The sequence below is a fragment of the Methylobacterium sp. Leaf465 genome (genome assembly GCF_001424705.1).
Lineage (GTDB): Bacteria > Pseudomonadota > Alphaproteobacteria > Rhizobiales > Beijerinckiaceae > Methylobacterium.
In genome coordinates this window covers 1-227,938 of sequence record NZ_LMRA01000012.1, presented here as the reverse complement: position 1 = coordinate 227,938, position 227,938 = coordinate 1, and the positions used below count along the sequence as shown (strand labels likewise).

196 protein-coding genes, 1 tRNA gene and 4 pseudogenes (1 of these 201 cut by a window edge) are annotated in these 227,938 nt (G+C 69.9%); 104 read left to right on the top strand and 97 right to left on the bottom strand.

Going from position 1 to position 227,938, the window contains the following annotated elements:
• Positions 1-311, top strand: the 3' end of a protein-coding gene (locus ASG51_RS09585) for a Crp/Fnr family transcriptional regulator (protein ID WP_244472664.1). Its footprint begins 457 nt before the window's first position; the window shows 311 of its 768 coding nt (coding positions 458-768); the start codon falls outside the window, past its left edge; its stop codon occupies positions 309-311.
• Positions 312-377: 66 nt separating this feature from the next.
• Here the strand turns inward: ASG51_RS09585 and ASG51_RS09580 are convergent.
• A tRNA-Glu gene (locus ASG51_RS09580) sits at positions 378-452 on the bottom strand.
• 148 nt (positions 453-600) lie between these two features.
• Between ASG51_RS09580 and ASG51_RS09575 the strand changes: the two genes are divergently transcribed.
• Both ASG51_RS09575 and rpoH read left to right on the top strand, forming a co-directional pair.
• Positions 601-1,596, top strand: a complete 996-nt coding sequence (locus ASG51_RS09575) for an RluA family pseudouridine synthase (protein ID WP_056380458.1) — start codon at positions 601-603, stop codon at positions 1,594-1,596.
• 245 nt (positions 1,597-1,841) lie between these two features.
• On the top strand, positions 1,842-2,732 hold the full coding sequence (gene rpoH / locus ASG51_RS09570; protein WP_056213706.1) for an RNA polymerase sigma factor RpoH: 891 nt from the start codon (positions 1,842-1,844) through the stop codon (positions 2,730-2,732).
• Between the two features lie 133 nt (positions 2,733-2,865).
• On the opposite strand, the gene ASG51_RS09565 is transcribed toward rpoH, so the two are convergent.
• From ASG51_RS09565 to purB, 5 genes are all read right to left on the bottom strand, one after another.
• Positions 2,866-4,434, bottom strand: coding sequence for a hypothetical protein (locus ASG51_RS09565; protein ID WP_056380456.1), 1,569 nt, complete (start codon positions 4,432-4,434; stop codon positions 2,866-2,868).
• 144 nt (positions 4,435-4,578) lie between these two features.
• Positions 4,579-5,871: an adenylosuccinate synthase gene (locus ASG51_RS09560; RefSeq protein WP_056213701.1), complete on the bottom strand. Its 1,293-nt coding sequence runs from the start codon at positions 5,869-5,871 to the stop codon at positions 4,579-4,581.
• Between the two features lie 173 nt (positions 5,872-6,044).
• Complete coding sequence (locus ASG51_RS09555; protein ID WP_056380455.1) at positions 6,045-6,395, bottom strand: hypothetical protein; 351 nt, start codon at positions 6,393-6,395, stop codon at positions 6,045-6,047.
• 435 nt (positions 6,396-6,830) lie between these two features.
• Complete coding sequence (locus ASG51_RS09545; RefSeq protein ID WP_056213696.1) at positions 6,831-7,691, bottom strand: D-amino-acid transaminase; 861 nt, start codon at positions 7,689-7,691, stop codon at positions 6,831-6,833.
• Between the two features lie 58 nt (positions 7,692-7,749).
• Positions 7,750-9,057, bottom strand: a complete 1,308-nt coding sequence (gene purB / locus ASG51_RS09540) for an adenylosuccinate lyase (RefSeq protein ID WP_056380451.1) — start codon at positions 9,055-9,057, stop codon at positions 7,750-7,752.
• A gap of 504 nt (positions 9,058-9,561) precedes the next feature.
• Here purB and ASG51_RS09535 point away from each other — a divergent pair.
• The gene (locus ASG51_RS09535) at positions 9,562-11,703 is read left to right on the top strand and encodes a TonB-dependent siderophore receptor (RefSeq protein WP_056380449.1); all 2,142 of its coding nucleotides are present in this window, start codon (positions 9,562-9,564) and stop codon (positions 11,701-11,703) included.
• Between the two features lie 22 nt (positions 11,704-11,725).
• Here ASG51_RS09535 and ASG51_RS09530 read toward each other — a convergent pair whose 3' ends face one another.
• From ASG51_RS09530 to hemB, 4 genes are all read right to left on the bottom strand, one after another.
• Positions 11,726-12,472, bottom strand: coding sequence for an arginyltransferase (locus tag ASG51_RS09530; protein ID WP_056380447.1), 747 nt, complete (start codon positions 12,470-12,472; stop codon positions 11,726-11,728).
• A 193-nt stretch (positions 12,473-12,665) separates the two neighbouring features.
• Positions 12,666-13,154 (bottom strand): RDD family protein, encoded by a 489-nt coding sequence (locus tag ASG51_RS09525; protein WP_056274637.1) that lies wholly within the window; start codon positions 13,152-13,154, stop codon positions 12,666-12,668.
• Positions 13,155-13,326: 172 nt separating this feature from the next.
• The gene (locus tag ASG51_RS09520) at positions 13,327-13,749 is read right to left on the bottom strand and encodes a hypothetical protein (RefSeq protein ID WP_056380444.1); all 423 of its coding nucleotides are present in this window, start codon (positions 13,747-13,749) and stop codon (positions 13,327-13,329) included.
• Positions 13,746-14,804: a porphobilinogen synthase gene (gene hemB / locus ASG51_RS09515; RefSeq protein WP_056274641.1), complete on the bottom strand. Its 1,059-nt coding sequence runs from the start codon at positions 14,802-14,804 to the stop codon at positions 13,746-13,748. The genes ASG51_RS09520 and hemB overlap by 4 nt, the downstream gene beginning before the upstream one ends.
• 266 nt (positions 14,805-15,070) lie before the next feature.
• On the opposite strand from hemB, the gene ASG51_RS09510 reads away from it, so the two are divergent.
• The 3 genes from ASG51_RS09510 (at position 15,071) to ASG51_RS09500 (ending at position 17,296) form a co-directional block, all read left to right on the top strand.
• Positions 15,071-16,138: an enoyl-CoA hydratase/isomerase family protein gene (locus tag ASG51_RS09510; protein WP_056213680.1), complete on the top strand. Its 1,068-nt coding sequence runs from the start codon at positions 15,071-15,073 to the stop codon at positions 16,136-16,138.
• A 13-nt stretch (positions 16,139-16,151) separates the two neighbouring features.
• Entirely contained in the window at positions 16,152-16,619 is a 468-nt protein-coding gene (locus ASG51_RS09505; RefSeq protein WP_056274644.1) for a DUF6163 family protein, read from the top strand.
• 164 nt (positions 16,620-16,783) lie between these two features.
• Positions 16,784-17,296: a winged helix DNA-binding protein gene (locus tag ASG51_RS09500; protein ID WP_056213676.1), complete on the top strand. Its 513-nt coding sequence runs from the start codon at positions 16,784-16,786 to the stop codon at positions 17,294-17,296.
• A gap of 90 nt (positions 17,297-17,386) precedes the next feature.
• On the opposite strand, the gene ASG51_RS09495 is transcribed toward ASG51_RS09500, so the two are convergent.
• The 4 genes from ASG51_RS09495 to ASG51_RS09480 form a co-directional block, all read right to left on the bottom strand.
• The gene (locus ASG51_RS09495) at positions 17,387-17,917 is read right to left on the bottom strand and encodes a phosphate-starvation-inducible PsiE family protein (RefSeq protein ID WP_056274646.1); all 531 of its coding nucleotides are present in this window, start codon (positions 17,915-17,917) and stop codon (positions 17,387-17,389) included.
• Positions 17,918-18,078: 161 nt separating this feature from the next.
• Positions 18,079-20,358, bottom strand: a complete 2,280-nt coding sequence (locus ASG51_RS09490) for a xanthine dehydrogenase family protein molybdopterin-binding subunit (RefSeq protein ID WP_056380442.1) — start codon at positions 20,356-20,358, stop codon at positions 18,079-18,081.
• 107 nt (positions 20,359-20,465) lie between these two features.
• A complete protein-coding gene (locus tag ASG51_RS09485) occupies positions 20,466-21,389 on the bottom strand; it encodes an alpha/beta hydrolase (RefSeq protein WP_056380441.1) in 924 nt (307 codons plus the stop codon).
• A 179-nt stretch (positions 21,390-21,568) separates the two neighbouring features.
• On the bottom strand, positions 21,569-22,723 hold the full coding sequence (locus ASG51_RS09480) for a hypothetical protein (protein WP_056380439.1): 1,155 nt from the start codon (positions 22,721-22,723) through the stop codon (positions 21,569-21,571).
• Positions 22,724-22,948: 225 nt separating this feature from the next.
• On the opposite strand from ASG51_RS09480, the gene dinB reads away from it, so the two are divergent.
• Positions 22,949-24,037 carry a DNA polymerase IV gene (gene dinB / locus ASG51_RS09475; RefSeq protein WP_056380437.1) on the top strand — a complete coding sequence of 363 codons (1,089 nt, stop codon included), beginning with the start codon at positions 22,949-22,951 and terminating at the stop codon, positions 24,035-24,037.
• Between the two features lie 22 nt (positions 24,038-24,059).
• Here the strand turns inward: dinB and ASG51_RS09470 are convergent, their stop codons facing one another.
• A complete protein-coding gene (locus tag ASG51_RS09470) occupies positions 24,060-25,229 on the bottom strand; it encodes an MFS transporter (RefSeq protein WP_056380435.1) in 1,170 nt (389 codons plus the stop codon).
• 102 nt (positions 25,230-25,331) lie between these two features.
• Between ASG51_RS09470 and ASG51_RS09465 the strand changes: the two genes are divergently transcribed.
• Positions 25,332-26,348, top strand: a complete 1,017-nt coding sequence (locus ASG51_RS09465; RefSeq protein WP_082513950.1) for a LysR family transcriptional regulator — start codon at positions 25,332-25,334, stop codon at positions 26,346-26,348.
• Here ASG51_RS09465 and pqqA (ASG51_RS09460) read toward each other — a convergent pair.
• Together pqqA (ASG51_RS09460) and pqqA (ASG51_RS09455) are read right to left on the bottom strand one after the other, a co-directional pair.
• The gene (gene pqqA / locus ASG51_RS09460) at positions 26,341-26,430 is read right to left on the bottom strand and encodes a pyrroloquinoline quinone precursor peptide PqqA (RefSeq protein WP_056213663.1); all 90 of its coding nucleotides are present in this window, start codon (positions 26,428-26,430) and stop codon (positions 26,341-26,343) included. The genes ASG51_RS09465 and pqqA (ASG51_RS09460) overlap by 8 nt on opposite strands.
• A 93-nt stretch (positions 26,431-26,523) precedes the next feature.
• Positions 26,524-26,613 (bottom strand): pyrroloquinoline quinone precursor peptide PqqA, encoded by a 90-nt coding sequence (pqqA, locus tag ASG51_RS09455; protein ID WP_019902976.1) that lies wholly within the window; start codon positions 26,611-26,613, stop codon positions 26,524-26,526.
• Between the two features lie 521 nt (positions 26,614-27,134).
• Between pqqA (ASG51_RS09455) and mgtE the strand changes: the two genes are divergently transcribed.
• Complete coding sequence (gene mgtE, locus ASG51_RS09450; protein WP_056274654.1) at positions 27,135-28,505, top strand: magnesium transporter; 1,371 nt, start codon at positions 27,135-27,137, stop codon at positions 28,503-28,505.
• 110 nt (positions 28,506-28,615) lie between these two features.
• Here the strand turns inward: mgtE and ASG51_RS09445 are convergent, their stop codons facing one another.
• Together ASG51_RS09445 and ASG51_RS09440 are read right to left on the bottom strand one after the other, a co-directional pair.
• Positions 28,616-29,362, bottom strand: a complete 747-nt coding sequence (locus ASG51_RS09445; RefSeq protein WP_056380433.1) for a sigma-70 family RNA polymerase sigma factor — start codon at positions 29,360-29,362, stop codon at positions 28,616-28,618.
• A 442-nt stretch (positions 29,363-29,804) separates the two neighbouring features.
• On the bottom strand, positions 29,805-30,515 hold the full coding sequence (locus tag ASG51_RS09440; protein ID WP_056274658.1) for a Crp/Fnr family transcriptional regulator: 711 nt from the start codon (positions 30,513-30,515) through the stop codon (positions 29,805-29,807).
• Between the two features lie 254 nt (positions 30,516-30,769).
• Here ASG51_RS09440 and ASG51_RS09435 point away from each other — a divergent pair, with 254 nt between their 5' ends.
• Positions 30,770-31,729 (top strand): Crp/Fnr family transcriptional regulator, encoded by a 960-nt coding sequence (locus tag ASG51_RS09435; RefSeq protein WP_244476416.1) that lies wholly within the window; start codon positions 30,770-30,772, stop codon positions 31,727-31,729.
• 60 nt (positions 31,730-31,789) lie between these two features.
• Here the strand turns inward: ASG51_RS09435 and ASG51_RS24605 are convergent, their stop codons facing one another.
• The gene (locus ASG51_RS24605; protein ID WP_181259671.1) at positions 31,790-31,963 is read right to left on the bottom strand and encodes a hypothetical protein; all 174 of its coding nucleotides are present in this window, start codon (positions 31,961-31,963) and stop codon (positions 31,790-31,792) included.
• 188 nt (positions 31,964-32,151) lie between these two features.
• Here ASG51_RS24605 and ASG51_RS09430 point away from each other — a divergent pair, with 188 nt between their 5' ends.
• Complete coding sequence (locus ASG51_RS09430; RefSeq protein ID WP_056274660.1) at positions 32,152-33,399, top strand: efflux RND transporter periplasmic adaptor subunit; 1,248 nt, start codon at positions 32,152-32,154, stop codon at positions 33,397-33,399.
• A gap of 12 nt (positions 33,400-33,411) precedes the next feature.
• Entirely contained in the window at positions 33,412-36,555 is a 3,144-nt protein-coding gene (locus tag ASG51_RS09425; protein WP_056213652.1) for an efflux RND transporter permease subunit, read from the top strand.
• Positions 36,556-36,637: 82 nt separating this feature from the next.
• On the opposite strand, the gene ASG51_RS09420 is transcribed toward ASG51_RS09425, so the two are convergent.
• From ASG51_RS09420 to ASG51_RS09405, 4 genes are all read right to left on the bottom strand, one after another.
• A complete protein-coding gene (locus ASG51_RS09420) occupies positions 36,638-36,832 on the bottom strand; it encodes a hypothetical protein (protein ID WP_056213650.1) in 195 nt (64 codons plus the stop codon).
• A gap of 132 nt (positions 36,833-36,964) precedes the next feature.
• Positions 36,965-38,356 (bottom strand): ATP-binding protein, encoded by a 1,392-nt coding sequence (locus ASG51_RS09415; RefSeq protein WP_056274663.1) that lies wholly within the window; start codon positions 38,354-38,356, stop codon positions 36,965-36,967.
• A 4-nt stretch (positions 38,357-38,360) separates the two neighbouring features.
• On the bottom strand, positions 38,361-39,083 hold the full coding sequence (locus ASG51_RS09410; RefSeq protein ID WP_056380431.1) for a response regulator: 723 nt from the start codon (positions 39,081-39,083) through the stop codon (positions 38,361-38,363).
• A complete protein-coding gene (locus ASG51_RS09405) occupies positions 39,083-39,586 on the bottom strand; it encodes a MarR family transcriptional regulator (RefSeq protein ID WP_056380429.1) in 504 nt (167 codons plus the stop codon). Before ASG51_RS09405 ends, ASG51_RS09410 begins: the two co-directional genes overlap by 1 nt.
• A gap of 287 nt (positions 39,587-39,873) precedes the next feature.
• Between ASG51_RS09405 and ASG51_RS09400 the strand changes: the two genes are divergently transcribed.
• From ASG51_RS09400 to ASG51_RS09385, 6 genes and pseudogenes are all read left to right on the top strand, one after another.
• Positions 39,874-40,179: a DUF3072 domain-containing protein gene (locus ASG51_RS09400; RefSeq protein WP_056380427.1), complete on the top strand. Its 306-nt coding sequence runs from the start codon at positions 39,874-39,876 to the stop codon at positions 40,177-40,179.
• Between the two features lie 196 nt (positions 40,180-40,375).
• Positions 40,376-40,609, top strand: a complete 234-nt coding sequence (locus ASG51_RS09395) for a Flp family type IVb pilin (RefSeq protein WP_056274668.1) — start codon at positions 40,376-40,378, stop codon at positions 40,607-40,609.
• Between the two features lie 705 nt (positions 40,610-41,314).
• Positions 41,315-41,896, top strand: a pseudogene (locus ASG51_RS24990) (Hint domain-containing protein); the annotation flags it as partial.
• 5 nt (positions 41,897-41,901) lie between these two features.
• Positions 41,902-42,132: pseudogene (locus tag ASG51_RS24985) on the top strand (Hint domain-containing protein); the annotation flags it as partial.
• A 107-nt stretch (positions 42,133-42,239) separates the two neighbouring features.
• Entirely contained in the window at positions 42,240-42,398 is a 159-nt protein-coding gene (locus tag ASG51_RS24980; RefSeq protein WP_244480125.1) for a hypothetical protein, read from the top strand.
• Between the two features lie 23 nt (positions 42,399-42,421).
• Complete coding sequence (locus ASG51_RS09385) at positions 42,422-43,315, top strand: methyltransferase domain-containing protein (protein ID WP_056380423.1); 894 nt, start codon at positions 42,422-42,424, stop codon at positions 43,313-43,315.
• A 306-nt stretch (positions 43,316-43,621) separates the two neighbouring features.
• Here the strand turns inward: ASG51_RS09385 and ASG51_RS09380 are convergent, their stop codons facing one another.
• Together ASG51_RS09380 and ASG51_RS09375 are read right to left on the bottom strand one after the other, a co-directional pair.
• The gene (locus ASG51_RS09380) at positions 43,622-44,608 is read right to left on the bottom strand and encodes a DUF4880 domain-containing protein (RefSeq protein WP_056380421.1); all 987 of its coding nucleotides are present in this window, start codon (positions 44,606-44,608) and stop codon (positions 43,622-43,624) included.
• Positions 44,609-44,612: 4 nt separating this feature from the next.
• Positions 44,613-45,128: a sigma-70 family RNA polymerase sigma factor gene (locus ASG51_RS09375; RefSeq protein ID WP_056271917.1), complete on the bottom strand. Its 516-nt coding sequence runs from the start codon at positions 45,126-45,128 to the stop codon at positions 44,613-44,615.
• A gap of 1,315 nt (positions 45,129-46,443) precedes the next feature.
• On the opposite strand from ASG51_RS09375, the gene ASG51_RS23310 reads away from it, so the two are divergent.
• Positions 46,444-47,399, top strand: a protein-coding gene (locus tag ASG51_RS23310; protein WP_156389644.1) for an IS630 family transposase whose coding sequence is annotated in 2 segments (ribosomal slippage) — positions 46,444-46,795 and positions 46,795-47,399 — 957 coding nt in all. Because the reading frame shifts where the segments join, the coding sequence is not laid out codon by codon here.
• 12 nt (positions 47,400-47,411) lie between these two features.
• Here the strand turns inward: ASG51_RS23310 and ASG51_RS09360 are convergent.
• From ASG51_RS09360 to exbB, 13 genes are all read right to left on the bottom strand, one after another.
• On the bottom strand, positions 47,412-51,407 hold the full coding sequence (locus tag ASG51_RS09360; protein ID WP_244480106.1) for a glycosyltransferase: 3,996 nt from the start codon (positions 51,405-51,407) through the stop codon (positions 47,412-47,414).
• A gap of 350 nt (positions 51,408-51,757) precedes the next feature.
• Positions 51,758-53,524 carry an ATP-binding cassette domain-containing protein gene (locus tag ASG51_RS09355; RefSeq protein WP_156389643.1) on the bottom strand — a complete coding sequence of 589 codons (1,767 nt, stop codon included), beginning with the start codon at positions 53,522-53,524 and terminating at the stop codon, positions 51,758-51,760.
• Entirely contained in the window at positions 53,521-55,245 is a 1,725-nt protein-coding gene (locus ASG51_RS09350) for an ATP-binding cassette domain-containing protein (RefSeq protein ID WP_082513948.1), read from the bottom strand. Before ASG51_RS09350 ends, ASG51_RS09355 begins: the two co-directional genes overlap by 4 nt.
• A gap of 183 nt (positions 55,246-55,428) precedes the next feature.
• Positions 55,429-57,852 carry a TonB-dependent receptor gene (locus tag ASG51_RS09345; RefSeq protein ID WP_056380411.1) on the bottom strand — a complete coding sequence of 808 codons (2,424 nt, stop codon included), beginning with the start codon at positions 57,850-57,852 and terminating at the stop codon, positions 55,429-55,431.
• A gap of 91 nt (positions 57,853-57,943) precedes the next feature.
• Entirely contained in the window at positions 57,944-59,020 is a 1,077-nt protein-coding gene (locus tag ASG51_RS09340; protein ID WP_056380823.1) for a PLP-dependent cysteine synthase family protein, read from the bottom strand.
• Between the two features lie 92 nt (positions 59,021-59,112).
• On the bottom strand, positions 59,113-59,709 hold the full coding sequence (locus tag ASG51_RS09335) for a LysE family translocator (protein ID WP_056380409.1): 597 nt from the start codon (positions 59,707-59,709) through the stop codon (positions 59,113-59,115).
• Between the two features lie 143 nt (positions 59,710-59,852).
• Positions 59,853-60,965, bottom strand: a complete 1,113-nt coding sequence (locus ASG51_RS09330) for a TlpA disulfide reductase family protein (RefSeq protein ID WP_082513947.1) — start codon at positions 60,963-60,965, stop codon at positions 59,853-59,855.
• A 130-nt stretch (positions 60,966-61,095) separates the two neighbouring features.
• Complete coding sequence (locus ASG51_RS09325) at positions 61,096-61,551, bottom strand: hypothetical protein (protein WP_156389642.1); 456 nt, start codon at positions 61,549-61,551, stop codon at positions 61,096-61,098.
• Positions 61,552-61,674: 123 nt separating this feature from the next.
• The gene (locus tag ASG51_RS09320) at positions 61,675-62,943 is read right to left on the bottom strand and encodes a pitrilysin family protein (RefSeq protein ID WP_244480105.1); all 1,269 of its coding nucleotides are present in this window, start codon (positions 62,941-62,943) and stop codon (positions 61,675-61,677) included.
• Between the two features lie 61 nt (positions 62,944-63,004).
• Positions 63,005-64,324: a pitrilysin family protein gene (locus ASG51_RS09315; RefSeq protein WP_056380403.1), complete on the bottom strand. Its 1,320-nt coding sequence runs from the start codon at positions 64,322-64,324 to the stop codon at positions 63,005-63,007.
• Positions 64,325-64,398: 74 nt separating this feature from the next.
• Positions 64,399-65,211, bottom strand: coding sequence for a TonB family protein (locus tag ASG51_RS09310; RefSeq protein ID WP_244480104.1), 813 nt, complete (start codon positions 65,209-65,211; stop codon positions 64,399-64,401).
• A gap of 74 nt (positions 65,212-65,285) precedes the next feature.
• Entirely contained in the window at positions 65,286-65,723 is a 438-nt protein-coding gene (gene exbD / locus ASG51_RS09305) for a TonB system transport protein ExbD (RefSeq protein WP_056271886.1), read from the bottom strand.
• Positions 65,724-65,727: 4 nt separating this feature from the next.
• Positions 65,728-66,714, bottom strand: coding sequence for a tonB-system energizer ExbB (gene exbB, locus ASG51_RS09300; protein WP_082513946.1), 987 nt, complete (start codon positions 66,712-66,714; stop codon positions 65,728-65,730).
• 320 nt (positions 66,715-67,034) lie between these two features.
• Here exbB and ASG51_RS24030 point away from each other — a divergent pair, with 320 nt between their 5' ends.
• The 12 genes and pseudogenes from ASG51_RS24030 to ASG51_RS09245 all read left to right on the top strand — a co-directional run bounded on the left by ASG51_RS24030 (position 67,035) and on the right by ASG51_RS09245 (position 81,435).
• Positions 67,035-67,394, top strand: a complete 360-nt coding sequence (locus tag ASG51_RS24030) for a hypothetical protein (RefSeq protein ID WP_156389641.1) — start codon at positions 67,035-67,037, stop codon at positions 67,392-67,394.
• Between the two features lie 171 nt (positions 67,395-67,565).
• Positions 67,566-69,023 (top strand): helix-turn-helix transcriptional regulator, encoded by a 1,458-nt coding sequence (locus ASG51_RS09290; protein WP_056380821.1) that lies wholly within the window; start codon positions 67,566-67,568, stop codon positions 69,021-69,023.
• A 578-nt stretch (positions 69,024-69,601) separates the two neighbouring features.
• On the top strand, positions 69,602-70,105 hold the full coding sequence (locus ASG51_RS09285; RefSeq protein ID WP_056380399.1) for a CsbD family protein: 504 nt from the start codon (positions 69,602-69,604) through the stop codon (positions 70,103-70,105).
• Between the two features lie 126 nt (positions 70,106-70,231).
• Positions 70,232-71,171 (top strand): annotated as a pseudogene (locus ASG51_RS09280) (PhnA-like protein).
• Between the two features lie 390 nt (positions 71,172-71,561).
• Positions 71,562-72,656, top strand: a complete 1,095-nt coding sequence (gene ada, locus ASG51_RS09275) for a bifunctional DNA-binding transcriptional regulator/O6-methylguanine-DNA methyltransferase Ada (RefSeq protein ID WP_056380397.1) — start codon at positions 71,562-71,564, stop codon at positions 72,654-72,656.
• Positions 72,657-72,939: 283 nt separating this feature from the next.
• A pseudogene (locus ASG51_RS24975) lies at positions 72,940-73,568 on the top strand (TonB-dependent receptor plug domain-containing protein); the annotation flags it as partial.
• A gap of 1 nt (position 73,569) precedes the next feature.
• Positions 73,570-75,357 (top strand): TonB-dependent receptor (locus ASG51_RS09270; protein WP_244480103.1); only part of this gene is annotated, 1,788 nt, incomplete at its 5' end.
• 387 nt (positions 75,358-75,744) lie between these two features.
• Positions 75,745-77,292 carry an ABC transporter substrate-binding protein gene (locus ASG51_RS09265; protein ID WP_244480119.1) on the top strand — a complete coding sequence of 516 codons (1,548 nt, stop codon included), beginning with the start codon at positions 75,745-75,747 and terminating at the stop codon, positions 77,290-77,292.
• A gap of 177 nt (positions 77,293-77,469) precedes the next feature.
• Positions 77,470-78,423, top strand: coding sequence for an ABC transporter permease (locus ASG51_RS09260; protein ID WP_056221348.1), 954 nt, complete (start codon positions 77,470-77,472; stop codon positions 78,421-78,423).
• Entirely contained in the window at positions 78,423-79,352 is a 930-nt protein-coding gene (locus ASG51_RS09255; RefSeq protein ID WP_056221351.1) for an ABC transporter permease, read from the top strand. The genes ASG51_RS09260 and ASG51_RS09255 overlap by 1 nt, the downstream gene beginning before the upstream one ends.
• Positions 79,349-80,410 (top strand): ABC transporter ATP-binding protein, encoded by a 1,062-nt coding sequence (locus ASG51_RS09250; protein ID WP_056380393.1) that lies wholly within the window; start codon positions 79,349-79,351, stop codon positions 80,408-80,410. The genes ASG51_RS09255 and ASG51_RS09250 overlap by 4 nt, the downstream gene beginning before the upstream one ends.
• Positions 80,407-81,435, top strand: a complete 1,029-nt coding sequence (locus tag ASG51_RS09245; protein WP_056221357.1) for an ABC transporter ATP-binding protein — start codon at positions 80,407-80,409, stop codon at positions 81,433-81,435. Before ASG51_RS09250 ends, ASG51_RS09245 begins: the two co-directional genes overlap by 4 nt.
• A gap of 149 nt (positions 81,436-81,584) precedes the next feature.
• On the opposite strand, the gene ASG51_RS09240 is transcribed toward ASG51_RS09245, so the two are convergent.
• From ASG51_RS09240 to ASG51_RS09215, 6 genes are all read right to left on the bottom strand, one after another.
• Positions 81,585-82,475 carry an ABC transporter permease gene (locus tag ASG51_RS09240; protein ID WP_056380391.1) on the bottom strand — a complete coding sequence of 297 codons (891 nt, stop codon included), beginning with the start codon at positions 82,473-82,475 and terminating at the stop codon, positions 81,585-81,587.
• 2 nt (positions 82,476-82,477) lie between these two features.
• Positions 82,478-83,428, bottom strand: coding sequence for an ABC transporter permease (locus ASG51_RS09235; protein ID WP_056221366.1), 951 nt, complete (start codon positions 83,426-83,428; stop codon positions 82,478-82,480).
• 70 nt (positions 83,429-83,498) lie between these two features.
• A complete protein-coding gene (locus tag ASG51_RS09230; RefSeq protein ID WP_056221369.1) occupies positions 83,499-84,773 on the bottom strand; it encodes an extracellular solute-binding protein in 1,275 nt (424 codons plus the stop codon).
• A gap of 29 nt (positions 84,774-84,802) precedes the next feature.
• Complete coding sequence (locus tag ASG51_RS09225; protein ID WP_056221372.1) at positions 84,803-85,795, bottom strand: ABC transporter ATP-binding protein; 993 nt, start codon at positions 85,793-85,795, stop codon at positions 84,803-84,805.
• A 123-nt stretch (positions 85,796-85,918) separates the two neighbouring features.
• Positions 85,919-87,340: a dihydropyrimidinase gene (gene hydA / locus ASG51_RS09220; protein WP_056380389.1), complete on the bottom strand. Its 1,422-nt coding sequence runs from the start codon at positions 87,338-87,340 to the stop codon at positions 85,919-85,921.
• A gap of 4 nt (positions 87,341-87,344) precedes the next feature.
• Positions 87,345-88,451, bottom strand: a complete 1,107-nt coding sequence (locus ASG51_RS09215; protein WP_056380387.1) for a ring-opening amidohydrolase — start codon at positions 88,449-88,451, stop codon at positions 87,345-87,347.
• 388 nt (positions 88,452-88,839) lie between these two features.
• On the opposite strand from ASG51_RS09215, the gene ASG51_RS09210 reads away from it, so the two are divergent.
• From ASG51_RS09210 to ASG51_RS09145, 14 genes are all read left to right on the top strand, one after another.
• Positions 88,840-90,093 (top strand): ABC transporter substrate-binding protein, encoded by a 1,254-nt coding sequence (locus ASG51_RS09210; RefSeq protein ID WP_056380385.1) that lies wholly within the window; start codon positions 88,840-88,842, stop codon positions 90,091-90,093.
• 8 nt (positions 90,094-90,101) lie between these two features.
• Entirely contained in the window at positions 90,102-90,974 is an 873-nt protein-coding gene (locus ASG51_RS09205) for a branched-chain amino acid ABC transporter permease (protein WP_056380383.1), read from the top strand.
• Complete coding sequence (locus ASG51_RS09200) at positions 90,971-92,062, top strand: urea ABC transporter (protein WP_056221387.1); 1,092 nt, start codon at positions 90,971-90,973, stop codon at positions 92,060-92,062. Before ASG51_RS09205 ends, ASG51_RS09200 begins: the two co-directional genes overlap by 4 nt.
• Entirely contained in the window at positions 92,059-92,802 is a 744-nt protein-coding gene (locus tag ASG51_RS09195; RefSeq protein ID WP_056221390.1) for an ATP-binding cassette domain-containing protein, read from the top strand. The genes ASG51_RS09200 and ASG51_RS09195 overlap by 4 nt, the downstream gene beginning before the upstream one ends.
• Positions 92,799-93,512, top strand: coding sequence for an ABC transporter ATP-binding protein (locus tag ASG51_RS09190; RefSeq protein WP_056380382.1), 714 nt, complete (start codon positions 92,799-92,801; stop codon positions 93,510-93,512). Before ASG51_RS09195 ends, ASG51_RS09190 begins: the two co-directional genes overlap by 4 nt.
• A gap of 40 nt (positions 93,513-93,552) precedes the next feature.
• Positions 93,553-95,097 carry an amidase gene (locus ASG51_RS09185; RefSeq protein ID WP_056350142.1) on the top strand — a complete coding sequence of 515 codons (1,545 nt, stop codon included), beginning with the start codon at positions 93,553-93,555 and terminating at the stop codon, positions 95,095-95,097.
• 440 nt (positions 95,098-95,537) lie between these two features.
• Complete coding sequence (locus ASG51_RS09180; RefSeq protein WP_056350145.1) at positions 95,538-96,290, top strand: DeoR/GlpR family DNA-binding transcription regulator; 753 nt, start codon at positions 95,538-95,540, stop codon at positions 96,288-96,290.
• Positions 96,265-97,563 carry a Zn-dependent hydrolase gene (locus ASG51_RS09175; protein WP_056380380.1) on the top strand — a complete coding sequence of 433 codons (1,299 nt, stop codon included), beginning with the start codon at positions 96,265-96,267 and terminating at the stop codon, positions 97,561-97,563. The genes ASG51_RS09180 and ASG51_RS09175 overlap by 26 nt, the downstream gene beginning before the upstream one ends.
• Positions 97,560-98,522, top strand: coding sequence for a phosphotransferase (locus tag ASG51_RS09170; protein WP_056380378.1), 963 nt, complete (start codon positions 97,560-97,562; stop codon positions 98,520-98,522). Before ASG51_RS09175 ends, ASG51_RS09170 begins: the two co-directional genes overlap by 4 nt.
• A 28-nt stretch (positions 98,523-98,550) precedes the next feature.
• Positions 98,551-99,489: a phosphotransferase gene (locus tag ASG51_RS09165; protein WP_082513944.1), complete on the top strand. Its 939-nt coding sequence runs from the start codon at positions 98,551-98,553 to the stop codon at positions 99,487-99,489.
• Positions 99,490-99,536: 47 nt separating this feature from the next.
• Positions 99,537-100,340 carry an inositol monophosphatase family protein gene (locus ASG51_RS09160; RefSeq protein ID WP_056221413.1) on the top strand — a complete coding sequence of 268 codons (804 nt, stop codon included), beginning with the start codon at positions 99,537-99,539 and terminating at the stop codon, positions 100,338-100,340.
• 265 nt (positions 100,341-100,605) lie between these two features.
• Complete coding sequence (locus tag ASG51_RS09155) at positions 100,606-100,803, top strand: type II toxin-antitoxin system ParD family antitoxin (protein ID WP_056380373.1); 198 nt, start codon at positions 100,606-100,608, stop codon at positions 100,801-100,803.
• 1 nt (position 100,804) lies between these two features.
• On the top strand, positions 100,805-103,297 hold the full coding sequence (locus tag ASG51_RS09150; RefSeq protein WP_244480118.1) for a PAS domain-containing protein: 2,493 nt from the start codon (positions 100,805-100,807) through the stop codon (positions 103,295-103,297).
• 261 nt (positions 103,298-103,558) lie between these two features.
• Positions 103,559-103,822 carry a hypothetical protein gene (locus ASG51_RS09145; RefSeq protein WP_056380369.1) on the top strand — a complete coding sequence of 88 codons (264 nt, stop codon included), beginning with the start codon at positions 103,559-103,561 and terminating at the stop codon, positions 103,820-103,822.
• 340 nt (positions 103,823-104,162) lie between these two features.
• On the opposite strand, the gene ASG51_RS09140 is transcribed toward ASG51_RS09145, so the two are convergent.
• Positions 104,163-104,780, bottom strand: coding sequence for a TetR/AcrR family transcriptional regulator (locus ASG51_RS09140; protein WP_056350264.1), 618 nt, complete (start codon positions 104,778-104,780; stop codon positions 104,163-104,165).
• Between the two features lie 69 nt (positions 104,781-104,849).
• Here ASG51_RS09140 and ASG51_RS09135 point away from each other — a divergent pair, with 69 nt between their 5' ends.
• Entirely contained in the window at positions 104,850-105,770 is a 921-nt protein-coding gene (locus tag ASG51_RS09135; RefSeq protein WP_056274354.1) for a DMT family transporter, read from the top strand.
• Between the two features lie 327 nt (positions 105,771-106,097).
• Here ASG51_RS09135 and ASG51_RS09130 read toward each other — a convergent pair whose 3' ends face one another.
• From ASG51_RS09130 to urtA, 13 genes are all read right to left on the bottom strand, one after another.
• The gene (locus ASG51_RS09130; RefSeq protein ID WP_082513943.1) at positions 106,098-109,049 is read right to left on the bottom strand and encodes a PAS domain S-box protein; all 2,952 of its coding nucleotides are present in this window, start codon (positions 109,047-109,049) and stop codon (positions 106,098-106,100) included.
• Between the two features lie 197 nt (positions 109,050-109,246).
• On the bottom strand, positions 109,247-109,891 hold the full coding sequence (locus tag ASG51_RS09125) for an NAD(P)-binding domain-containing protein (RefSeq protein WP_056350154.1): 645 nt from the start codon (positions 109,889-109,891) through the stop codon (positions 109,247-109,249).
• A gap of 156 nt (positions 109,892-110,047) precedes the next feature.
• Complete coding sequence (locus ASG51_RS09120) at positions 110,048-110,494, bottom strand: Rrf2 family transcriptional regulator (protein WP_056274360.1); 447 nt, start codon at positions 110,492-110,494, stop codon at positions 110,048-110,050.
• Positions 110,495-110,621: 127 nt separating this feature from the next.
• A complete protein-coding gene (locus ASG51_RS09115) occupies positions 110,622-111,674 on the bottom strand; it encodes an aliphatic amidase (protein WP_056380367.1) in 1,053 nt (350 codons plus the stop codon).
• A gap of 83 nt (positions 111,675-111,757) precedes the next feature.
• Positions 111,758-113,194, bottom strand: coding sequence for a carbohydrate porin (locus ASG51_RS09110; protein ID WP_156389663.1), 1,437 nt, complete (start codon positions 113,192-113,194; stop codon positions 111,758-111,760).
• 184 nt (positions 113,195-113,378) lie between these two features.
• Entirely contained in the window at positions 113,379-113,702 is a 324-nt protein-coding gene (locus tag ASG51_RS09105; RefSeq protein ID WP_056380365.1) for a zinc ribbon domain-containing protein, read from the bottom strand.
• A 303-nt stretch (positions 113,703-114,005) separates the two neighbouring features.
• Positions 114,006-115,235: a formamidase gene (gene fmdA, locus ASG51_RS09100; protein ID WP_056221485.1), complete on the bottom strand. Its 1,230-nt coding sequence runs from the start codon at positions 115,233-115,235 to the stop codon at positions 114,006-114,008.
• Between the two features lie 122 nt (positions 115,236-115,357).
• Positions 115,358-116,374, bottom strand: a complete 1,017-nt coding sequence (locus tag ASG51_RS09095; protein ID WP_056221488.1) for an alpha/beta fold hydrolase — start codon at positions 116,372-116,374, stop codon at positions 115,358-115,360.
• Between the two features lie 11 nt (positions 116,375-116,385).
• Positions 116,386-117,075 carry an urea ABC transporter ATP-binding subunit UrtE gene (gene urtE / locus ASG51_RS09090; RefSeq protein ID WP_056221777.1) on the bottom strand — a complete coding sequence of 230 codons (690 nt, stop codon included), beginning with the start codon at positions 117,073-117,075 and terminating at the stop codon, positions 116,386-116,388.
• Positions 117,076-117,150: 75 nt separating this feature from the next.
• Positions 117,151-117,936, bottom strand: coding sequence for an urea ABC transporter ATP-binding protein UrtD (urtD, locus tag ASG51_RS09085; RefSeq protein ID WP_056380363.1), 786 nt, complete (start codon positions 117,934-117,936; stop codon positions 117,151-117,153).
• An 8-nt stretch (positions 117,937-117,944) separates the two neighbouring features.
• Positions 117,945-119,093, bottom strand: coding sequence for an urea ABC transporter permease subunit UrtC (urtC, locus tag ASG51_RS09080; RefSeq protein WP_056221495.1), 1,149 nt, complete (start codon positions 119,091-119,093; stop codon positions 117,945-117,947).
• 14 nt (positions 119,094-119,107) lie between these two features.
• On the bottom strand, positions 119,108-120,034 hold the full coding sequence (gene urtB / locus ASG51_RS09075; RefSeq protein WP_056380360.1) for an urea ABC transporter permease subunit UrtB: 927 nt from the start codon (positions 120,032-120,034) through the stop codon (positions 119,108-119,110).
• Positions 120,035-120,225: 191 nt separating this feature from the next.
• The gene (urtA, locus tag ASG51_RS09070; protein ID WP_056221501.1) at positions 120,226-121,485 is read right to left on the bottom strand and encodes an urea ABC transporter substrate-binding protein; all 1,260 of its coding nucleotides are present in this window, start codon (positions 121,483-121,485) and stop codon (positions 120,226-120,228) included.
• A 325-nt stretch (positions 121,486-121,810) separates the two neighbouring features.
• Here urtA and ASG51_RS09065 point away from each other — a divergent pair, with 325 nt between their 5' ends.
• From ASG51_RS09065 to ASG51_RS09055, 3 genes are all read left to right on the top strand, one after another.
• Positions 121,811-125,176, top strand: a complete 3,366-nt coding sequence (locus ASG51_RS09065) for an ATP-binding protein (RefSeq protein WP_056380358.1) — start codon at positions 121,811-121,813, stop codon at positions 125,174-125,176.
• Positions 125,169-126,077, top strand: coding sequence for a response regulator transcription factor (locus ASG51_RS09060; RefSeq protein ID WP_056221505.1), 909 nt, complete (start codon positions 125,169-125,171; stop codon positions 126,075-126,077). Before ASG51_RS09065 ends, ASG51_RS09060 begins: the two co-directional genes overlap by 8 nt.
• A 90-nt stretch (positions 126,078-126,167) precedes the next feature.
• Positions 126,168-126,347 carry a hypothetical protein gene (locus tag ASG51_RS09055; protein ID WP_056380357.1) on the top strand — a complete coding sequence of 60 codons (180 nt, stop codon included), beginning with the start codon at positions 126,168-126,170 and terminating at the stop codon, positions 126,345-126,347.
• Positions 126,348-126,364: 17 nt separating this feature from the next.
• Here the strand turns inward: ASG51_RS09055 and ASG51_RS09050 are convergent, their stop codons facing one another.
• Positions 126,365-127,834: a PAS domain-containing protein gene (locus tag ASG51_RS09050; RefSeq protein ID WP_056273831.1), complete on the bottom strand. Its 1,470-nt coding sequence runs from the start codon at positions 127,832-127,834 to the stop codon at positions 126,365-126,367.
• A 379-nt stretch (positions 127,835-128,213) separates the two neighbouring features.
• On the opposite strand from ASG51_RS09050, the gene ASG51_RS09045 reads away from it, so the two are divergent.
• The 4 genes from ASG51_RS09045 (at position 128,214) to opgC (ending at position 133,079) form a co-directional block, all read left to right on the top strand.
• Positions 128,214-129,503: an L-dopachrome tautomerase-related protein gene (locus tag ASG51_RS09045; protein ID WP_082513942.1), complete on the top strand. Its 1,290-nt coding sequence runs from the start codon at positions 128,214-128,216 to the stop codon at positions 129,501-129,503.
• Between the two features lie 65 nt (positions 129,504-129,568).
• Complete coding sequence (locus tag ASG51_RS09040; RefSeq protein ID WP_244480102.1) at positions 129,569-130,552, top strand: SMP-30/gluconolactonase/LRE family protein; 984 nt, start codon at positions 129,569-129,571, stop codon at positions 130,550-130,552.
• A gap of 39 nt (positions 130,553-130,591) precedes the next feature.
• Positions 130,592-131,779: an L-dopachrome tautomerase-related protein gene (locus ASG51_RS09035; protein WP_056380352.1), complete on the top strand. Its 1,188-nt coding sequence runs from the start codon at positions 130,592-130,594 to the stop codon at positions 131,777-131,779.
• A 124-nt stretch (positions 131,780-131,903) separates the two neighbouring features.
• On the top strand, positions 131,904-133,079 hold the full coding sequence (gene opgC, locus ASG51_RS09030; RefSeq protein WP_056380351.1) for an OpgC domain-containing protein: 1,176 nt from the start codon (positions 131,904-131,906) through the stop codon (positions 133,077-133,079).
• 4 nt (positions 133,080-133,083) lie between these two features.
• Here the strand turns inward: opgC and ccmB are convergent, their stop codons facing one another.
• Together ccmB and ccmA are read right to left on the bottom strand one after the other, a co-directional pair.
• Positions 133,084-133,749 carry a heme exporter protein CcmB gene (gene ccmB / locus ASG51_RS09025; protein WP_200941289.1) on the bottom strand — a complete coding sequence of 222 codons (666 nt, stop codon included), beginning with the start codon at positions 133,747-133,749 and terminating at the stop codon, positions 133,084-133,086.
• Positions 133,749-134,405, bottom strand: a complete 657-nt coding sequence (ccmA, locus tag ASG51_RS09020) for a heme ABC exporter ATP-binding protein CcmA (protein ID WP_056273839.1) — start codon at positions 134,403-134,405, stop codon at positions 133,749-133,751. The genes ccmB and ccmA overlap by 1 nt, the downstream gene beginning before the upstream one ends.
• Before the next feature lie 372 nt (positions 134,406-134,777).
• On the opposite strand from ccmA, the gene ASG51_RS24600 reads away from it, so the two are divergent.
• The 6 genes from ASG51_RS24600 to dprA all read left to right on the top strand — a co-directional run bounded on the left by ASG51_RS24600 (position 134,778) and on the right by dprA (position 141,474).
• Positions 134,778-134,915, top strand: coding sequence for a hypothetical protein (locus ASG51_RS24600; protein WP_200927214.1), 138 nt, complete (start codon positions 134,778-134,780; stop codon positions 134,913-134,915).
• Between the two features lie 250 nt (positions 134,916-135,165).
• The gene (gene acnA / locus ASG51_RS09015) at positions 135,166-137,877 is read left to right on the top strand and encodes an aconitate hydratase AcnA (protein ID WP_056380349.1); all 2,712 of its coding nucleotides are present in this window, start codon (positions 135,166-135,168) and stop codon (positions 137,875-137,877) included.
• A 178-nt stretch (positions 137,878-138,055) separates the two neighbouring features.
• A complete protein-coding gene (locus ASG51_RS09010) occupies positions 138,056-138,244 on the top strand; it encodes a DUF1508 domain-containing protein (protein ID WP_056350174.1) in 189 nt (62 codons plus the stop codon).
• A 110-nt stretch (positions 138,245-138,354) separates the two neighbouring features.
• Complete coding sequence (locus ASG51_RS09005; RefSeq protein ID WP_056380810.1) at positions 138,355-139,662, top strand: dihydroorotase; 1,308 nt, start codon at positions 138,355-138,357, stop codon at positions 139,660-139,662.
• A gap of 11 nt (positions 139,663-139,673) precedes the next feature.
• Positions 139,674-140,267 carry a glycerol-3-phosphate 1-O-acyltransferase PlsY gene (gene plsY, locus ASG51_RS09000; protein ID WP_056221792.1) on the top strand — a complete coding sequence of 198 codons (594 nt, stop codon included), beginning with the start codon at positions 139,674-139,676 and terminating at the stop codon, positions 140,265-140,267.
• 31 nt (positions 140,268-140,298) lie between these two features.
• On the top strand, positions 140,299-141,474 hold the full coding sequence (dprA, locus tag ASG51_RS08995) for a DNA-processing protein DprA (RefSeq protein WP_056273843.1): 1,176 nt from the start codon (positions 140,299-140,301) through the stop codon (positions 141,472-141,474).
• Between the two features lie 6 nt (positions 141,475-141,480).
• On the opposite strand, the gene ruvX is transcribed toward dprA, so the two are convergent.
• Together ruvX and ASG51_RS08985 are read right to left on the bottom strand one after the other, a co-directional pair.
• A complete protein-coding gene (ruvX, locus tag ASG51_RS08990; RefSeq protein WP_056350177.1) occupies positions 141,481-141,975 on the bottom strand; it encodes a Holliday junction resolvase RuvX in 495 nt (164 codons plus the stop codon).
• 71 nt (positions 141,976-142,046) lie between these two features.
• Complete coding sequence (locus ASG51_RS08985) at positions 142,047-142,592, bottom strand: SMI1/KNR4 family protein (RefSeq protein WP_056380347.1); 546 nt, start codon at positions 142,590-142,592, stop codon at positions 142,047-142,049.
• 113 nt (positions 142,593-142,705) lie between these two features.
• Here ASG51_RS08985 and ASG51_RS24025 point away from each other — a divergent pair, with 113 nt between their 5' ends.
• The 5 genes from ASG51_RS24025 (at position 142,706) to gatB (ending at position 146,776) form a co-directional block, all read left to right on the top strand.
• The gene (locus ASG51_RS24025) at positions 142,706-142,885 is read left to right on the top strand and encodes a hypothetical protein (protein WP_156389640.1); all 180 of its coding nucleotides are present in this window, start codon (positions 142,706-142,708) and stop codon (positions 142,883-142,885) included.
• 148 nt (positions 142,886-143,033) lie between these two features.
• Positions 143,034-143,321 (top strand): Asp-tRNA(Asn)/Glu-tRNA(Gln) amidotransferase subunit GatC, encoded by a 288-nt coding sequence (gatC, locus tag ASG51_RS08980; RefSeq protein WP_056221539.1) that lies wholly within the window; start codon positions 143,034-143,036, stop codon positions 143,319-143,321.
• Between the two features lie 122 nt (positions 143,322-143,443).
• Entirely contained in the window at positions 143,444-144,925 is a 1,482-nt protein-coding gene (gatA, locus tag ASG51_RS08975; RefSeq protein ID WP_056380345.1) for an Asp-tRNA(Asn)/Glu-tRNA(Gln) amidotransferase subunit GatA, read from the top strand.
• 10 nt (positions 144,926-144,935) lie between these two features.
• Positions 144,936-145,235: a hypothetical protein gene (locus ASG51_RS08970; RefSeq protein WP_056273853.1), complete on the top strand. Its 300-nt coding sequence runs from the start codon at positions 144,936-144,938 to the stop codon at positions 145,233-145,235.
• A 68-nt stretch (positions 145,236-145,303) separates the two neighbouring features.
• A complete protein-coding gene (gene gatB, locus ASG51_RS08965; RefSeq protein WP_056380343.1) occupies positions 145,304-146,776 on the top strand; it encodes an Asp-tRNA(Asn)/Glu-tRNA(Gln) amidotransferase subunit GatB in 1,473 nt (490 codons plus the stop codon).
• A gap of 684 nt (positions 146,777-147,460) precedes the next feature.
• Here the strand turns inward: gatB and ASG51_RS08960 are convergent.
• From ASG51_RS08960 to ASG51_RS08940, 5 genes are all read right to left on the bottom strand, one after another.
• Positions 147,461-148,483: an efflux RND transporter periplasmic adaptor subunit gene (locus ASG51_RS08960; RefSeq protein ID WP_056273859.1), complete on the bottom strand. Its 1,023-nt coding sequence runs from the start codon at positions 148,481-148,483 to the stop codon at positions 147,461-147,463.
• 2 nt (positions 148,484-148,485) lie between these two features.
• A complete protein-coding gene (locus tag ASG51_RS08955; protein ID WP_056380341.1) occupies positions 148,486-148,680 on the bottom strand; it encodes a DUF1656 domain-containing protein in 195 nt (64 codons plus the stop codon).
• Complete coding sequence (locus ASG51_RS08950) at positions 148,680-150,665, bottom strand: FUSC family protein (protein WP_056380808.1); 1,986 nt, start codon at positions 150,663-150,665, stop codon at positions 148,680-148,682. The genes ASG51_RS08955 and ASG51_RS08950 overlap by 1 nt, the downstream gene beginning before the upstream one ends.
• Positions 150,666-150,691: 26 nt before the next feature.
• Positions 150,692-151,108: a DUF4345 domain-containing protein gene (locus ASG51_RS08945; RefSeq protein ID WP_056350275.1), complete on the bottom strand. Its 417-nt coding sequence runs from the start codon at positions 151,106-151,108 to the stop codon at positions 150,692-150,694.
• A gap of 143 nt (positions 151,109-151,251) precedes the next feature.
• The gene (locus ASG51_RS08940; protein WP_056221559.1) at positions 151,252-151,509 is read right to left on the bottom strand and encodes a hypothetical protein; all 258 of its coding nucleotides are present in this window, start codon (positions 151,507-151,509) and stop codon (positions 151,252-151,254) included.
• 250 nt (positions 151,510-151,759) lie between these two features.
• On the opposite strand from ASG51_RS08940, the gene ASG51_RS08935 reads away from it, so the two are divergent.
• A complete protein-coding gene (locus ASG51_RS08935) occupies positions 151,760-152,395 on the top strand; it encodes a glutathione binding-like protein (protein WP_056221562.1) in 636 nt (211 codons plus the stop codon).
• Between the two features lie 37 nt (positions 152,396-152,432).
• Here ASG51_RS08935 and ASG51_RS08930 read toward each other — a convergent pair whose 3' ends face one another.
• On the bottom strand, positions 152,433-152,978 hold the full coding sequence (locus ASG51_RS08930) for a DUF2147 domain-containing protein (RefSeq protein ID WP_056380339.1): 546 nt from the start codon (positions 152,976-152,978) through the stop codon (positions 152,433-152,435).
• A gap of 294 nt (positions 152,979-153,272) precedes the next feature.
• Between ASG51_RS08930 and ndk the strand changes: the two genes are divergently transcribed.
• Positions 153,273-153,695 (top strand): nucleoside-diphosphate kinase, encoded by a 423-nt coding sequence (ndk, locus tag ASG51_RS08925; RefSeq protein WP_056221568.1) that lies wholly within the window; start codon positions 153,273-153,275, stop codon positions 153,693-153,695.
• Between the two features lie 160 nt (positions 153,696-153,855).
• Positions 153,856-154,233 (top strand): hypothetical protein, encoded by a 378-nt coding sequence (locus ASG51_RS08920; RefSeq protein ID WP_056221571.1) that lies wholly within the window; start codon positions 153,856-153,858, stop codon positions 154,231-154,233.
• Between the two features lie 49 nt (positions 154,234-154,282).
• Here ASG51_RS08920 and ASG51_RS08915 read toward each other — a convergent pair whose 3' ends face one another.
• The 12 genes from ASG51_RS08915 to ASG51_RS08860 all read right to left on the bottom strand — a co-directional run bounded on the left by ASG51_RS08915 (position 154,283) and on the right by ASG51_RS08860 (position 172,056).
• On the bottom strand, positions 154,283-154,864 hold the full coding sequence (locus ASG51_RS08915) for a TetR/AcrR family transcriptional regulator (RefSeq protein WP_056380337.1): 582 nt from the start codon (positions 154,862-154,864) through the stop codon (positions 154,283-154,285).
• Positions 154,865-155,046: 182 nt separating this feature from the next.
• Positions 155,047-158,148 (bottom strand): efflux RND transporter permease subunit, encoded by a 3,102-nt coding sequence (locus tag ASG51_RS08910; protein WP_056380335.1) that lies wholly within the window; start codon positions 158,146-158,148, stop codon positions 155,047-155,049.
• Positions 158,145-159,230 (bottom strand): efflux RND transporter periplasmic adaptor subunit, encoded by a 1,086-nt coding sequence (locus ASG51_RS08905; protein ID WP_056380333.1) that lies wholly within the window; start codon positions 159,228-159,230, stop codon positions 158,145-158,147. Before ASG51_RS08905 ends, ASG51_RS08910 begins: the two co-directional genes overlap by 4 nt.
• Positions 159,231-159,424: 194 nt before the next feature.
• Positions 159,425-160,678: an O-antigen ligase family protein gene (locus ASG51_RS08900; RefSeq protein ID WP_056380331.1), complete on the bottom strand. Its 1,254-nt coding sequence runs from the start codon at positions 160,676-160,678 to the stop codon at positions 159,425-159,427.
• A gap of 115 nt (positions 160,679-160,793) precedes the next feature.
• A complete protein-coding gene (locus ASG51_RS08895; RefSeq protein ID WP_056380329.1) occupies positions 160,794-162,305 on the bottom strand; it encodes a lipopolysaccharide biosynthesis protein in 1,512 nt (503 codons plus the stop codon).
• The gene (locus ASG51_RS08890) at positions 162,302-163,675 is read right to left on the bottom strand and encodes a glycosyltransferase family 4 protein (RefSeq protein ID WP_244472595.1); all 1,374 of its coding nucleotides are present in this window, start codon (positions 163,673-163,675) and stop codon (positions 162,302-162,304) included. Before ASG51_RS08890 ends, ASG51_RS08895 begins: the two co-directional genes overlap by 4 nt.
• Positions 163,672-164,931, bottom strand: a complete 1,260-nt coding sequence (locus ASG51_RS08885; protein ID WP_056380327.1) for a glycosyltransferase family 4 protein — start codon at positions 164,929-164,931, stop codon at positions 163,672-163,674. The genes ASG51_RS08890 and ASG51_RS08885 overlap by 4 nt, the downstream gene beginning before the upstream one ends.
• The gene (locus ASG51_RS08880; protein ID WP_056380326.1) at positions 164,912-166,057 is read right to left on the bottom strand and encodes a glycosyltransferase family 1 protein; all 1,146 of its coding nucleotides are present in this window, start codon (positions 166,055-166,057) and stop codon (positions 164,912-164,914) included. Before ASG51_RS08880 ends, ASG51_RS08885 begins: the two co-directional genes overlap by 20 nt.
• A 41-nt stretch (positions 166,058-166,098) precedes the next feature.
• The gene (locus tag ASG51_RS08875) at positions 166,099-167,205 is read right to left on the bottom strand and encodes a glycosyltransferase family 4 protein (protein WP_056380807.1); all 1,107 of its coding nucleotides are present in this window, start codon (positions 167,203-167,205) and stop codon (positions 166,099-166,101) included.
• A 110-nt stretch (positions 167,206-167,315) separates the two neighbouring features.
• Positions 167,316-169,514, bottom strand: coding sequence for a polysaccharide biosynthesis tyrosine autokinase (locus ASG51_RS08870; protein ID WP_056380324.1), 2,199 nt, complete (start codon positions 169,512-169,514; stop codon positions 167,316-167,318).
• Positions 169,515-169,526: 12 nt separating this feature from the next.
• Positions 169,527-170,714 carry a glycosyltransferase gene (locus tag ASG51_RS08865; RefSeq protein ID WP_056380322.1) on the bottom strand — a complete coding sequence of 396 codons (1,188 nt, stop codon included), beginning with the start codon at positions 170,712-170,714 and terminating at the stop codon, positions 169,527-169,529.
• A gap of 253 nt (positions 170,715-170,967) precedes the next feature.
• Positions 170,968-172,056 carry an acyltransferase gene (locus ASG51_RS08860; protein ID WP_056380320.1) on the bottom strand — a complete coding sequence of 363 codons (1,089 nt, stop codon included), beginning with the start codon at positions 172,054-172,056 and terminating at the stop codon, positions 170,968-170,970.
• 447 nt (positions 172,057-172,503) lie between these two features.
• Between ASG51_RS08860 and ASG51_RS08855 the strand changes: the two genes are divergently transcribed.
• Genes ASG51_RS08855 through ASG51_RS08825 form a run of 7 tightly spaced genes read left to right on the top strand, consistent with a single transcriptional unit; the run spans position 172,504 to position 181,358 of the window.
• Positions 172,504-172,740 carry an acyl carrier protein gene (locus tag ASG51_RS08855; RefSeq protein WP_244479715.1) on the top strand — a complete coding sequence of 79 codons (237 nt, stop codon included), beginning with the start codon at positions 172,504-172,506 and terminating at the stop codon, positions 172,738-172,740.
• Positions 172,737-173,900 carry an acyl-CoA dehydrogenase family protein gene (locus tag ASG51_RS08850; RefSeq protein ID WP_056380319.1) on the top strand — a complete coding sequence of 388 codons (1,164 nt, stop codon included), beginning with the start codon at positions 172,737-172,739 and terminating at the stop codon, positions 173,898-173,900. The genes ASG51_RS08855 and ASG51_RS08850 overlap by 4 nt, the downstream gene beginning before the upstream one ends.
• Positions 173,900-174,868 carry an amino acid--[acyl-carrier-protein] ligase gene (locus ASG51_RS08845; RefSeq protein ID WP_082513940.1) on the top strand — a complete coding sequence of 323 codons (969 nt, stop codon included), beginning with the start codon at positions 173,900-173,902 and terminating at the stop codon, positions 174,866-174,868. The genes ASG51_RS08850 and ASG51_RS08845 overlap by 1 nt, the downstream gene beginning before the upstream one ends.
• A 4-nt stretch (positions 174,869-174,872) precedes the next feature.
• Positions 174,873-175,847, top strand: coding sequence for a DUF1839 family protein (locus ASG51_RS08840; protein WP_056380317.1), 975 nt, complete (start codon positions 174,873-174,875; stop codon positions 175,845-175,847).
• 9 nt (positions 175,848-175,856) lie between these two features.
• Positions 175,857-178,292 (top strand): glycoside hydrolase family 2 protein, encoded by a 2,436-nt coding sequence (locus tag ASG51_RS08835; RefSeq protein ID WP_056380314.1) that lies wholly within the window; start codon positions 175,857-175,859, stop codon positions 178,290-178,292.
• Complete coding sequence (locus ASG51_RS08830) at positions 178,282-180,078, top strand: alpha/beta fold hydrolase (RefSeq protein ID WP_056380313.1); 1,797 nt, start codon at positions 178,282-178,284, stop codon at positions 180,076-180,078. The genes ASG51_RS08835 and ASG51_RS08830 overlap by 11 nt, the downstream gene beginning before the upstream one ends.
• Positions 180,075-181,358 carry a hypothetical protein gene (locus ASG51_RS08825; protein WP_056380311.1) on the top strand — a complete coding sequence of 428 codons (1,284 nt, stop codon included), beginning with the start codon at positions 180,075-180,077 and terminating at the stop codon, positions 181,356-181,358. Before ASG51_RS08830 ends, ASG51_RS08825 begins: the two co-directional genes overlap by 4 nt.
• A 10-nt stretch (positions 181,359-181,368) precedes the next feature.
• Here ASG51_RS08825 and ASG51_RS08820 read toward each other — a convergent pair whose 3' ends face one another.
• Positions 181,369-181,626, bottom strand: a complete 258-nt coding sequence (locus ASG51_RS08820) for a PilZ domain-containing protein (protein WP_056221625.1) — start codon at positions 181,624-181,626, stop codon at positions 181,369-181,371.
• Positions 181,627-181,710: 84 nt separating this feature from the next.
• Positions 181,711-181,953 carry a PilZ domain-containing protein gene (locus tag ASG51_RS08815; RefSeq protein ID WP_056221628.1) on the bottom strand — a complete coding sequence of 81 codons (243 nt, stop codon included), beginning with the start codon at positions 181,951-181,953 and terminating at the stop codon, positions 181,711-181,713.
• Between the two features lie 258 nt (positions 181,954-182,211).
• Here ASG51_RS08815 and poxB point away from each other — a divergent pair, with 258 nt between their 5' ends.
• Positions 182,212-183,972, top strand: a complete 1,761-nt coding sequence (poxB, locus tag ASG51_RS08810; protein WP_056350220.1) for a ubiquinone-dependent pyruvate dehydrogenase — start codon at positions 182,212-182,214, stop codon at positions 183,970-183,972.
• Between the two features lie 79 nt (positions 183,973-184,051).
• On the opposite strand, the gene ASG51_RS08805 is transcribed toward poxB, so the two are convergent.
• Together ASG51_RS08805 and ASG51_RS08800 are read right to left on the bottom strand one after the other, a co-directional pair.
• Positions 184,052-187,372, bottom strand: coding sequence for a hypothetical protein (locus tag ASG51_RS08805; protein WP_056380309.1), 3,321 nt, complete (start codon positions 187,370-187,372; stop codon positions 184,052-184,054).
• Between the two features lie 1,995 nt (positions 187,373-189,367).
• Positions 189,368-190,072 carry a GntR family transcriptional regulator gene (locus tag ASG51_RS08800; RefSeq protein ID WP_244472601.1) on the bottom strand — a complete coding sequence of 235 codons (705 nt, stop codon included), beginning with the start codon at positions 190,070-190,072 and terminating at the stop codon, positions 189,368-189,370.
• 158 nt (positions 190,073-190,230) lie between these two features.
• On the opposite strand from ASG51_RS08800, the gene ASG51_RS08795 reads away from it, so the two are divergent.
• Positions 190,231-191,208, top strand: coding sequence for a PfkB family carbohydrate kinase (locus tag ASG51_RS08795; RefSeq protein ID WP_056380307.1), 978 nt, complete (start codon positions 190,231-190,233; stop codon positions 191,206-191,208).
• On the opposite strand, the gene ASG51_RS24020 is transcribed toward ASG51_RS08795, so the two are convergent.
• Positions 191,183-192,262, bottom strand: coding sequence for a transcriptional regulator (locus ASG51_RS24020; RefSeq protein ID WP_056380305.1), 1,080 nt, complete (start codon positions 192,260-192,262; stop codon positions 191,183-191,185). The two genes, ASG51_RS08795 and ASG51_RS24020, sit on opposite strands and share 26 nt — an antisense overlap.
• 520 nt (positions 192,263-192,782) lie before the next feature.
• On the opposite strand from ASG51_RS24020, the gene ASG51_RS24595 reads away from it, so the two are divergent.
• The 5 genes from ASG51_RS24595 to ASG51_RS08760 all read left to right on the top strand — a co-directional run bounded on the left by ASG51_RS24595 (position 192,783) and on the right by ASG51_RS08760 (position 197,907).
• Entirely contained in the window at positions 192,783-193,130 is a 348-nt protein-coding gene (locus ASG51_RS24595) for a hypothetical protein (protein WP_056221643.1), read from the top strand.
• 11 nt (positions 193,131-193,141) lie between these two features.
• Positions 193,142-194,449 (top strand): glycosyltransferase family 87 protein, encoded by a 1,308-nt coding sequence (locus ASG51_RS08775; RefSeq protein ID WP_244480101.1) that lies wholly within the window; start codon positions 193,142-193,144, stop codon positions 194,447-194,449.
• 388 nt (positions 194,450-194,837) lie between these two features.
• Positions 194,838-195,581, top strand: a complete 744-nt coding sequence (locus tag ASG51_RS08770) for a (Fe-S)-binding protein (protein ID WP_056221646.1) — start codon at positions 194,838-194,840, stop codon at positions 195,579-195,581.
• The gene (locus ASG51_RS08765; RefSeq protein ID WP_244480100.1) at positions 195,578-197,317 is read left to right on the top strand and encodes a lactate utilization protein B; all 1,740 of its coding nucleotides are present in this window, start codon (positions 195,578-195,580) and stop codon (positions 197,315-197,317) included. The genes ASG51_RS08770 and ASG51_RS08765 overlap by 4 nt, the downstream gene beginning before the upstream one ends.
• Complete coding sequence (locus tag ASG51_RS08760; protein WP_056380300.1) at positions 197,314-197,907, top strand: LUD domain-containing protein; 594 nt, start codon at positions 197,314-197,316, stop codon at positions 197,905-197,907. The genes ASG51_RS08765 and ASG51_RS08760 overlap by 4 nt, the downstream gene beginning before the upstream one ends.
• 4 nt (positions 197,908-197,911) lie before the next feature.
• Here ASG51_RS08760 and ASG51_RS08755 read toward each other — a convergent pair whose 3' ends face one another.
• The gene (locus ASG51_RS08755) at positions 197,912-198,388 is read right to left on the bottom strand and encodes a hypothetical protein (protein ID WP_056380298.1); all 477 of its coding nucleotides are present in this window, start codon (positions 198,386-198,388) and stop codon (positions 197,912-197,914) included.
• Between the two features lie 311 nt (positions 198,389-198,699).
• Between ASG51_RS08755 and ASG51_RS08750 the strand changes: the two genes are divergently transcribed.
• From ASG51_RS08750 to ASG51_RS08730, 5 genes are all read left to right on the top strand, one after another.
• Positions 198,700-199,560, top strand: a complete 861-nt coding sequence (locus ASG51_RS08750) for a transglutaminase family protein (RefSeq protein ID WP_056380804.1) — start codon at positions 198,700-198,702, stop codon at positions 199,558-199,560.
• A 106-nt stretch (positions 199,561-199,666) separates the two neighbouring features.
• Positions 199,667-201,064, top strand: a complete 1,398-nt coding sequence (locus ASG51_RS08745; protein WP_056380297.1) for an ethanolamine ammonia-lyase subunit EutB — start codon at positions 199,667-199,669, stop codon at positions 201,062-201,064.
• The gene (eutC, locus tag ASG51_RS08740; RefSeq protein WP_056380295.1) at positions 201,061-201,852 is read left to right on the top strand and encodes an ethanolamine ammonia-lyase subunit EutC; all 792 of its coding nucleotides are present in this window, start codon (positions 201,061-201,063) and stop codon (positions 201,850-201,852) included. The genes ASG51_RS08745 and eutC overlap by 4 nt, the downstream gene beginning before the upstream one ends.
• 366 nt (positions 201,853-202,218) lie before the next feature.
• Entirely contained in the window at positions 202,219-203,949 is a 1,731-nt protein-coding gene (gene ilvD / locus ASG51_RS08735; protein WP_056380293.1) for a dihydroxy-acid dehydratase, read from the top strand.
• 61 nt (positions 203,950-204,010) lie between these two features.
• Positions 204,011-204,877, top strand: a complete 867-nt coding sequence (locus tag ASG51_RS08730; protein ID WP_082501283.1) for a tetratricopeptide repeat protein — start codon at positions 204,011-204,013, stop codon at positions 204,875-204,877.
• A 41-nt stretch (positions 204,878-204,918) separates the two neighbouring features.
• On the opposite strand, the gene ASG51_RS08725 is transcribed toward ASG51_RS08730, so the two are convergent.
• Both ASG51_RS08725 and xth read right to left on the bottom strand, forming a co-directional pair.
• The gene (locus ASG51_RS08725) at positions 204,919-205,548 is read right to left on the bottom strand and encodes a glutathione S-transferase family protein (protein WP_056221677.1); all 630 of its coding nucleotides are present in this window, start codon (positions 205,546-205,548) and stop codon (positions 204,919-204,921) included.
• A 78-nt stretch (positions 205,549-205,626) separates the two neighbouring features.
• Positions 205,627-206,421: an exodeoxyribonuclease III gene (gene xth / locus ASG51_RS08720; protein ID WP_056273935.1), complete on the bottom strand. Its 795-nt coding sequence runs from the start codon at positions 206,419-206,421 to the stop codon at positions 205,627-205,629.
• 140 nt (positions 206,422-206,561) lie between these two features.
• Between xth and ASG51_RS08715 the strand changes: the two genes are divergently transcribed.
• The 5 genes from ASG51_RS08715 (at position 206,562) to ASG51_RS08695 (ending at position 213,012) form a co-directional block, all read left to right on the top strand.
• Positions 206,562-207,302 (top strand): ceramidase domain-containing protein, encoded by a 741-nt coding sequence (locus ASG51_RS08715; RefSeq protein ID WP_056380802.1) that lies wholly within the window; start codon positions 206,562-206,564, stop codon positions 207,300-207,302.
• Between the two features lie 182 nt (positions 207,303-207,484).
• On the top strand, positions 207,485-208,807 hold the full coding sequence (locus ASG51_RS08710) for a homoserine dehydrogenase (RefSeq protein ID WP_056380290.1): 1,323 nt from the start codon (positions 207,485-207,487) through the stop codon (positions 208,805-208,807).
• Positions 208,808-208,930: 123 nt separating this feature from the next.
• A complete protein-coding gene (glpX, locus tag ASG51_RS08705) occupies positions 208,931-209,917 on the top strand; it encodes a class II fructose-bisphosphatase (RefSeq protein WP_056380289.1) in 987 nt (328 codons plus the stop codon).
• A gap of 577 nt (positions 209,918-210,494) precedes the next feature.
• On the top strand, positions 210,495-212,162 hold the full coding sequence (locus tag ASG51_RS08700) for a methyl-accepting chemotaxis protein (protein ID WP_056380286.1): 1,668 nt from the start codon (positions 210,495-210,497) through the stop codon (positions 212,160-212,162).
• A 76-nt stretch (positions 212,163-212,238) separates the two neighbouring features.
• Positions 212,239-213,012: an SGNH/GDSL hydrolase family protein gene (locus ASG51_RS08695; RefSeq protein ID WP_056380284.1), complete on the top strand. Its 774-nt coding sequence runs from the start codon at positions 212,239-212,241 to the stop codon at positions 213,010-213,012.
• A 58-nt stretch (positions 213,013-213,070) separates the two neighbouring features.
• Here ASG51_RS08695 and ASG51_RS08690 read toward each other — a convergent pair whose 3' ends face one another.
• The 4 genes from ASG51_RS08690 to ASG51_RS08675 form a co-directional block, all read right to left on the bottom strand.
• Positions 213,071-213,946, bottom strand: a complete 876-nt coding sequence (locus ASG51_RS08690; protein ID WP_056221698.1) for a tetratricopeptide repeat protein — start codon at positions 213,944-213,946, stop codon at positions 213,071-213,073.
• 271 nt (positions 213,947-214,217) lie between these two features.
• Positions 214,218-215,327 carry a 5-(carboxyamino)imidazole ribonucleotide synthase gene (locus ASG51_RS08685; RefSeq protein WP_082513937.1) on the bottom strand — a complete coding sequence of 370 codons (1,110 nt, stop codon included), beginning with the start codon at positions 215,325-215,327 and terminating at the stop codon, positions 214,218-214,220.
• Between the two features lie 47 nt (positions 215,328-215,374).
• The gene (gene purE, locus ASG51_RS08680) at positions 215,375-215,872 is read right to left on the bottom strand and encodes a 5-(carboxyamino)imidazole ribonucleotide mutase (protein ID WP_056380282.1); all 498 of its coding nucleotides are present in this window, start codon (positions 215,870-215,872) and stop codon (positions 215,375-215,377) included.
• A gap of 137 nt (positions 215,873-216,009) precedes the next feature.
• On the bottom strand, positions 216,010-216,228 hold the full coding sequence (locus tag ASG51_RS08675) for a DUF465 domain-containing protein (RefSeq protein WP_056221707.1): 219 nt from the start codon (positions 216,226-216,228) through the stop codon (positions 216,010-216,012).
• 194 nt (positions 216,229-216,422) lie between these two features.
• Here ASG51_RS08675 and ASG51_RS08670 point away from each other — a divergent pair, with 194 nt between their 5' ends.
• The 7 genes from ASG51_RS08670 (at position 216,423) to ASG51_RS08650 (ending at position 221,155) form a co-directional block, all read left to right on the top strand.
• Positions 216,423-216,605, top strand: coding sequence for a DUF465 domain-containing protein (locus ASG51_RS08670; RefSeq protein ID WP_056221710.1), 183 nt, complete (start codon positions 216,423-216,425; stop codon positions 216,603-216,605).
• A gap of 73 nt (positions 216,606-216,678) precedes the next feature.
• Complete coding sequence (locus ASG51_RS24010; protein WP_156389638.1) at positions 216,679-216,948, top strand: hypothetical protein; 270 nt, start codon at positions 216,679-216,681, stop codon at positions 216,946-216,948.
• Positions 216,949-217,003: 55 nt separating this feature from the next.
• On the top strand, positions 217,004-218,944 hold the full coding sequence (locus ASG51_RS08665) for a propionyl-CoA synthetase (RefSeq protein ID WP_056380281.1): 1,941 nt from the start codon (positions 217,004-217,006) through the stop codon (positions 218,942-218,944).
• 72 nt (positions 218,945-219,016) lie between these two features.
• Entirely contained in the window at positions 219,017-220,135 is a 1,119-nt protein-coding gene (locus ASG51_RS08660) for an NADH:flavin oxidoreductase/NADH oxidase (protein WP_056380278.1), read from the top strand.
• Positions 220,136-220,221: 86 nt separating this feature from the next.
• Positions 220,222-220,581 (top strand): hypothetical protein, encoded by a 360-nt coding sequence (locus ASG51_RS08655; RefSeq protein WP_056221724.1) that lies wholly within the window; start codon positions 220,222-220,224, stop codon positions 220,579-220,581.
• Positions 220,582-220,662: 81 nt separating this feature from the next.
• Complete coding sequence (locus tag ASG51_RS24590; RefSeq protein ID WP_200917522.1) at positions 220,663-220,830, top strand: hypothetical protein; 168 nt, start codon at positions 220,663-220,665, stop codon at positions 220,828-220,830.
• 28 nt (positions 220,831-220,858) lie between these two features.
• A complete protein-coding gene (locus ASG51_RS08650) occupies positions 220,859-221,155 on the top strand; it encodes a hypothetical protein (protein ID WP_056221728.1) in 297 nt (98 codons plus the stop codon).
• A 12-nt stretch (positions 221,156-221,167) separates the two neighbouring features.
• Here the strand turns inward: ASG51_RS08650 and ASG51_RS08645 are convergent, their stop codons facing one another.
• Positions 221,168-221,974: a phosphodiester glycosidase family protein gene (locus ASG51_RS08645; RefSeq protein WP_056380801.1), complete on the bottom strand. Its 807-nt coding sequence runs from the start codon at positions 221,972-221,974 to the stop codon at positions 221,168-221,170.
• A gap of 239 nt (positions 221,975-222,213) precedes the next feature.
• Here ASG51_RS08645 and ASG51_RS08640 point away from each other — a divergent pair, with 239 nt between their 5' ends.
• Positions 222,214-222,732, top strand: coding sequence for a hypothetical protein (locus ASG51_RS08640; RefSeq protein ID WP_056221735.1), 519 nt, complete (start codon positions 222,214-222,216; stop codon positions 222,730-222,732).
• 73 nt (positions 222,733-222,805) lie between these two features.
• Here ASG51_RS08640 and ASG51_RS08635 read toward each other — a convergent pair whose 3' ends face one another.
• Positions 222,806-223,204: a DUF4174 domain-containing protein gene (locus tag ASG51_RS08635; protein WP_056380276.1), complete on the bottom strand. Its 399-nt coding sequence runs from the start codon at positions 223,202-223,204 to the stop codon at positions 222,806-222,808.
• A 190-nt stretch (positions 223,205-223,394) separates the two neighbouring features.
• Between ASG51_RS08635 and ASG51_RS08630 the strand changes: the two genes are divergently transcribed.
• From ASG51_RS08630 to ASG51_RS08620, 3 genes are all read left to right on the top strand, one after another.
• Entirely contained in the window at positions 223,395-224,411 is a 1,017-nt protein-coding gene (locus ASG51_RS08630; protein ID WP_056380274.1) for an NADP-dependent oxidoreductase, read from the top strand.
• A gap of 206 nt (positions 224,412-224,617) precedes the next feature.
• A complete protein-coding gene (ssb, locus tag ASG51_RS08625; protein WP_056380272.1) occupies positions 224,618-225,190 on the top strand; it encodes a single-stranded DNA-binding protein in 573 nt (190 codons plus the stop codon).
• A 176-nt stretch (positions 225,191-225,366) separates the two neighbouring features.
• Entirely contained in the window at positions 225,367-226,359 is a 993-nt protein-coding gene (locus ASG51_RS08620; RefSeq protein ID WP_056380270.1) for a DUF808 domain-containing protein, read from the top strand.
• A 3-nt stretch (positions 226,360-226,362) separates the two neighbouring features.
• On the opposite strand, the gene aroQ is transcribed toward ASG51_RS08620, so the two are convergent.
• Positions 226,363-226,806 carry a type II 3-dehydroquinate dehydratase gene (gene aroQ, locus ASG51_RS08615; protein WP_056350260.1) on the bottom strand — a complete coding sequence of 148 codons (444 nt, stop codon included), beginning with the start codon at positions 226,804-226,806 and terminating at the stop codon, positions 226,363-226,365.
• Between the two features lie 141 nt (positions 226,807-226,947).
• Here aroQ and ASG51_RS08610 point away from each other — a divergent pair, with 141 nt between their 5' ends.
• Positions 226,948-227,781: a 3-keto-5-aminohexanoate cleavage protein gene (locus ASG51_RS08610; protein WP_056380268.1), complete on the top strand. Its 834-nt coding sequence runs from the start codon at positions 226,948-226,950 to the stop codon at positions 227,779-227,781.
• The last annotated feature ends 157 nt before the right edge of the window (positions 227,782-227,938 follow it).

The window sequence follows — 227,938 nt, the reverse complement described above, 5'->3', positions numbered from 1 at the left end:
TGGGGCGGACGACCGGGACCAGCTGCGCGCTGCCCGTGACCCAGGCCGATCTCGCGGACGCGACCGGCCTCTCGAACGTCCACGTCAACCGGGTGCTGCAGGATCTGCGCGGCAACGGGCGCATCGGACTCCGGGACCGGCGCCTCACCATTCCCGACCTCGCCGCCCTGTCCGCCTTCGCCGAGTTCGACGCCGCCTACCTGCGCATGGACGCGGAGGCGGAGACGCGCGCCATCCGGCGGATTCCGGCCCATTGCCTCAACGCCATGGCCGCCCATGGCCTCGGCGCGCAGGCCCCGCATTCGAATTGACGGGAACCGACCGCGCGCGAAGGCTTGGGACAGCCGGCATGTTTCGGAATGTCGAGGAGGAGTGCTTGGCGCGCCCACGGGGAATCGAACCCCGGTCTGATCCGTGAGAGGGACCTGTCCTAACCGCTAGACGATGGGCGCGGACCGGAGGGAGGCACTCGGTGATCGCTGCGGCGATCCGTGCTTCCCGGCCGATGGGCGATCGTATAGCGAGGGTCGCGCGGCACGACAAGGGCTGAAATCGCCCGGTCGGCCCGCACGCGACATTTTTAAATCGAAGGATGGCCCCTTGCCGGGACTCGAAGACCGCCGCGCGACGCTTCCCGAGGACGCCGCGACGGAGCGCCTGGACCGGGCCCTGGCCCGGGCCTTTCCGGATGTCTCGCGCTCGCGCCTGCAGGATCTCATCCGCGCCGGGCAGGTGTGCCGGGACGGCGCCGTCAGCCGCGACCCCTCCGCGAAGGTCGGCCCCGGGGCCGAGCTCGCCGTGGTGATCCCGGCGGCGGTGGCGCCGGAACCCGTGGCGCAGGCCCTCGACCTCGCCATCGTGTACGAGGACGACGACCTCATCGTCATCGACAAGCCGGCCGGCCTCGTCGTCCACCCGGCGCCGGGCCACGAGTCGGGGACCCTGGTGAACGGCCTCATCGCCCATTGCGGCGAGAGCCTGTCGGGGATCGGCGGCGTGCGCCGGCCGGGCATCGTCCACCGCATCGACAAGGACACCAGCGGCCTGCTGGTGGTAGCCAAGAACGATCTGGCCCATGCGGGGCTCACGGCGCAGTTCGCCGACCACGGCCGCACCGGCCCCCTGGAGCGGGCCTACCTCGCCCTGGCCTGGGGCGTGCCCGAGCCCCGGGCCGGGACCATCGCGGCGAACCTCGCCCGCAGCGTGCGCAACCGGGAGAAGATCGCGGTGGTGCGCGGGGAGGGCGGCCGGCACGCCATCACGCATTACCGGGTCGAGGCGGTGCTGGGGGCCGAGGCGCCGGTGGCGCTGGTGCGCTGCTCGCTGGAGACGGGGCGCACGCATCAGATCCGCGTGCATCTCAGCCATCGCGGCCACCCCCTGCTGGGCGACGCGGTCTATGGCGGGGCCTTCAAGACCAAGGCAGGCCGGCTCGGCCCGGCGGCGCGCGCCGCCCTCGGCACCCTGGGCCGGCAGGCGCTGCACGCCAGCGTCCTGGGCTTTGCCCATCCGCGCACGGGCGACACCCTGCATTTCGAGAGCCCGCTGCCCGCGGACCTCCAGGCCCTCGTCACCGCGCTGCGGGCCGGGGCGTAGCGCCGCAGACACAGTCAAGACTGCGCGAGACCGCGCGGGCGTGCGCCAGGACACGGCGGGCTGCGGCCATTCGTGTCATCAGAGACCCAAGCGGGATCCCGTGCGTTGATGCCGGACGCGTCCCACGCGCCGCCTTTCCGTTCCCGCCGGTTTCCCGCTAGACTTGGGGAATCGAACGGTCGGCTCAAGGGAGCGGCGGTTCGCTTCGGACCGCCCTCAGGGGGTCCTTTCAAGGAGGTAAGATCATGGCCGGCGCATTGCCAGTGCTCGCCACCGAAGGTGGCCTCTCACGCTACCTCGACGAGATCCGCAAGTTCCCGATGCTCGAGCCGAACGAGGAGTTCACGCTTGCCAAGGACTGGCGCGAGAAGGGCGACCGCAACGCCGCCCATCGGCTCGTCACGTCCCACCTGCGTCTCGTCGCCAAAATCGCCATGGGCTATCGCGGCTACGGCCTGCCCATCGGCGAGGTCGTGTCCGAGGGCAATGTCGGCCTGATGCAGGCGGTCAAGCGCTTCGAGCCGGACAAGGGCTTCCGGCTGGCCACCTACGCCATGTGGTGGATCAAGGCGGCGATCCAGGAATACATCCTGCGCTCGTGGTCGCTCGTGAAGATGGGCACCACCGCCAACCAGAAGAAGCTGTTCTTCAACCTGCGCAAGGCCAAGGGCCGGATCTCGGCCCTCGACGAGGGCGACCTCAAGCCGGACCAGGTCGCCCAGATCGCCACCAAGCTCGGCGTGCCCGAGCAGGAGGTGGTCGACATGAACCGCCGCCTCTCGGGCGACACCTCCCTCAACGCGCCCCTGCGCGAGGAGGGCGAGGGCGAGTGGCAGGACTGGCTGGTGGACAACAGCCCGAGCCAGGAGACCGTGCTCGCCCGCGAGGAAGAGGGGCAGAACCGCCTCTCGGCCCTGCGCGACGCGCTCTCGGTGCTCAATCCGCGCGAGCGGCGCATCTTCGAGGCACGCCGCCTCGCCGACGACCCGATCACCCTGGAGGATCTCTCCGGCGAGTTCGGCGTCTCGCGCGAGCGCGTCCGTCAGATCGAGGTCCGCGCCTTCGAGAAGATCCAGGAGGCGGTCAAGCGCAACCTCGCCACCCGCGAGGCCCCGCGCGTCGAGGCTCACGCCTGAGTTCTTGAGACCGCCTTCGCCGACAGGAGAACGGCCCCCCGGACATCGTGCCGGGGGGCCGTTTTGCGTTCCGGGCCCGATGCGCGGTCGCTGACGAGAGCTTCCGCGCGCGTGATCCGCGGCGCGAAACGCCCTAGCGCCACTGATCGAAGGCGCTTTGCAGGACCTGGGTTCCGGCGGTGCCCTTCTCGAAGGCGATGATCCCGCGGGGGCCGGCGGCGAACTTCAGCGTGATGTCGAACCAGTTCTTGTGCAGCAGGATGTCGGTGTTGCGCTCGATGTCGTTCGGCAGCGACGAGAGCCCGATGAGGAACAGGTTTTCGCGGACCCGCACCGGCAGGCCGGCCACGGGGGAGCCGCGGGCGCCTTCGTCGTCCTTGCCCTGGAGCAGGCCGATATCCTGGACGTTGTGGCGGGCGGCCGTGGGGCCGCTCGGCGTGAAGGCGAGCTCGATGGTGTGAGAGGCCGGGAGGGTCGCGTCGAGGTTGCGGCGCACGGTCATCGCGAGGGTCAGCCCGGCCTCCGGGAAGTCGGCCGTGGCCCGCACGACGGTCTCCAGCTGCTGGCCCTGCTCGCCCGGGACGGTGTCGAGGCGCCAGACCACCCGGCCCTGGGTGGTGGTGGGCGTGGCGTTGGCGCCGCCGCCCATGTTCTCCTCGTAGAGCACCGCGCGCTGGGTGACCGCGAGGTCCGGCTGGGCCTGGGTCGGGGCGGCCGGCGTCGAAGACGGCGTTGGCGCGGGCGTGGCACGCCGGGCCGGCGCGGCGCGCTCGGCCGGCGCGGCGTCGCCGCCGACCCGGTCGGCGAACTTCGAATCGGCGCCCTCCGGGGCCGCGTCCTGCTGCTCGGTGGCGATCGGTTGAAGGTCGGCCGGCCTGTCGCGCAGGAGGAAGGCGGCCACCGCGATCAGCCCGATCACCGCGATCAGGATGCTGCCGACGAGCACGTTGCGCAGGAGGCGCGAGCGCCCGTGCCGCGGCCCGACCACCTCGATGCGCGGACGCTGGCGCTGGCCGACATCCGGGGGCGGCACGTCGCTGCCGTCCTCCTGCGGGGGCGGGGTCGGCGCGGACGCCTCGTCCGCCCCCTCGGCAGCCATGAAGGGCGGGCTCTTCGCCTTGCGGGCCTGGATGCGGACCGGCGGCGGGATCGTGTCGGCGCCGCTTTCGGCCGACGGACCGGCGCCGTCGCGCGGCGTCGGCGGCGAAACGGCGACCGGCTGCACCGGCTCAGGCGCCGGCGGAACGGACACCGGCGGACCCGGTTCGGGCTGGGCCGACACGGGCGGTCCGGCGGCCGGCACGCCGAGATTCGGCGGCGGTGCGGGCGGCAGGGTCGCCTCCGGCGGAACCGGCTCGGACCCAGACGGCTCGGGCGGGAACGGCTCGGGCAGATCGGTGAGATCGTTGGCCGGGGGAGGCGGCCGGAGGGAGTCCGGCTCGGGGGCGGGCGGCTCGGGCGGCGGCGCCGGCTCGGGCGGCGACGGGGCGACGCCCCCGTGGTCGCGCTCCAGGCGCAGGATGGCGGCCTCGAGGGCGTTGCGCTCGAGGTCGATGTCGTCCTCGGACAGGGGCGGATCGAGGGAGCGGAGCTGACCGATCAGCGCACCCCGCGCGCGCTCGTAGACGGCCTGGCGCAGGGCCGGGGAGCGGTCGGGCATCGCGTCGAGCGCCCGTGCCAGCAGGGGATAATAGTCGGCCATCGTGCCTCAGATCCGCCTTCTCACCGGCGACCGACCCGCCGCCTCGTCCCGCCGTCCCGCGGACGGGCGGAGCCGGCCGACCACCGCGGGTCCGTCAGGGGCATCATCCCCACGCGGCCGCGCGCCCATCAAGCGGAAACCGCCCTAGTCCTCAAAGGGGTTGTGCATGAGAATGGTGTCGTTGCGCTCCGGGGAGGTCGAGAGCAACGCCACCGGTGCGCCGATCAACTCTTCGATCCGGCGCACGTACTTGATCGCCTGGGCCGGCAGGTCGGCCCAGGAGCGGGCCCCGGCCGTGGTGCCTGACCAGCCCTCGATGGTCTCGTAGATCGGCTCCACCTTGGCCTGCGCCGCCTGATTGGCGGGGAGGTGGTCCACCACCTGTCCGTCGAGGCGGTAGCCGGTGCAGACCTTGATCGACTCGAAGCCGTCGAGGATGTCGAGCTTGGTCAGGGCGATGCCGTCGATGCCCGAGGTGCGGACGGTCTGGCGCACCAGCACGGCGTCGAACCAGCCGCAGCGGCGCTTGCGCCCGGTGTTGACGCCGAACTCGCGGCCCTTGGCGCCGATGGTTTCGCCGATCTCGTCGAACAGCTCGGTGGGGAACGGACCCTCGCCGACCCGGGTGGTGTAGGCCTTGGCGATGCCGAGCACGTAGCCGATGGCCGAGGGGCCCATGCCGGAGCCGGTGGCGGCCTGCGCGGCCACGATGTTCGAGGAGGTCACGAACGGATAGGTGCCGTGGTCGACGTCGAGCAGCGCGCCCTGCGCGCCCTCGAACAGGATGCGCTTGCCAGCGCGGCGCTCGTCGTCGAGGAGCTTCCAGACCGTGTCGGCATAGGGCAGGATCGTCGGGGCGATCGCCTTCAGCTCGGAGAGCAGGGCTCCCGCGTCCACCTCGGCGATGCCGAGGCCCCGGCGCAGGGCGTTGTGATGGGTGAGCACCCGCTCGATCTTCGCCTCGAGAGTCGACTCGTCGGCGAGGTCGACGACTCGGATGGCCCGGCGGCCGACCTTGTCCTCGTAGGCCGGTCCGATGCCGCGCTTCGTCGTGCCGATCTTGAGCCCGGCGTTCGACGTCTCGCGAAAGTGGTCGAGCTCGCGGTGCAGCGGGAGGATCAGGGTCGCGTTGTCGGCGATGCGCAGGGTCCGGGGCGAGATCTCGACGCCCTGGGCCTGGAGCCGGGCGATCTCGTCCACGAGGTGCCACGGATCGACCACGACGCCGTTGCCGATCACCGACAGCTTGCCGCCCCGCACCACGCCCGACGGCAGCAGCGCGAGCTTGTACGTCACCCCGTCGATCACGAGCGTGTGGCCGGCATTGTGGCCGCCCTGGAAGCGGACCACGACGTCGGCCTGCTCGGAGAGCCAGTCGACGATCTTGCCCTTGCCTTCGTCACCCCACTGGGCGCCTACGACGACGACGTTTGCCATTCACTGAAGACCTGTGCCGTAACCCGCGCGAAAGCGGTCCGACCTGACGGGCGGACCGCTTTCGCTGTCCTCGGGTCTTTCCGCGATCCGTGCGCGGAAATCAAGCAAGGGGCCGGTTCGCCGCCCGATGAGCAGGTATGTCGCCCAGTCGGCCTCCCCGCCGAGCGGGAGGTCTAGCGGGCCTCGGTCCCGGGCTGGCGGCCGGGCAGGTCGCCGGGCTTGATCACCGGCATCGAGCCGGGGTTCGGGTCGGGCGGGGTCACCACCATGCCGGGGGCCGCATTGCCCGGCGGCTTGATGACGCCATCGCTCTTCTCGAGCCTGTCGCTCAGCGTGCCCTTGTCGGCGGAGGTGCCCTGGTCGGCCGTTCCCTCGGGGGGACGGATCTTGTCGGGAATGGTTTGGTTCGGCGGCGGCAGGGCCGGATCGGTGTCCCGGCCTTTCAGCGGCGCGTCGGGGGACTGCGCGAAGGCCGTGCCGGCGATCAGGCCGAAGCCGACCGCGAGGGTGAGGATCGAGCGCATAGGGTCTCCCTGTCTCGGATGCGGGGTTTCAGGGAGAACAGGCCGCACGCCGAAGCGTTCCTGTCCCATCGGTCCCGTGATGGGACGATGGTCCTGGGATGCCTTCGGGCGAGGGCTTCGGGCGAGGGCTTCGGGAAGGGGCTTCGGGAAGGGGCTTCGGGAAGGAGCTTCGGGAAGGGGCTTCGGGAAGGGGCTTGTGCCGCGGATTTCTCCCTCGCCCCTCTGCAGGGGAGGGTGGTCTTGCAGTAACCGGGATAGGGGCGCGCCGCATCCGAAGAGGTCTCCCCCCCTTCTGACCCGCTTCGCGGGCCACTCTCTCCCGCACAGGCGAGAGGAAGATACTCGGTCGGTCTTCGTTTGAGTCCGCAGCCCTCTGCTTTCGCCCGGATCGACCGGACAGGTCTCACGCGCTTTCGCAGGTCCTGTCCGTGCGCCTCAAACGCTCTCGCGCGCCATGCCGATGTAGAGTTCGCGCAGGCGCCGGGTGTGCGGGCCGGGGCGGCCCTCGCCAACGGCGTGGCCGTCGATGGAGACCACCGGCATCACGAAGGCCGAGGCGCTGGTGTAGAAGGCCTCGGACGCCGCCAGGGCCTCGGCGACGCTGAACAGGCGCTCCTCGAGGGCGAGGCCGGACTCCTCGGCGAGGCGCAGCACTGCCTTGCGGGTGATGCCGGGCAGGAGCGCCGTGGAGAGTGGCCGCGTGACGAGGGCGCCGCCTTTCGTGACGATGAACGCGGTCGAGGACGAACCCTCGGTGACCGCGTCGTCCTCGACCATCCAGGCCTCGGCGACGCCGGCGGCGGCGGCCTGCTGCTTGGCCAGCACCTGGGCCAGGAGGGCCACCGACTTGATGTCCCGGCGCTTCCAGCGCAGGTCCGGCACGGTGATGATCTTGGCGCCGGTCTCGGCGAGCGGGTTGGCCGCCACGGTCTTGGCCTGGGTGAACATCATCACCGTGGGCGCGGTGCCGGCGGGGGGATAGGCGAAATCGCGCTCGTACACGCCGCGCGTGACCTGCATGTAGACCAGTCCCTCGGTCAGCCCGTTGCGGGCGATGAGCGCGGTCTGCAGGCCGATCCACTCGGCCAGGCTGTGCGGGTTGGCGATGTCGATCTCGCCCAGCGAGCGGTCGAGGCGGGCCAGATGCGCCTCGTTGTCCACGAGGCGACCGTCGAGCACCGCCGAGACCTCGTAGATCCCGTCGGCGAAGAGGAAGCCCCGGTCCATGATCGGCACGCGCGCCTCGGCGAAGGGCAGGAAGTCGCCGTTCAGGTAGACGATGCGGGCCTGGGACACGGGGTTACCTCTTCGGTCCGGGTGGGGCGGGTCGGGGCAAGCAGGATTCGTGCGGAGCTCAGCTTGCGCCGAACACCCGGGCGAAGATCGTGTCCACGTGCTTGAAGTGGTAGCCGAGATCGAAGCACTCCTCGATCTGCTCCGGGCTCAGAGCCGCGGTGACGTCGGCATCGGCCTTGAGGAGCGTGAGGAAGTCGCCCTCGCCGCGCCAGACCGGCATCGCGTTGCGCTGGACCAAGCGGTAGGCGTCCTCGCGGGAGACGCCGGCCTGGGTCAGGGCCAGCAGCACCCGCTGCGAGTGGACGAGGCCGCCGAGCTTGTCGAGATTGCGCTGCATGGTCTCGGGGTAGATCAGCAGCTTGTCGACGACGCCGGTGAGACGCGCCAGCGCGAAGTCGAGGGTGACGGTGGCGTCCGGCCCGATCATGCGCTCCACCGAGGAATGCGAGATGTCGCGCTCGTGCCAGAGGGCGACGTTCTCCATGGCGGGTAGGGCGTAGGCGCGCACCATGCGGGCGAGACCCGTGAGGTTCTCGGTGAGCACGGGGTTGCGCTTGTGCGGCATGGCCGAGGAGCCCTTCTGCCCTTCCGAGAAGAACTCCTCCGCTTCCAGCACCTCCGTGCGCTGCAGGTGGCGCACCTCGATGGAGAGGCGCTCCACCGAGGAGGCGACCACGCCCAGGATGGCGAAGAACATCGCGTGGCGGTCGCGCGGGATGACCTGGGTCGAGACCGGCTCCGGCGTCAGGCCCATGGCCTCGGCGACGTAGGCCTCAACCCGCGGATCGATGTTGGCGAAGGTGCCGACGGCGCCCGAGATGGCGCAGGTGGCGATTTCCTCCCGCGCGGCGACGAGGCGGGCGCGGTTGCGCTCGAACTCCGCGTAGGCTTGCGCCAGCTTCAGGCCGAAGGTGACCGGCTCGGCGTGGATGCCGTGCGAGCGGCCGATGGTCGGCGTCATCCTGTGCTCGAAGGCCCGGCGCTTGAGGGCGGCGAGCAGGGCGTCGACATCCTTGATCAGCAGGTCGGCGGCGCGCACGAGCTGGACGTTGAGGCAGGTGTCGAGCACGTCCGACGAGGTCATGCCCTGGTGGACGAAGCGCGCCTCGGGGCCGACGATCTCGGCCAGGTGCGTCAGGAACGCGATGACGTCGTGCTTCGTCACCGCCTCGATGGCGTCGATGCGGGCCACGTCGAAGACCGCGTCGCGGCCCTTCTCCCAGATCGCGTCGGCGGCCTGCTTCGGGACGACGCCGATCTCGGCCAGCGCGGTCGTCGCGTGGGCCTCGATCTCGAACCAGATCCGGAAACGCGATTCGGGCGACCAGATCGCGGTCATCTCGGGGCGGCTGTAGCGGGGGATCATGCGGGCGCCTCGGTCAACGCGTCGGAAAAAGGGGCAACGGGATCAGGCGCGCCTAGCATGGGCGGCGACCGCGCTCAACGCGGGCCCCCAGCCGCCGCCGACGCCGTCCCGCGCGAAGCGCAGCGAATCGGAGCGTCACGGCCGCCGCAGACACGAGCCAAGGCCCGGCGGCGCTGGCGCAGAACCCTGCCGATGCCCCCGATCCGATCGCGGCACGCGTCCGACGCCCCTTAAGCCCGTGGCAGAAAAGGGACAGCCCTGTCGGATCAGCCGTTTTCGGAGTCGTTCCAAGTTTGCGAACCGCGCAGGGATTGCGCAGTGCGAAGAGGATGTTGCCGCTTTGTTTCCAGGGGTTCTAAGAACGATTGAAAAAGATGAAGCCCTAAACGAGCGCCGTCGCCTCTTGCTTGAAAAATAGGCTCGCCCCAAGGGACAAAGACGCCCTGCAACTGCTTAACGGGCGAACTCTCAAGCACAGACGAACTACAGGCGGGCGATAAACCGATGAGCACGACAGCAGGATTACGACTGATCGCACCCCTCCTGTGCGGAACGGCCCTCACGGCCATCGCCCAGGCCCAGCCGGTCGGGCCGCGCGACGGAACGACCGTCACCCTGGATCAGCTCAGCGTCGAGGGCCTGCCGGGCAACACGGTCGGCTACGTCACCCGCGCCACCCGCAGCGCAACCAAGACCGACACGCCGCTCCTCGACACCCCGCAATCGATCACGGTGGTAAGCCGCCAGCAGATCCGGGACCAGAACGTCCAGAACCTTACCGAGCAGCTGCGCTACGTGCCGGGCGTGATTCCGGCCCAGGGCGAGAACAACCGCGACGAGGTTGTCATCCGCGGCCAGAAGACCAACGCGGACTTCTTCGTCAACGGCGTGCGCGACGACGTCCAGTACTTCCGCGACCTGTACAACATCGAGCGGATCGAGGTGCTCAAGGGCCCGGATTCGCTGATCTTCGGGCGCGGCGGCGGCGGCGGCGTGATCAACCGCGTCCTCAAGGAGGCCGACGGCCTGCGGGTGCGCGAGATCGTGGCCGGCGGCGGTCAGTTCAACCAGAAGCGCGTGGCGCTCGATGTCGGCGACCGCATCAGCGACAGCGTGTTCTTCCGCCTCAACGGCGTGTTCGAGGACAGCGAGACCTACCGGCAATTCGGGAAGCTGCAGCGCTACGGCATCAATCCGACGATGACTTTCCTGCTCGGCCCGGCCACCACCCTGAAGCTCTCCTACGAGTTCTTCCACGACGACCGCTTCCCGGATCGCGGCATCCCCTCGCAGAACGGCCGGCCGTACAACTACCGCAACAACACCCGCACCTTCTTCGGCAACCCGACCGTGAACCGGACGGCGGTCGATGCCAACATCGCCACGGCGACCCTCGATCACACGTTCGAGTCCGGCGTGCAGATGCGCAACCAGCTGCGCTTCGCCGACTACAACCGCTTCTACTCGAATTCCCTGCCGGCCGCGCCGGTCAACGCCGCCGGCACGCAGGTGCCGATCACGATCTACCGCAGCGAGACCAACCGGACCAACTACTTCAGCCAGAACGACTTCACCTACAAGTTCCTCACCGGCGACGTGAAGCACACGCTGCTCGCCGGTTTCGAGCTCGGCTACCAGGAAGGCCTCGCCTTCCGGGAGACGGGCTTCTCCCGGGTGGGCGACAGCCTCGTCACCAGCGTGGTCGTGAACCCGATGTCGCCGATCTCCCGGGCACCGGTGACCTTCCGCAACAACGGCACCACGGATGCCAACGTCCGCTACGACCTCGGCCTGGCCGCGGCCTATGCCCAGGACCAGATCGACCTCAACGAGTACGTCCAGATCGTCGGCGGCCTGCGCTACGACTATTTCGACTTCTCCGCGCGGGGCCGGGCCACGGGCCTGACCAACGAGCGCGTCGACAACCTCGTCTCGCCCCGCGCCGGCCTCGTGATCAAGCCGCTGGCGAAACTCGCCTTCTACGGCAGCTACAGCGTGTCCTACCTGCCGTCCTCGGGCGACCAGATCGGCGCGTTCACGCCCGGCCTCGTCATCGCCAGGCCGGAGGGCTTCCAGAACCTTGAAGTGGGCGTGAAATACGACGTGACGCCGACCTTCCAGGTCACCGGCGCCCTGTACAATCTCGACCGCACCAACCAGCGGCTGCCCGACCCGAACAATGCGGGCTTCTTCCTCCTGTCGGGCAGGACCAACACGCAAGGCGCCGAGATCGGCGCCAACGGCTACCTCACCGACTGGTGGCAGATCGCCGGCGGCTACGCCTTCACCGATGCCCGCATCGAAAGTGCCGTCTCGTCCACGATCGTGAAGGGCAACACCGTCGGGCTGGTGCCGTTCAACAGCGTCTCCCTCTGGAATAAATTCGACCTCACGCCCGAATTCGGCATCGGCATCGGGGTGATCCACCAGACCCACACCTTCGCCACCTCGGACGACACCGTGCGTCTGCCGAGCTACACGCGCTTCGATTTGGGGCTGTTCTACCAGGTCAGCGAGTCGGTCCGGGCCCAGGTGAACATCGAGAACCTGTTCGACCGGCGCTACATCTACACCGCCGACAACAACCAGAACCTCACGCCGGGCGCGCCGCGCACGATCCGGGCGCAGATCATCGCCAAGTTCTGAGGGTCACGCGCGGCGGGTGGCGCTACTCCACCCGCTGCCAGCCGGGGCCCATCAGGCGCTCCTGCGGCGTGAAGCGGGCCTTGTAGTCCATCTTGCGCGAGCCCTCGACCCAGTAGCCGAGATAGAGGTAGGGCAGGCCGAGATCGGCGGCGCGGCGGATGTGGTCGAGGATCATGTAGGTGCCGAGCGAGCGGTGCGCCTCGGCCGGATCGTAGAACGAGTAGACCATCGACAGGCCGTCCGCGAGAACGTCGGTCAGGCAGAGGGCGACGGTGGGTCCGATGCCGCGCCCGTTGATCGCGGTGTCGGGCCCGCGCCGGCGATAGTTCACCAGGTGGGTGTCGACGTGGCTGTCCTCGATCATCATGGCGTAGTCGAGCACGGTCATGTCGACCATGCCGCCGTCGCCGTGGCGGGCGTCGAGGTAGCGCCGGAACAGGGCGTACTGCTCCGAAGCGGGACGGTTGGGCTCGGGATTGCCCACGAGGTCGGCGCTGCGCTGGAGGATGCGGCGCTGGCTGGCCGAGGGACGGAAATCGGAGACCACCACCCGCACCGAGATGCAGGCCCGGCAGGATTCGCAGGCCGGCCGGTAGGCGATGGTCTGCGAGCGGCGGAAGCCCCCCTGCGTCAGGATCTCGTTGAGGTCGCGGGCGCGGCGCCCCACCAGGTGGGTGAAGACCTTCCGCTCCTCCTGGCCCGGCAGGTAGGGGCACGGGGAGGGCGCCGTCAGGTAGAATTGCGGGGTGTCCCGGGAATGGCTCGTCACGCTTGTCTGTCGCTCGCCGCGTGCCGGGTGCGCACCGCGCACCCCGAGACTTGAGTGTATCCGCAACGCGGGCCGGCTCAACTCCCTGGGAGGGTTCCGCGACGATTTCGTGCGAAACCGGGATCGTGCTGTCAGGCCGAGAGCGGCCGCGTGGTCGAAGACGTGCGGCGACGCGTCGCCGGAGGCGATTGCGTCAGCCGGCCCGCACCACCGCGAGGCCGAGGATCAGGTCGTGACCGAGGCGGCGATCGGCCCGCACCAGGCCGATGCCGACATCCAGCACCCAGAGCAGGAAGGCCGAGGCCACGGCCACGTAGAACAGCAGCGCGTGGATCGCGGCGGTGAGGTAGTCCACGCGCGCGCCGCTCTCCGGAGCGACGACGCGCAGGCCCATCATCCGCATGCCCCAGGTGCTCTGGGCCGGGCCGCCGACCGTGATCGCGCTGTAGAGGATGCCGCTCGCCGGCAGGATCGCGAACAGGGTCCAGCCCAGCCCGAAGGTAAGGACGCCGATCACCGTGATCAGCAGGGTGAGGAGGGCGGTGAATCCGAAGATGAACAGGATGTCGAGGAGATAGGCGAGGAAGCGCGCGCCCAAGCTGCCCCGGACATAGGGCACCGGGACCTGGGGGGCGTAGCCGGTCTGAAAGCGATCGGCGTAGGGGCTTTGCGTCTCGCGCATGGGGCGCTCCTGAATCGCGCTCGCGGACGGAGCGGCGGCGTTCTGAGGCGAGAGATGGGCGTGCGCCCCAGGAGACTCAAGGACAGGAGACTCAAGGACGTGAGACTCACGGACGAGAGACGCCAGGACGAAACTCGGGCATGCGCCGCGAGATCGCCGTGGCCCCGCGGTTTCACGGGGGCGGGCGGCCGGCCGGCACCGGCTGGCCGCCCGGGTCCGCGGCGGCGGCCTCGGGGGTCTCGAGATAGTAGTGGCGCAACAGGAACAGGCGCGCCCCGTTGACCGGTCCGGCCTCGGTGGCGAGGCCGAGGAGTTCCGCACCGGGACCGAAACGGCAGGTGACCCAGCGCTGACGCGCGGCCTGGCCGGGCCGCCCCGCCACCGCGTAGTCGACCCGGAGCTCGTCCGGTGTCGCGCCCGCGCCGATGCGCAGGAGCTTCACCGCGGTCTCGGGGGGCGCGAGCGCGGGCACGACCCGCCGGCAGATCATGGCGCGCTGACGATCGACCGAACTCTCGCAGCCGGCGAGGCCGAGGAGGGCGACGCCGGCGGCGAGCGCGATGCGGAGCCCGCGCGCGGCCGGTCCGGGGCTCACGCGCCGGCGCGCAGCCGCTCGGCGACCCGCAGGGCATAGTAGGTGAGCACGCCGTCGGCGCCCGCGCGCTTGAAGGCCAGCAGGCTCTCGACCATGGCGCGCTCGCCGTCGAGCCAGCCGTTGCGGGCGGCGGCCTCGATCATCGCGTACTCGCCCGAGACCTGATAGGCGAAGGTCGGCACGGCGAATTCGTCCTTCACCCGGCGGATGATGTCGAGATAGGGCAGGCCGGGCTTCACCATCACCGAATCGGCGCCCTCCGCGATGTCGAGGGCGACCTCCCGGATGGCCTCGTCGGAATTGCCCGGGTCCATCTGGTAGGTGCGCTTGTCGCCGACCAGAGCCGCCTGGGTGCCGATGGCGTCCCGGAACGGGCCGTAGAAGGCGCTGGCGTACTTGGCCGCGTAGGCCATGATCTGAACGTCTCGAAACCCGGCCCGGTCGAGGCCGGCCCGGATCGCGCCGACGCGCCCATCCATCATGTCGGAGGGCGCGATGATGTCGGTGCCGGCTTCGGCCTGGATCAGACTCTGCTCGACCAGGAGAGCCACGGTCTCGTCGTTGAGGATGGCGCCGTCCTCCAGCAGGCCGTCATGGCCGTGGCTGGTATAGGGATCGAGGGCGACGTCGGTCATGATCCCGAGCTCGGGCACCGCCCGCTTCACCGCCCGCACCGCCCGGCAGACGAGGTTGTCGGGGTTGAGCGATTCCGAACCGGTGGGATCGCGCAGGCTGGGCTCGGTGTAGGGAAAGAACGAGATCGCCGGGATGCCCGCGCGGGCGGCCTTCTCGGCGTCCCGCACGATCTCGTCGACGCTGAGGCGCTCGACGCCCGGCATCGACGCGATGGGCTCGCGCCGGCCCGACCCCTCGATCACGAAGAGCGGCCAGATCAGGTCATCGACCGTGAGGGTATTCTCGCGCACGAGGCGGCGCGACCATTCGGCCTTGCGGTTTCGGCGCGGGCGCTGGGTGATGCCGAGCGGGGCCGGGCGAGCGGCCTCCTGGGCCGTCTCGACCGCCAGGGGACGCGGGGTCGCTGGTTCGTTGGTCATCGTGGGCGAACTCGATGGTTTTCGCCCCGGGCCGTGACCGGGAGCGGCCTTGGCCGGGGCGGGCGAGCACGGGCCTAACACATCCGGAAAAGCCTCCGAAACCCGTGATGCCGACGCAGGGATAACTGATCTTCGTCCACGGCAGGCCTGCGCCACGCGCACAGCGCAAGGGCCTCCGGAAACGCCCCTCCGATTGACGCCAAGCGCCAAAACCTCGTCTAAGCAGGCGATCCAGGCGGGAGGACTCATCCCTGGCGGGAGGACCCATGGCGGAGACGGGCGAAGCGGAGATCCTGTTCGAGCGGCGCGGGGCGGTGGGCCTCGTGACGTTGAACCGGCCGCGCGCCCTGAACGCCCTGTCCCTGGCGATGCTCGGGGCGATGCAGGCGCAGCTGGACATCTGGGCCGGCGACGCGGCGGTGACGCGGGTGGTGCTGCGCGGCCGGGGCGGGCGCGCCTTCTGCGCCGGCGGGGACATCCGCCAGATCTATGCCCTCGCCAAGGCCGGCGCGCACGCGTCGGTCGATGCCTTCTGGCGCGCCGAGTACGGCCTCGACGCCACCGTCAAGCGGTTCGCCAAGCCTGTGGTCAGCCTGATCGAGGGCCTGGTCATGGGCGGCGGCAACGGCCTCTCCGTCCATGGCAGCCATCGGGTCTCGTCGGAAAGCTACAGCTTCGCCATGCCGGAAGTCGGGATCGGCCTGTTTCCCGATGTCGGCATGACCTTCGTGCTGCCGCGCCTGCCGGGATCTACGGGAACCTACCTCGCCCTGACCGGCGCCCGCATCGGACCGGGCGACGCCCACGCGGTGGGTCTGGCCACCCACCACGCCGCGGCGGGGGATTTCGACGGGATCGTCGACGATCTGGCCTCCGGCGCGCCGATCGCGGCGGTGCTCGGCGCCCATGCGCGGCCGGTGCCCGAGCCCGGGCCCCTGGTCGCGGCACGGGCCTGCATCGACGCGTGCTTCTGCGCCGACACCGTCGCGGAGATCCTGGCGCGCCTCGATGCGGACGGCGCACCCTTCGCCACTGAGGCCGCCGCCCTGATGCGCACGCGCTCGCCGACCAGCCTGGTTCTGGTGCGCGAGCAGATGCGCCGCGGAGCGGGCCTGAGCTTTCCCGAGGCGATGCTCACGGAATACCGGATGGTCAGCGCCCTGATGCGCGGCCACGACTTCTTCGAGGGCGTGCGCGCGGCCGTCATCGACAAGGACGGCGCGCCCGCCTGGGATCCCGCCACCCTGGACGCCGTCGACCCCGCGACGATCGCCGCGGCCTTCGCAGCCACGGGCGGGCCGGAGCCGTCCTTCACCGGATCGTCCGAGTCATGAGAAGAGGTCCGGCGTGCGCGGATTGACCAAGGTCCCCGGCTCCCGCGAAATCCGCGGACGCAATCAGGACGGGGGTGCCGACCGGATCGAGCGTGCGCCCCAGGTGCCGCAGACCGGCTGGGACGTGGTGCTGGTCTGGTTCATGCGCCTCACCGCCCTGTTCTGGCTCGCGAAGGCCGTCGCCACCTGGGCCGGCATCCTCGACATCCTGCCCGGCGGACGCCCCTTCGAATCGGAGACGCTCGGGCGCCAGAGCGTGATCGTCTACTTCGCGGTGATCGATCCGATGGCCGCGGTGGGCCTCTGGCTCACCAGCGCCTGGGGCGGTGTGGTCTGGCTGCTGGCCGCCACCAGCGCGCTCACCCTGGCGGTCCTGACCCCGCAGCTCCTGCCAATAGTGCCCGTCTACCTGGCAATACAGGCCGGGATTATTGCGTTGTATTTTATCTTGTCTTTCCTGGCGGCGCGGGAAATCCGGTAAACGTCGGGTTACGACGTTCGCTTCATCTTGCATTTACCCAGAGAGGTAAATCGCAAATTCATCCTATCGCTTAAACCGTCTTTCATCTGCGACTCCTAGGTTGGCTTCATGAGCGGTGGCGAAGAACACCGGCCCTGAAGCACAGAGATCTGAAGAGGCCCACGATGAAGTCCCAGGCTGCCAAGGTTAGCAAGACAGAAACCGCTCCCGAGACCGTCCCGGCCCACGGCTCGTATCTTGAGGCTCTGCACCTCGTCGAGCGCCTGCACCGCCGCCTCCTCGACGTGATCAAGGACGAGTTCGAGCGTCGCGACCGCGAGGACGTCAACAGCGTCCAGGCGCTGCTGCTCTACAACATCGGCGACAAGGAGCTCACCGCGAGCGAGCTGCGCACCAAGGGCTACTATCTGGGCTCGAACGTCTCCTACAACGTCAAGAAGCTCGTCGAGGCCGGCTACCTGCACCATGCCCGGTCGAAGACCGACCGCCGCTCGGTCCGCATCAGCCTCACCGACAAGGGCCGTCAGGTCCACGACATCATCCAGAGCCTCTACGACAAGCACGCCCGCACCATCCAGCCGATCGGCGGCATCTCGGACGACGATTTCGGCCGCCTCAACACGGCGCTCAGCCGCCTGGAGCGCTTCTGGACCGACCAGATCCGCTACCGCCTCTAGGACCGGATCGCGGGCGATCGCGGCACCGCGCAAGCCCGGCTCGCCGGGCTTGTTCGCGTTCCGGGGCCCCGGTGACGGCGTCCCGCTCCGTCAGGAACCCGCGTGCTCGGCCGATTCCTCGCCCGCCGGCTTGCCGTCGTCCCGGGCGCGGTGGAGCATGAAGATGGCGAACACCATCGTGAGGATCAGGCCGGCGAGAACGCCGAGCTCGATCATCGAGGCCTGGAACAGCGCCTGCTTCTCCGGCGACCAGTCCTTGGCGTGGGTGATCTCCGACGATTGCAGGGTGATGACGAGGACCCGTCGGATCGAGGCGATGAGGCCGACGATGAGGAAGGGCTCGCAGGTCAGCTTGCCCGAGCGCATCGACACCCGCACCGTGTGCAGGATCTCGATCAGCATCAGCAGGAACAGCAGCCGGTCGACCACCTCCAGGATCTGATCGGCCCCGCCCAGGTGGCGCACGGCTTCCCAGGTCAGCGCGGTGGCGTCGATCAGGGCGACGAGGGCGGTCAGGGCGAGGAGGATTCCGAGCGCCGCGTAGATCGCGTGCTCGGTGTGAAGGAAGACGAAGCTCGCCGCACGCGTGAGCCGGCCCTGATCGTCCCGGTCGTCGGACATGACGCGCTCCTCCTCTGTCGGGTCGATCAGACAGGATCGGCGGGCGGGCGTCCAGGGCGGCCACGCTTCGAGAGCGTGCCGGCCGGAGTGCCCGGGCCGGGCGACGCGATCACGACCGCGTCAGCCCCGGACGAGGATCGGCCGAAGGGGCCCGCGATCGGTCACAGCATGTCCTCGACCCGGATCGGCAGGGACCGGATCCGGCGGCCCGTGGCGTGGAACACCGCGTTGGCGATCGCGGCGTTGACGCCGATGATCCCGAGCTCCCCGAGGCCCTTGAGGCCGAGGGGATTCACGCCGTCGTCCGGGTCCGGCACGAGCAGGGCCTCGACCTCCGGCGCGTCCGCGGCAGTGGCGACGAGGTACTCGGCCAAATCCGCGTTGCGGTAATGGCCGCGGTCGAGGATCGTCTCCTCCAAAAGCGCCGAGCCGAGCCCCCAGATCATCCCGCCGGTGAGCTGACTCCGGGCGGTCAACGGGTTGAGGACGCGGCCGGCCGCGAAGGCGCCGAGGAGGCGCGGCACCCGGATCTCGCCGGTCTCGTCGTGGACCAGCACCCGCGCGAACTGGGCGCCGAGGGCCCAGGACACGGCCTTGCCGCCGGCGCCGGTCCCGAGGGCCATCCGGCCCGATCCGATCGCCTCCAGGGCTTCCGGCCCCGACCCCTCGGGGGTGAAGGCCGCCACCGTCTCGATCCCGTTCGGGTCGAGGCCCGCGACGAGCGCCGCCAGCGGACAGGTCCGCCCGTCCGGGGCGACGAGATCGCCCGCATGCGGGCGCAGCGTGGCGGGATCGGCTCCGGCCAGGGGACCGGATCCGATCGCGGCCTGCGCCAGGCGGGCCCGGAGGGACTCGCAGCCCTGTGCCAGGGTGTGGAGCAGGCTGGTCGTGGTGGCGGAGCCACCCGAGAGCCCGGCCGCCGGCAGCGCCGTATCGCCCAGGGAGACCGTGACGGCCTCGGGCGTGGTGCCGAGCCACTCGGCGGCCCCGAGGGCGAGCAGCGTCGTGATCCCGTTGCCGATCTCGTGATGGGCGGTGGCGACGGTGGCGCGGCCATCGGCCCCGAGGTGGATCCGCATCGTGGCGGGGGAAATCTTCACCGGCCGGGCCGAGGCGGCGCAGCCGAGCCCGATCCGCCAGGGGCCGTCGCGCATCCGCCCCGGTTCCGGATCGCGCGTCGCCCAGCCGAAGGCCTCCGCGCCGGCCTCGAAGCAGGCCATCAGCGGGCGCGAGGAGAACGGCTTCCCGGAGATCGGGTCGGCGGCCGTGTCGTTGCGACGGCGCAGGGCGATCGGGTCGATCCCGAGGGCGACCGCCATCTCGTCGACGGCGCTCTCCAGGGCGAAGAGGTAGGGCACCTCGGGCGGCGCCCGCATCGGCCCGGGGGTGTTGCGGTCGACCCGCACGGCGCGCTCGTCGGTGCGGACGGCCGGGCAGGCATAGAGGCTCGCGGTGACGTCGGTGCCCTCCATGGCGAAGGGATCGAAGCGCGAGGCGATGACCGCCGCCTCGTGCACGAGGGCGGTGAAGCGCCCGTCGGCGCTCGCCCCGAGGCGGATATCGTGCCGGCTTTCCGGACGGTAGTTGGCGATGGTGAAGCCATCCCGGCGGCTCGCGACCAGGGATACCGGCCGCCCGAGGGCGCGGGCCGCCAGGGCGACCGGGGCCGTGTACTGCGCCAGGGCGAGCTTCGCACCGAAATGGCCGCCGATCAGGCCCGAGACCACCCGGATGTCAGCCGGATCGAGGCCGAGCTGCGCGGCGAGCCCGTGCCGGACCGCGCCGATGTAGCGCGACGGCTCGTGGACCGTGAGGCGCGGGCCGTCCCAGGTGCAGGTGGTGGTGAACAGTTCGATCGGGTTGTGGTGCTGGATCGGCGTCGCGTAGCGGGCGGACACGGCGACGTCGGCCCGCGCCAGGGCGTCGTCGGCGTCGCCGATCCGGGGGTCGTGGTGCTCCGGCTTCAGGTCGGCGAGGCACACGACCTCGGCCCCGGGCGCGTCGAATCCGTCGGCGAAGGCCTCGGCCGCGTAGTGCACCCGCGTGCGGGCTGCCGCCGCGCGGGCCGCCTCGACGGTCTCCGCCACCACCAGGGCGACGATCTGACCGGCATACGCGACCGCGTCCGATCCCAGCGGCAGGTGCCCGCTGTTGGCGTAGCCCCCGGCCATCAGGTGCTTCACCGGCCGGATCGCGCCAGCGAAATCCCGATGGGTGAAGATGCGCAGGCACCCCGGGACCGCCTGCGCGGCGGCGAGGTCGAAGCCGGTGATCCGTCCGCGCGGGATGGTGCTGGTGACCAGGGCGGCGTGGGCCAGACCCGGCAGGCGGGTGTCGGAGGCGTAGACCGCCGTACCCGTGACCTTGGCGCCGCCCTCGACGCGGGGATGCGGATGCCCCAGCCAGGCGGGGGGATCGCGCAGATCGGTCGGTCTCGCCATCGGGCTCTCCTCGCCTTACGGCAGGGGTAACCGCCGTTCCGGGCCGGCCGATCCGGGCGCGACCGCGAGTCGCTCGGGAGTCCCCGTCGCGTCGCGAGGACAGGCCCTCAGCCCAGGAAGGGACGCAGGTGGTCCAGCACCAGGTCCGGTGCCTCCTCCTGCAGCAGGTGTCCGCAGGGGAGGGCGTGCCCCTCCACCCGGTCGGCCGTCTCGCGCCAGGTGGCGGCGACGTCGTAGAGTTCGCCGACCGTGCCCTGCGCCCCCCAGAGGGCGAGGAGCGGCGCGGTGACCCGGCGTCCGGCGGCGGCGTCGGCGGCATCGTGGTCGAGGTCGATCCCGGCCGCGGCGCGGTAATCCTCGCAGATCGCATGGAGGCTGCCGGGCGCGCGGTAGCAGCGCAGATATTCCCGGATCATCGCCTCGCTCGGGATCCCGGGCGTCCGGCTCTGGCCCGCGAGGTGATGGCGCAGATAGGCCTCCGGGTCGGCGCCGATCATCCGCTCGGGCAGGGGCGCCGGCTGGATCAGGAAGAACCACCAGAAGTACCGGGTCGCGAAGGCCCGGTCGGTGAAGGCGTACATCGTCAGCGTCGGGGCGATGTCGAGGACGGCGAGGCGGTCCACCGCGGCGGGGTGGTCGAGGGCCAGGCGATGCGCGACGCGGCCGCCCCGATCGTGCCCGACGACCGCGAAGCGCTCGTAGCCGCAGGCGTGCATCAGCGCGACGGCATCGGCCGCCATGGCCCGCTTGGCGTAGGGGGCGTGATCGGCCGTCGAGTCCGGTCGATCCGAGTCGCCGTAGCCGCGCAGGTCGGGGGCGACCACCGGATGGCCGGCCTCCCGAAGCCGGGGCGCCACCGCGTGCCAGGTGGCGTGGGTCTGCGGATGACCGTGCAGGAGCAGCACCGGCAGACGCGGCCCGCCCGGGGACAGGGCGACCCGGAGGCGCAGGTCGGGCAGCGTCGCGTCGGCGAGGTCGAAGCCCGACAGGAACGGACACGGCCCGCGGCTGAGGAGAGCGATCGGCGGCATGGTGTCCCCGGAAACGTCGCGGACAGGGTTCGACCGTCCCGGCGCCGCAGCTGTGCCGTCGGTGCCGGGCAGGGATTCGGTCCGCGGCGAGGATGGCACGGGCGGCGCGCGGCGGCGAGACTGCCGCGCCCGTGCCGGGCCGGCCATCGGGGGCGGCTGCGTCGGGGGGACCGCGCGTCTCAGCCCTTCCAGTTCTTCAAGGCCCCGAACGGGCTCAGCGCCGGGTCGGCCGCCGGCGGGTTCAGCACCGGCTCGACCTGCGCGATGGCGTCCGCCAGGGAGAAGGCCGAGCCGCTGGTCAGCTTGCCGCCGGCGGCATCCTTGTGGCCGCCGCCGCGAAAGCGCCGCGCGCCTTCCAGGGCGGTCTCGTTGTTGGAGCGGAAGGACATGGTTCCCGCCCGCTGCACGTTGAGCACGCGCTTGGCCCGGCCGCTCTCCATGATCAGGTCCGAGACCCGCTGGAAGGTGCCGGAATCGAGGCCGAAGGACATCAGCGTGCCGTCCGAGAGGGGATGGAACAGGTCCGAGCGGGCGAGCACCCGGGCGATGCGCATGCGGGTGGTGAGGGTGCGGTCGTCGCCTTCGTCCTCTGCGAGGTAGCCGTCGAGGATCGCCTTGCGCAGGGCCGGCACCTGGCCCTCGATCACGGCCGGAGAGGCGCCCTCGCCGAGGAGGCGGGCCGCGCCGAGGAGGAGGTCGCCGACGAACCGGTCGTGCCAGGGATGCCCGATGGGCACGAGGTTCGAGACGTTGTCCCAGAACATCTCGTCGAGGCTCAGGCCGTTGCGGAAGGCCGGCCGGTCCTTGCGCCACAGATCGACGGCATCGACCGCCGTCACCAGGGCGCCGAGGATCGGATCCGCGCCGGTCTCGCGGGTCGCGTAGAGGGCCCGGTGCTCGTAGGCCATGCGGGTGGCGCAGCAGGCCTCGTCGATGAGCACGACGATGTTCGGATCTTCCAGGTCGAAGCGCTGCAGACTCGGCGCCGTGGGATCGGCCTGCGGTGCGAGGCCCTGCTCGCGCAGCTGGTCGACCGAGGAGGCGTGGTGATCGAGGACGACGAGGCGGTGGCGCGCCGTCGGATCGCGGCGGCGGTTCAGGGCGGCGAAGTTGCGGATGAAGGTCACGGCCACCGCCTCGAGGCCGAGGTCGGTCATCACGATCATTTCCGGGGCGGACGCCTTGCCGAGGCGCTTCAGCTCGGTCTCGACCACCGGCCCGACATCGGAATAGCGCGGCACGTGCACGATGCGGGCGACCTCGGCGAACTGGCCGACCACCGTGGAGGCGCCGTAGCCGTCGAGGTCGTGGTGGGTGATCTGGGTGATGTTCAAGAACCTGTCCTCGGGCGAATCGCCAAGCGCGGGCTTCGGCTGTCCTGGGCGCCCTTATGCGGCACGCCCCGGTCCACGGCGAGCCCCCGCGCGGTGAGCCGCGGCGAGGCTGCGTCGGTTCCGCGGTGGATCGAGACCCGTCAGGGCTTGATTCCCGTGCCCGGACCGGGATTCTGCGAACAGACCACGAACACCAGCGGCAGAACGATCGGAGGAACGTCCGCGATGGACCCGGACGACGCGGGCGCGATCCGCAAGATCATCCATATCGACATGGACGCCTTCTACGCCTCGGTGGAGCAGCGCGACGACCCGGCGTTGCGGGGCCGCCCGGTCGCGGTGGGCGGATCGCGCGAGCGCGGCGTGGTGGCGGCGGCGAGCTACGAGGCGCGGGCCTTCGGCGTTCGCTCGGCCATGCCCTCCGTCACGGCGCGCCGGCTCTGCCCCGACCTGGTCTTCGTCAAGCCGCGCTTCGAGGTCTACCGGGGGATCTCGGAGCAAATCCGGGCGGTCTTCGCCGAGCATACCGACCTGATCGAGCCCGTCGCCCTCGACGAGGCCTATCTCGACGTGACGGAGAACCGGCAGCGTCTGCCGACCGCCACCGCGGTGGCCCGCGCGATCCGGGCCTCGATCCGCGCGCAGACCGGCCTCGTGGCCTCGGCGGGCGTCTCCTACAACAAGTTCCTGGCCAAGGTGGCGTCCGACTTCCGCAAGCCCGACGCCCTGTTCGTGATCACCCCCGCCATGGGGCCGGCCTTCGTCGAGGACCTGCCGATCGGGCGCTTCCACGGGATCGGCCCCGTCACCGAAGCGCGGATGAAGGCGCTCGGCATCCTGACCGGACGCGACCTGCGCGCCCTCAGCCTGGAGACCCTGACGAAGCGGTTCGGCGCCTCGGCGCCCTACTATTATGGGGTGTCGCGGGGCATCGACGTCCGTCCGGTCCGGGCGAACCGGATTCGGAAATCCATCGGCGCCGAGAACACCTTCTCGGAGGACTCTGCCGATTACGGGGTGCTCGCGGGGCGCCTGCCGCCGATCCTCGACAAGGTCTGGGGCGCCGCCACCGCCAGGGAGGTCCGGGCCCGCACGGTGACGCTCAAGGTGAAGTTCGCGGATTTCGAGCAGATCACCCGGGCCCGCTCGCTGCCCGGCTTCGTCCCGGACCGCGCCGTCCTGGAGGAAACCGTTCTGGTCCTCCTGCGCGACCTGTTCCCCCTGCGGCGCAGCGTCCGCCTCCTCGGCGTCTCCCTCTCCGCCCTGGAACACGGCCCCGCGCCCGAGCCGCGCCAGCTCGGCCTCGGATTGTAGAGGCGCGCCCGGTTCCCCGGCGTCAGGGACACGCCGCCACGCCGGCGACGCGCCGGCCGCGCCGCAGAACGAGGAGGAAAGCGAGGCCGACCGCCGCCATTGCTGACCCCGCCACCGAGACCGCCGGATAGCCTCCGCCGAGGTCGATCACGAGGCCGCCGAGGGCCGCACCGATGGCGTTGCCGAGGTTGAACGCTCCGATGTTCAGGGCCGAGGCGAGGTTGGGCGCCTCGCCGGCCTCCGCCATCACCCGCATCTGTAGGGGCGGCACCAGGGCGAAGCTCGCGACGCCCCAGAGCAGGATGAGCGGGGCGGCGACCCAGCGCGAGTCCATCCCGACGGCGAACACCCCGAGCAGCAGGACCAGGGCCACCAGGGAGGCGATGATCGTTCCGTCCACCGTGCGGTCGGCCAGGCGTCCGCCGGCCCAGTTCCCGAGGGTCAGGCCGACGCCGTAGACCACCAGCATGGCCGTGACGAAGGAGGCGTCCGCCCCCGTCTCGATGCGCAGGATCGGGACGATGTAGGTGAAGACGGTGAACATGGCGCTCGACCCGAGGACCGTGAGCGCGAGGGCGCCGAGGACGGCCGGCCGCGCCACGACGCGCAGCTCCGCGCGGATGTCGGGGGCGCCGTCCACGGGCAGGGGCGGCAGGGCCAGCCGCAGCGACAGCATCGCGACGGCGCCGATGCCGGCGATGCCCCAGAAGGCCGCGCGCCAGCCCAGCGCCTCCCCCACCCAGGCGGCGAGGGGCACGCCGCCGATCGTCGCGATGGTCAGGCCGGAGAACATCGCGGCCACGGCGGCCGCACGCCGCTCGGGCCGTACGAGGCTGGCGGCCACCACCGATCCGATCCCGAAGAAGGCGCCGTGGTTGAAGGCCGTGACGATCCGTGCCGCGAGCAGCATCGCGTAACCGTCGGCGAGGGCCGAAATCACGCTGCCCACCGTGAAGATGCCCATCAGACCCACGAGAAGCGCCCGGCGCGGCACCCGCGCGAAGGCGAGGGTCATCAGCGGGGCGCCGATCAGGACGCCGAGCGCATAGGCGCTGACCAGCAGGCCGGCGGCCGGGATCGAGACGCCGAGATCGTTCGCGATCAGCGGCAGCATGCCCATCGGCGAGAATTCGGTGACGCCGATCCCGAAGGCGCCGATGCTCAGCGCCAGCAGGGCAGGATGGATTGTCATGGGGGTTGCCTCTCGGTCATTGTTCCCGACAGGCACATGATGCAGCGCGACACCGGGCGGTAGCCCGATCTCCGGACCGACATCTGTGCGTCAGGAGCACGAATGCCGCGGGACCGAATCGACCGGACGGGGGAGATGGCGGCCTTCCTCGCCATTGCGCGAGACGGCAGCCTGTCCGCGGCGGCCCGCGGGCTGGGGCTGACCGCCTCCGCCGTCAGCCGCATCGTCGCCCGCCTGGAAGCACGCCTCGGCGTGCAGCTGATCGTGCGGACCACCCGGACGCTGCGCCTTACCGCCGAAGGCGAGAGCTATGCTCGTGCCGCGCGCCGCATCCTCGCCGATATCGCCGAGAGCGAGAGCGCGGTCGCCGATCAGGCCTCCCCCCGCGGTCGGGTCCGGATCAGCACCGCCTCCGCCCATGGGCGTCTGGTGATCGTGCCGTTGCTGGCGGAATTCGTGACGCGCCATCCCGGCATCAGCGTCGACATCGACCTCAGCGACCAGGTCGCCGACATCCTCGGCGGACGGGCCGATGTGGCGATCCGCTTCGGGACTTTACCGGACAGCCCGCTCACCGCGCGCCGCCTCGGCGACACGGGCCGGACGGTCGTGGCCTCGCCCGCCTATCTGGCGCGGGTCGGAACGCCGGAGATCCCCGCGGATCTCGCCCGACACAACTGCCTCGACTTCAACTTCCGCCGCGCCGAGCCCGGGTGGCCGTTTCGGGAGGAGGGACGCGATTATCTCCTGGCGGTCTCCGGCTCCATGTCCGCCAACAACGGCGAGACGCTGGTCCAACTCGCCCTCGGCGGCATGGGCATCACCCGTGTCGGGCGCTTCCACATCGCCGACGAACTGGCGAGCGGGCGCCTCGTGCCGCTGCTGGAGCGCTACAATCCGCAGGACCGCGAGGCCATCCATGCGGTCTTCGTCGGCGGCCCGTCGATGCCGGCGCGCGTCCGGGTGCTGATCGACTTCCTGGCGGAGGCGCTGCGCTCGCCGAGGGGATCACCGCCGCCCGACACTCTCAGCCCAAACGAAAGGGGCGCCACCCTTTCGGACAGCGCCCCCTCGGATCAGCCGGTCCCGCGGGCGGGACCCGCGATCGCCCTTAGTTGAAGGGATCGATCTCGGCGGACTCGTAGCTCGTCACTTCCATGCCGACGCAGACTTCCTGGACGATGGGGGCAGACCACTTCATGACATCTCTCCTGGTTGGTTTGGGGGTATGAAAGCCGAACCCGGATGGGTTCGATCCACTCTTCGACGAGAAACAGCCTCGAAAGGCCGCGCCTTAGTTGAAGGGATCGATCTCGGCGGACTCGTAGCTGGTGACTTCCATGCCGACGCAGACTTCCTGGACGACGGGGGCGGACCACTTCATGGGAAACTCCTTCGTGTTCGACGCCCCTGATATGCCGTTGTGTTGGGCACAATACAAGTGGACGCTACACTTATATTTCTCATAGGATCGCGGGAAAGTTCCCATCCGGCGCCCGAGCGTTGCCGCGCTTTCGGCCCGGCACTCCGGACACCGGAGATATGATGCCGGCACATCGCCCGTGCGAGGGGGGCTGCGATGGGTCGGCCCCGGACCGGACGGCAGGGGCGCCACGGGTGCGGAGGAAAGATCCGGCCGAGGCCGGTTTCGGCTTGACGCCCCGGGGAGGGGAGGCGCACTGACGCGCCGCCGAACGGGCCTGCGCGGGGGTCACGACTCACCGCGCGGCGCGCGCTTCGGCTCCCTCTCGACGATTCCGATGCCCAGCGACAATCCAGACCGATCGCCCGCGCCGTGCGCGGTCGCCTCCGCCTCCTTCGCCTGACGCCCCGCTGACCGGGCCCGGGCGGCCCGGCGCGGGACGGCCCCTCACGGCCGGATCGCGCGCCCTGCGAGGTGAGCCCATGAACGAGATCGCTTCCTTCCCGACCGGCATCGATCCGGCCGTGCTCGCCGCTCGCCTGTCGGATGAGCGCGCGCCCGACATCGTCGAGGCGCTCAACGACGAGGCGCCCGAGGTCGCCGCCGCCATCCTACTGGGCCTGCCCGTGGAGCGGGCGATCGAGGTGCTCGATCAGCCCGAGCTCGACTGCGCCGCCGACATCATCGAGATGCTGCCGCGCGACCGGGTCGCCTCCTACCTGTCGGGCATGTCGGCCGACCGCATCACCGACCTGTTTCGCGAAATCGAGGAGCCCGGCCGCTCGGACCTGCGCGCCCGTCTCGACGCCGAGACCCGCGGGGCCGTCGACCGGCTGAGCACCTACGGCGAGGAGACCGTCGGCTCGCTGATGACCACGGAATTCGTCGCCGTGCCGGGCAACTGGACGGTGCAGCAGACCCTCGACCACGTCCGCCAGGTCGAGAAGACCCGCGAGACCATCTACGCGATCTTCGTCCTCGACCCGCGCACCCGGGCCCTGACCAAGGCGGTGCCCCTGCGTCGGCTGATCTCGGGCAATCCGGGCGACAACGTGCTCTCGGTGGCCCCGAACCGACGTCCGCTGGCGGTCTCGCCCACGGCCAGCCGCGAGGAGGCCGCCCGTCTGATCTCGCGCTACGACCTCCTGGCGCTCCCCGTCATCGACGCGGTCGGGCACGTCATCGGCATCGTCACGGTGGACGACATGATCGACGCGATGGTCGAGAAGCAGACCCAGGACGTGCAGCGCTTTGGCGGCATGGAAGCCCTGCCCGAGCCCTACATGGACATCGGCTTCGGCACGATGATCCGGAAGCGGGCGGGCTGGCTCTGCGCGCTCTTCCTCGGCGAGATGATGACGGCCACCGCCATGCAGGGCTTCGAGGGCGAGCTCGAAAAGGCCATCGTGCTGACCCTGTTCATCCCGCTGATCATGAGCTCGGGCGGCAATTCCGGCAGCCAGGCCACCTCGCTGCTCATCCGCGCCCTGGCCCTGCACGAGGTGCGCCTGCGCGACTGGTGGCGGGTGGCCCTTCGCGAGGTGCCCACCGGCCTCGTGCTCGGCACGATTCTCGGCGCGATCGGCATCGTCCGCATCGTGGTCTGGCAGAAGACCGGCCTCTACGACTACGGCGAGCACTGGATGCTGGTGGCGGCGACCGTGGGGGCGGCCCTTATCGGCATCGTCACCTTCGGCTCGCTCACCGGCTCGATGCTGCCGTTCCTGCTGCAGCGCCTCGGCTTCGATCCCGCCACCGCCTCGGCCCCCTTCGTCGCCACCCTCGTCGACGTCACGGGCCTCGTCATCTACTTCTCGGTGGCGATGCTGATCCTGCGCGGAACGCTGCTGTAGAGTTTGTCAGGGATACGTGGAAACCGGTTTTCCCGGAAAGACAAACGGACAAGAAAGGAATCTAGAGTCTGTCTGGTTCCGGATGAACCTGACAGACTCGAAGGGCCGCTTCAGGCCCGAGGCCGGAGGCTCAGGTCGCTGAGCACGGAGGTGGCGAGGCGGTCCGGCCCGATCTCGTGGGCGGAGTAGCCGACGAGGGCGGCGAGACTCTCGCGGGCCCGCCAGACGCGGCTCTTCACCGTGCCGATCTTGCAGCCCATCACCCTGGCGGCCTCGTCGTAGGTCATATTGTCGATGGCCACCAGCGTCAGGGCCTGGCGCAGGGTCGTGGAGAGCCGCCCGATGGCAGCGTTGACGTCCTCCAGGTCGAGGACGGCGCCCTGCGCCGGCAGGGTCACCAGCTGCGCCGCGTAGCTGCCGTCGCTGTCCTCGACCTCGTGCACGCGCTTGCGCTGGCCGGAATAGAACGTGTTGCGCATGATGATGGTGAGCCAGCCGCACACGTTGGTGCCCGGCGTGAAGCTCTCGCGGTACATCCAGGCCCGCATCATCGTGTCCTGGACCAGATCGTCGGCGCGCGCGGCGTCGCGGGTCAACGAGAGGGCGTATTTGCGCAGGCCCGGCGCATGGTCCCGGAGCCCCTGGCGGACCTCAGCCGTGAGAGTCTCGCCGCGGGCGGCGAGCACCGCCTCAAGACGGGCGAGCAGCACGGCGAACCGGTCGGGCGGGTCGTCATCGAGGGAGGCATAGGCAGCGCGCAGGTGCTGCCCGAGGGTTCGTCGGATCGACGGCGCCAGCGGGGGAGCGTTCTCGGGACGGAGGCGGGTCGACGCATCGGATCCAGATTGCGATGTCATCCAGTCACTTCTCATTCGGCCGGGAAGGGCATGAGCCCGATCCCCCTCAGTCCGCCCGAGTGTGCAAAACGAGAGATTTATCCGCATCAACACAGGTTAATGGGAAGACCTTCAAAGATTTATGCGCGAAATCGTACGTTTACGTCTGGCTCGAAAGACAACCCGGCAAAAGTCTTCTCGAGAAGATACCTGATAGCAAGACGCAAAGAGCCCGCCACGGCCATTGCCGGGCGGGCCGAGTCCTGGGAGGCGTGTCCTGGGAGGCGAGTCCCGGGGGGAACGCGTGATGCGTCGTTCTTCAACCCTGCAGGAGAGCAAGTGTTCACTGCCGCACGTCCGCGACAGGGCGATGTCACGCGTCCATCGGCCGAAGCCGGACCTGGCCTGATCGACGGTGCAGGCGCCCCGGTGCGTCGCGGCATTCGACAGCCCCCCCTCCGGGTCAGGCGCCCTCGATCAGGCGGAGATATTCGGCTTCGGGTACGCCGTAACTGCCCCCCGCCACGGCCAGCAGGCCGGTCCGGTCGAGAACCCCGATCCGCCCGCGACGTGCCTTGATCAGGCGGTTGCCCTCCAGGAGCTGCAGGGCGAGGGTCACCGTCGTGCGCTGGACGCCGAGCATGAAGGACAGGAAGTCATGGGTCACGGTGAGTTCGTCGCCGATGACCCGGTCGTGGCACATGAGCAGCCAGCGGGCGAGCCGGACCTCGATGTTGTAGCTCGCGTTGGCGAACGCGGTCTGCGCCGTTTGGACCAGGAGGGTCTGGACGAACCGCAGCAGCAGGTTGCGCAGCGTGAGGCTCTCCTCGGTGGCGGCCATCAGCACGGCGGCGTCGATGGCCAGCATCTCGCCCGCGTTCTGGACGAAGTGGTCGTAGGGCGTGCGGTCACTCCCCAGCAGCACCGGTGCGGCACCGACCACGCCCTCGGGCCCGATGATGCCCACCTCGACCCTGCTCGTCCCGGAGGTCGTGATCGACGCGTAGCCGGCCTCCGGGAAGTAGAGGTCCTGAATCGGTCGATGCGGATAAATCAGGCCTTGGCGCAGCTCCGTCGTCATCGCGCGCAGGTGCGGCTGAAGCAACCGATAGTCACCTGGCGAGAGACGTTTGAGCAAGCGGTTACGGACGGCAGATTGCTCTAGCAGCGACACGGGCCTGTCCCTTGGGGCAAGAGCACAAATAGTCTCTCACGGACCCATATTCAGGAATATATACAAGCGATTTTGCGACTATCTGTACGATGCGAGACAAAGGCAAGCCCGCCAGGAGATCTGTCGGGTAGACGACATTCCTCCAATGTCGGGCACAACACAAAAGGCGTCGTGCCCTGTCCGACATGCTTCTTTGGGATTTATGAACGCTGCGGTTCGGGGAATATCGCAACGAACCGAGGGTCCTGGCCGTAGTGGCGCAAGGGTTCGGCCGTTCTCGGCCGATGATCCTGCGAGCACGGCTCGGTTGGTCCACGCGCAGGCGGAGCAGCCCGGAATCGGTCGGAGGAAGGGTTCGACACCGTGACGGGTTGGGTGAACGCGAGAGGGTGCGATCGCGCGCGGCGACAGACACCGGAGCGGTGTCGATGACGGCGTCGGACTCCGATCCGGATTTGCCGCATCGCCTAACCCTGCACGATGACGACGATGTGATGATTCCGCTGATCCGGAAGCTGGAGCGGTTCGGGCCGGTATCGACCGAAGATCGCGCGATCCTGACGCGGCTCTGTGGAGCCATCTCGCTCATCGGACCGCGCATGGAGATCGTGCGGGAGGGTGAGCGTCCCGACGGCGTCCATGTGCTCCTCGAAGGCATGGCCTGCCGGTGCAAGCTGCGGGCCAACGGAACCCGGCAGATCCTCGCCTATCTGGTCCCGGGCGATTTCTGCGACCTTGATACCGGCCTGCTCGACCGCCGGGACCACGCGATCACGAGCCTTTCGGCCTGCCGCTTCACGCGCATGGATTTCGTGCCCCTCGGCAACCTCGTCCGGGAGCAGGCCACGCTGGTCACGACCCTGCGTCGGGCGAACCTCGTGGACGACGCGATCCTGCGCGAGTGGATCGTGAATCTCGGCTCCCGCTCGGCCATCGAGCGGATCGCACATCTGTTTCTCGAATTGCTGATGCGCCTGCGGGCCGTCGGACTGGTGCGGGGCGACGGCTACGATCTTCCGGTGTCCCAGCTCGATCTGGCGGATGCGACCGGCCTCGCGAGCGTGCACGTCAATCGCACGCTTCAGGATCTGAAGCGCCAGGGGTTGATCGAGCTGCGCTCGCGCATCCTGACGATCCGGAACGTCCAGCGGCTGACGAGCCTGGCCGGCTTCGATCCCCGCTACCTGTCGCTGGATCCCATGGCGTCCCGCTAGGGCGCATGCCGGTCGGCGACCCGGGTCAAGGATCTCTCGCCAAACGGGCCCCGAAACGCCTTACGCGATCGGACGGGCGACCGGGTGAGCCGCGCGGATCTCCTCGGGAAGCGCCTGAAAGTCGATGTAACCGGCTTCGCGCGCCATCGCATCGAGAGCGGACACTTCGTCGAGCGCGCTGCCGGTCCAGAGAACGGCGCCATTCGACTGCTGACGGACCTCGAAGATGCTCATGGTTCGTTAACCCTCGACCGGAAAAGGTCTACGATTGTCCTAACGTGACGGCAGGCAAAATGTTGCCGATCCTCGCACCGAGCGGGGGCGAGGTCCCGGCAACGCGGACGTCGCCCGAGAGGTGTGCCATGAATTTGCCGGTCTCGCCCCGCAAGCCCGTACATCCCACCCGCGTCGAGTGCCCTGCCATGCGCCCCCCTCGGCCCGTGCCGTTCGGACACCGGTTTCGTTTCGCCCTCGCGGTGCTGGCCGGCGCCGCGTCGCTCGCCCCCGTCGCCCGCGCCGCGGAGCCGGCGGCGGTTCCCGATCCGGCCGCCGTCGCACCCGCCGTGACGGTGGCATCGGCCGTCGCCCGCGAGATCGTGGAGTTCGCTGTCGTGACCGGCACGCTGGTGCCCCGCGACGAGATCCTGGTGGCGCCCGAGATCGAGGGCCTTCGCATCACCGACCTGCTGGTGGAGGAGGGCGCCGGAGTCGCCCGGGGCCAGCCCCTGGCACGGCTCTCCCTCGAGATGATCGTGACCCAGGAGGCGGCCAACGCCGCCGGCATCGCCAAGGCTCAGGCCGCGATCATCCAGGCCCGGAGCCAGATCGTGCAGGCCGAGGCGGCCCAGGTCGAGGCGAACCTTGCCCTGGAGCGCACGCGCAGCCTGATCCGCACCGGCAATGCCACGGCCGTGACCCTGGAGCAGCGCGTCTCCGCCGCCCAGGGCAACGAGGGCCGGCTCGCGGCCGCCCGGGGCGGACTTCAGCTGGCCGAGGCCGATCTGGCCACCGCGCGGGCCCAGGGCGCCGAGATCGCGTTGCGGCGTGCCCGAACCGAGATCCGCGCCCCCGAGGCCGGGATCGTCAGCCGGCGCACCGCCCGGGTGGGGGCCACCGCGACCGCCGCCGGGGAGCCGATGTTCCGCCTGATCGCCCGGGGCGAGATCGAACTCGAAGGCGAGGTGCCGGAGGTATGGATGCCGCGGCTCCACGTCGGTGATCCGGCCCGCCTGGACTGGGACGAGGGGCGGACCCTGAAGGGGCGGGTGCGGCGCATCGATCCGGAGATCGATCGTACGACGCGCCTCGGACGCATCCGCATCGGCCTCGATCCCGATGCGAGCCTGCGCATCGGCGCCTTCGCCCGCGGCAAGGTCGAGGTCGCACGCCGCACCGGCGTCGCGGTGCCGCTCTCGGCGGTGCTCTACGGCGCCGATGGCGGTGCGAGCGTCTTCATCGTCGCCGGCGACCGCGTCGAGGCCCGCCGGATCGTGCCCGGCCTCGCCGCCGACGGCGTTCTGGAGGTCCGCTCCGGCGTGAAGGCGGGCGAAGTGGTGGTGGCCCGTGCCAGCAGCTTCCTGCGCGACGGCGATCGCGTCCGGCCCGTGGTTCCACCCATCAAGGCGGCCGAGGCCGCGACGCCTCCGGCGGCCGATGCCGCCTCCCGCTGATCGGACGATCCCATGCGCCTGAACATCTCGGCCTGGGCGATCCGCAAGCCGATCCCCTCCCTCGTCCTCTTCCTGGTGCTGGTGGTCCTCGGACTGGTCAGCTTCCGCGCGCTGCCGATCACGCGCTTTCCGAACATCGACATCCCCATCGTCTCCGTCCAGGTGCTGCAATCCGGGGCCGCGCCCTCGGAGCTGCAGACCCAGGTGACCAAGGTCGTCGAGGATGCGGTGGCGGGGGTGAAGGGCGTCAAGCACGTCATCTCGACGATCTCCGAGGGCGTCTCCAGCACCACGATCGAATTTCGCCTGGAGGTGAACAGCGACCGGGCGGTCAACGACGTCAAGGATGCCATCTCGAAAGTGCGGGTGAACCTGCCCCGCACCATCGAGGAGCCGATCATCAACCGCGTCGAGATCGCGGGCCTGCCGATCATGATCTACGGCGCCTCGGCGCCCGCGATGACGCCGGAAGACCTGTCCTGGCTCATCGACGACGTCATCGCCCGGCAGGTGCAGAGCGTGAAGGGCGTCGGGGGCGTCGAGCGCCTCGGCGGCGTCGCCCGCGAGGTCCGCGTGACCCTCAAGCCCGACCGCTTGCTGGCGCTGGGGATCACGGCCGCCGACGTGAACCGGCAGCTGCGCCTGACCGCCGCCGACATGGCGGGCGGGCGCGGCGAACTCGGCGGGCAGGAGCAGTCCATCCGGACCCTGGCCGGGGCGGCCAGCCTCGACACCCTGGCGGAAACCTCGATCGTCGTCCCCGGCGGGCGCAAGGTCCGCCTCGACGAACTCGCCACCCTGGTGGACGGCTCGGAGGAGCCGCGCACCTTCGCGCGCTTCAACGGCGAGCCCGTGGTGGCCTTCGCGATCTCGCGCTCCACCGGTGCCAGCGACGCGGAGGTCGCCGTCGGCGTCGCCAAGCGCATCGCCGAACTCGGCACCCGCCATCCCGGTGTGCGCTTCGACCTGATCGACACCTCGGTCACCAACACGGTGGGCAATTACCACTCGGCGATGCTGTCCCTCGTGGAGGGGGCCGCCCTGGCGGTCGTCGTGGTCTTCCTGTTCCTGCGGGACTGGCGCGCCACCCTGATCGCCTCGATCGCCCTGCCGCTCTCGGTGCTGCCGACCTTCTGGGTGATGAGCAGCCTCGGCTTCTCCCTGAACGCCGTCAGCCTGCTCGCCATCACGCTGGTCACCGGCATCCTCGTCGACGACGCCATCGTGGAGATCGAGAACATCGTCCGGCACATGCGCATGGGGAAATCCCCCTACCGCGCCGCCCTGGAGGCCGCCGACGAGATCGGCCTCGCCGTCATCGCCATCACGGCGACGATCATGGCGATCTTCGCCCCCGTCTCCTTCATGAGCGGCATCGCCGGGCAATACTTCAAGCAGTTCGGGCTCACCATCGCGGCGGCGGTGTTCATGTCGCTCCTGGTGGCCCGCCTGATCACGCCCCTGCTCGCCGCCTATTTCCTGCGCGATCACGGCCCCGATCACACCCGCGAGGGCCCGGTGATGCGAGGCTACACCCGCGTGGTCGCCTGGTCGGTGCGCCACAAGTTCATCACCCTGGTGCTCGGGCTCGCCTGCTTCGCCGGGTCGATCCTGTCCACCGGGCTGCTGCCGGCAGGCTTTCTCCCCGCGGAGGACGCCGCCCGCACCATCTTCGTGGTGGAACTGCCGCCGGGGGCTCGCCTCGCCGACACCACGCAGGTGACGGACGCCCTCGTGGAGCGCATCCGCGCCCTGCCGGAGGTGCGCAGCGTCTTCGTCGACGGCGGCCGGCAGCTGCCCGGGAAGAAGGAAGTCCGGCTCGCGACCTTCACCATCAATCTCACGCCGAAGAACACCCGCCATCGCACCCAGAAGCAGGTGGACATCGCCATCCGGGCGATCCTGCACGACGTGCCCGACATCCGATTCTGGGCCCTGCGCGAGGGCGGCCAGCGCGACGTGACCCTGATCGTGTCCGGCCCCGACAAGGCGGTGGTGGCGGAGACGGCGGCCAAGCTCCAGCGCGAGGCCGCGGGCGTACCCCACTTGGTCAACGTGCTCTCGACGGCCCCCTTGGACCGCACCGAGATCCGCATCCGCCCGAAGGCCGGGGTCGCGGCCGATCTCGGCGTCACGACCGACCTCATCGCCGAGACCGTGCGGGTCGGCACGATCGGCGACATCGGCGCGAATCTGGCCAAGTTCAACACCATCGACCGCCAGGTGCCGATCCGGGTGCAGCTGCCGGAGCGCCTGCGCGGCGACCTCTCGCAGCTCGAAACCCTGAAGGTCCCGGTCAAGGGCGGCGCGGCCGTGCCGCTCTCCACCGTGGCCGATCTCAGCCTCGGGCGCGGCCCCACAGCCATCGACCGCTACGACCGGGCCATCCGGGTCGCCCTGGAGGCCGACATGGAGGGATCGGACGCCCTCGGCGCCCTGATCGGCGCCGTCCTCGCCCTGCCCACCGCCAAGGACCTCCCGCCCGGCGTGACCATTCGCCAGACGGGCGACGCCGAGGTGATGGGCGAGGTCTTCGAGGGCTTCGCCCTCGCCATGGGCGCCGGCCTGATGATGGTGTTCGGCGTGCTGGTGCTGCTGTTCGGGAACTTTCTGCAGCCGCTGACCATCCTGTTCTCGCTGCCGCTCTCCATCGGCGGCGCGATCCTCGGCCTCCTGATCTTCAACAAGCCAATCTCGATGCCGGTGGTGATCGGCATCCTCATGCTGATGGGCGTCGTGACCAAGAACGCCATCATGCTGGTGGACTTCGCCGTCGAGGAGATGGCCCGCGGCGTCGACCGTGCCACCGCGATCATCGATGCCGGCCGCAAGCGCGCCCGGCCGATCGTGATGACCACCATCGCCATGGCGGCCGGCATGGTGCCCTCCGCCATGGCGCTCGGCATCGGCGGCGAGTTCCGCGCGCCCATGGCGATCGCGGTCATCGGCGGCCTGATCGTCTCCACGGGCCTGTCGCTGGTCTTCGTGCCGGCGATCTTCGTCCTGGTGGACGACCTGTCGCGCCTCTTCGTGCGGGTCTTCGGCCGCTTCGTCGGACGCGTGGACGAGCCGACGGAGGGCGCGTTCGCGCGGCCGCCGACCCATTCGGCCAACGACCCGAAGCCGATCCTGCCGCCGCGCATCGCGGCCGAATAGGCCGCCAGCAGGGGGGCCAAACGAAAAGGCCCGGACCTTTCGGTCCGGGCCTTTTCGTCGGCGGTCCTGGGCTCGCGCGCGCTCAGCCCTCGCTGCGAGCGGCCAGGCGGCTCGCGGCGAAGCAGAGGCCGCCGGCGACGATGAAAAGCACCACGAAGGTCTTCACGGTGGCGTAGAACAGCGCCGGCTCGATGCCCGCATCCGTGTAGAGCACGGCGCAGATGGCGGTGATCGGCAGGAGCAGGAGGATCAGGAGGGGGGTCAGCGGGCTGTTCATGGGCGGGTCTCTCAACCTCTGTCGGACCCGGTTCACCGGTCCCTGTGGCGTTTGCTGCGCCTCTCATAGCATCGCCCCGCACCCGGCGCCAAGCTGGATCGGCCACGCTTTCCTGCGGTCGATGAGCCCGGATCAGGCCGGGATCCGCACCGTGGCGCGCAGGCCCCCGAGCGGGCTGTCATGCAGGCTGACGTCGCCGCCATGGGCCCGGGCGATGTCGCGGGCGATGGAGAGCCCGAGGCCGGAGCCGCCCGCGTCCTGGCGCGCATCGTCGAGGCGCACGAAGGGCTTGAACACTTCCTCGCGCTGATCGGGCGGGATGCCCGGGCCGTCGTCGTCGATGGAGACCAGGAAGGCCCTCGCCTCGCGCCGCCCCGTGATCGCGACGGTCTCGCCGTAGCGGGCCGCGTTGGCCGCGAGGTTGAACAGGCAGCGCCGCATGGCATCCGGCCGCAGGGTCAGCCGCGGATGGTCCTCGAGGTCCACCGCCTCCACATGGGCGCCGAGGCGCTCGACGTCGGTGCGCAGGTCCTCCAGGAGCGCGCGCATGTCGGTGGGCACCGCCACCTCGCCCGAATCGCCCCGGGCGAAGGCGAGGTAGGCCTCCAGCATGCGACTCATCTCGTCGACGTCGCGCTGCAGGTCCTCGACCTCGGGGGTCTGCTCGACCAGGGCGAGGGAGAGCTTGAACCGCGTGATGATGGTGCGCAGGTCGTGGCTGACCCCGTTGAGCATCGTCGTGCGCTGCTCCATCGCCCGCTCGATGCGCCGCTTCATCTCGATGAAGGCGTGGCCGGCCTGGCGCACCTCGCGGGCCCCGCGGGGCCGGAACTCGATCTCACGGCCCTTGCCGAAGCTCTCGGCGACGGCGGCCAGCCGCAGGATCGGCTTGATCTGGTTGCGCAGGAACAGGATCGCGACGCCGAGCAGCACCAGGGACGAGCCGCTCATCCACAGGAGGAAGATGTGCGAATTCGAGGCGTAGGCCATGCTGCGCCGGGCGGTGACGCGCATCACGCCGTCGGGAATCGCGACCCGGATCTCGATGAGGCTGGAGCGGCCCACGGTGTCGATCCAGTAGGGCCGGCGGATCTGGCGCCGGATCTCCTCGGACAGGGCCTCGTCCAGGATCGAGAAGAAGGGCCGCGGCCCCGCCGGGGGGAGCTTGGCCCCCTTCAGGATGTCAACGTCGAGGTTGAGCCGGTCGTTGGCGATCCGGGTGAGGGTCTCGGAATCCTTGTCCTGCGGGTAGCTCTCGTAGATGTCGATCAGCGCGGCGACGTCGGCGGTGACGGCGGAGGAAAGGCGGCGCGTCACGAGCTGCCAGTGGCGCTCCATGAAGGTGTAGGCGATCACCGACTGGAGCAGCACCACCGGCGCGATGATGATGATGAGCGATCGGGCATAGAGGCCCTTGGGCAGCAGGTCACCGATGGCGCGGCTGACGATCCGCCACATCCGCCGTGGCCGGGGCAGGGCAGCGAGGCGGGTCGCCGTGCGCTGGAGCAGGCCGGTGCCGGCCATGGGCTCAGTCGACCGCGAGGCGGTAACCGACGCCCCGCACCGTCTGCAGGAACAGGGGATTGGCCGGATCGACCTCGGTCTTCCGGCGCAGGCGGTTGATCTGCACGTCGATGCTGCGCTCGGCGGCGAGGCCGCCGCTTCCGGCCAGGGCCTCCCGTTCCACGTTGCCGCCAGCGGCCTGGGCCAGGAGGGTGAGGATCTCGCGCTCGCGCTCGGTGATCCGGATCAGCTCGTCCGCGCGGCGCAATTCGCCCCGGTCGATCCGGTAGGCGAACGGTCCGAAGGTCACGGTGTCGTGGCTCTGGGCGCGGCCGCCGGCCTCGTTGCGCCGCTTGATGATGTTCGACAGGCGCAGGATCAGCTCGCGCGGCTCGAAGGGCTTGGGCAGATAGTCGTCGGCGCCGATCTCCAGGCCCATGACCCGGTCGTTGGGATTCGAGCGCGCGGTCAGCATCAGGATCGGCACGCGCGAGGTCTGGCGGACTTCCCGGGCATAATCGAAACCGCTCTCGCCGGGCATCATCACATCGAGCACCAGGGCATCGAAGACGAAGCACTGCGCCTTGGTGCGGGCCTCGGGCACGTTCCCGGCCGCGGTGACGCGGAAGCCCTGCTCGTAGAGAAAACGCGACAGCAGTTCCCGTACCCGGCGATCGTCGTCGACCACCAGGACGTGCGGCGCATGGTCGGGAAGATCGGCGGTCTGGCGCGCCCCGGGCGTGGCCATCAGGCGGCCTTGCCGGCGCGCCGGGACATCAGGCGCTGCACGGCCGCGCGCGCGTCGGGTTCGATCATGCCGAAGAGGAAGCTCTCGGCGGAGAGGGGAGCCTCGCCGCCGCGCTCCGATGCCGCGAGGGCGCGCGCCACCCGCCGGCTCTGGACCCGCATGAGGTCGCCGGCGAGGTCCGCCCCGGCCGCGGTGCAGAACAGCAGCCGCTGGCGCCGGTCGCTGGTGCCGGTCTTCTGCGCGATGTAGCCCTGCTCGATCAAATCCTTCAGCACCCGGTTCAGGCTCTGCTTGGTGATGCGCAGAATATCCAGGAGTTCGGCGATCGTAAGACCCGGATAGCGGTCGACGAAGTGCAGCACCCGGTGATGGGCCCGGCCGAAGCCGTACTGGGCCAGGATGCGGTCGGGGTCGCCGACGAAATCCCGGTAAGCGAAGAACAGAAGCTCGATGAGATCATCGCCGGAACCGGAGGACGGCAGCGGCGCGTCGGCGTCTCGCATCGCGTGGGCAGTCACGTCTCGGGCGACCTCGATGTACGTCAGCGTTGTTGACATGTTCCAGCCCGGACGCGACCCGTCAAGCCTGGGATCAGAGGACGCGTGACGGCACGCCGAGCCCCGTTCCCCCAATGGGAACAGCCGATCGCGAGAACCGCCTACGTGTCCGAATCGCGCGAACCCGTGAGACAGATGACCACGGGACGACCGGCCTTATCGGTCGCAGGCGCAGGAACCCGCCGTTGAGCCTCGCGTTTACTAGAACATTTCGTGAACCAGAGGATCCGAACATGGCCGGCACCCAGGCGAACAAGACCCAGGCATCCAAGTCCGACTCATCGAAGTCCGACACGTCCAAGTCTGACGCTTCGGAAGCTCACGAGAACCCCAAGACCGATCCGAAGGACGTCTCGAACCAGATCAAGGATCCGAGCGAGTGGACCACCGGCGGCGAGCCGATGACCGGCGCGCAAGCGTCCTACCTCAAGACCTTGTCCGAAGAGGCGAAGGACCCGGACGCGTTCGACCCCGATCTCGACAAGGCCGAGGCATCCCAGCGAATCGATGCCCTGCGCAAGGAATCCGGCAAGGCCTGACCGTCGCCGCGGGGCCGGCCGGCTCGATCCGATGGCCTGGACGGGTCGGGCAAGCGTGAAAGACGGACCGGGGGCTGACGCGCCCGGCCCGTCGCATCGGCTCCCGTCCGGACTTCGACGATCCGTTTAAGTCCTCCGCAAGGAAGGTCGCGTAACGTTTCCCACGATCGACGTCCGCGAAAGATTCCCTGGGGCCATGACCGAACTGGATTGCGAACAGGCCAGGGGTCGGCGGAGATTTCCGGCGCGGCACGATCTGCAGATTCTGGCCCGCCGCTTCCTCGAAGACAGGTCCGGATCGACGGCCCTCGAGTACGGCTTGATCATGGCCATGGTCTTTCTGGCGATCGTGACCGCGATGCGGTACTTCGCCGACCAGACGACCGCCATGTACAACTATATCGGCGCTGCCCTCAACCGGTCATCCTGAGTCCGAGCCTGTTTCGTCGCCGTGCATCCACGTGACCATTCGGCGGATGTGACCCAGTCTCGGACGCGTTCGGTCTGCGACCGCTCCGCAGTCCGAACGATCCCCGGCGCTGCCTCCACGTAGAACACCGGGCCGGAAACGGGCGGTCCCTGGAACGCCGTCCGCCCCCGCTTCGCGAAACAGGACGGCGGACGCGCGCCGCGACGCCGCCCACGCTTCGGCTGAACGGCGAGCCCCACCGGGCCCGTTTCGTCGCGGCGGTAATCACGACCTTTCGCTCCTCCCCGGCGCCGACGCTGCGACCGGCCCTCGCGCATCGATCGCGCAAACGGGTGGCACCCCGGCGCCATCGTCACCCTTCCGACGCGTCGACTTAGGTGCGGCCACCAATCCAATCCGCAACTGCGAATCCAACCGCTAAAAAAAGTGCTGCAACGGCGTGTGAAGTTTCGCATGCCGTTCCACAGACTCGTGGGAAGCACCTGAGTGCAGGAGAACGAGCTTTCCGCCCCTCACCGCCCCTCACCGTCCCGTGCCGACCTCATTGCACAATTGCGCGACTTTCACATTGCCCGATTAAATATGTTCTTATACCTTCGATGTATTGAGATATATCTATAGAAGTATTTCTGTCGAATTCTATTGGCTTTTAAAGTTATGAAATCCTAGAAACGCTATAGACAAATCGATACATGGAGCGCAACGATGTTGTCCGGCCCCAATCCTTCCATAACGTACAAGAATTTCGTGGAACTGCGGCCGACTTCAGACGGGTTCTTGGTGGGCAATGTCATGTCCGACCCGCCGGGCTACACGCTGACGGAAACCGCCAGCACCGGGTCAGGCGACAACCTCGGCGTGTTCGGCGATACGTCGAATGAGCCCATCACCGTGATACAGCCCGATGGGACACCCTACCCACAGAGCCTCACCTACTATGGCAAGACCGGCACCGATGGCACCGTCGTGCGCTTTCCAACGACAGGCGAGAAAGCCGGCAGTTACGTCTACATCCTGTTCACCAACCAGGATGGCTTTCAGTACAACAATTCCGTCTCGAACGTGGACCAGTCGCCCCTCGCCCTCTGTTTCGGGTCCGGCACGCGCATCCTGACGACGCGGGGCGAGGTCGCCGTGGAGGACCTGCAGGTCGGCGACCGCGCCGTCACCGCCTCCGGCCGGCCCCGCACGATCACCTGGACCGGCCATCGCGATCTCGGGGCAGAGCGGCCGCTGCCCGCCGACCAGTCGCCCATCCGCATCCGGGCCGGCGCCTTCGGCCACGGCNTACGATCACCTGGACCGGCCATCGCGATCTCGGGGCAGAGCGGCCGCTGCCCGCCGACCAGTCGCCCATCCGCATCCGGGCCGGCGCCTTCGGCCACGGCCTGCCCAGGCGCGACCTCTTCCTCTCCCCCGGGCATCCCGTCCTCGTCGGCGCCGATGCCGAGGCGCAGGGCGGCGTACTCGTGCCGGTCATGTGCCTGGTCAACGGAACCACCATCGCCCGCACCAGCCTGGCGCGCGTCTCCTACTGGCACGTGGAACTCGACGCCCACGACATCCTCCCTTCGGCTGCCGCCCCTTCTTCGAGGAGGCGTCGGATCACAGGCTGCGCCATCCGGACTTCGTGCCGCCGGGGCTGTCGGCCCGGTGCCGGCCGGTCGTCCTCGACGGCCCCCTCGTCGAGGCGGAGCGCGCCCGTCTCGATACCGTCTTCGCCCAGATTCTCGCCGAGGACTGCGACTGGGATGTCGGCGTTCATCGTTTCGGTCTGGCGGCTGCCTAGGCCATACCGCAGGGTTTCGACGCATGCATGCAGGGTCGCTGTCCCTCGACGCCTTCCTCAGCCGACGATCCGCCGAACGCCGCCTCGCGCGGCTCACGCACGATGTCGGCCTGCCTGAAGGCCGGGGGCTGGAGTTCGGTGCGGCGTCGAAGCCGACGCCTTTGCCGGAAGGTCTGCGCGTCACCTATCTCGACCACGCCGTCGACGCCGCTGCCGTTCACCCCGACGCCGTCCAGGCCGATTATGCCTGGAGCGGCTCGACATCTCTGGCCGAGCGGATCGGGCGGACGGATTACGACTTTGCCATCGCTGTCCATGCCGCCCACCGCGTCCCAAACCTTCTCGGCTGGTTTCGTGGTATCCATGCCGTGCTGCGTCCTGGCGGTGTCCTCAATCTCTCCTTACCGGACCGCCGCTACACCTCCGACGTAAGCCGGCGGGAGAGCACGATCGCCGAATTGGTCGAAGCGGATCTTCTCGCGTACGAACAGCCGAGCCCACGGCAGATCTTCGCTCACACCTACGAAACGCGCACCGTCGATCCTGCCGCAGTCTGGGAGGGTACGGATGTGTCACAGGCCCGGCGCCTCTTCGCGGAATCGGCTCTGCCTCTCGCGCACGCGCGCGCGGCTGAAGCGCTCGCCTCAAAGCATCATGCGGCATGTCATTGCTGGGTCTTCACCCCCCTGTCGTTTCTCACCGTCATCGAAGAGGCGACCCGCCTCGGTCGATTTCCCTTCGTCTTCAACCAGATCGCCGGGGCGGATCCCGGCGGACACGAGTTCTTCGTGTCGATGCGGCGCGATGTGCAGGAAGATGAGCAGGTTCTTCGCCCGATGCAGGAAGGCTCGATCCAATATCTCCGGGCGATCCTGGACCGACAGCGCCGGATCGCCGAGCTCGTCGCCCGTGACTGACGGAGGGGCCCGGCGAACGCGTCCAAGCCCCGAGAAACAGGCGCGCTCCGGCTCTCAGTTCGCACTGTCGACCCGACTTGCCGGGAGGGCTGTCCCCGAAGCAAAGAATGTGGACGGTTGCTGCGTTCCGACAGATTGTTTCTCGTCGATGGGCAGTCGTCTCTGAGGCACCGGAGCACCCGGACCGGTTCGCCTGTGGCCTTTCGCGGGCTGGGGAAGGCGCCTTTAGAGAAAGCGCGTGGCAGGAACAGTGAGCCACGGGAGTTTCAGGCTTGCCGGCGGTCGATCGGCTGGACCTCCGCGCGGTCAGGCTGTCGGCTCGATCCTGATCCAGAAGCACGCCCTCCTGACCATGCCGAGGCCGACCGATCGGGCGAGAGTTTCGAGAGCGGCAACCGGGTCGAACAGATTGAACACGCCAGAGACGCGTTGGTCCACGACAGCTGGGTCCAATAAAACGAAGCCCGCGTAATAGGGTCTGATCTGTTCGACGATATGACCGAGCGTCTCGTTGTCGACGACCGCAAGTCCGGTCGTCCAGGACGACTGGGCATCGACATCGACCTTGCTGAGACGGACCTCCGCTCCATCGAGGCTGAGGCGCTCGCTCGCCTTGATCGTCATCCGGCGCCCGGCCCCCGACAGGGTTCCCCCACCGGTCAAGCCCGTGATGCCCACGTGCCCGTCCCGACGATCGAAGACGAACGCGCCGGCCGAAGCGGCAAACCGGACCAGTCCGAGGTCGACGACAAAGGGCCGGGTATCCGCGCGTGCGACGTTGAGCATCATCCTGCCGCGGACAAACTGGAGACCGCGCTCCTCCGGTCCGAGCGCGAGATTGAGCGACGAACGCGGTGCGAGGATCACGTCGCTCCCGTCGGCGAGCTCGAACTGCTCATGCTGGGCCGTGCGCGTGTAATGATCGCTGAGAACGTCCTCCATCGGCACGAAGCGCTGCAGCAGCGCTGCGCCGGCCCCACCGCTGGCACTGAGCCCGACCAAGCCCTTCAGGACCGCCCGACGGTCGCGCCGCATCGCCGGGTCCTGCATCTGGGCGACCGCACCGCGCGGAAGCCCGGACTGGGCCAACACGTCGAACGGCTGAAGGCCGCCCGACATCCGATTCCAAGCCTCGGCATTGCCCGGGCTCGCGCGGCGCCAGCGCTCGAAGTCGCGAAGCTGCCGTTCCGTCATATCGCCGGAGTTCAGCGCAACCATCCACTTGATCGCGGCGCGCCCGGTCTCGCCGATCCGGGGATCGGCAATTTCGTCCCGCGTTCGGGCCTTCGCCATGCCCTCAACTCTCCAACCTGGCGACGTAGACGGCCGAAAACCCTTGCGTCATGTATTTGCTCACGGCACCGAGCGAGACATTCAGGTGCTGGGCGATGTCCTTGTTCGACATACCATCGATCTGGCTCATCAGGAACGCCGTTCGAGCCCGGACCGACAGGTTCGCCAGGACTTCGTCCACCTTCTGCAACGCCTGCAGAATGATGAGGCGCTCCTCCGGCGAGACGTCTACCGCTTCCGGGATGGTGAGGAGAGCCTCTTCGTAGGCGTTCTGGAGTGTCTTTCGACGGCGCGCATCGAAGATGATGCGCTTGGCGATCGTCGTCATCATGGCCCGCGGCTCGCGTACGCTCTCCATGTTCGGCAGCGTAAGAAGCGACAGGAACACGTCCGCGACGATGTCCTCCGGAGCGTGCACGGTCCATGTTTGCCGCGACAGCCACGAGCCGAGCCAGGACGAATGCTCCCGGAACAGCGTCTCGATCAGCCTTGAATTCTGTCCAGCCACGACGCTAGCCATTTGAACCCCCGCACGCGTGCTGCCGTGCCTCGCTCACCGAGCGATTCCGGCCATTGCCCACCTCATCTGCTTCCATTTACAAGCTTTTGAGAATTCATCCTCTAGAAATCCTATCTATACAGTCTTGTTATTTCGATTTATGAGACTTGCTACTTCTGTATATTTGTCCAAACTGCGCTTTTTATATCCGTCAAAGAGAGATTACACACAATCAACCAGCCTCTCTGTCACCACTAATTTTTCCTATAGACTGAAACCTAGACCAGAATAGATATGCATACCGCGTGCCATAGATTGATAAATTTACATCTTGAGCAGATCTACGCAATCTATCTTTCGGACAAATTGCAACGGACAGCCTGAACGAGGCTCATGGGCGGTTGCAGAGCACGGATCAGAGCCACGGCGTGACGCGGGCGGTCGCAGCGCGGCCCCATCTGGCGCAAACGGTTTGCGATCGGTCCGATCATCCGCGTGTTGGAGGCCCGTAGCCGATGTGAAGCCGGTCGCCGGTCCCAGTCCTTTGCGGCTGTGATGGCATCGCCCTCGACGGCAAGGTCGCGGACGACCGGGGGGCCTCGACGCCGGGTCGGATCTGAACCCGATCGTCGACATGCGCCCGCGAGCGCTTCCCCCTGGAAAAGGCTTCCGAGCCGGCCAGGGCGGAAGGTGGAAAAATCAGGATCGCGACGCTCTGACGGACGCTCGGACGGCCCCCTTCGCGAGGGCACGGCACGAGGTGGATTGCAGGCCACACGGATCCGCAGTGAGCGGGGCGAGTCGGTACGCGCCGGGCTCGCATTGAAAGCCTTTGCGTCACAAACCGCGGCCCCGACGTCGGCATAGATCGCGGCCTGGAACCGGATAGCCATCGGTGGTCGAGCGAACGAGCTGGACCGCGTTCGTGGGCGGGATCAGGCTGGAGGACCGAACCGCGAGAGCGATGTCCGCACGCGGGAGGCATTCCGCCTGTGCAAGACCGAAGGTCTGTGGTCAGCCGGCGCCATTCTCGGAACGGACCAAGCCGCCCGCCCGCCCGCGCTTCGGGCGAAGCCGATCGATCGGCGCGGAGCCGCTGTCACGAAAGGGTACGCGAGTTAATCGGTCGCGCCCCCATCGTCTCCATGCCCGTCGCTCCGGAGACACCTCCGGCTGCGGATCGACGGGCGATGGGTGGCGGATGTAACGCCGCCGTGAGCCGAAGAAGGCTTCGACCCCGACGAGCTAGAGCCGTGCCCTGGCGGATTGAATCGCTTGGGGTAGGCAGTCTGGATTGCGTGCGATTAACTGAGCGGGCTTGTGAGGGAGGATTGCCATGCCTTCAGCCCTGTCGATCGATCTGCGCGAGCGCGTGGTCGCCGCGATTGAAGCGGGCTCATCGCGGCGTCAGGCAGCCCAACGCTTCGGTATCGGGGCAGCCAGCGCGATCCGGTGGCACGAACGCTACCGGCAGGACGGGCGGATCGCGCCCAGGCCCATGGGCGGCGACCGCAACTCGCAGCGCCTGGAAGCGCAGGCGGCCCTCATCCTTCGGACCTACGAAGAGCATCCGCAATCCTTTCTGCGTGAGCTCCGCGACAGGCTCTCGGAACGCGGTGTCCGGGCAAGCACGAGCAGTCTGTCGCGCTTCTTCGCCCGGCACCGCATCACCCGTAAAAAGGGGCTGTCCACGCGGCCGAGCAGGAGCGGCCGGATGTGAAGGCCGCGCGCGAGGACTGGTTCGAGCGTCAACTCGATCTCGATCCGGATCGCATGGTCTTCCTCGACGAGACGGCCGCCACGACGAAGATGGTCCGCCGGTATGGCCGTGCTCCGTGCGGTCAGCGCTGCCGGATCGCCGTACCTCATGGGCACTACAAGACCACCACCATCACCGCCGCCCTGCGCGCCACGGGATTGATCGCCAGGACCGTCTTCGATGGAGCGACAAATGGCATGCGCTTCCGGGCCTACGTCACCGACACCCTGGCTCCTGTGCTGAAGCCCGGCGACACCGTCATCCTCGACAATCTGAACGCCCACAAGGTCGCCGGGGTGCGCGAAGCCATCGAGGCGGTCGGCGCACAGGTGCTCTATCTCCCGCCCTACAGTCCGGACTTTAACCCCATCGAACAGGTCTTCGCCAAAGCGAAAGCCCTGCTCCGGACCGCCGCAGCGCGAACCGCCGACGACCTGACCCGCGCCATTCACGACGCTTTCGCGGCGTTCAGACCTGACGAATGCCGAAACTATCTCACCGCCGCTGGATACGATGCCTATGATCCAATCTGAGCGGGCACGGTTCTAGTTGGACGTACCGCGTCCGATCGAGGCCGGAAGCAATCTGTCGTAAAGGGCGATCAGGTCCTCGCCCTGATCGGATGCCGTGCGCATTGGTGTCTCCGGAGTCGGTGGGCTCCCCAGGAAACGGTCCGGATCCGCATTGATGCGCACGAGCACGTCCCGCAGACCGGTAGGGGAGCCCACGTCGATCCGGAAGCCGTTGACCCCTTCGACGATTTCCTCGCCGATGGCACCCCGGTCGCTGGCGACCACCCACAGCTTGGACACCTGCGCCTCCCGGGTTACCAATCCGAAACTCTCGGGCCAGAGCGACGGGGCGAGAAGAACGTCCATCTCGGCATAAAGGGCGCCGACCCTGTCCTGAGGCACGTTGCCGATGATCCGCACCGGTGTCGTGCCCCAAATCTCCTCGGTGATCTGGTGGGTCGACAGCGTGTGATCGACCAGGGTGAGAGACAGATTGCTGAAGCGCGAGGCCTTCAGGACGACTTCGATCAGCGTCGCGCCCTTGTGCAGCGTGCGGCCCCCAATGTGACCCAAGCGGACCCGGCCCGTCGCGCTCGGCCGCCGGACGGCTGGTGCGAGCCTCGGAACGCCGTTCGGGATCGCAATCGTCTGTGGGAATCCGGCTTGCCGATAGACGTCGGCGAAGGTCTCGGACACCGCGCAGATCGCCGCCGCCGAATCGAGTGCCCGCTTCAGCCGGCGTCGTCTGGCGATCGACGCCATCGGGTTTTGCGCGGGATTTGAGGCGTCGCGGAGCGGGTCTTGGGAAGAGGACCGGATGGAGCCGTCCAGATCCGTGAGGAACTGGTAGTCGGAGATCCACCAGGCGTCGTGGGCGGTGACGACGTAGGGGATGGCGCGCGCCTGCACCACCTCGACCACCGCGGCCGTGAGGCGCTGCACGCAGTGAAAGTGAACGAGGTCGGGAGCAAATCGCTCGAGCAGATCCTCGAAGGGTGGACGCATCTGCGGATTGATGGGGCGCCAATCCATATGCATCTCGCTCGGCCCCGCGATGCGGTAGACGGGCACGCCACGATAGGCGTCGATGCGCGTGCGGTAGGGAACGCCACCGTCGAGGTCCGTGGCCACTACAGCGATCTCGAAACGGTCGGCGGCGTGGTCGAGGAGGTGATCGAGGTTGTCGCGGACGACGCGTGTAGCACCCCCCAACGTCTGAGGTGGGAAGAAGACGTTCACGATGAGGATGCGCGGTTTCGAGGCATTTCCTGCCCGGGATGCCGTCACCGAGCGGGCCTTTGCGGGGGCGCAGACGCCTGCGGGCCACGGGGATCCGATCACCGCCGGACCGGCCTTGCGAGCCGGCAACGCCGCTTGGGGTTGATGGATCGGCGACGGCAGGAGATGCCGCAGCGTCTCGACCGCGGTGTCCAGACCATGAGAGGCGATCGCCCTGGCGCGGGCCTGCGCGCCGATGCTGCGGCGCTGGTCCGGATCGGTGATCATCAGGCGAAGCGCATGCGACCAGTCCTGGGCGGTCTCGGCGAACAGGACGTCTTCTCCATCGCGGAGAAGGTCTCGATAAGTCCGGGTTGGGCTGACGATCGAAGGGATGCCGCACATGGCGGCTTCAAGCCACTTGATCTCGCTCTTGGCGTCGGCGAAGGGCCCTGGAGCAAGGACCGAGAGATTGATGTCGGCGCCCGAAAGGCATTCCCAATAGGCACTCACGTCGTCCGTGAAGGGAACCTGAACCACGCGATCCGCAAAGGGCCGGAAACGGTCGTCGAGGCGGAGATAGCCCGCGATCACCAGCCGCGTCTGCGGATGCTCCTGCAACGTCTCGATCAGCGCCGGCGCCGCAAGTTCGGTGAAGTCGCGGTTGTGCGCGCGCGTGCCGGACCCGTAGAACAAAGTCAGCGCCGTCTCCGAGAAGGGTGTGTGGGATTGGGCGAGAAACGGCAGGTTGCGCGTATCGAGGCCGTTGCGAAGGACGTGGCAGGTGCGCGAACGGACCAAGGGGCGCATGGCCTCGGCGAGGGCCGGAGTCGATGCGAGACCGACATCACAGGCCTCCAGGGCGTAGCGGAACAGGGGCACATCGTATTGAAGACCGATGTGCTGCGAAACGCTGATCTGGCCCTCGAAGCTGTCCAACGAATCCGGATAGTGGTTCGGATCGAAAACCAGGTCGTCGATCTCATAGATCGTCGGTAGGCCGAGGGCGCGCGCGTAAAGGATCGCATGAAGGATCTCGGGGCGAGCGGCGACGCGGTAGAAGATGACCGCCGCAGCCTTGTCGATCGCCCAGCGGCTCTGGGCAGCGTCGTGATGCGCGAACACCTCGACGCTCCAGCCGCCATGTTCGAGCTGCTGAATCTTTTGCACGACGCGGTAATGCTCGCATTGGGGCAAGTCGCGGTTCGCGACGATCACGATGTGGCCGGTCCTGGGCGCCGGCAGGCGCGCCGGCAATGGGTCGGCCAGACGGATCAGGTCCGCGATCTCGTCGAGGCAGGCCACCAGGCTCTCGTCCGCTTCGCTGCGCCGCCCGGCGGCGTAGAGCTCCCGCGCCCGCGCGCCCGTTAGGTCGAATGCCCCGGTAATGGCGCGGTGCGCCGCTCCGCGCCAATGGGGTGAACCATGCCAGCTCAGTGCCGAACGACGGACATGCGCGACGGCGTCCGGCACACTGCTCGGCTGTCTGAGCAGACCGTCGATCGCGTGGATGTGGCTCCAGACGATCGCACCCTCGGCATCCGCCGCAGCGACGAAGGCGCGCGTCGCTTCGTCCGCGCGGCCGAGCTTGTGAAGGGCGTCTCCACGACGGTGGTGAAGGCGGCCGATTTCCGGAGCGATCCGCAGTGCTCTGCTGTAGGCGCTCTCGGCCGTCGTCGCGTCGCCGCGGTTCAGATGATATTCGGCGATCTGCTCCAGAAGGTGCGCCGAGCAGGACTGTCGCATGGCCTCGACCTCCGGCAAGAGGAAGCCCAGTGTCACGAAATGCTTCAGAGCCTCGAACCGCCCGGCTTTCGGCTGAGCCACCTTTCGAGATAGCATTCGGCGGTAAGTCTTCTCATCGAAGCATTTCGGAAAGCCATCCTCCCCGATCAATTGAACCAGGGCGGCGGCCTCCGTGCCGGGCACGCCCCGCGACACCCCTACGCCGAGCCATTTTCGATACAGGTCGAGATCGCTCTCACTCGCTTCGCGAGAGTCGCGCTGTTCCCGATAGAAGACGGGATCGAATTGCAGGCGCAAGGCGATGGGGGCGAGACGTCCCAAGCCCATCGTCAGAAAGAGGAACAGACCTTCCATACGCGAGGCGGGCTGCCAGGGTAGCCAAGCCTCGTTCAGCAGCGAAAATTCGTGCAGCACGAACCGGCTGATCCAGGGCCCCGGCAACAAGCCGGCACCGATGAGGAGATCTGCGAAGGTCGCGGGTGGGGGAGCGAGACCGGCTGCCTTCGCGCCGATCACGCCAGCCGTCAGCATGCATGCGTAATCTTGCTCGAAGGCAGTCAAGTTCAGGCAGAAGGACCGCCCTTCAGCGCGACCGAAGCGAAGATAGTGCTCCTGGAGTTCCCAATGGTTTGTCAGGCCGGCCAGATCGGCATGAAGGGCCTGATAATGCTGGGGAACGAAGTGCGATGGAAGGGGACCGTATTGCCGTTCGAGGGTTGCGATCATCGTTTCAGCGTTGGGGAAGCGTCCCTCGCGACGACCATGATCGGCGTAATGCCGAAGAAGCGCGTCATCCTCAGCCAAAACGACGAGATCGCTGTAGTATCTGCGGTAGAATTCAAGATCGATCCCGCCGAGGACAGAAGCGCGTTTCCCGCGGATCGCCCTATCAGCCCCGCATTCCGATGTGGGCGCCGCAGAAGCATGGTCTTCACGCGAGGCCGCATGACGGGGAACGCGATCGCGCTGACCACGCCTCTTCTGACGCATGAAGCCGCGACCCAATGCGTTGCGGAGAAGCGCGGCAACTGCATTGTCCAAAGTCAACCGATAGGCCTTGCTCATCGCTCGATCCCCGCAAGTCCCGCTCGACACGTCGTCTTGCCTGTTCGCGTCGGGACCCATCCGAGTCTCTGTCTGACGACGCAGGCGAATCCCTATGCGGGTCGACGTCGGCGCTTGGCTGATACGCTGACGCCGCAACCCCACACGCCGGGAACGACGCATCGCGGCGCGACCTCTTTCACCTCGCGGTCGATACCGGCCCTGAATTCCTGCGGTGCCGGCGAGCCTGCCTGAGCCGGCACCGATCCCACCCGCGATCCGCGTCGCGGGCTGGTTATGGCCCTCCCGACACCGGTCAGCGAAGTCTCGGGACCGGGTGCGGACAGCCGATTGGCCGGGGGGCATCGCCCTCAGTGCGGGGCAAGAAGCGTCTCGACGGGCGCGAGGGTCCAGCTCCCTCCGGGCGCGAGGGTCAGCATCAGCGCATGGTATTTCAGGATCTCCTCTCGGTGGCCGACGCTGACGAAGCGCGCTCCTGTCTGTGCCAGCACACCGTAGAGATGGGCTTCCGTCGCGCCGTCCACCGCACTCGTCGCCTCGTCGAGGAAGATCAACCGCGGGCGCGCGAGCAGCACCCGGGCGAAGGCTAGGCGCTGCTGCTCGCCGAGCGACAGGAGCTGGCCCCAGTCCCTGACCGTCGAAAGACCGTCGTGGTCCGCCGCGAGATCGCCGAGACGCACCGCCCTCAGCGCCTCGAGCAGGACGGCGTCGGAGGTCTCGGCCCCATCGGGATAGAGGAGCTGAGTGCGAAGGTCGGCGTGCGTCACGTAGGGGCGCTGAGGCAGGAAGAGACAATCCGCTGCGGGGGGCATCACCACCCGGCCCGTCCCCCGCGTCCACAGGCCCGCCATGGCGCGCAGCAGCGAACTCTTGCCGACACCGGTCTGGCCGACAATGACGAGGTTCTCCTGCGGTCGCAGCGTCACGCTCAGATCGCGCACCAGCCGCTGCTCGCCCCCGGGCGTCTCAAGGCTCAGGCCGTCGAGGGCGACCGTATCGGGCCGGCGCGCGAACACGATCCCCTGATCCATCGCCCGTGTTGTTGCGAGCGCATCGAAGCGCTCGACGATTTGCGCGATGCGGACCGTGTGCGGGGCGATGCCCGAGAGCGGTGCCAGGATGCCGAGCAGGGCCGAGGCCGAGTTGGCCACCGTGAGCGTGACCGCGATGCCCTGCGTCAGCGTGCCGAAATCGATCTCGCCCGCGAACAGGCGGGGCGCAAGGATGAGATAGGGAACACCGACCCAGGCCACCCCGAAGAGGAGAGGGGCCATGTCCGTCACCGCGCGCCGGAACAGCGTGACGATGAGGTCGCGCCGCACCGCCGCCCCCACCAGGCCGTGAAGCCGGACCTGCTCGGCCGGCTCCCCGCGGTAGAACGCGATGGCCTCCGCGTTGGCGGCGATCTGGGCGAGACCGTAGCGAAGGTTGCCCGCGGCCATCGCGGCCGCGTAGCGCAGGCGCACCAGTGGCAGATAGCCGAGATAGGTCGCGATCGCCTGGCCGAGGCTGAGGCCGAGGATCACCAGCACCAGCCGGCCATTGATGGTCGTGAGCACGGCACTGCCGGCCGTGAGGGCTCCGGCAAAACCGAGGACTTGAACCGGGAGACCGAAGAACTGGCGGACGACGATGGCGAGGCTTTCCTGGATGCGCTGGTCCGGATTGTCGAGGTCGCCGCGCTGGGCGATGTCGTAATAGGCGCGCGCTCCGAGGTACCGGTCCGTGATCCAACCGGTCAGCCAGACCCGCCAACCTTTCGTGATCCAGCCAGCGACGATCATTGCCAGCCCGGCCAAGAGGATCTCGCCGAGGAAGAGGCTGGCGTAGAGCAGGAATTGCCAACGGAACAGCGCCCCGTCATGCGCCGTCAACGCGTTCGTCATGTCCTTGAGGACGTAGGAGGCGGCGAGATTGAATGTCGTGCCGAGGGTCGTCTGGCCGAGGATCGCAGCCATACCCATCCAGTAGGGCCACGCCGCGCGCCGGGTCCAGAACGGCACGAAGAAGCGGGCGATGCGTCGCAGAAGCCGAAGGTCGAGGCGGAGATCCGCTCTGCTCGCAGCGCGCGATACAGACGGATCGAAGCGCGCCGCCGCCGGATCGGCCGCGCTCACGAAGCGTAGGCCCACGTCGCGACAGGTGCGTATTCCCACCGGCCGCCGGATCGGAGCGTCAGGACGTGGCTGTGGTGCGCCACGATGCCGAGCCGGTGCCCGACGCTGATCACGCTCGCGCCGCTGCGGACGAGCCGGGCGTAGAGCTGTAATTCCGTCTCCGGGTCCACGGCGCTCGTTGCCTCGTCGAGAAACACGAAGCCGGGTCGTCCGACGAGGGCCCGGGCGAAGGCGAGCCGCTGCTGTTCCCCCCCGGACAGGATCTGCGCCCAGTCGCGGACCGCCGAGAGGCCGCCATGGGTCTCAGCCAGGTCCGGCAGGCGTACTGCCTCCAGGATCGCCAGGAGCTCGAGATCGGACGCGTACGATCCGCGTGGATAGAGCAGTTGTTCCCGGAGGGAGCCGGCCGGGAGATACGGCCGCTGCGGCAGGAACAGCGTCTCCTGGGCCGGCGGCATGAAGAGGCGGCCCTCGCCACGGCTCCACAGGCCGGCCATGGCGCGCAGGAGCGAGCTCTTGCCCACCCCCGTCTCCCCGACGATCACCACGCTTTCCCCTGGCCGGATCACGAGCGACAGGCCGGTCGCGAGACGGCGGGCGCCATCGGGCGTCTCGAGGGTGAGCGCCTCCACCGCCACATGATCGTACCCGCGCCGCAAGGTGATCCCGGGCCGTTCGGCGCGGGCCCGGGCCATGGCGTCGAACCGTTCCTGCAAGGGGGCGAGCCGGGTAACCTGAACGGCAAGCTCGCCGAAGGCCGCCACGATCGCCGAGACCGTATCGATGACTCCGCGCATCATCAGGGTGATGGCCGTGGCCTGAGCCAGGGTTCCGTAGCTCAACGCGCCGCTGGCCACCTGTCCGCTCAGGACCGCGTAGGGCAACGCCATCCAGGCGAAGGACGTGGCGGCGTTCACCGTCAGGTACACCAGCGCCCGGAACCGCTCGAAGCGGAAGATCCGGTCCGCGGCTGCGCGCGTACGCGCCATCACCGAGCGCCGCGCCGTCGCCTCGCCCCCATAGAAGGCAATTGCCTCGGCGTGATCGCGGATGTGTACGAGATCGCGGCGCAAGTCGCCCTCGGCCACCTGGACGGCAATCTGCCGCCGCACGTCGGGTCGAATGATGAGGGTGGTGGCGCCGATCTGAGCGAGACCCAGCAGGGGCACCCAGACGAGAAAGCGCTGGTCGAGGGAAACGAACACGACGACCGCCGCACCGAGGCGAGCCGCGACGCTCACCGTCCATTGCAGGATCTGAATCGCGTGCCCGACGAACGGCGCGACGCTGTCGGCAATCCGCTGATCGGGATTGTCGAGATCGCCCTGGAGCCTGACGTCGTAATAGGCGCGTTCGGCCAGATATTGATCGATCACGTGGCGGCTCAACCAACGGGACCAGGCCGCCTCGACGAAGCCGTCGACGATGAAGCGGATCTGCGGCAAGACGGTCTTGACCGTGAAGACGAACAAGTAAGTTAGGAGCGCAGCCTCGAACGCTGCTTGGTTTCCACCCAGAAGCTCGTCCGTTACAGTCTTGAGCAGCGCGGCGGCGCGCACGACCAGGTATGAAAGTAGCATCCCCTGGCTGAGTAACACTGCCACCCCGATCCAAGCCGGCCAAGCCTGCCGCTGGCGCCAGTACGGTACCGTAAGACGGAGAATGCGGTGGGCCAGCGACGTGTCGATGCGGGGCCGATCGTCTGCGGCACAGGCGGTCATGTGTTCCGAATGAAGCTCAAGATGCGATGCGTGCGCCCTTCGAAGGGTACCGAACGCGACGCCCTTCGAAACCGGGATCGAAATCTTCAGGTGCGACCGATCGTTGCCGAGGTTAAGTAGACCTGAACGTCAGCCGTCGGTGCGGAGATCGAAGATTCGTCACCTTCTCAGTTTTCAAAAATCTCAGAAAGAGCACTTGGCCGCGAAAAGAAAATTTCGCCCCTGACCAATACCGATAAAACGGCTGTCGTAACTGGGATTGTAATAATATTTATCCATCAGATTATTCGCTTTGAAACTGAGAGACCACTGATCGATGTCGTATCCGATGAATGCGTCAACCGTAACAAAGCCGGGAACCGGATAAACTTTGTTGTTTATATCAAAAACCGTGCTGTCGGAGTTCCCACGCCCGCCTGCGCCGATCGTTAGCCCCGTCAGGCCGCCCTCTTGCCAGGTGTAAGTCGCCCAAAGACTGCTGGTGTATTGAGGTATTCCTGCAAAAGGACTCGTATTCTGTGGACTTACGAACTTTACAACCGTCGAAGCAAATGAAGCAATGAGATTCAGGCCCGGATAGAGTTCTCCTTGCATATCGAATTCGACACCCCGGCTCGTCTGCCCAGGCACAAGGACGTATTTACTCGTTATGTCACAGTCATTTGTCGGGCATATCGTTACATTTGTGGCGGCAAGATCGAAATAACTTGCGGTAAGACTCAGTTTCTTGTCGAACATGTAAGCCCGTCCGCCGGTTTCCCATTGATGTCTTTGTTCCGGCGGAAATGGAATGCCAGTCCTGTCGTTGAAGCCCGCAGCTGGGACGATCCCGGTATTCACATTACCGTAGGCGCTGAAATATGGGGTTATGTCGAAGACCGCACCCGAAGACCATGTCATTCCGCCCGACTTAATCGACGAACTCGACCTTCCCCCACCGGAAGAACTGTTGGTAAAATCATCGTACCGAACGCTACCCGTGATATGCAACCGATTATCCAATGTATCGAATTTGTCGATGACATAGTACCCGAGGGAACTAGCTCCCAACCCTCCCAGTGCCGATTGGGGAATGATCGTCGGCCGGAATAGGTCTTGGATTGGAAGTCCCGTATACGGATTCGTGAAAAAATTCTGAGATGCAGGAGCGGGAACTTGTGAATACGTAATTTGCGTCAAGGAATAATCCAAACCGAATTTCAAGGTTTGGCGCGCAAATCCTGCGTCGTAAGTACTCGTCAAATCGACCTGCTCGAACAATCTTGAAAACTGATAATTACCTTGAACCTGCGTGGTGCTGTAAGTGCCATTTCGACCTGGGCGGCCGATCCAAGAACCGGTATTTAAGCCATCCGTCGATGTATCGTAACGCAGTCGGTTATGAAGAACGATGTTTGAACCCAGAATATCTCCGAAGTCGTGCGATTGTTCGCTGAAGAGCTGGATCAGCTTTGAGGTGTAACCCAGGTCCGGGTTGATTTTCGGAATGCCTCTCGGGAGCCGCAGGATAGGGTGGAACGGGTCGGCGCCCAGACTTGGAATGAAAGTATATTGGACCGGCTTTCGTGCCTGGTCGGTGTAAGTCAGCCCAGCGAGCAATGACGTTTCGCCGTCCGTCCAGCGGACGCTCGGTGCCAGGAGGTACTCGTGAGGATCTCGGTACCCCGCGTAATTGCTGTCCGCCGCATTCCCGGACGCAACGAAACGGTAGGTCAAACCCTGGGTATCGGCGACGGGCCCGCCGAAGTCGAAAGCGAGCGTCTTGTACCCATAGGAGCCATACCGCACCGTGGCATCGCGGATGACCGTCTCGGTCGGCCGCTTCGTGGTAACGTTCACGCCTCCCCCCTCCAGCGTTGCGCCGGTCAGGATGGCACTGGGTCCTTTCAGGACTTCGATGCGCTCGACGTTGTCGATTGGGGGCTGGCCATAGATCGTCATGCTCCGGTTGAACGACCCGATGCCGTCGACCATCACACCCTGGGTCTGGAAGCCGCGGATCACGAAATTGGCGCGGCCATCGCCGCTGGCGCCCAGCGTGACACCGGAAACGTTCTGAGCCGCATCGGCGGCACTCGTGACGACCTGGGACTGGATCACCTTCTGCGTCACGGTCGTGATCGTGTTCGCCAACTCCTTCGTCGGCGTACCGGAGAGACGCGACGAGGTGCCCGCATCGCCGGCCTGGAAGCCGACATCGCCGAAGCGTGAGCCCCCGCTCGCGTCGGTCACATCGATCGCCGCGATATCGCCGAGCCCCTGCGTGCTGACGCCGGTGTCGCGATCCGCGACGACGGTCACGCCGCCGCCGGAACCCGGCACGATGTGCAGGCCCGTTCCGCCCAGGACGCGCATCAGGGCATCCCGGACGACGACCCGGCCCTTCAGCGCCGCGGCCCGTCGGCCCGCAACGATCTCCGGCGGAAAGGAGATCATGATCCCGCCCTGACGGGAGATCGCGATCAGCGTACGGCCGAGATCCCCCGCGGGGATATCCAGTTCGACCAGCGTATCGAGGCCGGCAGAGGCTGGGCTGGCGCTGGCCATCAAGGCGGCAAATACCGGAGGACCGGCCCGATACGCTGATCGCCTCAGGACACTGAACATCGCGGCTCCTCGAACTCGGGTCACACCCTGTTGTCGGAGCCGACGCCCAAGTTCCCACGGTCGCGCTCGGGGTTATTCCACATCCGAAGGGTTACAGGCCGCTGCCGGAGCCGATACCCTTCGTCAGGGCCAGATCCGGTGAGACGCCGCGTTCGAAGAAGGCTTCCATCGCCGCACGCGGCGGCTCGAGGTCGAGGCTGCGCTCCGCCAACCAGTCCGGATCGAGGTGGGTGCTGCGGTAGCGCTCGCCGGAATCGCACAGCAGCGTGACGACCGAGCCGTGCTCGCCCGCCGCCGCCATGCCGGAAACGATCCGCGCCGCCGCCCACATGTTCGTCCCCGTGGAGGCACCGCAGGAGCGGCCGATCCGTTCGGAGAGGACACGCGCGGCAGCGAGGCTTGCCACGTCCGCCACCGCCTCGCTGCGGTCGATCAGGTCCGGCAGGAAGGACGACTCGCAGCGCGCCCGCCCGATGCCTTCGACGATCGACGCACACCCTGCAAGGGTGCGCACGGACCGGTCCGCGAGGTGCCGGTGGAAGACCGAGGCGTCCGGATCGGCGAGGCAGAGCTGTGTCGCGAGGCGCCGATAGCGGATGAAACGCCCGATGGTGGCGGAGGTGCCGCCGGTGCCGGCACCCACCACCACCCAGGCCGGGATCGGATGGGCCTCGCACGCCATCTGGGCGAAGATGGACTCGGCGATGTTGTTGTTACCGCGCCAATCCGTGGCCCGCTCGGCGAAGGTGAACTGGTCCATGTAGTGGCCGCCATGCGCGGCGGCGAGCCGTTCGGCCTCGGCATAGACGGCGCCCGGGTCCTCCACGAAGTGGGAGCGTCCGCCGTAGCGGGCGATCTGGACGACTTTCTCACCGGAGGTGGTGCGCGGCATCACCGCGATGAACGGCAAGCCGAGTAGTTGTGCGAAATAGGCCTCACTGACCGCGGTGGACCCGCTCGAGGCCTCGACGATCGTCGTGTCCGGCCCGATGCGACCGCTGCAGAGGGCGTAGAGGAAAAGCGAACGGGCCAGGCGATGCTTCAGACTGCCGGTCGGATGGCTCGACTCGTCTTTGATGTAGAAGCTAATCCCGGGGCAGGCGGGCAGTGGTACGCGAAACAGGTGCGTGTCTGCGGATCGATTGACGTCGGCTTCGATCGTCTCGATGGCGCGCGCGACCCAGGCCCGCGCCCCACGACCGGGGGCGGGGGCGGCGCTCGGATCGGGCGCTTCGGGATCCGGACCATCGGCGGCCCGGCTCACGCGAACCGTCCCGTCGCCTGGGCGATACCGACGCCGATGAGGAGCAAACCCGTCGCGCGCCGGATTAGGCGATCCCCCGTCCGGCGCAGCAGGCGTCCGGCGCTGACCCAGGTCACGGCTGCGACCAGAGAGAGCGCACAGAACGTGGCCTGCAGGACGGCGAGTTGCAGCATGACGGGCTGAGCGGCGTCGACGAACTGCGGCAGCAGCGCACAGAAGAAGAGGATCCCCTTCGGATTGAAGGCGGTGACCAGGAAGACCCCGGCGAAGGGGCGGCTATTCGGGGGCGTTGGTGCGGTCCGGAACGAGGGCCGGGCGAACAGGGTCGAGAGGCCGAGGCCGATCAGGTAGAGCGCGGCCACGATCTTCAACACCGTGAGGACATCAGAGGACGCCGCGAGCAGAGCCCCCAATCCGAAATTGCAGATGGTCAGCGCGAAAGTGTCGCCGAGAACGGCGCCCGCGATGATGAGGGGGAGTGTGCTGCGGCCGGGCTGGGAGGCGTAGCGGAGGATGATGAGGGCAGTCGGCCCCGGAAGCGCCAGCGTGAGGCAGGATGCAGCCACGAAGGCGAGCCACGTGTGGAGAGTCATGTTCGGAAACCGGAGGAATGGGAGACCGATGCGAAGGACAGCGGCTCGAGGCCACGGCCCCGAGCGTCCCGCCGGGGACGGTCCTCCGCGGCGAGCACGCGACCGACGGGGCAGCGAAGATCCAAGCCCGATCGGAGCGAGGATCAGGGGCCGGCGAGGCGGCAGCTATCGCCGTCGCAGACCATCGATGGCGGCGGAGTTGCGATGGAGGGGGCGGGCGTACGGCAGCGCTCTCGGAGAGCCGCGAGGGCTGCCTTCATGTCGTCGTCCGCATTGATCGCGTGTGCAGCCTCCCAGGCGGTCTTGGCGTGGACGGCGGCGTCCTCGTGACGTCCCGCCGTCAGCAACGCCTTCGCGTAGGCCTCCGCGAGACGCCCCAGAAGCCTGGGATTCGGCTCACTCCCGACCAGCGACCAAACCCGGTCGAGGGCCTCGATCGCCAGGGCCGCGACGGGACCGGATGCCGGGTCCTCCAGGGCTTCGCCCTGTTGCGTCAGGCCGAGCCCGATCTTGAAGAGCATATTGACGTCGTCTGCGCCGACCTCGGTGATCAGGTGCCGTCCGTAGGCCAGGGCCGCCTCGCTGCCGGCCGCTAGTTGCTTGAACTTGCCGAAGCCAAACGTCCGCTCTAGCGCGGGCTCGGCGGTAAAGGCCGTGTCGTAGACCCGCAGCATGCCGTCCCGGTCGCCCATGTCGGCGCAGGCACGCACCGCCCGCTCCAAGGCCCAGGCCTCGCGGACCTTGTCCCGCAGCAATTGTGCCCGGTGCGCCTCGGCGGCAGCGGCGAGCTCCCAGCGTCCTTCGACCACCGCAGCGAGCGGCGCATCCAGGTCCATCGGATGTCCGATCCAAGCGATGCGACCCGCGCCATCCACGATGAAGGCCGTCGGCACACCCTGCTGGTAGGCCGCGTCGCACCAGGCGGCGCGCATCAGGCTCCGGCCGATCTCGTGATCCGGCCGGCGGTCGACGGCGATCCGGTAGCCGATTCGGTCGTCCCACGTGCGCACGAAGGTCTGCACGACCTCAAGCTCCGCCCATCCGACGGCAATCCCAAGGATCAGCACGGCCGGATGGCGCCCCTGAAGATCCGTCAGATGCGGAATGCTGGCGGCGCAGGGGCCACACCAGGTCGCCCAGAATTCGACGACGTGGACGCGGCCCGGTGCGAAGCCCGTGATCGGTTCGCCTTTCAGAAACGTCTCGATCTCGATGGCCGGAGCGGGATCGCCGATGAGCAGCTCGGACGAGGACATGAGTGACGACCTTCCTGAGGACTGTGTCGCGCGGGACTCGGCCAAGCGGGACTCGGCCAAAATGGCCTGAAACCTGACCCGTCCGCCGACGCGGACCGGGCGATGCGTCCGGTAGAGCGGAGCGAAGCCTTCACTTGCGCGGCAGGCGCCCGGCGGGTTCCGCCGCCGCCAGCGGCGGAACCGATGGGGGAGTCGGCGGGGCCTCGGATGCGACGGTCCGAGGACCGGTCAACGGCAGCAGGACTGCGTTGACTGGGGCGAGGGCCGCGTCGAAGGCATGAAGGCCCTCGGTGATCGGTCCCACGATCCGTCCGACCGGTGCGAAGACGTAGGCGACGAGATCCGGCCCCAGCGCATTGTCCGGCCGCGGCGGCTTCTGCCCCGGCGGATCGAAGCCTCCCGGTGCCGGAGTGGAAGCCGCGGAGGCGGCGAGAAGGCCGGCCCTCGCGGAGCCCTCCCGCCCGGTACCGGGCTGGGCCACACCGGGTGCAGCCGGTGCGGTCTTCCCGGGCGCCAGCGGTTGCGCTTCAGCGGCGAATGGTCCCCCGAGGATCAGCCCAAGGCTCATCATGACGATCGATCTCACGTCCCGTCCCTCCAGATCGGGCAAGGGTGCCGCCCGAATGTGCCCATGAAGAAAAAAAATTGAGCCAGGCGGCCCAATGGCGGGGAACCCCTGGGTTTGCCGGCTCGGGATACGCCGACGCGATCACGGCACCGCCGGATCTCCGGCAATCGCCACGAGCAGGCGACCATCACCGATGAGGCGCGCCGCAGCGCGTCCCGCGTCCTCCGAGGTCACCGCGGCGATGCGCGTGTTCTGGGTGTCGAGCCAGTCCCGCGGGCGCCCGTCGAGCTGCAATCCCAGCAAGAGGGCTGAAATGGCCGATGAACTGTCGAGGCGCAGCTTGGAGGAGCCGATGAGGTAGCCCTTGCTCCGCTCCATCTCGTCGGGCTCGAGGCCCTCGCGAGACAACCGGACAAGCTCCGCCTCGATCACGTCGAGCGCCTCTGCGACGCGATCGTTCCGGGTCGCGGTGCGGCCCACGAGAGTCGAGGCGCCATCCGCCACCTGAAGGGCGGTGCCCATCGCGTAGCAGAGCCCTCGCTTCTTCCGGACCTCCCGAAACAGGCGCGAGGACATGTCCCCGCCCAGGCACTGGTTCACCACGGTGGCGGCAGCGAAGTCCGGGTCCTTGCGGGAGGGGCCGGGCCGTCCGAAGCGAATCGTCGATTGCGGAAGGTCGAGCCGGGTGACGATGCGTTCGCCGAGCCCCTGCAGCGCGATCGCCGGCGTCTGCGCCGGCGCGCCCATCGGGAGTTCGAGGAAGACGCGATCCAGGGCAAGGCAGAGATCGTCCGGCCCGATCGCACCGACGACGGCGACTCGCAGGTTGTTGCGGTTCAGCATCCGCGTCTGCACCGCCGCGAGGTCCGCCTGCTCGATCCGCGGCAGGCTGTCGAGATCCCCAGAGGTCGGCTGGCCATAGGGATGCCCGGCGAACCCGCGCGTGGCGAAGGTCTGGTTCACCACCTGATCCGGGCGGCTGAGGCCGGCGCGAACCTCCGCCTCCATCGCGCTTCGAACCCGAACGATGTCGTCCGCGGCCAGGCGTGGGTCACGCAAGGCGAGGCACAGCAGATCGAAGGCCGCTTCGGTCTCGCGGGCGAGCGTCTTGAGTTCGCCGCGCAGGCTGTCGCTCCAGACCGAGAAGGACATCTGGATCGCACGGTCGCCCAGGGCCCGGCGGAACGTGCCCCCGTCCATCGATCCGGCGCCCTCGGTGAGCAGGTTGGCGAGCATTCGTACGGTGCCGGCCCGGCCGCATGGATCGAGCGTGGGACCGCCCCGAAACCCGAACTGCATCGACAGGATCGGCAGCGTATGGTCCTCGAGGAGCCAGGCCTCGATACCGCCGGGGCTGCGCAGACATTGCACGCGGGCGGCGAGGGGCTTGCCGGAGGGGTTTGGCCTCACCGAAGGGTGAGGCTTCCCGGAAGACGTCATGTGAATCGTCATGGAGAGAGATCTTCCCCGGTCAGGCCGCTCGAGACCGAACGAGATGGCCCGACACGCCGCCCCGCCACTCCAGCAGGGCAAGAGCCTGCTGGAGTGCGTCGGCGTCGACCGTCTCGATGCGGGCCTGCCACGTCGCGAGATCCTCGAGCGTGAGGCCACAGCACAGGGCCATGCCGTACCAGTTGGCGAGGCTCACCTGACTGTCACGGGCGTACAGGGCGCTGGCTACGAGTTGCGTCTTGGCGCGCGTGATGGCGGAGGCCTCGAAACCCGAGACCCGCAAAGCGTCGAGCAACGCGTCGATCGCACGGTCGAGATCCTCGGGCGTGGTCCCGAACGCGGGTGAACCCTGGATGTAGAAGCGCGACGGACCGCGGAAGAGGGCGGACCAGTAGGAGGCCTCGACGCGGGTCGCACAGGCCTGCGCGACGACGAGTTGCGTGTGGAAGATCGAGGTGCTGCCGCCGCCCAGCAGGAAGGCGAGCACTTCCAGGGCCTCCGCCTGGCCCGGGGCCGCATCGGCGGGCGAGGGGACCTGATGCAGCCGCGTCAGTTGCGGGTCGCCGACGGTGGTCTCGACCAGGGTGATCTGCCGGTGGGCCCGGCTCGGCGGATTCGCCGGGTGCCAGCGCGCGGACGGCGCGCCAGAGGCCGGGATCGCACCGTAGATCTCGGCGGCTAGGTCCCGCACCGCCTCCGGTTCGGCATCGCCAGCCACCACCAGGAGCGCATTCTCGGGCGTGTAGAAGCGCCTGTAATAGGCGAGGGCATCGGCCCGGGTCAGGCCGGCGATCTCGTGACGCCAGCCGATGATGGGACGCCCCGACGGATGGGCCGGGCTCGCGGCGATCGCCACCGCCTCTCCGAGGAGGCCGGCCGGGTTGGCATCCGCGACCATCGAGCGCTCCTCCAGGACGACGCCCCGCTCGGTGGCGACCACGGCGTCTTCGAAGACGAGATTGCGCATGCGATCGGCTTCGTAGGCCATGCAGGTCGCCAGGTACTCGTTGGGGATGCGCTGGTGATAGGCCGTGAAGTCCCAACCCGTGAACGCGTTCTCCTTGCCGCCCAGCGAGGCAAGGATTTCACTGAAGACGCCGGCGGGATACCGCTCGGTGCCCTTGAACATCAGATGTTCGAGGAAATGGGCCAGTCCGGACTTGCCGGGCGGGTCGTCCGTCGAACCGTTGCGGTACCAGATCATGTGGGTGACGATCGGGCTGCGGCGATCCGGGATGACGACGACCTGCATCCCGTTCTCGATCCCGAATGCCGAGACCGCGATGGCCGTGTGCGCCGCCGCCGGGGGGGGCGGAAGGTGGGACGATTTCGGAGGCATGTCTGCTCGTTTCGGGTTTGGAAAGGCGCCCGGCTGGGAAGCGGGATCTTGCGTCCCGTGCCTCGGCCGGAGCGCTACCGGCGGCTGAAGTTCAACGGGATCGTTTGCGTGATCGGTTGGCCGCCCGGGGGCGGCGGGAAGGGGGCCGCCCGGTACATCACGGCCACCGCCTCGGCATCGAGGGCCGCATTGCCGGAAGACGCGATGAGGCGCGCGCCCGTCACGCTGCCGTTGGCCGCGAACGTGACGCTCACCACCGACACCCCGACGGCGCCGGCCGCGGACGGGGGGAAGCGCTTGGCGCGGACGATCCGGGCGCGCATCTCGTTCTGCCAGGTCGCGCGGGACGCCTGGCTGATCGCCGAACCGGCGGCGGCGGCGGCGGTCCGGTTCGCATTCTGCTGGTCCGACTTCGGACCACCGCCGCTCCGGGACGCTGCACTGGGATGAGACTTCTTCTGGACGTGGATTTTCGGGGCTGGCTTCTTGAGACGCCGCGGCTTCTCGGGTGGCTTGGGTTCGAGCGCTTTGGGTTCGGGCGCCTTCACCTTTTTCGGGATCGTCGGGGGAAGAACGGCCTGGGGTGCGACCTGCGGCGGGGGCGGGGGCGCCTCGAGAACCGCCTCGGGATCGGGCGGTGGCGGAGCCTCGTCGAAGGGCTCCGGCTGGGCCTGTTGTGCATCCGGCGCCGCCGGACCGTCCTTGGCGTTGTCCACGTCGGATTTCGCGACGGTGGGCTCAGGCGACATGTCGATCATGATCGCCGCAGGCATCTCCTGCGGAGCGGAAGCCTTCTCGGACCTCTGCGTCAGGGCGAGGTAGAGTCCGACATGGACGGTGAGCATTAGGAGGACGGCCAACGCCCAGCCCAAGAACCGGAGCAGCACGGACGGCTCGGACCTTTCCAACTCCGCGCGACGCTGCTCGGTGACCTGAAGAAAGGCTTCAGGCGGCGGATGCATCATGGTTGCGCTCCGCCGGACGTCTCCTCGAGACCGACGAGGCCGACCTTGAGATAGCCTGCGCTGCGCAGCAGGTTCATCACCTGCATCAGTTCGCCGTAGGGCACACCCTTGTCGGCCCGCAGGAAGATGCGCTCGTCCTTATTGCCTTTCGTCGCGTCATCAAGGGCCGTGCCGAGATTCGGCCGGGCCACCGCGTCCTCTCCCAGGGTGACGGATAGATCGGATTTGATGCTGACATAGACCGGCTTGTCCGGCCGCGGCTGCTGGGGTGCGGAAGAGGTCGGCAACTCGACCGGGACACTCACGGTCGAGAGCGGCGCCGCGACCATGAAGATGATCATGAGCACCAGGATCACGTCGATGAACGGCGTGATGTTGATCTCGGCGTTCTCGACGAGATCGTCGCCGCCGTTGGATCCGAGGTTGACGGCCATGCGCCTACTCCGCAGCCAGGCGCAACTTGGACGGGCGGCCGTAGGTGACCGCCTCACGCGTGTCGAGGTCGCGCGACAGATGACGCATGACCAGCGCGACGGCGTCGCCGACCAAGGCCCGATAGCCGGTGATCGAGCGCGTCAGCGCGTTGTAGATCACGACGGCGGGGATCGCCGCGACGAGGCCGATGCCGGTGGCAAGCAGCGCTTCGGCGATGCCGGGCGCCACCACCGCGAGAGAGGTGGTGTTCGAGTTGGCGATGCCGATGAAGCTGCCCATGATGCCCCAGACGGTGCCGAACAAGCCGACGAACGGGCCGATCGAACCGATCGTCGCCAGAATTCCGGTTCCGGACGCCATTCGCTTGCCGATCTTGCCTTCGATCCGGGTGAGCGCGATGGCCGCCCGCTCCTTGATGCCCTCGCTCGGCAGCCCCTGCGACAGCACGACCTCGCTCTCGACCTCGATCAGCAGAAGCGCCCCGATGCCGCGGCGAACCTGGTCATTCGCCTCCGACAGGCTGGCGACCGACCGTAGCGCCTTCAGGCTCGACCGGATCTGCCGTTTGGCGAAGGCCAGGCTCAGCGTCTTCACCAGGAGGATGGCCCAAGTCACCACCGACGCCAGGAGAAGCGTCACCATCACCGCCCGCACGACGACGTCCGCACTGAAGAACATCCCTATGGGCGAGAAGTCGTGGGCGGCACCGGCCGCCTTGCCGGTGGCCGGAAGCTGCGCGCTCGTCGCGCCGGGTCCCGCCGGCACGCTCGCGGGCGTGGACGCCGGGGGGAGCGCGGGCGCGCCTGGCACGCCCTCGTCCGGCGCGACGTTGGTCGATACGGCGTCTGCCGGTGCCTCGACGTCCTGCGCCGCTGCTGGCGTGGTGATCGCGGCCGCACCTAGCAGGATCAGGACCGTGATCGTCAGGGCAATCCCACGCCGCGGACCGTTCGCCGAACTGGATTCATGAAAGGCCGTCGTCACCGTCATTGGGCTGAACCTTCGTTGCAGTCACCGTAGTGCTTCGAAGGCTCTGTGGGACGAGGCGCGCAATCTGCCACCCTACCCCCGCAATTTCCGGTTTGCCCAGGGTTTCCCGCGAGGGCGCGGACGACCTGTGGGGGCCCCGGCGCAGCGTGTTCCCGAGTGCGGTGTATTCGAGTCCGGCGCGCGTCCTGGACTCGACAAAGAGTTTGTTATCCTTCCCGCGGTCCTCATCGAAGCTGCAGCCTATCAGGTCGAGGACATTTCGGTTCGCAGTCACGACGGGTCCATTGGACCGGAAACGAACGACCGCCTGCGAGCGGTGAATGGCGGCGATCTGGCTGGCATCATCGCCGTTGGGCAACCGTTCCTGCGCATCCACCCATGACGATCGCCCGGCGCGACGTCTCATCCGCGACGCGGAGACCACAGTGCATGCCGATCTGCGTCGGGCGCTCTGTGTCCTCGCGGAACGCCATCTCCGGGACCTGCAAGCCCGGGGCATCGACCCTCGGGCGATCGTCGAGGGATATGGAACCCAGCGGCGCGTCCAGGTCGAGCGCGACCGCGAGGATGTCCGGCGTGGACTGCGCCATGAACCTGAGGCGGGCGCGCCACGGTCGGGTTGCAGCATCGCGCCGGTCATCGGCGATGTCGTTCGCCGCAGCATCGCGGGCCCTTTTTGACCCCCGTTGCGGTCAGCCTTCGGACGTCGATTGCGGTCACCCTGGCGAAGGATGATCGTTCACGTTCACGTCAATGATCCGAATATACCAGATATTCGCCAGGCTTCATCGGAACTCGCCGTCACGGAGGCCGGTTACGGCGGGACTTGATTTGAGCGGATGGGAGTCCCGGTGACACTCGGCGTCGACAGGCATGAACTCCAGCAGATCGTGGCCGGACTGAGCGAGGGCGTGATCCTGGTCGAGCCCGACCAGACCATCGCCTACGCCAATTCGGCGGCGCTGGCCATGCATGGGGCCGAGAGCCTGGAGGAACTCGGCGGAACGGTGGATGCCTACCGCGAGCGCTTCGCCCTGCGCTACCGCAACAACCATGCCCTCAACCAGTATCCGATGGAGCGCGTCGTCTCGGGCGAGCGTTTCCACGACGTCATCGTCGAGGTCACGCGCACCGACCGACCCGATGCCGACTTCGTCCACTCGCTGCGCAGCCTGGTTGCGACCGACCGCGAGGGCCAGCCGAGCTGCCTCGCCCTTATCCTCAAGGACGTCTCCGACCAGTTCGAGGCCGAGGCGCGCTTCGAGGCGACCTTCAACGCCAACCCCGCGCCCGCCGTGATCTGCCGGCTCGCGGACCTGCGCTTCGTCAAGGTCAACCTCGGCTTCCTGGAGATGACCGGCTTCACCCGCGAGGCCGTCATCGGCCGCAGCGTCTACGAGGTCGACGTCCTGGCCAATGCCCGCAACCGGGACCTGGCGATCGATCGTCTCAACAGCGGCGGCACCATCCCGCAGATGGAAGCTTGCCTCGACCTGCCCGACGGCGGCACCCGCTTCGTCATCGTGGCCGGGCAACCGATGGAACTCGGCGACGAGCGCTGCATGCTCTTCACCTTCGCCGACCTCGAACTGCGGCGCAAGGCCGAGACCGCCCTGCGCCAGAGCGAGGAGCGCTTCGCCAAGGCGTTCCGCCTCACCCCCGTGCCAACCCTGCTGGCCCGCGCTGAAGGTCTGGCGATCACCGGCGTGAACGAGGCCTTCAGCCGCGTCTTCGGCTTCGGTTCTGAAACGGTCACCGGCCGCACGCCGGCCGATCTCGACCTTTGGGTCTCAGAGCCGCAGCGCGACCGTTTCGAGACGGCCCTGGCGCGCACCGGCTGCGTGATGGGACTGGAGGTCTGCCTGCGTCATGAGGACGGGAGTAACCTCGATTGCCTGGTCTCGGCCGAGCGGGTCGAGATCGGCGCGGAGGCCTTCGTCCTCCTGGTGCTGCAGGACATCACTGAGCGCAAGCGAAGCGAGCGTGAGCTGTTCGAGGCGATCGAGGCGGTGATGGCCGACACCTCTTGGTTCAGCCGCGGACTGATCGAGAAGCTGGCCCACCTGCGCCAGCCCGGCGCGGGCCATCAGGATGCGGTCTCGCCCAACATGACGGTGCGCGAGCGCCAGATCCTGGACCTGATCTGCGCCGGGCTCTCGGACGAGGTCATCGCCAAACGACTAAACCTGTCCAAGAACACCGTGCGCAACCACGCGGCGGCCCTCTACCGGAAGCTCAACGTGCACAAGCGTTCCGAGGCCATCGTCTGGGGCCGCAACAACGGCTTCCCGACAGCGTCGTCCGGGTAAAAAAACCTGTATTACCGGTACATTTTCACTATTGAAGCGGCGGTTCAAGGGGCCATCTCACGAACCAGGGACGACGGGCCGAGGGTTCCACCGCCGAACTTCACCGTCCGCCGGATCGGCGCCCATCCAGCCGGGAGCTTCGACATGACCGCTCTCAGATCGCCCGCCTGCGCTCTGCCGGAGCCCGACGCCCACTGGGCTGGGTCAGGGCGACAGGCGGCGAACGGATCGGCGAACGGCAGGTCGGGACGGGGAACCCCACCCGGGCCGACACCAGGCCGGGATTGGCCCGGCGTTAGCCTCCGCGAGACCGGCGACGGCGTTCTTCGCCGCTCTCACCGGCAACACACCCACAACGCCGCGCCACGAAGCGCGCGCAGCAAGGACAACCATCATGGTCGACACGGATCGCATCACGGGCGCCGCCAAGGAGCTCGGCGGCAAGGTTCAGGGCACGGTGGGCGATCTCACCGGCTCGAAGCGGGACTCNGAAGTCGGACAAGACCAACCCCAAACCCTAGCTTCGGCCGCGCGCCGCGCGACGAACCCCAGCCACGAACACAGCAAGGACAATCATCATGGTCGACACGGATCGCATCACGGGCGCCGCCAAGGAGCTCGGCGGCAAGGTTCAGGGCACGGTGGGCGATCTCACCGGCTCGAAGCGGGACTCGCTCGAGGGCCGTGCCCGCGAGGCGCAAGGCGCCGCCGAGACCCTCTACGGTCAGGCCAAGGACACCGTCCGCGACGCCGCCGAGCACGTGGCCGACACCGCTCGCGAGATCGGCGGCAGGGTTCGCGACACGGTCGGCAACCTAATCGACTCCGACGACGTCGAGGACCGCGCGCGCCGCGCCCAGGGGGCAGCCGGCGACACCTACGACCGCGCCGAGCGGTCCGTGCGCCGGGCCGGCCGCGAGGCCTACGACCGGGCCGAGGACGCCTACGAGACCGGCGGCCGCTCTCTGCGCCAGGGCGGGCGCGAGGTGAGCCACCAAGTCGCCGAGCATCCCGTGGCCGCCCTGCTGGTGGCCGGCCTCCTCGGCTACGGCCTCGGCCTCCTCATCCACGGCCGCGACTGATCCGCAGAGCCGCGACAGATCGATCCCACCGCGCCGGGACTGCGCGGTGGGATCGGCGAACACCCCCGACTGACCCCTCGAACGACCGAACGTCTCGGACGACCGACCACCCGGAGTACCTATCCCGTGTCCACTTCCCCCCTTCTCGCGACCCCGGCCGTCTCGGCCGACACCCGTACCGTSCTSCTGAACCAGGTCTCCTGGGGCGCCATCTTCGCCGGCGCCGTCACCGCGCTGGTGACCCAGGTCATCCTCAACATGGTCGGGGTGGGCGTCGGCCTGTCCAGCGTCGGACCCGTGGCCGCCGACAACCCGGCCGCCTCGACGCTGTCGATGGGCGCCGGCCTCTGGTTCGTGGGCTCGGGCGTGGTCGCTTCCCTGGCCGGCGGCCTCATCGCCGGGCGCCTCTCGGGCAAGCCCGTCACGGGCGCGGCTGAGCGCCGGCCTCTGGTTCGTGGGCTCGGGCGTGGTCGCTTCCCTGGCSGGCGGCCTCATCGCCGGGCGCCTCTCGGGCAAGCCCGTCACGGGCGCSGCCGGCCTGCACGGGCTGGTCTCCTGGGCGGTGACCACCCTGGTGGTGCTCTACCTCCTGACCTCGGCCGCCGGCGGCCTCATCGGGGGCGCCTTCTCGGGCGTRACCAGCACGCTGGGCGGGGCCGGCTCGCTGGTGGGCGGCACGGTGCAGACCGCCGCGCAGGCCGCGGCTCCGTCGCTGTCGAAGATCTCCAACCCCCTGGACGGCATCGAGCAGTCGGTGCGCAACCAGGCCCAGAAGGCCCAGGCCGAGACCCGCGCGGCCGACGCCCTGGCCAAGGCCCAGGGCATCCCGGTCGACCAGGCCAAGGCCCAGATCCAGGASTACCGSAAGCAGTACGACGAGACCGTCGCGACCGCCAAGGYGAAGGCGGAAGCCGCGGCCGTCGCCGCCAAGTCCGCCGCCACCCAGGGCGCCTTCTACGGCGCGCTCGCCCTCATCCTGGGCGCGCTTGCCGGCTTCTTCGGCGGACGCCTCGGCGCTCCCAAGGCCGCCACCGTCGTGGCCGGTTACGACGCCCGCCGCGTCTGAACGGACGGGGCTGACCGACGCCGGCCAGCCCCGCCCCTTCCGATCGGGCGCCCCCGTCAGGCACGCACCGTGTCTCGGGGTCTCCTGCCGCCGACGTGTCCTTGCCTCCGCGACAGGCCACCGTTGCCGCCCAAGCCGCCGGCCCGCGATAGCCTGTTCGTTGGACATCGAGATGCCGGATCGGAGGCGCCGGGCGGCACGGTGGACATCGGCCGCCGGTCTGTTCGCCGGGCGAGGCCCCGCCAACGCAAGTGGTACGGTACTGATGCCTCGCCAGCCGGATTCGAGAGCAAGGATCGGGATGCGGCTCCGGGGATTTCAGGGCAGGACAGGCTGCGACGCGGCCGCGACAAGCGGGGGCCGCCCCTGGACGACGGAGGACGTTTCCCCATGCGGCGCGCTGACACCCATCCGGAGTGGGACGACCCGAGCGCCCCCGATGACGCGGACGCGCAGCGATGGGCCGCGCTCACCGCCCGCGACGCGCGGGCCGACGGCACCTTCGTCTACGCCGTTCGCACCACCGGCGTGTATTGTCGCCCCAGTTGCCCCTCCCGCGCGGCCAACCCGGAGAACGTGAGCTTCCACGCCACCTGCGACGCAGCCGAGGCCGCGGGCTTCCGCCCGTGCCGGCGCTGCCGGCCCAACGACGTGACCCTGGCCGAACGGCACGCCGCGGCCATCGTCCGGGCCTGCCGCCTGATCGACGCGGCCGAGACCATGCCGACACTCGAAGGCCTCGCCGCGGAAGCGGGCCTGAGCGCCTTCCACTTCCACCGCGTCTTCCGAAGGGTCACCGGCATCACGCCGAAGGCCTACGCGACGGCCAAGCGGGCCGAGCGCGTGGCGCAGCGCCTGCCCGAGGCCGGGACGGTGACCGAAGCGGTCTTCGCGGCCGGCTTCAACGCGTCGAGCCGCTTCTACGCTGAAGGCCCGGATCGACTCGGGATGCACCCATCGGCCTATCGCACGGGAGGCGCCGGGACGGCGATCCGCTTCGCGGTGGCCGCGTGCTCCCTCGGCGCGCTCCTGGTGGCGGCGACCCCCCGGGGCCTCTGCGCGATCCTCCTGGGCGACGATCCCGACGCCCTGGTCCGCGATCTCCAGGACCGCTTCCCCAGGGCCGACCTGGCGCCCGGCGATCCAGCCTTCGACGGGTGGGTGGCGACGGTCGTCGGTTTCGTCGAGGCGCCGGGCCGCGGCCTCGACCTGCCCCTCGACATCGGCGGCACCATCTTCCAGCAGCGGGTCTGGGCCGCCCTTCGCGCCGTCCCGATCGGCACCACGACGACCTACGGCGCGATCGCCCAGGCCATCGGCGCCCCGACATCCATGCGGGCCGTGGCCCAGGCGTGCGGCGCCAACCGGCTGGCGGTCGCCATCCCGTGCCACCGGGTGGTCCGCGCGGACGGGTCGCTCTCCGGTTATCGCTGGGGCGTCGCGCGCAAGCGCCAGCTCCTCGACCGCGAGGCGGATGCGCGCTGATGGTCCCGCCCGCGCCTGACGGTTTGAGAGAGGAGGTTCGACGTGTCGGGTTCGACGTGGCATGGGAGCCACAGGTCACGACCACAGGGTGTCCGACCCGTCGCGCCCCCTCGGTCCACGGGGTAGAAGCGACTTCGGCATTCCCGGACGCGCGATGCGCGTGGATGGACGTCGCGGTTCGCGTCCGGCCCGACCGGCCTCCCTCTCTAAGGCGTGACCCGCCCCCGCTCCCGTGGTCGAAACCGGCATGACCGCTGTTCCCCGTTCTCCGCGTTCCCAGGCCATCGCGCCCCGAACTGCGGCCCCGCGAACCGGAGCCGTCCGGCTTGCCCTCGTCGCCGTCCTTCTCTCCGCGTCGGAGGTGCGCGCCGAGGAGGCGGGCGGGATCGTGCTGGAGGAGCTTTCGATCACGGCCGAGGGTCGCCCGGCACCGGCCGGGGTGCCGTTCGGTGTCTCGGCGCCCCCCGGTTCCAGCCCGAGCGTGATCGAACAGCCCCTCGGCGCCACCGCCACGCGCGTCGGCCGCACCGACACGATCGAGAACCGGCCCGCCACAAGCCTCGGATCGGTGCTGGTGAACAGTCCCGGCGTCACCGTGCGCCCGGGCAATGGCGGGCGCGACGTGGTGATCTCCATCCGCGGCAACAATGCCCGCTCCACCGGTGTCATCCGGAACATGGTTGTGCTGGAGGACGGCTTTCTCCTGACCCAGCCGGACGGCGCCTCGCGCTTCGACCTCGTCGATCCGCGCGCCTACGGCCGCATCGACGTGTTCCGCGGTCCGCAATCAGCGCTCTTCGGCAACTACGCCACCGGCGGCGCGCTCGCCTTCCGCACCCGGACGGGCCGCGAGATCGACGGCTTCGAGATCGGCACCGATGCGGGCAGCTTCGGCTACCTCAGCAATTACTTNGGCGGCGCGCTCGCCTTCCGCACCCGGACGGGCCGCGAGATCGACGGCTTCGAGATCGGCACCGATGCGGGCAGCTTCGGCTACCTCAGCAATTACTTCACGGTCGGCGGCGTCAGCGGCCCCGTCGAGATCAGCCTGTTCGCAAGCGACGTCCGCGCCAACGGCTACCAGGATCACAGCGCCTACGACACGCAGACGATCAACCTGCTGGCCAGCTACACGCCGACGCCGGACAACCGCTTCACCCTGAAGGTAATCAACAACCCGTTGCAGGCGAACCTGCCCGCCCGGTCCTCCCTGAACCAGTACCAGATCAATCCCTACCAGCGCGGATGCGGCACGGTGGCGACGGCGGCACCGGGCTGTACCCTGACGAACCTGTTCGCCAACGGGGCCTTCGGCCGGACCGTCGGCGTGACCGCCACCGAGGGCGGGTTCGGACGGGACGACCGGCGCACCGTCGTGGCCCTGCGCTGGGAGCACGACCTCGACGCACAGACGACCTGGCGGACCCAGCTCGGCTTCGACGAGCGCAACTTCGACCAGCCGTTCTACACCTCCGCCGTCCGGGGCAGTTACCCGTCCCTGACCCTCCTCACGGACCTGACCCGACGCTACGACCTGATGGGCCTGCCGGCCGTGGGCTACGTGGCCTTCACCTCCGAGATCCTCGACAACCACGTGACCACGTTCAACCGGGCGCCGGGGGCGGGACGACCGGCCCTGGGCGCCCTGATCGGAGACCTGCGCGGCGACCAGACCAATCTCGGCGGGCGCGCCCGCACGGAGGTGGCACTTTCCGACCAGTGGAGCGGGCTCCTCGGACTCAGCGCGACGAACACCACGATCACCGGACGCAACAGCGCCTATACCTATTCGGAAGCCGGACGGACGGCCTCGGTGGTCGATGCCGCGCGCAGCTTCCTCAACGTCGCGCCGGAACTGGCCGTGGTCTATCGGCCCCGGGACGCCTGGAGCGTCCGCGGGCGCGTCGCCACCGGCTACGCCACGCCGACGGGCAGCAACCTGTTCGTCACCAGCGCGGGGCTGCCGGGCAACAACACGCAGCTTCAGGCACAGACGAACCTCGGCTTCGACCTCGGCGTCGACTGGACGCCGGTGGACTCCCTGCGGATCAGCCTCACGGGCTTCTACGAGTTCTTCCGCAACGAACTCCTGTCGCAATCACCGGGTGGGGGCCGGCTGAGCTACTTCATCAACGCCCCGGCCTCGGAGCATCGCGGCGTCGAACTCGGCGGCGACTGGGCCTTCGCGCCGGGCTGGCGCGGAACGCTGGCCTACAGCTTCGACGATCAGATCTACACGCGGTTCACCGAGCTGCTGAGCGCCGGTGCCGTCACCGCCCGTTTCGACCGGGCGGGCAAGTCCATTCCCGGCGTCCCCGCGCACCAGCTCCTGGCGCGGGTCGGCTACGATCAGGTCGGCGGCCCCCTGGACGGGCTCGGGGCCTTCGTGGAGACCGTGGTTCAGGACGGCGTCCTCATCGACAACGGAAACCGCCTGAGGACCCCCGGCTACGCCATCCTCAACGCGAACGTCCACTACGCCACGGCGCTCACCGGGGGCTACGCCAAGCGCCTCAGCCTGTACCTGGAAGTCCGCAACCTGCTCGACACGACCTACATCGCCTCCGCCCTGAACCTGACGAGCACCCTCAGCCGGACCACCGGCCTGGAGAACGGGGCGGCCACCCTGGCGGGCACGGCCGGATCGATCCTCGCGGGCGCGCCGCGCAACGTCGTCGGGGGGCTGAAGCTCGCGTTCTGAAATCCTGCGGTCCGCGACTCTGCAACTCCATCGGGCAGAGCGTGAGATTGCCTATTTTTTAGGCGATCGGCGTGACGCTTCCGGAGAGCGGCGAGGTCTCTGCGTGTCTTTGAGGCAATGCCCGGCCGCGCCCCCGAGGGCCCGGACAGCAGCGCCGCGTCCCCGGCCGGTGCGGCTCGGACTTCGGATCGTGGGCGGCGAGACATGGTCCGGCGGGGTGTTCGTCTCGGGCGTCCGAGTGTGGCGCGAGGGGTTGGCCGATGGATTGCATTCACGTTTGCGTCACGCCGTCTCCAGCCCATGGAAACCCGTCCGCGCATGTTTGCTTCCGTTTCCCGATGGTCGAAGTCCTGCCTTCTCGCCGCCGCCCTGCTGTCCGGGGTGCTGATGCCCACGGCCTTCGCGCAGGGCGTCCTCAAGATCGGTATGACGGCCTCCGACATCCCGCTCACCACGGGCCAAGCCGACAATGGCGGCGAGGGCATGCGGTTCACGGGCTACACGGTCTATGACGGCCTCATCAATTGGGACCTCTCCTCCGCCACCAAGCCCTCCGTGCTGGTGCCGGGCCTCGCCACGCGCTGGGCCGTCGATCCCGCCGACAACACCAAGTGGACCTTCAAGCTGCGCGAGGGGGTGACCTTCCACGACGACTCGCCCTTCACCGCCGAGTCGGTGGTGTGGAACCTCGACAAGCTCCTGAAGACCGACGCGCCGCAATTCGACCCGCGCCAGTCGGCCCAGGGGCGCTCGCGCATCCCGGCGGTGGCGAGCTACCGCGCCATCGACCCGACCACCCTCGAAATCGTCACCAAGAACCCCGACGCGACGCTGCCTTACCAGATCGCGTGGATCATGATCTCGTCGCCGGCCCAGTGGGAGAAGGTCGGCAAGAGCTGGGACGCCTTCGCCAAGACCCCGGCCGGCACCGGCCCATGGAAGCTCACCCTGTTCGCCCCGCGCGAGCGCGCCGAGATGGTGCCCAACAAGGAGTACTGGGACAAGGCCCGGGTGCCCAAGCTCGACAAGCTCGTGCTCGTGCCGCTGCCCGAGGCCAATGCCCGCGTGGCGGCCCTCCGTTCGGGTCAGGTCGACTGGATCGAGGCGCCCCCGCCGGATGCCGTCGCGTCCCTGAAGGCCGCCGGCTTCGGCATCGTCACCAACGCCTACCCGCACAACTGGACCTGGCACCTCTCCCGCGTCGAGGGCTCGCCCTGGAACGACATCCGCGTGCGCAAGGCCGCCAACCTCGCGGTGGACCGCGAGGGCATGAAGGAATTGCTCAACGGGCTGATGATCCCGGCACAGGGCTTCATGCCGCCGGGCTCGGCCTGGTTCGGCCACCCGACCTTCAAGCCGACCTACGACCCCGAAGCCGCCAAGAAGCTCCTGGCCGAGGCCGGCTACGGCCCGAACAAGCCCATCGTCACCAAGATCCTGATCGCGCCGTCGGGCTCGGGCCAGATGCAGCCCCTGCCGATGAACGAGTTCATCCAGCAGAACCTCGCGGATGTCGGCATCAAGGTCGAGTTCGAGGTGGTCGAGTGGAACACGCTCATCAACCTGTGGCGCGCGGGCGCCAAGTCCGACATGTCGCGCAAGGCGACGGGGATGAATTTCTCCTACTTCATCCAGGACCCCTTCACGGGCTTCATCCGCCACCTCCAGTGCAACCTCGCCGCGCCCAACGGCACCAACTGGGGCCATTACTGCGACCCCGAGATGGACAAGCTGTTCGACCAGGTCCGCACCACCTTCGACCCGGCCGAGCAGACCAAGGTCCTGGAGAAGGTGCACGAGAAGTACGTCGACGACGCCCTGTTCCTGATGGTGGCCCACGACACCAATCCGCGTGCCATGAGCCCCAAGGTGAAGGGCTTCGTGCAGGCGCAGAACTGGTTCCAGGACTTCTCGCCGATCTCGATGGGCAAGTGATCGGGCAAGTGGTTGAGCAAGTGACGATGAAGGTCGCGGTCATGAACCCTCCCCCGCTGCGGGGGGAGGGTGGTCGCGCAGGAACCGGGGGAGGGGCATGCCGCATCCGGCAAAGTCGCCTCCGCTCCCGCCTGCTCCGCAGGTACCCTCTTCCGCAGAGGAGAGAGGGCTGAGAACATGCTGAAGTTCATCCTCAAGCGCCTGCTCACCGTGACGCCGGTGGCGCTCGGCGTGAGCGTCGTCTGCTTCATGCTGGTCCACCTCGCCCCCGGCGATCCCTTGAGCGCGGTGCTCCCGGTGGACGCCACGCAGGAGACCATCGACGCCATGCGGGCGGCCTACGGCTACGACAAGCCACTGCCCGTCCAGTACGTGATCTGGCTCTGGCACGTGCTTCAGGGCGATCTCGGCATCTCCATCGCCACCGGCCGCCCCGTGGTGCAGGAGGTCGGGCGGGCCGTGGTGAACAGCCTGATCCTGGCCTCCGTGGCGACGCTGATCGGCTTCACCTTCGGGTGCCTGTTCGGCTTCGTGGCCGGCTACTTCCGCAACTCGGTCCTGGACCGGCTCGCCTCGGCGGTCTCGGTCTTCGGGGTGAGCGTGCCGCATTACTGGCTCGGCATGGTACTGGTCATCGTGTTCTCGGCCCAACTCGGCTGGCTGCCGCCCACCGGGGCCGGGCCCGACGGCTCGGGCAACTGGCGGCCCGATCTCGACCACCTGCGCTACATCATCCTGCCGGCCCTCACGATGTCGGTAATTCCCATGGGCGTCATCGCCCGCACCATCCGGGCGCTGGTGGGCGACATCCTCGCGCAGGACTTCGTCGGTGCGCTCCGGGCCAAGGGCATGAGCGAGTTCGGCGTGTTCCGGCACGTCGTCAAGAACGCGGCCCCGACGGCGCTGGCCATCATGGGCCTGCAACTCGGCTACCTGCTGGGCGGCTCGATCCTGATCGAGACCGTGTTCGCCTGGCCGGGCACCGGCTTCCTCCTCAACGCCGCGATCTTCCAGCGCGACCTGCCCCTGCTGCAGGGCTCGATTCTCGTCCTGGCGATGTTCTTCGTCGCCCTCAACCTCATCGTCGACGTCGTCCAGACGGCGCTCGACCCGCGCATCGAGAGGGGCTGATGGCACGCGCGACACAGGCCGCCGCACCGATCCTCGACATCGCCGGCGGGGCCGCCCCGGCGCCGACGGCGCCGGACGCCTTCGTGCCCTCGCGGGGGTTCTGGGGGCAGGTCGGCCACAAGCTCCTGCGCGATCCCGTAGCGATGGCCGCCGCCGGCATCATTCTGGCGATCGTGGCGGTGGCGCTGCTCTCGCCCTGGATCACCCCGATGGACCCCTATCGCGGCTCGATGCTGCGGCGCCTGAAGCCCATCGGCGACGCCACCTACCTCCTGGGCTCGGACGAACTCGGCCGTGACATGCTGAGTCGCCTGATGATGGGCGGGCGCCTGTCCCTGTTCATCGGGGTCACCCCCGTCATCCTCGCCTTCGTCATCGGGTCCGGCATCGGCATCCTGGCCGGCTACGTCGGCGGCTGGGTCAACACCGTGCTGATGCGCACGGTGGACGTGTTCTTCGCGTTCCCCTCGGTGCTGCTCGCCATCGCGCTCTCTGGCGCCCTGGGCGCGGGCATCTTCAACTCGATCGTGTCGCTGACCTGCGTGTTCGTGCCCCAGATCGCCCGCGTGGCCGAGAGCGTGACCACCCAGATCCGCGCCCGCGACTACGTCGACGCCGCCCGCCTCTCCGGCGCCTCGACCCTGACGATCCTGCGCGTGCAGGTGCTCGGCAACGTGCTGGGGCCGATCTTCGTCTACGCCACCAGCCTCATCAGCGTATCGATGATCCTCGCCTCCGGCCTCTCCTTCCTCGGCCTCGGCGTGAAGCCGCCGGAGCCCGAGTGGGGCCTGATGCTGAACACCCTGCGCACGGCGATCTACGTGAACCCGATGGTCGCGGCCCTGCCGGGGCTGGCCATCTTCATCGTCTCGATCTCGTTCAACCTGTTCTCCGACGGCCTGCGATCCGCCATGGAGGTGAAAGCATGAGCCAGCCCATCGGCCTCGCCACCGTCCCGATCGCCCGCGACCGGGGCGGCCCGGCTCAGCCCCTCCTCACCGTCGACCGACTGGTGAAGCACTTCCCCGTCAAGAAGGGCATCGGCGGCACCAAGGCGGTGGTGCGAGCGGTGGACGGCGTCGATTTCGAAATCCTGAAGGGCGAGACCCTCGGCGTGGTCGGCGAGTCGGGCTGCGGCAAGTCCACCACCGCCCGGCTCATCATGGGCCTGATCAGCCACGATTCCGGCGACCTGCTGTTCGACGGCGAGCGCATCGGCAGCCGGGCGCTGCCCCTGCGGGACTTCCGGGCCCAGGCCCAGATGGTGTTTCAGGACAGCTACTCCTCCCTGAATCCGCGCATGACCGTCGAGGGCTCCATCGCCTTCGGGCCGCAGGTGCACGGGATCCCGAAGCGCCAGGCCATCGAGCGCGCCCGCAGCCTGCTCGCCCGGGTGGGGCTGGAGCCGGCCCGCTTCGCGGCGCGCTACCCGCACGAGCTCTCAGGCGGCCAGCGCCAGCGGGTGAACATCGCCCGGGCGCTCGCCCTCGAACCCCGCCTCGTGGTGCTCGACGAGGCGGTCTCGGCCCTCGACAAGTCGGTGGAGGCGCAGGTGCTGAACCTGCTGATGGATTTGAAACAGGAGTTCAACCTCACCTACCTGTTCATCAGCCACGACCTCAACGTGGTGCGCTTCATCTGCGACCGGGTTGCGGTGATGTATCTTGGTCAGGTGGTGGAGATCGGCCCCGCCGACACGGTGCTGGCCGCTCCGGCCCATCCCTACACGGCCGCGCTCCTGTCCTCGATGCCCTCGATGGACCCGGATGCGCGGACCACGGTGGCGCCGCTTGCCGGCGACCCGCCGAACCCCATCGAACCGCCCGCCGGCTGCCGCTTCCACCCGCGCTGCGCCCTCGTCGAAGAGGTCTGCCGCGGCACGGTCCCGCCCCTCGACGGCCGCGATGTGCGCCACCGCGTCGCCTGCCTCGCCCGCCAGCCCGGCTCGGGCCATTCCCTGTCGCCCAGCCTGACGGTGGCCGCATGAGCGTATCGGCACCCGAGCCGGCCGTCGCGATCCGCGGCCTGACGGTGGTCTTCGGCGGCGTGGTCGAGGCCGTGGACGGGGTCGACCTCACCCTCGAGCGCGGCCAGGCCGTGGCGCTGATCGGCGAGTCCGGCTCCGGCAAGAGCGTCACCCTTCGGGCGATCATGCGCCTGAACCCGGAGCGCCGGACGCGGATCGGCGGCACGATCCGGGTTGGCGGCGCGGACGTGATGGCCCTGTCGCCCAAAGCCCTGCGGGCCCTGCGCGGCCGGGCCGTGGCGATGATCTTCCAGGAGCCGCTCCTGGCCCTCGATCCCGTCTACACGGTGGGCCAGCAGATCACCGAGGCGATCCGCCAGCACGAGCGGATCAGCGCCGGGGCGGCCCGCCAGCGCGCCCTGGCCCTGTTCGAGCGGGTCCGCATTCCGAGCCCGGAGCGGCGCCTCGACGCCTATCCGCACGAGATGTCGGGGGGCATGCGCCAGCGCGCGATGATCGCTCTGGCGCTCGCCTGCCGGCCGCAGGTCCTGCTCGCCGACGAGCCGACCACGGCGCTCGACGCCACCGTTCAGATCCAGATCCTGCTGCTCCTGCGCGAATTGCAGGCGGAGCTCGGCCTCTCGACGATCTTCGTCACCCACGACCTCGGCGCCGCCGTGGAGGTCGCGGACCGGATCGCGGTGATGTATGCCGGCCGCATCGTCGAGGAGGGCTCCGCCCGGGACGTGGTGCTCGCCCCCCACCACCCCTACACGATCGGCCTCCTGCGCAGCCGCGCCGATGGGGCGCTCGCCAAGGGCACGCGCCTGAAGACGATCCCCGGCAGCCCGCCCGACCTCGCCAACCGCCCGCCGGGCTGCCCCTTCGCCCCGCGCTGCTTCCTCGCCGAAGCGCGCTGCCGGGTCGAGGTGCCACCCTCCGTGGCCGTGCAGCCCGGCCACCGGGCCGCCTGCTGGCGCACCGACGCGGCAGAGGCGGCGTTCCAGGAAGACCGGGCGGCGGTGATGGCGGACGCGACGGTGTGAGACCGGAAACCCTCTCCCCCCATTGCGGGGGGGGAGGGTGGTCGCGGAGCGACCGGGAGAGGCGGCGACAGGTCCGGATCACGCGCATCCCTCATCCGACCCGCTGACGCGGGCCACCTTCTCCCGCAAAGGTGAGAAGGAAGCGGGGCTCACCCGAGCCGCAGCCCAGCCTTCGCCTTGCGCCGCTGCAGGTACAGGCTCGTCCCCAGCGCCAGTCCGATCACCGCAAGGGACAGGCCGGTGGTGAGGGTACCGAGCGCGTAGATCTCCGGCGTGGTCACGGTGGTGGTCAGGCCCTGCAGCTCCAGTGGCAGGGTGTTGCGGCCGCCGATGGCCTGGCTGGTGCGGGCGAGCTCGTCGAAGGACAGGGTGAAGCCGAACAACGCGACGCCGACCAGCGAGGGGCCGAGGATCGGCACCACCACGTGACGCAGGGTCTGAGACCCGGTGGCGCCGAGGTCGCGGGCGGCCTCCTCGTAGGCCGGGTCGAACCGGTTGAAGACCGCGAACATGATCAGGAGGCCGAAGGGCAGAGTCCAGGTGAGGTGGGCGCCCAGCGCCGAGGTGTAGAGCCCCATCAGGGTACCGTGCTCCTGCAGCCAGCCCCATCCGGTCTCGGCGGCGGCCCATTTCACCGCCTCGTCGAGAAGCCGGAATTCCAACCCGATGCCGAGCGAGACCACGATCGAGGGGACGATCAGGCTCGCGACCGCAAGGGTGAACAGCGCGCCCTCGCCGCGAAAGCGCTTGCGGAAGGCGAGGCCGGCGAAGAACGCGATGACGACGGTGAGCCCCATCACCACGAGGCCAAGTCGCAGGGAGCGCCAGAGGGCGCCCCAGATGTCGACAATCCCGGGCCCGGCCCAGAGCTTGCCGAACCAGTGCGTCGAGACCCCGTTCATCGGGAAGGTGAGGCCCCCCTGCGGCCCCTGGAAGCTGAGGACGAGGATGGTCAGCGTCGGCCCGTACAGGAAGGCCACGAAGAGGGCGAAGAACGCCGCCAGGGCGTAGAAGGCCGGGGAGCGGGGGCGGTCGCTCACGTCTAGAGTTCCTTCCGCAAGTCAATGAGCCGGGTCATGGCCACGATCATCAGCATCACGGCGCCCAGCAGGACCACCGCGTTGGCCGCGGCCGCCGGCAGCTGCAGGGCCGACATCTGGACCTGGATGACCTTGCCGACCGAGGCGATCTGCTGGCCGCCCATGACGCCGACGGTGACGAAGTCGCCCATCACCAGGGTCACCACGAAGATCGACCCGATGGCGATGCCGGGCTTGGCCAGGGGCACCACCACGTTCCAGAGGGTCTGCCAGCCGGTGGCGCCGGAATCATAGGCCGCCTCGATCAGCGACCGGTCGATGCGCGCCATGCTGTTGAAGATCGGCACGATCATGAAGACCGTGTTGAGGTGCACGAAGGCGAGCACCACCGAGAAGTCGGAATAGAGCAGGCCCTCGATGGGCGTCTTGATCAGTCCCATCCCCATCAGGGTGTCGTTGACGAGGCCGTTGCGGCCCAGCAGCGGGATCCAGGAGATCATCCGGATCACGTTCGAGGTCCAGAACGGAATTGTGCAGACGAGGAACAGCGCCATCTGCATGGTGCGCGAGCGGACGTGGAAGGCGACGAAGTAGGCCACCGTGAAGCCGATCCCCAGGGTGAAGGCCCAGGTCAGCGCGCAGAATTTCAGGGTCGAGAGGTAGGTCCGCACGGTGGTGCAGGCATCCGCCGTGTTGAGGCAGCCCTCGAACACGTCGATGTAATTCTGCACCGTGAAGGCGGGAATGATCTCGTACTCGTTGTACTCCCAGAAGCTGACGATCAGGGTCAGGCCCAGGGGCACCACGAAGAACACCAGGAAGACGAGCGCCATCGGCGCGGCCTGGAGGTAGGCCAGCGCCTGCCGGCGGCGGGTCCTCGTCGTAAGGCTGGCGGCGGGGGCCTTGGCGGGCGGCGCCTCCGTCACGGCGGCCGGAAGGGCGATGTCGGTCATGGCGCAACCCTCGTGACAGGCGAAACCCTCCCCCCCTCTGCGGGGGAGGGCGTTCGCATCGTCGCCCCGCTTACGCGGCGATGAACTCGTTCCACTTGCGGACCATGTAGGTGTTCTCGTCCATCACGGCGTTCCAGCAGGCGACGCTGCCCATGCGGGTCTCGAAAGAGCCGCCGTCGCGGGTGGCGCCGGCCTTCTCCAGCACGCTGCCGTCCGGTCCCTTGATGTCCTTCTCGGCGGGCTTGCCCTCCATCCAGTACGCCCACTCGTAGGGCTCCATGTGCGCCTTGGCCGTCTCCAGCACGGCCGAGTAGTAGCCCTGTCGGTTGAGGTAGGCGCCGGCCCAGCCGGAGAGGAACCAGTTGATGAAGTCGTAGGCCGCATCCAGCTTGCGGCCCGTCAGGGTCTTGGGCAGGCCGAAGCCGGTGGCCCAGGCCCGGTAGCCCTCCTTGAGGGGCTGGTAGGTGCAGGCCACGCCCTGGCTGCGGACCTTGGTGACGGCGGGCGACCACATCGACTGGATCACGGTCTCGCCCGATGCCATCAGGTTCACGGATTCGTTGAAGTCCTGCCAGAAGGCGCGGAACTGACCGGCGCGCTTGGCCTCGATCAGCAGCTTGATGGTGCGATCGATCTCGGCCTTCGTCATGTTGCCCTTGTCGGGATAGGTGTAGTCGCCCGTGGCCTCGATCACCATGGCGGCATCCATGATGCCGATGGAGGGGATGTTGAGGATCGAGGCCTTCCCCTTGAATTCGGGGTTCAGGAGTTCCTTCCAGCTCGCGATCGGGCGTTTGATCAGGTCCGGGCGGATGCCGAGGGTGTCGGCGTTGTAGGTGGTGGGGATCAGGGTGATCCACTCGGTGGGCGAACCCGCGAAGGTCTTCGCGTTTTGCCCCTCGAGATAGAAGACCTTCTTGGGCGCCGTGCCCTGGTCGCCGATCGTCTTGCCCCCGACCTGGCCCTTGGTGAAGACCGGAGTGATGTTGTCGGCCTGCTTGATCCGACGGGCATCCATGCCCTGGATGTTGCCCGAGGGGATAAGCTTCTTCAGACTGAAGAACTCGGTGTCGAGGAGGTCGAAGGAATTCGGCTGCGTCACCACGCGCTTGGTCACCTCGTCGGTGACGACGGGGATGTACTCGATGGTGATCCCGAGATCCTCCTTCACCTTGCGGGCGATGTCGCCGGACTGGTTCACGGCGGTGCCGAGGTAGCGCAGGGTCACGGGTTCGGCCGCGATCACGTTGGGAAAGCCGGTGATCGGACCGGCGCCGAGGGCCAGTCCGGTGGCACCCGCGCCCTGGAGCAGGGTGCGGCGGCTCAGCTTGATCGTGGTCGTCATGCAGGCTCCTCTGAGGAAACGCGGTCGGGTCAGGCGCTCAGGCGATGGGCGGCGTCGGCGTCCCAGCCCAGCGGCACGGTCTGGCCGAGGGCGAGGGGGGCGCCCGCATAGGCCGCGTCATCGATCACCGCCGTCAGCGCGGTGGCGGGTCCTCCGCCGAGGCCGTCGGCCGCGAAGCCCACATGCACGCTGGTGCCCTGGTACTCCACCGAGACGACGCGGGCCGGCACCGCGTCCGGGCCGGCTTGCGCGCCGAGGCGCATCCGGTCGGCGCGCACCGCCACCTCGCTCGCGTCGGCCAGGCGGATGACGTTGTGGCCGCCGATGAAGCGGGCGACGAAGGCGGTGGCCGGGCGTTCGAACACGGTGCGGGGGGCGGCCGCCTGCTCGATGCGTCCACCATTCATCACCACCACGAGGTCGGAGAGCGCCATCGCCTCCTCCTGGCTGTGGGTGACGTGGATGAAGGTGATGCCGAGTTCGGCCTGCAGCCGCTTCAGCTCGGTCCGCATCCGCACCCTCAGGAACGGATCGAGGGCCGAGAGCGGCTCGTCGAGGAGCAGGACCTTGGGTCCGGTGACCAGCGCGCGGGCGAGCGCCACGCGCTGCTGCTGGCCACCGGAGAGTTGCGCCGGCAAGCGCTCCGCCAGATGGGCCATCTGAACGAGGTCGAGCATCGCCAGCGCCTTGGCGCGGCGCTCGGCCTTCGCGATGCCCCGCATCTTCAGGCTGAAGGCGACGTTGTCGCGGCAATTCAGGTGGGGAAACAGGGCGTAGCTCTGGAACATCATCGCCGTGCCGCGCTCGGCCGGCGTGGCATCTCCCACGGAGCGCGGGCCGATGACCACGTCGCCGCCGGACACGGTCTCGTGGCCGCCGATCATCCGAAGGGTGGTGGTCTTCCCGCAGCCCGAGGGGCCGAGCAGGCAGCAATAGGCGCCCGAGCGCACCTTCAGATCGATGCCGTCCACGGCGGTCGTGTGGCCGTAGCGCTTGGTCAGGCGGATCAGCTCGACGTCCATGCGTTGTCTCCCCGCCCGATCCCCAGCAAGGGACGGGCCAGACGATCCCCGTTTCGCCACCCAAACCGTCTCCGGTCGACCGCAACCGGGCTGGCGCGCGCCGCCCGGGGGCGGCCGGCCGGATCAGACGGCAGTCCCCGGCCCCGGCGTCCGGTCGAGGACCCGTCCGCGCCCGGGCGGCCCGGTCACCCGCCCATCCTCGGCGACGACCTCGCCCCGCGCGAGGGTCATCACCGGCCAGCCCGTCACGGAAAACCCCTCCCAGGGGGTGTAGTCCGCCCCGTGGTGGAGGTTGGCCTGCCGGATCGTCTCGCGGCGGTTCGGGTCCCACAGCGTCAGGTCGGCGTCGAAGCCGATTCCGATCGAGCCCTTACGCGGGTAGAGCCCATAGAGCTTGGCGTGGTTGGTGGCGGTGAGTTCCACGAAGCGATTGAGGGAGATGCGCCCCGCCGAGACGCCTTCCGAGAACAGGATGGGCAGACGGGTCTCGATGCCCGGGATGCCGTTGGGCACCCAGCGGAAGGAGGTCCGGCCCTTCGGATTCAGCTTGCCGGCGGGATCGTCGTAGCGGAAGGGGCAATGGTCGGAGGAGACCACGTCGAACAATCCGGTCTGGATCCCGCGCCAGATCGCGGCCTGGTTGGAGGCCTCCCGCGGCGGTGGCGAGCAGACGTATTTCGCCCCGGCCATCGGGTCGTCGGAGCCGAGGCCCTTCATGTGGTCGGCGGTCAGGGTCAGGTATTGCGGGCAGGTCTCGGCGTGGATCTTCAGGCCGCGCTCCCGGCCCCAGGCGATCTGCTCCATGGCCTGCTGGCCCGAGACGTGGACGATGACGATCGGCAGGTCGACGAGCTCGGCGTGGCTGATGGCCCGGTGCGCCGCCTCGCGCTCGACCACCTGCGGCCGGGACAGGGCATGTCCGAAGGGGCGCGTCTCGCCGGCCTTCTCCAGACGCTCGGTCATGTAGCGGATGGCGTCGTAGCCCTCCGCATGGACCATGACGCGCGCGCCCTCCCGCCGCGCCAGGTCGAACACGTCGAGGATCTGGCGGTCGTTCAGGACGAGGTCGTCATAGGTCATAAATACTTTGAAGGAGGTGTAACCCTCCGCGATCAGGGCTGGCAGCTCCTGGCCGAGCACCGCCGGCGTCGGGTCCGAGACGATGAGGTGGATGGCGACATCGATGTGGCACTGCCCCTCCGCCAGCGCCCGGTAGGCATGGGTCGCCGCGCGGAGCGACGCGCCGCGAGGCTGGAGCGCGAAGGGCATCACGCAGGTGTTTCCGCCGGCGGCCGCCGCGCGGGTCGCGGAGGCGAAGTCGTCCGCCATGACGATGCCGGGGCCGGACGCCTGCGCGATGTGGACGTGGCTGTCGATGCCCCCGGGCAGGACGAGGAGGCCGGAGGCGTCGATCGTGCGGGCCGCATCGGCGATCCGCTCGCCGATCGCCGCGATGCGGCCGCCGCGGATGCCGAGATCGGCGGCGAACGTGTCGGTGGCGGTGACCAGCGTGCCGCCCCGGATGGCGAGGTCGAAGTCGGGCATGGCGTCAGTCCCTCACACGGGCGATGATCGCCACCGGGCCGCCGCCGTCCGGTCCCTGATGCTCGGCACCGCCCGAGACGAACAGATCGGTGCGCCCGATCGCGGCGGCGGCGACCCCGCCCACGAGGGCGCGGGCGTGCCGGGTGGCGTTGATGTCGCTGTCGTCGTTCATGATGTGGCGCCGGCCCCGGATCAGCCCGTCATGCGAGGGCTCAGCCTTGGCGAGCAGGGCGACCACGCGCTCCGACATCCCGGGAGCCAGCTGACCCGACGAGGAAAACCCGAGATCCGCCAGGACACCCTGGATCGCGTCGAAATCGATGCCGTCGCGCATGACCCGGTGGGCGATGGCGTGGGGGCCGGACCAGCCGGGGGCATTGCCCAGGACGATGACCTCATTGCGCATCAGCTCGATGCCGGCTGACGCACTGGCGCGCCCGGAATAGAGGTTGCGCCGCGTGCCGATGGCCGCGTCCGAAAGCTCTTCGCCCGAGACTTCGCCCAGGGCCAGGGCGATGCCCAGCGCCGAGGCGCCCCGCGACAGACCCATGGAGGCGTAGGTGTCGTAGGTGGCCACGCCCTGCCCACGTTCGGCGGCCTCCTGGATGCGGGCGCTGGTGAGGAGCGGGCACTTCACCTGCACGAGGTGGACGTCCTCCGGATCGTCGAGCCCGGCCTGGGCCATGGCTTCGCCGACCGCCGTGGCCGTCGCCCGCACCTGTGCCATCCGGCCGATCGCCTCGGGGCGGAAATCGGCCGTGAAGGCGGTGCCGATCGCCAGCGCCGACGCACCTTCGGCCTCGGGACCATCGCGGCGCGCCAGCACGAGGAGGTGGGGAGAGAGCCCGCCCTCGGTGCCGCCCGACATGACCAGGGCGACCCGTGCGCCGACCGCCGCGGGCGTGCAGCCCATCGCGCCGGCGAGGGCGGTCTCCAGCGCCATCACGGCGAGCGGGCGGGTGAAGTCGTTGACGCAGCCGTTGCCCTCGGTCTTGCCAAAGATCGCCACGATCTCGTCCGCCGCCACGGCGCCGGCGGCGATGAGGTCCATCACCCCCGAGACGTCGGCGGGATGCCGGGTCGGCACGCGGAAGACGAGGCATTCGGGCATGGCGGGTTCGCGTCTGGATGAGAGGACGGGCCAAGCTAGGCCGCGCGTCCGGCCCGTGCGAGTGCTGGTTTGCGCACGCCGCGCTCCCGAACGGGCAACGGTCGGGATGGACCGAACGGTACGGCTCTTGCCGGGCCGGGGGCGACAAGGTGGTCGATGGCAGCGCGACCCGGTTTGGAGCTGCACGATTTGTGGCTTTCTGCCCCCGAGGGTGGCGCTCAATTGTCCGATCTGACCAAGCGGACGGCAATCGCGCCCTCGATCGACGGCGATGACCGATCTGTGGGTTTTGTTGGCATTGCTTTTGCCAAGCTGGGTTTCGCGAGGCCCTGACAGCGTCCGGCGGCGGACACGGCCTCCCGCCGGCAATCCTGAGGAGCACGAACGCATGACAGACCCGACGATCAGCCGGCGCGGCGCGCTCAAGCTCGGCACGGCCGCCGCGGCGGGCGCCCTCGCGACGCCGTTCCTCGCCCGCCACGGCCTCGCCGCCGAGGAACCGATCAAGCTCGGGAGCCTCCTCGACGGCAGCGGCGCCCTCGGCCTCGAGGGCAAGCGGATGATCGAGACCACCGAATACGCGGTGGAACTGATCAACAAGGCCGGCGGCCTCCTCGGACGGCCGATCAAGATCATCGCCTACGACACCCAGTCGAGCATGCAGCTCTACACGCAGTACGCCCAGCAACTCGCACTGAAGGAGAAGGTCGACGTCATCCAGGGTGGCATCACATCGGCCTCGCGCGAGGCGATTCGGCCGATCTTCGGCCGGTCCAAGACCCTGTACTTCTACAACACCCAATACGAGGGCGGCGTCTGCGACCGCAACGTGTTCTGCACCGGCACGACGCCGGCCCAGACCGTGAATCACCTCGTCGACTATGCGCTGAAGACCTGGGGGAAGAAGGCCTACATCATCGCGGCCGACTACAATTACGGCCATATCACCGCGAGCTGGATGACGAAGTTCATGAAGGAGGGCGGCGGCTCGGTCGCCGGCACCGACTTCTTCCCCCTCGACGTGACGAATTTCTCCTCCGCGATCAGCCGAATCCAGCAGGCCCAGCCCGACCTCGTGCTCTCGGCCCTGGTGGGCGCCAACCATTCGGGCTTCTACCGCCAGTGGGACGCCGCCGGGATGAAGGGCCGGATTCCCGTGGCTTCCTCGGTCTTCGGGCTCGGCGACGAACTCACCACCATGGATGCTTCGACCACCACCGGCATCGTCACCTGCTACGGCTGGTACAACGACCTGCCCGACGCCCGGAGCGTCGCGTTCGTCAAGGGGATGCAGGCCAAGTTCGGCGCCAACGTCACCGACCTCAGCGAACTCGACACCGCCACCTACGACGGCATCATGCTCTGGGCCGCGGGGGTGAAGAAGGCCGGCTCCCTCGACCGCGACAAGGTCATCGCCGCCCTGGAATCCGGCATCTCCTACGAGGGTCCGACCGGCAAGGTGACCATGGACGGGGCGACCCACCATACCATCCGCAACACCTACCTCGCCCGGCCCAAGGACAAGAAGTGGGAGATCCTCGCGAGCTTCCCGGAACAGTTCCCCGCCGACACGGCCGGCGCCTGCGACCTCCTGAAGAATCCGAAGACCAACAAGCAGTTCACCCCCGACCTGAAGGGTTGAGGGTGAGCATGGCGCCCGATCTCGTCGGCCTCCTCGCCTTCAACGTCCTGGCGGGCATCGCGACACTCGCGCTGATCACCCTCGGCCTCGGGGTCATCTACGGAATGATGCGGATCATCAACCTCGCCCATGGCGAGTTCATGATGCTCGGCGCCTACACGGCGGTGGCAGCCTCCGATGCCGGCCTCAACATCTGGGTCGCCATGCTGGTGCTGCCGCCCCTCGTGGTCGGCCTCATCGGCCTCGTCCTCGAGCGCACCGTCATCCGCTTCCTCTACGGGCGCATGATGGACACGATGCTGGCGACCTGGGGGATCAGCCTCGGGTTGATCGGCCTCGTCACGTCGATCTACGGCAACGTGGTCCGGGGCGTGTCTACGCCGGTCGGGAGCTTCGAAATCGGGCGCTACGGCGCGAGCCTCTACAGCCTGGTCATCGTGGCGGTGGCCTGCGCGGCCCTGGCTGGCCTTTACCTGCTCCTGCGCCTGACGAGGTTCGGGCTGATCCTGCGGGCGACGATGCAGAACCCGCGCATGGCGGCCTCCCTGGGGGTTTCGCCGGACCGGATCTACATGGCGACCTTCGCCCTCGGGGCCAGCCTGGCGGGTCTCGCCGGCGGCGTGCTCGCACCGATCTCCGGCATCTCGCCGGCCATGGGGGCGGCCTACATCTCGCGCGCCTTCATCACGGTGCTGGGCGGCGGCCCGGCGATCCTCACCGGCACGGGTCTCGCCTCGACCCTGTTCGGGGTCATCAACGAGCTTGTCTCGTTCAAGACCACCCCCGTCATCGGCGACGTGGCCCTTCTGGTCGCCGCAGTCCTGCTCATCCGCGTGCTGCCCCAGGGCATCACCGGCCGCTACCTGAGGCGCAGCCTATGACCCGTCCCCCGTCGCCGCTCCGAGCCCTGGTCCGTCCGGCGGCCCTGAGCTTCCTCGCCATGGTCGCCTCGGGCCTCGTCATCCTGTTCGGAGCCCCCCACCTCCTCGACACCTTTGGCCTCGTGCAGATGACCGGCTTCGTGGCCATGGCGATGTTCGCCCTCAGCCAGGGCTTCATCTGGGGCTATGGCGGCGTGATGTCGTTCGGGCAGGCCGCCTTCCTGGGCCTCGGCGGCTACGCCTACGCCGTCGCGGTCCTGAACCTCGGTGACTCGACCCTGCCGGTTCTGCTCGCCATCGTGGTGCCGATGCTGTTCGCGGGATTGCTCGGCTACTTCATGTTCTACGGCCGAATCTCGGACGCCTATATCGGGGTGATCACCCTGACGGTCTCGGTGATCCTGTTCCAGCTCGTGAACACCACCTCGGGCAGCCAGTACCGGATCGGCGAGGCCGAACTCGGCGGCTTCAACGGCATCCCGGCCATCCCGGCCCTCAACCTGCCGGGCGATGCCGGCAACCCGCTCGACCCCGAGGGGATCTGGTATGCCGCGATGGGGAGCCTCATCCTCGTCTACGTGGTCCTGCGCGCCATCCTGGCGAGCCGGTTCGGCCGCGTGGTCGTGGCGATCCGCGAGAACGAGACCCGGGCGCAGCTCATCGGCTACGATCCGCGCCTTTACAAGCTCCTGGCCTTCATGATCTCGGCCGGCATCGCGGGCCTCGGTGGCTGCCTGTTCGCGAATTGGGGCGGCTTCATCAGCCCCACGGTCTTCGGCCTCACCATGTCGGCCCAGGTGATCATCTTCGTTCTCGTCGGCGGACTCGGCACCCTGCTCGGCCCGATCCTCGGGGCGGTACTGATCCAGTGGCTGACCATCGAGGCCGGCGCCCAGAGCCTCATCGATTCCAACCTCGGCCTCGGCGCGATCCTGGTCACCTTCGTGCTGCTGATCCCGCAGGGTCTGGTGCCGGTGGCCCGCAACCTCTTCCTGCGCCTCGGCACGGCGCTCATCGGCCGGCGGATGCGGGCCAAGCCCCTCGGGCCCGCCCCGGGCGCGGCCCTGGCCGGGGAGGTTCGTCGATGAGCGTGTCCCCCGCGGCGAAACCCCTCCGCCCCCTGCTGGAAGCCAAGGGCGCCACCATGCGCTTCGGCGGCGTCACCGCCGTCAACGCGGTCGACTTCGTCCTCGGGGAGGTGGAGCTGCGCTGCCTCATCGGTCCGAACGGCGCGGGAAAGAGCACCTTCTTCAAGATGCTCACCGGCCAGCTCACGGCGAGCGCCGGGCGCATCCACTTCCGCGACACCGACATCACGGCCGCGCACCCGCACGAGATCGCCCGCCTCGGGGTCGGCATCAAGACGCAGGTTCCCAACGTCTTCAACGGCCTGTCGGTGCGCGAGAACGTCTTCGTCGCGGCGGGCCGCAAGAAGTCGCTCGCCCGCACCCGCGCCATCGTCGAGGAGACGCTGACCCGCCTCAAGCTCACCGAGATCGCCACCCGCCTCGTCGGGCAGCTCGCCCACGGCCAGCGTCAATGGGTCGAGATCGCCACGGTCCTGGCCCAGGAGCCGGAGCTGATCCTCCTCGACGAGCCCGCCGCCGGGATGACGAAGGAGGAGGTCGAGCGCACCGCCGCCCTCATCCGCGAGATCAACCGCACCCATGCGGTCATCGTGGTGGAGCACGACATGCCGTTCATCCGGATGATCGCCAAGACCGTGACCGTGTTCAACCAGGGCCGCATCCTGATCGAGGGCGATGTCGACACGGTACTGTCCGACGCCCGCGTCCGCGACGTCTATCTGGGCAAGCAGGCCGCATGACCGCTCCCCTCCTCGCCGTCGACGACCTGCATTCCGGCTACGGCCGCATCCCGATCCTCGGCGGCGTGTCGCTGCAGGTGAACGAGGGCGCGTTCGTCGGCATCCTCGGCCATAACGGCATGGGCAAGTCGACCCTGCTGCGGACGCTCACCGGCAACCTGCCCGCCACGGCCGGATCGATCACCTTCGACGGGCGCGACATCACCCGGCTCTCCCCGACCGCCCGGGCCCGGGCCGGCATCGGCTACGTGCCGCAGGGGCGCGAGATCTTTCCGGCGCTCAGCGTCCACGAGAACCTGCGGATGGGCTGCCTTCTGTCGCGCGACAGGGAGGAGGCGGTGATCGCCGACATCCTCACCCTGTTCCCGCGCCTGAAGGCCTATCTCGACCGGCCGGGCGGCGCCCTCTCGGGGGGCGAACAGCAATTGCTGGCCCTGGCCCGCTGCCTCTGCGGGGCCCCCCGCATCATCCTCCTCGACGAGCCCACCGAGGGCATCCAGCCCTCGATCATCGAGGAGATCATCGAGACGCTCCAGGCGATCGGCCGGCAACGGGGCCTCGCGGTGCTGCTGGTGGAGCAGAACCTGAACTTCATCGCGTCGCTCTCGCAGCGCGTGCTGATCCTGCAGAAGGGCTGCATCACCCGCGAGGTCCCGCCCGATGTCGCCCGCGACCGGGCGATGATCGACGAGTTCGTCGGCATGGCCTGAGGGCCACACCCCCGTTTTTTCCAGTCAGGAGACGTCCGGCATGGATGCCACGACACGCAGCCCCTTCGACGTGGTCGAGATGACCCTGGCCGATGCGGCCGACGCCTTTGCCAGCGGTGTGACCTCCGAGGCGCTGACGCAGGCCTTCCTCGATCGCATCGCGGCGCACAACCCGCACTACAACGCCCTCATCGTCATGAACCCGGACGCCCTGGCCGATGCCCGCGCCATCGATGTCCGGCGCGCGGCCGGCGAGGCCCTGGGGCCGCTGGCCGGCGTGCCCGTGGTGATCAAGGACCCGATGGACATGGCCGGGCTGCCGACCACCGCCGGCTGGCACTTCCTGAGCGCCCGGACCGGCGGCGTCGACCTCATCCCGGAGACCGACTCGCCCGTGGTGGCGCGGATGCGGGCCGCCGGCTGCGTCATGCTCGGCAAGACCAACGTGCCGGTGCTGAGCGCTACCGGCAGCCACGCCAACGACAGCTGGGCCGGCCCGACCTTGAACGCGGCCGCGCCCGAGAGCCTGCCCGGCGGCAGCAGCGCCGGGACGGCGACTGCCGTCGGCGCCAGCTTCGCGGTGCTGGGCCTCGCCGAGGAAACGGGCGGGTCGATCCAGAATCCCGCTTCGGCGCAGGGGCTGGTCGGCATCAAGCCGACCTTCGCCCTGGTGCCCAATGCCGGCGTGGTGCCGCTCGCCGGCAGCACCCGCGACGTGGTCGGTCCCATCGCCCGCTGCGTACGCGACGCCGCGCTGACCCTCGACGTGCTGGCAGGCTACACCCCCGCGGATCCGAAGACCGTGGCGGGCATCGGCAAGCGCCCGCGGGGCGGCTACACCGCCCACCTCGACACCGGAGCGCTGAAGGGCAAGCGCCTCGGCCTGTTCGGACCGGGCTGGCGCGACCTGCCGCTCTCCCCGGAGGCGGGCACGCTCTATGCCCGCGCACAGGACGAGATCGCCGCCCGCGGCGCCACGCTGGTGGCCGATCCCTTCGCCGGGACCGGCTTCGCGGCGTTGGGCCGCCCCACGCCGGGCCTGAATCACTTCGATGCCCGCGGCATGGAATCGGTCCCCTACGACCTGCACCTCTATCTGCAGCGCCTTGGCCCGAGCGCCGCCATCCGCAGCGTCGAGGCCTTCGCCGCGGCCACCGAGGCCGAGGACGCCTTCGGCCCCATCGGCGTGCTGCGCTACCTGCATGCCATCCCGGCCTTCGCGCCGATCCTCGCCAACCCGACCGTGCCACCGGATCTCTCCGCCTTCCTCACCCTGCGGGAGGCCTACCTGGCGATCTTCGACGCGGTGATGGACGCGAGCGGCCTCGACGGCCTCGTCTTCCCGCAGATGCGGAACGAACTTCCGCCCCTTCACGGCGACGAGGCGATCAACGAGACCACGGTGTGCGAGATCAACATCGCCGGATTGCCCGGCGTGACGGTCCCGGCCGGATTCTACGCCTCGGGGTCGCCGTTCAACCTGATCTTCGTCGGCCGGATGTGGAGCGAGGCCGACCTCCTCGGCTTCGCCTACGACTACGAACAGGCGACGCGTCACCGCCGCGCTCCCGACCTGGTCGGCTGAGGCTCGGACGCCGGTATCCCGCGGGCAGGACTGCCCAATCGATCGGCAAACGGCCCCGGCAATGAGCAGTAAAGCCACAGAAACCACAAAACCCAGATTTCCCGGTTGACCCACCTCGCCAGTCGCGGCGTAATCGAAACGCGGAACGTTTTCCTTGGGAATTCCGGCAGACATACGCGTCGGGCGACGTGCGGACCATGCCGGGGTGGGGGTTCGATTGCATCCGGCGATGCCGCAGGATTTCGGGAAACGACCTGTGTCTGTGGTTTTTGACCGACCGGTCACACGCGCCGACGGCGCAAGGCGAGATTCGATGCATCATTCCAGTTGCAGGACAACGCGAACGAGCATGGGATACCGGATGCCGCGTCCGCATTCCCGCGCGACCGCGGCCACAGATCACCGTTATCATCGGGTGAACGGTAGGACGGCCATCGAGCATGCTGACGGATCATCGCCACCAGGAAATCCTGTCCCGCCTCCATGGGACGGGCCGGGTCGGCGTCGCGGATGTGGCCCTCTTCCTGAAGGTGTCCGAAGAAACCATCCGCCGCGATCTGAAGATGCTGGAGGAACGCGGCCTGCTCCGGCGCATCCACGGCGGCGCGGTGCCGCCGCGCCTCGATCAGGAGCGCCCCCTGCAGGAGCGCGGCAAGCTCAACACCCGCGAGAAGGGGCGCGTGGCGGTTCTGGCCGAGGCCCTGGTGCTGGACGGGATGTCGGTCTTCATCGACACGGGCACCACCACGCTCGCCCTCGCCCGGCGGCTCACCGGGCGCAACCTCACCATCACGACCAACTCGGTGGACGTGGCCCTGCATCTCGGCAGCGGCCCGGCCCGGGTCAACCTGACGCCCGGCACCCTGCGGAGCAACGACAACGCGCTGGTGGGCTACGAGACCGTGGCCTACGCCCGGCGCTACTTCTTCGACATCGCCTTCATGGGGATCGCCGCCTGCGATCTCGAGCACGGCTGGATGGATTACGAGGAGCACGAATCGGTGCTGCGCCGGACGCTGAAGGGTCAGTCGCGCAGGGCCGTCCTGCTCGCCGATTCCCGCAAGTTCGGCCGGCAGGCCAATCTCTGCACCTTCGGTCTCGGCGAGAAGCTCAGCATCGTCACCGACAAGCCGCCGCCGGAGGCGTTCCAGGACGCGTTCGCCCGGCATGAGATCGAGACCATCCATACCTGAGGCCGGCGAGGTGCGGGCCCTCGCGGACCTGCTCGACCGGTTCTCCGCCTGCGGCGCCACCCCCGGGGGCGGCGTGACCCGCCTCTGCGCAAGCCCCGCGGACGGCGCCGCCCGCGCCGTGTTCGCGGAGATGGTCCGGGCGGCCGGCGGCATCCTGCGGGTCGACGCGACGGGCAACCAGTTCGGCCTGTTTTCGCTGACGGATCAGGAAGATGCGCCCCTCGTCATGATGGGCTCGCACCTCGACAGCCAGAGCCGCGCCGGCCGCCTCGACGGTACCTACGGCGTCGCCGCCGCCCTACGGGTGGGTGCCGGCCTGATGGCTTCCCGGCGGGCCGGAGGGCGCTTCAACGCCGATTTCTGCGCCGTGAACTGGACCAACGAGGAGGGCGCCCGCTTCCGGCCGAGCCTCCTCGGCAGCGGTACCTATGTCGGCCGACACACGGTGGCGGAGGCGCTGGCCTGCCGCGACGACGACGGCATCCGCCTGGGGGCGGCTCTGGCGGCGATCGGCCAGGCGGGCGGCGACGCACCGCCACCGCAGCCGGCCTGCTACCTCGAGATCCACGTGGAGCAGGGCACCGCGCTGGAGGAGGCCGGACGGACCATCGGCATCGTCACCCGCAACTGGGGGGCGACCAAGATCGAGGCGGCCTTCACCGGCGTCCAGGCCCATACGGGGCCCGGGCGGATGGAGCGCCGGCGCGACGCGCTGCTCGCCGCCGCCTATGCCATCGCGGACATCCGGGCGCTGGCCGATGCGTGGCCCGGCCTGCTGTATACCGCGGTGGGTCGTGTCGAGGTCGCGCCGAATTCCGCCAACGTGGTCGCCGCACACGTCGCGATCTCGGTGGAGCTCCGGTCCGCCGACGACGCCATCCTGGCCGAGGCCGGGCGCCGGGCCGACCGCCTCCTCGCCGGGGCCGCCGACCGGGCCGGCACCGGGCTGACGATCACGAGCCGGGGCGAGCGCCCGATCCGGGCGATGCCCGAGGCGGTCTGCGACCTCGTCGCCGCCTGCGCCGCGGCGCAGGGCCTCGAATCCTTGCGGATGGACACGGTGGCGGGGCACGACGCCCTGAGCTTCCTCGGGATCTGCCCGACGGGACTCGTCTTCGTGCCGAGCATCGACGGCATCGCCCACAACGAGGCCGAGGCCACCGACCCGGCCGACCTCGCGGCGGGCCTCGCCCTGATGCGGGAGGCGGCCAGGCGCCTGTGCCGCCGGGGCGGCGACCCGGTGCGGGCCGCGCAACCGGAGCCGACAGGATGATGGCCCCCGAACCGGACTTCGCGACGCGCATCGCCGACGCCCTGGCGCGCCTCCCGGGCTGGGAGGCCGGGGCGGCGCAGATCGCCCTGGCGGCGGCGCCGGTCGCCTCCCCGACCCACCGGGCGGTGGCCTCGGACTGCGCCCGGGTCCGGCGCGACGGCGCCGATCCCGTCTTCGTCAAGCGGCGCCACGCCGACATGGCCGCCGACATCCGCCCCGCCATGGCGGAGGCGACGCGCCGGGCCGGGACCCTCGGCCTCGGCCCGGCCCTGCTGGCCCAGGGCGAGAACGTGGTCGTGCTGGCCGACCTGCCCGAGCCCTGGCGCTACGCCCGGGTCGGCGACCTGCAGGAGGCGGACACGATGGCGCAGGTCCTCGGCGCCCTGCGGCGGCTGCACGGGGCGGAGCCCCTCGGCCAGAGCTTCTGCCCGTTCGGGCGGATCGCCGCCCTCGCGGCGGAGGCCCGGGCCTGCGCCGCCCCGGTGCCCGACGACTTCGCGGTGCTCCTGGCGGAGGCCGAGCTGATCCGCGCGGCGATCGCGGCGGCGGGCTTCGACCGGCGGTTCTGCCGCAACGACGGCACCGCCTCGAACCTCATGCTGCGCTTCGACGGGGGCGGCCTCGCGCCCGACGGCGTCCGCCTCGTGGATTTCGACCTCGCGGGCGATTTCGACCCCTGGTTCGAGATCGGCGCGCTCCTCAACGAGGCCTATGTCTTCGAGCCCGAGCGCCGGCAGGCCATCGAGACCTATGCCGGGCGCTGCACCGACGCCCTGCTCGCCCGCTGCCGCCTCTACGGCGCGGTGGACGACCTGATGTGGGGCCTCTGGGGGATCACCCGGGCGGTGACCTCGCGCCGGCCCGGCATCGAGTTCTTCAAGTACGGCCAGTGGCGGCTGCGGCACGCGCGCACCACGATGGCGGCGCCGGACTTCGAGCTCTGGCTGCGCCGGCTGTGACGGACCGGACGGCTGCGGGGAGGACGCGATGAGCTGGACACGGATGGGCGAGGGGCGGGGCGTCCCCGAGCAGGCCCTGGAGGCGATCCTCGCCCGGGTGCCGGCCTGGGCCGGCACCCCCCTGCGCTACCGCGCCGTCTCGGGCGGCATCAGCAACACCAACTGGCGGGTCCAGGCGGGGGAGGGGATCGACGTCTTCCTCAAGGTGCCCGGGCGCGGCACCGAGATGTTCATCGCGCGGGACGCCGCCCACGAGGCCAGCCGGCGGGCCGAGGCCTGCGGCTTCGGGGTGGCGGTGCTCGACTACCTGCCGGAGGACGGCGTCGAGATCTTCGCCTTCCTGGACGACTTCCGGGCGTCCTCGAACCTCGACTTCCTGCGCCCGGTCGTGCGCCAGAACGCGGTCCGGGCCCTGCGGGCCTTCAACGACGCCCCGGCCCTGACCCTGACCAAGACGATCTTCGACATGATCGAGGAGCATGTTAGGCAGGTGGAGGCCGTCGGCGGCCGGGTGCCGCAGGATGCGGCCTTCCTGATGCGGCGCTACGGCCAGGCCAAGGCCGCGCTCCTGGCCTCGGGCCTCGACCTCGTGCCCTGCATGAACGACACCCTGGCCGGCAACTTCATGCTCGACGGGCAGGACCAGGTCCGCCTCGTCGACTTCGAGTACGCCTCGAACAACGAGCGCGCCTACGAGCTCGCCCTGTGGTTCGACGAGATGGCGTTCCCGGCCGCGGTCGAGCGCGAGATGATCGAGGCCTATTGGGGCCGCTGGACCCCGCAGATCGACGCCCGCACCGCGGTGCTGAAGGCGCTGGGCGACCTCAAATGGGCGACCTGGGCGATGATCCAGGAGCGCGTCTCGACCCTCGACTTCGACTATTACAAGTACGGGACCTGGAAGCTCGCGCGGGCCCGGACCCTGTTCCACCATCCCGACTGGCCGCGCTGGCTGCACTTGCTGTGACCGCCGCCCTCCCGTTCCCGCGTTCCCCGTCGCCCAAGGCCGATCCCATGTTCCCGACCCTCGCCCCACCGGCGGGCTTCGACGCCACGCCCGACGGGCTGATGGCCTTCGCCCACCACCTCGCCAACAGCGTGCGCCCCCTGGCGCGCCGCCACTTCCGCACGCCGCTCGCCGTGGAGGCCAAGGCCGATGCGAGCCCCGTCACCGAGGCCGACCGCGGCATCGAGGCCCGCCTGCGGGCCGAGATCCGCCAGGCCTACCCGGCGCACGGCATCCTCGGCGAGGAAGAGGGCGGCGACTTCAGCCACGACCTGACCTGGGTGGTGGACCCCATCGACGGGACCCAGAGCTTCATTACCGGCATGCCGCTCTTCGGCACCCTGATCGCCCTGGTGCGGGGCGGGCGGCCGCTCCTCGGCCTGATCGACATGCCGGCCCTGGCCGAGCGCTGGCACGGCAACGGCAGCAGCGCCTGGTTCGGCGGCAAGCCGATCCGCACCAGCCGGCGCGCCCTCGCCGAGGCCCGGCTGTTCGCGACCTCCCCCGACCTGTTCCGGGGGGCCGACGCCGAGGCCTTCGCGGCCCTGAGCGCCGCCGTGGGCCTGCGCCGCTTCGGCGGCGACTGCTACGCCTACGGCCTCCTCGCCTCGGGCCATTGCGACCTCGTCGTCGAGGCCGGCCTCAAGGTCTACGACGTGATGGCCCTGGCCCCCGTGGTGGAGGGCGCCGGCGGCGTGATGACCGACTGGGCCGGCCGCCCGCTCACCCCGGACTTCGACGGCCGCGTCATCGCCGCCGCCAACCCGGAGCTGCACGCGGCGGCCCTGCGCCACCTGACGGGATTTGCCTGAGGCGCGGAGCTCGGAGGGTCGGCGAATCCCGGGAGCGCGCCCTCCGCCTGGTCATCGGGGGGCCGGTTGCGACCCGACCCGGCCGCTAGGACCGTCGCCGGCGCTTTCTTCGAAGCAGCCGTTCGTCAGCCCACCAGCAACTTCAGCTGGCGGCGGTTGGCGGACGTTCCAGGATTGCGCCGGGACTGGAAACCTAAAGTGCTGTAGGTGCATCCGTGGCCGTGTCGCGCTTGTAAGAACAAGCCCCGGCAGGCATGGCTTATCGATGTCCGTGCGCCGAACCGTTACCGTCTCGATCACCCCGGAACAGGACGCGCTCCTTTGCGCATTCCTCGCGTCCGGCCGCTACCGCAGCATCAGTGAGGTTATGCGGTCCGCGCTTCGCCTGCTGGAGCGTGACGAAGCGGCAACCCTCACGGCGATGAGAAGACCTGTGGCCCACGACGAGGCGAGCCGTGGCTGACATGGTCGGTCGTGAAACCGCGTTCCTCGCTGGCGATAAGGGAGTGGGTGCGCTGATGCGTGCCCATGATTGGACACTTTCACCCCTCGGCCGGCCAGAGACATGGTCCGCGCCGTTACGGGCGAGCGTCAGTTTGATGTTGGGTTCCGCATTCCCGATGTTCATGGCTTGGGGGCCGGACCTCGGTTTCCTCTACAACGACGCCTACGTCCAGATCTTGGGGAGCAAGCATCCCGCCGCGCTCGGATGCGCCTTCCGAGACGTCTGGCCGGAGATATGGACCGACATCGAACCCATCGTCCGGCGGGCCCTCGACGGCGAGGCGATCTACATGGAAGACATGCCGCTCCGCATGGCGCGGAACGGCTTCGACGAGCAGACCTGGTTCACGTTCTCGTACTCGCCGTTGCGGGGCGAGGACGGCACCGTAGCGGGCATGTTCTGCGCCTGCACCGAGACAACCCGGCGGGTGCATACCGAGACCGCCTTGCGGCAGCGCGAGAGGGAGCTCGGGGAAAAGGTGCGCGAGTTCCAGGCCCTGGCCGAGAACGTCAGCCAACTGGCATGGATGGCGGAGCCGGACGGGCACATCTTCTGGTACAATCGAAGATGGTATGAATACACCGGCACGACCCTCGAAGTCATGCAGGGTTGGGGCTGGCGCGACGTCCACCTGCCGGACCAGATCGAGCGCATCATCGCCGAGGTCGGGGCGCGCTGGGCTGCCGGGGAAGCATGGGAAGGCGTCTATCACCTGCGCTCGGCCTCGGGCGAGTACCGGCCGTTCCTCACCCGCGCCGAACCGATCCGCAACGAGGCTGGCGAGCTCGTCCGTTGGTTCGGCACCAACACCGATATCAGCGCGCAGCACGCTGCCGAGCGGGGCCTGCGCGACCTCAACGCGACGTTGGAGGCTCAGGTCCGCGCCAGGACGGCGGAACTGCAACTCTCGCGCGACATGATCCAGTCGAATGCCGACCCAATCTGCGCCTTCGACACGGACTATCGGCTGATCGACTTTAACCGGTCGCATAGCGACGAGTTCTATCGGATCTTCGGACGTCGGGTCGCGCTCGGCGATGTGTTCCCCGACCTGTTCCCGCCCGACCAGGCCCCGATCATGCGTGGGTTGATGGCGCGAGCTCTGACGGGGGAGGCGTACACGGTCACCGAGGAGTTCGGCGACCCTCGTCTGGCCAAGCCTCGCTGGGAGGTCTCCTACTCGCCGCTGCGGGACGAACAGGGTCGGGTCATCGGGGCGTTCCATTACGCGCGGGACATCTCGGCCCGGCTCCGCGCCGAAGCAGAACTCGCCGTCACGCAGGAGGCTTTGCGGCAGGCGCAGAAGATGGAAGCGGTCGGGCAGCTCACCGGTGGGCTCGCGCACGACTTCAACAACCTACTGGCGGGCATATCCGGCTCGCTGGAGATGATGCAGTCCCGCATGCAGCAGGGACGGTTCCACGACATCGAGCGCTACATGGCCGCCGCGCAAGGCGCCTCGAAACGGGCGGCAGCCCTGACGCATCGCTTGCTCGCCTTCTCGCGCCGGCAGACGCTCGATCCCAGGCCTACGGATGTGAACCGTTTGACTCTCGGCATGCAGGAGCTGATCCAGCGCACGGTCGGTCCGGGCATCGCCGTCGAGGTTGTCGGCGCTTCAGGGGTCTGGCCCACCCTGGTCGACCCGTCCCAGCTCGAGAATGCGCTGCTGAACCTCTGCATCAACGCCCGCGACGCAATGCCTGACGGGGGCACCATTACCATCGAGACGTCCAATAAGTGGCTGGACGAGCGTGCGGCGCGGCAGCAGGACGTGCCGGAGGGACAGTACCTCACGCTCAGCGTCACCGACACCGGCACCGGCATGCCGCCCGAGGTTATGGCACGGGTCTTCGAGCCGTTCTTCACAACCAAGCCTATCGGCGAGGGCACCGGTCTTGGGCTGTCGATGATCTACGGCTTCGCGCAGCAGTCGGGCGGACAGGTGCGCATATACTCCGAGGTCGGCGCGGGGACGACAGTCTCAATCTACCTACCGCGCCACTACGGTGAGGTGCCGTATGGCTCCGCTATGGTTCCAGCAGTCGTACTGCCACGTTCCGAGCAGGGCGAGACGGTGCTGGTGGTCGACGACGAGCCGACCGTGCGCATGCTCGTCACCGACATCCTGGAGGATCTCGGCTACACGGCCATCGAGGCCGGAGACAGCGCGGCCGGGCTTAGGATCCTGCAGTCGAACGTGCGCATCGACCTCCTGGTTAGCGACGTCGGCCTGCCCGGCGGCATGAACGGGCGGCAGATGGCCGATGCCGCCCGTGTTTCCAGACCGGACCTCAGAGTGCTGTTCATCACCGGCTACGCCGAGAATGCAGTGCTGGGCAACAGCCATCTAGCGCCCGGTATGGGGGTGCTGACGAAGCCGTTCGCCATCGAGACGATGGCGGCGCGCATCCGCTCGATGATCGAGGCGGGGCGCGAGGCGAGGCGGTAATGCCGGAGCTGACGGGCTGCTATGGATCGTGAGCGGGCGCGGCGGCAACGTCCGCTTAAAGGGATTGCCGTCCGAAAGCAGACCATCTCGATACCACCCATTGCGGACGGCAGCCACAGTGTTCCAATCGGTGCTGCACTATGAAACGGCCCTGCCTGTACAGGGCTGCCGAAACCCTGTGATGGAAGTTCAATTTGGCGCTTCCCCGATAAAAGTTCGTTGAGTTCCGCATCGTACAATTTCAGCATGTGGAGCTATCCGATGCCCTCGAACTGGACGCTTTTCTGGTTTTATCCAATCGCCTCTGCATCTCAGATGCTCGTCAGGGCTTGCTATGGGAAAATCTACGCTGTTGAAACCGAATTCCTCTTGTTTTCGATAGGCTGGGTCCTGGTCTTCTTCACGTCCATCTGGCTCGATCGTCTTTTCGGGCGCGTTTCCACAGGCGACATGGCTAAGGAGAAAGAAGTCATCCGCCGGTTTATCGAAGGCGACAGGGCTGGCACGCGCCGACGCGAGCTTTGAACGCGACGCATCAGGTCCGCACCCCCTCCTCAACGGCCGTTCACACGGTCACCCGCCGCAGCCGGATGCCGAGCACCGGCGCGTCACCCGTGATCGCCCAGTCCGCGATCCGCCGGCAGAGTGGACCACGCAGCCCGCGCCACCTGACGGGATTTGCCTGAAGCGCGCGGCGCAGCGGAAGGTCGGCGAAGGGTCGGCGGAGTCCGGGAGCGCCTGCCTCCGCTGGACCATCGGGGGCAGGTTGCGACCCGGGGAAGCCGCAGAGACAGCCGCCGGCGCTTCCCGGACGCGGTCGTTCATGGGCTTTCGGCCAGTCCGGCGCGGGGCGGAAAGCGGACCCTCATGGAAGGGACGGGCGCGAGCCGAGGGCATCGAGAAGGCTGCGGAGGCCATCCAGTGCCGCAGCCGCGGAAGCTTCGCCGAACTGCGCGTTCACAGCCGCTCCGTCCAGGGCCAGAGTGGCGGCCCAGGCGATCTCGGCGCGACCCCTCGCGGTCGGGGGCAACAGCGCCGCAATCGCATCCCGCACCTCGTGCTTGTGCTGCGCCGCGATGCCGGCGAGTGGCAAGGCGGCCTCCCCCGCCTCCGCGACCGTGTTGGCGAAGGCGCACCCCCGGAAGTCGGCGAGGCCGAACCACGCTCGCGCGGCGTCGAGCACGGGCACCAGCGGTGCCTCCCTGCGCTCTGCCTCCGGCTGGGCGGCGCGGGCGGACGAGAGCGCCGCGCGGAACCAAGCCATCCAGGCCACGTGCCGCCGCTCCAGATAAGCCCGGATCAAGACGTCCTTGGAGGGGAAGTGCCGATAAAAGGTCACCTTCGTCACCCCCGCCTCCGCGATGATCCGGTCGATGCCGGTGGCGCGGATGCCTTGTCTGTAGAAGAGATCCTGTGCCGTCCGCAGGATGCGATCCCGGGCCGGGATGGGAGCGGATGCCGCGGTGCCTGGGTCTGATGTCATCCCGACCATGTAGACAGGCCGTCCCATGTGAGACAGTGTAGACAGACCTGTCTACATGAGGCCGCCGCGATGCCCGCACCCACTGCCGCTCTCCCCGCCCAAAAGCGGGATTCGGCCTCTGCCCTCTCCACCATCGGCCTCTTCGCCTTCGTGGTCCTGGCCTGGAGCCTCAACTGGGTCGTCATGAAGCTGGCGGTACGGGAGGTCACGCCGCTCTGGGCAGTCGCCATCCGCACTGCGCTGGCCGCTCTCGTCCTGTTCCCATCCCTGTTTGCGGCCCGACAGCTTGTCTTGCCGTCCCGGGCCGACCTGCCGGTCATCCTCGTGATCGCGCTCTTTCACATGGTCGCCTTCGCGAGCCTCATGACGGCGGGGCTCGTCTTCGTTCCGGCGAGCCGCGCCATCGTGCTGGGCTACACCACCCCGCTCTGGGTCGCGCCCGCCGCCTTCTTCTTCCTCGGCGAGCGCGTGTCCGCGCGGCAAGTCGCCGGCATCGCGGTCGGCATCGCCGGCCTGCTGGTGCTCTTCGAGCCGGGCAGCTTCGCGTGGGGGGACGCGGCGGTCCTTTTCGGGAACGGCTTGGTGATCGTGGCCGCGCTCTGCTGGTCGGTCAGCATCGTCTACACCCGGGCCCATCGCTGGGAGGCGACGCCGCTCCAGCTCATGCCCTGGCAATGCCTGCTCGCGACCATCGTCCTTGTGATCCTGGCGCTCACGGTCGAGGGTGCACCGCCGACGCGGATCGGGACGCCCGCGCTGCTGGCGCTCACCTACAACGGCGTCATCGGAACAGCGCTCGGGTTCTGGGCCATGACGGTCGTGAACCGGCGCGTGCCGGCGACCACCGCATCTCTCGGTGTTCTTGCGACGCCTGCCGTGGGGATCGGTCTGTCGGCTGTCATCCTGGCCGAAGGGCTGGATCCGCGGCTCGTCGTCGCGGCGCTCACCATCCTGGTCGGAATCGCGCTCGGTGCGAAAGGACGGGGATGAACCGGCGATTCCCGTTTTGGTGGGGGGGACTCACTCAGCCGCCTGCGATGACACCGGCAACGCGGGCGACGGCGGCCGGATCGTTGCCGTCCGGGCAGTTACAGCCAGTTGCGACGCGCCGCGAGTTCGGGAGACGGCCGAACAGGCGTTGGACCCGGACGGGGCCCGCGGCAGCGATCTCGGCGGGCCGTCGCTCTCCGGTGTGAGAAGGGGTCGGGGTGAGGGGCGTGGCCCATCCGACGCGGTCCCGCACTTCACCCTGTCCCTCTCCCTCCCGGAGGGGACCCGCGCGCGAGAAGCGCCCGAGGAATCAACCGGCGAGGGTCATCACGCGGCCCCCTCGATCAGGCCGCGGATGCGGGTGGCCAGGGCCTCGAGCGCGAAGGGCTTGACCAGCACCTGCATGCCGGGGGCGAGGTGGCCGTGGTTGAGGGCGGCGTTCTCGGCATAGCCGGTGATGAACAGCACCTTCAGGCCCGGGCGGGACACCAGGGCCGCCTCCGCCATCTGGCGGCCGTTCATGCCGCCGGGCAGGCCGACATCGGTGACGAGGAGGTCGATGCGCACATCGGATTGCAGCACCTTGAGGCCCGAGGCACCGTCGGCCGCCTCGATGGCGGCGTAGCCGAGATCCTCCAGCACCTCGGTCACCAGCATCCGGACGGTGGGCTCGTCGTCCACCACCAGCACCGTCTCGCCGACCTTGGCCCGGGCCGCCTCCGACAGGTCCGGCACCGTCTCCACCCCCTCCGCCGCGCCGAGATGGCGCGGCAGGTAGATGCACACCATCGTGCCCGCGCCGGGCTCGGAGTAGATCCGCACCTGGCCGCCCGACTGCTTGGCGAAGCCGTAGATCATCGACAGGCCGAGGCCGGTGCCCTCGCCGAGGGGCTTCGTGGTGAAGAACGGGTCGAAGGCCTTGGCGGCGACGTCGGGCGTCATGCCGGTGCCGTTGTCCGAGACGCAGAGGGAGACGTACTGGCCCGGCTCCAGGTCGCGCTCCCGCGCCGCGCGGGCATCGAGCCAGCGGTTGCCGGTCTCGACCACGATGCGGCCGCCGTCCGGCATGGCGTCGCGGGCGTTGATGCAGAGGTTCAGGAGGGCGTTCTCGAGCTGGCTCGGGTCCACGAGGGTCGGCCACAGGCCGGCCGCGCCCACCACCTCCACCGACACCGCCGGCCCCACCGTGCGGCGCACCAGCTCCGCCATGCCCTCGACGAGGCGGTTCACGTCGGTGGGCTTCGGGGCCAGGGTCTGGCGGCGCGAGAAGGCGAGGAGCCGGTGGGTCAGGGCGGCGGCCCGGCGCGCCGCCCCCTGCGCGGCGCCGATGTAGCGCTCCAGGTCGCCGACCCTTCCCTGGAGCATCCGGGTCTGCATCAGCTCGAGGGAGCCGACGATGCCCGCCAACATGTTGTTGAAGTCGTGGGCGAGGCCGCCCGTGAGCTGGCCCACCGCCTCCATCTTCTGCGACTGGCGCAGGGCCTCCTCGGCCCGCATCAGCTCGGCCGTGCGTTCCGCGACCCGCTGCTCCAGGGTCTCGTTGAGGCTGCGCAGCTGCTCGGTGACGCGCGCGCGCTCGGCCTCGCCGGCCCGGCGCTCCTCCACGTCGATGAGCACGCCGGGAAAGCGTAAGGGGGTGCCGTCCGGGCCGTGCTCGACGCGTCCGTTGGCTTCGAGCCAGTAGTAGCGCCCGTCGGCGCGGCGGGTCCGGTACTGGTGCGCGTAGGCGCCGCCCCGGGCGATCGCGGCCTCGATGGCTTCGGCGAGGCCGGCGCGGTCGTCCGGGTGCACGGTCTCCACCACCTGGGCGAGGCTCAGGCCCTCGCGCCCGGCGGCGGGATCGAGGCCGAAGCTGCGGGCGAAGGCCTCGTCGACGCTGAAGCGGTCGGTGGGCAGGTCCCAGAGCCAGGTGCCGATGATCGCCCCGGCGGCCAGAGCGAGCTGCACCCGCTCGATGTTCTCCCGGGCCAGGGCCTCGCTGGCGCGCAGGGCGTCCTCCGCCCGGCGGCGGGCCGAGATGTCCCGGAACAGCACCGAGACCTGGCGCCGGCTCGCCGGCTCGATCCGGGCGGCGGAGACCTCGATGTGACGCCCGGCCAGGGGAAAGGCGCGCTCGAACCGGATCGCGGTGCCGGTGCGCAGGACGCCGCCGTAGAGCTCGAGCCAGCCCTCGGCCTCCGCCGGCGCGAGGTCGCGCAGGGTGCGGCCGACGATGTCCGGGATGCCGGTGTGGCGCTCGTAGCCGGCATTGGCCTCGACGTGGACGTAGTCGCTCAAGGGGCCGTGCGGCCCGTCGAAGAACTCGATGATGCAGAAGCCGTCGTCGACGGCCTCGAACAGGGCGCGGTAGCGCGCCTCGCTGGTGGCCAGGGCGTCGCGGGCGGAGCGCGCCTCGGTGACGTCCCGGGCGACGCCGGAGAACCGAAGCGGGCGCCCCGCGGCATCGCGCTCGATCTCGCCCCGGCGGGCGATCCAGCGGCGTTCGCCGGTGTCGGGCCGGCGGATGCGGTACTCGACGTCCCGGGGCGGCTCGCCCCGCCGGCGGCTCTCCGCCGTGGAGACGAGGTGCGAGTCGTCCGGGATGACCAGGCGCTCGAAGACCGAGGCCGGATAGGTCGCGGCCACGGGCAGCCCGTAGAGGCGGCAGAATTCCGGGGTCGGGTGCAGGATGCCGTCGTCGATGCCCACCGAGAACACGCCGATGCCGCCGGCCTCCTGGGCGCGGCGCAGGCGCATCTCCGCGTTCTGCAGGGCGTCCCCGGCCCGGTGCTCCGCGGTGCGGTCGCTCACGACCTTGACGTAGCCGATGTGCCGGCCGTCGCCGTCCCGCAGGGGCATCATCTCGCCCGAGGCCCAGAAGCGCGTGCCGTCGGCGCGCAGGTGCCAGCGCTCGTCCTCGGCGCGGCCCTGCTCCAGGGCGAGGCGCATCTCGATCCCGGGCCGGTCGATCGCGCGATCCTCGGGGGTGAACAGGCAGGCGATGCCGCGGCCGCGGATGGCGGCGGCGGGCCAGCCGAAGAGGCGGGCGGCGCCGGCGTTCCAGTCGGTCACCACCCCGTCGCGATCCGTGCCCAGGATGGCGAAGCGGGTCGTGCTGTCGAGGATCGCCTGCCGGTGCGGGATCGGGTCGGCCTCCGGCCCGGCCCCATCCGGTCCGGCCTCATCCGGCCCGATGCCCGGCCCTTCGGCGGAGCGGCGGGCCTCGGCCCGCAGGCGCGCGGCCTCCCGCTCCAGCTCCGCGGCGCGGCGCAGGCGCGCGTCGGTCTCGGGCTGGCTCATGCCGGGACGTCCTCCTTCCGGGGTGTCGATCAGGGGCGACGGGTCTCGGCAAGGGCGGTAGAGGCGCCGCCCGCCCGGGTCAAACGGAGGCGGCGCGGCCCCGCGGCGCAGAACGGCGAGAGCCGGCCCCGCGGCAACGGAACCGGCCCTCGATCCGGGCTTCGCGGTCCAGCCCGAATCGTAGGCGGGACCGCCGGTCAGACCTTGACGAAGTTGATGGCCGCGAGGGGGCCGAAGGGCAGTTCCGCCAGCGGGCCGCCGGTGTCGAGGGCACCGAGGTCGACGGGGAAGAACCGCATGGCCTCAATCAGCGCGCGGATCTCGGCCTTCGCGGCCGCATCGTCGCCGGAATAGAACAGCACGCGCTGACCGCCGGAGAGTTGGGGCTGGGGCAGGGCGTTGACGTCGAGGTGATTGAAGGCCTTGACCAAGCGTGCGCCGGGGACGAGGGCACGGATCAGGCTGCTCGACGCGCGGCCACCGAGATCGACGGCCTTGATGCCGTAGGCGGCCAGCGGGTTGGCCGGATCGTTCGCGGCGGGCGAATTCGGGTCGAGGAACTCGACCGGGTTGGTGCCATCGACCACGATGCGGTTGTTCCAGGCCGGCAGGCGGCTCAGCACCGTCTCGGTGTCGGTCCAGCGCAGCGCGACGAAGACGATGTCGGCGCTGGCCGCCTCCGCGACGGTGCCCGCCGTGATCGAGGGACCGAGTTCCGCGACGAGGGCCGCCAGCGAGGCCGGCCCCCGACTGTTCGCCACCGTGGCGGCGATGCCGTTGCGAGCCAGCGCCCGCGCCACGTTCGAGCCGAGGCCGCCGGAACCAAGGATACCGATGCTCATGGTGTCGCTCCTGTCATGAAGGGGGTTGCTGCCGGGGGCTTTGCGTCTTCGAGCCGTCCGCGCCCCGGTGGCGAACGATCCGCATTCAATGCCGGCCGCATCCATCTTGAATGTTGTTATGTCGACGACGCGATTACACTTTAGGGTAAAAAACGATCACCAGGAGAGGGGGATCGTGAACTTGCCGAGGCGCGCCACCTCGGCGGCGATGTCGGCGATGGTGACGGTCGCCAACTCGTCCTCCAGGGCCTGCCGGGCCCGCCCGAGGATCGGGCTGAGGGCGGCCTGGATCTGTCCGCCGACCGCGCAGGCCTCGCAGGGCGGGGTCCGGTGCAGGGTGAACAGCGCCGTATCCTCCACCGCGCCGTAGACGTCGAGGAGGCGGATGCGTTCGGCCGGTCGGGCCAGCAGCGCGCCGCCGCCCGCCCCCATCTGCGAACGGGTCAGCCCCGCCTCGCCGAGGCGGGACAGAAGCCCCCGGATCACCACCGCGCCCGTGTTGACGGAATAGGCGAGATCCTCGGACCGGAGAGGCTTGCCGCCGCTCACCGCCAGGGCGGCGAGGATGTGGACGGCGACGGCGAAGCGGGTGGTGGTGGGCATGATCGATTTCGCTTGTGTGTCGATGACAATACGACACATCTCGCGCCTGTCAACCGGGTTCCCGCGCATCGTCGCGCCGTCGCTGGCCGAGGCCCCTCGAGGCATCACACGGGTGAGGGGCGCCGGATCAAGCCGGGTCGGGCGGGCCCTCGCCCTTGCCCACGAAGGGGATGCCCTCGATCGGGCATTCCGGGGTGCCGACGCTCGGCCGGGTGATCGCCCGCACGGCCTCGCGGGTGGCATCGGGGTCCTCGATCCAGCGGCGGTAGAAGTCGTAGGGGCATTCCGACAGGCCGTGCCGGTTCTCCTTCGAGGCGATCATGCCGGTGTAGCCGCGATGCAGCAGCTTGAAGAGGTGGTTCTCCGATTGCCCGTGGGCGCGGGCATCGCGGATCAGGAACTTCGACAGGGCGGCGTACTGGATGCCCATCTCCTCCTCGCCGCACTCGCCCAGCGTCCGCCCGTCGAAGCCGATGATCGCCGAGTGGCCGAAGTAGCTGTAGACTCCGTCGAAGCCGGCGGCATTGGCCACCGCCACGTAGGTGTTGTTGGCGAACGCCATCGCCTTCGACATCAGGACCTGCTGCTCTTTCGCCGGATACATGTAGCCCTGGCAGCGGACGATGAGCTCGGCGCCCCGCATGGCGCAGTCGCGCCAGATCTCCGGGTAGTTGCCGTCGTCGCAGATGATGAGGCTGATCTTCAGGCCCTTGGGGCCGTCGGAGACGTAGGTCCGGTCGCCCGGATACCAGCCCTCGATCGGCGTCCAGGGCATGATCTTGCGATACTTCTGCACGATCTCGCCCTGGTCGTTCATCAGGATGAGGGTGTTGTAGGGCGCCTTGTTCGGGTGCTCCTCGTGGCGCTCGCCCGTGAGGGAGAACACGCCCCAGACCTTCGCCTTGCGGCAGGCGGCGGCGAAGATGTCGGTCTCCGGCCCCGGGACCGTGGTGGCGGTCTCGTACATCTCGGCCGCGTCGTACATGATCCCGTGGGTCGAGTATTCGGGGAAGATCACCAGGTCCATGCCGGGCAGGCCGGACTTCATGCCGACCACCATGTCGGCGATCTTGGACGCGTTCTCCAGGACCTCGTCCCGCGTGTGCAGGCGGGGCATCCTGTAGTTCACGACGGCGACGCCGACGCTGTCCTGGCTCGACGAAATGTCTCCGTGCATCATGGCGCGATCCTCCGGTTTCGAGACGTGGCGCGTGCCGCGGTGTTTGGCGGCACGCGTGGGGGGAGACGGGGTCCCCCGGGCCCCTAGCCCGGCGCGAGGCCGAGGAGGGTTCCGAGGGGAACCACGAGGGTGAAGCCGCCATAGACGCCGTCCTTCGGCCGCCGGGCGGTGTAGGGGTTCCAGAACGAGTTCGGATTGACGACGTACTGGATCACGGGCTCGAGGATCACGCCGGCCCCGACGTCGATGTGGGCGTTGGCCTCGAAGATGAACTTGTCCCGCGAGAACGGCGCGCCCGAGCCGCCCGAGATGAAGTTCGCATCCGCCAGGAAGTCGGCGTAGTTGGCGTTGATCCGCTGCCAGTTGGCCTTCAGACCGTAGGTGTCGTTGGGCCGGGACTGGTCGGGCGACTGCAGAAGGATTCCGGCGAAGGAATTGAACCGGATCGGGATCGTCGGGTCGAAGGCGTAGCCGGTGCCGGTATAGACCGAGACCGAGGCCGGGTGCGGGTTGGCGGCCTCCGCGCCCCCGTCGGCCCGCCAGACCGTCTGCGAGGCGGTCAGCACCACGCCGGAGGTGCCGGATTTCTGCAGGGCCGGATCGCCGGGGAACAGACCCTTGGAGCGGCCGAGCGCCGTCTTGAAGTTATCCTCGTGATCGGCGGTGTTGTAGAAGCCGGTGAGCGAGACGCGCCCCGGATAGGCCTCCTGGGAGAAGTCGGTCTTGCGGCCGATCTCGGTCATCACCACCGCGCCGGCCAGGCGCTCGTAGCCGAAATCATAGCCCGACAGCCCGTTGGTGTTGGGGTTCACGCTGAAGGCGCCGGCCTGGACGTAGGTGGTCGGCGAGAGCTTGTAGGCGACGTTGGCGCCCCAGACCCCGTAGAGCGGCGAGGTGAAGCCGGCGTTGAAGTAGAACATGTCCTGGAAGCAGGAATTGATCGAGTTGCACGGCGGAAGGCCGTAGTACCGGTCCGGATGGGTGCGGCCGACCTCGACCACGAGGCGGTCGTCGAGCAGCTTCTGCTGGTAGGTGAACAGCGACAGCCGGGCGAAGTTGGGGTTGAACGGCGGCTGGTAGCCCACCGTGGTGTCGCCGATGTCGGCGGCCATGTTGAGGTTGCGCACCAGGCCGAAGAAGGTCTGGGTGAAGTTGATCGTCCCGCCCGAGATGCCGGCGATCTTCTGCATGTCGGCCGTCATCGACAGGACGAAATAGGCCGAGTTCGACTGCTCGCCGGGCCGCAGACCCATGGTCGGGTTGGCCTGGTAGAAGTCGTAGACGTTGACGTCGAAGGTCAGGCCGCGGGCCGCCATCTCGGTGGCCCAGGGCGCGAGCGGGCCGACCCGGACCGGGTCCTTCGGCTTGTCGGCGATGGCCGGGTCGGTGCGCGGCTGCGTCTGGTCGTTGAACTGGCCCACCGGCGAGGCCGTCTGCGCCAGGGCCGGCCCATCCACCAGGACGCCGGCGGACGCGACCGCCGCCGACAGGAGCGCGCCCCGGGCCGCCCCCCATCCCATCCGGCGCCTCGGCACCGGTCCCCGTTCGAATCTCTGGATCATCGTACCACCCCACGCTCCAGCATCGATCCGGCCTCGGACCCATCCCATCCACTTCAGCTGTGGAATTATATCTCGATAGGCCCAGACACTGTGCAGATCTGCTGTCGGGTAATACTTTGCAATTGCAGTGCCAGTGCTTAATTTAATGGCTGATCATCCAGGGTCGTGCCGCAGGAAAGCTTTTGGCGGCCGGCGTTGCTTGCGTTTTGGTCTTTGCCGACCCGCTGCAGCAGCCGCAGCCGGCGCCGTGCCCCGAAACCTTGCGGGGGGCATGACGGCTGCGCTCGTTGGTGGCGTGCGCCTTGCGCAATCCCGCATCCATGGAGGCGAGGTTCGGCGCGGTGAGGAAGGCGCGGCCGCAGGCGGTCCCGCAATCCGGGCAGTCGTGGGGATCGCGAAACTCGGCCATCGGGCGCAGCACCGTGAACGGGCCGCAGCCCTCGCAGGCGTAATCGTAGACGGGCATGGGGACCTCTCGGTGCTGTCTGCTGGGTGGAGCGCGGCGAGCGGAGTGCGACCCACGACTCTGGACGTTCGCGCGTTCGCATGCGACCCGCCGCGTCATTCCGGGGCGCCGCAGGCGAGCCCGGAATCCGGACCCGCCGACGGCATGCAGTCTCGCACCACCTGTGCGTCTGGATCCCGGGCTCCGCTGCGCGGCCCCGGGATGACGTGGTGCGACGGGAGACGTTTCGGCGCGCGAACCGGCATCTGCGGTCCCCCTGCCAGGAGGAGGGGGATGCGCGCCGGATCGGGCGCGACCCGATCCTCAAAGATCGGGCGACAGGGGCATCTGGATCGAGCCGTCGAGGAACTTCGTCGGTCCGTCGGCGCCGGGATTGATGTCGAAGTCGAAGATCTTCGTCGGAATCCACAGGGTGGCGCAGGCGTTCGGGATGTCGACGACGCCGGAGATGTGGCCCTGGACCGGCGCGGTGCCGAGGATCGAGTAGGCCTGGGCCCCCGAGTAGCCGAACTTCTTCAGGTATTCGATCGCGTTGAGGCAGGCCTGGCGGTAGGCCACCGTGACGTCGAGGTAGTGCTGCTTGCCGTACTCGTCGACGGAGACGCCCTCGAAGATGAGATGGTCGTCGAACTTCGGCGTGATCGGCGACGGCTTGAAGATCGGGTTCTTGATCCCGTACTTGGCCATGCCGTCCTTGATCAGGCTGACCTTGAGATGGACCCAACCCGCCATCTCGATGGCGCCGCAGAAGGTGATCTCGCCGTCGCCCTGGCTGAAATGCAGGTCGCCCATCGAGAGGCCGGCGCCGGGGACGTAGACGGGGAAGTAGATCTTCGAGCCCCGCGACAGGTCCTTGATGTCGCAATTGCCGCCGTGCTCGCGGCCCGGCACCGTGCGGGCGCCCGTCGCCGCCGCCTTGTCGCGTCCCTCGCCCTTGAGCCGGCCCATATGGGCGGTGGGGGCGAAGGGCAGGGTGGCCAGGGCCGGGACCCGGTTGGGGTCGGTGTCGAACAGCGCCTTCTCGCGGGTGTTCCAGGTCTCCAGCATCTTCGGATCGGGCAGGCAGCCGATCAGACCGGGATGGATCAGGCCGGGGAAGCGCACGCCGGGAATGTGGCGCGACTTCGTGAACATGCCCTCGAAGTCCCAGATCGATTTCTGGGCCTGGGGGAAATGCTCGTCGAGGAAGCCGCCGCCGTTCTTCTTCGAGAAGAAGCCGTTGAAGCCCCACTGGCTCTCGGGCTTGGCGCCGATGTCGAGGAGGTCGACCACGAGGAGGTCGCCGGGCTCGGCACCCTCGACGCCGATCGGGCCGGACAGAAAGTGCACGATCGACAGGTCGATGTCGCGCACGTCGTCGGCCGAATCGTTGTTCTTGATGAAGCCGCCGGTCCAGTCGTAGGTCTCGACGATGAAGTCGTCGCCGGGCTTGACCATCGCCACCATGGGAATGTCGGGGTGCCAGCGGTTGTGCACCATGTCGTTGTCGTAGGCCGATTGGGTCAGATCGACCTTGATCAGGGTCTCGGGCATGTTGCGTCGGTGCTCCCTTCCCAGACAGGGGACATGCGTCCCCGTTCGCGCCGGCGGTGAGATCCGCCGGCGGGTGATGTGGCGGTGATCGTCGGGCAGGCGCGCGCCGGGCCCGGTCGCCGTCAGCGTGCGAGCAGCTCCTTCAGGGCCGCATCGAGTGTGGCGATGTCGTCGGGGCTCGTCCCCGGTCCGCCCGCAAAGTGGCCCCACCAGGTGTCGAGGACGCGCAGGTCCGCGTTCGGCATGGCCGCCGCCTCGATGGCGTTGTCCTCGGGGGGGAAGTAGAGGTCGGTGGAGGCCGGCATCAGGATCGCGTCGGCGCGGATCGCTCCGAGCGCGGCATCGAGATCACCGTTGAAGCGGTCGTTGGCGCTGATGTCGCCGTTCTGCCAGGTCCACAGCATGGCCAGCAGGTCGTTGGCGTCCCGGGTGTAGAACAGCCCCTCCCAGAACCCGACGAGGAAGTCCTCCAGGGACGCGTAGCCCATGTGGGTCTTGTCGGCCTCGATCCGGTAGAAGGTCTGCGACAGGCCCCAGCCGGCATAGACCCGGCCGAAGGCGCGCAGGCCCCGGTTCGGCGGGCTCGTGTACCAGCCCTCCGCATAGGCGGCGTCGGCCTGGAGCGCGGCCTTGGCGCCCTCGAGGAAGACGAAGTTGTGCCGCGAGCACTTGGCCGAGCCCTGGAACGGCAGGATGCGGGGCACCATGTCGGGGTAGAGCGCCCCCCAATGATAGGTCTGCAGCGCGCCCATGGACCACCCGGTCACGAGGACCAGCGTGTCGATGCCGAAATGCTCGGTGACGAGGCGGTGCTGGGCCGTGACGTTGTCGTAGGCGGTGACGTTGGGAAAGCGCGGCCCGTTCCAGGGGGGCGGCGTGTTGCTCGGGGAGGACGACAGCCCGTTGCCGAACAGGTTCGGGACGATGATGAAGTAGGTGTCGGGATCGAGCGCCTTGCCCGGCCCGATCAGCCACTCGTTCTCGGTGTGCTGGCCCGAGTACCAGGTCGGGTAGACGATGGCGTTGTCCCGGGCGGCATTGAGCGTGCCGAAGGTCTTGTAGGCGAGCCGGGCGTTGCGCAGCGTCTTGCCGCACTGGAGGACGAAGTCGCCGAGCTCGAAGATCTCGTAATCGACCATTCTGACCTCCATCAGACCGAAAGGAAGCGGGCGACCTGGGCCTCGTCGATGTCGGCGCGCAGACTCTCGTGCACGATCACACCGTTCTCGATCACCAGCACCCGGTCGGCGACGTCGAGGGCGAAGCTCAGAACCTGCTCGGAGACCACGATGGAGAGGCCGCGCTCGTCGCGGATCTTCTTCAGGGTCCGGCCCATCTCGCGGATGATCGAGGGCTGGATGCCCTCGGTGGGCTCGTCGAGGAGGAGGACCTTGGGCCGGCTCGCCAGGGCCCGGGCGATGGCGAGCTGCTGCTGCTGGCCGCCCGACAGGTTGCCGCCGCGCCGGCCCTTCATCTCGAGGAGGACCGGGAACATCGTGTAGAGGTCCTGGGGCACCCGGCGTTCGCCGGTGACGGTGAGCCCCGTCTCGATGTTCTCCTGCACGGTCATGGCCGAGAAGATCATGCGGCCCTGGGGCACGTAGGCGAGGCCCTTGGCCACGCGCTGGTGGCTCTTGAGGCCCTCGACCGCGGCCCCGTCGACCCGGATCGTGCCGGACTTCACCGGCACGATGCCCATCAGGGTCTTCATCAGCGTGGTCTTGCCCATGCCGTTGCGGCCCATCACGGCGACGATCTCGCCGGGCGCCACCGCGATGTCGAGGCCGTGCAGCACCTCGCTCTGGCCATAGGCCGCGTGAAGGTCGCCGATCGCCAGCATCGGCTGGAGCCCGGCCTGGATGGGCGGCACGGCGGCGGGAGAAGGCGTGGTCTGGAGCATGGCGCCGTTTCCCTGTCAGTGGCCGAGATAGACTTCGATGACCTTCGGGTCGTTCTTGACCCGCTCCATCGAGCCCTCGGACAGGACCTTGCCCTGGTGCAGCACGGTGACCCGGTGGGCGATGTCCTCGACGAACTTCATGTCGTGCTCGATCACCAGCACCGAGCGGCCCTTGATGATCTCGTTCAGGAGTTCGGCGGTCTTGACGCGCTCGCCGACGCTCATGCCGGCCACCGGCTCGTCGAGCATCAGCAGCTCCGGGTCCTGGATCAGGAGCATGCCGATCTCGAGCCACTGCTTCTGGCCGTGGCTGAGGAACTCGGCCCGCTCCAGGAGCTGGTCCTTGAGGAAGATCATGCTGGCGACCTCCTCGATGCGGTCGCGGACCTGGGCGTCGCGCTTGAAGGTGAGCGCCCCGAACACCGAGCGGCCGCGCGGATAGGAAATCTCCAGGTTCTCGAAGACGGTGAGGTCATCGTAGATCGACGGCGTCTGGAACTTGCGGCCGACACCGGCCAGCACGATGGCACTCTCGGACAGCCGGGTCAGCTCCTGGCCCTTGTACTTGATCGAGCCGGAGCTGGCCCTGGTGCGGCCGCAGATCAGGTCGAGCACCGTGGTCTTGCCGGCGCCGTTGGGGCCGATGATGACCCGGATCTCGTTGGGGTCGACGTAGAACGAGACGTCGTTGACCGCCTTGAAGCCGTCGAACGAGACGGTGAGGGATTCCACCGCCAGCAGGAAGTCCTTCTCGGCCGGATCGGCGCCGATGCGGTGCGAGGGCAGGAGGGCTGCGTTCATCGGAGGTCCTACTCGGCCGCGTGGGGCAGGGCGACGGCGGGCGCGGGCTCCAGGGCCTTCACGCGCCGGGTCAGGCGGGGCTCGACATGGGTGCGGTAGATGCCCGCCAGACCGTTGGGGAAGGCCAGCACCACCAGGATGAAGAGCCCCCCGAGGCCGAACAGCCAGAGCTCCGGAAAGCTCTCCGAGAAGCTGGTCTTGGCCCAGTTCACGAGGAGCGTGCCCCAGACGGCGCCGAACAGGGACAGGCGCCCGCCGACCGCGGCGTAGATCACCATCTCGATCGAGGGCACGATGCCGACGAAGGAGGGCGACATGAACCCGACCTGGAGGGTGAACATCGCGCCCCCGATGGCGGCGAACACCGCCGCCAGGCAGAACGCGAAGGTCTTGAAGCTCGCCACCTGGTAGCCCGAGAACCGGACCCGGTCCTCCTTGTCGCGCATGGCGAGCAGGATGCGCCCGAGCTTCGACTTCTTCACCATCTGGGCGAACAGGATGCAGGCGACGAGCAGGCCGGCGTTGACGAAGTAGAGGATGTTGTGGGCGCTGTCGGTTCGGATGTCCCAACCGTGCAGGGTGCGCAGGTCCGTGATGCCGTTGATGCCGCCGGTATAGCCCTGCTGCCCGACGATGAGGATCGTCAGGATGGCGGCGATGGCCTGGGTGATGATGGCGAAGTAGGTGCCGCCGACCCGGCGGCGGAACATCGCCGTGCCGATGACGAAGGCGAAGAGGGCCGGCACCACCAGCACCGCCAGGAGGGTGAAGGGCAGGCTCTCGAACGGCTTCCAGAACCAGGGCAGGGCGGTGATCTGGTTCCAGTCCATGAAGTCGGGGATGCCCGGCGTCGACTGGATCTTCGTGTTCTCGACGCTGGAGGCTTCGAGCTTGAGGTACATGGCCATCAGGTAGCCGCCGAGGCCGAAGAACACGCCCTGGCCGAGGGACAGGATGCCGCCGAAGCCCCAGCAGATGACGAGGCCGAGGGCCACGAAGGAATAGGTCAGGTACTTGCCGACGAGGTTGAGCCGGAAGGCGTCGAGCAGCATCGGCAGCAGGACGAAGATGACGCCGACGAGGAGCGCCAGGCTCACCCACTCCATCGGCTTCATGAAGGGATTGTCGTTGACGACGGGGGTTTTGGAGCGGGTCATGACGTTCGGGCTCCTCAGCGCCGGACCTTGAGGGTGAAGAGGCCCTGGGGCCGCAGCATCAGGATGCCGACCACCGCCAGCAGCGTGAGCACCTTCGCGGTGGAGCCCGAGAGGAAGAACTCGAGGGTCGACTGCGTCTGCGAGATCGAGAAGGCTGACGCGATGGTGCCGAGGAGCGAGGCGGCGCCGCCGAAGACCACGATCAGGAAGGTGTCGACGATGTAGAGCTGGCCCGAGGTCGGCCCCGTGGAGCCCACCATGGTGAAGGCCGAGCCGGCGATGCCCGCGATGCCGCAGCCGAGGCCAAAGGTGAGGCGGTCCACCCGCTCGGTGTCGATGCCGACGGCGCCCGCCATGGCGCGGTTCTGCACCACGGCGCGGACCTGGGCGCCGAAGCGCGAGCGGTACATCAGGAGGGCGACGCCGACGGTGATCAGGGTGGTGACGCCCATGACGAACATGCCGTTGATCGGGATCTCGATGGTGTCGGTGACCTGCACCGAGCCGATGAGCCAGGACGGCAGCTCGACGCCGACCTCGCGGGCGCCGAAGATCGTGCGGTAGGCCTGCTGCAGGATCAGGGAGAGGCCCCAGGTGGCCAGCAGCGTGTCGAGCGGGCGCTTGTAGAGGTGGCGGATCAGGGCCCATTCCACCAGCATCCCGAGGGCCCCCGAGGCCAGGAAGGCCAGGGCCATCGCCACGAAGAAGTAGGCCGGGAACAGGGCCGACAGCTGGGTCTGGAAGAAGCCCGAGCAGAGATAGGTCATGTAGGCGCCGAGGATCATGAACTCCCCGTGCGCCATGTTGATCACCCCCATCTGGCCGAAGATGATCGCCAGCCCCAGGGCCATCAGCACGTAGACCGAGAACAGGATAAGCCCGGCGAAGCCCTGCATGACGAAGATCGAGCTGAGATCCCCGAGCGAATAGTCACCGAACATGGGTTCGTTCTCCGAAGGATGCCGCGAAGGTCGTGCAAGCATCGGGCCGAGTTAGGCCTCAGATTTCCCCTCCCCCTTGTGGGGAGGGGTAGGGGTGGGGGTGGCGCCGCCAGCCTCCGCAGGTCGAGGGTCACCCAACCACCCCCACCTCCAACTCCTCCCCACAAGGGGGAGGAGGGCACGCTGGAGTCCTACTGGTAGCCCTTCGGGAAGGGGTTCGGCTCGATCAGGTCGGGGCTCTCGTAGACCACCTCGAACTGGCCCGAGGGCAGGGCCCTGGCGACCCGGGTCTTCGACCAGAGGTGATGGTTCGGGTGGATCTTGACGTAGCCTTCCGGCGCCTCCTTGAACTCGAGGCCCGGCGAGGCGGCGACCACCTTGTCGACGTCGAAGGAGCCGGCCTTCTCGCAGGCCATCTTCCACAGGAACGGCCCGAGATAGGCGGCCTGGGTCACGTCGCCGATGACGGTCTTCTCGCCCCACATCTTGTGGAAGGCGGCGACGAACTTCTCGTTGTTCGGGTTCTTGAGCGACTGGAAGTACTTCATGCAGGAATAGGCGCCGGCGATGTTGTCTCCGCCGATGCCGTCGACCTCGTCCTCGGTCACCGAGATCGTCAGCAGGGTCTGCTTCGCGAGGTCGATGCCGGCCGCCTTGAGCTGCTTGTAGAACGCCACGTTCGAGCCGCCGACCACGTCCGTGAAGATCACATCCGGCTTGGTGAGCTTGAGCTTGTTGATCACCGAGTTGAACTGTGTGTGACCCAGCGGGAAATATTCCTCGCCGACGACCTTGGTCTTGAGCACGTTCTCGATGTGCTTGCGGGCGATCTTGTTCGAGGTGCGCGGCCAGATGTAGTCCGAACCGATGAAGAAGAACGTCTTGGCGTTCTTTTCCTTGGTGACCCAGTTCAGCGATTCGAGGATCTGCTGGGTGGCCTCCTGGCCGGTGTAGAAGACGTTCTTCGACTGCTCCAGGCCCTCGTAGAAGGTCGGGTAGTACAACAGGCCGTTATACTGCTCGAAGACTGGCAACGCGGCCTTGCGCGAGGCCGAGGTCCAGCAGCCCATCACGGCGGCGCAGTGGTCGTTGACGAGGAGCTTCTTGGCCTTCTCGGCGAAGGTCGGCCAGTCGGAGGCGCCGTCCTCCTGAATGATCTTGATCTTGCGGCCGAGCACGCCGCCCGCCTCGTTGATCTGGGAGATCGCGAGCTTCTCGGCCTGGATCGAGCCGGTCTCGGAGATCGCCATCGTGCCGGTGGCCGAGTGCAGGATGCCGACCGTGACCTCCGTGTCGGTCACGGCGAGGCCGGTGGTGTTCACCGCCGAGGTCGGCGGCGCCGCCGCGAAGCTCATGCGCGGCATCAAGGCGATCGCCGGAGCGCCGGCGAGCCCCATGAGAAGCCTGCGCCGGAGCGCCGATTGCAGGCCGTTGCCCTTGTCCTCTGCCATCGTGCCCAAAACCCCTGTCGGTCGTCGCACGGCGCATCGGACGGCCGCGGATCGACGGAGCGGAGGCTAGGCCGCGTTGTGCAGTGCGGCCTATACGCTGTTTTGCGTATGTCGGAGCCGGGCGGACAGGCCCATTCTGGCGAACTGCCCGCGAGTCCAGGGTCCCATCGCCGCTCCGGCCACTGGACGGGGTGCGCGCCCACGTGGAAACACGGGATCGGGCACGGTCCTTGCTACGCTGGGGACGACGGAGCGCCACGGTTTCGGACAGGCCGGGATGCCGCGCCAGACCCCGCGCCGCATGATACCGTCCCCACCGAACACGATGACCGAGCACCAGCGTATCCTGCCGATCCGGCGCGACTACAACCGCCTCGTCGCCGACGAGACGCTGGAGGACTATGCCCTGCGCTTCACCGCCAAGAAGGCGCGGCGCTGGTCCGGGTTCCGGGTCGCCCAGACCGCCCTCGGGTCGCTCTCCTTCCTGGCCCTGGAGGCGATCGGCGGCACCCTGGTGCTGACGGTCGGGTTCACCAACACCCTGGCGGCGCTCCTGGTGGTCAGCGCCATCATCTTCGCCACCGCGACGCCGATCAGCCTCTACGCCGCCCGCTACGGCGTCGACATCGACCTCCTCACCCGGGGCGCCGGCTTCGGCTATATCGGCTCGACCGTGACCTCGCTGATCTATGCGAGCTTCACCTTCCTGTTCCTCGCCATCGAGGCGGCGATCATGGCCCTGGCGCTGGAGCTGTGCTTCGGGCTGCCGCCGAGCCTCGGCTACCTCGTCAGCGCCCTCGCGGTGATCCCGCTGGTCGTCTACGGCTTCGCCATGATCAGCCGCTTCCAGCTCTGGACGCAGCCGGTCTGGATCGTCCTCAACCTCGTGCCGCTCGCCTGCATCGCCTGGGCCGGGGACGCTCCGGTGGCGGCCTGGCTCGCCCATCCGGGGGCCGACGGACTCGGGGGCTTCGACTGGCCCCGCTTCGGGCTGGCCTCCGGCATCCTCCTGGCGCTGCTGGCCCAGGTCGGCGAGCAGGTCGATTTCCTGCGCTTCGTGCCGGCGCGCACGCCCGAGCGCGCCGGGCGCTGGTGGGCGGCGGTGCTGGGCGCAGGCGGCGGCTGGATCCTGCCCGGGATGCTCAAGATCCTGCTCGGGTCGTTCCTGGCCGTGCTCGCGATCGCGCACGGCGTTCCGGCCGAGCGGGCCGCCGAGCCGACCCAGATGTACGCGGTGGCCTTCGGCTACGTGGTGCCCTCGGGCATGGGCGCGGTCGCCCTGATGACCCTGTTCGTGGTGGTCTCGCAGCTCAAGATCAACGTCACCAACGCCTATGCGGGCTCCATCGCCTGGTCGAACTTCTTCTCGCGCCTGACGCACAGCCATCCGGGCCGCGTGGTTTGGCTCGTCTTCAACGTCGCCATCGCCCTGCTGCTGATGGAGCTCGGCATCGACAAGACCATCGTCAGCACCCTGTCGCTCTACGCCGTGGTGGTCTCGGCCTGGGTCGGCGCGCTGGCGGCGGACCTCGCCATCAACAAGCCCTTCGGCCTGTCGCCCCCCGGCATCGAGTTCAAGCGCGCCCATCTCTACGCCGTCAACCCGGTGGGCACAGGCGCCATGGCGCTGGCGATCCTCACGGGGTTCGTGGCCCATGCGGGCTGGCTCGGGACGCAGGCCGTGCCGTTCGCGCCGCTGCTGGCCCTGGTCGTCGCCGTCGCGGGCGCCCCCGCGATCGCCCTCGCCACCGGCGGGCGCTACTACCTCGCTCGTACCCCGCGCACGGACTGGCAGGGGGCGACCGAGATCACCTGCCGGGTCTGCGAGCACCCGTTCGAGCCCGAGGACATGGCCCAGTGCCCGGCCTATGCCGGGCCGATCTGCTCCCTGTGCTGCTCCCTCGACGCCCGCTGCGGCGATCTCTGCAAGCCGCACGGCCGCCTGGAAGCCCAGGCCCAGAGCGTGCTCGCCCGGGTCGCCCCGGCCCGCACCGCCGCCTGGATCGGCGCGCCGCTGGGGCGCTACCTCGCGCTGATGCTCACCCTGGTGGCGGCGATCGGGCTGATCCTCGGCATCGTGCATGCGGGGGCCAGCGCCGAGCATCCCGAGCACCGCGCGGTGCTCGGCGCGGCGCTGACCAGCGTGTTCCTGATCCTCATCGTGATCCTGGGCATCGTCGCCTGGCTGTTCGTGCTGGCCCAGGAGAGCCGCCGGGTCGCCCTGGAGGAGACCGCCCGCCAGACCGGGCTCTACCAGGCCGAGATCGAGGCCCACAAGGTCACGGACGCCAAGCTGCAGCAGGCCAAGGAGGTGGCGGAGGCCGCCAACCTCGCCAAGAGCCGCTACGTGGTCGGCATCAGCCACGAGCTGCGCACGCCCCTCAACGCGGTGCTGGGCTACGCGCAGCTCCTCGAGGGCGATCCCGCGATCCCGGCCCCGCGCCAGAACGGGATCCGGGTCATCCGGCGCTCGGCCCAGCACCTCTCGGGGCTGATCGACGGCCTGCTCGACATCTCCCGGATGGAGGCGGGCCGCCTCCAGATCCACCGCAACGAGGTCCGGCTCGCCGACTTCCTCGACCAGATCGTCGACATGATCCGGCTCCAGGCCCAGGGCGCCGCCCTGGCGTTCCGCTTCACCCGGCCCGAGACCCTGCCGGCGGTGGTCGCCACGGACGAGAAGCGCCTGCGCCAGATCCTGCTCAACCTCCTGTCGAACGCGATCAAGTTCACCCCCGCCGGCACGGTGACCCTCGATCTGACCTACCGCAGCCAGATCGCGGTGTTCACGATCAGCGACACCGGCCTCGGCATCCGCCCGGACGACCTGGAGCGCATCTTCGAGCCGTTCGAGCGCGGCTCGATGGCCGCCGCCCGCTCCACCCCCGGCACCGGCCTCGGGCTGACCATCGCGCACCTGCTCGCCCAGGTGATGGGGGGCGAGATCACGGTGGCGAGCGAGGTCGGGCGCGGCACGCGCTTTCGCCTCCGGCTGATGCTGGCCTCGGTGGCGCGGCCCAAACCCGTGCTGGCGGCGCAGGCGAGCGCCCCGCCGCGCGTCTACGCGGGGGCCCGCCGCACGATCCTGGTGGCCGACGACGATGCCGCCCATCGCGGGCTGATGCGCGACATCCTCGAACCCCTCGGCCTGGTGGTCTGGGAGGCAGGCGACGGCCCGGCCTGCCTGGCGCTGGCCGAGACCCAGCCGCCGGACCTGTTCCTCCTCGACATCGCCATGCCGGGCATGAGCGGCTGGGGGCTGGCCAAGGCCCTGCGGGAGGCCGGCCACACGGCGCGTATCGCCATGATGTCGGCCAACGTGCACGAGATCAGCCCGGTGCGGGGCGACGACGCGCCTCACGACGCGATCATCGCCAAGCCCTTCGACCTGCGCGACTTCCTCGAATGCGTCACCGGGCTCCTCGGCCTCGACTGGACGGCGGGGGACGCGCCCGCGCCGCCCCCGCCCGAGGCCGCCGCGCCGGACCCGCGGCCGGAGCACCTCGCCGACCTCCTGCGCCTCGTGCGCATCGGGCACGTCCGCGGCATCGAGGCAAAGCTCGCCGAGATGGACAGCGGCCCCGCGGCACCGACCGCCTTCATCGCGCAGATGCGGGGGCTCACCGCCGCCTTCGACCTGCGCCGCGCCCGGGCGGTGATCGAGGGCCTGCTGGAGCCCGCCGATGGCTGAGGCGCAGCGCGACACCGTCCTGGTGGTCGACGATTCCCCCGAGACCCTGAGCTTCCTCACCGAGGCGATCGAGCGCTCGGGCGCCACCGTGCTGGTGGCGGTGGCGGGCGACCTCGCCCTGGCCCTGGTCGACGAGATCACCCCCGACGTCATCCTGCTCGACGCGATGATGCCCGGCATGGACGGGTTCGAGACCTGCCGCCGCCTCAAGGCGAAGGGGCACCTCGCCCACGTGCCCGTCATCTTCATGACCGGCCTGTCGGAGACCGAGCACATCGTGAAGGGCCTGGAAGCGGGGGGCGTCGACTACGTCACGAAGCCCATCGCCCCCGACGAGATCCTGGCCCGCATCCGCGTGCATCTCGCCGGTGCCCGAGCGGCCCAGAGCGCGCGCGCCGCCCTCGACACCACCGGCCGCACCCTGTTCGCGGTGGACCGCGACGGCACGGTCCTGTGGGGCACGCCCCAGGCCGCCCGGCTGCTCGGCGGCTTCACCGAGCCCGGCGCTCCCTCGAGCCTGCCGCCGCAGGGGGCCGCCTGGCTCCGGGGCTGCCTCGCCGGCACGGGCGCGCCGGCCCTGACCCTCGGCGACCGCGCGGGCACCGCCTATACCTTCAGCTTCATCGGCGGCACCGGCGACGAGATCCTGCTGCGCCTGTCGCGCGACGGCACCGAGGCGGGCCTGGAACGCCTGCGCCTGCGCCTGCGGGTCACCGGACGGGAGGCGGAGGTGCTGCTCTGGCTCTCGCGCGGCAAGTCGAGCCGCGACATCGGCGAGATCCTGGGCTTGAGCCCCCGCACGGTGACGAAGCACCTGGAGGGCATCTACGAGAAGCTCGGCGTCGAGAACCGCACGGCCGCGTCCGTCATCGCCGCCCGCCACCTGCAGGACCTCGACTGACGGGCGGCGGAGCGGATATTTCCGGCCCACCCCCTCGCTTTGGCGGCGCGACACCCGATCTATCAGACAGGTCAGGCTGGGAGCTTCGCGATGAACTGGATGACGTGGTTGGTCGGCCGCTGCGTGGACCTCACCGAGCGCGTCGTGCCCGGCCTCGAGCGGCGCGAACCCGGACGGCCGGGCGCGCCGCCGGCCCTGCGCGGCCGGGTGCGCGGCTCGGGCTCCGAGCCGGCGGTGATGCAGCCCGGGGGCGGCCCGCGCCCGGACTGATCCGGTTCGACCGGCCCTCAGGCCAGGGCGCGGGCCGCGGCGCCGGCCTTGCGCACCGAGGCGTCGACGTCGATCGTGGCGGCGGCGATCCCGTCCATGTTCTGACGCACGACCTCGACGCTCCGGGCGGCGTTCTGCATGTTGATCGTCATGTCGCGGGTCACCGCGGCCTGCTCGGTCACGGCCGATGAGACGCTCAGCGAGATCTCGCTGAGATGGCCGATCGTCCGGGCGATGGCCTCGATCGCGGTCACGGCCTGGGTGGTGGAGCCCTGCACAGCCGCGATCTGCGTCCCGATCTCCTCCGTGGCCCGGGACGATTGGTTGGCCAGGGCCTTCACCTCGGCGGCGACCACGGCGAAGCCGCGGCCCGCCTCGCCGGCGCGGGCCGCCTCGATGGTGGCGTTGAGCGCCAGCAGGTTGGTCTGGTCGGCGATCGTGCGGATGACCGAGATCACCTCGCCGATCTTGTCGGCGGCCGAGGTCAGCCCGGCGATGATGCCGGAGGCCTCCTCGGCCCGGATCACCGCCTCCTCGGACGCGACCTTCGCCTCGGACGCGTGGCGGCTCAGTTCCTCGATGGAGGCCGAGAACTCCTCGGCGCCGGCCGCCACCGCCTGGACGTTGCCGGAGGTCTGGGCCGCCGCCTCCGCCGTGAGGGTCGCCTGATGGCTGACGTCGGAGATCGAGCCGGTGATGACCCCGAGATCCTTGTCGATCGCCTGCTGGCCCTCGTGCCGACGCAGCCGGTCGGCGACCTGGGCGGTGACGTCGCTGGCGAACTTCACCACGGAGACCACCCGGCCGTCGGGTCCGAAGACCGGATTGTAGGCGCCGTAGATCCACACCTCGCGGCCGCCCTTCGCCAGGCGACGGAACTCGCCGGCCTGGTAGGCGCCGCCCGCCAGCGCCGTCCAGAAGGCGGCGTAGGCCGGCGTGTCCCGGTCCGCCGGCGCCACGAACTGGCTGTGGTGCCGACCCTTGATCTCGTCGAGGGTGTATCCGAGCGCGGCGAGGAAGTTCGGGTTGGCGTCGGTGACGAGACCGTCCGGCGTGAAGTGGATCACCGCCTGCGACCGGTTGATCGCCGCGATCTGGCCCTCGAACGCGGCGTTGCGCGCCACCTGCGCGGTGATGTCCGTGGCGAACTTCACCACCTTCACCGGCTTGCCGCGGCGATCGAGGATCGGGTTGTAGCTCGCCCGGATCCAGATCCGGCGGCCGTCCTTGCCGATCCGGCAGAAATCGCGCGCCTGGTGCTCGCCCCGGCGCAGGCTGTCCCAGAAGGCCCGGTAGGCCGGGGTGTCCCGCTCCTCCGGAGGGACGAACAGGCTGTGCGGGCGGCCACGGACCTCTGCGAACGTATAGCCGATGAGATCGAGAAAGATCTGGTTCGCGCTCTGGACACTTCCATCCATCGCGAACTCGATTCGACCTTGCGATCGATCGAGCGCTTCGAGTGTTGCACGAAGACCGGCGCCCAACATCGTCAATTTCTTTCGCGGAAACGGTGACTGATACGCGACTAGACGGGTCGCATTTTGATGCTCGTAACTTTAATTACAATCCGTGAATTTGTCTTTAACGGTCGAAGATCCTGAAACGACTTTGCAAAAAACAACATATGAAAGCGTGCCGAGCGCCCTCGCATCCGGACGCGGGCCGGGTCCGTGCGACACCGGCCAACCGCGCAATCCGAGGCCGCCGCTCGGTCGCGCGGGAGAGGGGCGCCGCCGTTCACGAGTCGCGGGGCGGATGAACCTTGGCCGAGACTTCATGCGTTAGGTCGTCACGATCGCGCCGCACGGTGCGATCGGCGCGATGCCAGGGAATCCGATGCCAGGGATTCCATTTTCCAGGGTTCCGATGACGCACCATCAGTCCGACCGTCCGATCTTCGCCGCCCCGCCGCGCCTCTCGGCCCGCCCCCGGCGGCGGGGCCGGACGCGCGCCGCGGCCCTCCTGGGCGCCGTCCTCCTCCCCGGGGTCGTCTTCCTCCCCCGCTCGGTCCTGGCGCAGGGCGCCGCCGCCGCCGCCGCCGCCGCGCCGACGGCGACGCTCACGAAGGTGGCGAGCTTCGACCACCAGGTGACAGGGGTCACCGTCTCCAAGGACGGGCGGATCTTCGTGAACTTCCCGCGCTGGACCGAGGACACCGCGGTGTCGGTGGCCGAATTGAAGGACGGCAAGCTGGTGCCGTTCCCGGATGCGGCCTGGAACTCCTGGCGCAACGCCAAGAAGGACGAAATCTCGGCCAAGGATCACTGGGTCTGCGTCCAGAGCGTGGTGGCGAGCCCGAACGGCAACCTCTGGGTCCTCGATCCGGCCGCCCCCGCCATGGCGGCTCTGGTGCCCGGCGGTCCCAAGCTCGTCGAGATCGACCTGAAGACCAACCAGCCCGCGCGCACCATCGCGTTCGACGAGAGCGTGGCGCCGCAGGGCTCCTACCTCAACGACGTGCGCTTCTCCCCCGACGGCAAGACCGCCTACCTCACCGATTCCGGCGCCCGGGGCGCCCTGGTGGTGGTCGACCTCGACAGCGGCCGGGCCCACCGGGTCCTCGACGGCGACCCGTCGACCCAACCCGACACGGGCGTCACCGTGACCTATGACGGCAAGCCCCTGCGCCGGCCGGACGGGCGCGGCGTCGAGTTCGCCGCCGACGGCATCGCCCTCTCCCCCGACGGCAAGACGCTGTACTGGCAGGCGATCAAGGGCAAGACGCTCTACAGCCTGCCCACCGAGACGCTCGCGGGGAGCATCACCACCGCGCTGATGCCGACCGCGCTGGCCGACAAGAGCGTGTCGGGCCGCATCGAGATCGTGGGCGAGAACGGCCCCGCCGACGGCCTGATCATCGCCCGCAAGGACGGCCGGATGTACGTGACCTCGCCGCAGGACGATGCGATCAAGGTGCGCGACCTCTCGGCGAAGGGGAACACCCTGAGCACCGTGGTGCAGGACGCGCGCCTGCGCTGGCCCGACACCTTCGCGGAAGGGCCCGACGGGACGCTCTACGTCACCACCTCGCGCATCCAGGACTCGGCCTTCTACAAGCCCGATGCGCCGGCGGCCCTGCCGACGGAGTTGTGGAGCTTCAAGCCGGGGACCCCGGACGCCACCGGCTCGACCGCCCCCGCGCCGGCCGCGCGCTGACCCGTCCCGCGCCGCCCCGGCCACGCGGCGGCGCGCTCATCGCACCCGCAGCCCATCGAGGACCGATGCCGACGATACGACGACGCGCGCTGCTCGGCGGCGCGGGAGCGGCCCTCGCCCTGCGTGCCTGGCCGGCCGCAGCGGCCCCCATCGTCCGGGTCGACGATCCGCGGCTGAGCGAGGTGGTCGATCCCGGCGCGGTGCTGCGCACCCTCTATGCCGGCGGGCGCTGGTGCGAGGGCCTGTGCTACGCCCCGGGCCTCGGCGGCCTGATCGTCAGCGATGTCCGGGCCAACCGGATGATCCGGATCGCCGACGACGGCGGCACCGGCGTGTTTCGCGACCCCTCGAACAACGCCAACGGCAACACGCTCGACGCCGAGGGCCGCCTCGTCACCTGCGAGCATCGCGGGCGGCGGGTGGTGCGGCGGGAGCCGGACGGCCGCCTCACGGTGCTGGCCGACGCCTTCGCGGGCCGGCCGCTGAATTCCCCGAACGACGCCGCCCTGGCCCCGGACGGCGCGATCTGGTTCACCGACCCCGTCTTCGGAATCACCATGCCCGACGAGGGCCTGATGGCGCCGCCGGCGCAAGGGGCCCGGCGGGTCTACCGGATCGACCCGGCCGGCCGGGTCGAGGGCATGACCGACGCCGTCGGCCAGCCCAACGGCATCGCCTTCAGCCCGGACGGGACGCGCCTCTACGTCAGCGACACCAGCGCCGCCCTGAAGAATCCCGAGGGCGCGCGCACCATCCTGGCCTTCCCGGTGGTGGAGGGCCGGAGGCTCGGCGCGCCCGAACCCTTCGCCACCGTGGAGGCCGGCGTGCCGGACGGCCTCGCGGTGGATGCCGACGGCCGGGTCTATGCCGCCTGCTTCGACGGTGTGCGGATCTATGCGCCCGACGGCACGCCCCTCGGACGCATCGCCACCGCGACCGACGCCGCCAACGTGGCCTTCGGCGGCCCGGACGGCCGGCGCCTCTTCATCGGCGCGGGCGCGCACGTCCTCGCGATCGATCTCAAGGTGCGCGGCCCCGCCCGGGGCTGACCCGCCATGTCCCCCATCCTCGCTCGACCGGATCCCGCCATGACGCTCGCTCGCCGTGACCTCCTCGCCGCCGGCTTCGCCGGTGCCGGCATCGCCGGTACGGCAGCCCTCGCCCGACCCGGCGAGGCCGCGGCCGCGCCGTCCTCCGAGGTCGCCACCCACCGGGCGGCGGGCGGGCTCGAACTCGCGTTCACGGCGAACGCCCCCTCGACCCCCACCGGCCTCGCCATCTCGGCCGGCGGCCGGCGCTTCGTGATGATGCCCCGCTTCACCGCGACGGTGCCCTACACCCTGGGCGAGGTGCTGGCGGACGGGGAGGTCCGGCCCTACCCGGACCTGCCGACGAACCAGCCCGACCCGGAGCAGCCGCAGGCGCGCCTGTTCCACGTGCCCAACGGCGTCTTCGACCGCGACGACACCCTGTGGTGCCTCGATGCCGGCCTGCCGGACGGCTCCGGCCCGCCGGTGAAGGGCGGCGCGAAGCTCGTGCAGATCGATCTCGCCGACAACCGCATCCGCCGCGTGGTGCCCCTGGAGGCCGGCATCACCCCGACCTCGTCGCTCAACGACCTGCGGGTGGACATCCGCGACGGGTACGCCCGCGCCTACGTCACCGACCAGGGCCAGGACGGGGAGGGCGCCATCCTGGCCGTCGACCTCGCCAGCGGCCGGGTGGTGCGACGCCTCGCGGGCCATGCCAGCACCCGGTCGCAGAAGGGCCTCCTCAAGATCGTCGAGGACCGCCCGGTGGTGCAGCGGAAGGGGGAGGGGCCGCCGCGCCCGGTCCAGGGCGGCGCCAACGGCATCGCGCTCAGCCCCGACGGCCGGCGCCTCTACTACGCGCCCCTGATCGGGCGCCGCCTCTACGCTGTGGAGACCGCCGCGCTCCTCGATCCCGGGGCCAGCGACGGGGCCGTGGCGGCCGGCGTCACGGATCTCGGCGAGAAGGGCATGACCGGCGGCCTGACCACGGATTCCAAGGACCGGGTCTACCTCGCCCTGCAGGAGTTCAACGCGGTCGGCCGGCGCGACCCCGACGGCACCGTCACGATCATCGCCTCCGATCCGCGCCTGATCTGGGCCGACACGTTCTGGATCACCCCCGACCGCTGGCTCCACATCTCGTCCGCCCAGGTGAACCGACGCCCGGAATACAACGGCGGCAAGGACCTGCAGGCGCCGCCCTACGCCATCCTGCGGATGCGGATCGACGCCGATCCGGCGTGAGGCGCACGAGGCCTCGGCCCGGGGAACGGCCCAACCGTTCCCCGGGCCCACGTCCGGAGGTTGCAACACAACCTTAAGCCCTCCGCCCTACGATCGGTGCGTGTAGGCCGCATCGGGGCGAGGCATGCCGCAGCGAAGAACGACGATCGACGCCATTCGCGGTCTGTGCCTGATCAACATCTTCGTGAACCACATCCAGGACGGCGCCGTCTCGGCCGTGTCGCCCTCCCGGCTCGGCTTCTCCGACAGCGCCGACATCTTCGTCCTGCTCAGCGGCATCTCCATCGCCCTCGCGGGGAGCCAAGCCTCGCGGCGCCGCCTGCCGGACATCGTCGCCCATCTGTGGCGGCGGGCGGCCCGGATCTACGCCTTCGAACTGGTCATCGTCTTCGCGACGCTCGGTCTCCTGGCGGCCATCCTCGCCCTTCGAGGCGTGACGGGCGTGCACGCGCAGGACACCGCCCTGCTGCGGGACCACGGCTTCCCGAACCTGTTGAGCCATGCCCTGACCCTCCGCCAGACGGTGGGCTACTCGTCCGTCCTGCGCCTGTACGTGGCCCTGATGCTGATCGCCCCGATCCTGCTGCGCCTCGCCGGGTGGCGGTTCTGGGCGCCCCTGCCGCCGGCACTGCTGCTCTGGATCGCGGCCGGCCACTTCCATCTGGTGCTGAGCAACAGCCTCTCGGGCGCGCCCTTCGCGCTGACGATCCTGCCCTGGACCCTGATCTTCGCCCTGGGGATCACCATCGGGCAGGGCCTGGTCGACGGCGTCGCCCTGCCGCGTCCCCGGGGGCTGACCGGCCTCGCCCTGGGCTACCTCGTCGGCTACCTCGTCCTGGCGGTGGCCGTGGTTCGTCTCTGGCCGGCGGCCGCGGACTGGGCCGCGACGCGCAACGACGCCTTCTGGCTCGGCGCGAGCAAGACCTACCAGTCGCCCCTGCGCGTCCTGCACGTTCTCGCCCTGGCCTACCTGGTGATGGCCCTGCCGCGCGCGCCGCTCATCCGCCTGCTGCACCAGGTGCCGCGCGACCACCCGTTGACCCGCCTCGGCCGCCGGTCCTTGCCGGTCTTCACCGCCGGCGCGATCGGGGCCGTGCTCGCCAGCGAGGCGCTGGATCTGGCCGCCATTCCCCTGGACGCCGCCTGGCTTCCCCTGCTGCTTCTGGAGGCCGGCATGATCGCGCTGTTCGTCGGCATCGCCCTGCGCATCGCCGGGCGCCCGGACCGGGCGCGGCCCGCCCACCCCGCGCCGCCGGAGGTCCGGGTCGCAGGCCTGCGGGGGACCCCGGCGATCGCCTGACGCCCTATTCCGACCAGCGCAGGGCCGCGGCGGCGGCGAGCGTCCCGATCACGCCCGCGATCAGGCTGAGGGCGCACAGGATGGCCAGCGGCGTGGTGAACGGGACGGTGCCGCCGAGGGCCGATTCACTCGCCGAGACGCCGAAGATCAGCGTCGGGATCATCAGCGGCAGCACCACGACCGCCAGGATGAGGCCGCCCCGGCGGATCGAGGCGGTGAGGGCCGCGCCGACCGCGCCCACGAAGGTCAGGGCCGGGGTGCCCACCAGGAGGGTGAGGGCGGTCGCCGCCATCGCCCGGCCATCGAGGGCGACGAGGAGCCCGAAGAGGGGCGAGGCGAGGGCGAGGGGCAGGCCGGTGGTGAGCCAGTGGGCCAGCACCTTGGCGAGCACCACGCCCTCGAGGGGGGCCGGCGAGCCGGTCATCAGGTCGAGGGAGCCGTCCTCCTCGTCAGCCTGGAACAGGCGGTCGAGGCCGATCAGGGTCGAGAGCACGGCGGCGAGCCAGAGGATCGCCGGGCCGATCCGCGACAGCAGGTTCAGGTCGGGGCCGAGGGCGAACGGCACCAGGGCGACGATCATCAGGAAGAACACGAGGGAGAGCGCCCCCGAGCCGCCGACGCGGGCGGCGAGGGCGAGGTCGCGGGCGACGAGGGCCCTCAGGGCGCGCATCACCACCAGACCTCGTCGGCCGCGACCGTCGTCCGGGCCAGCGTCGGTGGGGCGGGTGCGGGCGCCTCGATCCGCAGTTCCTGGGCGTCGGCGAGGCCGAGGGCCTGGTGCGTCGCCGCGATGACGAGGCCGCCCGTCGCCCGGTGCCGCGCCATCATCCCGGCCAGGACCGCCTGCGAGGCGGCATCGAGGGCGGCCGTCGGCTCGTCGAGGAGCCAGAGCGGGCGCCGGCAGACCAGGAGGCGGGCCAGCGCCACCCGCCGGCGCTGGCCGGCGGAGAGATAGGCCACGGGAAGCCGCAGGGCGTGGCCGAGGCCGAGTTCCTCCAGGGCCGCCCGCGGGGTCGCGGTCGGCGCGCCGAGGAGGTCGCGGGCGAAGGCGAGGTTCTCCTCCGCCGTCAGCGGGCTCTTCAGCCCGTCGCGGTGGCCGACCACGTGCAGGCACTCGGACAGGGTCGCCTCGCCGACCTCGCTCGCCGCGACGGTCCCGGCCTCGGGCTTGAGCCGGCCGGCCAGCACCGCGAGCAGCGTCGACTTGCCGGCCCCGTTCCGCCCGGTGACCATCAGCGCCTCCCCCGGCCCGAGGGCGAAGGACAGGTTCGCGAAGATGCGGCGGCCGGACCGGCGGACGGCGAGGTCTTGAGCGGTCAGCCGCACGGGGGGTCCTGAATCATGAGCCTCAAGAGGTGGCGCCTGTCGAAAAGACCGAACGAAGGAATGTGCGGTCTCCGTCCCCCGGCGCTTCGCCCATCGCACGCGGATCGTTCGGTGGCGAGACCCGGGCACGCAAAATGGACCCAGCCGACGGTCGCACGGTCCGTCGCACCATCCGGAGCCGGGGAGCACCGTGGCGACCGCGATCCGGGCCGGCATGCCGGAGCGCATCCCAAACGTGCTATTCGAGCCCTCTCGCTCTCGACGGCTGTGGATCGGACGCTCCCGAGCTTCGCGTGGCTTTCGTGGTACGATCGCTCTCGACCTTCCCTTTCATCACCGCCTTCCTCGATCGTGGGCGAAGGCCCCGAGCCGATGACGTCCCGATATGACGCCGAGACCGACGCCCTCGACGTGCAGCTCGCAGAGGCGAGGATCGTCGGAAGCGAGATCCTCGACGCATCCCGGCATGTGGCCGAGGGGGCGGATCTGGCGCATCTGGTCGCGGCGTAGACCCGCCCTCCGAACAGATCCCACGCGCTGTCAGGCGCCCGGTAGCGGCCAGTTTCGAAGTGTTCTATAACGCGCGCAGGCTGCGCCGCGCGAGATTTCAGGGCGTCCAAATCGCCCTTCGCGCAACATCCTATCCGGGCACCCCCGGGGCGGCGCGCGCTTCATAGCGCTCCCAGCCGAACACGTGTTTTCGTGGCGCAGGTTATGCCTGCGCGTGTTCGACCAACCGCTCGCGAGGAAACAGAACGCCGTGGCATCGCTCGACAGCTTCCAGTCCCGCCAGACCCTGACGGTCGGCGACAAGGCCTACACCTATTACTCGATCCCGCACGCCGAGAAGGCCGGCCTCGCCGACGCCACCGCGCTGCCCTTCTCCATGAAGGTGCTGCTCGAGAACCTGCTGCGCTTCGAGGACGACCGCTCGGTCAAGAAGGACGACATCTCCGCCACCGTCGCCTGGCTCGGCAACAAGGGCAAGACCGAGACCGAGATCGCCTTCCGGCCGTCGCGCGTGCTGATGCAGGACTTCACCGGCGTGCCCGCGGTGGTCGACCTCGCGGCGATGCGCGACGCCATGGTGGCGCTCGGCGGCGACCCGCAGAAGATCAACCCGCTGGTGCCGGTCGACCTCGTGATCGACCACTCGGTGATCGTCGACGAGTTCGGCACGCCGAAGGCGCTGGCCGACAACGTCGCGCTCGAATACTCGCGCAACGGCGAGCGCTACACCTTCCTGAAGTGGGGCCAGTCGGCCTTCAACAACTTCTCCGTCGTGCCGCCCGGCACCGGCATCTGCCACCAGGTGAACCTCGAGTTCCTGTCGCAGACCGTGTGGACGAAGCAGGATCCCGATGCTTCGGACGGCACCGAGCTCGCCTATCCGGACAGCCTCGTCGGCACAGATTCGCACACCACCATGGTGAACGGCCTGGCCGTGCTGGGCTGGGGCGTCGGCGGCATCGAAGCCGAGGCCGCGATGCTCGGCCAGCCGCTCTCCATGCTGATCCCCGAGGTCGTCGGCTTCAAGCTGTCGGGCAAGCTGCCCGAGGGCACCACGGCCACAGACCTCGTGCTCACCGTCACGCAGATGCTGCGCAAGAAGGGCGTGGTGGGCAAGTTCGTGGAGTTCTACGGCCCCGGCCTCGACGACATGGCGGTGGCCGACCGCGCCACGATCTCCAACATGGCCCCCGAATACGGCGCCACCTGCGGGTTCTTCCCGATCGATCAGAAGACCATCGACTTCCTCACCGTCACCGGCCGCGCCGACGACCGGATCGCGCTCGTCGAGGCCTACGCCAAGGCGCAGGGCATGTGGCGCGACGCGGCCACGCCGGACCCGGTCTTCACCGACACGCTCGAACTCGACATGGGCGACGTTCGCCCGTCCCTGGCCGGACCCAAGCGTCCGCAGGACCGGGTGCTCCTCGACGGCGCCAAGCCGGGCTTCGCGCAATCCATGGAGACCGAGTTCAAGAAGGCGGCCGACCTCGCCAGTCGCTACGCGGTGGAGGGCGCCAACTTCGACATCGGTCACGGCGACGTGGTGATCGCCGCTATCACGAGCTGCACCAACACCTCGAATCCGAGCGTGATGATCGGCGCCGGGCTCCTCGCCCGCAACGCGGTCGCCAGGGGCCTGCGCTCGAAGCCCTGGGTGAAGACCTCCCTGGCGCCCGGCTCCCAGGTGGTGGCCGAGTACCTCGAGAGCGCCGGTCTGCAGACGCCCCTCGACGCGCTCGGCTTCAACCTCGTCGGGTTCGGCTGCACCACCTGCATCGGCAACAGCGGACCGCTGCCGGCCGCGATCTCGAAGGCGATCAACGACAACGACGTCGTCGCCGCCGCGGTACTCTCGGGCAACCGCAACTTCGAGGGCCGCGTGAACCCGGATGTCCGGGCGAACTACCTGGCCTCGCCGCCGCTGGTGGTCGCCTACGCGCTGGCCGGCTCGATGCAGATCGACATCACCACCGAGCCCCTGGGCACGGGCTCCGACGGCCAGCCCGTCTACCTGAGGGACATCTGGCCCTCGAGCGCCGAGGTCCAAGAGTTCATCGAGGCCAACATCACCTCGACCCTGTTCAAGTCCCGCTACGCCGACGTGTTCGGCGGCGACGACTACTGGAAGGCCGTCGAGGTCACCGAGGCCGAGACCTTCCAGTGGGATTCGACCTCCACCTACGTGCAGAACCCGCCCTATTTCGAGGGCATGCAGAAGACCCCGGCCCCGGTGGAGGACGTGGTCGACGCCCGCATCCTCGGCCTGTTCCTGGACTCGATCACCACCGACCACATCTCGCCGGCAGGCAACATCCGGGCGAATTCCCCGGCGGGCGCCTACCTGCAGGAACACCAGGTCCGGGTGCAGGACTTCAACCAGTACGGCACCCGGCGCGGCAACCACGAAGTCATGATGCGGGGCACCTTCGCCAACATCCGCATCAAGAACCAGATGGTCCGCGACGAGTCCGGCAACGTGGTCGAGGGCGGCTGGACCCTGTTCCAGCCCTCCGGCGAGCGGATGTTCATCTACGACGCCGCGCAGAAGTACCAGGCCGAGGGCACGCCCCTCGTGGTCTTCGCCGGCAAGGAGTACGGCACCGGCTCGTCGCGCGACTGGGCGGCTAAGGGCACCAAGCTCCTGGGCATCCGCGCCGTGGTGGCCGAGAGCTTCGAGCGCATCCACCGCTCGAACCTCGTCGGCATGGGCATCGTGCCCCTGGTCTTCCAGGGCGACACCTCCTGGGCCTCCCTGGGCCTGAAGGGCGACGAGACGGTCTCGATCCGGGGCCTGTCCGGCGACCTGAAACCGCGCCAGACCATGATCGCCGAGATCACCTCCGCGGACGGCACGAAGCGGGAGGTGCCCCTGACCTGCCGCATCGATACCCTCGACGAGCTCGAGTACTTCCGCAACGGCGGCATCCTGCCCTACGTGTTGCGCTCGCTGGCCGCGTAAGACTTCGCCGCCTCCGCGAACCGCGATCCCGAGGCCTCGCCCGAAAGGGCGGGGCCTTTTTCATGCCCAGAAGCCTTGTAAAACTTCTCTCAGGTTAACGAATTACAAATAATCAAACCTAGAGTTTGATTATTTGGCGGAGGCCGGTCGCGGCCGCCGTGAACCGAGGAGCGAAGCGATGTCGGCAATGTCCTACCCCTGCTACAAGATGAAGAAGGATGCGAAGGGACAGTGGTACTGGGTCTACTACGCCAAGAACGGCGAGGAGATCTCGAGGAGCAGCGAGAGCTACGCGGCAAAGGCGGATTGCCTGCACGGCCTGAAGCTCAACAAGGCCTCGGGCAACGATCCGATCTACGAGGTTTGAGACGACGCGCCGGAGCGCAGTCAGGGCACGCCGCCGCGGTCGGGATCGGCGTGCCCGCCGCATCCCGCTTGACGCCACGGCGCGCCCGGTCGAAACCGCGACGCATGACGATGCGTCCCATCCTCCTGACCAACGCCACATTGTGCGATCCGGCCACGGGCCGGCAGGCGCCCGGGCATGTCCTCGTGCGCGACGGCCTGATCCAGGATGTCGGCTGGGGGCCCGTCGCCGGGGTGCCGGACGACGCCGAGACGGTCGATTGCGGCGGCCACGTCCTCAGCCCCGGCCTGATCGATCTGCGCGCCTTCGTGGGCGAGCCCGGCGCCGAGCACCGCGAGACCTTGGCCAGCGCCAGCGCGGCGGCCGCCGCCGGCGGCGTCACCACCCTGGTCTGCATGCCGAACACCAACCCGGTCATCGACGGGCCGGCCATCGTCGACTTCGTGCTGCGCCGTGCCCGCGACACGGCCAGCGTCCACGTCCTGCCGGCCGCGGCCATCACCAAGGGCCTCGCCGGCCAGGAGATGACCGAGTTCGGCCTCCTGCAGGAGGCCGGGGCCGTGGCCTTCACCGACGGCCTCAAGGCGGTGGCGAACGCTCAGGTCATGCGCCGCGCGCTGACCTATGCCCGCGACTTCGGCGCCCTGCTGATGCAGCACGTGGAGGAGCCGGACCTCGTCGGCGACGGCGTGATGAACGAGGGCGAGATGGCCTCCCGCCTCGGGCTCCTCGGCATCCCGCGCGAGGCCGAGACGGTGATGCTGGAGCGCGACATCCGCCTCGTGCGCCTCACCGGCGCCCGCTACCACGCGGCGATGATCTCCTGCGCGGATTCGGTCGAGATCGTGCGCCGGGCCAAGGCGGACGGGCTGCCGGTCACCTGCGGCGCCTCGGTGAACAACCTCGTCCTCAACGAGGGCGACATCGGCCATTACCGCACCTTCTGCCGGCTCTCGCCGCCGCTGCGCCACGAGACGGACCGGCTCGCCCTGGTGGCGGGCCTCAACGACGGCGTGATCGACGTCGTTGTCTCCGACCACAACCCGCAGGACGTCGAGACCAAGCGCCTGCCCTTCGCCGAAGCGGCCGACGGGGCGCTGGGCATCGAGACCCTGCTGGGCGCGGCCCTGCGGCTGGTCCATACCGGCGACGTTGCCCTGCCGCGCCTGCTGGCGGCCCTGACGGCGAACCCGGCGGCCCTTCTCGGGCGCGCCGCCGGCCGCCTCGCGACCGGTGCGCCGGCCGACCTGGTGCTGATCGACCCGGACCTGCCCTACGTCCTCGACAAGCGCACCTTGAAGTCCCGCTCCAAGAACTCGCCCTTCGACGAGGCGCGCCTCCAGGGAGCCGCCGTGCTGACGATGGTGGCGGGCCGCATCGTCTTCCGGGCCCCCGCCGAGACCGAGGCCGCCGCGTGATCGCTCTGAACATGCTGCCGTGGCCCGTCCTGTTGGCGGCGCTGGCGGGGGGCTACCTCCTCGGCTCGATCCCGTTCGGGCTGATCCTGACCCGCTATGCCGGGCTCGGCGACGTGCGGGCGATCGGCTCGGGCAACATCGGCGCCACCAACGTCCTGCGCACCGGGCGTAAAGGGCTGGCAGCCGCCACCCTGCTGGGCGATGCGCTGAAGGGCACCCTCGCGGTGCTCCTCGCCGGTCGCTTCGGACTGGAGGCGGCCCTGGTGGCGGGCTTCGGCGCCTTCCTGGGGCACCTGTTCCCGGTCTGGCTCGGGTTCAAGGGCGGCAAGGGCGTCGCGACCTTCCTGGGCGTCCTGCTGGCCCTGAGCCCGCTGGGCCTCCTGGCCTTCGCGGCGATCTGGCTGGGCCTCGCCTTCACGCTGAAATACTCCTCCCTCGCGGCGCTGGCGGCCTCGGCTTTGACGCCCCTCGTCCTGTGGGCCCTGGGACAGCCTGCGGTTGCATGCCTGTTCCTCCTGCTCGCCATCCTGCTATGGTGGAAGCACGCGCCCAACATCCGCCGGCTGATCGACGGGACCGAGGGGCGCATCGGGCAGAAGGGCTGAGGCTCGCCGCCCGCTCCGGGAGGGGAGGGCGATGCAGCTCACCGATGCCCAGCGTCTCGATTGGCTGCGCCTCATCCGCAGCGAGGGGATCGGCCCGCGCAGCTTCCGCACCCTGGTCAACCGCTTCGGCGGCGCCGGGCCGGCCTTGGACGCCCTGCCGAACCTCACCGGCCGCAGCGGCCGGCGCATCACGCCGCCGAGCCGGGAAGAAGCCGAGGCCGAGCTCCGCGCGGCCGGTCGCCTCGGCGCCCGCCTCGTCGCCCTCGGAGAGGCGGATTACCCGAAGCTGCTGCAGGCCGCCGATTCGGCACCGCCGCTGATCGCGATCCGGGGTGAGGCCGCGATCCTGAACCGTCCAGCTATCGCCCTGGTCGGCTCGCGCAACGCTTCCGCCGCCGGCCTCGCCTTCACCGAGCGCCTCGCGCGCGGGCTCGGCGAGGCCGGGCTCGTCGTGGTCTCGGGGCTGGCGCGGGGCATCGATGCCCGCGCCCACCGGGCCGCCCTGGCGCGCGGTACGGTGGCAGTGCTGGCGGGAGGACAGGACCGGATCTACCCGGCCAACCATGCGGCCCTGGTGGAGGCGATCCTGGAGGCGGGCGGGGCGGTGCTGGCCGAGATGCCGATGGGGTGGGAACCGCGCGGGCGCGACTTTCCCCGGCGCAACCGCATCATCTCCGGCCTTGCCTACGGCACCGTCGTGGTGGAGGCCGCCCGCCGCTCGGGCTCGCTGATCACGGCCCGCTTCGCCCTGGAGCAGGGCCGGGAGGTCTTCGCCGTGCCGGGCTCTCCCCTGGATCCGCGGGCGGAAGGCACCAACGACCTGATCCGCCAGGGCGCGACCCTGGTCTCCGACGCCGCCCACGTCACCGACGTCATCGCCCCGCTGCTGGCGGGGGGCAGCGAGGCGCGCAGGGTGGAAGCCCTGGCCGTCGACCGGCCGGACCTCGCCGACGCGCCGATCTTCTGGGACGAACTCGACGTGGACGGCATCGTCCTGCCGCTCCCCGCCGAGGATTTCGCGGCGCCGGAGCCGGTGGACGACCGCGCCCGCCTCATCGCCTATCTGAGCCCGACCCCGATCGGAACCGACGAACTGGCGCGCACCGCCGGCCTCAGCGTCCGGGTCGTCCAGACCACCCTGCTCGAGCTGGAGCTCGACGGGCGCATCGAGCGCCACGGCAGCGGGTCGGTGTCCCTGGTGGGCTGAGGGCCGTCACGCGTCGTCTTCGGGCGCCTCCTCGCCCAGGGCGCGGCGCATCTGGTCGAGGCAGCCCTGCAGGATGTAGGCGGCGGCCAGCATGTCGACGACCTCGCCGCGCTTGGCCCGCGAGGCATCTGCCGCGATGAGGGCGCGGGTGACGGCGGCGGTGGAGAGGCGCTCGTCGCAGTAGAGGACGGGCAGGGGCAGCAGCGGCTTCATGTTGCGCACGAAGGAGCGGGTCGACTGGACCCGCGGGCCCTCGCTGCCGTCCATGTTCAGGGGCAGGCCGATGACGAGGCCGCCGACGGCGTGCCGCTCGCACAGGGCCGCCAGATGCTTCACGTCGGGGGTGAACTTCACCCGCCGGATCGTCTCCAGGGGCGAGGCGATCTGGCGCCCGACATCCGAGAGGGCGAGCCCGATCGTCTTGGTGCCGAGGTCGATTCCGATGAGGCGGGGGCCGCCCTGCGACGCCTCCGCGAAGGCCCGCATCTCGGCCTCATCCATGTCCGTCGCTCTCCCGTGCCGCCGCCCGTCCTGCGCGATCCGCTCCCGGCCGGCAAGGGGATCCTCGCGGATCAGTGCGGGCCGGCCGACCCTTCGGTGCCGTCGCCCACGAAGCTGGCGGGGAGGGGCTCGGCGCCCATGCCGAGGATGCCCCGCACGGCAGCCCCCTGGCTCCGCCGCATCAGGTCGACGAGGTCGGCCCCGCCGAAGCGCACCGATTCGAGGTCGGCGCCCAGGACCCAGATCTCGTACTCGTCGCGCCCCGGCACCACGTCCCAGAACAGGAACTCGCCGGCCTCCGACCGGCCGAAGAAGCCGGCCCGTTCGACGACGCTGGGATCGTCGCCCTCCACCTCGAACCGATGCTCGGGCCGGTCGCCGAGGACGGAGGCGATGCTGTGGGCGATCAGCTCGGACTGGGCGACGAGGTCCGTCTCGGGCGCCTCGCTCGGGACCGCCACGCGAAAGGAGCCGTTGGCGAGCCCGGCCCCGAGGGTCCGGCAGAAGACGCGGTAGCTCTCGGGCAGGCCGTAGCCGAGCTCCGCCTCCGCCCGGTCGAGGGCCGCCTCGGTCGCCACCGGACCCGGCGCGCAGGGCGAGAACACCGTCTCCCACATGAATCTGATCTCCGGCTCGTCGTTAACCTTGAGAAAACGTTGTCATAGCCTTGCGGGGACCGGATCGGCCAGAGCATCGTTAACGAACCGTTACGACGCTGGAAGCCGACCGCATGCCCCTGCCGCCCCACGCGACGACACCCGCACCACGCCGGATGCCCCTGCGGCACAAGTTGATGCTGGCCCTGGCCTGCGAGATCCTGCTCGTCGGGTTCCGACAGGCGGATCGCGGGCCGGCGCGGGCCGGGATTCTCATCGAATCACCGGTACAGCCGCATCACGCGATCGCCTGAGGCGTCCGGGCCGCTCCGCCCGATCCGGCCCCCGCGCGGCCCCGCCGTTGCGAGCGCGGGAAGGCGGGTGCTATAGCCCGGCCCGACGCCCCATCGCCCGCGGAACCCCGACGGGCTGCGGATGGGGGCCTGAGGATCTGAAGACAGCATGTCGGTCGACGCAACGACGGTGAGGCGCATCGCGCACCTGGCGCGCATCGCGGTGAGCGAGGACGAGGTCGCCCCCCTGCAGGGCGAACTGAACGCGATCCTGGCCTTCGTCGAGCAACTCGGCGCGGTCGACGTGACGGGGGTCGAGCCCATGACCTCGGTCACCCCCATGGCGATGAAGAAGCGCGCGGACGCGGTCACCGACGGGGCCAAGGCCGACGCCATCGTGGCCAACGCCCCCGAGACCGAGGACCACTACTTCCTCGTGCCGAAGGTCGTCGAGTAGGCGCACGCGCCGCCGACCTCAAAACCCGGCCGCCCCGAAGGACGGTCCGCACGGCGCCCGAACGGCGACGGCGGCTGTGCCCCGGGACCCACCAGGACGAGCGCCCAGGACTCTCGCAACCCATGACCTCTCTGAACGAACTCACCCTGGCGGAGGCCCGCGACGGGCTCAAGGCCAAGGACTTCTCCGCCACCGACCTGACCCGGGCGCATCTCGACGCCATGGAGAAGGCGCGGGCGCTGAACGCCTACCTTGTCGAGACGCCGGACCGGGCCCTGGCCATGGCGGAGGCGGCCGACACGCGGATCGCCTCCGGTGAGGCCCGTCCGCTGGAGGGCATCCCCCTCGGGATCAAGGACCTGTTCTGTACCGAGGGCGTGGCGACCACCGCCGGCTCGAAGATCCTCGAGGGCTTCACGCCGGCCTACGAATCGGCCGTGACCGCCAATCTCTGGCGCGACGGCGCGGTGATGCTCGGCAAGCTGAACCTCGACGAGTTCGCCATGGGCTCGTCCAACGAGACCTCCGCCTATGGCGACGTGGTCTCGCCCTGGCGCCGGGCCGGATCGGACGCCAAGCTGGTGCCGGGCGGCTCGTCGGGTGGCTCGGCGGCGGCGGTGGCCGCCCATCTCTGCCTCGGCGCCACCGCGACCGATACCGGCGGCTCGATCCGCCAGCCCGCCGCCTTCACCGGCACCGTCGGCATCAAGCCCACCTACGGGCGCTGCTCGCGCTGGGGCACGGTGGCCTACGCCTCCTCCCTCGACCAGGCGGGCCCGATCGCCCGGACGGTGCGCGACTGCGCCATCCTGCTCGGCTCGATGGCCGGCGCGGACGCGCGCGACACCACCTGCGCCGACCTGCCCGTGCCCGACTTCGAGGCGGCGGTGGCCCGCGGCGTCAAGGGCCTGACCATCGGCATCCCGAAGGAATACCGGGTCGCGGGCATGTCGGCCGAGATCCAGGCGCTGTGGGACCGGGGCGCCGCGATGCTGAAGGATGCCGGCGCCACGGTGAGGGAGATCTCGCTCCCGCACACCCCCTACGCCCTGCCGGCCTACTACATCGTCGCCCCGGCCGAGGCCTCCTCGAACCTCGCCCGCTACGACGGCGTGCGCTACGGCCTGCGCGTGCCCGGCAAGGACATCGCCGGGATGTACGAGAACACCCGCGCCGCCGGCTTCGGCCGCGAGGTGAAGCGCCGGATCATGATCGGCACCTACGTGCTCTCGGCCGGCTACTACGATGCCTACTACGTGCGGGCCCAGAAGATCCGCACCCTGATCAAGCGCGACTTCGAGCAGGCCTACGCCGCCGGTGTCGACGCGATCCTGACGCCTGCGACCCCGTCGGCCGCCTTCGGCATCGGCGAGAAGGGCTCGGGCGATCCGGTCGAGATGTACCTGCAGGACGTCTTCACCATCACGGTGAACATGGCGGGCCTGCCCGGCATCTCGGTGCCGGCCGGCCTCGACGCGCAGGGGCTGCCCCTCGGGCTCCAGCTCATTGGCCGGCCCTTCGACGAGGAGACGCTGTTCGCCGCCGCCCAGGTGATCGAGGACGCCACCGGACGAACCAGGCTGCCGGCGGCGTGGTGGGCATGAGGCGCACGCGATGACGGTCCCGATCTATCCCTTCGACGTCTGGATCTGGGCCGCCTTCGATCCGGTGCTGATCGCCATCGCCCTGGTGATGGGCTGGAAGTCGGACCAGTTCGTCAAGGTTATCCTCGTCTCGCTGATGGCCTTCGCCGTCTCGGTGCTGGTGTCCTGGGGCGTCACCGCGATCGGCATCCCGTGGCCGGCGCCGGTGAGCCACGACGGGCCGACCTTCTTCCCCGTGCGCTGGATCGCCGCCTTCCTGTGGGGCGCCCTCGGTTTCCTGGCGCACCAGCTCTACCGCCTGCGCGCTTGACCGGGCGGGCCGACACTTCCACCTTTCCGGCGCGTACCCGCGCCCCGCAACGCTGAATCCGGGCCATCATGACCGCTGCCGTGAACCCCAAGAAGCTCATCAAGGGCGGCCTGCACGACTGGGAGGTCGTGATCGGCATGGAAATCCACGCCCAGGTCACGAGCCGCTCCAAGCTGTTCTCCGGCGCCTCCACCGAGTTCGGCGGCGAGCCGAACGACCACGTCTCGCTGGTGGACGCGGCGATGCCCGGCATGCTGCCCGTCATCAACGAAGCGTGCGTGGCCCAGGCCGTGCGCACCGGCCTCGGCCTCAAGGCGCAGATCAACCATCGCTCGGTGTTCGACCGGAAGAACTACTTCTACCCGGACCTGCCGCAGGGCTACCAGATCAGCCAGTTCAAGGACCCGATCGTCGGCGAGGGCGAGGTGCTGGTCGATCTGCCCGACGGCGAGTCGATCACCGTCGGCATCGAGCGCCTGCATCTGGAGCAGGATGCCGGCAAGTCCCTGCACGACCAGAACCCGACCCAGAGCTTCGTCGACCTCAACCGCTCCGGCGTCGCCCTGATGGAGATCGTCTCCCGGCCAGACCTGCGCTCGTCGGAGGAGGCGCGCGCCTACGTGACCAAGCTGCGCACCATCCTGCGCTACCTTGGCACCTGCGACGGCGACATGGAGAAGGGCTCGCTTCGCGCCGACGTCAACGTCTCGGTGCGCCGAGTCGGCGACCCGCTCGGCACCCGCTGCGAGATCAAGAACGTCAACTCGATCCGCTTCATCGGCCAGGCCATCGAGACCGAGGCCCGCCGCCAGATCGCGATCATCGAGGATGGCGGCACGATCAGCCAGGAGACCCGCCTGTTCGATCCGGGCAAGGGCGAGACCCGCTCCATGCGCTCGAAGGAAGAGGCGCACGACTATCGCTACTTCCCGGACCCGGACCTGCTGCCGCTGGAATTCGACCAGGCCTATGTCGACGCCCTGGCCGCCGGCCTGCCCGAGTTGCCCGACGCCAAGAAGGCGCGCTTCATCGCGTCCTACGGCCTGTCGCCCTACGATGCGGGCGTGCTCATCGCCGAGCGCGCCTCGGCCGACTACTTCGAGGCGGTGGCCAAGGGCCGCGACGGCAAGGCCGCGGCGAACTGGGTCATCAACGAGCTGTTCGGGCGCCTGAACAAGGAAGGCCACAGCATCGAGACCAGCCCGGTCTCGGCCGACCAGCTCGGCGCCATCGTCGACCTCATCGGCGAGGGCGTGATCTCGGGTAAGATCGCCAAGGACCTGTTCGAAATCGTCTGGTCCGAGGGCGGCGACCCGCGCCAGATCGTCGATGCGCGCGGCCTGAAGCAGGTCACCGACACCGGCGCCATCGAGGCGGCCGTGGACGAGATCATCGCCAGGAACCCCGAGAAGGTCGCTCAGGCCCGCGAGAAGCCGACCCTGCTCGGCTGGTTCGTCGGCCAGACCATGAAGGCCACCGGCGGCAAGGCCAATCCGGCAGCAGTGAACGCCCTGCTGAAGGCGAAGCTGGGGATCGAGTAGAAGCGGGCCTGCGTCCGCGCCGCGGACATGTACGGTCGGTGCCGGGTCGGACACGACGTCATGCGGCCGGGCGAGGCGCTCCCTGGTTAGCTGAGAGAGGCGGCCGCCTCCGGGGGAGCTTCCCCCCGTGGCAGAGGCGAGCGTCGCGGCGGCGCGCGAACTCTCCTACGTCCGCTCATGGGTCGAGCCGCTCGCGCGGGAGCGCGGCGGCGACGCCTTGAGACGAAGATATCGTGATCATTCGGCGCGAAGCACGCCGGCTCATCTAAATAGATCGGCGGCGGAAGCGGCCGAGGTGGGGCCTGGTGCATGTCTGAAGTCGTGCCGTGCTGGCCGCTTCTGCGCCCCGGAGACCGCTTCCGTCCCGTAATTCGCGTGTGCGCTGCTCAACGTCCAGGTCGAATCAGCCCTGGATGATCGCCGCAGCTTCCTGCTGGGGTGGAGTCATTCCCACATCTCCTGCGTCAGGTCGGTCGTGATCGTTATCCGATCAAGGCCTCCTCGTTGCTTGAGCTGTGCTTTGCCGTCGAAGCACCACATCAAGGTGCGACCGGATCGCGAATGCGTCAAGAGCCTATTTGCGTGATTTCGCGACTGTATTCATTCCCAGAGACTCGACCCTGAAATGTCCTGTCGCCGCAGTCGCTTGGGCGCAGCTGCCACCGCACGCCCCGTCGCCACAACCTACGGGGTGGGCACCGCTGTCCCGCTGAAGCGGCTCCGCAGGCCCGCGAGCCAGTCCCGCCGATGGGCGCCGGGCGCGCCCACCGAGACGGTGGCGGTCATGCCGGCGACCAGGGTGACGCCGTTTGGCACGACGTCGATGCGGATGCGCACCGGCACCCGCTGGGCGAGGCGGACCCAGGTGTAGACGGGGTCGACGTTCGGCAGGCCCTGGGTGCTCGCGGTGGCGTTGGCGGTGCTGATGCCCAGGGTGATGCTCTCTACCGTGCCGCGGATCAGCGGATCGTAGCCGAGGAGCTCGGCCGAGACCGGATCGCCCACGTGTATCCGGGCCATCTTGGTCTCCTCGAAATAGCCGTCGATCCAGAACGAATCGGTGTCGATGACGGCGATGTTGACCGTGCCGGTGGTGGCGTAATCGCCGGGGCGCAGCAGGAGGTTCGTCACCCGGCCGTTCACCGGCGAGCGCACCTGGGTGCGCTGGAGATTGATCTTGGCCTGGGACAGCTGCGCCTTGGCCGAGGCCACCGCCGCCTCGGCGATCTTGGCGGTGCCGGCATATTGCTGCTTCTCCTCGATGGAGGTCGAGAGGGTGGTCAGCGCCTCGCGCCGGGCGGCCTGGGTCCGCTTGACCTGGAGGTCCGCCTCCCGGTTGTCGAGTTCGGCCTGGGCCGAGGTCACCGAGACCTCGAAGTCGAACGGATCGATGACGTAGAGGATGTCGCCCTTCTTCACGGTCTGGTTGTCGGCGACGCGCAGCTCCGTGATCTGGCCTGAGACCTGGGGGGCCACGCTGGCGACCTGCACGCGCACCCGCCCATCGCGGGTCCAGGGGGCGGTCACGTAGAACTGCCAGACGAGGGCCGCCGCGACGAAGGCGCAGGCCAGGATGAGCCCGGTGATCAGCAGGCGCAGCACCCGGCGCCCCCGGCCGGGCGCGCGGGGGCGGGTATCCGGGGCGGAGCCGCGGGAGCGGCCGTCGGGCCCTGCGGCGGCGGTCTCGGCGGGCGGGTCTTGAGCCATGGTCACAGGAACACGATCAGGAGAGCGAGGATGCACACGTAGAGGCCGGCCTCCGCCAGGGGCGGGTTGGCCACGTAGCGGGCGATGCGCAGGTGCGCGAAGAGCAGGCGCAGACCTAGGAGGATCGCCAGCGCGCCGGCGGCGTAGGCCACGAAGGGCGAGAACAGCACGCCGCCGAGATCGAGGTCGCTGCGCATCAGGCGCCCCGGATGCCGAGGCGGCGTAGGAAGCGGCCCTGCCCCTCGGCGACGTGGGCGGCCGTGGCGAGGTCGCTCACCGCCCGGGCGAGGTGCAGGCGCGTGGCCGGATCGGCCGGCCCGCCCGCGGCGAGAAGGGCCGCGGCGGCCTCCCGCATCCGGCCGGCATCGACGCTCGCAAGGGCCGCGCGGGCCCGGCCCGCGACCGCAGCCAGGGCACCGTCCCGGGCGAGGCCGCGCAGCTGCGCCTGGGCGCGCGCGGCCGCCGACTCCATCCGGGCGAGCTCGAAGGCGCGGTCGAGGCTCGCCCGGCGCACGGCCGCGCTGCCCGAACTCCAGCGGGCGAATTGCAGCAGGCGGTCGCTGTTGAGGCTCGTCCGGGTCGTGGCGTCGCCGCCCCGGCCCGCCAAGGCCTCGACCAGGGCGCGCCGGGCCGAATCGAGGGCGAAGGCACGGTGGCGGGCGTTGGAGATGGGCAGGATGATCCGGACGGTGAAGAACAGGATCAGCGCCGCGAAGATCACCAGGAAGGCGTTGGTGAGGAACCCCTGCGGGTCGTAGCTCTGGGGGTTGGCGGGCGAGAGCAGCACGGGGAAGAACACCAGCAGGATGAACCCGATGCCGAAAGTCAGCGGGTTGAGGCTGAGGAAGCAGGCGGCGAAGACCACCGGCGCCATGGCGATCGCCAGCAGGGGGAAGCCCTGGACGCCGGCGAGCGCGCCGAACAGCACGAGACCGGCGCAGAGGGCGGCCAGCGGCATGCCGATGAGCACGCCCTTGGCGAAGACGCGCGGGTCGGGGGTGATCGCGGAGAGCGAGCAGGTCGCCGCCACCTGGACCAGGGCGAAGGAGGTGGCCGGCCATCCCGTGGCGACGAGGAGGAGGGCCGTGAGGCCGAAGGCGATCACCACCCGCAGGGCGCCCCGCACGGCCTCGGGCACGTCGCGGTGGGTCGGGAGCGGGACGTCGCGCAAGGGGCGCCCCCCATGGGCGAGGACGCGGGAGCCATCGGCCGCGAAGGCGGCCGCCCGAGCGAAATCGAGGGCGCGCTGCAGAGCGAGGATCGCGTCGAGGGGCTGGTCGCCCGCGCGCACGGCCTCCGCGACGAGGTCCGACAGGCGTGCCACCGCCAGGGCCGGGTCGGCCTCCGGCTCCGTCAGCCCGAGGCAGAGGGCGCGCGCCTCCGCGACGGCGGGCGACGGGGCGGGCAGGCGGGCCAGGGCCGCCCGGACATGGCGGGCGGCCGCTGCCATGACGTAGAGCGCCGCGATGGCGCTGCGCGCCCCCGCGGCCCGGTCCGGCCCGTCGTCGCGTTCGCCCGCGATGGCGCTGGCGTCGCCCCGCAGGGCGGCGATCTTGCGGATCAGCGCGGCGGTCCGCTCGGAGCCGGGATCGCCCCGGGTCAGGGTCTCGCGGGCGAAGGCCCGGGTTTCCGCGAGGGCGTCGCCCAGGGCGTCGCGCACCGTCCGCCAGATGCTGGGCGAGCCGAGGGCGTCGTTGATGACGGTGATCGCCACGATGCCGAGGGTGATCGCCGCCACCCGGTCCACGGCCGCGTCGAAGGTGCTCTGCGGCGTGTCGATATGGGCGATGGCGATGATCGCCACGGTGTAGCCCGACAGCATGGCCCCGTAGGCCCGGGTGTCCTGCAGAAAGTGGGCGGTGAAGACGCACAGGCCGAGCCAGGTGGCGAAGGCGACGAGGAGCACCACCCGGTCCTGCGCGAACAAGGCCATCAGGACGATGGCCACGGCCGCCCCTACGAGGGTGCCGAGGAAGCGGTAGAGCGCCTTCGACAGGGCCTGCCCGCGCTTGGGCTGGGCCAGGATCGCCACGCAGACGGCCGCCGAGGAGGCGCTTGACAGCTGCAGCCAGAAGGCCGCGTAGAGGGCCAGGATCATGGCGAGCCAGATCCGCACGGCGAAGGCCCAGGCGGCGGGCTTCGGAACCACGCGCTCGATTGCGGCGAGGATCCGGTCCGGCATGCGGGGCGGGCTGTCGGCGAGGGCGCTCACCCGATGACCCCGCCGGGCATCGCGTCGGCGGCACGCGCCGCGACCCGGGCCTGCCACAGGCAGAGCAGTGGGCTGACGAGGAGTTCGACGGCCAGGGCGGCCAGCATCAGGAACGACGGCAATCCGGTTAGCGCCCAGCCGAGGAGGCGGGCGAGGCCGCCCAGCGCCACCACCAGGGTGAGGAAGCGGAACAGGGTGGTCTTGGTCTCGATGCCGGGCACGCAGGTCCAGAACAGGATGCCGATGCCCATGTGCAGGCCGGAGAGGTAGCGGAAGTGGCTGTCGGCGGAGACGTCGACGAGGCCGCCGCGTCCGATCCCGTTCAGCCCGAACAGCACGCCGTAGAGGCCGGAGGCCACCGGGACCAGGGCCATCACCGCCACCGCGCGCTGCAGCGCCTGCCGTTCCCGCATCGTCGCGTCCGTCCGGAATCCGCCTGTCAGGATCGGCAACCGGGACGGCCAGGCTTACGTTCCTTGGCGGTCCGCGAAAGGGGCCGCCTGGCCCCGCACACGATGTCGGCCGCCCGCGGACGCCCGCGGGCGGCCGGATCCCCTCAGGCCTTCATCTGCTTCAGGCGCTTGACGCACTTGCTGTAGTATTGCGGCCATTTCGGTCCCTGCGCGGCCTTGTCGGCGACCGAGAGGGCGCGCCACTCGGCGCCGCATTTCTTCTGGCGCTCGCGCGCGGCACTCTGGCCGACGCTGAGCTCCTTGGCGGGCTTCGCCGCCGCGGCCTGTGCCAGCGCACCGCCCGCGACGAACGGGCTTGTCAGAAGGAGGGGACTTGCCAGAAGCAGCAAGCCCGCGAACAAAGCACGGGTGTGACGCGAACGGAACGACAGCATGACGACCCCCGGGGACGCTTGGGCGCCGCCGTGTGGCGGGCCGGGCGCATCACAGCCACAACCCCGGGCGAGGGCAAGTGCCATCTGTACGGGTGTCGACGCGATCCACCGCTCGTGTCACGTGTTGTGGCGGTGGCACGGAGTCTGCAACCATCCGCTCGCGTTCCCGATTGTTTCGGCGGGTCGGGCGAGCCTGAACAGGGTCGGAAACATCAGCATGGCACACGCGCCGGGAAAACCCATCGACGTGCACACCTGGAGCACGCCGAATGGCTGGAAGATCCCGATCATGCTGGAGGAGTGCGGACTGCCCTATCGGGTGGTGCCGGTGAATATCGGCCGCGGCGACCAGATGGCGCCCGACTTCCTGAAGATCTCGCCGAACAACAAGATTCCCGCCATCGTCGACCCGGACGGCCCGGGGGGCGACCCCATCACGGTGTTCGAGTCCGGTGCGATCCTGCAATATCTCGGGCGCAAGACCGGTTGCCTCTACCCGGCCGACGAGCGCGCCCGGGTGGCGGTGGACGAGTGGCTGTTCTGGCAGGTCGGCGGCTTCGGGCCCATGCTCGGCCAGGTCCACCATTTCCGCATCTACGCGCAAGAGAAGATCCCCTACGCCATCGACCGGTTTACCGCGGAGGCCCAGCGCCTCTACGGCGTCCTCGACCGGCACCTCGCGGACCGCGATTTCGTGGCGGGCGACTTCTCCATCGCCGACATCGCGATCCTACCCTGGGCCAAGTACCACGAGAAGCAGAGCATCGAGCTGGCCAGCGTGCCCCACGTGCGGGCCTGGCTCGACCGCGTCATGGCGCGGCCGGCCGTTCAGCGGGGATTCGCGGCGGTCTGAGCGGAGGCGTCACCCGATACGCGTCACGCCGCTGGCGTCACTCGGCCGGCGCCGCGAGCGCCTTCGTGGGGGCGGCCTTGGCAGCCTTCGGCGCGGGCCGGGGCGCGGGCGCCGACTCGGGCGCGGCGGCGGAGGCCTGCTGGTTCACGTCGGGCACCCGGGTCCAGGTCTGCGAGCCGCACAGGACCTTGAGGAGGCAGCCTGAGACCGACAGCTCGGAGCTGCTCTCTCGCTCCAGGCTGACCTGATACATCTTGCCCTCGTCGGCGTTGTAGATCTCGCCGGAGAACTTCGCCTCCTCGGGCTTCAGGTTGTCGAGGAGGGTCAGGCCGAGCACGGGGCGGCCGCGCTTCTTCGGATCGGGATTCTTGATGTCCGTGCGCGGGCTCCCGTCCTCGTTGGTCGCGGTCTTGGCCCAGACCACCTTCCCGCAGATGTTGGCGGCACCCGGGCCGCAGCGGTCGATGCGGACTTTGGCGCGGCCGTCCCCGGTGAGCCAGGTCCCCGAGGGGTCCTGGGCCGGGGCGGCGGAGGCGGGGGCGAGGCCGGTGAGGATGAGGGCGGCGGTGAGGGCGACGCGCATGTCCAGGTCTCCGTGTGGCGTGGCTGCGGCGGGAGGCCGGCGGCCAGAGAGTCGGCAAGGGGATCGGCAAGCGACCCGGCGCGGGGGCAGGGCCGTGTTCGTCTGGCCACAGGAGGCGTCCGCATTCGGGCGAATTTCCGGCGCTGTTGCGCCAAAGCCATGGCAGCGGGAAAACCCGCGGCCGCGCTCAGGTTATCCCCCGCGTTCGCGCCTCGGGTTGAGGGCCGGGGGCCTGGCGGCTATAAGCCCGGCGCCGAAGCCATTTTCGGCTGAGCGATCACAACCGGACGGACCATGGCCACCGAGCGCACCTTCTCCATTCTCAAGCCCGACGCCACGAAGCGGAACCTGACCGGCGCGGTCAACGCCGTGATCGAGAAGGCGGGCCTGCGCATCGTCGGCCAGCGCCGCATCCAGATGAGCCGCGCCCAGGCCGAGACGTTCTACGAGATCCACAAGGAGCGCCCCTTCTTCGGCGAGCTCGTGGAGTTCATGACCTCCGGGCCGGTCGTCGTGCAGGTGCTCGAGGGCGAGAACGCCGTCGCCAAGTACCGCGAAGTGATGGGCGCCACCAACCCGGCCAACGCCGACGCGGGCACCATCCGCAAGACCTTCTCCGAGTCGGTCGGCGAGAACACCGTCCACGGCTCCGACAGCCTCGAGAACGCCAAGGCGGAAATCGCCCAGTTCTTCCAGGATTCCGACATCGTCGGCTGAATCCTTCGGGGTTCGGACACGGTCGACCAAACCGGCGCGCCGAAGCTTCCCGGAAGCTTCGGCGTTTGCCGTCCCAGTGTGGCCCCGGCGCCCTTGCGCGGCGGGGGCCCGGACGTGAAACCGGTTCGTTCCCGAATCGCTTTCACGGACCCATCATTCCATGCGCTCCATCGCCCCGCGCACCGGCCGGCTCCTGCTCGCCGCCGGCCTGCTCTCGCTCGTCGCCGCCTGCAACGCCAACAAGTCCGGCCCGACCGCGTCGCTCGAAGGCTACACTCCCGATCCGGCGCTGAAGACGGCCTCCACCAGCAACCTGACAGGCCGCGTGCGTCACGCCTGCACCGTCACCCAGGCCCGTCTGCAGAACGTCTCCGAGGTCTCCCTCGCCCGCCCCTGCGGCTGCTACGCGAACCAGACGTTGGCAAGCCTCGACAAGAGCGAGCTCGATGGCTACCGCAGCACCGGCTACTTCAACGATTCCGCCCGCGCCAAGGCCCTGAACGCTCTCGACAGCTGCAAGCTGCCGCGTCCGGCGTAAGGCTCCGTCCGTCCCGGACAGCCCCGGGAGGCGACGCGTCGGTGCCGGTTCAGGGCGGCGACGCGCTGTCGGGGGGCGGTGGGTCGCCGCGCTCGCCCGCGGCGGTCCGTGCGGCCCGGAGGAGATCCTCGGCGAGGCTCGGATCGTCCACCGCCCGTGCCAGCACGACGGCGCCCACGAGGGTCGACAACTTGGCGAGCGCGCGCTGGCGGCGGCGCTCCTTCGCACCCTGGGGCGAGAGCTCGGACAGCAGGCCCACGAGGTGTCGGACCCCGTGGGTGAAGCGTCCCCGCAGAAGACTCCCCGCCGGCTCGCGGGCGACGTCGTTGGCCAGGGCGGCGAGGGGGCAGCCCATGCCGGGCGACTGCACGTGGCCGACGGACAGGTAGTTGGCGATGAGCATGTCCAGCGCGCCCCGCCGGTCCTCCCCGAGGGCCGCGTCGAACGCCTCGACCGCCAGCGCATCCTTGCTGGCGAACTGGCCGTAGAAGCCGCCATGCGTCAGGCCGGCCGAGGCCATGATGTCGGCCACCCCCACCCCGTGCAGGCCACGTTCCCGGAACAGGGCGGCGGCGACCGCGACGACTCTTTGGCGGTTGAGCTTGGCCTGCTCCTGCGAAACTCTCGGCATCTCCGGCTCTCCCGCTGCCTTCCCGGTCTTATATAGATGCGGGCCGTCATCGATACAGGTCCGCATCGGCCGACCCGCCGAAGGGAACAGGGTACGGATCGGCAGACGGCCCGCGCGGTCTCGGGCAAGCCCGGCGCGATACGCTTATACCACCGCTGCCGAGATCTCGCCCCGCGCCTGCGTCAGGTTCCGGCCCCCTGCGGCGCCGTCTCGGTGGCGCCCCGCGCGTCGCGCGGCTGGCGCGCCACCCGGAACCAGAGGGCGTAGAGGGCGGGCAGGAACAGGAGGGTCAGCAGGGTGCCGACCCCGACGCCGCCGATGAGGACGTAGGCCAGCGCCCCCCAGAACACCGAGTGGGTGAGCGGGATGAAGGCCAGCATCGCCGCCGCCGCCGTGAGGATGACGGGACGGGCGCGCCGCACCGTGGATTCCACGATCGCGTCGTAATCCCCCAGGCCCGCCGCCTGGTCGTGGTGGATCTGGTCCACCAAAATCAGGGTGTTGCGCATCAGGATTCCCGACAGGGCGATCAGCCCGAGGATCGCGTTGAAGCCGAAGGGCTGGTGGAAGAGCAGCAGGGTCGGTGCTGCGCCCACCAGGCCCAGCGGGGCGGTGGCGAAGACCATGAACATGGTGGCGAACGAGCGGACCTGGATCATGATGACGGTGAGCGTCACGATCAGCATGATCGGGAACACCGCCACCAGGGACATCATCGCCTTCTCGCTCTCCTCCACGGCACCCGCGGTATCGATGCGGTAGCCCGGCGGGAGATTGGCCTTGATCGGCGCCAGGAGGGGAAACACCTGGGCGTGGATGTCCGGCGGCTGCTTGCCGTCGAGCACGTCGCCCTGGACGCGGATGTAGGTCTCGCGGTTGTAGCGCTTGAGCACCGCGTCCTCGGTCCGGCTCTCCAGGCGCGCCACCTGCGAGACCGGCACCTGACGACCGTCCTTGGTCGTCAGCGTCAGGTCTCCGATCTCGCCCAGGGAGCGCCGCTCGGGGCCGGGGCTGCGCAGGACGACGTCGACGGAACGCAGGTTCTCGCGCACCTGGGTGGCGGGCGTGCCGTTGAGGTAGCTCTGCAGCTGCTGGCCGGCCTCCTTCGGGGTCAGGCCGATGAGGCGCAGGCGTTCCTGGTCGAAGGCGAGGCGCAGGCTCGGGGTCTTGTCGCCCCAGTCGAGATGGACGAGGCGCATGTTGGCATTGGCCGCCATGACCTCCCGAACCTCGGCGGCGATGCCGCGGATAACGTCGAGGTCGGGCCCCACCACCCGGAAGGCGACGGGAAAGCGGATGGGTGGGCCGAACACGATCTGGAGCACCCGCACGCGGGCTTCCGGAAAGCGGCCGTCCTCCACGAGTCGGCGCAGCTTGCCCCTGAGGACGTCGCGCGCCTGCGCGTCGGCCGTCTGCACCACGATCTGTGCGAAGGCCGGATCGGGCAGCTCGGGATCGAAGGAGAGCACGAAGCGCGGCATACCCTGGCCGATGTAGCTCGTCATCGCGCCAGCTTCCGGCAGATCGCGCACCGCGGCCTCGATCCGCTTGACGCTGGCCTCGGTGGTGGCGAAGGCCGAGCCCGCCGGCAGCGTGACCTCGACGATGAGCTCGGGGCGTTCGGAATTCGGGAAGAACTGCTGTTCGACCTTGCCCATCGCCGCCACGGCGAGGGCGAACAGCCCCACGGTGATGCCGGCGGCGAGCCATTTGTGGTCGACCGACATCCGCACGACGCGGCGCAGGCGCGCGTAGGTCTTCGTGGCGTAGATCGCCTCGTGTCCCCCCACGACGCGCTGGATGTTCGGCAGGAGCTTCACGCCGAGATAGGGCGTGAAGGTCACGGCCACGATCCAGGAGAGGATCAGCGAGAAGGCCACCACCCAGAAGATGTCGCCGGCGTACTCACCTGCCGTGGAAGCGGCGAAGCCCACGGGCAGGAAGCCCGCGATGGTCACCAGAGTGCCGGTGAGCATCGGCGCGGCCGTGGCGCTCCAGGCATGGGTCGCCGCCGCGATGCGGTCGGCGCCCTCCTCCATGCGCACCACCATCATCTCGATGGCGATGATGGCGTCGTCGACGAGGAGGCCGAGCGAGATGATGAGGGCGCCCAGCGTGATGCGATCGAAATCGCGGCCCGTGACCATCATCACGACGAACACCGCCGAGAGGGTGAGCGGCACGGCCAGCGCGACCACGATGCCGACCCGGAAGCCGAGTGCCACCAGGGAGACGAGGATCACCACGCCGAGGGCAGTGAAGAACTTGACCATGAACTCGTGGATGGCGTCGTCGATGACCTTGGCCTGATCGGTGATCTTGGTGAAGGCGATGCCCACCGGCGTCTCGTGGTGGATCGCCACCTCCTCGGCGTTGAGCGCCGCGCCGAGCGTGAGCCCGTTGAAGCCGGGCTTCATCACGAGGCCGAGCATCAGGGCCGGGTCGCCGTCGTTGCGGATCGCGAAGGTCCGGGGATCCTCGTAGCCGCGCCTGACCTCGGCGATGTCGCCGAGCTTGAGGCTGCGGTCGCCGGCGGCCACGGGAAGATTCCGGATGGCGTCGAGGCCGTCGATGGCCCCGTCGAGACGCAGGTACACCCGCGGTCCCGCCGCCTCGACAAAGCCGGCCGGGGTGACGTCGTTCTGGTTAGCCAGCGCGGCCAGCAGCTGCTGGCCGGTGATGCCGAGGGTGGCGAGGCGCTGGTAGGAGATCTCCACGAAGATCTTCTGGGTCTGCTCACCCAGGATGTTGATCTTCTCCACGCCCGGCACCCGCAGCAGGCGCTGGCGCAGGTCCTCGGCGTGCAGCACGAGCTGGCGGTGTGGCAGACCCTTGGCCTGTACGGCGTAGAGGGCGAAGTAGATGTCCGAGAACTCGTCGTTGAAGAGCGGCCCCATCACGCCGCGCGGCAGGCTGGAGGCCTGGTCGGAGAGCTTCTTCCGGGCCTGGTAGAACTCCGACTGGAGCTTGGCCGGAGGCATCGCATCCTTGAAGATGACCTTCGTCACCATCAGGCCGGGGCGCACCGTGGTCTCCGCCCGGTCGTAGTAGACGAGCTCCTGCAGGCGCTTCTCGAGGGGGTCGGCGACCTGGCGCTGCATCTCTTCCGCCGTGGCGCCGGGCCAGGCGGCCGAGACCGTCATGACCTTGACGGTGAAGGCCGGGTCCTCCGCCCGCCCGAGCTTCTGGAAGGCGAAGAAGCCCGCCCCCGTCAGCGCGATCAGCAGGAACAGGGTGACGGCCCGCTCGCGGACGGCGAGCGCCGAGAGGTTGAGGCCGCTCATCGCACCACCCCGGTCCTGCTGGCGGGCGCCGGGCGCACCCGCTGGTCGGCCGTGAGGAGATGGGCACCGAGCGCCACGATCCGGTCGCCGGGGTTCAGACCGTCGACGATCTCGGCGCGCTCCTCGCCCAGGCGAGCGACCTGCACGATCTGCGGACGCACGGTCTCGGTGGCGGCATCGTAGCGCCAGACCGCTATGCCGTGCCCCTGGTCGAACAGGGCCGCGAGGGGCACCTCGACGCGCGGTACGCGGGTCGCCGCGGCATCGATGAGCTGAAGGGTGACGGTGGCGCCCAGTGGGGCGGCCTCGCCCCCGCCCGAGAGGATATAGCGCGCCCGGTAGGTCCGCGTCGCCGGATCGGCGGTGGCGGAGAGTTCGCGCAGGCGCGCCGGGTACGTCGCCGCGCCCTCGGCGTAGAGGGTGGCGGAGGCCTCTCCCTCGGCAGCGCGCCGGCTGCCCTCGGGCAGGAACACCTCCGCCTCGCGCGCCCCGTCGCGGGCGAGCTTGACCACGGTCTGGCCGGCCGCGACCACCTGGCCGGGCTCGGAGGGCACCTCCATGACGACGCCGTCGGCATCGGCCTGGAGTTCGGCATAGCCCGCCTGGTTCTGGGTCTGACTGGCCTGGGCCTCGGCAAGGGCGAGCTGGGCGATGGCGGCGTCGGCCGCGCCCTTGTTCTGGTCGTAGGTCTGCCGGGAGGTCCAGCCGTCGGCCACCAGCCTGCGGCTGCGCTCCTCGTCCGCCTTGGCCTTGATCATTTGGGCCCGGGCCGCCTCGGCAGAGGCGCGGGCGGCTTCGAGGGCGAGGGTGAAGTCGGTGCGGTCGAGGCGCATCAGGGGCTGCCCGCGACGCACCCGGTCGCCCGGGTCGACGAGGCGCTCGAAGATCTTGCCGCCGACCCGGAAGCCCAGGTTGCTCTCGGTCCGGGCCCGGATCACCCCGGTGTAGCGCGCGACCGCGCCGGGACCGCGGACGACCTCGGCCACCTGAACGAGGGGCGGTTCCGGGCTCACCGCCGTCTCCGTCGGCGAGCAGGCGCCGAGGGCGAGGGACGCGAGACCGGGTGCGAACCACTTCTGCATGACGCATCCTCCGCAGCCGGACCATCCGCCGCTCTAAGATTATGCTTATAATCTATTTTAGCGGATGGAACAGGTCAACGCTGCCGTGGCGCCCCCGCGTGCGGGGGGACACCCAGGGAGGTCGACACCGGTAGAAGTGGGCACCGGACGAGAACCTTGGGGCGACCGGATCGGCCGACGTGCCGCCCGTACCCCTAGCGCCCGGTTGCCGGCTCCGAACCGGACCGCACGACCAGCGAGGCCAGCAGCACCGCCATGAAGAAGAGGAAGTACTGGTTCACCGACAATTCCTCGAACATCATCGAGGGCACAAGGAACAGGGCCGTGTAGGCGACGAAGGGACCGGCGGCGGCGGGTGCGCGGGCGATGCGCACGAGGGCGGCGAGGAGGAGCAGCGCCGTCGCGATGCCGCTCTGGAGCGCTAGGGAGATGAAGCCGTTATGCGGCGTCACCAGCCCGGTGAGGGCGCGGAGTTCTTCGCGCCGCGTGGTCTCGCCGACACCGAACGGGTATTCCGCCACGAGTTGCAGGGCGGTGAAGCCGGAAATGAAGCGCTCGTCGGCATTGCCCGAGACGTTGCCGTCGCCCGCAAAGCGCGTCTCGATGGACTGCGCCAACTTCTGGGGCAGGGGGATCTCGCCGGTCATCGAGAAGCCGACGAGCAGGATCCCGAGCACCCCGAGGACGGGCAGCACCACCTGCAGCCGGATGCTCCGGCGCATCAGCACCAGCAGGATCAGCACCGGCATGAACAGCCCGGAGCGGTTGTTCGTCAGGGGAAAGCTCGCCAGCAGAGCCGCGAAATAGGCAAGGTAGATCAGGTTCAAGCGGTAGCGCAGGCTCAGCAGCAGGGCCGCCGCCCCGCCGAGGGCGAAGACGTGGCCGGTCTCGTTGCCGGAAGCCCAGAGGCCGCCCTGCTTGTCCTCGACGAAGAGCTTGAGTTCCTCGTCCAGGCCATCGGTCGGGACGCCGAGGCCGAAGCGGTCCAGCGGCAAACCGGAGGACGAGAGCAGCAGGACGACCAGCGAGCCGCCGAGGCCCGCGAGAAGGCCCCAGCAGAAGGCGTTCTCCAGGCTCCGGTCGCGGAACATCACAAGCAGGATCATCGCCAGGACGAAGTAGAGCAGCAGGACGAGGGTCAGGTAGACGTCGCCGGCCTGGATCTCGGCCTTCAGCACCAGCGAGAGGGCGATCAGGATTCCGACGGCCCCCATGGGGACAGCCTGGCACAGCCCCTCGGCGATCACGGCGCGGCGCAAGCCGAACCAGGGGATCAGCAGGAAGGGCAGGAGGTCCGACAGGCGCTGGAAGGGAAGCCCGAAGCTCGAGGTCAGGACGTTGAGCTGCAGGGCGCCCCCGAGCAGGAACACGGCCGCACGGTCGGCCATGATCGGCACCGCCCGCGTCCGCCGCATCCCGGCCGCCATCGGCCCCGCTGGTCCCGTCATCGCTCCGGCCCCCCCGAGAAGACGCCGCGTGCCCGGCCCGGGCATGCCTCCGCCCGCGCGTGCACTCTGGCGCGCAAAGGTTTGCGAAGCGTGCAGGTGCCGGGAGGCCGGTGGCTCAGCCGCCGCGGCGGACGAAGAACCCGAGCGCCGCGCGGACGGTGGGACGCAGGAAGACAAGGGCGAGGGCGCCATAGGCCATCATGCCCAGGGTCACGCAGGCGACGAGGCCGAGGCGGTCGCCGAGGGTCGCGTTGATGGCCTCCTGCACCAGCAAGACCAGGGCCGCCATGGCGCCGGCGCAGGCCGTGGCGGGCAGCAGCACCCCGACGAGGCCCCCGTTGCTCACCGGCACGAAACGCCCGGCCCGCGCGACGATCAGGGGCGAGAACAGGTAGGCCCGGACCACGTGGCCGATGACGAGGGCCGACAGGCCGAACGGTCCGGTGAGGATCGCCGTCACGGCCCCGATCCCGAACTGGGCGCCGGCGAGCTTCAGGGCGGTGCCGCTGCGGCCCAGCGCCGTGAAGATCATCCACAGCATGGAGGTCACGACGAATTCCGGCGCGAGCAGCGCCAGGATGCGCAGGACCGGGGCCGCGTCGTGCCACTGTTCGCCGAACAGGAACGGGATCACCGTCGGGGCCACCGCCGCCATACCGAAGAAGGCCGGCAGCGCCAGGAAGGCGGAGGTCCGGGTGAAGTCGTGGAAGGCGGCGGCGAGGTCGGCCGGGCGGTCCTGCAGGCGGGCATAGGTGGTCAGCGCGACCGCCGAGAACGGGATCACCGCGACCTGGCTCACGAGGTCGATGCAGCGCCAGGCGAGGCGCAGGTGGCCGACATCGGCGGTGGACAGGAAATAGGCGGCGATCACCTCCTGGCTGCGGATCGAGAAGACCAGCAGCAGGTTCGTGGAGAAGACCCGGGAGCCGAAGGCGATCTGGCGCCGGGCCGCCGCGAGATCCAGGCGCCGGGCCGGGACCCAGGGCATCGCCGCCCAGGTCAGGAGCGTGGTCGCGCCGGTGGCGACGAGGCGCTGGACCACGAGGCTCCAGACCCCGTAATCCGCGAGCGCCAGGGCCAGAGCGGCGGCGCCCCCGAGGAGGTTCGCGCCGAGCGCCCGGAGGGCAAGCTTGCGGAAGCCGAAGCTGCGCTGGAGCCGCGCCTCGTGGATCGCGCCCAGGGCCGAGATCACGAAGCAGGCGGAGAGCGCGCAGAGGGCGGGCCGCAGCTCGGGCAGGTCGAGCAGCCAGGCGATCGGCCAGGACAGGGCGACGAGGGCCGCAGCGTAGACGACGCTGGAGGCCAGGGTGACCCAGAAGGCGGTAGCGGCGAAGGCCTCCTCGAGATCGGCCCGCTGGACCACCGCGTCGGGCAGGCCGCCGCGGGCGACGATCTGCAGGATGTCGATGAACACGGCGGCGACGGCGACGAGCCCGAACTGGGCGGGCTCGATCAGCCGGGCCAGGACCAGGAACACCCCGAAGCTGAGGACGACGTTGCCGACGGAGGCCAGCGCCACCCAGCGGGCCGCCGCGAAGGAGCGGCCGGAGACGTCCGGCTCGTCGGTGACCCCGAGGGCGGCCGGGGCGGTGGCGGCCTGCCCCGGAAGCAGTGCGGTGGCGCTCACGCGCGGTCGGCCCGGCGCTCGTCCACAAGCTCGGCGTAGAGATCGAGATACTTCTCCGCCACGCGCTCGGAGGTCGATTCCCGGATGACGTGCTGGAAGCTGCGCTCGTCCGGCAGACCGACGCGGCCGCGGGCGATCACGGCCCGGATTCGGTCGGCAAGCTCGGCCTCGTTGCCCGGCGTGAACAGCCATTCGGCGTTGTTCTCGCCGATCAGCTCGGGGATGCCGCCCGAGGCCGCGCCGATCACCGGCACGCCCATGACGTAGGCCTCGTAGATCGTCCGCGGCGAGGGCTCGGCCCAGAACGAGGGCACGATGAGCACGTCGATCTCGCTGAGGAAGTCGGCGGGCTTGGCCCAGCCCACGAACTCGATCGGCAGCCCCTCGGCCTGCGCCGTGAAGCGGTCGATCGAGTCGTCCATCGCTTGGCCGGCCACGAGGCAGCGCCAGTCGCCGGGGCCCACCGCGCGGAATGCGTCGACGAGGGTGCCGACGCCCTTCTCGACGTTGATGCGGCCGAGATAGCCGAAGGTCATCGGCCGACCGGTGCGGTCGATCCGCCGCCGCGCCTCTGGGTCGCCGTCCGGCACCGTGCAGGAATAGTAGATGACCCGGCGGCGCTCCGGCGCGAGGTGGCGGAACAGGCCGTGCGTCACGTGTGTCTTCAGGATTTCGGTTCCGACGCTGACCACGGCGCCCACCGCCCGGTTGGTGATCTGCTTGGTGGCGTTCACCACCTTGCAGCCGAGGTGCCAGTGCGTACAGGGCTTGCCGTGCCGGAACATCGCGGCATTGCCGCAGATCAGGTCGTACTCGCAGACCGTGTGGACGATCGGAATGCCGCGCTTGGCCGCCTCCCGCCAGACCAGGGTGGAGACGTCGAGAAGCGAGTGGGTGTTGACGATGTCGGGCCGGAAATCGTCGAGGACGCGGCCGAACTCCGCGGCGATGGCGAAGTTCCACTGCTGCTTCAGCTTGGCCCAGGTGCGGCCGACCCGCGTCGCCTTCGGCCAGTCCTCCAGCCAGAAATCGTTGTTGTGGGCCATGCGGTAGACGGTGACGCCGTTGCGCACGATCTTGGGCTCGGCCTCCCGGGCGATGCAGGCCGCCGCCACCGTGTGGCCGGCCGTCACCAGCTCCTCGGCGAGATGCTCCACCGACCGCTCGGCGCCGCCAACGATGTAGGGCGGGTAGAGCGCGCTGAGATGTAGGATGCGCAGCGGCCCGGTGGCGGCGATCCGTGCGGCACTCTCCGCGCCGCGCACCGCGAGCGCCGGGGCGGCGGACGGGGCCAGCTGGGCGCGGGTGAGGCCCGGGGCCGTCATCGCGGCGGTGGCCATCTCGGACGCGGTCATCATGGAAGCGGTCATGGGCGACACTCGTCGAGACGCGGGGGCTCGGAGAAGGCCACCGGCGGGAGAGGATGGGGGGAGGTCGCGACGCCAGCGCGAACGGCGGCGTAGAGCTCGAGATAGGCGCCGGCGACGACGTCGGGGTCGGTGCCCGAGCGAACGGCTTCGGCGCGGGACAGGCCCTCGGGAAGGCGCTCCGGCGCCGCCACGACCCGCGCCATCGCGGCGGCCAGGGCGGACGCATCGCCGGGAGGGACGAGCCAGGGGCCGGCGCCGATTTGCTCGCCGATCCCGCCCACGGCGGTTCCGATCACCGGCACGGCGCGACCATAGGCTTCCGCCACCGTCCGGCCGAACGCCTCCGGCCAGACCGGCGGGACGACGAGACAGTCGATGGCGTCGAGGAAGGCATCCTTCTCGGCATACCCGACAAACGTTACCGGCAACCCCTCGGCCAGGGCGCGGTATCGCGCGAGCCCATCTGCAGCCCGGCCGGCGACGACGAGGCGCCACCCCTCGGGCGGCAGGTGGCGGCAGGCCGCCAGCAACACGTCGGTGCCCTTCGACGCCTCGATGCGGCCGAGGGAGCCGAAGACGACCGGATCGCCGGGCCTGCGCGGCGGACGAGCGGCGGGGCCACCGGAGGCGATCGGGTTCCAGATCACTCGGCGCAGCGAGTCGGGAATCTTCGCGAAGAACCCGGCCGCCAGGTGCCGGTCCAGGATGTCGGTGCCGACCGCCGCGACGGCGGAGACCGCGCGCTGGCAGCGGCGGTGCGGCTCGGCGTAGAGCCGACACTTCAGGTGCTGGCCGGCGCAGGCGCGTCCGTGCTTCGCCATCGCACCGTTGGTGCACAGGCTGGTGAAGTCGTGAAGCGTGTGGACAACCGGAATATCGAGGCGCCGGAGCATCGGCCAGACGGCCGGGGTGATCTCCGAGATCGAGTGGGTGTTGACGACATCGGGGGCGAAGGCGCGGACCGCCGCCTCCATCCGGATCACCGTCTTCCGGTTCCACTGCGTGGCGAGCTTGTAGCGGAGGCGGTCGAGGCGTCCGTGCTGCGGCCAGTCGAGGCTGTGGAAGGGCGTGCCATGGCCGGTCCGGTAGACGGTGACCCCGTCCTGGAGGGTCGGCGCCTCCACCCGGCGCGAGGCGCAGGCCACCGCCACGGCATGGCCGAGGCCGGCCTGGGTCCGGGCCAGGGTGTCCACCATCAGTTCGGCGCCGCCGACCTGCTCGGGGGCGTAGAGGGAGCTAAGGTGCAGGATGCGCATCCGAGGCCTCCCCGGCGGGCATTGGGCGGGCGGCGTCCCGCAAGGCCTCGAGCAGCACGCTCTCGTAGCGCCGGGCGGTCTCGGCCCAGTCGTAGCGTCGGGCATTGGCGTGGCCCCGCGCGATCAGGTCGGCGCGCAGGTCGGGCTCGTGCAGGAGGCGGCGCAGGGCCGCGGCGAGCGCAGCGGGATCGGCGGGATCGAAGGTGAGCGCACCATTCCCGGCGATCTCGGGCGTCGCCGAGCGGTCCGAGCACAGCACCGGGCAGCCCAGGGTCTGCGCCTCCAGCACCGGCAGGCAGAATCCTTCGGCAAAGGAGGGTACGCACAGGCACAGGGCGTCCCGGTAGAGAGCGGCGAGGCGATCCTCGCCGATGCGCGACAGGCGCGTCAGCCGCACCGGCGCCCCCGCCAGGGCCGCCGCGATGGTCTCTTGCGCGTCCTCGCCGACATGGACGATGGCAAGGTCGGGATGGGTTTGGGAGAGCGCCGCGGCCGCATGCGCCAGGGCGGCGAAGTTCTTGTTGTGGGTGGCGTTGCCCACCGCCAGAACGTAGGCGCCCCGCGTGGTTTCGGGCGCGATGCCGCCCGTCGCCGACGCATCGAGCATGGCCGCCGAGGGCACGCTCCGGACGCGCTCGCGCAGGGAGGGGTAGAACTGCCCGAGGCTGTCCCGGGTGGTGTCCGAGACCGCGATCACCCGGGCGCTGTTGCCGAGGACCAGCCGGAAGATCAGGTCCGTCGTGAGCGCCTCGCGCCACCCGGTGCAGTCCGGGATGGTTCGGAAGTAGAGGTCGTGCACGACGGTGACGCGGGCCAGGCCGCCGAAGGCCGCACCGTAGGGATCGGCGTTCAAGACCAGGTCGATCCCTTCCGCCCGGCACAGGGCCGGGACGGTGACGGCCTGGCGCAGGACGTCGAGGATCATCAGGCGCGGGCGCGGCACGGTCACGACCGCGACCCGGTCGCGAATCGCCTCGGGCAGCTGCGCGCGGGTCCAGGGCGAGCGCAGGACGACGGTGACGGTGCCCCGGTCGAGCAGCCCGGCGATCACCCGGAAGGCGACCAACGCCACGCCGGACGGGCGGCCGCCATGCTGGCTCGGCATGTTGACGAGGACGCGGGTCATCGTGGCTCGGCGGCTCCGGATGGGGGGATTGTCCGTCAGCGTCACGGGCGAGCGGCGGCCTGGCGGATCAGGTCGGCGAGGTCGTCCTGCATCCGGGTGGCGCCGTAGCGGGCGAGGGCCCGCTCGCGAGCCAGGCGAGTGCGCTCCGCGAAGGCCTCCGGGCGATCCAGGATCTCGGCGAGGGCGGCGGCGATGCGGTCGGGGCGACGGGGCGGTACGAGGGTGCCGAGGGCGCCGCCGTCGAGGATCTCGCTGGAAGCGCCGGCATCGGTGGCGACCACTGGCACGCCGGCCAGCATCGCCTCGACGAGGGTCCGGCCGAACGGCTCGGGGTCCACGGAGGGATGAACGACCGCATCGACGGCCTGCATCAGGCGAGGCACGTCGCTGCGCTGGCCCAGGAACAGGACCCGGTCGGCGACGCCGCGGGCCGCCGCGAGGTCGCGCAGGCCCGCCGCGTAGGCATCCTCCCCGAACAGGGCCGAGCCCACCACGACGCAGCGCAGGCCCGGCACCTCGGCCAGCGCCTCGATCACGACGTCCTGCCCTTTCCAGGGCGCGAGACGGCTGAACACACCGACGAGAGGTCCGGCGGGCAGGCCGAGTTCCGTGCGCAGTTCGGCCACGGGGCGCGGGTCGAGGATCAGATCGAGGCCGTTCGGCACCACCGTCACCCGGTCCCGGCGTCCGCCCGCCTGCACGAACGCCTCGGCCGCGGCCCGCGAGGGGACGATGACGCACGCCGCGCAGGCATTGGCGAGCCGGGCCTGCACGATCCGCTGCGCCGGGCCGAAATGGGCGCCGTCGAGGATGTCGTGCAGGTGCCAGACCAGAGGGCGGCCGACGAGACGGGCCGGCAGGGCCGCGAGCAGGAAGGCCTTCTGCGAATTGGCATAGACCACGTCGCAGCCGCGCGCGGCCCGGGCGAGGTCCCGCGCCAAACGGGCGAGGCTGCCGAGCACCGGAAGGGCGCGCCAGGGGGAGACGTCCCGGCGCAGGCCGGAGAGGTCGGCGCCCGGCGCTGCGAGCCGGATCGTCAGGCCGGCCTTCCGCAGGGCGTCGGCGAGGGGGCCGCCCTCGAACAGGAAGGCCTGGGAGCCGGGCCAGGCCCGCACGACGTCCCGCAGAACGAGCTCGGCGCCGGACATGGTGCCGGTGTGGCTGACGAACAGCACCCGGGGCTGGGCCGCCCGCGCCTCCACCGGATGCGCGGTGCGCGCCCGCTCGGAACCGGTCGCGGTCGAGAGCGTCCCGGCCATCAGGCGGCTCCCGTACGATGCGGCAAGGACAGGGGCATGGCCTCGTAGGCCGGCTGGCCGCCGGGCTTGACCATCGTCATGGCGATGCCGAGGACGGCGCCGCCGGCCTGACGCAGGCTCGTCACGGTCTCGATCGTATCGGACAGCTGCGAGCGGCCCGCACGGGTGCAGCAGAGCACGCCGTCCACGTGGCGGGCGAGCATGCAAGCATCCATCAGCAGGCTGGTCGGCGGACTGTCGAGGAGCACGAGGTCGTAGCGCCGGCTCCAACGCAGGAGGTTCGCCATGCGGTGGTTCATCAGAAGCTCGGTCGAGTCCGGCGTCGGAACGCCGGCCGGGATGACGTCGAATCCGTCCTTGGCGATGACGGCCGCCGCCGCGTCGATCTCGCCGCGCAGGATGCCGGCGAGGCCGGGACTGCGGCCCAGACCGAGGGAGGCCTCGAAGTTGGGCCGGCGCAGGTCGCACTCGATCACCAGGACACGGCGACCGCTCGCGGCACTGAGGCCGGCAATGGCGAAGGTCGTGAAGGACTTGCCCTCGCGCGGCTTGCCCGAGGTCACCAGCACCGTGCGCGAGCCGTCGCCGCCCGCCAGGAACAGGTGGGCGTGGAGGGTCCGCAGCACGTTCCGCATGCCAGGATCCGCCTGCGCCCGCTGCAGGGCCTCGGCCAGCGGCAGTTCGCGGCGCCGGTCGGAAAGGCGGCCCATCAGGCCGCCGGCAGCCAGGCAGGGCAGCTGGGCGAAGACCGGGGCGCCGGTGCCGGCCACCAGCTGGGCGGGCGTGCGGACCCGGCGGTCGGCGAGATCGCGCAGGAGGGCGGCGCCGGCGGCGAGCACGGTCGCCAGTACGACGGCCCCGACCAGGAACGGGACGGGCTTGGGCGAGAACGCCTCCTGGGGCACTTCGGCGACGCTGACCAAGCGGGTGCTGCCGGTGAGGATGCGGCGCTCGGTCTCCAGCTCGCTCGCCCGCTTCACGAGGTCGGCATAGCGGGCGCGCTTGATCTCCGCATTGCGGACCATGCCCTCGATCGAGGCCTCGTCGTCCATGGCAGCGGCCGCCTCGGACTTGGCGGCGTCCATCTGGGCGCGGAGGGAGCGGGCCAGGCTGTTCGAGGCCTCGTAGGTCTTGCGCAGGCCGTCGGCGACGTTGGCGAGTTCCCGGTCGATCCGGGCGCGCAGGCTGGCCTGCTCGGTCTGCAGGGCGCGAACGGTCGGGTGGTTCGGGCCGAGCAGAGTGCTCTGGTTGGCGAGCTGCGCACTGACGCCGCTGATCTGCTGCTTGAGGTCGCCTACGGCGCGGCTGGCGAGCACCGCCGGGGCGCTGTCGGAGCCGCGTCGACGGTCGGCCTCGATCTCCTTCAGGCGTGCGGCGGCATCCGCCTTGGCGGCCTCGGCGGCCGCGAGCTGCTGGCTGATCCCGGTGAGGCGCTCGGCGCTGATCGGACCGGTCGCACCCTTCACGAGGCCTTTGCGGCGGCGGAAGGCCTGGATGCGCGCCTCGTCGTCGCGGATCGAGGCGTCGAGCTGCTTGATCTCGGTGAACAGCCAGTCGGTGGCCGCCTTGCGGCTCGAGGCCTGCGCGTTGCGCTGGTCATCCAGAAAGGCGTTGATGAGCGCGTTGGTCATCGTCTGCGCCACCTCGGGCAGCGGCGACTTGTAGCCGATGGCGATGACGCGTGAGCGGCCGGCGCTGCCGACCATGTAGCGCTTCTGCAGATACTCCACGAGCGCGTCGCGGTCCGCGCCGAGCTTGGCGCAGACGGCATCCTTCTTTTCCGTGATCCGGTCGGGATGCCCACGGGTGACGGTCTCACGGCATTCGGACATCACCGCCTCGGCGAGGCCGCTCTCGGCGGCGAGACGCATGAGGCGGGGCGAGCGGATCACCAGGATTTGGCTCTCCAGATCGGCCGGATCGCCGAGCTTCTGAATCCAGGCCATCGAGGCGTTGCTGGCGCCCGGCTCCGGCTCGGCCACGATGACGGACCCGGTCGCCACGTACTGGGCGGGCGTGCGTAACAGGATGGCCACCGCGAGCCCGAGGACGGCGACGAAGACGGTCGCGAACAGGACGCGGCGGCGCCAGATCTTGAGGAGGGGCGCCATGAGCGCGCCGCCGCGCTCGCGGTCCTGCTCGGGTACGCACCCGGCGGCCGGCGCGCGGTCGGACATGTCGAGGGTGAGGAGGGACATGCGCGCCGCTCCTCAGGACACGGCTTCGAAGCGGGGAACGGCCTCGAGCCGGGAGAGGGTGCGCAGGCGTGGCTCGCAGGCGGCGCGATGCATCGTGAGCTGTTCGTCGACGAAGCGCGAGAATCGGATGCGGAACAGATCGGCGGAGAACGGCTCCGCCTGGTTCCGGCAGGCCTCGCGGGTGAAGCTGTCCTCCTGGCGGATGAAGTCGCAGACGCAGGACGCGATGGCATCGGGCTCGGGCGTGTCGAAGAACAGGCCCGTGCGGTTCGGCCCACGGACCTGCACGGTCTCGCGAGCGCCGCCGCGCCCGAGGGCGAGGACGGGCGTGCCCTCCGATTGGGCCTCCACAACGATGATCCCGAAATCCTCCTCCGCCGCGAAGACGAAGGCGCGGGCCGTGGCCATGAGACGGCGCAGCTCCTCGTCGGATACGAACCCCGCGAAGGTGACGTTCGGGGTCGCGATCGCCCTCAGCCGCTCGGCCTCCGGACCGGTGCCGGCGACCACGAGGTCGAGGCCGGGCAGCTGCGCGAAGGCACGCACCACGGCTTCGACGTTCTTGTAGGGCACGAGGCGGCTCGCCACCAGGAAGTGGTTCCCGCGCGGTCCGTCGTAGCGCTGGCTGGACAAGGTGACGGGCGGAGGGATCACCTCGGCGCCGCGACCGTAGACCTTATGGATCCGCCGCGCCACGAAACCGGAATTGGCGATGATCGCGTTCGGCCCGGGGGCGGTGCGGTAGTCCCACAGGCGCATCCGGTGGAGGATGAGCCGAGCGAGCAGGCCCTTGAGGCCGCTCGCGCAGCCGCTCTCCCGCAGATAGGTGTGCTGCAGATCCCAGGCGTAGCGCATGGGGGAGTGGACGTAGGACACGTGAAGCTGGTCCGGTCCGGTGAGTACGCCCTTGGCCACGGCGTAACTGCTCGAGATGACGAGGTCGTAGCTCGACAGGTCGAACTGCTCGATGGCGAGCGGCATCAGCGGCAGGTAGTGCCGGTGCCGCGTGCGCGCGAGGGGAAGGCGCTGGATGAAGCTCGTGCGCGCCTGCGTGTAGCCGAGATAGGTCCGCGCGGACTCGGGCAGGAAGTCAAACAGGGTATAGACATGGGCCTGCGGATAAATCTTCAGCAGCTGGCGCAGCACCTGCTCGGCGCCTCCGACCACGTATAACCAGTCGTGAACGATCGCTATACGCATCCGAAACATCCTCGCCGGCCTGCCGGACACCGAGAGAACCTCCGCAGACGGACGGCATGACACCGACCCCTGAGAGCATTCTCTCTTCGAACTAAACTACTATGATAAACCCACGTGCTGAAGTCATCTTACGCACGATCAGTACTTAGAGATAACAGTCTACGGACGCTTTTATTGAAAATCAGCCTGCCCGTATTAGGTTTTCAGGAAGGATCAAGACAGACGGTGGTTTCGCATCGCGGCGTCCGTTCGTTCAGGAAGGAACCGCGCCGGGCAGCGGCCCAGGGCCCGGGCTCCGGTCGCACAACCGCCGCAGGGCGGCCCCGATGGGCCTTTCCACGCAGCGGAACAGCCATTCCCCGAGGAGCATGGAAGCGCTGAAGGCCAGGACGAAGACCAGGACGACGCGCAGGGGACCGGGAACCACCAGAACGGCCGCCACCTTGGCGCCGGCATGCAACATCAGATTGTGGATCAGGTAGAACGCGTAGCTGGCGTTCCCCTGGGAGAACAGCCACCTCGAGCGCAGGACGATGCCGCCCCGCTCCAGCAGAAGCAGCGCGCCGACGGCGAGCGCCGCGGCGCTCCCCCAGACGAGAGGGCGCAGGAACCCCGTCATCTCCAAATCGGCGCCGAGGGCGCCCGCCACCGCCTGCCCACCGAGGATGAGGGCGCCCGCGACCGCGAGCGCGCCGACGGCCGCCCGCCGGACCGGGAAGCCGGGCAAGGGCGCCCCGCAGCGGAGATAGGCGTAGCCCAGAGCCGCACCGGCCACGAATTCGAGCACGATCGGCTTCGTATAATAGGCCCAGTAGAGGCCCGGTACCGGCGCCAGGCCGAGCAGGACCAGCGCACCGAAGGCGGCGGCCAGGCCGATCAACCGCGCGCGCAAGTCCGACACGAGCAGCAAGGCGGCGAAGCCGGCATAGAAGAACATCTCGTAGTTGAGCGTCCAGCCCACCGAATTGAGGGGCTCGACGTAGCCGCCCCGCGAGAACGGCAGGAACAGCAGTGACTGCACCACGTAATCCGGCCGCAGCTCGACGATGCCGATGGGTTTCAGTCCGGCAAGCGCGATCAGCGCCAGCCCGAGGGTGACGAGCCAGTAGAGGGGTACCACGCGAATCGCCCGACGGAGCAGGAACGAACCGGGGGTCTCGCTTCGCCCGGCCGTGCTCACGAACATGATGAAGCCGGACAGGACGAAGAACACGTCCACGCCCGCCGCTCCGAACGCCATCGCGTCGGGCCTCGGCAGGATGGGGCCCGCGTACAGTCCGAAATGCGTCAGGAAGACCGAATAGGCCGCCAGGGCGCGCAGGATCTGCAGGTTGTAGATCATCTCTCGCCGAAGGATCGTGTGCGTCCGCCGAACGGGAGCGGGCCCGGTCAACGCCTGATCGTCGAACCTGAGCGCGCGCCGGCCCGCAAAGTCACGTCATTCCAGGCATTATCCTGAATCGTTCCGCCTTTTGTCAATTATTGCGAGACTTTGTTTACCACGCTATCAGGTGTTGTCGCTGACGCTGCGAATGCCGGTGAATTTCCGAGCCGGAGGATCTTGGGGGAAGCGCCTGTAAAGTTGCCTTCCTCTAGGATTGGCACGAAGATCGATCAGAAGACCGGCGCGCTGGGTGAGCATCGGAGCGTCGGCCGTCGACAAACCCGATCGCACACAACAGAGCCCGGTATTTACCATCGTGGCCCTTATTGTTTGACAATTCAAATCGCCAGCCAATACATGTGCTATTGCTTAGAAAGGAGCCGTACCTTGGTCACCTCTCAGGACATCCGCGAGATCCTCGCGACCAATGAGGTGCTCGCGCCGGTCGCCGAACAGATCGGCGACGACGACAGCCTGTTCGATCGGGGCCTCGACTCGTTCGGTTCGGTCCAGCTGATGCTGGCCCTCGAGGAGCGGTTCGGCATCGAGTTCCCGGACGAGTTCCTGACCCGCAAGTCCTTCGCGTCGATCGCTGCGATCCGCGAGACCGTGGCCACCGTCCTCCATCCGCAGGCCGCATGAGCACCCTGGCCCAGCGCGCGCAGCGGGCAGCGACGATCGCGGCGCTCCATGCCGACGCCGTCGACCGAGACGGCCGCTTCCCCCTGGAAGCGGTCACGGCCCTCAAGGCGGAGCGCCTGTTGGGCCTGCAGATCCCGAGCCAGCTCGGCGGCGAAGGGGCCGGGCTGAGAGAGATCGCGGACCTGTGCTGCACGCTTGGGCAAGCGTGCAGCAGTGCCGCGATGGTGTTCGCGATGCACCACATCAAGGTCGCGAGCCTCGTGGCCCACGGCCTGGACAGCGCGTGGCATTGTCACCTGATGGAGCGGATCGCCCAGGAGCAGCTCCTCGTAGCCTCCTCGACCACGGAGGCCGGGATCGGCGGCGACCTGCGCACCAGCTTCTGCGCCGTCGAGACCACCGGAGGCGTCTTCGCCCTCGGCAAAGACGCCTCCGTGATCTCCTACGGGACGCAAGCCGACCTGATCCTCGCCACTGCCCGGCGCCACCCGGAGGCCGCGGGCTCCGACCAAGTGCTGGTGGCCCTGTTCGCCGACCAGGTCTCCCTGGAGCGCAAGAGCGTGTGGGACACTCTCGGCATGCGCGGCACCTGCAGCGACGGCTTCCGCCTGGAGGCCCGGGACATTCCCGTCGAGCAGATCCTGCCCAAGCCCTTCGCGGAGATCGCGGCCCAGTCGATGCTGGCCTCCTCGCACCTCCTGTGGAGCAGCGTCTGGTTCGGCATCGCCAATTCCGCTGTCGACCGCGCCCGCACCTTCGTGCAGGCCGAGGCCCGGCGCCAGCCGGGGCAGGTGCCGCCGACGGCCCTGCGCCTTGCCGAGGTCTCCAACGCCCTCCAGGCGATGCGGGCCGCCATCGTGTCGGCGCTCCGCCGCTACGAGGACGCGCAAGGAGACGTCGACACCATCGGGTCGATCGGCTTCTCCGTCATAATGAACAACTTGAAGACGACCGCCTCCGAGATGGCCGTCGACATCGTGCAGCGCGCCCTCTCGATCGTCGGCCTCGCCGGCTACAAGAACGGCACGCCCTTCAGCCTCGGCCGGCCACTGCGCGACGTCCTGTCGGCGCCGCTGATGATCGGAAACGACCGCATCCTCGCCAACACCGCCAAGCTTCTGCTCGTGCAGAAGGGCGGCGGCCAGCTCATGAGCGCGTGATGGACTCGACCTTCTCTCCCCGGGCAGATTCCCGCGCCGCCGAAATCTTCGACGAGGCCCCGGATGGCGTCCCGAGCTTCCTCGACCGCCTGTTCGACCAGGGCCTCCTGGTACGCACCGGCGTCGACGGCCTCTACGGCCGCAGCGGCGCCTTCGAAAGCGTCGTCGATGCCCTCGAGCGCCTGATCAGCCGCCTCGGCGCGGCGGACGGGGCGGAGGTGATGCGCTTTCCCCCCGGCATGAGCCGGCCAGCCTTCGAGCGCAGCGGCTACCTCAAGGGTTTTCCGAACCTCGCCGGCACCATTCACAGCTTCTGCGGCAACGAGGCGGAGCATGCCGAGCTTCTCGCCTGCGTCGAAGCCCGGAGCGACTGGACCGGTCACCAGCAGGCGACGGACATCGTGCTCACCCCCGCGGCCTGCTACCCTCTCTACCCGGCCGCCGCAGCGCGCGGCCGCCTGCCCGAAGAGGGCGGCCTGTTCGACCTGCAATCGTACTGTTTCCGGCGCGAACCCAGCCTGGAACCGACCCGGATGCAGCTCTTCCGGATGCGCGAATACGTGCGCATGGGCAGCCCCGAGCAGGTGCTGGCCTTCCGTGAATCCTGGCTCGCCCGCGGCACCGAGATGATCCGCAGCCTCCTGCTGCCGCTGGCGATCGACGTCGCCAACGACCCGTTCTTCGGCCGGGCCGGGCGGATGCTCGCCAACAACCAGCGCCAGCAGAACCTGAAGTTCGAGCTGAACGTGCCGGTGAACAGCGTCGAGAAGCCGACCGCCTGCCTCAGCTTCAACTACCACCAGGACCATTTCGGAACGACCTGGAACCTGCGCCAAGCCGACGGCAGCGTCGCGCACACTGCCTGCGTCGGCTTCGGCCTGGAACGGATCACCCTGGCGCTCCTGCGCCATCACGGCCTGGACCTCGCAGCCTGGCCGGATGCCGTGCGCACCACTCTGTGGGGCTGATCCGGTGACCGCCGCACGCCTCCGGTCGGCGCAGGGGCTCGCCCCCGAGACGCCCTACGTGCCGCACCTGCTCCATGCGGCCGACCGCAACTGGCCGGAAACGAACTGCTACGTCGATCTCTGGATCGAACTCCTGCACGGGCGCGGCCTCGTGCCGGAGGCGATGCTGGGCTTCACCCTGCGGCAGGATTTCGAGGGCGACCAGTTCACGTTCTTCAAGCCGCCGGCGGCCGATCTCGAGCGGCTATACGGGATCGAGGTGCTGGAGCTCGCGGTCTACGACACCCTCGAAGCGCAGGCCCTGATCCAGGTCCAACAGGGCCGCCCGGTGCTGGTGGAGGTGGACGCGATCCACCTGCCCGATACTTCCGGCACCACCTACGGCCGGGATCACGGCAAGACCACGATCGGTATCCTGGCCCTCGACCCCGAAACCCGGGAGCTCGACTACCTTCACAATGCCGGTCGCTTCCGGCTCTCCGGCGACAATTACCACGGCATCTTCGGACCTGCCGTGCTGCCGCCCTACGCGGAGTTCGTGAAGGCGGTCGCGTCCCCCATGAGCCCGGCCGACCTGCCGGGCGCCGCCCTCGACCTGCTACGGCGCCACCGTACGCGGGCGCCGGCGCACAATCCGGTCCTGGCGTTCCGCGACGCCCTCGCGCGGACGGCGCCTGCCCTGGTCCAGCGCCCCCTCGGGGTCTTTCACGCCTACGCCTTCAACACCACGCGCCAGCTCGGAGCGAATTTCGAGATGCTCGCGAGCCATCTCACCTGGCTCGAAGCGGCAGCTGCGGGGCCTTTCGCTCCAGCCTCGGACGCGGCCGCGCGCCTCGCCGTCGAGGCCAAGGCCTTCCAGTTCCAGCTTGCACGGGCCTTCCACCGCCGCAGTGCCGACGGTCTCGCGCCGCGTCTCGACCGGCTCGCGGCCACCTACGCGGACGTGTTCGCAGCCCTCGACCGCGCGCTCGATCGGTAGGGGCGGAGCGTGGCCAAGATCCGGTCCATCGACGGTGTGGGACCGCAGGCCGTGGACGGCCCCTGGCGGCTCGCCCTGACGCCGCCCGGCGCCTGGGCCGGCCCGGGCGACCTGTCGGAGGCGGCGGACTGGATCCCCGCCCCGGTGCCCGGCACCGTCGCCGCGGCCCTGCGGGACGCCGGAGCCTGGTCGGAGTCGGCACCGACGCCGATCCATGACCAGGACGTCTGGTACCGGACCCGGCTGACCCAAAGCGGTCCCGTGCGCCTGCGCTTCGAGGGCTTGGCGACCCTCGCCGAGGTGTGGCTCGACGGCATGCCCGTGCTGGTCTCCCGCTCGATGTTCGAGGCCTACGCCGTCGAGGCCGATCTCCGGCCGGGGGCCGAGCTCCGCCTCTGCTTCCGGTCGCTCAAGGCGGAGCTCGACCGCCCGGGCAAACGCGGGCGCTGGCGCCCCCGCATGATCACGCCGGGCTCCCTGCGCCACGTCCGAACGAGCCTCCTCGGCTTCATGCCGGGCTGGTGCCCGGACATCGACCTCGTGGGTCCCTACCGCCCGATCACGGTGGAGCCCTTGCGCCGCGGCTTGGTGGAAGCCGACCTGCGGGCCACCTATGACGGCGACGTGGGCCGGCTGGCCGCGCGCCTGCGGATCAACGGCCATCCCGCATCGGTCACACTGCATTGCGCCGGGCGCGCGGTCACCCTGACGGAATCCGAGACCGATCTGTTCACCGGAACCCTGGCGCTGCCCGGCGTGGCGCCCTGGTGGCCCCATACCCACGGCACGCCCCACCTCCATCCCGTGCGCGTGGAAATCGACGGCACCACGGTCGATCTCGGCCGGACGGGCTTTCGCAGCCTGTCGCTGGCACGACCCTTCGCGGAGGGCCTGGCGCTCGCCGTCAACGGCGTGCCGGTGTTCTGTCGGGGTGCCAACTGGACCCCCCCGGACCTCGTCGGCCTCGGCACCGAGGATGGCGCCATCCTCGTCGACCTTGCGCGCGAGGCCGGCATGAACATGCTGCGCGTCTCCGGCGCCACCCTCTATCCCTCGCCCGAGTTCTACGACCTTTGCGACGCCGCCGGCATCCTCGTCTGGCAGGACCTGATGCTGGCGAATTTCGATTATCCGCACGACGCCGCCGGCTTTGCCGCCAGCCTCGACCGGGAAGTGTCGGGGATCCTCGAGCGGACTCAGCTCGCACCCTGCCTCGCCGTGATCTGCGGCGGCAGCGAAGTCTGGCAGCAGGCGGCCATGCTCGGGGCGCCGCGGACGGTTTGGGCCGACGCCTTCTGCACCGAGACGCTGCCGGGACTCGTCACCGGCACCCGTCCCGACCTCGTGGTGGTACCGAACTCGCCCTCGGGCGGCGACCTGCCGTTCTCGCCGAGCGCGGGCTGTACCCACTATTACGGCGTCGGTGCCTATCGCCGCCCTCAGGAGGATGCGCGCCGGGCCGAGGTGGGATTCGCCAGCGAATGCCTCGCTTTCGCCAACCCGCCTGAACCGGCGACGCTCGGGCAGATGGGGCCCGCCGATCCGCTCTGGGCTCGCGGCATCCCCCGCGACCGGGGCGCCGACTGGGATTTCGAGCAGGTGCGCGACCACTATGTCGCCCTGCTCTACGGGGTCGATCCCGCCGCCCTGCGCGCCGCCGATCCCGAGCGCTACCTCGAACTCGGCCGCGCCGCCGTGGCCGAGGTGATGGAGGCGACCTTCGCCGAGTGGCGCCGGGCGCGCTCGCCGACTGCCGGCGGCCTCGTCTGGTTCCTGCGTGACCTCGGGCCGGGCACCGGCTGGGGCGTGATCGACTGGACCCAAACCCCGAAATCCGGCTGGTACGCCTTGAAGCGCGCCTTCCGCCCGGTGCAGGTCACCCTGTCGGACGAGGGCCTGAGCGGTCTCCACCTCCATGTCCACAACGAGACCGCCCGGCCGGTCGACCTGCGCTTGGGGTTGATCTTCGCGGATCGCACCGGCAAAGTCGCGGCCCGGGCCGAACGCGGGATCACGGTCGACCCGCGCGCCTCGCTGACCCTCTCCTCCGCCGAGATGCTCGGCCGCTTCTTCGATGCCACCGACAGCTACCGCTTCGGCCCCCGCATCCACGACCTCGCGCATGCCCGTCTCACCGATGCGGACGGCGCGGTCGTCGCCGAAAGCTTCCACTTTCCGGGACCCCGGCCAGTCACTCCCGAGGCGATCGGCCTGCGGGTCGAACCCGTGGCCGGTGCATCCGTACCGACCCTGCGCATCGGAACCAGTCATCTCGCCCTCGGGGTGAGCGTGCGGAGCTCCGCGGCGCGGCCCTGCGACAGCGGCTTCCACCTGGCACCGGGGACAGAGCGGCTGGTTCGCTTCCCCGGGTGCCATCGGCTCCCGCAGGGCGCGGTCGCGGCCCTCAACAGCAGCGAAAGCGTGAGGTTCGGTCATGACGCGTGAGGTCCGCCCCGAGCACGAGACGCACGCGGCGCCCGACGCCGCCATGCCCGTGACCTTCGACGACCTGTTCGGATGGGTCCACCCGGCCGCGGGCCGGCGCGGCGTGCTCCTGTGCGGCGCCTGTGGGTTCGAGCAGATGGCCGCCCATCGCCCCTGGCGCGCCCTGGCGGATCGACTCGCCGCGGCCGGTTGCCCGACCCTGCGGTTCGACTATCCGGGGGAGGGCAACTCCGGCGATCCCGGCGAAGTGCGGGTTTCGGCCAACGTCGCGGCGATCCGCCGGGCGATGCGCTTCCTGCGCGAGACGACCGGCGTCACGGAGATCGTCCTCGTCGGCCTGCGCCTCGGTGCCAACCTGGCCCTGCTGGCGGCCCAGGAGGAGAGCGTCGACCGCCTGGTCCTGCTCGCACCGGCTGCGACTGGACGCACCTATCTCCGCGAGATGCGGCTTCGCGCCCGGACGGTGGGCGGCGTCGCGGAGGGCGCGGTCCCGAAGGCGGATCCGGACGGCCTGTCGGTCGGGGGCTTTCGCATGGTTGCAGCCTTCCTGACCGATGTCGGCGCCCTCGACGCCGGCGCGATCACCCGCGCGCCGGCCCCGCGAACCCTGCTTCTCGCACCGGAGACCCGGACGCTGGCGGGACGGCTGACGGCGCTCGGCAGCGCCGTCGAGACGGGGCCGCTGCCGGGCCTTCCGCTTCTCGTCGGCGACCCGATCTTCGCCGAGGTCCCGGAGGCGGATTTCAATCGGATCACCGCCTTCGCAACGGACGGCGTCACAATCGCCGGTCCGGCCATTCCCCTGGATCTCAGCCCGGCGCACCTCGTCGGCCCCGGCTGGTCCGAGGCGCCCGCCCGGTTCCAGCCGGACCTGTTCGGCATCAGCTGTATGCCCCGGCGGCAGGATCCGGGCGCGCCGACGGTGGTGTTCGTCTCCACCGGCATGACCGTGCATTCGGGGTGGGGCCGGCAGACCACCACGCTCGCCCGCAGGCTCGCGGTGGACGGCATTCCGTCCTTCCGCTTCGACCTCGCGGGCATCGGCGACAGCGGCGGCCGGTCGGACGGTCGCAGGCCGCCCTACGCCCCCGACGGGTTCGCGGATGTGGGCCGTGCCCTCGATCACCTCGCCGAGGTCCGAGGCCCCATCGTCCTCATGGGCAATTGCAGCGGCGCCCATGCGGCGTTCCAGGCCCTCTGCCGCGACGCCCGGGTCGATGGGGCGCTCCTGATCAACCCCTACTGCTTCGACTGGGACCCGGATCAGGACGTCGACGCCGTGATCCGCCAGACGTTCGGCAGCACCGGCACCTATGCGGCGCTGCTCAAGCGGGGCGCGACCTGGCGGCGGCTCCTGCGCGGCGAGATCCACGTACGGGCGATCGGCGCGACCCTGGCCAGGCGCGGCCTCGATGCGGCCGTCCGGCGGCTGCGGCGCCTCGTGAACCCGATCTCCCCCGGCGGCTCCGTCGCCCGACGGGTGGCGCGGCTGCGGCGACGGGGCGCCGAGATCCGCCTGGTCTACAGCGCCGGCGACCCCGGGCTCGCCGCCCTCCACCGCTATCTCGGCCGCTCGCCCGGTCGGGCCGACCGGCGCCTCGGCGCGCCGGTGGCGATCGTGCCCGAGGTCGACCACAACTTCAGCTCGGCCACGGCGCAGGCCGTGCTCGGGCATCACCTGCGCGACCTCCTGACGGCGGTTCAGGAGGCCCGGGCGACCCGCACGGAAGCGCACAAACCCGTCGAGACCGATTCCCGGGCCACCGTTCTGGCGAGCCTGGCGTGAGCGGGCTCACCCGCCGGGCGACCCTGGCCCTGGGGGCGGGGGCCTTCGCATCGCGGATCGAGGCCGCACCCGCGCCGGCGCACCGCTGCGAGGACCTGATCGACGCCATCGGCATCAACGTGCATCTCGGCCATGGCGGCTCGCCCTACGTCGCGCGCTTTTCCGACTGTGCCGCCGCCCTCGACGACCTCGGCGTGCGCCACCTGCGCGACGACATCGTCCTCGTCGGCACGGAGCCGGCCGGGCAGTTCGAGCGGATCGCGGGGCTCGCCCGCCGGGGCTACCGCTTCAGCCTGGTCTTCTACGACGGCCTGACCCCCGGTCCGCGCGTGCCGCCGGAGCGCTTCGCCGAGATCGCCGACTGGGCCGAGGACGGGCTCGTCGTCGTGGAGGGCGGCAACGAGCCGCCGGTGGCCGCGCGTCCGGGCCTTGCCCGCCTGTCCGCGGAGCATCAGGCGGCGCTGTTCCGCGCGGTGCGGGACGCCCCGCGGCACCGAACCGTCCGGGTGGCCGGGCCGAGCTACATCCAGGCCAACATCGCCGCCGCGGAGAACCTGTCCGCCTCGGTCGATCTCGCCAACGTCCACGCCTATCCGGGGCTGGAGCATCCAGAAACCCGAGGGGCGGGCAGTCTCGGCGGTTTCCTCGCGGCCGTTCGGCCGGTCTTCGGCACCGCGCCGGTCATCGTCACGGAGACCGGCTATCACACGGCGCTGGCCACCCGGAGCGCCCACCTGCCGGTCTCGGAAGCTCTCCGCGCCCGCTACCTGCCGCGCCTCCTCCTGTGGAGCTACCTGCAGGGCGTACGCCGGACCTATCTCTACGAGCTGATCTCCGCGTTCGATGGGGGCGATGCCGACCCGGAGAGCCGGTTCGGACTGATCGCCCATGACGGCACACCGAGCGCGTCCTTCGCCGCCGTTCGGAGCCTGATCCGCCTGTTCGGCGGTCGCGCGGAGGACGCGACGGCGTCCCGAGACCGCATCGGGGTCGTGCTGCCGGTCGATGTGCCCGATCTGGTGGCAACGAGTTTCCAGCGGTCGGACGGCGCCCTGCTGGTGCCGGTCTGGCTCGGGCTCGACGGCTGGGACCGGAACGCCCGGGCGCCGCGCCCGGACAGCGCGCCGCGCCCCGTGGCGCTCCATCTTTCGAGCCCGCCCCGGCGGTTGCGCCTGCACCGCTTCGGCGACGACGGCGTCGTCAGCGTCACGGGACTGGCACCGATGCAGGTCCCCACGGTGGCGGCCACCGACCGCCTCGCCGTCCTCGAGATCTGGTAGCCCGCCGGTCCTAGAGGGCCGGTTCGTCGAGGAACTGGACGCCGATCTCACCCGGCTTGCGCCACGCGACCCGGGCCGGGCGGCGCTCGCCCTGCAGCTCCAGCAGCAGCGTGAAGCGGTCGGGAATGCCGACCACGCTGGCGACCCGGAGACGGGCGCCGGACGCGGAGCGGTTGCGCAGCGTGCAGTCGATCACGCCGCCACCCTGCAACGCGATCTTGCCTGTCAGCAACGTGCGGGAGCGGGGCTCGGATCGTCTCTCTTCCATCGGGGGTGCCATGTGGTTGTGGTCGAGGCGAAGGTAGAGTCCCAGTGGTTACGACTCGGTATCCACGATCCGCCGGGCGGATCGTCAGCGGAATTGCACACCGATCATTTCGTCGGTGCGCCAGACGACGTGGCAGAGCTTGATCCCGTCCAGCGGTGGCGCCGTCAGGAGGAAGGGACTCGGCACCCGGGCGGCATCCGGAAGGGTGATCCTGACCCCGCCCAGGGAGACATCATGGACCAGGCAGGCGATCTCGGTGTGTTCGTCGAGAGTGATGCTGCCGGTCTCATCGGACAGGATCCGGGGTTCGGCGCGGCGGTCTTGCATGGGACGGATCTCGAGACAGATCGGACAGCCCAGATTCGGCGGCCCGCGCCAAGGACGGCCTAACCGGGTCGCTCAAATTGCCCGCATTCCCGAGAAAAGTCGGAGCCGGAAACCGCGCAGCGTATACGCCAAGGGTCGCGACGAGGTCGCGCCCCGCGCCAACGCCCCCGGATGACAGCTGCGCGTGGGACACAACCCTCGGCTGGAACCGCCGGGTGCGGCATCCGGTTCGGCAGGGGACAACCGGAGCCGAGCGCCATGAAGATCGTCACCGTCGCGGACCTCATCGTCGACACCCTGGACCAGGCGGGCGTCCAGCGGATCTACGGCATCGTCGGGGACAGCCTGAACGCGCTGACCGAGTCGCTGCGGGCCCGGGGCACCATCGACTGGGTCCATGTCCGCCACGAAGAGGTGGCAGCCTTCGCGGCGGGGGCCGACAGCCAGCTCTCGGGCAAGCTCGCGGTCTGCGCCGGTTCCTGCGGGCCGGGCCATGTCCACCTGATCAACGGCCTCTACGATTGCCACCGCACCCGCACCCCGGTGCTGGCCATCGCGGCCCATATCCCATCGTCCGAGATCGGCTCGGGCTACTTCCAGGAGACGCATCCGGGCGAGCTGTTCCGCGAGTGCAGCCACTACTGCGAGATGGTGGGCGACGCCTCCCAGCTGCCGCAGGTGCTGGAGAACGCCATGCGGGCGGCGATCGGCCTCTCCGGCGTCGCCGTGGTCATCATCCCCGGCGACGTCGCCCTGATGGACGCGCCCACCCGCGGCGTCGCCCCCAATGCGGGGCTGATTCCGCCCAGGCCCGTGGTGCGCCCGGCCGAGCCCGAGCTCGACGCGCTCGCGGCGCTGCTGAACGGCTCGGAGCGGATCACCCTGCTGTGCGGACGCGGCTGCGCCGGGGCCCATGCCGAGCTGCTCCAACTGGCCGAGGCCCTGAAGAGTCCGATCGTGCATGCCCTCGGCGGCAAGGACGTGGTCGAGTACGACAACCCCTACGACGTCGGCATGACCGGGCTGATCGGCTTCTCGTCGGGCTATGCCGCGATGATGTCCTGCGACACCCTGCTGATGCTCGGCACCGACTTCCCCTACCGGCAGTTCTACCCGCAGGACGCGACGATCGCGCAGGTCGACATCCGCCCCGGCCAGCTCGGGCGCCGGTGCAAGCTCGACCTCGGCCTCGTCGGCCACGTGGACGACACCCTCCGGGCCCTCCTGCCGAAGCTCACCGTCAAGACCGAGCGCAAGCATCTCGACGCCGCCCTGAAGCACTACGCCAAGGCGCGCGAGGACCTCGACGACCTCGCCACCGGCGCGCCCGCCAAGGGCTGGTTCGGCCTGAAATCGGCAAAGCCGCCGATCCACCCGCAATACCTGACGAAGCTGGTGAGCGAGGCGGCCGACGACGATGCGGTGTTCACGGCCGATGTCGGCACCCCGACGATCTGGGCGGCGCGCTACCTGAAGATGAACGGCCGGCGCCGGCTGATCGGCTCCTGGGTCCACGGCTCGATGGCCAACGCCATGGCGCAGGGCATCGGCGCGCAATCGGCCTATCCCGACCGGCAGGTGGTGTCGCTCTCGGGCGACGGCGGCTTCACCATGCTGATGGGCGACCTCCTCACCCTGCGCCAGCAGAAGCTGCCCCTGAAGATCGTGGTCTACAACAACGGCACCCTCGGCTTCGTCGAGCTGGAGATGAAGGCCGCCGGCTACATCGAGACGGGCGTGTCCCTCGACAACCCGGACTTCGCCGCCATGGCCCGCGGCGCCGGCATCCATGCCGTCCGGGTCGAGGACCCGGCCGAACTCGAGGACGCCGTGCGCGCGGTGATGGCCCATCCGGGCCCGGCTCTCCTCGACTGCGTGGTGGCCCGCCAGGAACTCTCGATGCCCCCGAAGATCGACGGCAAGCAGGTGAAGGGCTTCAGCCTCTACGTCCTGCGGGCGGTGATGAGCGGGCGCGGGGATTCGGTCCTCGACCTGGCGAAGACGAACCTCCTGCGCTGACGCCCGGGGTCGCTCGGGCGGCCCATCCTCACCGCAAGCGCCGCCCGGGCGGCCGGGGTCTCCCAGCCGCCCGAGGCCGTCAGCCCAGGGGGGATCGGCCCTCGAGCGCGCCGAACTGCAGGTAGTGCAGCATCGGGTCGATCTGCTCGGCCCGGACGTCCGGGTTGGCCGCCTCGTAGGCGTTCGTGTGGAAGCCGGCGGACGGATCCCGCCCTTCCTTCCAGCCGAAGTCGTGATAGTGCGCCAGGGGATCCATGTTGGCGGCGGCGACGTCCTGGTAGGCCGCCAGATACCCCTGGGTGTCGAAGATCGCGTTCGGATCGCGGCCCTCGTGCCAGCCGTTGGTCTCGTAGTGCTGGTAGGCGAAGGCGAAGCTGTCCCCGCCGGCCTTGAGCGCCGCCTGGGCGACGTCGAGGTTGGACAGCAGGTAGTATTCCGCGTCGAAGCCCGGATGCGTGTTCAGGTCGAGCGCGCGGCCCACGGCGGCATAGGTCTCGCGCCCCTCGGCCTGGCCGAAAGCGAGGTAATGGACCAGGGGATTCATGCCCGCCGCCTTCACGTCCGGATTCCGGGCGAGGTACAGCTCGTTGTCGAAGCCGAGCGACGGATCGCGGCCCTCGTTCCAGCCGTTGGTCTCGTAATGCGTCAGGGGATTCACCTTCGCGGCCGCGACGTCCGGATTGGCCGCCAGGTAGCCCGTCGTCGAGAATTCCGCGTTCGGATCGCGGCCCTCCAGCCAGCCGAACTGGGCGTAGTGCGTGTCGGCATCCATGCCGTCCCGCCAGACGTCCTTGTTGCTGCCATAGTAGAACAGGTCGTCGACCAGCGGGCTGGCATCGTTCTCGACGATGGTCCCATCGGTGAACTTGATTTCGGAGATCCCGGTGACGTCGTGTGACAGTCCGCTCGGATCGATGACGAACGATCGCCCCTGCTCGATCCGGACCTGCGAGGCGTCGAAGGCGAACGCGAACGTGACGGCGTCGCGCGATCCCAGGTCCACGATCGCCCCGAGCGTCTGGGACGCGAGTCCCGGATGGTTCGCACCATCGGTGTAGGTCGCGTCGATGGCGAGCGCCTTGCCGCCATCCTGATAGCCGGGCGTATAGACGCCGGTGTTGTTCGTCTCGACGACGATCCCGTCGAGCTTGAAGTCGTAGGCGACGCTGCCGGCCGCCGGGTCGCCATCCGCATCCGTCACCCGGGCGGTCAGCCTCTGTCCCTCGACGGCCCGGCCATCGCTGAGGCCGGCCAGGAGCAGGCTGCCGGCCCGGTCCCCGTCCGCCACGCTGCCGCCCACGGCCGAGGCGACGTCCGCGTGGCCCTGCGCATCGGTGTAGCTCGCGACCACCGAAAGCACCTTGCCGGCCTCGGCGTAGCCGAGGGTGTACTGGCCGGAGCTGTTGGTCTCCACCGTGCTGCCGTCGAGCTGGAAGGCGTAGCTCACGCCCCCCGGCGCCGGGAGCCCGTCCGGGTCCGACAGGCTGGCGCTGACGGTCTGGCCTTCCGCCACCGAGCCCGACAGGAGGACGCTGCCGGCGCGGTCCACGTCCGTGACGCTCCCGCCCACGGCCGAAGCGATGTCCGCGTGGCCCTGGCCATCGGTGTAGCTCGCGATCACCGAGAGCACCTTGCCGGCATCGGCGTAGCCGAGCGTGTACGCGCCGGACGTGTTGGTCTCGACCGTGCTGCCGTCGAGCTGGAAGGCATAAGTCACGCCGCCCGGTGCCGGGACCCCGGTCTCGACCGTGCTGCCGTCGAGCTGGAAGGCATAAGTCACGCCGCCCGGTGCCGGGACCCCGTCGGGATCCGACAGGCTGGCGCTGACGGTCTGGCCCTCCGTCACCGAGCCCGACAGGAGCAGGCTGCCGGCGCGATCCACGTCCGTGACGGTGCCACCCACCGCCGAGGCGATGTCCGCGTGGCCCTGCGCATCGGTGTAGCTCGCAACCACCGCGAGGACCTTGCCGGCCTCGGCGTAGCCGAGGGTGTACTGGCCGGAGGTGTTGGTCTCCACCGTGCTGCCGTCGAGCTGGAAGGCGTAAGTCACCCCGCCGGCCGCCGGGCCCCCATCCGGGTCCGACAGGCTGGCGCTGACGGTCTGGCCCTCCGCCACCGAGCCGGACAGGAGGACGCTGCCGGCGCGATTCACGTCCGTGATGGTGCCGCCCGCAGCCGCCACCACACTGTCATGGCCCTGCGCATCGGTGTAGCTCGCGACCACCGAGAGCACCTTGCCCGCATCGGCGTAGCCGAGCGTGAACTGGCCGGAGGTGTTGGTCTCCACCGTGCTGCCGTCGAGTTGTAAGGCATAAGTCACGCCGCCGGCTGCCGGCACGCCATCGGGGTCCGACAGGCTGGCGCTGACGGTCTCGCCCTCCGCCACCGAGCCCGACAGGAGGACGCTGCCGGCGCGATCCACGTCCGTGACGGTGCCACCCACCGCCGAGACGATGTCCGCGTGTCCTTGCGCATCCGTGTAGCTCGCGACCACCGCGAGGACCTTGCCGGCATCGGCGTAGCCAAGGGTGTACTGGCCGGACGTGTTGGTCTCCACCGTGCTGCCGTCGAGTTGGAAGGCGTAAGTCACGCCGTCCGGTGCCGGGAGCCCGTCGGGGTCCGACAGGCTGGCGCTGATCGTCTGGCCTTCCGTCACCGCGCCCGACAGGATTACGCTGCCGGCGCGGTCCACGTCCGTGACGGTGCCGCCGACAGCCGAGACGATGCCGGCGTGGCCCTGGCCATCGGTGTAGCTCGCGACCACCGAGAGCACCTTGCCGGCATCGGCGTAGCCGAGGGTGTACTGGCCGGACGTGTTGGTCTCGACCGTGCTGCCGTCGAGCTGGAAGGCGTAAGTCACGCCCCCCGGTGCCGGGACCCCGTCGGGATCCGACAGGCTGGCGCTGACGGTCTCGCCTTCCGTCACCGAGCCCGACAGCAGGACGCTGCCGGCCTGGTTCGCGTCCGCCACGCTGCCGCCGGCGACCGAGGCGATGTCGGCGTGGCCCTGGCCATCGGTGTAGGTGGCGACCACCGAGAGGACCTTGCCCGCATCGCCATAGCCCAGGGTGTACTGGCCGGAGGTGTTGGTCTCGACCGTGCTGCCGTCGAGCTGGAAGGCGTAAGTCACGCCGCCCGGCGCCGGGACCCCATCCGGGTCCGACAGGCTGGCGCTGACGGTCTGGCCCTCCGCCACCGAGCCCGACAGGAGGACGCTGCCGGCGCGGTCCACGTCCGTGACGCTCCCGCCCACCGCCGAGGCGATGTCCGCGTGTCCCTGGCCATCGGTGTAGCTCGCGACCACCGCGAGGACCTTGCCGGCATCGGCGTAGCCGAGCGTGTACGCGCCGGACGTGTTGGTCTCGACCGTGCTGCCGTCGAGCTGGAAGGCATAAGTCACGCCGCCCGGTGCCGGACGTGTTGGTCTCGACCGTGCTGCCGTCGAGCTGGAAGGCATAAGTCACGCCGCCCGGTGCCGGGACCCCGTCGGGATCCGACAGGCTGGCGCTGACGGTCTGGCCTTCCGTCACCGAGCCCGACAGGAGGACGCTACCGGCGCGATCCACGTCCGCCACGCTGCCGCCCACGGCGGAGGCGATGCCGGCGTGCCCTTGCGCATCCGTGTAGCTCGCGACCACCGAAAGCACCTTGCCGGCATCGGCGTAGCCGAGCGTGTACGCGCCGGAGGTGTTGGTCTCCACCGTGCTGCCGTCGAGCTGGAAGGCGTAAGTCACGCCGCCCGGTGCCGGGAGCCCGTCGGGATCCGACAGGCTGGCACTGATCGTCTGGCCTTCCGTCACCGCGCCCGACAGGAGGACGCTGCCGGCGCGGTCCACGTCCGTGACGGTGCCGCCGACAGCCGAGGCGATGCCGGCATGTCCCTGCCCATCGGTGTAGGTGGCGACCACCGAGAGCCCCTTGCCGGCATCGCCATAGCCCAGGGTGTACTGGCCGGAACTGTTGGTCTCGACCGTGCCGCCGTCGAGTTGGAAGGCGTAAGTCACGCCCCCCGGTGCCGGGAGCCCGTCGGGGTCCGACAGGCTGGCGCTGATGGTCTGGCCTTCCGCCACCGAGCCCGACAGGAGGACGCTGCCGGCGCGGTCCACGTCCGTGACGCTGCCGGCCGAGGCCGAGGCCGAGTCGGCGTGCCCCAGGGCGTCGGTGTAGGTGACCGTGACGGCGATGATCTTGCCGCTGTCGCCGTAGGTCGGCGTGTAGCTGTTGGAATCGGTGGCCTGCAGCACCTGATTCGCGACGATATCCAGGAAGGTGTAGAGCGCCGGCCCACCGGGCACGAGGCCATCGGCATCGGTGAGGGTCGCCACGATGGGCGTGCCTTCGGACGCATTGCCGTCGGTCAGCCCGGACAGCGTCAGGTCTCCGGGCTGATTGGTCTCAGCGATCGTGTAGGGGCCGGCCGCGTAATCGCCCGGAATGAAGACCGCGTTGTTGACGTCCGCGAAAACGTTCAGGCTGGTCGGCCCGCCGATCTGGGCCGTCGGGAGGCTGAGTTCCAGCACCGAGCGATCCGCGTTGTAGGCGTGGGTGAGGGGCGTGACCGAGACGAGTGTCCCCCCGTCGACGCCCGTATAGAGATACGGTTGCCCGTCCGGCGCGATGTTGATGTTGAAGTCGTAGCCGCCGTAGAGGTCAAAGATCTGGTATCCGGTCGCCGTGTTGGCATCGGTGTCGAGCCAGATCGTGGTGAAGGTTCCGATGGCGGTCCCGGCGGGTGCCGTGATGGCGAAGGTCGCCACGCCGCTCTCGATGTGCCCGTAGAGGCCGTAATCCATCGGCCCGCCGTCGATGGGATTCAGACGGTCGGAAGGCGCCCATTCCCCGAGATTACCGTCAATCGTATACATGGCGTCCCTGTCTCCCTACGACAGAAAAATACGAACAACGACGACCACAGCTTATCTATCGACGCGGACAGGGTCCGATGCGCGCTCCGGAGAAGCCAGACGAGCGCCAGTAAAGATCAGGACGCCAGAACAACCGTTCGCCACTAGACGATAACGCTGCCGTTTTTTCGTTCAATTTTACGTACCGCAGCGGGACAACGAGTAAAATCAAACCTTTGGTTCTTTGAATAACGAAAAATGATTAGATGCTTCGCGCGAATTCTGGCGGACAGGCGTCCGAGGCTGCGGACGCGGCGCACGGCCCTTCGGCCGCGCCGCCGACCGCGTCCGGTTGATCGCTTCGGTTGGCACGTGCGGAACGGCCCCCCTCCCGTGTGCGGGAGGGTTGGGGTGAGGGGCGCCGCAGGAACCAACCGGAGGGGGGACCCGGCCCACCCGTTCGATCCCTTCGGGAGACCGGATCTGGGCTTCGCTCAGGGGCCGCGCAGGCTTGCCGATCCGGGCACCGCCTCGATCGAGCGGAGCCCGGATCAGGTGCTCAGGTTCAGGCGGTAGCGGTAGGCGTCGCCGCGGAACAGGCCCTCGACATACTCGATCATGACGGCGTCGCGGTTGTAGCTGTGGCGCTTGATCAGCAGGCAGGGGAGGGGCTGGGCGAAGGCGAAGATCTCGCATTCGGCCGCATTCGGCATCGTCGCCTCCACGGTCTGCTCGCAACGCACGAGGCGGCCGCCCGGGTGCTCGGCCAGGAAGGCGTAGACCGAGCCGGAGAGGTCGCCGGTCTCCAGGCTGGGCACGGCCCGGATGTTGTACCAGGCCACCTCCCGGGACATCGGCACGCCGTCGCCGGAGCGCACGCGGGTCAGCCGCAGGAACGGGGCCGTGGAGGGCAGGCCGAAGATCGAGGCGATCGAGCGGTCCTCGGCGACCACCCGCTCCAGGATGCGGGAGGAGGGGATCTTGCCCAGTTCCCGCATCTCCTCGGTGAAGCCCTTGAGGCGGTCCATGCCCGGGCGCACCGGCTCGGGGCGGTGGCGCACGAGGAAGCCGGAGCGTCCGCGGGGAACGAGGAGCTCCTCGTCGCTGAGCTCGGCATAGGCGCGCTGGACCGTGACGCGGCTGACGCCGAGGCTGTCGGCCAGCTGACGCTCGGCCGGCAGGATGACGCCCGGCGGCAGCGAGCCCGACAGGATCAGCTCGCGCAGCTGGCCCTCGATCTGCCGGTAGAGCGGCATGGCGGTGTCCGCGCGCAGCCGCAGGAGGGACAGCACCGAGGGGCGATCACCGGCCGCCGGATCCGGCGCGACATCGCCGTGTATCGTCCGATTTCTGGGGCGCACGTCCGTCCGACCTCCGGTACGAATCCTTATATCGGATCGGGCCGGGGTGCTCCATGCGGGTCTTCGTCATCGGCAGCTTCGTGATCGCCTGCTCGGTCAAGGTCCCGCGGCTGCCGCAGGCGGGCGAATCCCTTGGGGGCTCGGCCTTCCGCGCGGAGCCAGGCGGCAAGGGCTTCAACCTCGCGCTGGCCGCGCACCGGCTCGGCGTCGGGGTGGACGGGCTCTTCGCCGTCGGCGCGGACGTGTTCTCCCCGGTGGTCCGCTCGACCTTCGCGCAGGTGGGCTTTCCCGAGACCATGCTGGTGCCGCATGCGGGCTCGACCGGCGCCGGCGTCGCCTTCGTCGATCCGGCGGGCGAGAACTGCCTCGCGGTCTGCCTCGGGGCCAACCTCGCCCTGACGGCGGCGGATGTCCGGGCGGCGGCCGACCGCGTCGCGGCCGCCGACCTCGTGGCGGCGACCTTCGAATCCCCGGATGCCCCCATCCGCGAGGCCTTCGCCCTGGCCCGGGCGCGGGGCCTGCCCACCCTGCTCAACCCGTCGCCGATGCGCCCCCTCGACCCCGAGATCCTGGCCGACACCACGCTCCTCGTCGTCAACGGGATCGAGGCGGCCGCGCTCGGCCTCGGCCCGGCCGAGGCCCTGGCCGAGGCGCGGCGCCCGACGCCCGCCATCGCCGCCCTCCTCGACGGGGGCCTCGACCACCTCGTGGTCACCCTGGGGGAGCGCGGCGCGGTCGCGTTCCGCCCCGGCCTGCCGCCCCTGCGCCAGCCGGCCTTCCCGGTGGCGGCCGTCGATACGGTCGGGGCGGGCGATGCCTTCGCGGCCGGCCTGATGGCGGCCCTGCTGGCGAAGGCGCCCCTCGGCGCGGCCCTGCGGCGGGCGGCGGCCTGCGGGGCGCTGGCCACCGCGCAGTTCGGCGCCTTCGACGCCTTCCCCACCGCCGCCGCGCTGGAGGCCTTCCTGGACGGGGCCGGGCCGGACGCCGCCTCCGGCGACGCGGGCCTCAGCACGGGGCCGACGGCCCGCTGAACATCGAGAGCGAGGCCACGATGCTCAGGAGTTCCGCCTGCCGCTTGGTGCCCGTTTTGTTGAAGATCGAGGTGAGCTGGGTCCGCACCGTGCTGGTCTGGACGCCGACGCTCTCGGCATAGCTCTGCAGGCGCAGGCCCCCGGCCAGGGCCTGGAGCAGGCGCGCCTCCGCCGGGGTCAGGTCGAACAGCAGGTGGAGGAGGCCGTCATCCGGCGCCGCCCGGGCGCCGACCTGCACCAGGATGAGGAGCACCGCCGAGGCGTCGAAGACGTCGCCGGGGTGTCGGTCGAAGCGCAGGATGTGGGCGATGTGGGCGCGGCGGTCGGCGTAGCCGCGCACCGGCATGGTCTGGGCCGCGCGCCGGCCGGCGACCACGTCGGCGATCGCGTCCTGCAGGAGCTTGCTGTTGACCAGGCTCTTGAACAGGAGGCCGCCATGCTGGCCCGAGGGCAGGATCTCGTCCTGCTCCTCCAGGCGGGCATTCATGGCCAGGACCCGCCCCGAGGCCGACAGGACCGCGGCCGGCAGCCCGATCCGGTTGAGCGCCGTGGTGGTGGTGCGGGCGCGCCCGGAGCCGAATCGCGCCCCGAGCCGGCAGGCGCGGACGAGATGCGGCCGCAGGGCATCGAGGCGCGGCAGGAGGCCGGCCTCGTGCGGACCGGCCTCGGCCCGGCGCTCGGCCGTGACGATCGCCACGTCGCCGGTGGGGAGGGGGATCGTCGTCCCCACCTGCCAGAACGGTTCGTCGACCCGGGAGGACCGGCCGTCATAGGAACCCGGCAGCAGGTCGACGTCGCGGACGAAGCTCCCCTGGGCGAGGGCGCGCCACTGCGCCGTGCGCCCGCTGCCCCGCCAGGACGCGGCGTCGGTGTGATGCCGCAGGCGGCGCTCGAGGGACGGGGAGGCGATCCAGCGCGGCGTGCCCGTGGGCGGCAGGACCATGAGCACGCCGCCATCCGAATGCGCCGTCTCTCCGAAGCATTGGAGGACGTCCGGCCAGAATTCGGGCGTGCCGGCCGCTTCATAGATCCGGTCGATCAGAGTTTCCCGCATCGGCCCGCCCCACTGATGATGTGTCTGATCTTGATAAGACCAATATCAGTCCAAAACCGGCGGCGGTATCCTCCGAATGGGGGATGTCGCCGGCCCGAGCCGGGCGCGGGGCCGGCGGCAGGTCCCTCCGCCCGCGGAGCACGGTGCGGCGGGCGGTCCCCGGCCGGTCGCGCGGTACGCGGCAAACCCCTGGCGAGACGGTGCTTTTTCGATGGGGTCGGGGCACCGGCCGGAGCCGGCAGCGACCGGAACGGCCGCGGCCGTGCCTTCCGGACCTGCCGAGACTGTCCGCGTTTCGGAGGATCCCGCCATCAGGACCTTCTGCGCCAGCGCCGTCGTCGTCCTGTCCTGCACCGCGACGCGGGCCGACGAACGGAACGACGGGCCCGATCTCGCCTGAGCCCGGGCTTCCTCGGCCCTGAAGCGCGGGCCGATCGGCTCCCCGGAGGCGACCCTCGCGACGGTCGCGCCACGGGCGGGATTCGTCGCCCACGACCACACGGAGGTCGACGAGGCGCCCGTGGCGGGCGCCGTGAGCGTCATCGCCACGGCCCTGCCGGCCGGCGCGAGCCGGGGTCTGTCCATCGCCGCGCCCATCGGCCCGACGAGCCTTCTCTGCATCCGGCGCACCCTCGCGGGCGCCCTGCCCACCGGCCTCGCCACCGGGCTCGGCGTCGCAACGGTCCACCTGACCGACGGAACCCTGGCGGCCCGCTGGGGCGCCGGCCGGACCGCATCCACCCGGGCCGGGCGCGGTTTGTTAAGCGCTTTCGGCCTTACTGAAGCCGGGCGGACACAGCCTCCGGCCGCCCGGGTCGGGACCGTCGTCGCGGCCGCCCGTGCCCCGGAGCGTTCCTGGTGCGTGTGATCGGAATGGCCATGACGGGACGGCACGCAACCGCGCCTGCGCCGCGCGGCGCCTGGCGCGCCGCGTTCGCGGACCTGGTGGGCTCCGATGCGCGCCTCCTGGCCTTTGCCCGGCGCGCCGCCTGGATCCTCGTGCCCCTGACCCTCGGGGTGGTGGCGGTGCTGTACGGCACCGGCCCCGAGCCGCGGCGGAACTGGCGGGGCGACGTGCTCGGCGTGGATTTCAGCCAGATCTGGGTCGCGGGCCGGGCCGCGCTGGAGGGCCGCGCCGGCGAGCCCTACGACCTGCCGGTGCACCTCGCGAACCTGAAGGCCGCGTTCGGGCCGGATTGCCGCTTCGCCTGGCACTACCCGCCGGTGTTCCTGCTGCCGGCCGCCGCCCTGGCGGTGTGGGAGCCGCAGGCCGCCTTCTGGCTCTGGACCGCGCTGTCCGTCGGCCTGTTCGCCTTCGCGATGGGACTCGCGGCCGGGTGCCGCGACGGGGCCGGGATCGCGCTCGCGCATCCGCTCGTCTTCTGCACGCTCGTCTACGGCCAGAACGCCCTGTTCACCGCCGCGCTCCTGACCCTGGGCGCGACCCTGGTGGACCGGCGCCCCTGGCTCGCGGGGCTGTGCTTCGGGCTGCTCTGCTACAAGCCGCACTTCGCGGTGCTGGCGCCGCTCCTGCTCCTGGCCACCGGCCGCCGGGCCTGCCTGGGCGCCTGCCTCGCCACCATGCTCGCCCTCGCCGCCGCCGCCCTGGCGGCGTTCGGCCCGGCGCCCTGGATCGGCTTCCTCCGGACCCTCGGCACCACCAACCAGATCATCCTCCGGGACGCCGGGGCGGGCCTCGACGTCAACGCCAGCGCCTTCGGCGCAGTGCGGCTCGCGGGCGGCACGATGGCCGCCGCCTGGGCCTTCCAGGGCCTCGTCGCCCTGGCGGCGCTGGCGCTGGCGCTGCGCAGCTGGCGCGGGCCGACGCCCGCGCCCCTGCGCGCCGCCGCCCTGCTCGCCGCGGTGCCGCTGCTCTCGCCCTACCTGCCGGTCTACGACCTCGCGCCCCTGGTGCCCGCGACCCTGTTCCTCGTCCTGGCGGCCCGGGACGCCGGCGGCCTGCGCTGGCCGGAGCGGGCCCTCCTGTGCGCGACGCCCCTGTTCGCCCTGCCGCGCCTCGTCGCCGACCTGACGGGGGTGCCCCTCGGGCTCGGGCTGGCCCTGGCCGTGCTCGCCTGCGTCGCCCTCCGGGTGCTCCACCCCGGCGGGGCCCCGATGCGCCCCGGTCCGTCGACGGCCCCGCGGCCGGGCGGCCTGGGGCACCGGGAGTCCGCGCCGCGCGCGTGAGATCCCAAGCCCCGCGCGAGACCCGGAGCCCCCCCCGGACTCGCCCGAGGGACGAACCGTCCGCGCAGCGCCCGACCCCTCGCCCTGCCGGATGCCGGCGAGGTCGTCCCGGTCCGCGGGCGCGTGGTACGGGTCGGGGTCGGGTCGGACGGCACGCCATCGTCCGCGCGGGCGCGAAAAGGCTCCGCGAAGGCGCGAGACGTGAACCCGCCGAGACCGATGCGTGCGCCACCCGCCGGGATGCGTGCCGGGGCGCCGGCCCACGGCCCCCGCGCCCGAGAAACCGGTTTCCCCTTTTTGGTCCGATGCTCTAAACCCGGCCCCAGAGTAGAACATTTCCAAAGGCGGCCGGCGGGGTGTCCCGGCGGGCGCGGGACCAGGGAACGCCATGCGCATCGGACTGTTCGTGCCGTGCTACGTCGACGCCTTCGAGCCGGAGGTGGGGGTGGCCACCCTGGAGCTGCTGGAGCGCTTCGGGCTCGACGTGGACTACCCCTTCGACCAGACCTGCTGCGGCCAGCCGATGACCAACACCGGCTGCCACGCCGAGGCCGCCGCCACCGAGGCCCTGTTCGTGAAGAACTTCGCCCCGTTCGACTACGTGGTGGCCCCATCCGGCTCCTGCGTGCACCAGGTGCGCGAGCACCTCACGGCGATCCCGCAGACCGAGGAGGTCAAGGCGGTGCGGGCCAAGACCTTCGAGCTGGTCGAGTTCCTGCACGACATCCTCAAGGTCGATGAATTCCCCTGGGCCGAGTTCCCCCACAAGGTCGGCTACCACGGCAACTGCAACGCGCTCCGGGGCATCCACCACGCCCGCCCGTCCGAGCTGAACGCGCCGTTCTTCTCCAAGCCCCTGGATCTCCTGAAGAAGGTCAAGGGCATCGAGATCGTGGCCCCCGCCCGGCCCGACGAGTGCTGCGGCTTCGGCGGCACCTTCTCGGTGTTCGAGCCCGCCGTCTCGGCCAAGATGGGCTACGACAAGGTCGCGGACCACGCCCAGGCCGGGGCCGCCTACGTCGTCTCGGCCGATTCCTCCTGCCTGATGCACCAGAAGGGCTGCGCCGAGCGGCTCGGCGTGCCGCTCAAGTACATCCACATCGCCCGCATCCTGAATGGAGCGACCGCATGAGCGCCTCCGATGAACTCCGTCCCCGAGAGGACCTTCGACCCCGCGACGATGCCCGCCGCGACGGCGTGATCCATCCCGAGGTGCTGGCCGCGAACGACGAGAGCGAGCGGGGCCAGGACGGCCGGCGCCTGCAGCACGCGGAGGGCGCCTCGAGGCCGATCTCGGCCGAGGCCATCTCCCCGAAGGCGCCCCGCGAGCCGCAGCCGCGCGGCGCCAAGATCCGCGGCGACCGGCCCATCGACCAGGCCGAGGCCGCCGAGCGCTTCCTCGCCGCGCCGCTGCACCAGAAGGCGCACGACGCCCGGCTCTGGGACCTGCGCTCCAAGCGCGACACCGCCGCCTTCGGCATCCCCGAATGGGAGGAGCTGCGCGAGCTCGCCTCCCAGATCAAGACGCACACCCTGGCGAACCTCGACCGCTACCTCGAGCAGTTCGAGGCCCAGGCGAAGGCCAACGGCGTGCACGTGCACTGGGCCGCCGACGGGGCCGAGCACAACCGCATCGTGCACGGCATCCTCAAGGATCACGGCGCCAAGTCGCTGATCAAGTCGAAGTCGATGCTCACCGAGGAATGCGGCTTCCGGCACTACATGGCCGGCACCGGCATCGAGGTGATCGAGACCGATCTCGGCGAGCGCATCCAGCAGCTCGACAACGAGGAGCCGAGCCACGTGGTGGTGCCGGCCGTGCACAAGACCCGCTTCGACGTGGCCGAGGTCTTCTCCCGCACCATGGGAACCGACCCCGAGAACGACGACGCCCACTACCTCGCCGAGAGCCAGCGCATGCACACGCGCCCGCTGATCCTGGAGGCGGATGCGGGGCTCACCGGCTGCAACTTCGCCATCGCCGAGACCGGCACGGTGGTGACCTGTACCAACGAGGGCAATGCCGATCTCTCGGGCAACGTGCCGAAGCTCCAGATCCACTCCATCGGCATCGAGAAGCTGATCCCGCGCATCGAGCATCTCGGCGTGTTCCTGCGCCTGCTCTCGCGCTCGGCGCTGGGCTCGCCGATCACCCAGTACACCTCGCACTTCCGCGCGCCCCGCGCGGGCACCGAGATGCACATGGTGCTGGTCGACAACGGCCGCTCCGAGCGCCTCGGCATGGAGGAGTTCTGGACGTCCCTGAAATGCATCCGCTGCGGCGCCTGCATGAACACCTGCCCGGTCTACCGGCGCTCGGGGGGCCTGTCCTACGGCGCCACCTATTCGGGCCCGATCGGGCTGATCATCGACCCGACCTTCAACAAGCGGAAATACTCGACCCTGCCGTTCTCCTCGACGATGAACGGCTCCTGCACCAATGTCTGCCCGGTGAAGATCAACATCCACGAGCAGATCTTCGCGTGGCGGAAGGTCTTGGCCGAGGAGCACCAGATCCCGCTCCTGAAGCAGGGCATGATGAAGGCGGCGGGCCAGGTCCTGAGCCGCCCGGCCACCTACCGGGCGGCCATCGGCGCCGCCGATTCCGCCCTCAAGGTGCTGCCGCGCTTCGCCGTCTACAACCCGCTCAACACCTGGGGGAAGGGCCGCGAGATGCCCGAGGCCCCGCGCCAGACCTTCCACGCCTGGTACAAGCAGAACCGCATGGGCCAGGCGGGGGGCAGGAAGACCCTCGACACGACCAAGACCGGCGACACGACGAAGACCCGCGACACGACCAAGACCGACGGCACCACGAAGACCGGCGACACGACGAAGACCGGCGACACGACGAAGAGTGCGACATGAGCGTCCGCGAAACCACCCTGGCGCGCATCCGCCAGAACCGCCCGGCGGGCGATTACCCCCTGCCGGAGGTGCCGCTCTTCGCGCCACTGGTCGGCGACGACCACGTGGCCGAGTTCGGCGAGCGCCTGAAGCGCATGGGCGGCCGGCTCGCCGAGGCCGACCCCGGCGGCGACCCCTTCGCCAGCGTGCCCGAGCGCCTGGCCGGCGCGTCGGTCATCGCCTCGGCCGTGACGGAGATCGCGGGCAACCGCGATCTTGGCGCCGTGGCCCGGCCGCAGGACCTCGCCGACGTCGACGTCGCCGTCGTGCGGGCGGTGTTCGGGGTCGCCGAGACCGGCTCGGTGCTGTTCACGCAGGCCGAACTGCAGGTGAACGCCGTCGCCTACCTCGCCCAGCACCTGGTGGTGCTCCTCGACCCGGCCGACATCCTGGTGAACATCCAGGCGGCCTACCGCCGCCCGGACTTCGCCCACGCCGATTACGCCGTGCTCCACACCGGCCCCTCGGCCACCGCCGACATCGAGGGCGTGCTGATCCACGGCGCGCAGGGCGTGCGCTCGCTCACGGTGATCCTGGTGCCGCGAGGCTGAGGGGTCAGGTCATCCCCAACGAGGCCTGCACGTCCGGCGTGACGAGCTTGCGCATCCGCCTCGCGAGGCTGGTCGGCGCGTTGCAGATGGTCACGAGACGCCAGACGATGGACCAGCCATCCTGCACCGGCGCCTGGGTGAACGAGCGATCCCCGACGCTTTCGCGGCGGATGCCGTTCTGATCGGCGAGGTAGTATTGCCAGACGGAGTAGGGGTTCGGAGTCGGGTCGGTGAAGCTCTGGGCCAACCGATAGAACCCGGCCGGATAGGTGATCCCGGTGCGTCCCTGGAACGGCGTCGGGTGGTTGATCCCGATCGAGTTCACAATCGTGTTCTGATCGAAGACGATCGACGTATAATAGAAGTTCGGATCCGTGCGATAGAGGTACTGCATAATATCGCCGACCGTATTGCCCTTCACCTGGCCGAGATCGACGCGCGTTTTGTAGAAGACGCCGACCACACTGAAATCAACCGCCATGGCTTTCCCTCCCGGCATGGGTGCGCAGCGCCAAACCGCAGCCGTTGCAGCGTGGCGTGATCTCTCAGGACTTCGTCCCGAAGATTGTCTTCATCGACTCCACTGAAGATATCTCAAGTTGTCTCAGCTGCCGTAGTTTTGCAACCTGAGATTTTCAACTCTCGAAAACGTGAGGCGCATGGCGATGGTCTCGTCCGCGAGTCGTCCGCAGTCTCGCGAACCATCCCCAGGTTCGGCGGGCACGATCTCTGCTGCCACAGGCGCGATCCTTGCTATGCTGGCCGCCGAGACCTGCCGGCAAGGAGCGGATGGTGCGCTATCAACTGGGCTGCAACTTATCCTACAACATCCTCTCGGACACGACCTTCATCTTCAACCTCGAGGTCGCGCGCCTGCGTAGCGTCGAGATCCTCAGCGAGAGCCTGATCCTGTCGCCGAACCTGAAGCGCGACATCTACATCACGCCCGACCTCCAGAACCGCTACCTCGGCGTCAACGTGCCGGTGGGGCAGTTCGCCCTGGAATACAGCGCCGAGGTCGAGCTCACCGTGCACCGGGCCGACCCGGCGACGGTCGACGAGACGCCGATCTCCCAGCTGCCCCTCGACATCCTGCCGTTCCTGCTGCCGAGCCGCTTCGTCTCGTCCGACCGGCTGACGCCCTTCGCGCTGGCCGAGTTCGGCGCCCTGCCGAAGGGCCACCAGCGGGTCAACGCGATCTGCAACTGGATCCACGACCACCTGACCTACCAGCCCGGCACCAGCGACGGCGAGACCACCGCCGACGAGAGCCTGCTCAAGCGGGCCGGGGTCTGCCGCGACTTCGCCCATATCGGCACCGCCTTCTGCCGGGCGCTCGGCATCCCCGCCCGCTTCGTCAGCTGCTACGCCCACGGCCTCGTGCCGAGCGACTTCCACGCGGTGTTCGAGGCCTATCTCGACGGGCGCTGGTGGCTGTTCGATGCGACCCGCCAGGCCGACCTCGACGGCCTGGTGCGCATCGGCGTCGGGCGCGACGCCGCCGAGATCGCCTTCTCGACGCCCTGGGGCAACATGCAGCCGGTCAACCAGCAGATCCGCATCGTGCGCGCGGACGGGCAGGGCAGCCCGCCCCAGCGCACCGTCGACGCGATCTCCACCGAGGAGCCGGCCCCGCACGCGGGCGCGGCCTGAGACCCGGGGCGAGCGCGCCCCGATCATCCTAGCGCGCCGCGATCGCCGCGCCCTTGCCGAACCGGGCAGGCGTGCGATGTGAACGGTTCACGGAGGGCATCGCGCCATGGCCTATCGTCACACCGTCGGCCCCCGCACCCACGTCTTCGCCGATCTCGCGGCCCTGATGGCCAAGGCGACGCCGGTGCGCTCGGGCGACCGGCTCGCCGGCGTGGCGGCGGAATCCGCCGAGGAGGCGGTGGCGGCCCGCTGGTGCCTCGCCGAGGTCCCCTTGCGCGAGATCCTGGCCCGGCCCCTGATTCCGTACGAAGCCGACGACGTCACGCGCCTCATCCTCGACACCCACGACGCGGGGGCCTTCGCCGAGATCGCCCACCTCACCGTCGGCGACTTTCGCGAGTTCCTGCTGACGGCCTCGTCCGGGACCCTGGCGCGGATCGCCCCCGGCATCACGCCGGAGATCGCCGCGGCGGTCTCCAAGATCATGCGCAACCAGGACCTGATCCTGGTGGCGCGCAAGTGCCGGGTGGTCACGCGCTTTCGCAACACCATCGGGCTGCCGGGGCGCCTCGCCGTGCGGCTGCAGCCCAACCACCCCACCGACGATGCCGCCGGCATCACCGCCTCGATCCTCGACGGCCTGTCCTACGGCTGCGGCGACGCGGTGATCGGCCTCAACCCGGCCTCCGATTCCGTCTCGACCCTGAGCGGCCTGCTCCACCTCTTCGACGACCTGATCCGGCGCCTGGAGATCCCGACGCAAGGGTGCATCCTCACCCACGTGACCACCACGATCGAGGCCATGAACCGGGGCCTGCCGGTCGACCTCGTGTTCCAGTCGATCGCGGGCACGCAAGGGGCCAATGCCAGCTTCGGCGTCACCCTGCCGATCCTCCGGGAGGCGCACGAGGCGGCGCTGGCCCTCAAGCGCGGCACGGTCGGCGACAACTGCATGTACTTCGAGACCGGGCAGGGCTCGGCCCTCTCGGCGGGCCAGCACCACGGCATCGACCAGCAGACCCTGGAGGCCCGGGCCTACGCGGTGGCCCGGCCGTTCCGGCCCCTCCTCGTCAACACCGTGGTGGGCTTCATCGGGCCGGAATACCTGTACGACGGCAAGGAGATCATCCGGGCCGGGCTGGAGGACCACTTCTGCGGCAAGCTCATGGGCGTGCCGCTGGGCGTGGACGTCTGCTACACCAACCACGCCGAGGCCGACCAGAACGACATGGACACCCTGATGACCCTGCTGGGGGCGGCCGGCTGCACCTTCATCATGGGCATCCCCGGCGCCGACGACGTGATGCTGAATTACCAGTCCACCTCGTTCCACGATTCCCTCTACCTGCGCGAGGTGCTCGGCCTGAAGCGCGCCCCGGAATTCGAGGCCTGGCTGGAGCGGATCGGGCTCACCGACGCGGAGGGCGCCCTGCTGCCGGAGGGGCCGAGCGCCCGCCTGATCGCCGCCGCGCCGGGGCTCGCCGATCCCGGGCTGGCCGCATGAGCACCGAGGCCGACCCCTGGGCCCGCCTCGCCCGGCTCACCCCCGCCCGCATCGGCCTCGGCCGGGCCGGCTCCGGCCTGCCGACCCGGGAGGTCCTGCGCTTCGGCCTCGCCCACGCCCAGGCCCGGGACGCCGTGCACACGCCCCTCGACGCCGAGGCGGTGAGCGCGGGCCTCGCGGCCCTCGGGTTCGAGACGCTCCGCGTGGCCTCCGCCGCGCCGGACCGGGCGACCTACCTGCGGCGGCCGGATCTCGGCCGCGCCCTGACGGAGGAGGGCGCCGCGGCGCTCGCCGCCCGCAGCGACGGCCCGGTGGACCTCGCCCTGGTGGTCGCCGACGGCCTCTCGGCCCGGGCCGTGCACGAGGGGGCGGCGGGCCTCCTCGCCGCCTTCCAGCCCCACATCGCGCGGGCCGGCTGGCGACTCGCACCCATCGTGGTGGCGACGCAGGCGCGGGTGGCCCTCGGCGACGGCATCGGCGCGGCGCTCCAGGCCCGCGCCGTGGTGGTGATCATCGGCGAGCGGCCCGGCCTGTCCTCGCCGGACAGCCTCGGGCTCTACCTCACCTTCGCCCCGCGGGTGGGGCGCTCGGATGCCGAGCGCAACTGCCTCTCGAACGTGCGCCCGGCCGGGCTCTCGCACGCGTTGGCCGCGTTCAAGCTCGACTGGCTCCTGACCCAGGCCTTCGCGCTGGGGCTCTCCGGCGTGACCCTCAAGGACGACAGCGGGCCCGCCCTCGCGGCCGCCCCGGGCCCGACCCTGCTGGGCGACGGGTCCGAGCCGGCCTGAGTCCGAGCCGGCCTGAGGTTGGCAAAGCCTTCGCGCGGGGACCCGGGACGAACCCCGCCGTCGCCTCAGGTTGTCCGAAAGAAATCCCACCCCAAAGCGTGGCTGTGGCGAGGTCGCAACACCCCGAAAGCATCCCGACTTTGCCTTGGGAGACCCCTCTCGCCGCCGCGATCCCGCCATAAACCGGGACCACCTCAGCAAGCGCGGTAAACGATAGTTCCCCCAACGCTTTACCGCGGAGTTCAGACGCTTTCCGAGAAACGGTCCGGTGGGCCGCGCGCCGTGGGTCCCCACGGAACGCACCCATCTGTTCGCGGTCGCGCCGAACCCACACATGCGTATCAGGCCGGGGCGGTGAGACACACGATGGACGCGAGCAAAACCGACAAGTCGAAGCTTCCGAGCCGCCATGTCACGGAGGGGCCCGAGCGCGCGCCCCATCGCTCGTACCTCTACGCCATGGGCCTGACCCGCGAGCAGATTCACCAGCCGCTGGTGGGCGTCGCCTCCTGCTGGAACGAGGCCGCCCCGTGCAACATCTCGCTGATGCGCCAGGCGCAGGCGGTGAAGAAGGGCGTCTCGGCCGCCAACGGCACCCCGCGCGAGTTCTGCACCATCACGGTGACGGACGGCATCGCCATGGGCCATGCCGGCATGCGCGCCTCGCTGCCCTCCCGCGAGGTCATCGCCGACTCGGTCGAGCTGACCATGCGCGGCCACGCCTACGACGCCCTCGTGGGCCTCGCCGGCTGCGACAAGTCCCTGCCCGGCATGATGATGTCGATGGTGCGCCTCAACGTGCCGTCGATCTTCATCTATGGCGGCTCGATCCTGCCCGGCTCGTTCCGGGGCCGTCCGGTGACGGTGCAGGACCTGTTCGAGGCCGTGGGCAAGGTCGCGGTCGGCGACATGTCCCTCGAGGACCTCGACGAGCTGGAGCAGGTCGCCTGCCCGTCGGCCGGCGCCTGCGGCGCGCAGTTCACCGCCAACACCATGGCCACCGTCTCCGAGGCCATCGGCCTGGCGCTGCCCTACTCGGCCGGCGCCCCGGCGCCCTACGAGATCCGCGACAGATTCTGCATGACCGCGGGCGAGAAGGTGATGGAGCTCATCGCCAAGAACATCCGCCCGCGCGACATCGTCACCCGCAAGAGCCTGGAGAACGCGGCGGCCGCCGTCGCGGCCTCGGGCGGCTCCACCAACGCGGCCCTGCACCTGCCGGCCATCGCCCACGAGTGCGGCATCAAGTTCGACCTGTTCGACGTCGCCGAGGTGTTCAAGCGGACGCCCTACATCGCCGACCTGAAGCCGGGCGGGCGCTACGTCGCCAAGGACATGTTCGAGGTCGGCGGCATCCCGCTCCTGCTCAAGACGCTGCTCGACCACGGCTTCCTGCACGGCGACTGCATGACCGTGACCGGCCGCACCATGGCCGAGAACATGGAGAAGGTTCACTGGAACCCGGACCAGGACGTGGTCCGCTCCGCCGCCACCCCCCTGACGCCCACCGGCGGCGTCGTCGGCCTGCGCGGCAACCTCGCCCCCGAGGGCGCCATCGTGAAGGTGGCCGGCATGTCGGAGGACAAGCAGGTCTTCAGCGGCCCGGCCCGCGTGTTCGACGGCGAGGAGGCCTGCTTCGAGGCCGTCCAGAAGCGCACCTACAAGGAGGGCGAAGTCCTCGTCATCCGCTACGAGGGTCCGAAGGGCGGCCCCGGCATGCGCGAGATGCTCTCCACCACCGCGGCCCTCTACGGCCAGGGCATGGGCGACAAGGTCGCGCTCATCACCGACGGGCGCTTCTCGGGCGCCACCCGCGGCTTCTGCGTCGGCCATGTCGGGCCCGAAGCCGCCGTCGGCGGTCCGATCGGCCTGATCCGCGACGGCGACGTCATCACCCTCGACGCCATCAAGGGCACCCTCGACGTGGCGGTCTCCGACGCGGAGTTCGCGACGCGTCGCGCCGCCTGGAGCCCGCGCACCAACTCGGCCACCTCCGGCTACCTGTGGAAGTACCAGCAGACCGTCGGGCCGGCGGTGAACGGCGCGGTGACCCATCCGGGCGGCGCCGAGGAGACGCACACCTATGCGGACATCTAGGACAGCCCTCGGCCGCGCCCCGCGGCCGGTCCGGGCCGCCCGGGATCGGCCGCTCGCCCCGATGGGCCGGCGGCTCGCCGCGGCGGTCGGGCTCGTGCTCCTCGGCGCCCTGCCGGCGGCCCTCGGCGCCCTGCCGGGGGCTCTCGGCGCCCTGCCGGCGGCGGCCCTCGACGCCACCGCCCGGACACCGGTGCCCAGCGGCAATTACCGCAGCGCCCGCGAGGCCCTGCGCATGGGCGTGCGCGACTACAATGCCGGCGACAAGGAAGGGGCCGCCCGCGCCCTGGAATACGCCGCCGAGCAGGGCCATGCCCTGGCGCTGTGGAAGCTCGGCCGCATGTACGCCGAGGGCGACGGCGTGCCCCACGACGACCTCAAGGCCTTCGAGTTCTTCTCGCGCATCGCCGACGACACCACCGACGAGGGGCCGGACGCCCAGAACTCGGGCGTGGTCGCGAGCGCCTTCACGGCCCTGGGCGCCTACTTCCTCGACGGGATCAAGGGCACCTACGTGCGCCCGAACCCCGAGCGCGCCTACGACATGTTCAACTACGCCGCCTCGTATTTCGGCGACCCGAACGCGCAGTACAATCTCGGCCGGCTCTACCTCGACGGCACCGGCGTCGACACCGACGCGCGCCAGGCCGCGCGCTGGTTCAACCTCGCCGCCGAGAAGGGCCATGCCCCCGCCCAGGCCCTGCTCGGCCAGCTCCTCGTCAACGGCCAGGGCGTGCCGGCCCAGCGCGCCCGCGGGCTGATGTGGCTCTCGATGGCCCGGGAAGCCGCCCAGGGGCGCAAGGACGACTGGATCGTCGCCCTCTACGAGAAGGCCTGGGCCTCGGCCAGCGAGGAGGACCGCGCCGCCGCGATGGCGCAGGCCTCCCAGACCACCGCCCAGGTCACCGGATCAGCGCGCCGCCGGCGCTGAACGCCGACGGTCGCACCGCTTCGGGTGACCAATTCGGGCGATCAGTTCGGAGACGTCCGGGCCGCCAGCGCCGTGACGAAGGACGGGCGCGCCAGGGTGGCGTCGACGTAGCCGGCGAGCTTGGGCCAGCGCCCGGCATCGACGGATTCGCCAGCCAAGTGCAGGTTGTGGAAGCCCGTGGCCACCGAGATGTCCGCGACGCTGAAGGCGTCGCCGACGAGGTAGGGCCCGTCGATCTGCCCCTCGAGGTAATCGTAGATCTTCGGCAGGTCCTCGTTGAGGGCCTTGGCGACGGCGCCCTCGTCGCCGGGCTGCCCGAGCATCTTCGGCTTCACCACCCGGTTGGCGAAGGGGGCGATGATGACGTCGAACATCTCGGTGTCGCCGTACTTGTCGAACCAGATCGCGCGGCCGCGGGCCTTGGCCTCGGACGGGTACAATGCCGGGCTCGGGAACTTCGCCTCCAGGTAGGTCAGGATCGCGGAGGAATCGGCCAGCAGGAAGCCGTCATCGTCGAAGGCCGGGATCTTGCCCAGCGGGCTCGCCGCCTGGAAGGCCGGGTCCTTGTCGTGGAAGAACAGCGGGATGTGCTCCGCCTCCTGGCCCTTCTCGGCCAGGGCGACGAGCACCTTGCGGACGTAGGGCGAGTAGCTGGTGCCGTAGAGTTTCACGCGGGGGGTTACTCCGTGTTGGGGGGATTCTGGTGGGGGATTGCCGGAGCCCAACCCCCGGGCGCGCGGATCGTTCGCTCACGCGTCCGTGAGATCCGCCGTCACGGGCACGTGGTCGGAGGGTTTTTCCAGGCCGCGCAGGTGCTTCTGCACCGAGGCCGAGGTCAGCCGGTCGGCGGCCTGCGGCGAGAGCAGGAGGTGGTCGATCCGGATGCCGGCGTTCCGGTTCCAGGCCCCCGCCTGATAGTCCCAGAAGGTGTAGAGGCCGGCCCGCGGATCGCAGGCGCGCAGGGCATCGGTGTAGCCCTCGGCGAGGAGCGCCCGGAACGCCGCCCGGCTCCGGGGCAGGAACAGCGCGTCCCCGCGCCAGGCCTCGGGGTCGGCCGCATCCTCCGGCTCGGGAATCACGTTGTAGTCGCCAGCCAGCACCACCGCCTCCTCGGCCTCGCGCAGGCCCTGCGCATGGCGCCGCAGCCGCTCCAGGAAGCCGAGCTTGTAGGGGTATTTCGGGCTGTCGACCGGGTTGCCGTTGGGCAGGTAGATCGAGGCGACGCGGACCGGCCGCACGCCCTCGCCGGAGATCAGCGCCTCGATGTAGCGGGCCTGCTCGTCGGTGTCGTCGCCGGGCAGGCCGCGGCGGATTTCGGACATCGCCAGGGGCGCGCGCACCAGCAGGGCGACGCCGTTATAGGCCTTCTGCCCGAGGGTCTCGACGGCGTAGCCCGCCGCCTCGATCTCCGCCCGGGGAAAGCCCTCGTCCTGGCATTTCAGCTCCTGCAGGCAGACCACGTCGGGCTTGGCCTCGTCGAGGAAGCCGACGAGGTGACCGACGCGCTGCTTGATCGAATTGACGTTCCAGGTGGCGATCCGCATGGGCAGGGAGTCTCTGGGAGCTGGGGCGCGTGGATGCCCGTCATCGGGCCTTCGCCGCGGGCTGGCAAGGCTTCGACGGCGAGGCTCGGATCGAGGCGTTGCGCTCCGCAGGCGCGACGGGCGATGACGGGGAGGTCCGGATGGACGGGGACTGGCTGACGCCGATCTGCGCCTATTGCGAGCGCAGCGATCCCGGCTTCTGGGCGGAGCCGGTCAACGCCCTGTCGAACGGCGCCTTCCTGATCGCCGCCGCCCTGGCGGCGGCGCGCGTGCGCCGCGCTCGCACGGGCGACAGGCCGGCCCTCCTGCTCAGCGCCCTGGTGGCGGTGGTGGGCGTCGGCTCGTTCCTGTTCCACACCCTGGCGGTGCGCTGGGCGCTGCTGGCCGACGTCATCCCGATCGCGCTCTTCATCTACGCCTACTTCCTCCTGGCGATGCGGCGCTACTTCGGCCTCGGGACCGGGGCGGCGCTGGCCGCCACCCTGGCCTTCGCGGCCGTCAATCTCGGCCTGGAGCCCGCCCTCGACGGGCTCACCGGCCGGTCGACGGACGCGCTCACCAACGGCTCGATCGCCTACGCCCCCGCGATCCTGGCGCTGGCGGGCGTCGCCGCCGGCCTGCTGGCGCCGCGGGGCGGTCCCCCGGATCCCGCCCGGCGCGAGGCCGGGCTCGGCCGCCATGATCCCGCCCGGCGCGAGGCCGGGCTGGGCCTCTTGGGAGTCGCCGCCCTGTTCGCCGTCTCGCTCGCCTTCCGCACCCTCGACCGGGCGGTGTGCCCGGTCTGGCCCCTGGGCACCCACGCCCTCTGGCACATCCTCAATGCCGGGGTGCTCTGCGCGCTCATCGCCATCGCGGTCCGCTACCGTCGGCGCCGATCGTAACGCCGCGTCACCCCGACGGCCGGCCGTTTTGTTGCGCCCCCCGGCAAATCGTTGCAGAAGATCGGGCCGCGCCGAGCGCGGCATTCGCCTCCGCCGATCGACGCCGGGCCCGCACCGCCGCCGGACGCGGCAGGTCCCGGACCCGGCAGGTCCACGGCGCGACAGAGTGACGGAACACACCCATGACACAGAGCCTTCGCCTCGGCGTTGCCGGCCTCGGCACCGTCGGCGCCGCCGTCGTCCGGATGGTCGCCCGCCGGGCCGAGGCCCTCGGCCAGACCAGCGGGCAGGCGATTCGCGTCACCGCCGTCTCCTCGCGTGACCGGAGCCGCGACCGCGGCCTCGACCTCGCCGGCGTGACCTGGTTCGACGATCCCGTCGCCCTGGCGACCTCCGGGGAGGTCGATTGCGTGGTCGAGCTCATCGGGGGCGCAGAGGGGCCGGCCCGGCAGACGGTGGAGGCGGCCCTGGCCGCCGGCAAGCACGTGGTCACCGCCAACAAGGCGCTGCTGGCCAAGCACGGCGCGGCCCTCGCCCGGCAGGCCGAGGCGGCGGGCGTGGCGCTCGCCTACGAGGCCTCGGTCGCCGGCGGCATCCCGGTGATCAAGGCCCTGCGGGAGGGCCTGACCGGCAACGCCGTGTCGCGCGTCTACGGAATCATGAACGGCACCTGCAACTACATCCTGACCCGGATGGAGCGCGAGGGCCTGACCTTCGAGGCCTGCCTCAAGGACGCCCAGGCCCTCGGCTATGCCGAGGCCGACCCGACCTTCGACGTCGAGGGCTTCGACACCGCCCACAAACTCGCGATCCTGACGAGCCTCGCCTTCGGCACCGAGGTCGACGCCGAGGGCGTTTCGGTCGAGGGCATCTCGGCGATCCAGCCCCTCGACCTGACCATGGCCGAGGAACTCGGCTACCGGATCAAGCTCCTCGGCGTCGCACAGGCGGCGGCCGGGGGCATCGAGCAGCGGGTCCATCCGACCATGGTGCCGAAATCCTCCGCCATCGCCCAGGTGATGGGCGTGACCAACGCGGTCACCATCGATGCCGATGCGGTGGGCGAGCTCACCCTGATCGGTCCCGGTGCCGGCGGCGAGGCCACCGCCTCGGCCGTGGTCTCCGACATCACCGACATCGCCGCCGGCACCCGCCGCCCGACCTTCGGACGCCCCGCCGCCGCCCTGAGCCCGTCCCAGCGCGTCGCCGTGCAGCGGCACGAGGGCGGCTACTACATCCGCCTCACCGTGCACGACCGCCCCGGGGTCGCCGCGGGCGTCGCCACCCGCATGGCCGAGCGCGACATCTCCATCGAGAGCATCCTGCAGCGCCGCTCCGAGAGTGCGGCCTCGAAGGACCCGCATGGCCGCTCGGGCCAGCCGGTCCCCCTGGTGCTGATCACCTACGCCGCCACCGAGGGCACGATCCGGGACGCCCTCGACGCGATCGCGACCGACGGCCTGCTCGCCGAGGCCCCCCAGCTGATCCGGATCGAGCGCGAATAGGGGCCGTGCGCACGATCTGGGGATGAACGAAGAAAACTGCGCGCGCGGCGCGAAACTTCATGCCAAACGCGCATTTTAGTTCATAAGGAGCGCCCGAGAGAGGCGCAGGGGCGCGAGGCTCACATGGCTGGTGGCAATTTGGAATCGCGCGCGCCGGTGGCCCGGTCCCTGACGCTGGAGCTGGCGCGGGTCACGGAGCGGGCCGCCATCGCCGCGGCCCGCCTGCGCGGACAGGGCCGCGAGAAGGAGGCCGACCAGGCCGCCGTCGACGCGATGCGCCTGGAGCTCAACCTGCTGCCCATCGACGGCACCGTGGTGATCGGGGAGGGCGAGCGCGACAACGCCCCGATGCTCTACATCGGCGAGCGCCTGGGCACCGGCGACGGCCCGAAGGTCGACATCGCCGTCGATCCCCTCGAGGGCACCACCCTCTGCGCCAAGGACATGCCCGGCGCTATCGCGGTGACGGCCCTGGCGGAAGCCGGCTCCCTGCTCGCCGCCCCCGACGTCTACATGCAGAAGATCGCCATCGGGCCCGGCTACCCGGCCGGCCTCGTCGATCTCGATGCCAGCCCGGCCGACAACATCGCTGCGCTCGCCCGTCACAAGGGCGTCGACCCGGCCCAGATCACCGCCATCATCCTCGACCGACCCCGCCACATGCAGCTCGTCGCCGCCGTGCGGGCGACGGGGGCGGGCATCCGCCTGATCTCGGACGGCGACATCGCAGGCATCATCCACACCGCCAATGCCGAGGCGACCGGAGCGGACATCTATCTCGGCATCGGCGCGGCTCCCGAGGGCGTGATCGCGGCCGGCGTGCTCCGCTGCATCGGCGGGCACATGCAGGGCCGCCTGATCCTCGACAGCTACGACAAGCGCGAGCGCGCCGCCCGGATGGGCATCAGCGACCCGAACCGGAAGTACGAGCTGCACGACATGGCCCGGGGCGACGTCATCGTCGCCGCCACCGGCGTCACCGACGGCGCCCTGCTGCGGGGCGTCCGCTTCCGGCCCGGCCTGATCGAGACCGAGACCGTGGTCTACCGCTCGGCCAGCGGCACCGTCCGGCGCATGCTCTGTGAGCACCGCCTGCTGGGCGACGCCTGAACGGGACACGTCCGGGGTCGGATCGGCGGGGACGCTCTTCGAGCGCAGCCCTGCAGATCGCCGCAGGATCGCGCGGAGCCGCGACGACTCCGTCCCATCGCGTGCGAGCGATCTTCGCTTCGGCCATTACCGGGCGAACCCGTTCGGCGGAGGATCGATGCCGTTCTGGTGGACCCGGCATCCGCATCCGCTGGCATCTCCGCGATCGGAAACCACCGCTTTCGGGACCGGTCGGTGTGCATCCGGGATGCCGCTGTCCTGCGCCGGGAATCTCCAAGTCTACGCTGGACGAATGGACGGATCGGTCGCGCCCGCCCACGACCGACCCGCATCGTCTGCGCCGACGACTATAGGCTCTCTCGAAACCGTGATGGAACCAAAGAGAGTAAACCTGAAAATGCTGTGGTTGTCTCGCAAGAGCTTCACGAAGATTTTTACGGACACGCCAAAGCATTCGGATTGGAAATAAAGCGACCTTTCACCACTTCGCCGGAGAAGCTTGGTGCAGGAATCCCGAGCCTCCCGCCGAACCCAAGGGAGATCGGACACCCGACTCTCCCATCCGGCAGATCTTCGCATGCGCACCACCATCAAAGGCCGCCTGGTCACGCTGCTCGGCGTGATGGGCTTTCTCCTGCTCCTCTCCACGGGGATCGGCACCTTCGCCCTGTCGGAAAACCATCGGAGCTTCAATTCCGTCTTCGGTGACCGCATCGTCCCGCTGCGGCAGTTCAGCCTGATCCGTGATGCCTACGACGACCTGCTGGCGACGTCGCGCGCGCTTCGGAACCGGCAAGGGGAAGCCGGCCGGGCGACCGCGAAGATCGAGGCGGATCTGGGCAACATCCAGACCCAGTGGTCGGCCTACCTGGCGACCTACCTGACCCCGGAGGAGAAGGAGATCGCCGCCGAGATGCAGCGGCGCATCGACCACAACGCCGCGGTCGCGGCCGACATCCTCCGTCGCCTCGCCGCCGGCGGCACCCCCGACTTCGACGCGACCCACGCGGCTCTGGTGAAGGGCATGGAGGAGGCCAACGTCGTCCTGAGCCAGCTCACCGCCCTGCAGGTCCGGGAGGCGCAGGCCGAGTTCGACCGGGCCGAGACCCATTCGGGCTGGTCGCGCCTGGCGCTCCTGGCCCTGGTCGCCCTGGCCGCCGCCGCCATCGGCTTCGGGCTCTACACCGTGCTGGCCCTGGTCGTGCGCCCGCTCGGCGGCATGACCGGCACCATGGCCAAGCTCGCCGGCGGCGACGTCACGACCGAGGTGGCGGGCGCGCACCGCCGGGACGAGATCGGCGCGATGGCCCGGGCCGTCCAGGTCTTCAAGGACGCCATGATCGCCAAGCGCGACGCCGACGCCGCCGCCGCGATCGAGAGCGCCGCGAAGATGCGCCGGGCCGAGATCTTGGATACCGCCACGCGGGGGTTCCAGGCGCAGGTCGCACGCCTGACCTACGGCCTGTCCTCCGCCGCCACCGAGATGGAGGCCACGGCGCGGGCGATGAGCCGCACCGCCGACCAGACGGCCGGGCAATCCCTGAGCGTCGCCTCGGCCGCCGAGCAGACCTCGGCCAATGTCCAGACCGTGGCGGCCGCGAGCGAGGAGATGGCCGCCTCCATCGGCGAGATCGCCGCCCAGGTCGCCCGCTCGGCGGCGATGGCCGAGCGGGCCTCCGAGAACGCGGCGGCCACGGACACGATCATCCTCGGCCTCGCCGAGGGGGCCGAGCGGATCGGCACGGTGGTGGGCCTGATCTCGGGGATCGCGGCCCAGACCAACCTGCTGGCGCTCAACGCCACCATCGAGGCGGCCCGCGCCGGCGAGGCGGGCCGGGGGTTCGCGGTGGTCGCGGGCGAGGTCAAGGAGCTGGCCTCCCAGACCGCGCGCGCCACGGCGACCATCTCGGACCAGATCACCACGATCCAGAGCGAGACCCGCCAGGCGGTCACGTCGATCCGGACCATCGGCGCGACCATCGCCGAGCTGCGCAGCATCGCGGTCGGCGTCGCGGCGGCCATGGAGGAGCAGGGAGCGGCCACCCAGGAGATCGTCCGCAACGTGACCCAGGCCGCCCAGGGCACGCAGTCGGTGACCGTCAGCATCGGCAGCGTGACCCAGGCCGCCGGCGAGACCGGGGCGGCCTCGTCCCAGGTCCTGGCCGCCGCCTCCGAACTCGCGCGCCAGTCCGAACAGCTGAGCGCCGAGGTCTCGGGCTTCCTCGCCACCGTCCAGGCCGCCTGAGCGGGCTTGCCCGACGGCCGGCTTTCGGGGCTGATGCCGGACGCCCCGGGCGCCGGGGCCGGCATCGGGGGAACGGATGAGCGGCTCCGACGACGACCGCCCGCGATCCGGGCCGTGGACCCGGCGCGGCCTGCTCGCCGGGGGCGTCGGAGCGGCGGCGCTCGGAACCGTGGGGCTGGGGGCCGGCGGGATCCTCGCGCCGCCGGACGCGGTTCGGCACGATCGCCAGATCGCCGAGGCCCACCTCGCCGCGCGTCTGCCAGCGATCCGGGCGGCGCTGGCGGCGGCGCGGCCGGGCTTCGTGTTCCTGGCGGGCAACTCGCAGGCCGAGCTTCTCGGAGCCGCCATGGTGCGGCGGCCGGACGTGGTGAATGGCGGGATCGGCGGCACCTCGGCCCGCCGCTATGCCGGCGCGATCGACGGACTGGCCTTCCCCGTCCGGGCCGGAGTCGCGGTGCTGTTCGTCGGCACGAACGACATCCTGCGGCGGGCCGACCCCCTGTCGGCGCGCATGGCGGGCGGGTTCGCGGCGGCGACGGGCCGCATCGTGACGTGGCTGGCGGCGAATGCGGATCGGGTGCTGGTGGCGGCCGTGCCGCCGATCGGCCCGGAGGCCGGGGCGGAGCGCGATCCGGCGGCGGTGGCCGGCTACACGGCGCTCCTGCGTGATCTGTGCGCGCGGCAGGGCTGCCGGGTCTTCGACCCCTTCGCGGACCTGCGCGACGGTCCACCGGGCCTGACCACCCGGGCGGTGCCGCCGGACGGCGTGCACCTGCGCGACTACGACGCCCTGGCGGCCGGGCTGGAGACGCACCTGCGCGCGCTGCGGGACGGATCGCCGCCGGACTGAGCGGCCGGCGGGGTCGCGAAGCCTGCGGAGGCGCGGACGAACCCCCGCGCGGGGTCCGTCAGTTGAACAGCGAGCCGACGCCGCCCTGGACGCGGCCGAGACCCTGCTTGGCCACCGGGTTGCCGGGCTCGATCTGCGCGGCGCGCTGGTAGCTCTCCACCGCCTCCTTCCTGCGGTTGGACTTCTCGTAGGCGAGGCCGCGATAGGCCCAGGAGGTGGCGTCCTTGTTGTTGACGTTGAGCGCCGCGTTGTAGTCCTCGATCGCCTTGTCGTACTGGTTGGTGGCGATCAGGCTCTGGCCGCGCGCCGCATAGGGCGCCGCCACGAAGGGATTGCGGTCGATGGCGGCGTCGAAATCCGCGATGGCCTGGGTGTTCTGCCCCTGCTTCTGCCGGACGAGGCCGCGCGCGTGGTAGGCCTCGGCCGATTCCGGCGCGAGGCGGATCGCCTGGTTGAGGTCGGCGGTGGCGCCCTCGAGGTCGCCCTGGGCGCGCAGCACGTTGGCGCGGCCGATATAGGCCGGGGCGTAGTTCGGATCGGCCGAGATCGACTTCGAGAAGTCCTGCAGCGCGGCGTCGTTGCGGCCGATCTGGCGGTTGGCGAGCGCGCGGTTGTTGTAGGCCGAGGCCGAATTCGGGTCGATCTGCACCGCCTTGGTGAAGTCCCCGATGGCGTCGTTGAACTGGCCGGCTCGGGCATAGGCCGCGCCGCGGGTGACGTAGGCCGCCGCGTCGTTGGGATTGCGCTGGATCACGTCGGTGAGCGAGGTGATGTTGACCGTGGTGGCGCCCGTCTGGTCGGATTCGAGCACGGCGAACTGGCGCGTCGCGGTGGCGCCGCCGCCATAGGTCTCGCAACCGGCCAGCGCGGCCGCCGCGAGCGCCGTGGCCCCGATCAGCCCCGCCTTCGATGCCCGCAGCTTCAAAACCGTCATGGTCCTCGCTCCCCCCGGCGTCGCGCGCGACGCCGCCCCCGATTCGATTGCGTCCCGTGCCGAGCCCCGCATGGACGGGGCCGGTTGCGCCCGCACCCTCCCGCATCGCGGTGAATGCGCGCTTAAGGTCGGCGACGGGTTCCGCTCAAGCGGTCGGATGTGGCGAAGGTATGGCTTGCCGCGCGCGCCTGCACAAAACGGCTCCAAACGGCCGGCGGGACCGTCGGTTGCCGGGTGGGTGTCGCAATCGGGCCGCGGTTCGGGCGGCGTCTCAGGGTTTCGGCAGCAACTGGGTGACGTGGCCCATCTTGCGGCCCGGCCGGGCCTCGCCCTTGCCGTAGAGGTGGAGCTGGCTCCCCGGCCGGGCGAGGATCGCGGCCCAGTCGTCCACGTCGCCGCCGATCAGGTTGTGCATCTCCACCGCCATGCCGCCGACCCGGGCCGAATCGCCGAGCGGCCAGCCGCAGACCGCCCGGACGTGCTGGGCGAACTGTGAGGTAGTCGCGCCTTCGATGGTCCAGTGGCCGGAATTGTGGACCCGCGGGGCGATCTCGTTGACCACGACCCGGGCCGGGCCGTCCGCCTGGGGCACCAGGAACATCTCGACGGCGAGCACGCCGACATAGTCCAGCGCCTCGGCGATGCGGCGGGCGATGCCGATGGCGGCGGCCTCGGTCTGCGGCGCGATGCCGGGGGCGGGCACGCGGGTGACGGCGAGGATGTGGTCGCGGTGCTCGTTGGCGCAGGGGTCGTAGGCCGCGAAGGCCCCGTCGGCGCCGCGGGCGGCCACCACCGACACCTCCGCCTCGAACGGCACGAAGCCTTCCAGGATGCAGGGCGCGCCGTTGAACTCGGCCAGGATGGCGGCGGCGTCGACCGGCCCCTCGGCCCGGATCATGCGCTGGCCCTTGCCGTCATAGCCGAAGCGGCGGGTCTTCAGCACCGCCGGGCGGCCGATCTCTTCGAGCGCCCGGGTCAGGTCCTCGACCGTGTCGACGGCCTGGAACGGCGCGGTCTCGATGCCGAGGTCGTTGATGAAGCGCTTCTCGGTCAGCCGGTCCTGGGTCGTGGCGAGTGCTGCGGCGTTCGGGTGCAACGGCGCCTTCGCGGCCAGGGCCTCGGCGGCCTGCGCCGGGATGTTCTCGAACTCGTAGGTGACCACGTCGACGCTCGCTGCGAAGCGCGCCAGGGCCGCGACGTCGTCGTAGGCCGCGATGGTGGCCTCGGCCGAGACGTCGAAGGCCGGGCTGTCGGCATCGGGCGCGAAGACGTGGACCCGCAGGCCGTAACCGGCCGCCGCGAGGGCGATCATGCGGCCGAGCTGGCCGCCGCCCACGATGCCGAGGGTCGCGCCGGGGCGGATGTCGGGGAGGGCGGTCACGGCGATTCGCTTTTCAAGGCAGGTTCCGGTTCACGGCAGATGGGAGTTTACGGCTGGTCGCTCTGCGGGGTCTCGGCGACGCTCGCGGTCTGCGCGGCGCGCCAGGCTTCGAGACGCGCGGCGAGGCCCGCATCGGTGAGGGCGAGGATGGCGGCGGCGAGCAGCGCCGCGTTGACGGCGCCCGCCCGGCCGATCGCCAGGGTGCCCACCGGGATGCCGGCGGGCATCTGCACGATGGAGAGCAGGCTGTCCTGTCCCGACAAGGCCTTCGATTCCACCGGCACGCCGAGGACGGGGAGGGGCGTCATCGCCGCGGTCATGCCCGGCAGGTGGGCCGCGCCGCCGGCGCCCGCGATCACCACCTGGAATCCTTCGGCCTTGGCGCCCTTGGCGAAGGCGACGAGGCGGTCGGGCGTGCGATGGGCCGAGACGATTCGGTCGTCATGGGGGACGCCGAGCGCATCCAGCGTCTCGGCGGCATGCCGCATGGTCGCCCAGTCCGACTGGCTGCCCATGATGATCGCGACCGGGGAGGCTCCCGCCATGGTCGTCAGATCCCTTCGCGATCAGGTGGTAAGACGGGCCGTGCGACGCGACGCGGCCCTTGGGAACGCCGAATACAAAAGCGGTGGCGTGCCCGCAAGGCGGCACCCGCCCGGACACCCGCCCGCCGGGGGCCCGGTCAGGCGATGATGTCGGGGGTGATCTGGTCCTCGAGATACGAGATCCGGTCGCGCAGGAAGAGCTTGCGCTTCTTCAGGCGCTGGATCTGCAGCTGGTCGGCCACCACCCCGACCTCGAGGGCATCGATCGCGCCGTCGAGGTCGCGGTGTTCCTGCTTCAGCCGCGCCAACTCGTCGGCAGGTTCCACCGACGCATCGTTATCGAACTGGACCGCCATCGCACCTGATGCCCCGGGACGCTTTCGCCGCAGACCATGCGACAGCCGCTCGGCCTGGGCAAGAACCCGCCGCGCCTCCTGCACAACCATCCGCCTGCACAAACATCCGTCAAGCCGAGCCGTCGATAGGCTTCGACAGCCGGCTGATCATATGCCAGTCTGGCCCCGTCGAAACGAGACAGGAGACACAGCTCATGTCACTGCAGACGCACCTGACCCAGCTCGCCCGCAAGCACGAAGCCCTCGAGCGGGAGATCCACGACGCCACCATCCGACCCTCGGCGAACGACCTGCGCATCGCAGAGCTCAAGAGACGCAAGCTCCACCTCAAGGACGAGATGAACCGCCTGCGAAGCGAAACCGACCAGCTGCATTAGCGGCCGTCTCACCCCCACCGCCTCATCTCTCGAGCGTTCGCCGCCGCCGCTGGTCCCCAGGGCGGCGGTTTTCGTGTCCGGTGTCTTCGCGCCGCTGGTCCCCAGGGCGGCGGTTTTCGTGTCCGCCGGCTTCGCGCCGCTGGTCCCCAGGGCGGCGGTTTTCGTGTCCGCCGGCTTCGCGCCGCTGGTCCCCAGGGCGGCGGTTTTCGTGTCCGGTGTCTTCGCGCCGCCGGTCCCCGGGGCGGCGGTTTTCAAGTCCGCCGGCTTCGTCTCGCGAAGCGCGGAAGCAAAAGCCTGCGCCTCGATCCGTTCGGCAGGATGGCGCAGCAGTCCGGCGGCGTAAATTCCGGTAGAGTGCCGAGAAACCGGCAGCACGACCGGTTCCGCGAGGACACGCCATGGACGCCACGCCCCACGCCCCGAATCCGCGGCCCGGCCGCTATGCCGAGACCCACGCCGCCTCGCTGGCCGACCCCGAGGCCTTCTGGCTCGAGGCGGCCCGGGCGATCGACTGGGCGAGCCCGCCGACCCGGGCCTTCGACGCGACGCTCGGCGCCTATGGCGGCTGGTTTCCCGACGCGACCCTGAACGCCTGCCACAACGCCGTGGACCGGCACGTCACGGCCGGGCGTGGCGACCAGGCCGCGATCCTGTACGATTCGCCCGTCACCGGCACCCAGCGCCGAATCACCTACGCGGACCTGCGCGATGCGGTGACCGTGCTCGCCGGGGTGCTCCGCGACCTCGGGGTCGGCCGGGGCGACCGCGTCGTGATCTACATGCCGATGGTGCCCGAGGCCCTGTTCGGCATGCTCGCCTGCGCCCGCCTCGGCGCCGTCCATTCCGTGGTCTTCGGCGGCTTCGCCGCCAACGAACTGGCGATCCGCATCGAGGACGCCGCACCGAAGGTGGTGCTGGCCGCCTCCTGCGGCATCGAGCCGAGCCGCGTCGTCGCCTACAAGCCGCTCCTCGACGCCGCCCTGGCCGCCTCGGCGCACAAGCCGGCGGCCTGCCTGATCCTGCAGCGCCCGCAGGCGGCGGCCGACCTCGTGCCGGGGCGCGACCACGACTGGGCCGATACGGTGGCACGGGCGGAGACCGACGGTCGGCGGGCGGCCTGCGTGGACGTGGCGGCCACCGACCCGCTCTACATCCTCTACACCTCCGGCACGACGGGAAAACCCAAGGGCGTGGTGCGGGACACCGGCGGGTACTGCGTGGCGCTGGCCTGGTCGATGCCCAACCTCTACGCCGTGGCGCCGGGCGAGACCTACTTCTGCGCCTCTGACATCGGCTGGGTGGTGGGCCATTCCTACATCGTCTACGCGCCCCTCCTGCACGGCTGCACCACGGTGCTGTACGAGGGCAAGCCGGTGGGCACGCCCGATGCCGGAGCCCTCTGGCGGGTGGTTTCGGAGTCCGGCGCCGCTTGCCTGTTCACGGCCCCGACGGCGCTCCGCGCCATCAAGAAGGAGGACCCGCGCGCCGAGCGGGTGGGCGCCTACGACCTCTCGGGCTTCCGCTCCCTGTTCCTAGCCGGCGAGCGGGCCGACCCCGATTCCGTGGCCTGGGCCGAGCGGGCCCTCGGCCGCCCGGTGATCGACCACTGGTGGCAGACCGAGACCGGCTGGGCCATCGCGGGCAATCCCGTCGGCCTTGGCCGGCTGCCGGTCAAGCACGGCAGCGCCGGCGTGCCGATGCCGGGCTACGACCTCGCGGTGCTGGACGAGGCCGGCAAGCCGGTGCCCGCGGGCACGATGGGCACCATCGTCCTGCGGCTGCCCCTGCCGCCGGGCTGCCTGCCGACCCTCTGGGGCTCGGAGGAGCGCTTCCGGTCGAGCTACCTCGCCACGTATCCGGGCTGGTACGACACCTCGGATGCCGGCGTCGTCGATGCCGACGGCTACGTCACGGTGCTCGGCCGCACCGACGACATCATCAACGTCGCCGGGCACCGGCTCTCCACCGGCGGCATGGAGGCGGTACTGGCGAGCCACCCGGACGTGGCCGAATGCGCCGTGATCGGCATCCGCGACGCCCTCAAGGGCGAGCAGCCCTGCGGCTTCGTCGTGCTGAAATCGGGCGTCGCGCGCCCGACCCAGGCGATCGAGGGCGAGCTCGTGGCCCTGGTCCGCGCGCAGATCGGCCCCGTCGCGGCCTTCAAGCTGGCGCTCACCGTGCAGCGGCTGCCCAAGACCCGCTCGGGCAAGATCCTGCGCGGGACCATGAAGCGCATCGCCGACGGGGAGCCCTGGACCACCCCGCCGACCATCGACGATGCCGGCGTGCTCGACGAGATCGGCGCCAGCCTGAAGGACCGGGGGATCGGGGCCGGGTAGTCGGGCGGGCGGGTAGCCAAGCGCGCGCCGGCGCGCCACCTATGCGGGGATGCAGCCAAGCCGGAGCCCCGCATGACCGCCCGCCTGTTCGAGCCCCTGCGCCTCGACAACCTCACCCTCGAGAACCGAATCATCGTCGCGCCGATGTGCCAGTACTCAGCCCATGCGGGCCAGGCCGGCGACTGGCACCTGATGCATCTCGCTCAGATGGCGATGTCAGGGGCGGGGCTCCTCACCCTGGAGGCGACCGCGATCTCGCCGGAGGCCCGGATCTCGCCCACCGACCTCGGGCTCTATTCCGACGAGACCGAGCGGGCGCTGGGCCGCGTCCTCGACGCGGTGCGAGGCTACGCGCCGGTGCCGATCGCCATCCAGATCAACCATGCGGGCCGCAAGGCCTCCAGCCGCGCCCCCTGGGACGGCGGCGCGCAGATCGACCCCGAGGCACCGGATGGCTGGCGCACGGAAGCCCCCTCGGCCCTGGCGCACGGGGAAGGCGAGGTGGCGCCGCACGCCCTCGATTCGGAAGGGCTGAAGCGCATCCGCGACGGCTTCGTCGCCACCGCGCGCCGGGCCCTGCGCCTGGGCATCGACGGCTTCGAGCTTCACGGCGCGCACGGCTACCTGCTGCACCAGTTCCTGTCGCCGCTCTCCAACCAGCGCACCGACCAGTATGGCGGCAGCCTCGCGAACCGGATGCGGTTCCCGCTCGAATGCTTCGAGGCGGTGCGCGAGGCCGTGCCGGCGGGAAAGCCGGTCTGGATGCGGGTCTCGGCCACCGACTGGGTCGAGGAGGGCTGGACCCTGGAGGAGACGGTGGAACTCGCCCACGCCTTGAAGCGCCGGGGTGCGGCCGCGATCCACGTCTCCACCGGGGGCCTCTCCACGCAGCAGAAGATCCCGCTCTCGGCCGGCTACCAGGTTCCGTTCGCCGAGCGGATCAAGACCGAGACCGGCCTCACCACCATCGCGGTTGGGCTCATCACCGAGGCCGCCCACGCGGAATCGATCCTGGCCGAGGGCCGGGCCGACGCGGTCTCCCTGGCGCGCGCCCTGCTCTACAACCCGCGCTGGCCCTGGCACGCGGCGGCCGAACTCGGCGCGCAGGTGCGCGCGCCGCGGCAGTACTGGCGTTCGCAGCCGCGCCAGTTCAAGGACCTCTTCACCGATACCCAGCACGGACAGCGCTGAGCGGGCCCCCGCGAAACCTCAAAGGCCCCGACCGCTTTCCTTCAGTCACCCCGCCGAAGCGGGCGTTTCCCGAGAGATCACGCAGCATGGACGACGACGACGTCACGACCTTCGCGGTGGAACGAGTCCGCCTCGACATCGAGAACGGCATCACCCTGATCTCGGGGGCCGACGACGAGGAGGAGCCGGCGGGCTACTTCATCATTCAAATCGAGAAGGGCGATCCCGACGGGCCGCTGATCGAGGTCTTCGGCGAGGACCTGACCCAGTCGGACGGCGTCACCCGGCTCGAACTCGGCCTGCGCCACCTGCAGTTCGCTTTCGACCCGCGCAGCACCATCGGGGCCGAGATGCCGTCCGTCCGCATCGAGTCCCGCACGGAGATCCCGGAGGGCGTACGCGCCCGCCTGTCCGTGGCGTTCGGCAAGCGCGCGAAACGCGCCTGAGACCCGGGCTTGCGCGAAGCGCGCCTGAGACCCAGGCCAGCCCGCGTAAGGTTCAGCAGCAGCGAGGCGAAGAGGCAGTCCGTGGCGATCAAGGTCGGCGACTACGTCGCATCCGAGGACAACGAGGCCACCATGACGGTGGTGGCCCTGGAAGGGGACCGGGCGCTCTGCCGCTGGTTCGTCGACGGCGACGTCGACGGCGACGAGAGGCAAGCCTGGATCGACCTGGCGGCGCTGACCGTTCTGTAGACGGGGCGGCACCGGACCCGGAGGGAACATGTCCGAGATCGAGGAGAAGCGGCGCGAGATCGCCGAGCTGATCGCGCTGGAACTCGGCCTCGGCGACCTCGAAGCCCTGAGCGCGGCCGACCGCGCCGCCGTGGACCGGCAGACGGCCGAGACCATCGCGGGCTGCGGGGCGGACAGCCCGGAGCCCGCCGACTGCACCGAGGCCAACATCCGCCTGCGCGGCCTGCTCCAGCAGTACCGCGCCCTGCAGATCCTCCGCAGCGACGAGGCCGATGCGCGGCTGGCGGAGGAGGGCGAGGTCTTCGGCCGCGAGGACGATGCCTGAGCGGCCGCGCCGTCAGCGCGCCACCGCCCCGACCATCGGGCCGAGGGGGCGGCTGAGGTCCGAGCGGTTCATCGACGGGGCGTAGAGGCTCGACACGCTGCCGTCGAGGAAGAGCGCGTTGCGGCAGCCGAGGGTGTCCTTGTACAGGCGCGCGAAGGCGCCGAAGCTCACCGGCCGCTCCGAGATCGCGAACACGGCGGTGCGGCCGTCGTCGCGGACCCCGACCCCGTTGCGGATCTTCTGGCTCGGGCCGTCCGCGGAGATCTTGGGGTGGATATGCCCGTCCACGACGAGCATCGGCCCCGACTGCGTGGCGAAATCCGGCTTCGGGGCGCTGCGCAGGTAGCGGCCCGTCTCCATCACGCCGGCACGCTCGCCCTTCACCCAGAAGATGCCGTTCGGCTTCAGGTGAAAGTTGCCCGGCCCGTTGGCGGTGGAAACGCCCTTCAGCTCGCGCCCGTCCTCGATGTAGAGCCCGACCGGGGCCTGGCCCTTGTCGTACATGCCGGCATTCATGGCAAAGCGCAGGGACGCCCCCTGCTTCTCCGCCAGGGTCGAGAGCGAGGAATAGGGCAGGCCATCGGCCCCGAGCCAGAACAGCCGCACCCGCTCGCGGCGCAGGTCGACCGTGCAGACGGTGTAGGCCTCGCCCTCCGCCTGGACGGCCCGGCAGGGCGCCGGGGCAGGGGCGGCCGCCGGCGCGGCCCTGGCCGGACTGCCGAGGGCGAGGCAGGCGGCGCTCAGGAGGGCGGCGCGCAGAAGGGCGGGGACCGGGAAACGGCGTATCCGAACGCGAGCCCGCACGACATCCTGCACCATGGTCACCCGCATCCCCCTCGACCGCGCCCGCCGGAGGATCGTGGCGGCCGGCCCCGCTTCCTCGCCCGAAACCCCGGGCGATTTCAAGGGCGGCCCGATGTCCGGGGCGACCACCGGGGCCAGGCAGGGCTCGGCGCGCTTCACGATGACGGGAGAGTCGAAACGCGCATGAACCCTTCCGGGTGCCACCGCGTTTGTGCGTCCAAGGGGACGTTTCGGCTTCTTTCGGAGACGATGTGATGAAACGAGTTGTTCTGGCCTCGGCGGCCATGATCGGCGCGCTCGCGATGATTCCCGCCACCGCGGAAGCGCGCGGCGGCTTCGGTGGCGGCGGTTTCCACGGTGGCGGCTTCCACGGCGGCGGATTCGGAGGCGGCGGCTTCCGGGGCGGCTTCGGTGGCGGTGGATTCCGGGGTGGCTTCGGCGGCGGCGGCTTCCGCCATGCCGGCTTCGGCTATCGCGGCGGCTTCGGCGGCTATCGCGGTGGCTTCGGTGGCTACCGCGGCGGATATTACGGGCGCGGCTACGGGCGCGGCTACGGCTACGGGCTCGGCGGCCTGGGTCTCGGCGTCGGCCTCGGCCTGGCGGCGGGAGGTCTCTACGGAGGCTACGGCCCGGGCTACGGCTACGGCTACGGCTACGCCCCGGTGGGCTACGGCGCCTACGATTACGGCTACGGCGGCGGCTGCTACACGGTCCCGCGCGTGCGCTGGACCCCCTACGGCTACCGCCGGGTGCTGGTCGAGCGCTGCTACTGATCGGATCGCCTGATCGGCGTTTTTCGAGGGGCCGCCGCGTGCGGCCCCTTTTCGTTGGCCGCTGGTCCGCGCCTCAGCGACGCCTCTCCTCCCGGCGCATCGGCATCGCGTCGATGGTCTCGAACAGCGCGTCCGCCGGGATCGGCGCCGTCGCGGTCCGCTTGGCCTCGCCGTCCTTGCCCACCAGCACCACGCGAAACCCGTCCGCGGGGAGCCCGAGGACCGCCCGCAGGCGCCGTGCCTCGCTCGTGTCGCCGAACGCCTCGCGGATCACGAGATTGCGCTCCGTCATGCCGGCTCGGGCTGTCTCGAGCGCGGCGCGCTGGGCCGTGACCCGGGGATCGCCGGGCTCGGGCGCGGAGATCACCAGAACCCGGGACCTCCAGCGCTCGCGCGCCAGCGGGTTCTCCGCCGCCTGGGCCGCCGTGACGCCGAGCAGCATCGCCCCGATCGTTCGCCATCCGCGCGCCATCCCGATGTCTCCCGTGCCCGTCGCCGTTCCGGGACAACGCGCGGAGGGGCCGCCGGACCCGTCGCCCGACCTGCACGGAATTGTCATCGGCTGCCGCCGTCCCATCTGTCGGGAGATCTCCCGACGGGCGCGTCCACGGCGCGCCCGTCGCCTCTCGCGAACCCCATCGCGAAAACCCTGGAGCCGCCCCATGACCCACGTGAATCGCCGCATCGTCCTCGCCGCCCGTCCGCACGGTGAGCCGAACGCCTCGCATTTCCGGCTCGAGGAGGCGCGGATGCCGGTGGCGAAGGCGGGCGAAGTGCTGCTCGCCAACCGCTGGCTTTCCCTCGACCCCTACATGCGCGGACGCATGAGCGCGGCGAAATCCTACGCCGAGCCGGTGGCGATCGGCGACACCATGGTGGGCGCCACCGTGGCGGAGGTGGTCGAGTCCCAGCATCCCGATTACCGCGTCGGCGAAACGGTGGTGGGCTTCGGCGGCTGGCAGGACTTCGCCGTCTCCGACGGCCGCGGCCTGCGTCGCCTCGATCCGGACGCCGCCCCCGTCACCACCGCCCTGGGCATCCTCGGCATGCCCGGCATGACGGCCTATACGGGGCTCCTCAACATCGGCAAGCCCAAGGCCGGCGAAACCGTGGTGGTGGCCGCGGCCACCGGGCCGGTGGGCTCCCTCGTCGGGCAGATCGCCAAGCGCAGGGGCGCGCGGGCGGTGGGCATCGCGGGCGGCCCCGAGAAATGCGCCTTCCTGCGCGACACCCTCGGCTTCGACGCGGCCATCGACCACCGCGCCGAGAACTTCCCCGACGCGCTGGCCGCCGCCTGCCCCGACGGCATCGACGTCTATTTCGAGAATGTCGGCGGCGCTGTGTTCGACGCGGTGCTGCCGCTCCTGAACAACTTCGCCCGCATCCCGGTCTGCGGCCTCGTCTCCGGCTACAACGCCACCGAGCTGCCGCCCGGCCCCGACCGGGTGCCGGTGCTGATGCGTGCGATCCTGTCGAAGCGCCTGCACCTCCAGGGCTTCATCGTCTGGGACTTCGCCGCCCAGGAATCCGCGTTCCTGCAGGAGGTCGGGGGCTGGCTGCGCGACGGCCTCGTGGTCCATCGCGAGGACATCGTCGACGGTTTGGAGAAGGCCCCGGAAGCCTTCGCGGGCCTGCTCCAGGGCCGCAATTTCGGCAAGCTCATCGTCCGGATCCGCTGAGCGGAGGGCAGGGCGCTTCCCTCGGGACGCCTTGCCTCAGGAATGGAACAAAGATAGAACATTCGGGTCGGCAGACTCCCTGAGAGTCACGGGGACATCCCGCCGACCGCGATTGCCGCCGGGGCCCGAGAGGCCCATGACAGGGCGGCGACCCGGTCGTTCGGGGCCGCAGCGCGCAGTGAGATCGATCGGTAGGAGAGAGCGGCATGGCCGGCAGCGTGAACAAGGTGATCCTGGTGGGCAATCTCGGGCGCGACCCCGAGACACGGCGCCTCGCCTCCGGTGATCCCGTGGTCAACCTGCGCATCGCCACATCAGAGTCCTGGAAGGACAAGATGTCGGGCGAACGCAAGGAGAAGACCGAGTGGCACTCGGTGGTGATCTACAACGAGAACCTCGCCCGCGTGGCGGAGCAGTACCTACGCAAGGGCTCGAAGGTCTACATCGAGGGTCAGCTCCAGACCCGCAAATGGGCGGACCAGTCCGGCGTCGAGAAGTACACCACCGAGGTGGTGCTCCAGCGCTTCCGGGGCGAGCTGACCCTTCTCGACGGCCGCAGTGGCGGCGGTGAGATGGGCATGGACGAGGAAAGCGGCGGTCAGATCAGCCGTGGCGGCGATTTCGGCGGCGGCGGCGGCGGTGGCGGACGCGGCGGCGACCGCGGCGGGGATTACGGCGGCGGTCGCCCCTCGGGCGGCGGCGAGCGCCGGCCCGCCTCGGGTGGCGGTGGCGGCGGCTCGAAGCCGAACTTCGACCTCGACGACGACATTCCGTTCTAGGGTCGACCCCGCGTCGTCTAGGGTCGACCCCGCGTCGTTGATCGCGCGGGACGCCAGGTCCCGACGGTCATCGGCGCGGCTCCGGGATCAAATCGCCGCCTCGTTCGTCTCCTGTAAAGGCCAAGCTCGCCGCGCCAACCGGCGCGGGGACCGTGGCCGGCCAGGCAGGGGTTCCCGTGAGCATCGGACTGATCGCGCTTCTCGATGACGTCGCGGGTCTCGCCAAGGTGGCGGCGGCCTCCCTCGACGATGTCGCCGCCCAGGCGGGCCGCGCCGGCGTGAAGGCGGCCGGCGTCGTCATCGACGATGCCGCCGTGACGCCCCGCTACGTGGTGGGCTTCGCCGCCGAGCGCGAACTGCCCATCGTCGGCCGCATCGCGCTGGGCTCCCTGCGCAACAAGCTGCTGTTCCTGCTGCCCGCCGCCCTGGCGCTCGGCGCCTTCGCGCCCTGGGCGATCACGCCCCTGCTGATGCTCGGGGGGGCCTATCTCTGCTACGAGGGCACCGAGAAGGTCTACGAGGCGCTGTTCCCGCACAAGGCCCATGCCCACGCGGCGAAGCGCGACGAAGCGGCCGGCGATGCCCAGGCCCTGGAGGATCGGAAGGTCTCCAGTGCGATCAAGACGGACTTCATCCTCTCGGCCGAGATCATGGCCATCACCCTTGCGGCCCTGCCCGAAGGCTCGATCTGGATGCGCGCGGCGGTCCTCGCCGTGGTGGCGGTGGGGATCACGGTCGCGGTCTATGGCGGCGTCGCCCTGATCGTGAAGGCGGACGATGCCGGGGTCGCGATGGCCGCTAATGGGTCGCCCTCGGCCTTCGGCAGCCTCGTGCGCGGCCTCGGCCGCGCCCTGGTCAAGGGCATGCCGGGCTTTCTCAAGATCCTGGCCATCGTCGGCACCGCCGCGATGATCTGGGTCGGCGGCGGCATCCTGGTACACGGCCTCGAGGGCTACGGCCTGCCCCAGATCGGCCACGCCATCCACGCCGTGGCGGCCGGGGCGGCGGGCGTCGCCGGTCTCCTCGGCGGGACGGTCGAGTGGCTCGTCACCGCGGCGGGCTCCGGCCTCGTCGGTCTCGTGGTCGGCGCGGCCCTGATTCCGGTGACGAGCTTCCTCCTGGCACCGGCCTGGAACAGCCTGGCCCGGCTGCGGACCCGGGCCGCCTGAGGTCTAGGAGGCACCGCGCAGGTGGGCGATGTGCCGGACGGCGAGTTCGTAGCCATGGGTGCCGAAGCCCGCCATCACGGCGGTCGCGGCGAGCGAGACGTAGGAGTGCTGGCGGAAGGCCTCGCGCCGATGCACGTTCGAGATGTGGCACTCGATGATCGGCACCTCGCAGGCGTTCAGGGCATCGAGGATCGCGATCGAGGTGTGCGTGTAGGCACCCGGATTGATCACGATCCCGGCCGAGCCCACCCGGTAGGCCTGGATCCAGTCGATGAGCTGGTGCTCGGCATTGCTCTGGTGACAGGCGACCGCGAGGCCGAAGCCGGCGGCCAGGGTTCGACACCGGGCTTCCACATCCGCCAGCGTCTCGTGCCCGTAGATGTGGGGTTCGCGCTGGCCGAGCAGGTTGAGGTTCGGGCCGTTCAGGATCAGGATCGTGTCGTGCATGGACGCCAGTCTTAAGGCGGGTGGACGGGCCCGGAAAGGGTCCTGTCGCGCCCGGCGCGGCGCGCTTGCGGTCTCCGCCCGCGCGGGCCATGCCGGGCGGGGAGGGGCGCCCATCGCCGCATCCGCACAGGAGGACGTTTCATGAACGAGCCCGTCGTCATCGCCGTCGCGATCACCGGCTCGGTGCCCCGCAAATCCGACAACCCGGCGCTGCCGGTCACGGTGGCGGAGCAGATCGCCTCGACACAGGCCGCCTACGCCGCCGGGGCCACCCTCGCGCATATCCATGTGCGCAACGACGACGAGACGCCGTCCTCGGATCCCGACCGCTTTGCCGCCGTCCAGGAGGGCTTGCGCCGGGCCTGCCCGGGCATAGTGGTCCAGTTCTCCACGGGCGGGCGGGGGCGCGACCCGGCGAGCCGGGGCCTGTCCCTGTCGCATCGTCCCGACATGGCCTCCCTCTCCACGGGGTCGGTGAACTTTCCGACCATCGTCTACGAGAACCACGCGAACCTCGTGACGGACCTCGCGGGTCAGATGAAGCGGTTCGGCGTGCGTCCCGAGATCGAGATCTTCGACCTGTCGCATCTTCACGGCGCCCTGCGTCTCGTGGAGGCCGGGCTGATCGATGATCGCCCGCACGTCCAGTTCGTCATGGGCGTGAAAAACGCCATGCCGGCGGACCCGCACCTCCTCGACCTCATGCTCGGCGAGATGCGCCGCATCCTGCCCCGGGCGACCTGGACGGCGGCCGGGATCGGGCGGCATCAGGCGAAGGTGATGGATTGGGCGCTCGCCCGCGGGGCGCATGCCGTGCGGACCGGCCTCGAGGACAACATCCGGATCACCCGGGAGCGCCTCGCCAGCGGAAATGCCGAACTCGTCGCCCTGGCGGCGGAGACCGTACGGCGGCACGGCCGTCGGGTTGCCACGCCGGCGGAGGCCCGCACCTTCCTGGGCCTGGGGCAGGCGTGAACGTCGAAAGCCCGCCCTGGATTTCACCGGGGCGGGCTTTTTGTTGAGTTTGGTTGCGGGGACAGGATTTGAACCTGTGACCTTCAGGTTATGAGCCTCGGCGGCTCCTGCTCGCCCGACGTGTCGGCCACCGTGAGGGTGGCGATGCGCAGGGCCT

Excerpts from the sequence above, each read along its gene's own strand:
- rpoH (WP_056213706.1), top strand. The coding sequence starts at position 1,842 with ATGGCCGGCGCATTGCCAGTGCTCGCCACCGAAGGTGGCCTCTCACGC.
- ASG51_RS09565 (WP_056380456.1), bottom strand. The coding sequence starts at position 4,434 with ATGGCCGACTATTATCCCCTGCTGGCACGGGCGCTCGACGCGATGCCC.
- ASG51_RS09560 (WP_056213701.1), bottom strand. The coding sequence starts at position 5,871 with ATGGCAAACGTCGTCGTCGTAGGCGCCCAGTGGGGTGACGAAGGCAAG.
- ASG51_RS09555 (WP_056380455.1), bottom strand. The coding sequence starts at position 6,395 with ATGCGCTCGATCCTCACCCTCGCGGTCGGCTTCGGCCTGATCGCCGGC.
- purB (WP_056380451.1), bottom strand. The coding sequence starts at position 9,057 with ATGATCCCCCGCTACAGCCGCCCCGAGATGACCGCGATCTGGTCGCCC.
- ASG51_RS09535 (WP_056380449.1), top strand. The coding sequence starts at position 9,562 with ATGAGCACGACAGCAGGATTACGACTGATCGCACCCCTCCTGTGCGGA.
- ASG51_RS09525 (WP_056274637.1), bottom strand. The coding sequence starts at position 13,154 with ATGCGCGAGACGCAAAGCCCCTACGCCGATCGCTTTCAGACCGGCTAC.
- hemB (WP_056274641.1), bottom strand. The coding sequence starts at position 14,804 with ATGACCAACGAACCAGCGACCCCGCGTCCCCTGGCGGTCGAGACGGCC.
- ASG51_RS09510 (WP_056213680.1), top strand. The coding sequence starts at position 15,071 with ATGGCGGAGACGGGCGAAGCGGAGATCCTGTTCGAGCGGCGCGGGGCG.
- ASG51_RS09500 (WP_056213676.1), top strand. The coding sequence starts at position 16,784 with ATGAAGTCCCAGGCTGCCAAGGTTAGCAAGACAGAAACCGCTCCCGAG.
- ASG51_RS09495 (WP_056274646.1), bottom strand. The coding sequence starts at position 17,917 with ATGTCCGACGACCGGGACGATCAGGGCCGGCTCACGCGTGCGGCGAGC.
- ASG51_RS09490 (WP_056380442.1), bottom strand. The coding sequence starts at position 20,358 with ATGGCGAGACCGACCGATCTGCGCGATCCCCCCGCCTGGCTGGGGCAT.
- ASG51_RS09485 (WP_056380441.1), bottom strand. The coding sequence starts at position 21,389 with ATGCCGCCGATCGCTCTCCTCAGCCGCGGGCCGTGTCCGTTCCTGTCG.
- dinB (WP_056380437.1), top strand. The coding sequence starts at position 22,949 with ATGGACCCGGACGACGCGGGCGCGATCCGCAAGATCATCCATATCGAC.
- ASG51_RS09470 (WP_056380435.1), bottom strand. The coding sequence starts at position 25,229 with ATGACAATCCATCCTGCCCTGCTGGCGCTGAGCATCGGCGCCTTCGGG.
- ASG51_RS09465 (WP_082513950.1), top strand. The coding sequence starts at position 25,332 with ATGCCGCGGGACCGAATCGACCGGACGGGGGAGATGGCGGCCTTCCTC.
- pqqA (WP_056213663.1), bottom strand. The coding sequence starts at position 26,430 with ATGAAGTGGTCTGCCCCCATCGTCCAGGAAGTCTGCGTCGGCATGGAA.
- pqqA (WP_019902976.1), bottom strand. The coding sequence starts at position 26,613 with ATGAAGTGGTCCGCCCCCGTCGTCCAGGAAGTCTGCGTCGGCATGGAA.
- mgtE (WP_056274654.1), top strand. The coding sequence starts at position 27,135 with ATGAACGAGATCGCTTCCTTCCCGACCGGCATCGATCCGGCCGTGCTC.
- ASG51_RS09445 (WP_056380433.1), bottom strand. The coding sequence starts at position 29,362 with ATGACATCGCAATCTGGATCCGATGCGTCGACCCGCCTCCGTCCCGAG.
- ASG51_RS24605 (WP_181259671.1), bottom strand. The coding sequence starts at position 31,963 with ATGAGCATCTTCGAGGTCCGTCAGCAGTCGAATGGCGCCGTTCTCTGG.
- ASG51_RS09430 (WP_056274660.1), top strand. The coding sequence starts at position 32,152 with ATGCGCCCCCCTCGGCCCGTGCCGTTCGGACACCGGTTTCGTTTCGCC.
- ASG51_RS09425 (WP_056213652.1), top strand. The coding sequence starts at position 33,412 with ATGCGCCTGAACATCTCGGCCTGGGCGATCCGCAAGCCGATCCCCTCC.
- ASG51_RS09420 (WP_056213650.1), bottom strand. The coding sequence starts at position 36,832 with ATGAACAGCCCGCTGACCCCCCTCCTGATCCTCCTGCTCCTGCCGATC.
- ASG51_RS09415 (WP_056274663.1), bottom strand. The coding sequence starts at position 38,356 with ATGGCCGGCACCGGCCTGCTCCAGCGCACGGCGACCCGCCTCGCTGCC.
- ASG51_RS09410 (WP_056380431.1), bottom strand. The coding sequence starts at position 39,083 with ATGGCCACGCCCGGGGCGCGCCAGACCGCCGATCTTCCCGACCATGCG.
- ASG51_RS09405 (WP_056380429.1), bottom strand. The coding sequence starts at position 39,586 with ATGCGAGACGCCGACGCGCCGCTGCCGTCCTCCGGTTCCGGCGATGAT.
- ASG51_RS09400 (WP_056380427.1), top strand. The coding sequence starts at position 39,874 with ATGGCCGGCACCCAGGCGAACAAGACCCAGGCATCCAAGTCCGACTCA.
- ASG51_RS09395 (WP_056274668.1), top strand. The coding sequence starts at position 40,376 with ATGACCGAACTGGATTGCGAACAGGCCAGGGGTCGGCGGAGATTTCCG.
- ASG51_RS09385 (WP_056380423.1), top strand. The coding sequence starts at position 42,422 with ATGCATGCAGGGTCGCTGTCCCTCGACGCCTTCCTCAGCCGACGATCC.
- ASG51_RS09380 (WP_056380421.1), bottom strand. The coding sequence starts at position 44,608 with ATGGCGAAGGCCCGAACGCGGGACGAAATTGCCGATCCCCGGATCGGC.
- ASG51_RS09375 (WP_056271917.1), bottom strand. The coding sequence starts at position 45,128 with ATGGCTAGCGTCGTGGCTGGACAGAATTCAAGGCTGATCGAGACGCTG.
- ASG51_RS09360 (WP_244480106.1), bottom strand. The coding sequence starts at position 51,407 with ATGAGCAAGGCCTATCGGTTGACTTTGGACAATGCAGTTGCCGCGCTT.
- ASG51_RS09350 (WP_082513948.1), bottom strand. The coding sequence starts at position 55,245 with ATGACCGCCTGTGCCGCAGACGATCGGCCCCGCATCGACACGTCGCTG.
- ASG51_RS09345 (WP_056380411.1), bottom strand. The coding sequence starts at position 57,852 with ATGTTCAGTGTCCTGAGGCGATCAGCGTATCGGGCCGGTCCTCCGGTA.
- ASG51_RS09335 (WP_056380409.1), bottom strand. The coding sequence starts at position 59,709 with ATGACTCTCCACACGTGGCTCGCCTTCGTGGCTGCATCCTGCCTCACG.
- ASG51_RS09330 (WP_082513947.1), bottom strand. The coding sequence starts at position 60,965 with ATGTCCTCGTCCGAGCTGCTCATCGGCGATCCCGCTCCGGCCATCGAG.
- ASG51_RS09315 (WP_056380403.1), bottom strand. The coding sequence starts at position 64,324 with ATGCCTCCGAAATCGTCCCACCTTCCGCCCCCCCCGGCGGCGGCGCAC.
- exbD (WP_056271886.1), bottom strand. The coding sequence starts at position 65,723 with ATGGCCGTCAACCTCGGATCCAACGGCGGCGACGATCTCGTCGAGAAC.
- exbB (WP_082513946.1), bottom strand. The coding sequence starts at position 66,714 with ATGACGGTGACGACGGCCTTTCATGAATCCAGTTCGGCGAACGGTCCG.
- ASG51_RS24030 (WP_156389641.1), top strand. The coding sequence starts at position 67,035 with ATGGCGGCGATCTGGCTGGCATCATCGCCGTTGGGCAACCGTTCCTGC.
- ASG51_RS09285 (WP_056380399.1), top strand. The coding sequence starts at position 69,602 with ATGGTCGACACGGATCGCATCACGGGCGCCGCCAAGGAGCTCGGCGGC.
- ada (WP_056380397.1), top strand. The coding sequence starts at position 71,562 with ATGCGGCGCGCTGACACCCATCCGGAGTGGGACGACCCGAGCGCCCCC.
- ASG51_RS09265 (WP_244480119.1), top strand. The coding sequence starts at position 75,745 with ATGCCCACGGCCTTCGCGCAGGGCGTCCTCAAGATCGGTATGACGGCC.
- ASG51_RS09260 (WP_056221348.1), top strand. The coding sequence starts at position 77,470 with ATGCTGAAGTTCATCCTCAAGCGCCTGCTCACCGTGACGCCGGTGGCG.
- ASG51_RS09255 (WP_056221351.1), top strand. The coding sequence starts at position 78,423 with ATGGCACGCGCGACACAGGCCGCCGCACCGATCCTCGACATCGCCGGC.
- ASG51_RS09250 (WP_056380393.1), top strand. The coding sequence starts at position 79,349 with ATGAGCCAGCCCATCGGCCTCGCCACCGTCCCGATCGCCCGCGACCGG.
- ASG51_RS09245 (WP_056221357.1), top strand. The coding sequence starts at position 80,407 with ATGAGCGTATCGGCACCCGAGCCGGCCGTCGCGATCCGCGGCCTGACG.
- ASG51_RS09235 (WP_056221366.1), bottom strand. The coding sequence starts at position 83,428 with ATGACCGACATCGCCCTTCCGGCCGCCGTGACGGAGGCGCCGCCCGCC.
- ASG51_RS09230 (WP_056221369.1), bottom strand. The coding sequence starts at position 84,773 with ATGACGACCACGATCAAGCTGAGCCGCCGCACCCTGCTCCAGGGCGCG.
- ASG51_RS09225 (WP_056221372.1), bottom strand. The coding sequence starts at position 85,795 with ATGGACGTCGAGCTGATCCGCCTGACCAAGCGCTACGGCCACACGACC.
- hydA (WP_056380389.1), bottom strand. The coding sequence starts at position 87,340 with ATGCCCGACTTCGACCTCGCCATCCGGGGCGGCACGCTGGTCACCGCC.
- ASG51_RS09215 (WP_056380387.1), bottom strand. The coding sequence starts at position 88,451 with ATGCCCGAATGCCTCGTCTTCCGCGTGCCGACCCGGCATCCCGCCGAC.
- ASG51_RS09210 (WP_056380385.1), top strand. The coding sequence starts at position 88,840 with ATGACAGACCCGACGATCAGCCGGCGCGGCGCGCTCAAGCTCGGCACG.
- ASG51_RS09205 (WP_056380383.1), top strand. The coding sequence starts at position 90,102 with ATGGCGCCCGATCTCGTCGGCCTCCTCGCCTTCAACGTCCTGGCGGGC.
- ASG51_RS09200 (WP_056221387.1), top strand. The coding sequence starts at position 90,971 with ATGACCCGTCCCCCGTCGCCGCTCCGAGCCCTGGTCCGTCCGGCGGCC.
- ASG51_RS09195 (WP_056221390.1), top strand. The coding sequence starts at position 92,059 with ATGAGCGTGTCCCCCGCGGCGAAACCCCTCCGCCCCCTGCTGGAAGCC.
- ASG51_RS09190 (WP_056380382.1), top strand. The coding sequence starts at position 92,799 with ATGACCGCTCCCCTCCTCGCCGTCGACGACCTGCATTCCGGCTACGGC.
- ASG51_RS09185 (WP_056350142.1), top strand. The coding sequence starts at position 93,553 with ATGGATGCCACGACACGCAGCCCCTTCGACGTGGTCGAGATGACCCTG.
- ASG51_RS09180 (WP_056350145.1), top strand. The coding sequence starts at position 95,538 with ATGCTGACGGATCATCGCCACCAGGAAATCCTGTCCCGCCTCCATGGG.
- ASG51_RS09175 (WP_056380380.1), top strand. The coding sequence starts at position 96,265 with ATGAGATCGAGACCATCCATACCTGAGGCCGGCGAGGTGCGGGCCCTC.
- ASG51_RS09170 (WP_056380378.1), top strand. The coding sequence starts at position 97,560 with ATGATGGCCCCCGAACCGGACTTCGCGACGCGCATCGCCGACGCCCTG.
- ASG51_RS09165 (WP_082513944.1), top strand. The coding sequence starts at position 98,551 with ATGAGCTGGACACGGATGGGCGAGGGGCGGGGCGTCCCCGAGCAGGCC.
- ASG51_RS09160 (WP_056221413.1), top strand. The coding sequence starts at position 99,537 with ATGTTCCCGACCCTCGCCCCACCGGCGGGCTTCGACGCCACGCCCGAC.
- ASG51_RS09155 (WP_056380373.1), top strand. The coding sequence starts at position 100,606 with ATGTCCGTGCGCCGAACCGTTACCGTCTCGATCACCCCGGAACAGGAC.
- ASG51_RS09150 (WP_244480118.1), top strand. The coding sequence starts at position 100,805 with ATGGTCGGTCGTGAAACCGCGTTCCTCGCTGGCGATAAGGGAGTGGGT.
- ASG51_RS09145 (WP_056380369.1), top strand. The coding sequence starts at position 103,559 with ATGCCCTCGAACTGGACGCTTTTCTGGTTTTATCCAATCGCCTCTGCA.
- ASG51_RS09140 (WP_056350264.1), bottom strand. The coding sequence starts at position 104,780 with ATGACATCAGACCCAGGCACCGCGGCATCCGCTCCCATCCCGGCCCGG.
- ASG51_RS09135 (WP_056274354.1), top strand. The coding sequence starts at position 104,850 with ATGCCCGCACCCACTGCCGCTCTCCCCGCCCAAAAGCGGGATTCGGCC.
- ASG51_RS09130 (WP_082513943.1), bottom strand. The coding sequence starts at position 109,049 with ATGAGCCAGCCCGAGACCGACGCGCGCCTGCGCCGCGCCGCGGAGCTG.
- ASG51_RS09125 (WP_056350154.1), bottom strand. The coding sequence starts at position 109,891 with ATGAGCATCGGTATCCTTGGTTCCGGCGGCCTCGGCTCGAACGTGGCG.
- ASG51_RS09120 (WP_056274360.1), bottom strand. The coding sequence starts at position 110,494 with ATGCCCACCACCACCCGCTTCGCCGTCGCCGTCCACATCCTCGCCGCC.
- ASG51_RS09115 (WP_056380367.1), bottom strand. The coding sequence starts at position 111,674 with ATGATGCACGGAGACATTTCGTCGAGCCAGGACAGCGTCGGCGTCGCC.
- ASG51_RS09110 (WP_156389663.1), bottom strand. The coding sequence starts at position 113,194 with ATGGGATGGGGGGCGGCCCGGGGCGCGCTCCTGTCGGCGGCGGTCGCG.
- ASG51_RS09105 (WP_056380365.1), bottom strand. The coding sequence starts at position 113,702 with ATGCCCGTCTACGATTACGCCTGCGAGGGCTGCGGCCCGTTCACGGTG.
- fmdA (WP_056221485.1), bottom strand. The coding sequence starts at position 115,235 with ATGCCCGAGACCCTGATCAAGGTCGATCTGACCCAATCGGCCTACGAC.
- ASG51_RS09095 (WP_056221488.1), bottom strand. The coding sequence starts at position 116,374 with ATGGTCGATTACGAGATCTTCGAGCTCGGCGACTTCGTCCTCCAGTGC.
- urtE (WP_056221777.1), bottom strand. The coding sequence starts at position 117,075 with ATGCTGGCGATCGGCGACCTTCACGCGGCCTATGGCCAGAGCGAGGTG.
- urtD (WP_056380363.1), bottom strand. The coding sequence starts at position 117,936 with ATGAACGCAGCCCTCCTGCCCTCGCACCGCATCGGCGCCGATCCGGCC.
- urtC (WP_056221495.1), bottom strand. The coding sequence starts at position 119,093 with ATGACCCGCTCCAAAACCCCCGTCGTCAACGACAATCCCTTCATGAAG.
- urtB (WP_056380360.1), bottom strand. The coding sequence starts at position 120,034 with ATGTTCGGTGACTATTCGCTCGGGGATCTCAGCTCGATCTTCGTCATG.
- urtA (WP_056221501.1), bottom strand. The coding sequence starts at position 121,485 with ATGGCAGAGGACAAGGGCAACGGCCTGCAATCGGCGCTCCGGCGCAGG.
- ASG51_RS09065 (WP_056380358.1), top strand. The coding sequence starts at position 121,811 with ATGACCGAGCACCAGCGTATCCTGCCGATCCGGCGCGACTACAACCGC.
- ASG51_RS09060 (WP_056221505.1), top strand. The coding sequence starts at position 125,169 with ATGGCTGAGGCGCAGCGCGACACCGTCCTGGTGGTCGACGATTCCCCC.
- ASG51_RS09055 (WP_056380357.1), top strand. The coding sequence starts at position 126,168 with ATGAACTGGATGACGTGGTTGGTCGGCCGCTGCGTGGACCTCACCGAG.
- ASG51_RS09050 (WP_056273831.1), bottom strand. The coding sequence starts at position 127,834 with ATGTTGGGCGCCGGTCTTCGTGCAACACTCGAAGCGCTCGATCGATCG.
- ASG51_RS09045 (WP_082513942.1), top strand. The coding sequence starts at position 128,214 with ATGACGCACCATCAGTCCGACCGTCCGATCTTCGCCGCCCCGCCGCGC.
- ASG51_RS09040 (WP_244480102.1), top strand. The coding sequence starts at position 129,569 with ATGCCGACGATACGACGACGCGCGCTGCTCGGCGGCGCGGGAGCGGCC.
- ASG51_RS09035 (WP_056380352.1), top strand. The coding sequence starts at position 130,592 with ATGACGCTCGCTCGCCGTGACCTCCTCGCCGCCGGCTTCGCCGGTGCC.
- opgC (WP_056380351.1), top strand. The coding sequence starts at position 131,904 with ATGCCGCAGCGAAGAACGACGATCGACGCCATTCGCGGTCTGTGCCTG.
- ccmB (WP_200941289.1), bottom strand. The coding sequence starts at position 133,749 with ATGCGCGCCCTGAGGGCCCTCGTCGCCCGCGACCTCGCCCTCGCCGCC.
- ASG51_RS24600 (WP_200927214.1), top strand. The coding sequence starts at position 134,778 with ATGACGTCCCGATATGACGCCGAGACCGACGCCCTCGACGTGCAGCTC.
- ASG51_RS09010 (WP_056350174.1), top strand. The coding sequence starts at position 138,056 with ATGTCGGCAATGTCCTACCCCTGCTACAAGATGAAGAAGGATGCGAAG.
- ASG51_RS09005 (WP_056380810.1), top strand. The coding sequence starts at position 138,355 with ATGCGTCCCATCCTCCTGACCAACGCCACATTGTGCGATCCGGCCACG.
- plsY (WP_056221792.1), top strand. The coding sequence starts at position 139,674 with ATGCTGCCGTGGCCCGTCCTGTTGGCGGCGCTGGCGGGGGGCTACCTC.
- dprA (WP_056273843.1), top strand. The coding sequence starts at position 140,299 with ATGCAGCTCACCGATGCCCAGCGTCTCGATTGGCTGCGCCTCATCCGC.
- ruvX (WP_056350177.1), bottom strand. The coding sequence starts at position 141,975 with ATGGATGAGGCCGAGATGCGGGCCTTCGCGGAGGCGTCGCAGGGCGGC.
- ASG51_RS08985 (WP_056380347.1), bottom strand. The coding sequence starts at position 142,592 with ATGTGGGAGACGGTGTTCTCGCCCTGCGCGCCGGGTCCGGTGGCGACC.
- ASG51_RS24025 (WP_156389640.1), top strand. The coding sequence starts at position 142,706 with ATGCCCCTGCCGCCCCACGCGACGACACCCGCACCACGCCGGATGCCC.
- gatC (WP_056221539.1), top strand. The coding sequence starts at position 143,034 with ATGTCGGTCGACGCAACGACGGTGAGGCGCATCGCGCACCTGGCGCGC.
- gatA (WP_056380345.1), top strand. The coding sequence starts at position 143,444 with ATGACCTCTCTGAACGAACTCACCCTGGCGGAGGCCCGCGACGGGCTC.
- ASG51_RS08970 (WP_056273853.1), top strand. The coding sequence starts at position 144,936 with ATGACGGTCCCGATCTATCCCTTCGACGTCTGGATCTGGGCCGCCTTC.
- gatB (WP_056380343.1), top strand. The coding sequence starts at position 145,304 with ATGACCGCTGCCGTGAACCCCAAGAAGCTCATCAAGGGCGGCCTGCAC.
- ASG51_RS08960 (WP_056273859.1), bottom strand. The coding sequence starts at position 148,483 with ATGGCTCAAGACCCGCCCGCCGAGACCGCCGCCGCAGGGCCCGACGGC.
- ASG51_RS08955 (WP_056380341.1), bottom strand. The coding sequence starts at position 148,680 with ATGCGCAGCGACCTCGATCTCGGCGGCGTGCTGTTCTCGCCCTTCGTG.
- ASG51_RS08950 (WP_056380808.1), bottom strand. The coding sequence starts at position 150,665 with ATGCCGGACCGGATCCTCGCCGCAATCGAGCGCGTGGTTCCGAAGCCC.
- ASG51_RS08945 (WP_056350275.1), bottom strand. The coding sequence starts at position 151,108 with ATGCGGGAACGGCAGGCGCTGCAGCGCGCGGTGGCGGTGATGGCCCTG.
- ASG51_RS08935 (WP_056221562.1), top strand. The coding sequence starts at position 151,760 with ATGGCACACGCGCCGGGAAAACCCATCGACGTGCACACCTGGAGCACG.
- ASG51_RS08930 (WP_056380339.1), bottom strand. The coding sequence starts at position 152,978 with ATGCGCGTCGCCCTCACCGCCGCCCTCATCCTCACCGGCCTCGCCCCC.
- ndk (WP_056221568.1), top strand. The coding sequence starts at position 153,273 with ATGGCCACCGAGCGCACCTTCTCCATTCTCAAGCCCGACGCCACGAAG.
- ASG51_RS08920 (WP_056221571.1), top strand. The coding sequence starts at position 153,856 with ATGCGCTCCATCGCCCCGCGCACCGGCCGGCTCCTGCTCGCCGCCGGC.
- ASG51_RS08915 (WP_056380337.1), bottom strand. The coding sequence starts at position 154,864 with ATGCCGAGAGTTTCGCAGGAGCAGGCCAAGCTCAACCGCCAAAGAGTC.
- ASG51_RS08910 (WP_056380335.1), bottom strand. The coding sequence starts at position 158,148 with ATGAGCGGCCTCAACCTCTCGGCGCTCGCCGTCCGCGAGCGGGCCGTC.
- ASG51_RS08905 (WP_056380333.1), bottom strand. The coding sequence starts at position 159,230 with ATGCAGAAGTGGTTCGCACCCGGTCTCGCGTCCCTCGCCCTCGGCGCC.
- ASG51_RS08900 (WP_056380331.1), bottom strand. The coding sequence starts at position 160,678 with ATGACGGGACCAGCGGGGCCGATGGCGGCCGGGATGCGGCGGACGCGG.
- ASG51_RS08890 (WP_244472595.1), bottom strand. The coding sequence starts at position 163,675 with ATGACCGCTTCCATGATGACCGCGTCCGAGATGGCCACCGCCGCGATG.
- ASG51_RS08885 (WP_056380327.1), bottom strand. The coding sequence starts at position 164,931 with ATGCGCATCCTGCACCTTAGCTCCCTCTACGCCCCCGAGCAGGTCGGC.
- ASG51_RS08880 (WP_056380326.1), bottom strand. The coding sequence starts at position 166,057 with ATGACCCGCGTCCTCGTCAACATGCCGAGCCAGCATGGCGGCCGCCCG.
- ASG51_RS08875 (WP_056380807.1), bottom strand. The coding sequence starts at position 167,205 with ATGTCCGGCGCCGAGCTCGTTCTGCGGGACGTCGTGCGGGCCTGGCCC.
- ASG51_RS08870 (WP_056380324.1), bottom strand. The coding sequence starts at position 169,514 with ATGTCCCTCCTCACCCTCGACATGTCCGACCGCGCGCCGGCCGCCGGG.
- ASG51_RS08865 (WP_056380322.1), bottom strand. The coding sequence starts at position 170,714 with ATGCGTATAGCGATCGTTCACGACTGGTTATACGTGGTCGGAGGCGCC.
- ASG51_RS08860 (WP_056380320.1), bottom strand. The coding sequence starts at position 172,056 with ATGATCTACAACCTGCAGATCCTGCGCGCCCTGGCGGCCTATTCGGTC.
- ASG51_RS08850 (WP_056380319.1), top strand. The coding sequence starts at position 172,737 with ATGAGCACCCTGGCCCAGCGCGCGCAGCGGGCAGCGACGATCGCGGCG.
- ASG51_RS08845 (WP_082513940.1), top strand. The coding sequence starts at position 173,900 with ATGGACTCGACCTTCTCTCCCCGGGCAGATTCCCGCGCCGCCGAAATC.
- ASG51_RS08830 (WP_056380313.1), top strand. The coding sequence starts at position 178,282 with ATGACGCGTGAGGTCCGCCCCGAGCACGAGACGCACGCGGCGCCCGAC.
- ASG51_RS08820 (WP_056221625.1), bottom strand. The coding sequence starts at position 181,626 with ATGGAAGAGAGACGATCCGAGCCCCGCTCCCGCACGTTGCTGACAGGC.
- ASG51_RS08815 (WP_056221628.1), bottom strand. The coding sequence starts at position 181,953 with ATGCAAGACCGCCGCGCCGAACCCCGGATCCTGTCCGATGAGACCGGC.
- poxB (WP_056350220.1), top strand. The coding sequence starts at position 182,212 with ATGAAGATCGTCACCGTCGCGGACCTCATCGTCGACACCCTGGACCAG.
- ASG51_RS08800 (WP_244472601.1), bottom strand. The coding sequence starts at position 190,072 with ATGCCGCTCTACCGGCAGATCGAGGGCCAGCTGCGCGAGCTGATCCTG.
- ASG51_RS08795 (WP_056380307.1), top strand. The coding sequence starts at position 190,231 with ATGCGGGTCTTCGTCATCGGCAGCTTCGTGATCGCCTGCTCGGTCAAG.
- ASG51_RS24020 (WP_056380305.1), bottom strand. The coding sequence starts at position 192,262 with ATGCGGGAAACTCTGATCGACCGGATCTATGAAGCGGCCGGCACGCCC.
- ASG51_RS08775 (WP_244480101.1), top strand. The coding sequence starts at position 193,142 with ATGACGGGACGGCACGCAACCGCGCCTGCGCCGCGCGGCGCCTGGCGC.
- ASG51_RS08770 (WP_056221646.1), top strand. The coding sequence starts at position 194,838 with ATGCGCATCGGACTGTTCGTGCCGTGCTACGTCGACGCCTTCGAGCCG.
- ASG51_RS08765 (WP_244480100.1), top strand. The coding sequence starts at position 195,578 with ATGAGCGCCTCCGATGAACTCCGTCCCCGAGAGGACCTTCGACCCCGC.
- ASG51_RS08760 (WP_056380300.1), top strand. The coding sequence starts at position 197,314 with ATGAGCGTCCGCGAAACCACCCTGGCGCGCATCCGCCAGAACCGCCCG.
- ASG51_RS08755 (WP_056380298.1), bottom strand. The coding sequence starts at position 198,388 with ATGGCGGTTGATTTCAGTGTGGTCGGCGTCTTCTACAAAACGCGCGTC.
- ASG51_RS08745 (WP_056380297.1), top strand. The coding sequence starts at position 199,667 with ATGGCCTATCGTCACACCGTCGGCCCCCGCACCCACGTCTTCGCCGAT.
- eutC (WP_056380295.1), top strand. The coding sequence starts at position 201,061 with ATGAGCACCGAGGCCGACCCCTGGGCCCGCCTCGCCCGGCTCACCCCC.
- ilvD (WP_056380293.1), top strand. The coding sequence starts at position 202,219 with ATGGACGCGAGCAAAACCGACAAGTCGAAGCTTCCGAGCCGCCATGTC.
- ASG51_RS08730 (WP_082501283.1), top strand. The coding sequence starts at position 204,011 with ATGGGCCGGCGGCTCGCCGCGGCGGTCGGGCTCGTGCTCCTCGGCGCC.
- xth (WP_056273935.1), bottom strand. The coding sequence starts at position 206,421 with ATGCGGATCGCCACCTGGAACGTCAATTCGATCAAGCAGCGCGTCGGT.
- ASG51_RS08715 (WP_056380802.1), top strand. The coding sequence starts at position 206,562 with ATGGACGGGGACTGGCTGACGCCGATCTGCGCCTATTGCGAGCGCAGC.
- ASG51_RS08710 (WP_056380290.1), top strand. The coding sequence starts at position 207,485 with ATGACACAGAGCCTTCGCCTCGGCGTTGCCGGCCTCGGCACCGTCGGC.
- glpX (WP_056380289.1), top strand. The coding sequence starts at position 208,931 with ATGGCTGGTGGCAATTTGGAATCGCGCGCGCCGGTGGCCCGGTCCCTG.
- ASG51_RS08700 (WP_056380286.1), top strand. The coding sequence starts at position 210,495 with ATGCGCACCACCATCAAAGGCCGCCTGGTCACGCTGCTCGGCGTGATG.
- ASG51_RS08695 (WP_056380284.1), top strand. The coding sequence starts at position 212,239 with ATGAGCGGCTCCGACGACGACCGCCCGCGATCCGGGCCGTGGACCCGG.
- ASG51_RS08690 (WP_056221698.1), bottom strand. The coding sequence starts at position 213,946 with ATGACGGTTTTGAAGCTGCGGGCATCGAAGGCGGGGCTGATCGGGGCC.
- purE (WP_056380282.1), bottom strand. The coding sequence starts at position 215,872 with ATGGCGGGAGCCTCCCCGGTCGCGATCATCATGGGCAGCCAGTCGGAC.
- ASG51_RS08675 (WP_056221707.1), bottom strand. The coding sequence starts at position 216,228 with ATGGCGGTCCAGTTCGATAACGATGCGTCGGTGGAACCTGCCGACGAG.
- ASG51_RS08670 (WP_056221710.1), top strand. The coding sequence starts at position 216,423 with ATGTCACTGCAGACGCACCTGACCCAGCTCGCCCGCAAGCACGAAGCC.
- ASG51_RS08665 (WP_056380281.1), top strand. The coding sequence starts at position 217,004 with ATGGACGCCACGCCCCACGCCCCGAATCCGCGGCCCGGCCGCTATGCC.
- ASG51_RS08660 (WP_056380278.1), top strand. The coding sequence starts at position 219,017 with ATGACCGCCCGCCTGTTCGAGCCCCTGCGCCTCGACAACCTCACCCTC.
- ASG51_RS08655 (WP_056221724.1), top strand. The coding sequence starts at position 220,222 with ATGGACGACGACGACGTCACGACCTTCGCGGTGGAACGAGTCCGCCTC.
- ASG51_RS08650 (WP_056221728.1), top strand. The coding sequence starts at position 220,859 with ATGTCCGAGATCGAGGAGAAGCGGCGCGAGATCGCCGAGCTGATCGCG.
- ASG51_RS08645 (WP_056380801.1), bottom strand. The coding sequence starts at position 221,974 with ATGGTGCAGGATGTCGTGCGGGCTCGCGTTCGGATACGCCGTTTCCCG.
- ASG51_RS08640 (WP_056221735.1), top strand. The coding sequence starts at position 222,214 with ATGAAACGAGTTGTTCTGGCCTCGGCGGCCATGATCGGCGCGCTCGCG.
- ASG51_RS08635 (WP_056380276.1), bottom strand. The coding sequence starts at position 223,204 with ATGGCGCGCGGATGGCGAACGATCGGGGCGATGCTGCTCGGCGTCACG.
- ASG51_RS08630 (WP_056380274.1), top strand. The coding sequence starts at position 223,395 with ATGACCCACGTGAATCGCCGCATCGTCCTCGCCGCCCGTCCGCACGGT.
- ssb (WP_056380272.1), top strand. The coding sequence starts at position 224,618 with ATGGCCGGCAGCGTGAACAAGGTGATCCTGGTGGGCAATCTCGGGCGC.
- aroQ (WP_056350260.1), bottom strand. The coding sequence starts at position 226,806 with ATGCACGACACGATCCTGATCCTGAACGGCCCGAACCTCAACCTGCTC.
- ASG51_RS08610 (WP_056380268.1), top strand. The coding sequence starts at position 226,948 with ATGAACGAGCCCGTCGTCATCGCCGTCGCGATCACCGGCTCGGTGCCC.